At 32.3% G+C, this 181,734-nt stretch carries 178 protein-coding genes, 1 other RNA gene, 1 pseudogene, 1 riboswitch and 4 other annotated features; of the genes and pseudogenes, 21 read left to right on the plus strand and 159 right to left on the minus strand.

From position 1 onward, the window contains the following. Positions 1 to 485: 485 nt before the first annotated feature. Positions 486 to 1,046 (plus strand): hypothetical protein, encoded by a 561-nt coding sequence (locus tag LQ686_RS01020; RefSeq protein ID WP_107565957.1) that lies wholly within the window; start codon positions 486 to 488, stop codon positions 1,044 to 1,046. 117 nt (positions 1,047 to 1,163) lie between these two features. Here LQ686_RS01020 and comGA read toward each other — a convergent pair whose 3' ends face one another. Then, a complete protein-coding gene (gene comGA / locus LQ686_RS01025; RefSeq protein ID WP_239733113.1) occupies positions 1,164 to 2,066 on the minus strand; it encodes a competence type IV pilus ATPase ComGA in 903 nt (300 codons plus the stop codon). A gap of 153 nt (positions 2,067 to 2,219) precedes the next feature. Here comGA and LQ686_RS01030 point away from each other — a divergent pair, with 153 nt between their 5' ends. Next, positions 2,220 to 2,468 carry a DUF2626 family protein gene (locus tag LQ686_RS01030; protein ID WP_025904960.1) on the plus strand — a complete coding sequence of 83 codons (249 nt, stop codon included), beginning with the start codon at positions 2,220 to 2,222 and terminating at the stop codon, positions 2,466 to 2,468. A 33-nt stretch (positions 2,469 to 2,501) separates the two neighbouring features. Here the strand turns inward: LQ686_RS01030 and LQ686_RS01035 are convergent, their stop codons facing one another. Continuing rightward, positions 2,502 to 3,134 (minus strand): MBL fold metallo-hydrolase, encoded by a 633-nt coding sequence (locus LQ686_RS01035; RefSeq protein WP_103361127.1) that lies wholly within the window; start codon positions 3,132 to 3,134, stop codon positions 2,502 to 2,504. Between the two features lie 97 nt (positions 3,135 to 3,231). Here LQ686_RS01035 and LQ686_RS01040 point away from each other — a divergent pair, with 97 nt between their 5' ends. Further along, positions 3,232 to 3,471, plus strand: coding sequence for a DUF2759 domain-containing protein (locus tag LQ686_RS01040; RefSeq protein WP_016911885.1), 240 nt, complete (start codon positions 3,232 to 3,234; stop codon positions 3,469 to 3,471). A gap of 29 nt (positions 3,472 to 3,500) precedes the next feature. Here the strand turns inward: LQ686_RS01040 and LQ686_RS01045 are convergent, their stop codons facing one another. The 13 genes from LQ686_RS01045 to LQ686_RS01105 form a co-directional block, all read right to left on the minus strand. Further along, complete coding sequence (locus LQ686_RS01045; RefSeq protein ID WP_037588286.1) at positions 3,501 to 3,815, minus strand: MTH1187 family thiamine-binding protein; 315 nt, start codon at positions 3,813 to 3,815, stop codon at positions 3,501 to 3,503. Then, entirely contained in the window at positions 3,815 to 4,786 is a 972-nt protein-coding gene (locus LQ686_RS01050) for an ROK family glucokinase (RefSeq protein ID WP_025904167.1), read from the minus strand. The genes LQ686_RS01045 and LQ686_RS01050 overlap by 1 nt, the downstream gene beginning before the upstream one ends. Then, positions 4,783 to 4,974, minus strand: a complete 192-nt coding sequence (locus LQ686_RS01055; protein ID WP_078099923.1) for a YqgQ family protein — start codon at positions 4,972 to 4,974, stop codon at positions 4,783 to 4,785. The genes LQ686_RS01050 and LQ686_RS01055 overlap by 4 nt, the downstream gene beginning before the upstream one ends. Positions 4,975 to 4,978: 4 nt before the next feature. Continuing rightward, the gene (locus LQ686_RS01060) at positions 4,979 to 6,424 is read right to left on the minus strand and encodes a rhomboid family protein (RefSeq protein ID WP_103361129.1); all 1,446 of its coding nucleotides are present in this window, start codon (positions 6,422 to 6,424) and stop codon (positions 4,979 to 4,981) included. After that, positions 6,425 to 6,979 (minus strand): 5-formyltetrahydrofolate cyclo-ligase, encoded by a 555-nt coding sequence (locus LQ686_RS01065; protein ID WP_103361130.1) that lies wholly within the window; start codon positions 6,977 to 6,979, stop codon positions 6,425 to 6,427. It lies immediately after the preceding gene. 150 nt (positions 6,980 to 7,129) lie between these two features. Further along, positions 7,130 to 7,279: a 50S ribosomal protein L33 gene (gene rpmG, locus LQ686_RS01070; RefSeq protein WP_016911879.1), complete on the minus strand. Its 150-nt coding sequence runs from the start codon at positions 7,277 to 7,279 to the stop codon at positions 7,130 to 7,132. Between the two features lie 76 nt (positions 7,280 to 7,355). Further along, positions 7,356 to 8,003 carry a phosphate signaling complex protein PhoU gene (phoU, locus tag LQ686_RS01075; protein WP_025904171.1) on the minus strand — a complete coding sequence of 216 codons (648 nt, stop codon included), beginning with the start codon at positions 8,001 to 8,003 and terminating at the stop codon, positions 7,356 to 7,358. 1 nt (position 8,004) lies between these two features. Beyond that, entirely contained in the window at positions 8,005 to 8,793 is a 789-nt protein-coding gene (gene pstB / locus LQ686_RS01080) for a phosphate ABC transporter ATP-binding protein PstB (protein WP_232174216.1), read from the minus strand. A 78-nt stretch (positions 8,794 to 8,871) separates the two neighbouring features. Then, on the minus strand, positions 8,872 to 9,774 hold the full coding sequence (gene pstA, locus LQ686_RS01085) for a phosphate ABC transporter permease PstA (RefSeq protein WP_025904173.1): 903 nt from the start codon (positions 9,772 to 9,774) through the stop codon (positions 8,872 to 8,874). Between the two features lies 1 nt (position 9,775). Beyond that, positions 9,776 to 10,705 carry a phosphate ABC transporter permease subunit PstC gene (gene pstC, locus LQ686_RS01090; protein WP_103361132.1) on the minus strand — a complete coding sequence of 310 codons (930 nt, stop codon included), beginning with the start codon at positions 10,703 to 10,705 and terminating at the stop codon, positions 9,776 to 9,778. 66 nt (positions 10,706 to 10,771) lie between these two features. After that, positions 10,772 to 11,722 carry a PstS family phosphate ABC transporter substrate-binding protein gene (locus tag LQ686_RS01095; protein WP_037588292.1) on the minus strand — a complete coding sequence of 317 codons (951 nt, stop codon included), beginning with the start codon at positions 11,720 to 11,722 and terminating at the stop codon, positions 10,772 to 10,774. A gap of 501 nt (positions 11,723 to 12,223) precedes the next feature. Beyond that, positions 12,224 to 14,269, minus strand: a complete 2,046-nt coding sequence (locus LQ686_RS01100) for a peptidoglycan D,D-transpeptidase FtsI family protein (RefSeq protein WP_025904176.1) — start codon at positions 14,267 to 14,269, stop codon at positions 12,224 to 12,226. 190 nt (positions 14,270 to 14,459) lie between these two features. Further along, the gene (locus LQ686_RS01105) at positions 14,460 to 15,062 is read right to left on the minus strand and encodes a superoxide dismutase (protein ID WP_103361134.1); all 603 of its coding nucleotides are present in this window, start codon (positions 15,060 to 15,062) and stop codon (positions 14,460 to 14,462) included. A gap of 164 nt (positions 15,063 to 15,226) precedes the next feature. Between LQ686_RS01105 and LQ686_RS01110 the strand changes: the two genes are divergently transcribed. Genes LQ686_RS01110 through LQ686_RS01120 form a run of 3 tightly spaced genes read left to right on the plus strand, consistent with a single transcriptional unit; the run spans position 15,227 to position 17,697 of the window. Then, positions 15,227 to 15,982 (plus strand): DUF1189 family protein, encoded by a 756-nt coding sequence (locus tag LQ686_RS01110; RefSeq protein ID WP_103361135.1) that lies wholly within the window; start codon positions 15,227 to 15,229, stop codon positions 15,980 to 15,982. Between the two features lie 32 nt (positions 15,983 to 16,014). After that, the gene (ispG, locus tag LQ686_RS01115; RefSeq protein ID WP_103361136.1) at positions 16,015 to 17,115 is read left to right on the plus strand and encodes a flavodoxin-dependent (E)-4-hydroxy-3-methylbut-2-enyl-diphosphate synthase; all 1,101 of its coding nucleotides are present in this window, start codon (positions 16,015 to 16,017) and stop codon (positions 17,113 to 17,115) included. Between the two features lie 18 nt (positions 17,116 to 17,133). After that, on the plus strand, positions 17,134 to 17,697 hold the full coding sequence (locus LQ686_RS01120) for a 5' nucleotidase, NT5C type (protein WP_103361137.1): 564 nt from the start codon (positions 17,134 to 17,136) through the stop codon (positions 17,695 to 17,697). A 280-nt stretch (positions 17,698 to 17,977) separates the two neighbouring features. Here LQ686_RS01120 and LQ686_RS01125 read toward each other — a convergent pair whose 3' ends face one another. The 5 genes from LQ686_RS01125 to LQ686_RS01145 all read right to left on the minus strand — a co-directional run bounded on the left by LQ686_RS01125 (position 17,978) and on the right by LQ686_RS01145 (position 22,485). Further along, positions 17,978 to 18,391: a Fur family transcriptional regulator gene (locus LQ686_RS01125; protein WP_025904181.1), complete on the minus strand. Its 414-nt coding sequence runs from the start codon at positions 18,389 to 18,391 to the stop codon at positions 17,978 to 17,980. After that, positions 18,354 to 19,235: a metal ABC transporter permease gene (locus LQ686_RS01130; protein WP_048539705.1), complete on the minus strand. Its 882-nt coding sequence runs from the start codon at positions 19,233 to 19,235 to the stop codon at positions 18,354 to 18,356. The genes LQ686_RS01125 and LQ686_RS01130 overlap by 38 nt, the downstream gene beginning before the upstream one ends. Positions 19,236 to 19,335: 100 nt before the next feature. Continuing rightward, positions 19,336 to 20,142 carry a metal ABC transporter ATP-binding protein gene (locus tag LQ686_RS01135; RefSeq protein WP_025904183.1) on the minus strand — a complete coding sequence of 269 codons (807 nt, stop codon included), beginning with the start codon at positions 20,140 to 20,142 and terminating at the stop codon, positions 19,336 to 19,338. Positions 20,143 to 20,250: 108 nt separating this feature from the next. Further along, positions 20,251 to 21,141 carry a deoxyribonuclease IV gene (locus LQ686_RS01140; protein ID WP_025904184.1) on the minus strand — a complete coding sequence of 297 codons (891 nt, stop codon included), beginning with the start codon at positions 21,139 to 21,141 and terminating at the stop codon, positions 20,251 to 20,253. 9 nt (positions 21,142 to 21,150) lie between these two features. Further along, entirely contained in the window at positions 21,151 to 22,485 is a 1,335-nt protein-coding gene (locus tag LQ686_RS01145) for a DEAD/DEAH box helicase (RefSeq protein ID WP_025904185.1), read from the minus strand. Between the two features lie 149 nt (positions 22,486 to 22,634). Between LQ686_RS01145 and LQ686_RS01150 the strand changes: the two genes are divergently transcribed. Next, on the plus strand, positions 22,635 to 23,603 hold the full coding sequence (locus LQ686_RS01150; protein WP_239733114.1) for a 4-hydroxy-3-methylbut-2-enyl diphosphate reductase: 969 nt from the start codon (positions 22,635 to 22,637) through the stop codon (positions 23,601 to 23,603). 28 nt (positions 23,604 to 23,631) lie between these two features. Here the strand turns inward: LQ686_RS01150 and LQ686_RS01155 are convergent, their stop codons facing one another. From LQ686_RS01155 to ccpN, 7 genes are all read right to left on the minus strand, one after another. Then, positions 23,632 to 24,723 carry a Nif3-like dinuclear metal center hexameric protein gene (locus LQ686_RS01155; RefSeq protein ID WP_103361138.1) on the minus strand — a complete coding sequence of 364 codons (1,092 nt, stop codon included), beginning with the start codon at positions 24,721 to 24,723 and terminating at the stop codon, positions 23,632 to 23,634. Continuing rightward, positions 24,723 to 25,388 (minus strand): tRNA (adenine(22)-N(1))-methyltransferase, encoded by a 666-nt coding sequence (locus tag LQ686_RS01160; protein WP_103361139.1) that lies wholly within the window; start codon positions 25,386 to 25,388, stop codon positions 24,723 to 24,725. Before LQ686_RS01160 ends, LQ686_RS01155 begins: the two co-directional genes overlap by 1 nt. A 54-nt stretch (positions 25,389 to 25,442) precedes the next feature. Further along, entirely contained in the window at positions 25,443 to 25,796 is a 354-nt protein-coding gene (locus tag LQ686_RS01165) for a c-type cytochrome (RefSeq protein WP_025904189.1), read from the minus strand. A 100-nt stretch (positions 25,797 to 25,896) separates the two neighbouring features. Further along, positions 25,897 to 27,006 carry an RNA polymerase sigma factor RpoD gene (rpoD, locus tag LQ686_RS01170; protein WP_025904190.1) on the minus strand — a complete coding sequence of 370 codons (1,110 nt, stop codon included), beginning with the start codon at positions 27,004 to 27,006 and terminating at the stop codon, positions 25,897 to 25,899. A gap of 26 nt (positions 27,007 to 27,032) precedes the next feature. Beyond that, a complete protein-coding gene (gene dnaG, locus LQ686_RS01175) occupies positions 27,033 to 28,805 on the minus strand; it encodes a DNA primase (RefSeq protein ID WP_037588322.1) in 1,773 nt (590 codons plus the stop codon). Positions 28,806 to 28,816: 11 nt separating this feature from the next. Further along, positions 28,817 to 29,632, minus strand: coding sequence for a pyruvate, water dikinase regulatory protein (locus LQ686_RS01180; RefSeq protein ID WP_025904192.1), 816 nt, complete (start codon positions 29,630 to 29,632; stop codon positions 28,817 to 28,819). Between the two features lie 14 nt (positions 29,633 to 29,646). Continuing rightward, complete coding sequence (gene ccpN / locus LQ686_RS01185) at positions 29,647 to 30,282, minus strand: transcriptional regulator CcpN (protein ID WP_037588327.1); 636 nt, start codon at positions 30,280 to 30,282, stop codon at positions 29,647 to 29,649. A gap of 294 nt (positions 30,283 to 30,576) precedes the next feature. Here ccpN and LQ686_RS01190 point away from each other — a divergent pair, with 294 nt between their 5' ends. Further along, positions 30,577 to 31,965 (plus strand): glycine--tRNA ligase, encoded by a 1,389-nt coding sequence (locus LQ686_RS01190; protein WP_025904194.1) that lies wholly within the window; start codon positions 30,577 to 30,579, stop codon positions 31,963 to 31,965. 101 nt (positions 31,966 to 32,066) lie between these two features. Here LQ686_RS01190 and recO read toward each other — a convergent pair whose 3' ends face one another. The 20 genes from recO to lepA form a co-directional block, all read right to left on the minus strand. Continuing rightward, positions 32,067 to 32,819, minus strand: coding sequence for a DNA repair protein RecO (gene recO / locus LQ686_RS01195; RefSeq protein WP_103360652.1), 753 nt, complete (start codon positions 32,817 to 32,819; stop codon positions 32,067 to 32,069). A 22-nt stretch (positions 32,820 to 32,841) separates the two neighbouring features. Further along, positions 32,842 to 33,741 carry a GTPase Era gene (gene era, locus LQ686_RS01200; RefSeq protein ID WP_037588330.1) on the minus strand — a complete coding sequence of 300 codons (900 nt, stop codon included), beginning with the start codon at positions 33,739 to 33,741 and terminating at the stop codon, positions 32,842 to 32,844. Then, the gene (gene cdd, locus LQ686_RS01205; RefSeq protein WP_025904197.1) at positions 33,742 to 34,146 is read right to left on the minus strand and encodes a cytidine deaminase; all 405 of its coding nucleotides are present in this window, start codon (positions 34,144 to 34,146) and stop codon (positions 33,742 to 33,744) included. 19 nt (positions 34,147 to 34,165) lie between these two features. After that, positions 34,166 to 34,513, minus strand: coding sequence for a diacylglycerol kinase family protein (locus LQ686_RS01210; protein WP_107565597.1), 348 nt, complete (start codon positions 34,511 to 34,513; stop codon positions 34,166 to 34,168). After that, entirely contained in the window at positions 34,506 to 34,967 is a 462-nt protein-coding gene (ybeY, locus tag LQ686_RS01215) for an rRNA maturation RNase YbeY (protein WP_025904199.1), read from the minus strand. Before ybeY ends, LQ686_RS01210 begins: the two co-directional genes overlap by 8 nt. 1 nt (position 34,968) lies before the next feature. Then, positions 34,969 to 35,916, minus strand: coding sequence for a PhoH family protein (locus LQ686_RS01220; protein ID WP_037588335.1), 948 nt, complete (start codon positions 35,914 to 35,916; stop codon positions 34,969 to 34,971). Between the two features lie 35 nt (positions 35,917 to 35,951). Then, a complete protein-coding gene (locus LQ686_RS01225) occupies positions 35,952 to 36,455 on the minus strand; it encodes a PH domain-containing protein (protein WP_232174156.1) in 504 nt (167 codons plus the stop codon). A gap of 98 nt (positions 36,456 to 36,553) precedes the next feature. Continuing rightward, complete coding sequence (locus LQ686_RS01230) at positions 36,554 to 37,258, minus strand: hypothetical protein (protein ID WP_103360654.1); 705 nt, start codon at positions 37,256 to 37,258, stop codon at positions 36,554 to 36,556. Between the two features lie 15 nt (positions 37,259 to 37,273). Further along, positions 37,274 to 38,269 (minus strand): flotillin-like protein FloA, encoded by a 996-nt coding sequence (floA, locus tag LQ686_RS01235; RefSeq protein ID WP_025904203.1) that lies wholly within the window; start codon positions 38,267 to 38,269, stop codon positions 37,274 to 37,276. Positions 38,270 to 38,292: 23 nt separating this feature from the next. Then, complete coding sequence (locus tag LQ686_RS01240; protein ID WP_103360655.1) at positions 38,293 to 39,009, minus strand: NfeD family protein; 717 nt, start codon at positions 39,007 to 39,009, stop codon at positions 38,293 to 38,295. A 210-nt stretch (positions 39,010 to 39,219) separates the two neighbouring features. Continuing rightward, entirely contained in the window at positions 39,220 to 39,396 is a 177-nt protein-coding gene (gene rpsU / locus LQ686_RS01245; RefSeq protein ID WP_016998564.1) for a 30S ribosomal protein S21, read from the minus strand. Positions 39,397 to 39,520: 124 nt separating this feature from the next. Further along, positions 39,521 to 40,867, minus strand: coding sequence for a tRNA (N(6)-L-threonylcarbamoyladenosine(37)-C(2))-methylthiotransferase MtaB (gene mtaB, locus LQ686_RS01250; protein WP_103360656.1), 1,347 nt, complete (start codon positions 40,865 to 40,867; stop codon positions 39,521 to 39,523). A gap of 6 nt (positions 40,868 to 40,873) precedes the next feature. Then, on the minus strand, positions 40,874 to 41,623 hold the full coding sequence (locus LQ686_RS01255; protein WP_103360657.1) for a 16S rRNA (uracil(1498)-N(3))-methyltransferase: 750 nt from the start codon (positions 41,621 to 41,623) through the stop codon (positions 40,874 to 40,876). Between the two features lie 8 nt (positions 41,624 to 41,631). After that, entirely contained in the window at positions 41,632 to 42,564 is a 933-nt protein-coding gene (gene prmA, locus LQ686_RS01260) for a 50S ribosomal protein L11 methyltransferase (protein WP_103360658.1), read from the minus strand. A gap of 3 nt (positions 42,565 to 42,567) precedes the next feature. Next, positions 42,568 to 43,701 (minus strand): molecular chaperone DnaJ, encoded by a 1,134-nt coding sequence (dnaJ, locus tag LQ686_RS01265; protein WP_103360659.1) that lies wholly within the window; start codon positions 43,699 to 43,701, stop codon positions 42,568 to 42,570. Between the two features lie 96 nt (positions 43,702 to 43,797). Beyond that, on the minus strand, positions 43,798 to 45,624 hold the full coding sequence (dnaK, locus tag LQ686_RS01270) for a molecular chaperone DnaK (protein WP_103360660.1): 1,827 nt from the start codon (positions 45,622 to 45,624) through the stop codon (positions 43,798 to 43,800). Positions 45,625 to 45,668: 44 nt separating this feature from the next. Then, the gene (gene grpE, locus LQ686_RS01275; RefSeq protein WP_103360661.1) at positions 45,669 to 46,256 is read right to left on the minus strand and encodes a nucleotide exchange factor GrpE; all 588 of its coding nucleotides are present in this window, start codon (positions 46,254 to 46,256) and stop codon (positions 45,669 to 45,671) included. 27 nt (positions 46,257 to 46,283) lie between these two features. Next, positions 46,284 to 47,258 (minus strand): heat-inducible transcriptional repressor HrcA, encoded by a 975-nt coding sequence (gene hrcA / locus LQ686_RS01280; RefSeq protein ID WP_103360662.1) that lies wholly within the window; start codon positions 47,256 to 47,258, stop codon positions 46,284 to 46,286. 116 nt (positions 47,259 to 47,374) lie between these two features. After that, positions 47,375 to 48,493, minus strand: a complete 1,119-nt coding sequence (gene hemW / locus LQ686_RS01285) for a radical SAM family heme chaperone HemW (protein ID WP_103360663.1) — start codon at positions 48,491 to 48,493, stop codon at positions 47,375 to 47,377. A gap of 54 nt (positions 48,494 to 48,547) precedes the next feature. Then, positions 48,548 to 50,371 carry a translation elongation factor 4 gene (gene lepA / locus LQ686_RS01290; RefSeq protein ID WP_049318748.1) on the minus strand — a complete coding sequence of 608 codons (1,824 nt, stop codon included), beginning with the start codon at positions 50,369 to 50,371 and terminating at the stop codon, positions 48,548 to 48,550. A gap of 234 nt (positions 50,372 to 50,605) precedes the next feature. Between lepA and rpsT the strand changes: the two genes are divergently transcribed. After that, complete coding sequence (rpsT, locus tag LQ686_RS01295) at positions 50,606 to 50,857, plus strand: 30S ribosomal protein S20 (RefSeq protein ID WP_025904213.1); 252 nt, start codon at positions 50,606 to 50,608, stop codon at positions 50,855 to 50,857. A gap of 73 nt (positions 50,858 to 50,930) precedes the next feature. Here the strand turns inward: rpsT and holA are convergent, their stop codons facing one another. Further along, positions 50,931 to 51,905 (minus strand): DNA polymerase III subunit delta, encoded by a 975-nt coding sequence (gene holA / locus LQ686_RS01300; protein WP_103360664.1) that lies wholly within the window; start codon positions 51,903 to 51,905, stop codon positions 50,931 to 50,933. 91 nt (positions 51,906 to 51,996) lie between these two features. Between holA and LQ686_RS01305 the strand changes: the two genes are divergently transcribed. Next, complete coding sequence (locus LQ686_RS01305; protein WP_075577996.1) at positions 51,997 to 52,134, plus strand: YqzM family protein; 138 nt, start codon at positions 51,997 to 51,999, stop codon at positions 52,132 to 52,134. A 34-nt stretch (positions 52,135 to 52,168) separates the two neighbouring features. Here LQ686_RS01305 and LQ686_RS01310 read toward each other — a convergent pair whose 3' ends face one another. The 33 genes from LQ686_RS01310 to sal(A) all read right to left on the minus strand — a co-directional run bounded on the left by LQ686_RS01310 (position 52,169) and on the right by sal(A) (position 83,734). Continuing rightward, positions 52,169 to 54,331 carry a DNA internalization-related competence protein ComEC/Rec2 gene (locus LQ686_RS01310; protein ID WP_210135879.1) on the minus strand — a complete coding sequence of 721 codons (2,163 nt, stop codon included), beginning with the start codon at positions 54,329 to 54,331 and terminating at the stop codon, positions 52,169 to 52,171. Between the two features lie 165 nt (positions 54,332 to 54,496). Next, complete coding sequence (locus LQ686_RS01315) at positions 54,497 to 54,952, minus strand: ComE operon protein 2 (RefSeq protein ID WP_037588364.1); 456 nt, start codon at positions 54,950 to 54,952, stop codon at positions 54,497 to 54,499. A gap of 60 nt (positions 54,953 to 55,012) precedes the next feature. Beyond that, positions 55,013 to 55,660: a helix-hairpin-helix domain-containing protein gene (locus tag LQ686_RS01320; protein WP_232339595.1), complete on the minus strand. Its 648-nt coding sequence runs from the start codon at positions 55,658 to 55,660 to the stop codon at positions 55,013 to 55,015. A gap of 42 nt (positions 55,661 to 55,702) precedes the next feature. Next, positions 55,703 to 56,419, minus strand: coding sequence for a class I SAM-dependent DNA methyltransferase (locus LQ686_RS01325; RefSeq protein ID WP_103360666.1), 717 nt, complete (start codon positions 56,417 to 56,419; stop codon positions 55,703 to 55,705). After that, positions 56,419 to 56,772, minus strand: a complete 354-nt coding sequence (gene rsfS / locus LQ686_RS01330) for a ribosome silencing factor (RefSeq protein ID WP_048539678.1) — start codon at positions 56,770 to 56,772, stop codon at positions 56,419 to 56,421. The genes LQ686_RS01325 and rsfS overlap by 1 nt, the downstream gene beginning before the upstream one ends. 12 nt (positions 56,773 to 56,784) lie before the next feature. Further along, a complete protein-coding gene (yqeK, locus tag LQ686_RS01335; protein WP_025904220.1) occupies positions 56,785 to 57,357 on the minus strand; it encodes a bis(5'-nucleosyl)-tetraphosphatase (symmetrical) YqeK in 573 nt (190 codons plus the stop codon). After that, positions 57,347 to 57,907 (minus strand): nicotinate (nicotinamide) nucleotide adenylyltransferase, encoded by a 561-nt coding sequence (gene nadD, locus LQ686_RS01340; RefSeq protein WP_173400392.1) that lies wholly within the window; start codon positions 57,905 to 57,907, stop codon positions 57,347 to 57,349. The genes yqeK and nadD overlap by 11 nt, the downstream gene beginning before the upstream one ends. A gap of 16 nt (positions 57,908 to 57,923) precedes the next feature. Then, positions 57,924 to 58,214, minus strand: a complete 291-nt coding sequence (gene yhbY, locus LQ686_RS01345) for a ribosome assembly RNA-binding protein YhbY (RefSeq protein ID WP_103360667.1) — start codon at positions 58,212 to 58,214, stop codon at positions 57,924 to 57,926. Next, positions 58,208 to 59,026, minus strand: a complete 819-nt coding sequence (aroE, locus tag LQ686_RS01350) for a shikimate dehydrogenase (RefSeq protein WP_103360668.1) — start codon at positions 59,024 to 59,026, stop codon at positions 58,208 to 58,210. Before aroE ends, yhbY begins: the two co-directional genes overlap by 7 nt. Positions 59,027 to 59,038: 12 nt before the next feature. Continuing rightward, positions 59,039 to 60,139, minus strand: a complete 1,101-nt coding sequence (gene yqeH, locus LQ686_RS01355; RefSeq protein WP_107565848.1) for a ribosome biogenesis GTPase YqeH — start codon at positions 60,137 to 60,139, stop codon at positions 59,039 to 59,041. 2 nt (positions 60,140 to 60,141) lie between these two features. Then, positions 60,142 to 60,666 carry a YqeG family HAD IIIA-type phosphatase gene (locus LQ686_RS01360; protein ID WP_025904225.1) on the minus strand — a complete coding sequence of 175 codons (525 nt, stop codon included), beginning with the start codon at positions 60,664 to 60,666 and terminating at the stop codon, positions 60,142 to 60,144. A 230-nt stretch (positions 60,667 to 60,896) separates the two neighbouring features. Next, positions 60,897 to 61,586, minus strand: a complete 690-nt coding sequence (locus LQ686_RS01365; RefSeq protein ID WP_107565849.1) for a 5'-methylthioadenosine/adenosylhomocysteine nucleosidase — start codon at positions 61,584 to 61,586, stop codon at positions 60,897 to 60,899. Positions 61,587 to 61,654: 68 nt separating this feature from the next. Further along, positions 61,655 to 62,893 carry an NRAMP family divalent metal transporter gene (locus tag LQ686_RS01370; protein ID WP_103360755.1) on the minus strand — a complete coding sequence of 413 codons (1,239 nt, stop codon included), beginning with the start codon at positions 62,891 to 62,893 and terminating at the stop codon, positions 61,655 to 61,657. An 11-nt stretch (positions 62,894 to 62,904) separates the two neighbouring features. Then, positions 62,905 to 63,663, minus strand: a complete 759-nt coding sequence (pxpA, locus tag LQ686_RS01375) for a 5-oxoprolinase subunit PxpA (protein WP_103360756.1) — start codon at positions 63,661 to 63,663, stop codon at positions 62,905 to 62,907. 12 nt (positions 63,664 to 63,675) lie between these two features. Further along, positions 63,676 to 65,013 (minus strand): acetyl-CoA carboxylase biotin carboxylase subunit, encoded by a 1,338-nt coding sequence (accC, locus tag LQ686_RS01380; protein WP_232339648.1) that lies wholly within the window; start codon positions 65,011 to 65,013, stop codon positions 63,676 to 63,678. Positions 65,014 to 65,027: 14 nt separating this feature from the next. Further along, positions 65,028 to 65,447: an acetyl-CoA carboxylase biotin carboxyl carrier protein gene (locus LQ686_RS01385; RefSeq protein ID WP_103360758.1), complete on the minus strand. Its 420-nt coding sequence runs from the start codon at positions 65,445 to 65,447 to the stop codon at positions 65,028 to 65,030. Then, on the minus strand, positions 65,444 to 66,451 hold the full coding sequence (locus tag LQ686_RS01390) for a 5-oxoprolinase subunit C family protein (RefSeq protein WP_103360759.1): 1,008 nt from the start codon (positions 66,449 to 66,451) through the stop codon (positions 65,444 to 65,446). Before LQ686_RS01390 ends, LQ686_RS01385 begins: the two co-directional genes overlap by 4 nt. Continuing rightward, complete coding sequence (gene pxpB, locus LQ686_RS01395) at positions 66,451 to 67,173, minus strand: 5-oxoprolinase subunit PxpB (RefSeq protein WP_103360760.1); 723 nt, start codon at positions 67,171 to 67,173, stop codon at positions 66,451 to 66,453. The genes LQ686_RS01390 and pxpB overlap by 1 nt, the downstream gene beginning before the upstream one ends. Positions 67,174 to 67,319: 146 nt before the next feature. Then, complete coding sequence (gene greA / locus LQ686_RS01400) at positions 67,320 to 67,796, minus strand: transcription elongation factor GreA (RefSeq protein ID WP_103360761.1); 477 nt, start codon at positions 67,794 to 67,796, stop codon at positions 67,320 to 67,322. 29 nt (positions 67,797 to 67,825) lie between these two features. Further along, positions 67,826 to 68,449 (minus strand): uridine kinase, encoded by a 624-nt coding sequence (gene udk, locus LQ686_RS01405; protein ID WP_025904232.1) that lies wholly within the window; start codon positions 68,447 to 68,449, stop codon positions 67,826 to 67,828. Then, a complete protein-coding gene (locus LQ686_RS01410) occupies positions 68,449 to 69,717 on the minus strand; it encodes a peptidase U32 family protein (protein WP_037588390.1) in 1,269 nt (422 codons plus the stop codon). Before LQ686_RS01410 ends, udk begins: the two co-directional genes overlap by 1 nt. Positions 69,718 to 69,740: 23 nt before the next feature. Further along, complete coding sequence (locus LQ686_RS01415) at positions 69,741 to 70,664, minus strand: peptidase U32 family protein (protein ID WP_048539665.1); 924 nt, start codon at positions 70,662 to 70,664, stop codon at positions 69,741 to 69,743. Further along, positions 70,664 to 71,305 carry an O-methyltransferase gene (locus LQ686_RS01420; protein WP_103360762.1) on the minus strand — a complete coding sequence of 214 codons (642 nt, stop codon included), beginning with the start codon at positions 71,303 to 71,305 and terminating at the stop codon, positions 70,664 to 70,666. The genes LQ686_RS01415 and LQ686_RS01420 overlap by 1 nt, the downstream gene beginning before the upstream one ends. Positions 71,306 to 71,490: 185 nt before the next feature. Then, on the minus strand, positions 71,491 to 72,606 hold the full coding sequence (gene mltG / locus LQ686_RS01425) for an endolytic transglycosylase MltG (RefSeq protein ID WP_103360763.1): 1,116 nt from the start codon (positions 72,604 to 72,606) through the stop codon (positions 71,491 to 71,493). A 79-nt stretch (positions 72,607 to 72,685) separates the two neighbouring features. Further along, a complete protein-coding gene (locus LQ686_RS01430) occupies positions 72,686 to 72,991 on the minus strand; it encodes a DUF1292 domain-containing protein (RefSeq protein ID WP_119594419.1) in 306 nt (101 codons plus the stop codon). Between the two features lie 19 nt (positions 72,992 to 73,010). After that, positions 73,011 to 73,439 carry a Holliday junction resolvase RuvX gene (gene ruvX, locus LQ686_RS01435; protein ID WP_025904238.1) on the minus strand — a complete coding sequence of 143 codons (429 nt, stop codon included), beginning with the start codon at positions 73,437 to 73,439 and terminating at the stop codon, positions 73,011 to 73,013. Then, complete coding sequence (locus LQ686_RS01440) at positions 73,432 to 73,701, minus strand: IreB family regulatory phosphoprotein (protein WP_037588397.1); 270 nt, start codon at positions 73,699 to 73,701, stop codon at positions 73,432 to 73,434. The genes ruvX and LQ686_RS01440 overlap by 8 nt, the downstream gene beginning before the upstream one ends. Positions 73,702 to 73,768: 67 nt before the next feature. Beyond that, a complete protein-coding gene (alaS, locus tag LQ686_RS01445; RefSeq protein WP_107565634.1) occupies positions 73,769 to 76,399 on the minus strand; it encodes an alanine--tRNA ligase in 2,631 nt (876 codons plus the stop codon). Positions 76,400 to 76,445: 46 nt separating this feature from the next. Then, positions 76,446 to 76,611: a binding site (T-box leader), on the minus strand. 39 nt (positions 76,612 to 76,650) lie between these two features. Beyond that, entirely contained in the window at positions 76,651 to 79,041 is a 2,391-nt protein-coding gene (gene recD2, locus LQ686_RS01450; protein ID WP_025904241.1) for an SF1B family DNA helicase RecD2, read from the minus strand. Positions 79,042 to 79,043: 2 nt separating this feature from the next. After that, positions 79,044 to 79,712 carry a tetratricopeptide repeat protein gene (locus LQ686_RS01455; protein WP_103360765.1) on the minus strand — a complete coding sequence of 223 codons (669 nt, stop codon included), beginning with the start codon at positions 79,710 to 79,712 and terminating at the stop codon, positions 79,044 to 79,046. 86 nt (positions 79,713 to 79,798) lie between these two features. After that, positions 79,799 to 80,908 carry a tRNA 2-thiouridine(34) synthase MnmA gene (gene mnmA, locus LQ686_RS01460; RefSeq protein ID WP_103360766.1) on the minus strand — a complete coding sequence of 370 codons (1,110 nt, stop codon included), beginning with the start codon at positions 80,906 to 80,908 and terminating at the stop codon, positions 79,799 to 79,801. After that, positions 80,901 to 82,049 (minus strand): cysteine desulfurase family protein, encoded by a 1,149-nt coding sequence (locus LQ686_RS01465; protein WP_103360767.1) that lies wholly within the window; start codon positions 82,047 to 82,049, stop codon positions 80,901 to 80,903. Before LQ686_RS01465 ends, mnmA begins: the two co-directional genes overlap by 8 nt. A 59-nt stretch (positions 82,050 to 82,108) precedes the next feature. Next, positions 82,109 to 83,734 carry an ABC-F type ribosomal protection protein Sal(A) gene (gene sal(A) / locus LQ686_RS01470; RefSeq protein WP_103360768.1) on the minus strand — a complete coding sequence of 542 codons (1,626 nt, stop codon included), beginning with the start codon at positions 83,732 to 83,734 and terminating at the stop codon, positions 82,109 to 82,111. A gap of 316 nt (positions 83,735 to 84,050) precedes the next feature. Between sal(A) and LQ686_RS01475 the strand changes: the two genes are divergently transcribed. Next, positions 84,051 to 85,061 (plus strand): LLM class flavin-dependent oxidoreductase, encoded by a 1,011-nt coding sequence (locus tag LQ686_RS01475; protein WP_025904246.1) that lies wholly within the window; start codon positions 84,051 to 84,053, stop codon positions 85,059 to 85,061. 45 nt (positions 85,062 to 85,106) lie between these two features. Here LQ686_RS01475 and LQ686_RS01480 read toward each other — a convergent pair whose 3' ends face one another. Continuing rightward, positions 85,107 to 85,841, minus strand: coding sequence for a trypsin-like serine peptidase (locus tag LQ686_RS01480; protein WP_107565631.1), 735 nt, complete (start codon positions 85,839 to 85,841; stop codon positions 85,107 to 85,109). A 215-nt stretch (positions 85,842 to 86,056) separates the two neighbouring features. Next, positions 86,057 to 86,476: a cysteine metabolism transcriptional regulator CymR gene (gene cymR / locus LQ686_RS01485; RefSeq protein ID WP_025904248.1), complete on the minus strand. Its 420-nt coding sequence runs from the start codon at positions 86,474 to 86,476 to the stop codon at positions 86,057 to 86,059. A gap of 89 nt (positions 86,477 to 86,565) precedes the next feature. Between cymR and LQ686_RS01490 the strand changes: the two genes are divergently transcribed. Next, positions 86,566 to 87,828, plus strand: coding sequence for a replication-associated recombination protein A (locus LQ686_RS01490; protein WP_025904249.1), 1,263 nt, complete (start codon positions 86,566 to 86,568; stop codon positions 87,826 to 87,828). A gap of 43 nt (positions 87,829 to 87,871) precedes the next feature. On the opposite strand, the gene LQ686_RS01495 is transcribed toward LQ686_RS01490, so the two are convergent. The 28 genes and pseudogenes from LQ686_RS01495 to LQ686_RS01630 all read right to left on the minus strand — a co-directional run. Beyond that, positions 87,872 to 88,639, minus strand: a complete 768-nt coding sequence (locus LQ686_RS01495) for a tRNA threonylcarbamoyladenosine dehydratase (RefSeq protein WP_025904250.1) — start codon at positions 88,637 to 88,639, stop codon at positions 87,872 to 87,874. Between the two features lie 53 nt (positions 88,640 to 88,692). Further along, positions 88,693 to 88,885, minus strand: a non-coding RNA gene (gene ssrS / locus LQ686_RS01500) — 6S RNA. 57 nt (positions 88,886 to 88,942) lie between these two features. Beyond that, positions 88,943 to 90,715: an aspartate--tRNA ligase gene (gene aspS / locus LQ686_RS01505; protein WP_025904251.1), complete on the minus strand. Its 1,773-nt coding sequence runs from the start codon at positions 90,713 to 90,715 to the stop codon at positions 88,943 to 88,945. Next, the gene (hisS, locus tag LQ686_RS01510) at positions 90,715 to 91,980 is read right to left on the minus strand and encodes a histidine--tRNA ligase (protein WP_119593980.1); all 1,266 of its coding nucleotides are present in this window, start codon (positions 91,978 to 91,980) and stop codon (positions 90,715 to 90,717) included. The genes aspS and hisS overlap by 1 nt, the downstream gene beginning before the upstream one ends. A gap of 322 nt (positions 91,981 to 92,302) precedes the next feature. After that, entirely contained in the window at positions 92,303 to 93,175 is an 873-nt protein-coding gene (locus LQ686_RS01515; protein ID WP_025904253.1) for an N-acetylmuramoyl-L-alanine amidase family protein, read from the minus strand. After that, positions 93,172 to 93,624, minus strand: coding sequence for a D-aminoacyl-tRNA deacylase (dtd, locus tag LQ686_RS01520; RefSeq protein ID WP_239733115.1), 453 nt, complete (start codon positions 93,622 to 93,624; stop codon positions 93,172 to 93,174). The genes LQ686_RS01515 and dtd overlap by 4 nt, the downstream gene beginning before the upstream one ends. A gap of 13 nt (positions 93,625 to 93,637) precedes the next feature. Continuing rightward, the gene (locus LQ686_RS01525; RefSeq protein WP_025904255.1) at positions 93,638 to 95,827 is read right to left on the minus strand and encodes a RelA/SpoT family protein; all 2,190 of its coding nucleotides are present in this window, start codon (positions 95,825 to 95,827) and stop codon (positions 93,638 to 93,640) included. A gap of 119 nt (positions 95,828 to 95,946) precedes the next feature. Continuing rightward, complete coding sequence (locus tag LQ686_RS01530; RefSeq protein ID WP_025904256.1) at positions 95,947 to 96,465, minus strand: adenine phosphoribosyltransferase; 519 nt, start codon at positions 96,463 to 96,465, stop codon at positions 95,947 to 95,949. Then, positions 96,465 to 98,759 carry a single-stranded-DNA-specific exonuclease RecJ gene (gene recJ / locus LQ686_RS01535; protein ID WP_025904257.1) on the minus strand — a complete coding sequence of 765 codons (2,295 nt, stop codon included), beginning with the start codon at positions 98,757 to 98,759 and terminating at the stop codon, positions 96,465 to 96,467. The genes LQ686_RS01530 and recJ overlap by 1 nt, the downstream gene beginning before the upstream one ends. A 340-nt stretch (positions 98,760 to 99,099) precedes the next feature. Next, positions 99,100 to 101,391 (minus strand): protein translocase subunit SecDF, encoded by a 2,292-nt coding sequence (gene secDF / locus LQ686_RS01540; RefSeq protein ID WP_025904258.1) that lies wholly within the window; start codon positions 101,389 to 101,391, stop codon positions 99,100 to 99,102. Between the two features lie 169 nt (positions 101,392 to 101,560). After that, positions 101,561 to 101,824 (minus strand): preprotein translocase subunit YajC, encoded by a 264-nt coding sequence (gene yajC / locus LQ686_RS01545; protein WP_025904259.1) that lies wholly within the window; start codon positions 101,822 to 101,824, stop codon positions 101,561 to 101,563. A gap of 12 nt (positions 101,825 to 101,836) precedes the next feature. Continuing rightward, the gene (tgt, locus tag LQ686_RS01550) at positions 101,837 to 102,976 is read right to left on the minus strand and encodes a tRNA guanosine(34) transglycosylase Tgt (RefSeq protein WP_025904260.1); all 1,140 of its coding nucleotides are present in this window, start codon (positions 102,974 to 102,976) and stop codon (positions 101,837 to 101,839) included. A gap of 15 nt (positions 102,977 to 102,991) precedes the next feature. Continuing rightward, entirely contained in the window at positions 102,992 to 104,017 is a 1,026-nt protein-coding gene (gene queA, locus LQ686_RS01555) for a tRNA preQ1(34) S-adenosylmethionine ribosyltransferase-isomerase QueA (RefSeq protein ID WP_025904261.1), read from the minus strand. A 16-nt stretch (positions 104,018 to 104,033) separates the two neighbouring features. Then, the gene (ruvB, locus tag LQ686_RS01560; protein ID WP_373364821.1) at positions 104,034 to 105,014 is read right to left on the minus strand and encodes a Holliday junction branch migration DNA helicase RuvB; all 981 of its coding nucleotides are present in this window, start codon (positions 105,012 to 105,014) and stop codon (positions 104,034 to 104,036) included. A gap of 28 nt (positions 105,015 to 105,042) precedes the next feature. After that, positions 105,043 to 105,633 (minus strand): Holliday junction branch migration protein RuvA, encoded by a 591-nt coding sequence (ruvA, locus tag LQ686_RS01565; RefSeq protein WP_025904263.1) that lies wholly within the window; start codon positions 105,631 to 105,633, stop codon positions 105,043 to 105,045. A gap of 14 nt (positions 105,634 to 105,647) precedes the next feature. Then, entirely contained in the window at positions 105,648 to 106,109 is a 462-nt protein-coding gene (locus LQ686_RS01570; RefSeq protein WP_025904264.1) for an ACT domain-containing protein, read from the minus strand. A gap of 12 nt (positions 106,110 to 106,121) precedes the next feature. Then, positions 106,122 to 107,411: a GTPase ObgE gene (gene obgE, locus LQ686_RS01575; RefSeq protein ID WP_025904265.1), complete on the minus strand. Its 1,290-nt coding sequence runs from the start codon at positions 107,409 to 107,411 to the stop codon at positions 106,122 to 106,124. A 2-nt stretch (positions 107,412 to 107,413) separates the two neighbouring features. Further along, entirely contained in the window at positions 107,414 to 107,944 is a 531-nt protein-coding gene (locus LQ686_RS01580; protein WP_025904266.1) for a Spo0B domain-containing protein, read from the minus strand. A gap of 193 nt (positions 107,945 to 108,137) precedes the next feature. Continuing rightward, a complete protein-coding gene (gene rpmA, locus LQ686_RS01585; protein WP_025904267.1) occupies positions 108,138 to 108,422 on the minus strand; it encodes a 50S ribosomal protein L27 in 285 nt (94 codons plus the stop codon). Between the two features lie 10 nt (positions 108,423 to 108,432). Further along, complete coding sequence (locus LQ686_RS01590; protein ID WP_037588433.1) at positions 108,433 to 108,753, minus strand: ribosomal-processing cysteine protease Prp; 321 nt, start codon at positions 108,751 to 108,753, stop codon at positions 108,433 to 108,435. A 3-nt stretch (positions 108,754 to 108,756) separates the two neighbouring features. Next, the gene (rplU, locus tag LQ686_RS01595) at positions 108,757 to 109,065 is read right to left on the minus strand and encodes a 50S ribosomal protein L21 (RefSeq protein ID WP_016911517.1); all 309 of its coding nucleotides are present in this window, start codon (positions 109,063 to 109,065) and stop codon (positions 108,757 to 108,759) included. Between the two features lie 12 nt (positions 109,066 to 109,077). Beyond that, positions 109,078 to 109,151 (minus strand) — a sequence feature (ribosomal protein L21 leader region). A gap of 59 nt (positions 109,152 to 109,210) precedes the next feature. After that, positions 109,211 to 109,714 carry a rod shape-determining protein MreD gene (gene mreD, locus LQ686_RS01600; RefSeq protein WP_025904269.1) on the minus strand — a complete coding sequence of 168 codons (504 nt, stop codon included), beginning with the start codon at positions 109,712 to 109,714 and terminating at the stop codon, positions 109,211 to 109,213. Further along, positions 109,714 to 110,571 carry a rod shape-determining protein MreC gene (gene mreC, locus LQ686_RS01605; RefSeq protein WP_025904270.1) on the minus strand — a complete coding sequence of 286 codons (858 nt, stop codon included), beginning with the start codon at positions 110,569 to 110,571 and terminating at the stop codon, positions 109,714 to 109,716. The genes mreD and mreC overlap by 1 nt, the downstream gene beginning before the upstream one ends. A gap of 101 nt (positions 110,572 to 110,672) precedes the next feature. Then, on the minus strand, positions 110,673 to 111,116 hold the full coding sequence (locus tag LQ686_RS01610) for a DUF4930 family protein (RefSeq protein WP_025904271.1): 444 nt from the start codon (positions 111,114 to 111,116) through the stop codon (positions 110,673 to 110,675). Positions 111,117 to 111,486: 370 nt separating this feature from the next. Then, positions 111,487 to 113,235 carry an ABC transporter ATP-binding protein gene (locus tag LQ686_RS01615; protein ID WP_103360771.1) on the minus strand — a complete coding sequence of 583 codons (1,749 nt, stop codon included), beginning with the start codon at positions 113,233 to 113,235 and terminating at the stop codon, positions 111,487 to 111,489. Next, a complete protein-coding gene (locus tag LQ686_RS01620; RefSeq protein ID WP_025904273.1) occupies positions 113,232 to 114,971 on the minus strand; it encodes an ABC transporter ATP-binding protein in 1,740 nt (579 codons plus the stop codon). Before LQ686_RS01620 ends, LQ686_RS01615 begins: the two co-directional genes overlap by 4 nt. Before the next feature lie 273 nt (positions 114,972 to 115,244). After that, positions 115,245 to 115,523 (minus strand): hypothetical protein, encoded by a 279-nt coding sequence (locus LQ686_RS01625; protein ID WP_103360773.1) that lies wholly within the window; start codon positions 115,521 to 115,523, stop codon positions 115,245 to 115,247. Between the two features lie 44 nt (positions 115,524 to 115,567). Further along, positions 115,568 to 115,732, minus strand: a pseudogene (locus LQ686_RS01630) (JAB domain-containing protein); the annotation flags it as partial. 450 nt (positions 115,733 to 116,182) lie between these two features. Here LQ686_RS01630 and LQ686_RS01635 point away from each other — a divergent pair. The 3 genes from LQ686_RS01635 (at position 116,183) to LQ686_RS01645 (ending at position 118,601) form a co-directional block, all read left to right on the plus strand. Further along, entirely contained in the window at positions 116,183 to 116,326 is a 144-nt protein-coding gene (locus LQ686_RS01635) for a hypothetical protein (protein ID WP_002360221.1), read from the plus strand. 253 nt (positions 116,327 to 116,579) lie between these two features. After that, a complete protein-coding gene (fexA, locus tag LQ686_RS01640) occupies positions 116,580 to 118,007 on the plus strand; it encodes a chloramphenicol/florfenicol efflux MFS transporter FexA (RefSeq protein ID WP_107522486.1) in 1,428 nt (475 codons plus the stop codon). Positions 118,008 to 118,184: 177 nt separating this feature from the next. Beyond that, the gene (locus tag LQ686_RS01645; RefSeq protein ID WP_000855243.1) at positions 118,185 to 118,601 is read left to right on the plus strand and encodes an NAD(P)H-dependent oxidoreductase; all 417 of its coding nucleotides are present in this window, start codon (positions 118,185 to 118,187) and stop codon (positions 118,599 to 118,601) included. Between the two features lie 282 nt (positions 118,602 to 118,883). On the opposite strand, the gene LQ686_RS01650 is transcribed toward LQ686_RS01645, so the two are convergent. The 6 genes from LQ686_RS01650 to LQ686_RS01675 form a co-directional block, all read right to left on the minus strand. Then, complete coding sequence (locus LQ686_RS01650; protein ID WP_000619629.1) at positions 118,884 to 119,249, minus strand: DUF6262 family protein; 366 nt, start codon at positions 119,247 to 119,249, stop codon at positions 118,884 to 118,886. A gap of 1 nt (position 119,250) precedes the next feature. After that, positions 119,251 to 121,164 carry a tyrosine-type recombinase/integrase gene (locus LQ686_RS01655; protein ID WP_029658482.1) on the minus strand — a complete coding sequence of 638 codons (1,914 nt, stop codon included), beginning with the start codon at positions 121,162 to 121,164 and terminating at the stop codon, positions 119,251 to 119,253. A gap of 2 nt (positions 121,165 to 121,166) precedes the next feature. Then, positions 121,167 to 122,252 carry a tyrosine-type recombinase/integrase gene (locus LQ686_RS01660; protein ID WP_000867971.1) on the minus strand — a complete coding sequence of 362 codons (1,086 nt, stop codon included), beginning with the start codon at positions 122,250 to 122,252 and terminating at the stop codon, positions 121,167 to 121,169. Between the two features lie 113 nt (positions 122,253 to 122,365). Beyond that, positions 122,366 to 122,929 carry a RadC family protein gene (gene radC, locus LQ686_RS01665; RefSeq protein WP_025904276.1) on the minus strand — a complete coding sequence of 188 codons (564 nt, stop codon included), beginning with the start codon at positions 122,927 to 122,929 and terminating at the stop codon, positions 122,366 to 122,368. Next, positions 122,919 to 123,644 (minus strand): prepilin peptidase, encoded by a 726-nt coding sequence (locus LQ686_RS01670; protein ID WP_103360775.1) that lies wholly within the window; start codon positions 123,642 to 123,644, stop codon positions 122,919 to 122,921. Before LQ686_RS01670 ends, radC begins: the two co-directional genes overlap by 11 nt. 177 nt (positions 123,645 to 123,821) lie before the next feature. Beyond that, positions 123,822 to 125,219 (minus strand): YfcC family protein, encoded by a 1,398-nt coding sequence (locus tag LQ686_RS01675; RefSeq protein ID WP_239733116.1) that lies wholly within the window; start codon positions 125,217 to 125,219, stop codon positions 123,822 to 123,824. A gap of 274 nt (positions 125,220 to 125,493) precedes the next feature. On the opposite strand from LQ686_RS01675, the gene LQ686_RS01680 reads away from it, so the two are divergent. Then, positions 125,494 to 125,799 (plus strand): DUF3969 family protein, encoded by a 306-nt coding sequence (locus tag LQ686_RS01680; RefSeq protein WP_025904279.1) that lies wholly within the window; start codon positions 125,494 to 125,496, stop codon positions 125,797 to 125,799. A gap of 77 nt (positions 125,800 to 125,876) precedes the next feature. Here LQ686_RS01680 and LQ686_RS01685 read toward each other — a convergent pair whose 3' ends face one another. The 31 genes from LQ686_RS01685 to LQ686_RS01835 all read right to left on the minus strand — a co-directional run bounded on the left by LQ686_RS01685 (position 125,877) and on the right by LQ686_RS01835 (position 162,456). Then, the gene (locus LQ686_RS01685) at positions 125,877 to 127,139 is read right to left on the minus strand and encodes a bifunctional folylpolyglutamate synthase/dihydrofolate synthase (protein WP_025904280.1); all 1,263 of its coding nucleotides are present in this window, start codon (positions 127,137 to 127,139) and stop codon (positions 125,877 to 125,879) included. Positions 127,140 to 127,147: 8 nt separating this feature from the next. Then, positions 127,148 to 129,778, minus strand: a complete 2,631-nt coding sequence (locus tag LQ686_RS01690) for a valine--tRNA ligase (RefSeq protein WP_103360776.1) — start codon at positions 129,776 to 129,778, stop codon at positions 127,148 to 127,150. A gap of 40 nt (positions 129,779 to 129,818) precedes the next feature. Then, positions 129,819 to 130,031 (minus strand) — a binding site (T-box leader). Positions 130,032 to 130,079: 48 nt separating this feature from the next. Then, on the minus strand, positions 130,080 to 131,150 hold the full coding sequence (locus LQ686_RS01695; RefSeq protein WP_025904282.1) for an AbrB family transcriptional regulator: 1,071 nt from the start codon (positions 131,148 to 131,150) through the stop codon (positions 130,080 to 130,082). A 55-nt stretch (positions 131,151 to 131,205) separates the two neighbouring features. After that, positions 131,206 to 132,495 (minus strand): glutamate-1-semialdehyde 2,1-aminomutase, encoded by a 1,290-nt coding sequence (gene hemL / locus LQ686_RS01700; RefSeq protein WP_025904283.1) that lies wholly within the window; start codon positions 132,493 to 132,495, stop codon positions 131,206 to 131,208. Between the two features lies 1 nt (position 132,496). Continuing rightward, complete coding sequence (gene hemB / locus LQ686_RS01705; RefSeq protein ID WP_025904284.1) at positions 132,497 to 133,480, minus strand: porphobilinogen synthase; 984 nt, start codon at positions 133,478 to 133,480, stop codon at positions 132,497 to 132,499. Continuing rightward, entirely contained in the window at positions 133,477 to 134,160 is a 684-nt protein-coding gene (locus LQ686_RS01710) for a uroporphyrinogen-III synthase (RefSeq protein ID WP_025904285.1), read from the minus strand. Before LQ686_RS01710 ends, hemB begins: the two co-directional genes overlap by 4 nt. Before the next feature lie 15 nt (positions 134,161 to 134,175). After that, positions 134,176 to 135,099 carry a hydroxymethylbilane synthase gene (hemC, locus tag LQ686_RS01715; RefSeq protein WP_119475065.1) on the minus strand — a complete coding sequence of 308 codons (924 nt, stop codon included), beginning with the start codon at positions 135,097 to 135,099 and terminating at the stop codon, positions 134,176 to 134,178. An 18-nt stretch (positions 135,100 to 135,117) separates the two neighbouring features. Continuing rightward, positions 135,118 to 135,951, minus strand: coding sequence for a cytochrome C assembly family protein (locus LQ686_RS01720; RefSeq protein ID WP_025904287.1), 834 nt, complete (start codon positions 135,949 to 135,951; stop codon positions 135,118 to 135,120). 20 nt (positions 135,952 to 135,971) lie between these two features. Next, on the minus strand, positions 135,972 to 137,309 hold the full coding sequence (gene hemA / locus LQ686_RS01725; protein ID WP_103360777.1) for a glutamyl-tRNA reductase: 1,338 nt from the start codon (positions 137,307 to 137,309) through the stop codon (positions 135,972 to 135,974). Positions 137,310 to 137,383: 74 nt separating this feature from the next. Next, positions 137,384 to 137,971 (minus strand): ribosome biogenesis GTP-binding protein YihA/YsxC, encoded by a 588-nt coding sequence (gene yihA, locus LQ686_RS01730; protein WP_025904289.1) that lies wholly within the window; start codon positions 137,969 to 137,971, stop codon positions 137,384 to 137,386. 149 nt (positions 137,972 to 138,120) lie between these two features. Next, positions 138,121 to 139,383: an ATP-dependent Clp protease ATP-binding subunit ClpX gene (clpX, locus tag LQ686_RS01735; RefSeq protein WP_025904290.1), complete on the minus strand. Its 1,263-nt coding sequence runs from the start codon at positions 139,381 to 139,383 to the stop codon at positions 138,121 to 138,123. 123 nt (positions 139,384 to 139,506) lie between these two features. Further along, positions 139,507 to 140,787 (minus strand): trigger factor, encoded by a 1,281-nt coding sequence (tig, locus tag LQ686_RS01740; RefSeq protein WP_025904291.1) that lies wholly within the window; start codon positions 140,785 to 140,787, stop codon positions 139,507 to 139,509. Between the two features lie 93 nt (positions 140,788 to 140,880). Next, entirely contained in the window at positions 140,881 to 141,810 is a 930-nt protein-coding gene (locus LQ686_RS01745) for a hypothetical protein (protein ID WP_119475066.1), read from the minus strand. A 2-nt stretch (positions 141,811 to 141,812) separates the two neighbouring features. After that, positions 141,813 to 142,436 carry an NUDIX domain-containing protein gene (locus tag LQ686_RS01750; protein WP_025904293.1) on the minus strand — a complete coding sequence of 208 codons (624 nt, stop codon included), beginning with the start codon at positions 142,434 to 142,436 and terminating at the stop codon, positions 141,813 to 141,815. Positions 142,437 to 142,585: 149 nt separating this feature from the next. Then, the gene (gene rplT / locus LQ686_RS01755) at positions 142,586 to 142,945 is read right to left on the minus strand and encodes a 50S ribosomal protein L20 (protein ID WP_025904294.1); all 360 of its coding nucleotides are present in this window, start codon (positions 142,943 to 142,945) and stop codon (positions 142,586 to 142,588) included. 42 nt (positions 142,946 to 142,987) lie between these two features. Continuing rightward, a complete protein-coding gene (gene rpmI, locus LQ686_RS01760; protein WP_016910907.1) occupies positions 142,988 to 143,188 on the minus strand; it encodes a 50S ribosomal protein L35 in 201 nt (66 codons plus the stop codon). 25 nt (positions 143,189 to 143,213) lie between these two features. Continuing rightward, positions 143,214 to 143,744: a translation initiation factor IF-3 gene (gene infC, locus LQ686_RS01765; RefSeq protein ID WP_025904295.1), complete on the minus strand. Its 531-nt coding sequence runs from the start codon at positions 143,742 to 143,744 to the stop codon at positions 143,214 to 143,216. A 23-nt stretch (positions 143,745 to 143,767) separates the two neighbouring features. Then, positions 143,768 to 143,893, minus strand: a sequence feature (ribosomal protein L20 leader region). 52 nt (positions 143,894 to 143,945) lie between these two features. Beyond that, complete coding sequence (locus LQ686_RS01770; RefSeq protein WP_025904296.1) at positions 143,946 to 145,439, minus strand: amino acid permease; 1,494 nt, start codon at positions 145,437 to 145,439, stop codon at positions 143,946 to 143,948. Between the two features lie 88 nt (positions 145,440 to 145,527). Then, a riboswitch (Lysine riboswitch) is annotated at positions 145,528 to 145,700 on the minus strand. 69 nt (positions 145,701 to 145,769) lie between these two features. Beyond that, the gene (gene thrS / locus LQ686_RS01775; RefSeq protein ID WP_119475067.1) at positions 145,770 to 147,698 is read right to left on the minus strand and encodes a threonine--tRNA ligase; all 1,929 of its coding nucleotides are present in this window, start codon (positions 147,696 to 147,698) and stop codon (positions 145,770 to 145,772) included. Between the two features lie 314 nt (positions 147,699 to 148,012). After that, positions 148,013 to 148,933, minus strand: a complete 921-nt coding sequence (gene dnaI, locus LQ686_RS01780; RefSeq protein WP_025904298.1) for a primosomal protein DnaI — start codon at positions 148,931 to 148,933, stop codon at positions 148,013 to 148,015. Next, entirely contained in the window at positions 148,933 to 150,315 is a 1,383-nt protein-coding gene (locus tag LQ686_RS01785) for a replicative helicase loading/DNA remodeling protein DnaB (RefSeq protein WP_103360780.1), read from the minus strand. The genes dnaI and LQ686_RS01785 overlap by 1 nt, the downstream gene beginning before the upstream one ends. A gap of 11 nt (positions 150,316 to 150,326) precedes the next feature. Next, positions 150,327 to 150,785, minus strand: coding sequence for a transcriptional regulator NrdR (nrdR, locus tag LQ686_RS01790; protein WP_025904300.1), 459 nt, complete (start codon positions 150,783 to 150,785; stop codon positions 150,327 to 150,329). A gap of 178 nt (positions 150,786 to 150,963) precedes the next feature. Continuing rightward, positions 150,964 to 151,998: a glyceraldehyde-3-phosphate dehydrogenase gene (locus tag LQ686_RS01795; protein ID WP_025904301.1), complete on the minus strand. Its 1,035-nt coding sequence runs from the start codon at positions 151,996 to 151,998 to the stop codon at positions 150,964 to 150,966. Positions 151,999 to 152,160: 162 nt separating this feature from the next. Next, positions 152,161 to 152,757 carry a dephospho-CoA kinase gene (gene coaE / locus LQ686_RS01800; RefSeq protein WP_103360781.1) on the minus strand — a complete coding sequence of 199 codons (597 nt, stop codon included), beginning with the start codon at positions 152,755 to 152,757 and terminating at the stop codon, positions 152,161 to 152,163. A gap of 8 nt (positions 152,758 to 152,765) precedes the next feature. Beyond that, positions 152,766 to 153,638 (minus strand): bifunctional DNA-formamidopyrimidine glycosylase/DNA-(apurinic or apyrimidinic site) lyase, encoded by an 873-nt coding sequence (mutM, locus tag LQ686_RS01805; RefSeq protein WP_025904303.1) that lies wholly within the window; start codon positions 153,636 to 153,638, stop codon positions 152,766 to 152,768. Between the two features lie 21 nt (positions 153,639 to 153,659). Further along, positions 153,660 to 156,281: a DNA polymerase I gene (gene polA / locus LQ686_RS01810; RefSeq protein WP_025904304.1), complete on the minus strand. Its 2,622-nt coding sequence runs from the start codon at positions 156,279 to 156,281 to the stop codon at positions 153,660 to 153,662. Positions 156,282 to 156,472: 191 nt separating this feature from the next. Then, complete coding sequence (gene pnpS / locus LQ686_RS01815; protein ID WP_239733117.1) at positions 156,473 to 158,179, minus strand: two-component system histidine kinase PnpS; 1,707 nt, start codon at positions 158,177 to 158,179, stop codon at positions 156,473 to 156,475. Continuing rightward, a complete protein-coding gene (locus tag LQ686_RS01820) occupies positions 158,172 to 158,882 on the minus strand; it encodes a response regulator transcription factor (protein WP_103360783.1) in 711 nt (236 codons plus the stop codon). The genes pnpS and LQ686_RS01820 overlap by 8 nt, the downstream gene beginning before the upstream one ends. A gap of 144 nt (positions 158,883 to 159,026) precedes the next feature. Continuing rightward, positions 159,027 to 159,959, minus strand: a complete 933-nt coding sequence (mdh, locus tag LQ686_RS01825) for a malate dehydrogenase (protein WP_025904307.1) — start codon at positions 159,957 to 159,959, stop codon at positions 159,027 to 159,029. A gap of 61 nt (positions 159,960 to 160,020) precedes the next feature. Beyond that, entirely contained in the window at positions 160,021 to 161,289 is a 1,269-nt protein-coding gene (icd, locus tag LQ686_RS01830) for an NADP-dependent isocitrate dehydrogenase (protein ID WP_025904308.1), read from the minus strand. Positions 161,290 to 161,337: 48 nt separating this feature from the next. Then, the gene (locus LQ686_RS01835; protein WP_025904309.1) at positions 161,338 to 162,456 is read right to left on the minus strand and encodes a citrate synthase; all 1,119 of its coding nucleotides are present in this window, start codon (positions 162,454 to 162,456) and stop codon (positions 161,338 to 161,340) included. 427 nt (positions 162,457 to 162,883) lie between these two features. On the opposite strand from LQ686_RS01835, the gene LQ686_RS01840 reads away from it, so the two are divergent. Further along, positions 162,884 to 164,239, plus strand: a complete 1,356-nt coding sequence (locus LQ686_RS01840; RefSeq protein WP_025904310.1) for an amino acid permease — start codon at positions 162,884 to 162,886, stop codon at positions 164,237 to 164,239. 179 nt (positions 164,240 to 164,418) lie between these two features. Here LQ686_RS01840 and pyk read toward each other — a convergent pair whose 3' ends face one another. From pyk to LQ686_RS01880, 8 genes are all read right to left on the minus strand, one after another. After that, positions 164,419 to 166,179, minus strand: coding sequence for a pyruvate kinase (pyk, locus tag LQ686_RS01845; RefSeq protein WP_025904311.1), 1,761 nt, complete (start codon positions 166,177 to 166,179; stop codon positions 164,419 to 164,421). A gap of 30 nt (positions 166,180 to 166,209) precedes the next feature. Then, positions 166,210 to 167,175, minus strand: a complete 966-nt coding sequence (pfkA, locus tag LQ686_RS01850) for a 6-phosphofructokinase (protein ID WP_025904312.1) — start codon at positions 167,173 to 167,175, stop codon at positions 166,210 to 166,212. A 238-nt stretch (positions 167,176 to 167,413) separates the two neighbouring features. Then, positions 167,414 to 168,358, minus strand: a complete 945-nt coding sequence (locus LQ686_RS01855) for an acetyl-CoA carboxylase carboxyltransferase subunit alpha (protein ID WP_025904313.1) — start codon at positions 168,356 to 168,358, stop codon at positions 167,414 to 167,416. Beyond that, complete coding sequence (gene accD / locus LQ686_RS01860; protein WP_025904314.1) at positions 168,351 to 169,220, minus strand: acetyl-CoA carboxylase, carboxyltransferase subunit beta; 870 nt, start codon at positions 169,218 to 169,220, stop codon at positions 168,351 to 168,353. The genes LQ686_RS01855 and accD overlap by 8 nt, the downstream gene beginning before the upstream one ends. 18 nt (positions 169,221 to 169,238) lie before the next feature. Continuing rightward, positions 169,239 to 169,694, minus strand: coding sequence for a FadR/GntR family transcriptional regulator (locus LQ686_RS01865; RefSeq protein ID WP_025904315.1), 456 nt, complete (start codon positions 169,692 to 169,694; stop codon positions 169,239 to 169,241). 19 nt (positions 169,695 to 169,713) lie between these two features. Continuing rightward, on the minus strand, positions 169,714 to 170,943 hold the full coding sequence (ystJ, locus tag LQ686_RS01870; protein ID WP_025904316.1) for an NADP-dependent malic enzyme: 1,230 nt from the start codon (positions 170,941 to 170,943) through the stop codon (positions 169,714 to 169,716). A gap of 134 nt (positions 170,944 to 171,077) precedes the next feature. Beyond that, positions 171,078 to 174,269: a DNA polymerase III subunit alpha gene (locus LQ686_RS01875; RefSeq protein ID WP_107573109.1), complete on the minus strand. Its 3,192-nt coding sequence runs from the start codon at positions 174,267 to 174,269 to the stop codon at positions 171,078 to 171,080. An 11-nt stretch (positions 174,270 to 174,280) separates the two neighbouring features. Further along, positions 174,281 to 175,207 carry a DHH family phosphoesterase gene (locus tag LQ686_RS01880; protein WP_107565387.1) on the minus strand — a complete coding sequence of 309 codons (927 nt, stop codon included), beginning with the start codon at positions 175,205 to 175,207 and terminating at the stop codon, positions 174,281 to 174,283. Positions 175,208 to 175,281: 74 nt separating this feature from the next. Here LQ686_RS01880 and LQ686_RS01885 point away from each other — a divergent pair, with 74 nt between their 5' ends. Further along, the gene (locus LQ686_RS01885; protein ID WP_025904319.1) at positions 175,282 to 175,632 is read left to right on the plus strand and encodes a YtpI family protein; all 351 of its coding nucleotides are present in this window, start codon (positions 175,282 to 175,284) and stop codon (positions 175,630 to 175,632) included. A gap of 34 nt (positions 175,633 to 175,666) precedes the next feature. Here the strand turns inward: LQ686_RS01885 and LQ686_RS01890 are convergent, their stop codons facing one another. Together LQ686_RS01890 and LQ686_RS01895 are read right to left on the minus strand one after the other, a co-directional pair. Continuing rightward, positions 175,667 to 176,962 (minus strand): DRTGG domain-containing protein, encoded by a 1,296-nt coding sequence (locus LQ686_RS01890; RefSeq protein ID WP_025904320.1) that lies wholly within the window; start codon positions 176,960 to 176,962, stop codon positions 175,667 to 175,669. 194 nt (positions 176,963 to 177,156) lie between these two features. Then, positions 177,157 to 177,846, minus strand: coding sequence for a metal-dependent hydrolase (locus tag LQ686_RS01895; RefSeq protein WP_025904321.1), 690 nt, complete (start codon positions 177,844 to 177,846; stop codon positions 177,157 to 177,159). Between the two features lie 111 nt (positions 177,847 to 177,957). On the opposite strand from LQ686_RS01895, the gene LQ686_RS01900 reads away from it, so the two are divergent. Together LQ686_RS01900 and LQ686_RS01905 are read left to right on the plus strand one after the other, a co-directional pair. Continuing rightward, on the plus strand, positions 177,958 to 179,013 hold the full coding sequence (locus LQ686_RS01900; protein ID WP_103354277.1) for a M24 family metallopeptidase: 1,056 nt from the start codon (positions 177,958 to 177,960) through the stop codon (positions 179,011 to 179,013). After that, positions 179,010 to 179,639 (plus strand): copper homeostasis protein CutC, encoded by a 630-nt coding sequence (locus LQ686_RS01905; protein ID WP_107565388.1) that lies wholly within the window; start codon positions 179,010 to 179,012, stop codon positions 179,637 to 179,639. The genes LQ686_RS01900 and LQ686_RS01905 overlap by 4 nt, the downstream gene beginning before the upstream one ends. A 46-nt stretch (positions 179,640 to 179,685) precedes the next feature. Here LQ686_RS01905 and ald read toward each other — a convergent pair whose 3' ends face one another. Continuing rightward, on the minus strand, positions 179,686 to 180,798 hold the full coding sequence (gene ald / locus LQ686_RS01910; protein ID WP_025904324.1) for an alanine dehydrogenase: 1,113 nt from the start codon (positions 180,796 to 180,798) through the stop codon (positions 179,686 to 179,688). A gap of 232 nt (positions 180,799 to 181,030) precedes the next feature. On the opposite strand from ald, the gene LQ686_RS01915 reads away from it, so the two are divergent. Further along, positions 181,031 to 181,537 (plus strand): universal stress protein, encoded by a 507-nt coding sequence (locus LQ686_RS01915; protein WP_025904325.1) that lies wholly within the window; start codon positions 181,031 to 181,033, stop codon positions 181,535 to 181,537. Positions 181,538 to 181,734: the final 197 nt, after the last annotated feature.

A 181,734-nucleotide genomic window follows, 5' to 3' on the forward strand; every position in this document is an offset into this window, starting at 1 on the left:
CAACTTTCAACTTAAATTCATCACTATATTTTGTCATATTAAAACACCCCTAAAGTTAGTTTTTTTACTCTAACTTTAGGGGTGCAGTACCATCATGGGGTTAGTGCATCATTTAGGAGGGTTTGTACATTTAAAAACATGGATTGTATTGTGGATATAGTAAAAAGCACCCGTATAATCAACAGGTGCTTTTTACTATATATTTTTAATTTTTACTTTTGTATTTTGAATCCTTAGCATAAAGTCTGATTGGCATTAATATTGAGTAACCAAATAATAATCCGCCTATAGATGAAACTTGAAATGATAAATCAAATGTTTTTGTTAAACCTACATAACTTATAAAACATGCTATTAAAAATATAAAAATAAAGTTAAATATTATAATTCTTTTTGATAAATACAAAATTACACTTCCTTTTTTTGTAAAAATATGATAATAATGGGTTGTACCTTAATTATACATATAAAGGAGATTAATATCTATGAAATTCAAGAAATCACACAAAATTGTATTATCATTAGTACTTACAACAAGTATTATAACTCCTTATGCAAGTGAAGCGTTTGCTGAAGGAAATCAAGTAGATATTCAAAACACGCAAGAAGATTCTACTTTGCCAGGTTTTGAAAATGTAGAATTTTTACCAATGGAAACATATACTCATGATGATGAAGAAAATGGATTTAGTTTTTATGCAGCAAAAAAAGGTACTAAAACAATAAAGACTGGTAAATATGTTAAAAAGCAAGGTTATATGACTAATGCTCAGTTAAGAAAATATGTTAAATATGTAGATAAGCAAAAGAGTAGATTAGGATGGGCTTCTATGGTTACAGGATTTGCTCCATTCTTCACAGGAGTCCCTCAAGGAATTTTGGTGCAATATTTAGGTAATAAAAACAATTTTGAAATTGTTAAGAAAAAAGCTTATGCTGGATACGGTATGGGCTGGGCACATTTATCAGCAACTGGTAAAAAGAACAGTTTATCTGTCATACCAAGAAGAGACTTTTCAAAAACTAAAATTGTTTATAAGAAATAATTTTTAGGTACTACTTTAATAATATAAAACATTCTATTATCTAGGCATAAAAAAACCGATTAAAGAAAAATAAAATCATTTATTTTCTCTAATTGGTCTTTCTTTAATACATTTTTCTTACGTTTCATAATCATTCTCCATATATTTAATAATGTCATCTTTAAAAATATATGACATATCTAATGTTCTTGTTTCATCACTTTTCTTCACAAGACGTTGGTTCGTGATACATGAAATACCTTGTTTAATTTGTTCGACTGTTACACCTAGCTCAATTAGTCGGTGGATTGCCCCGATTGTATCACTAGCATGCATAGTTGAAAGCACTAAATGACCACTTAAACTTGCCTGAATAACTTGCTTAGCAGTAACATCATCTCTTATCTCCCCAATCATAATAACGACAGGATCACATCTTAAAATGGCTTTAAAGGATTGTTGATAAGTTATGTTAGCTTTTTCATTGACTGAAACTTGGACAATACCATTTAATGTTTGTTCTACAGGATCTTCAATCGTAATAATATGTTTATTCTTCTCTCTCTTTAACGCATACATCAATTCATACATTAATGTCGTCTTACCTGATCCTGTTGGTCCCGTAAATAGAAATAACCCTTCTGATTGATACATTCTGTTTTGTAGAACGTTATATGATTGATCTTCTGATTTTCCATGTGAGTGATTAAAATGTTGAGGGGTTATTCTAATGGAACTAGATTCTATTCCTAAACTAATCGGTATCGTAGAAATTCTTAAGTAGAAATGAATGTCATGTTCATATAAATATTGACCGCTTTGTGCTTTATTACGTTCACTTACATCAAGATGAGCGATAAATTTCATATAAATGAGTACCCTACTATACAATTTAAAGTCTAGATCTAAATCATAAGGTGTATTATCGCCGTTTATCCTCATTTGAACAAAGACTTTATCATCGTTTAAAGGTACAAAGTGAATATCACTCGCATTAAAATTGACAGCATCGTTAATAATTGACTTAAATAATTTCTCCATAATCTCCTCCTAATATATATAAACGCTTCCAATTACCTAAATTACTTGTTTAATGCTTATGAATTTGCGTTAAAATGCTATTTACTTTTGTATAGAGTAACTTTATAATTAAATATGAATAAGAAAGTAAACATAGAGGGGGTTCTTAAGAAGATGGATAAAGTTTATAAAACTCTAGGCTTCTGGACTGCTATTTTTGCTACGATGTTTTATGTCGGTGGTATGGACATGATGGCATATTTCTTCTTAGCACAAACTGGATTTTTCGTATTGTTGGGATACTTAAAATTAACAGAAAGAATGTATATGTATATATTCGCAATTTATTTAGTATTATGTTTTGTTGGATTTACATATTATTCTACATTCTTATTAGAGCCAAGTTTTGGAGCACATCATTAAAAGAAGCATTACACAAACGTGTAATGCTTTTTTTTAATTAAATCCATTTAAATACGGATTTGACATTTCTTCATCTGCTATTGTTGTCTCCGGTCCGTGACCTGGGAAAATAGTTGTATTTGGATCTAGCTCTAACAACTTATCTTCAATTGAATTCAATAATGTTTTTGTATCACCTTTATATAAATCCGTTCTGCCAATTCCACCTTTAAATAAAGTATCACCTACAATAGCAAAGTCGCCAAATACAAATGATAAACTACCCGGTGAATGACCAGGCGTATGAATCGCTTCAAATTTAAATTCACCAATCTCATATTCTCCAGGTTCCATTATTTGTGGAACAGTATGTTGAACCACTTGTGGTAATTGATACATTGCAAATTTTTTAGAACCATTTTTCTCTGTATCCGTTAACCATGATTTTTCTTCAGGATGCACATATACTTTCACATCAAATTCATTTGCGACATCATCTACTGCACCTATATGATCAAAATGAGCGTGCGTTAATAATACAGCACTTACCTTTTTATGATATTGTTTAATTTGTTTATTTAAAAAATCGCCATTATCTCCTGGATCTATCACGAGTAATTCGTTTTCACCTTCGAGAATATAACAATTTGTTTCTACAATTCCTAATGAAAAACTATGTACTTGCATTTTATTTCCTCCTCTTTTAAAAAGTATCTCGACAAAACCACATATTAATTATACAATTAATATGATAATAAAAGAAATTTGTATTGGGGGTATTGGAATGCCATTTATCGACACAGGGGAACTATTTGAGTTATTTGGAGTAAAAATCCATATCGGTGTTAATATTTTCTCATTATTAATGCTAGCTGTTTTTATTCTAGCTATATTTGGTTTAATTTCAGCATTCAAAAACAAAAATATTTTGGGCATTCTTTTTGGTGCAATAACTGTAGTATCTTTTGGGTTCTTCTCATTAGCTACAATCTTTACATACGGTTATCCAATTTTACATCATTAAAGAAAAGACGAGTTTACACTCGTCTTTTTTTATTTGTTCAAATGTTTATTAACAGAATCTAATTTATCGTTCATTTTTCTAGATTTATCTCTTCTATCGTCAATTCGGATATTTGTACAAACTCTGTCTAATCCTTTATTGAACGGACTTTCATGAATTTCTTGAATAATTTCAAGTAAATCTTTTAGATCACCTTCAATAAGCGTATTCATTGGTGTTAATTGATAATCAATTGTACCTGCCTCTTTATGCTTTTCAAGAATTATTTGTATATCTGCAATATATTCACTCACACTAGGTCCTTCTGTTCCTACTGGTATTACGACTACGTCAACTATTGCCATTATTCATTCTCCTTTTCTATTACATATGTCTTAATTAGACCAGCTGCACCGATGATACCTGCGTCATTTCCTAATTGTGCTACTACGATGTTTGTACCATCTTGTGCAGGTTTAAATGTCATTTTTTCATAATGCTTTTTAATAAATTGGATAAGAATATCGCCGGCTTTACTAACGCCACCACCAATTATAATATATTTAGGGTTTGTCATAACGCTAACAACACTTGCAGCATAAGCTATGTAACCAGCAACTTTATCAATGATAAATAAACTGAATTCATCTCCAGATTTTGCAGCATCAAATACGTCTTTAGCTGTAACATTTTTACCTGTAATTAAGTCATGAATACTTGATTTCATATTGATATTTGGATAATAATGATGTACTAAATTAATGACACCTGTAGCTGAAGCAACCGTTTCAAGACAGCCCTTCATACCACAATTACATTGGAATCTTTTCTTTTGATCCACTAAGAAATGACCTATTTCAGCGCCTGAACCATTATGCCCATGAAGTAATTCTCCATTTGAAACAATGCCGCCACCTACACCAGTTCCTAGCGTCATACAAACAACGTCACTTTCATTTTGGCCAGCGCCTTTAAATTTTTCTCCTAAAGTTGCAACATTCGCATCATTATCTACGTAAATTGGACCATCAAAATATTGTTGCATATGTTTTCTAACTTCAATGTTACCAGTCCAATTTAAATTCACAGCACCATTGACGATACCATTTTCAAAATCAATTGGGCCAGGTACGCCGATTCCCATACCGATAATGTTCTTGATATCGATATCTTTTCTGTTCAGATGTACAACAAATGAATCATATATATTCTCTAATATACCTTCCCCTGTTTTATTCGTTGAAATTTCCCATTTCTCTTCGATATTTAGTGAACGATCAAAAATACCTAATTTACAAGTCGTACCACCAATATCTGCTGATAAAATATGTGTCATTTTTTCTCAATCCTTCTCTGATTTATAATAAGTCTTGCTTGTAAAAATGTTTCTTTATCAATAAGCATAGATTGATACATAGCTTTTATTTCTTGTTCCATCATTTCTAGTTGATCTTCTTCATCTTTAAAATAAATAATATAACCAAACTTTTTAAGTAATTGTTGTACGTCGTATAAATTATTCATAAAGTTAACTCCTAAACGCATCAATTTCATCTTTTAATGCTGCATAATGTTTATTCTTTTTATCAAGCTTTATTGCCTTATTAATAAACTTATTTGCTTTATCATAGTCATCTTTTGCTCTATAACCTAAAGCTAATTGGTAATTTAATTTAGCTGAATTAGGAAAAACTTTTAAACCTCTTTCCCATTCTAGTATCGCTTCATTCAAAGACGTATTGTTCGCTACGATTAAGCCACTTAAAATATATGTCTCATCCGACTCGAAGTTCTTTTCTTTAATTTGCTTTACCATTGTTTCCGCTCTATCAAAATCACCGTTATTCATAGCATCTTTTGTTAATTCATCATATATATAATGTTGTTGTCTGTTAAATATAATAACGATCAAAATGATGATGATCACTATAAAGGCAATAATATAATAAAGTTTGAACTTGTCATGTTCCATCCATTTGTAAATGATAAACATTAAGATTGCCCCGCCAACAAATCCACCTAAATGAGCGAAGTGGTTCACATTATTAATAAACAATGCTAATAACGAAATAATCACAATACCGATAAATGTTTGTAATACAAATTGTTTATTAATATTTTTACGTGTAAATAAGTACACGATAAATGCACCAATTAATCCAAAAATGGCACCACTTGCACCAATTGAAATGGATTGTGTATCTATACTAAGCGATACAATACCTGCAAATAGACCTGATATGAAATAAATGGTGAACATTTTAATGGACCCTAATGCACCTTCAATCAGTTTACCGAATATAATAAGCGAAAATACATTCATCATTAAGTGTGTAAAATTCGCATGTATAAACATGGACGTTAATAAACGGTACCATTCACCGTGAGCAACATTGAAATGCACAAGTCCACCGTAATCGACTAAATTAATTTGGCCAAAATGATTAAAAATTAAAACTAAAGACAGCCAAACAATTACATTAGCAGCTACTAAAAAGTATGTGACAGGTGAAAACTTAAGCATAAAGCTATCAATAAAGCTCGCATTCAATAATTTGTTTTTATATGTCGTAACAGGATTTGTTCTATTACGTTTAATTTGATGCTTCGTTACAAAGTGATGAGATACTTTCTCGAAATCACTAAGCTCATATAAAGCATGATACCTAATTTTAGGTCGTTTAGTATGATTAAACTCAGTGAAATCTATCTCTTTTTCGGTAATATAAAAAACATCTAATTGTTCAAAGCTAAACCCTATACTATCAATTAAGTCACCTAAATGGTCAGTGATTTTTTCTAAGTCAAAATCAACTTCTTGATGTGTAGGCGTCTTATGTATAAATCTTTTGACAATTTTTTTAGATTCATGAGTCAACCATATTTCTGCTTCTTCTTCAATCGATATTATTTTGTAACCTTCTGTATAAACTAAATAATATATCGACTTCCACATTTGTTTTGTTTTATCCATCTATTCTTCTCCATATATATCATTTGGTGTCAACATCTCATCAACTGGTATATCATGTGATTCAGCTTCAAAGTTTCTTATCTGAAAAGGATATAACAAACTTATTGTATGTCCATTATAATGAGATAAATATTTATCATAATACCCTCCACCATAGCCTATTCGATAACCATCTTGATTAAATACAACACCAGGTACAATAATTAAGTCAATATCATCACTAATTTCAGTTTCTTGATTAACATACTTAATGCCTTTTTGATCAATTGCAATGGAATTCAAATCAAGTAGTCGTTGAAATTCCATTTGTTTCGTTTCGTAATTGGTTCTCGGTACGAATACTTTCTTACCTATATTTAAAAGATGTTCAATAATAGGTATCGTATTGACTTCATGATCCATACTCATAACGATAGCAATTGAATTGGCTTGCTTAAAATTGTTATGTTCAAATAATTGTTCTTTTAAATTTAAATCATATTGTTCTTTTTGAGAAATGTCTTGATTTCTCAAAAAGAACAATATTTCTTTTCTTAAATTTTTCTTGTTTGACATGAATTTAACACTTCCAAATATTGATTAAATTTTTATCAGTTACATATAATATGATAACACAAGAATTATTGTGATAGGTAGTCGTACAACCTTTAAAGGTATTAAAAAAAACACATTCCCGTATAATGGAATGTGTTTTTATTCGTTTTATTATTTTGTTTCTCTATGAAGAGTGTGTTTACCGTCACGAGCACAATATTTTTTCATTTCAATACGCTCTGGGTTGTTACGTTTATTCTTTTTAGAGATGTAGTTTCTTTCACCACAATCAGTACATGCTAAAGTTACATTTACGCGCATGATGAACCCTCCTATTCTTATTTCAATTAATATACGACCTTATTATAATACCATCTATGCTTATATAATTCCAGTACTATTTTTCAATAGGTTCATAGTGTTCACCAGTTATATAATAATAGCAACTTTCACTGATATTCGTGATGTGGTCTCCTATTCTTTCTAAGTATCTTGCAGCAAGATGTGCTTGACCAGAAATAAATGGATCGTTATCGATTAAATATGTCGTGTTATTAATCTCACGATATAAATCATCAATATCATTGTCGCGATCAATAATTTCTTTTATCAACAAGATATCTTTGTCATTAACTGCCACTTCTAAATCTTTTAACATTAACATTGCTAACTTACCCATTGTTTTTAATCTCGTTAGTATAAAGTAATCTGTTATTTTAACTCTTTTTCTGATTTGAGCAATATTAGTAGAATTATCTGCCATTCGCTCTAATTCAGAAGCTATTTTTAAACCTGAGATCATAACACGAAGGTCTGTCGCTATAGGTTGTTGCTTTGTAATTAGCATAACTACTTTTTCATTAATGTCATATTCCATTTGGTTAATTTTTTTATCGTATTTAATTAAATTACGAGCGTTGTTTCTATCTTCATCGCTCAATACAGATATTGATTGTTCTATCATAAAGTATACTTCTTTACCCAACACAAATAAATCATTAATGAGTGAATTTAATTCATCTTCATATTTTTCTCTAATAACCATATTATCCAAATCTCCCTGAAATATAATCTTCAGTCTTCTTATCTGTTGGGTTAGAGAAGATTTTATCTGTTTGATCGAACTCATTTACATAACCGTTTAAGAAGAACGCTGTTTTATCAGAAATTCTAGCTGCTTGTTGCATGTTATGTGTCACGATAATGATTGAGTATTTAGTTTTTAATTCTTGCACAAGTTCTTCAACTTTTAGTGTTGAAATAGGATCTAGTGCTGAAGTTGGCTCATCCATTAATATAACATCTGGTTCAATTGCTAAACATCTTGCAATACAAATTCTTTGCTGTTGTCCACCAGATAAGCCATATGCATTTTTATCTAGTCTATCTTTACATTCATCCCAGATTGCTGCACCTTTTAATGAACGTTCAACGATTTCATCTAGTACTTTTTTATCTGTAATACCATGAATTCTAGGTCCATAAGTAATATTGTCATAGATTGATTTTGGGAATGGATTCGGTTTTTGGAACACCATACCGACATTTGTTCGTAATTCTTCAACACTATATTTCTTGTCGAAAATATTTTTATCTCTATAAATGATCTCTCCAGATGTTTTAACACTTGGAATTAATTCAATCATTCTATTTAATGTTTTAATATAAGTAGATTTACCACAACCAGATGGTCCAATAATTGCAGTCACTTCATTTTCTGCAATATCTAAATTTATATTTTTAAGCGCATGAAAATCTCCATACCATAAATCTAAATTATTCGTTTTATAAACAATATTTTTATCTTCTACTGCTATTTGTTGATTTGCTGTCATTTCATTTGAAGGTATATTTTGAGATAAATCTCTAATTTTTACGTCTGTCATAGTCATGACCCCTCTTCATTTTGATTATTATAATTTTCTTTGATATTTATTTCTAATATAGATTGCGATTGAGTTCATAAGAATTAAAATTACGAGTAATACGATAATTGCTGCCGATGAAACAAACTGAAATTCTGCTTGTGGCAACTTAGCCCAGTTGTATATTTGCATTGGTAAAGCTTGGAAAGATTCAAATATACTGTTAGGTGTTTTCATCAATATGGCAGGAATACCGATTACAACAAGTGGAGCTGTTTCTCCAAGTGCTCTTGATAGTGCAAGAATTGTCCCTGTTAAAATACCAGGTATTGAAGCTGGTAATACGATGTTTTTAATCGTTTGCCATTTAGTACCACCTAATCCTAATGATGCTTCTCTAATAGATGATGGGACAGCTTTAATTGCTTCCTGACTTGCTACGATAATAATTGGTAAAATCATAAGTGACATCGTTAATGCTGCTGCAATAACAGTCTTACCTAGAGATAAGTTTTCAATACCTGCACCACGTACAAATATTGTTAATCCTAATAAACCAAATACTACTGATGGCACACCTGCTAAATTTGAAATATTAACTCTTATAAATTTTGTAAACCAGTTTTCTTTTGCGTATTCAACCATGTATATTGCTGTACCAACACCAAGAATGATAGATATAGGTGCTATTGTCATCATGAGCCACAATGTCCCAATTAATGCCCCTTTAATACCTGCTCGTTCAGGTGATGTTGATGAGAAGTTTGTGAAGAAATCTGTACTTAGATAAGGAATACCTTTTCTAAATATGTCAAATAGCAAAATAGCTAATACGATTAAGCCAATTAATGTACAAACGAAAAATATTGATTTTATGACTTTATTTTTCATTAGTCTTGTCGGCAGCTTTTTACGAACGACGGTTTGATCAACTAAATTAACTTCTGACATATTAATACTCCTCTCTAAATCGTTTTGTAATCCATTGTGAAATGATATTCATAATGAATGTGAATATAAACAATGTGAAACCTACAGCATAAATACTGTAATAAATATCAGATCCGTACGTCGCATCTCCAGTCGCAACTTGAACAATGAATCCAGTCATTGTTTGAATAGACCCAATTAAACTAAAGCTTGAATCTGGTGTACTACCTGCCGCTAAAGATACGATCATTGTTTCACCTATCGCTCTTGAAATCGCTAATACAACAGATGCGATGATACCGGATAAAGCCGCTGGAAATACGATTTTAGTTGCAAGTTCAAACTTTGTTGCACCTAATCCCAGTGCACCTTCTTTAATTGAATCAGGTACCGAACTCATTGCGTCTTCACTCATACTCGTAATCATCGGTATAATCATGACCCCCACGACTAAACCTGGACTAATTGAGTTAAAGCTTCCTAAATCCGGGAATATACCTCTTAAAATTGGTGTTACAAATGTTAACGCGAAAAATCCGTAAACAATTGTTGGTATACCTGCTAATATTTCAAGAACTGGTTTAATAATTCTTCTTGATCTATCAGATGCATATTCACTCAGATATAGTGCTGCACCTAATCCAACTGGAACAGCAAAGATTGTCGCTACTGCTGTAACTTTCAACGTTCCTAAAATCAGTGCGAAAATACCGTATTTAGGATCAGATGAAAATGGTGCCCAGTCTTTCGTAAATAAAAATTCAAATGGATTCACTCTCGTAAAAAATGTTGCTGTTTCAGTGACAAGTGTGAATAATATCCCGATTGTTGTAAGTACAGAAACTGAAGCGATTAACAATAAAATAATGGGAACAGCTTTATCTGCAAAGACTTTACCTTTATTATTGTTATTTTGCTTAATCAATTCTTGTACTGAAGTTTGTTGTTTCATAAAAATAACTCCTTCATTTTGAAAAAGGGCGATTACTGACCGCCCTCTGCTTTAATTTATTAATGATTATTTTTTAAATTTTTCTAACGTTTCTTTATCTTCTTTATACTCATCATCTTTCAATGGAACATAACCAGCGTCTTTTGCAGCATCAGCTGAGTTATCAATTACATATTCCATAAATCCGTAAAACGCATCATTATCTTCTAGAGATTTATTTTTCGCATATACGAATAATGGTCTACTTAATGGATAACTACCATCATTAACTGTTTTATCTGTAGGTTCTATTGCTTTTCCATCATCTTTAATCTTCACAGCTTTAAGTGAATCTTTATTTTCCTGATAGAAGTTATATCCAAAGAATCCGATAGAATCTTTATTATCTTGGACAGATTTAACGATGACATTCGTGTCAGCATTTTTCTCAGATTGTAAATCTTTTTCATCTAATACTTCTTCACTAAAGAAGTCATAAGTACCATGTGATTGGTCTGGTGAAAATGCTTTGATCTTTTTATCAGGGAATTTTGAATTAACATCTTTCCACGTTTTTGCTTTTCCACTATAAATTTTTGCTAATTCATCCATACTCAACTCATCAACAAAGTCATTATCTTTGTTAACAGCTACTGTTAAGCCGTCTTGAGCAACTTTAAATTCAGTGTATTCTATTTTAGCCTTTTTCAATTTTTCTTTTTCTTCATCTTTAATATCTCTAGAAGCATTTGAAAAGTCTGTTTCTCCCGCTATGAACTTTTCAAAACCACCACCAGTTCCTGATACACCAATTGAAACTGAAACATCAGGTTGCTCCGCTGAGAAGTCTTCGTTTATTTTTTCCATAACTGGTGCAACTGTTGATGATCCATCACCTTTAACTTCACCACTTAATTTTTTATCATCTGAAGATTTAGTATCCCCGGAACTAGATTTTTCAGCTGCCCCACCACAAGCTCCTAATAAAAGTACAGAACTTAAAGCTGTTGTTGATCCGATTAATTGCCACTTTTTCATGTTAAATCCTCCTAATTAATATCGCCTTAATCTTTATTACATCTTTACTTTACAATTTCTTTATTAAGTACAAATAAATTGAATGTAAATTTTGTGTTAACTTCATATGAAAACGTTTTAAAATGTAAAAAAATGAAGAGAATGGTGTTTTATTATGGGGACTGTAGTTACAAAAGTACGGAGAACTGTTAATAAGAGCAACTATAATTACAAAACTCGGCCGAATTGTTAATATAGACCCCCTTAGTTACAAAAATCCGGAGAACTGTTACTATAGGCTGCCTTAGTTACAAAAGTCGGGAGAATTGTAAATAAGGATACCCATAGTTACATAAGTCAGGAGAACTGTAATTATGCATGCACAAACAAAATCGTAAACTATGTACTTCACTAAATCTAATACTGTTCAAAAATAAATTCCCACATAAAAAAATAACATCTCATTTCTACTGAATTAATCAGTAAAATGAGATGTCATTTTGAATCAATCTTTATATTGAGTTATTTTCTATCTTTAAAGTAATAGTTAATAATATCTCGACCTAAATCCCCACCTGGTAACCATGGTTCTGGTACGGGTTGGTTTGTATATGTGATAGAGAATGATAATTCAGGATTTTTAGCAGGTGCATATCCAATATATGTTGAGTTTACTTTCGGTTTACCATCTTTGAATACTTCTGCTGTACCTGTTTTACCAGCTGATCTTACAACCGTTTTGTTAAAACTAGAATAACCTGTTCCTTCTGGCTTATTAAATGCCATATCGAAACCTTTTTGTACTTGTTTTATTTCTTTATCACTATTATTAACCTTATTCATCACTTCACCTTTAAATGTCTTTTTGATAGGTCCAAGTGAATCTTCATTTGTAGAGTTTCTAATTTCTTTTGCTAAATGTGGTTTCAATCTATAACCATCGTTCGCAATTGTAGCGACATATTGTGATAACTGTATAGGTGTATAAGTATCGAATTGTCCTATTGCTAAATCAATGTAGTTACCTGGATTATCTTTAATTGGTTCAATTTGACCTGCTGATTCATTTGGTAAATCAATACCTGTTTTAACACCTAAACCAACTTGATTTAAACCTTTACGTAATTTGATACCTGCTTGTTCTACATCAGATGGTAGTGACATACCACTACTGTATGGAGAGCCAGCTAATAACAATGCTGTCTTATACATAAATACGTTTGATGAATGCATTAAAGCTTCAGCATCTGTAATTGTTTTTCTGCCATTTTGGTTAAAGTATGATCGTTTTGTTAAACCACCACTAAATTTTAATGGTTCATCGACCATTGTATCGCCAACATTTAATACGCCGTTTTGATAGCCAGTAAGTAATGTAGCACCTTTAACAGATGAACCTACTGTATATTGACTTGTGAAGTTACCTATATGGTTATCCGTAATCTTGCCATTTTTATCAATATCACGTCCGGCCATTGCTAACACATCACCGTTTCTAGGATCTTGGACGACAACCATAACTCTGTCCATATCTGTAGCGCCTTTACTTCTTAATGATTCAATGTGTTTATCAATATATTCTTCAACTTTTTTCTGTAAATCTATATCGATTGTTAACACTAAATCGTTACCACGTGAACCTTGTGAAATAACTTCAGAACTTGTTATTTTCCCAGATTTATCAGTGACATATTTCATTTTCTTCTTAGAGCCTTTTAAAATATCTTCATATTGATATTCTAAGTAAGATTTACCAACTCTATCATTTCTAGAATATCCTTTAGCGAGATAGTCATTCACTAACTCTTTAGGTAATCCCTCTTCTTTACTTGAAACATTTCCAAATAAAGTTCTTAAAGTGTCACCATAAGGATAACGTCTTTCCCAGTCCATTGTTGTATTAACGCCAGGCAGTTCTGATAAATGTTGAGATACAGCTGCATACTCATCATTTTTAACACCTTCATTTTTTATAACAACAGGACTCAGCTGAGATCCAGAATTCATTTCTCTAAATATCGCAAGGATTTGTAAATCCTTTTTGGATAATTTATCTGTATATTTAGATGTCACTTTGTCGTATAACGCTTTATCATAATCATCTTGACTAATATTGCCATCAGAGAATAAAGCTTGTTCATCTTTCATTAACTTTTGAACTTCATCTTGATTTCTCAATATCCAAAAATCTTGCTTATCACGTTCTGTAATATTTGAAGTATCCATCTTCATTAAGTGAGATAGTTTTTCAGCGATTTTTAAAATATCATCTTGGCTCGTTCTTCTATCTCTTGTGTATGTAATTGCCTTTTTAGACTCATTGTCTACTAATACTTTACCGTTTCTATCATATATACGGCCTCTAGGCACCGATTCATTAACTGTAATAGATTCTGTACTATCTATCGTTCTTTTGTATTCTCCGCCTTTTACAATTTGTAAATAACCTAGCCGCATAATGAGCACAGAGAATAAAATGACGACAACTGCCAATATTAGGCTTACGCGTTTATTCATTAATAGGCGAAATGCTTCTTCTTTTGATTTCTTTTTTACTCGTTTCAACAACTAAACCTACCTTTTTAACTCTATTATAATAATTTCATCATATATTATTATGACTTACATTGCTATTGATATAGGTAAATTTTTATAAAAAAAGAGTGGAGCTGAAATCTCGTTTAAATAAAAAGATTTCATTGCTCCACCCCATCAGGATGATTGTTTTATTAATCAGTCATCCAAATTTAAAGTCGAATTATTTTGCAGCTTGGTATAATTCGTTTACTTTATCCCAATTTACAACGTTCCAGAATGCATTAATGTAATCTGGGCGTCTGTTTTGGTAGTTTAAGTAGTAAGCATGTTCCCAAACATCTAAACCTAAAATTGGAAGTTTACCTTCTGAAATTGGGTTATCTTGGTTTGGAGTTGAAACAATCGCTAATTCGCCATTATCTACAACTAACCATGCCCATCCTGAACCAAAACGGCCAGCTGCTGCAGCTGCAAATTCTTCTTTGAATTTGTCTAATGAACCAAATGTAGAACTAATTGTATCTACAACTTCTCCTGAAGGCTCAGAAGCATTTGGAGTTAATAGTTCCCAGAATAATGAATGATTATAATGTCCGCCACCATTGTTTTGAACTGCAGTACGGATATCATCAGGAACAGAGTTTAAGTTTTTAACAATATCTTCAATAGATTTGCTTTCTAAATCTGTACCTTTCACTGCATCATTTAATTTTGTTACATAAGTGTTATGGTGTTTCGTATGATGAATCTCCATAGTTTCTTTATCGATGTGTGGTTCTAATGCATCATACGCATATGGTAATTTTGGTAATTCAAAAGCCATAAAAAATCATCCTCCTCATTTGTTTTACATACCTATCTTATCAAGATTAAAGTTTTATAACAAATAATTTGTTTAATAAATAATCAAAAAATTTTTAATTCTCGTTTATCGCCTTGCAACAGGTGTTTTTAAACATTATTATTAAGTGAAGAAGAGGTGAATTTATGCAGTATATAAAAGAGCTTAAAAGGTTATTTAAGCATCCTAGTAAGTATCCAATGTTTAGAATTACGAAGTTAAGATACATATTCCTTCATATATTATTATTAAGTTTGATATTAATCATACCTAATTCTATTCAATACATACAAATCACTCAAAATTTATCAACGTTAGTCAATGATGAAGTGACAGAGATACCTGATTTTGAAATCGATCAGAACAAAATGATTTTATCCCAAGATAAATCTATTAAATTAAACCATCACCAAACGGTCGAATTTACTAAATCTAATGATTTCGAGATGAAAGATCATCATTTAATCGTGTTTAAACCTAATCATATTGAGATTTCAAATTATAGTGACTACACAGAAATCAGCTATGGGTCCCTATCTTCCCTTGTTACCGATCAAGATGATTTAATTAAGTTTATTGAAACAATAAATGATTCTAAATATTTTTACTTAAGTTTGATTGTTGTCTTTCTATTATTTTTTCAATTTTTAAGCTTATCTATCAAAATTGGTATTCTAGCATTTGCTGGACATTTATTGGGAATGATTTTACGAAGAAAGTCTCGCTTTATGACTTGGTTCAAAATGATGACATTTGTGATAACGCTTCCGACTTTAGTCCTATTATTAGGAATGATTACAGTGATTCCTTTATTAATAATTGCTTCATGGTGTATAATCATTTTAAGCATTGTTATGATTGCTATGTATTTACCTAAAGGAAAAAGACTTGCTAAAGTGTAAAGATTAGCAAATTTAAACAAAGGAGTCTTATCATGTCAGAAATCATTCATCGCACGAAAACGAGACCTGTTAAAGTTGGGGATTTAACGATTGGCGGTTCAGATGAAGTTATCATTCAAAGTATGACGACTACAAAAACATATGATGTTGACGCAACTGTAGCTGAAATTAAACGATTAGAAGAAGCTGGTTGCCAAATTGTTAGAGTAGCTTGTCCAAATGAAGAAGACGCATATGCAATTAAAGATATTAAAGCGCAAATCAATATACCTTTAGTTGTAGATATTCATTTCAATTACAAATTAGCTTTAATTGCAATTGAAAATGGCGCAGATAAGATTCGAATCAATCCAGGAAACATTGGTAGACGTGAAAAAGTTGAAGCAGTTGTCAAAGCATGTAAAGAAAAAGGTATTCCTATTCGAATTGGTGTTAATGCTGGATCATTAGAAAAACATATTATTAAAAAATATGGCTACCCTACTGCTGATGGTATGGTCGAAAGTGCATTACATCATATTAAAATACTCGAAGATTTAGATTTTCATGACATTATCGTATCAATGAAAGCAAGTGACGTAAATTTAGCTATTGAAGCATACACGAAAGCAGCTCAAGCTTTTGACTACCCACTACACTTAGGAATTACTGAAAGTGGTACACTATTTAATGGAACGGTTAAATCGTCTGCAGGATTAGGCGCAATACTAAGCTTAGGGATTGGTAATACGTGTAGAATTTCTTTATCAGCTGATCCAGTCGAAGAAGTTAAAGTAGCGAAATCTTTGCTTAAAGCATTTGGTTTAGCGAGTAATGCTGCTACATTAATTGCTTGCCCTACATGTGGACGAATAGAAATTGATTTAATATCGATAGCTAATGAAGTAGAAGAATATATTTCAAACCTTCAAGTCCCATTAAAAGTAGCTGTACTTGGTTGTGCAGTAAACGGTCCTGGAGAAGCAAGAGAAGCTGATATCGGCATTGCTGGTGCACGTGGTGAAGGGTTACTGTTTATGAAAGGTAAAACCGTTCGTAAAGTACCTGAAAAAACAATGGTTGAAGAATTAAAAAAAGAGATAGATAAATTAGCAATTGAAATGGAACAAAATAAAGAAGCTCAAAAAGCATAAAGTAAAAGGTGAATTTTTATGAATCAAAAGCCAAGATTAGGTATAGATATTGACGGCACAGTTACATGTCCAAAAACATTTGTACCCTATTTACAAAGAGATTTTAATCAACAACTTAAATATGAAGATATTACAGAATACAATTTAGCAAATGTCTTAAACTGTAAAGAAGAAGAAATGTTGAGTTGGTTTAAAAATAATGAATCACATATATACCAACACTCCCCTGTTGCAGAGGGCGCAAGAGACATTTTGAATCAACTAAAAGATGACTACGAACTATATTATATAAGTGCAAGACATCATTATTTAGAAGATATTACGAAAGAATGGTTCCAATCACATCATATACCATTTGATCAAATTACATTAACAGGTAGTCATAATAAATTAGAAGTGACAAAAGAACAGAATATCGATATTTTCTTTGAAGATAAATTAGATAACGCAGAAGATATCAATCACTATTTAAATATCCCTGTTTTCTTGTTTGACACACCATATAACCAGAAAGATTTACAAAATGGTATATATAGAATTAAAAATTGGCATGAAGTATCAACGTTACTTCATAGAATATAGTTAAAACCTGGCCCATATATGAGATGGACCAGGTTTTTTCGTGTATTGTGTAATTAAAGTGTCGGCTAACGATCTTGTTTCATTTTCTTGGACGTTAGAATTTCTAACGATCTTGTTTTCGAGTCTTGATTGTTAGCGCATATAATTTTTTATTTTTTGCGTACAAAATGCCGGCTAACGATCTTGTTTTCGAGTCTTGATCGTTAGCGATAGTACTCAACCCCACACCTATACCTCCAAATAAAAAATGGTAGCTCCTCAAGCTACCATTCTTCACTTCTTATACTGTTTTGCATTGTTCACATTTACCGTATACTTCTAATTTATGTGATGCTATTTCTACATTAGGTAATTGTTGTTTTATAGAATCCATTGGGCAAAAGTCTATTACTTTTGTTGTACCACATGATTCACAAATAAAATGATGATGATGGTGACTTTGACATGCAATTCTAAATTTCATTTCGCCGTCTATTTCAGTACTTTCGATAATATTCAAGTCTTTAAACAAGTATAAATTACGATAAATTGTATCGAAAGATAATCCATTATAATCGTCTTTCAATGCTTCTTGAATATATTTCGCTGTGATATATTTATCCTCATCTACAAATAATGAGATGATATCACGACGTTTATTTGTGTACTTATGTCCATCATTTTTCAATATTTGAATGGCTTCCTCTACTTTCAAGATGATAGCCTCCTTTTTTAATCAATACTTTACTATACGCAATACTAGCAAGTAATTCTATAATCAATAATCCTACTATAATACCTCCTGGTGAAATATTTAAATAGAAGGATAATATCAAACCTAGTACTACTGAGATTTCACCGAATAAAATACTTAATGCGATTAACTGTTTAAATCCTTTAGCTAATCTCATGCTTGTAGCGACTGGCAATGTCATTAAACTACTCACTAACAAAATACCAACAACTCTCATTGAAGCTGAAATAACAAGTGCCACAATGACAATAAATAATAATTGGATCCATTTTGGCATGCCAATAACTTTTGAGTATTCTTCATCGAAAGATAATACAAATAGTGATTTGTATAATAACATAACAAAGATTAAAACAATTATTGTAATGACGATAATTGTAAATAAATCACTTAAGTTTACGGCACTAATTGAACCGAATAAATATCCAAATAAATCTTGGTTAAATCCATTTGCTAAAGAAATAAATATCACACTAATACCTATACCACCGCTCATGATGATTGGTATTGCGATTTCTTGATAATGTTTATATTCAGTTCTTAATTGTTCTATTAATAACGCACCTGCTATTGAAAAAATAATACCAAACCATATTGGATTTATAGTAGCAAACAATGGACTAACACTCATTAAGAACAGTCCCATTGATATACCACCTAACGTCACATGGCTTAAAGCATCCGCAATGAGCGATAGCCTTCTAACTACAATAAATGCCCCTATTAAAGGTGCAATCAATCCTACTAAGATACCACTTATAAATGAGTATCTTATAAAATCAAAATTTAAAAACGCATCAATCACGATATAACACTCCTTCATTCAGGAGCATAAATCTATCTCTCGTTTCAACTGACATATCCAATCTCCTTATTTAAAATCTATATATTTATTCTGCTCGACGTTAACTTTGTACTAATTCTTCAACTTCTTCATGTGCACAACAGTCACGATCATGTTGATGATCGACAAATTGTACGGGATGTCCATAGATTTTAGATATTGAGACTTCATCTAATGATTTAAATGACTCACTTGTACCATGGAAATGTATATGTTGATTTAAGCAAGCTACTTTACTTGCTGTATCAGCTACAACACCAATATCATGCGTTACAAGAATGATTGTAATCCCTTCTTGCTTTAATTGCGTCAGTAATTGATAAAATTCTGAAACATGTCTTGCATCAATACCTACAGTAGGTTCATCTAATATTAAAATACTCGGTTTAGAAATTAATGCTCTAGCAATAAACGTTCTTTGCTGTTGACCGCCTGATAACTGTGCAATATTTTCATTCTTAAGATCACTTATATTTAATCTTTCTAATATGGCATCTACTTGTGCAGCATCTTCTTTATTAAACCATTTAAAAAGACTTTTATTTTTAGTTAAACCACTCATGACAACTTCTTTTACTGTCGCTGGGAAACCAGAGCTAAAAGCGTTGGATTTTTGTGATACATAACTAATTTTTTCCCAAGATTTATATTGATTTATTTTTTTACCACTTATTAAGATATCACCTTTTTGTAAAGGTAATAACCCTAATATCAATTTCAGTAAAGTCGATTTCCCAGACCCATTTGGGCCAACTATTGCCAAGAAATCTCCTTTATAAATTTGTATATTAATATGGCTAAGTGCCAATTTATTTGGATAACTATAACTGATATCTTTTAACTCGAAAATCGGTGTTTCTTTTTCCATCTTCATCACCTCGTCAATAGAATACTATACAATGAATATGAAAGAATGTAAATAGTAATGTTTACGAACAAAAAAGAATGCTAATTGAATTAGCATTCTTAAATAATGTTATTGATTAAAGATTTTTTCTTTTAAATCTGGATCGAATGTACCATTTTTAATCATTTCGATTTCATATTTATATGGTGGTTTTTTATTCTTTTTGTCATCACCAACATATGGTGTTTCTAAAATTTTAGGTACTTCTTTAAATGCATCATGATTGACGATATAGTGCAATGCATCATAACCAATTGATCCAAAGCCAATATTTTCGTGTCTATCTTTTCTTGCACCTTGTGGATTCTTACTGTCGTTGACGTGAAGTACTTTTATACGGTCGATACCAACGATTTTATCAAACTCATTTAATACGCCATCAAAGTCTTCTTTAACGTTGTAACCAGCATCATTTGTATGACAAGTATCGAAACATACAGATAATCTTTCATTATGGTTTACACCATCAATGATTTGAGCAAGTTCTTCGAATGTTTTACCACATTCAGAACCTTTACCTGCCATTGTTTCCAATGCGATACGTACATCATTATTATTTGTTAATACTTCATTTAAACCTTCAATAATTTTTTGAATACCTTTTTCTTCACCAGCACCAACATGCGCACCTGGATGAAGTACGATGTCTTTAGCACCTAATGCTTCAGTACGTTCAATTTCTGATTGTAAGAATTCAACACCTAGGTTAAATACTTCTGGTTTAGTTGTATTTGCAATATTAATGATATATGGTGCATGCACAACAATGTTAGATAAACCATATTCTTTCATTGCTGCTTTACCATTTTCAATATTTAAATCTTCAATCTTTTTACGTCTTGTGTTTTGTGGAGCACCTGTATAAATCATAAATGTAGAAGCATTATAACTTGCCGCTTCTTCTGCTGCTTGTAATAGCATCTTCTTACCACTCATTGAAACGTGTGATCCAATTAACATATTTGACACCTATCCTTTTCTACTTTGTCTTTTTGTTCTCTTAGAATGAGCTTTCTTTTCTTTAAATTTCAACTCATCTAATTCTCGTTTGAATTTCTTCTTATAGCCAGGTTTTACTTTATTTTTATTGTTTCGTTTAATTTTTTGTTTTAGTGATTTTTCAATATTATCTTCTTTTTTAACACGTTTCGTACGCTTTTGACGATCTTTAATTTCTACAAATTCATCGTTTTTAATATCGACATGTTTAAACTTGTAATTATGCTTCTCAATTTGTGTAATTAAATCATCTTCATCAGGTGTATATAAAGTGATTGCGATACCTTTATAATCACCACGACCTGTACGACCAACTCTATGTGTAAAGAAGTCTATTTCTTTAGGTAAATCATAGTTGATAACGTGACTTACACCTTCAATATCAATACCACGTGATGCTAAATCACTTGCGACAACAAATTCAAAGTCTAATTGTTTAATACGTTTCATTTGTTGTGTTCTTTCTCTAGGTGATAAACCACCATGGATAACCCCTACTTTATAGCCTTCTTCTGATAAATACGCAACTAATTCATCTGCTCTATCACGGCTATTAGCAAATATGATTGCTAAATAAGGATTAATCACATTCATAACTTTTAAGACTTTTTCTTTTTTCTCAACACCTTTAGTCGGTATTAAGTAAAAGTCGATATTGTCTTTGTTAGATGATGCTGTTTCAATTTCAACAAATTCAGGATTACTTAAATATTTATTTAAGAATGGATGTAATGCTTTAGGAATCGTTGCACTAAATACTGAAATTTGTGCGTTTTCATCTAATCTACTCGCAATACTATCTACTTTAGGCATAAATCCTAAATCAATCATTAAATCTGCTTCATCTACAACTACTGACTTCGCTAGATGTAAATCTAAAGCACGCTCTACAGCCATGTCATCAATTCTATTCGGTGTACCTACAACAACATGTGGTGTATTTTTAGATTTATCAATATCTCTTGATTTATCTGTTCCACCAATGTATAGGCTAACTTTTACACCTTTTTTAAATTGAGTTAAATGTGAAGCTGCATCATATAATTGCTTTGCTAATTCTCTTGTTGGTGCCAAAATAATCACTTGTGGTTCTTTTATATCGACGTCAATTTTATCAAATAATGGTAGTAGAAATGCGTGTGATTTCCCTGTACCAGTTTGAGATTGTCCTATTATATTAGATCCTTTTTTAATTTTGGGTATAACTCTTCGCTGTATTTCTGTTGGCTGGTTAAAATGTAAATCTTTAACGGCCTCTACTAATTCATTTTCAAGTTGAAAATGTTCAAACGGATGCTTAGACATAAGCGACCCTCCTCGTTTCTTTTTCACTTCATACATTATATAGTAAATGCGCACTTTATGATAGGCTAAAAGATTTATTTTGAATTTTTATTTCGTTTCTTTAAGACTTGCGTGTTTGTTATAATAGACTTTAATAAGGAGGGCAATTTATGGAAATTATAAAGATTACCCCTAGAGGTTATTGTTACGGTGTTGTAGACGCTATGGTTATCGCTAGAAATGCATCTTTAGATAAGTCACTGCCAAGACCCATTTATATACTTGGCATGATTGTTCATAATAAACATGTGACTGATGCTTTTGAATCTGATGGCATTATTACGTTAGATGGTCCGAACAGATTGAAGATTTTAGAACAAATTGATGAAGGTACCGTTATATTTACTGCGCATGGTGTTTCACCTGAAGTCAAAAGACGAGCAAAAGAAAAAGGACTCGTTTGTATTGATGCGACATGTCCAGATGTAGATAATACACATCAGTTAATACGTGACGTTAAATCAAATGGCTATCACGTTATTTATATTGGTAAAAAAGGACACCCAGAACCTGAAGGCGCAGTTGGTGTGGCACCTGATATCGTACATCTCGTTCAAACTTTAGATGATATCGATGCCTTGCCAGAAGCATTAATGAACCAAAAACTTATCGTAACGAATCAAACAACTATGTCACAATGGGATGTTAAACACCTTATTGATGAATTAAAAGTTAAATATCCTCATATTGAAGTACATGAAGAAATTTGTTTAGCAACACAAGTTAGACAAGAAGCTGTTGCAACACAAGCAGATCAAGCAGATTTACTCATTATCGTTGGTGATCCTAAAAGTAATAATTCAAATAGATTAGCCCAAGTATCTAAAGAAATCGCACATACAAACGCATATCGAATCGCTGATTTGAGTGAATTAAAATTAGAATGGCTACAAGACATCGAAAGTGTCGCTGTAACGGCAGGTGCTTCAACACCAACACCTATCGTTAAAGAAGTCATTGATTATATTAAAAATTATGACCCGACAGAAGCGCGTGACGTAAATTTAACAAGTAATGTACCTGTTGAAAAAATATTACCTAAAATTAAAAAGCCTAAACCTGTAAAAATAATGGACTAAAAAAACTGCCGAATTTACTCGGCAGTTTTTACATATATTGATAAGGATCTGTATTAATAGAAGATGTTAACACTTTAATATTACCATTTGTCCATTCTTCTAATAATGACTTTAATCCTTCTTTCATAACATACTCACTATAATGATTAACATCTAAGACGTTTATACCGTCCATTAGTGCATCTAATGCTTCGTGATGTTTAACGTCTCCAGTAATAAATAAATCAGCTTGTTGTGCTTTAGCTAAATTTGCATATTCAATACCAGCACCACCAACAATTGCGACCCGTTTAATTTGCGCTGATTGGTCTCCAATAAATCTAACTGCTGGTATAGCGAGCTTTTGTTTATAGTTTTGCACAAATTCATTTACTGATTGCGTTTCTTTTAATTCCCCGATGATTCCTAAGCCTACAGAAGATGTTCTCGACATTTTGATGAAATCATAAACGGGTTCTTCATATGGATGTGTTTGAATAATGAGTTCTTTAGCAAGTGCTAAATCTTTCTCATCAACCATTAATTCTAGTTTCGTTTCATAAACCGTTTCAGTCTTATCTGCTTGTCCAAGATGTGGATTAGCTGTTGCACTAGGTTTAAATTGTCCTTTACCTTGTGACTGGAAAAATACTTCACTGTATTCTTCTGTTTGAGCTAAATGATGGTCATTAAATGCAGCTTTCATAGCTTCAACATCTTGATCAGGTAGGAATATTTGTACTTTATAATAGGACTCTTGTTGTTCTTCTAATACTTTCATATTACTTAATCCTATTTGTTGTCCAATCATGTAACTAACACCTTTAGGATGCACATCAAGATTTGTATGAAGTGCTATCAAATTGATATCGTTTTGTATCAATTTACGAATAATAGGACCATAGCTTTTATCCGTAATATTTTTAACACCTTTAAAAATAAGTGGATGATGTGCAATGATCGTATTGATGTTGTTTTGAATGGCTTCTTCTACAACTTCTAACGTACAATCTAATGTTGTTAATACACCGTTCACTTCACTTTTTTCTGAACCAATTAATAACCCAACATTATCCCAAGATTCACTCGTAGAAAATGGAACTTGTTTATCAATTTCGTGTAATAGCTCTTGAATAATCATTAAAGCACCTCTTTTATTTGAAGTATTTGTTGATTAATTTCATTATACCTATTTTTATCCTCATGATGTTCTAATTGTTTACTAATTTTATTAAGTGATTCTAATTCTCTTTGCCATTTTTCATAGAATAAATCATTTTTATTGGCTAATAATTTAGGACCAAATTTTAATTCTAATTCATTTAGGTCCATCTCACCTTTTTTAGCCACTATGATTTCATATATATGTTTTTTATCTTTTATGAGTTGTTCATCAACGATTTGATAACCAATGGTTTGTAATACTTTTCTAATTGGCAACGCATGTATATTAGCTTGTAAAATTAAATCCGGATGCCCTGTTAACTTATGCTTTCCTTCTTCAATAATTTGAGCAATTAATGGACCACCCATGCCACAAATCGTAATGGCATCAATCGTCTCGTCTACTACTTCTAAACCGTCGCCCAGTTTAACTTCAATAAGTTCATTCATACCATATAATTTAGTATTCTTTTGAGCAGCAAGAAAAGGTCCTTTGACAACTTCTCCAGCAATCGCTTCTTTAATTAATCCATTTTGAATTGCGTATATAGGTAAATATGCATGATCGGAACCGATATCTGCTAATTTGTGATGATTTAAATATTCACTTACCTTCATTAAACGTTTATTTATTTGGATCATTATTTTTCCCTTTCATTAAAAAAATCTTTTGCAATAGCAAAAGATTTTTTTGTGTTATTTAGCGCCATCTTTTAAGTACTTGACAAGTGTGTCTAAATCTTTATTTGAAATAGTAGCTTCGTCATGTGCAGGCATTGAACCTTTACCTTCACGAATGATTTTTTTCATTTCATCGGCACCTTTTTTGCTTCCAGCTAATTTAGGTCCCATTCCACCTTCAAGATTTTGTCCATGACAACTTGTACAATTGTCCTTAGCGAATGTAGCTGCATCAAACTTTTCAGTTTTAGCACCGCCACCGCCTTCTTTTTCTTCCTCTTTGTTAGCACCATGTGCTGACATGAAGAATATTAATCCTACACCGAGTAGTAAAATCAGAATAAACGGGATAACAGGATTACGATTCATTCATACAACCTCCCTTTTGTTAAACCTTCATACAATTATATTTTATATTAAAACAAGGCATTGTCAAAGGCTTTTTGGGATTAATATAAACTTTTCATGTTTAATCCATAAAATCTTTCAAACGCTTACTTCTAGATGGATGTCTTAACTTGCGTAATGCCTTCGCTTCTATTTGACGAATACGTTCTCTTGTAACACCAAATACTTTACCAACTTCTTCAAGAGTTCTTGTTCTACCATCATCAAGACCAAATCTTAATCTTAATACATTTTCTTCTCTGTCAGTTAATGTATCTAATACATCTTCTAATTGTTCTTTGAGTAATTCATATGCAGCATGATCAGATGGACTTTGTGCATCTTGATCTTCAATAAAGTCTCCTAAGTGACTGTCATCTTCTTCACCAATTGGTGTTTCTAATGATACAGGTTCTTGAGCAATTTTCAGAATTTCACGAACTTTTTCTGGTGGTAAGTCCATTTCTTCACCAATTTCTTCAGGAGATGGATCTCTGCCTAAATCTTGTAGTAATTGACGTTGAACACGAATCAATTTATTGATTGTTTCAACCATATGAACTGGGATACGGATTGTACGTGCTTGGTCAGCAATCGCTCTAGTGATTGCTTGACGAATCCACCATGTTGCATATGTTGAGAATTTGAAACCTTTGTTAAAGTCGAATTTTTCTACGGCTTTGATTAGACCCATATTACCTTCTTGAATAAGGTCTAAGAATAACATACCTCTACCTACATAACGTTTAGCGATACTTACAACAAGTCTTAAGTTCGCTTCAGCAAGACGTGATTTCGCAACTTCGTCACCTTGCTCGATACGTTTAGCTAATTCGATTTCTTCTTGTGCAGTTAATAAATTGACGCGTCCGATTTCTTTTAAGTACATTCTTACTGGGTCGTTTATTTTAACACCTGGAGGAGCACTTAAGTCATTTAAATTTAGTTTGTCATTTGTATCACTTGAATCTTTTTCATTAATAAGATTGATTTCATTCTCATTAATTAAATCAAAGAAATCATCCATTTGATCTGGATCCATTTCGAAGTTTTGCAATTTATCTGCAATTTCTTCGTGACTCAAATGTCCTGCTTTTTTACCTTGTTCAATTAATTGGTGCTTAACTTGTTCAATTGTAAGCACTTCTTCATTATTAGCGCTATTAATTTTGTTTAATTCTTTATCAGACATGAATAGGCCTCCCGGGTTATTAACTCTTACATTCTATTCCGATTATATTGTACAATTTGTTCTAAATATTGCCTTTGCAGTGCGATATCGCCTGCTTGCATTGCTTTATTCAATTGTTGATTCAAATATTCTATGGAATTTTCTTTGTGTTCGTTAGGACTGATAATCCTAATGTAGTCTTCGATTTCTTCTGTCTCTGGTTCATCATTGATGAGCAATGAATCTAGATACATAACCGTTTCAATGATTTGATGTTCTTCAATGTAACTTGAAAAATCACTTATGTTAAAAACATCGTTATTCTTATAATACCCATTTAAACGTGAAAAAATCACTCTATTATTCAATGAAGTGAAGTCTTCTTGATTAATCCTAGAATGATATTCTAAAAATAGCTGTTTATGATTCATAAAATGTTTTAACAACGCTTGCTCTGCTCTACCGACTTTATCAAGTTTTTTTTCCTTCATTTCAGGAACGAAATTATTATAATCGGTATAATTTTGAACAATATTAGGCGAAAGTCGATTTTTTAGACTGTTAACATCTACTTTATACAAATCTGCTACTTGTTGCAATACTTTTTTTCTTAAAAATTCCGATTGAATCAGATTGATGTCATGAATCAACTCTTCAATATGTTGTTCATGTTTTAAATCATTATTTTCGTTGGCATAATATAATTGTTGCGCTTTAAATGCAACATATGATTGTTTTTGCCCTTCAACAAATGATTTGAAAGCATCACTTCCGTATTCTGTAATATAATCATCAGGGTCCATCGTTTTTGGTAAATTGACAACAAAGACATTTAAGCCTTCATTTAATAAGTCTTTACCAACATTTATGGCAGCTTCTTTTCCTGCGAAATCTCCATCATACAGTAAAGTTACATTAGATGCCAGTTTTTTGACCATCGTAACGTGTTCTCTAGATAATGCTGTACCCATTGTTGCTACAACTTGTTTAATATCCGCTTCAAATGATTTGATAACATCCATAAATCCTTCTAACAAAATGACTTCATCATTTTGTCTTATAAATTTCCTTGCGCGATCAATGTTGTATAACATTTTTCTTTTCTGGAATATTGGTGTTTCTGGACTGTTTAAATATTTCGGCGATTGATCGGTATACGTTCGACCAGAGAAACCAACTGTCTTACCTTGGAAATTCAACAACGGAAAGATGATTCTATCTCTGAATCGGTCAAAATAATCAAACGTTTCATCATTTCGGCTTAACAAACCTGCTTCATATGCAAGTACAGCATCATAACCATTTTTCTCTAAAAAGTCATGCGTGAATTTCGAATGGTTTGGTGCATATCCAATTTTTCTATCATTAATCAATTCTTCAGTAAATCCTCTTGATTTCAAATAGTTTAATGCTGCCTCACCTTCTTCAGTATGCTTTAATATATAATGGTAGTTATTTGCCATCAACTCATGCATTTCAATCATTTTGATATGATCATCCACAATACCTTCAGTTGGTGCTGTTTCTTGCTTTTCAATATGAATATCTACTTTATCACCAAGTTCTCTGACTGCATCAACAAATGATATTCCTTTAATTTCTTGAATGAATTGAAAAACATTGCCGCCTTTCTTACAACCAAAGCAATGACAAATTTGTTTATCTTCAGATACTGAAAAAGAAGGTGTCTTTTCATCATGGAAAGGACATAATCCTATATAATTACGTCCTCTTTTTTCTAGTTTCACATATTCACTTACGACATCTAATATGTCATTCTTCTCTCGTATTTCATTAATGAGTTCTTGTTCTATACGCATCCTGTCACCCTTTAACGGTTTTGTTGTGTAATGATTTTAATAATGTCATTTGCTGTTTCTTCTATTGCTTTGTCAGAAACATCTAGTACAGGACAACCAATTTTCTCAACAATTTCCTCGAAGTATCTTAATTCTTCTTCGATTCTGTCATCTTTCGCATAATTAGCATCATCACTTAAACCTAATTGAATTAATCTTGCTCTTCTAATCGCATTAAGGTTTTTTTGATTAATTTTTAAAGCGATACATTTTTTAGGATCTATTTCAAATAATCCTTCTGGTGGTGCAACTTCAGGCACTAATGGGACATTCATTACTTTATATCGTTTATGTGCCAAGTATTGCGACAATGGTGTTTTTGAAGTTCTAGATACACCTATAAGAATGATATCAGCTTTTGGTAAACCACGTGGATCTCTACCATCATCATATTTAACCGCAAATTCGATTGCTTCTATTTTCTTGAAATAGTCTTCATCTAATTTATGAATATTGCCTGGCTCATTAAGTGGGGCTTCATTAAGTTCATTGCTTAATATGCTCATCAATGGACCCATAATGTCTACATTTTGTATATTATTTTCTTCTAATTTTTCTTTTAAGTATAATCGCATTTCTGGTTTAACCAATGTATAAACAACTATTGATTTTTGCTCTAATGCTAATGATACGACTTCATTAATATTACTTTCATTCTCTATATACGGTAATCTTACAATATCTAAAGCATTTCCTTCTGTCTTATATTGAGACGTACATGCTTTCGTAACAAGCTCTGCCGTTTCTCCTACTGAATCGGATGCTATAATTATTCTTATCTCTTCCATTTAACTAATTCCTCCTACTCATCTTCAATAAGCGAAACAAATGCTCTTGTGATCGTTGTTTTTGTAATTCTGCCTTTAACTTTCATTTTGTCGCCTTTAAGTTTTTTGACAACTGGTATTGCATCTATTTGTTTATCAATTAATAATTTAGCTGCATAAATCAATAAGTCATCTTCTAAACATACTGTTATGTTTGGCATTCTACTCATATTAATACTAACTGGCGTATCTTTTAAACTTTGACCACCTATTGCAGCTCTCAGTAAATCTTTTCTCGAACAAACGCCGATTAAATTGCCTTCTTTATTTATGACAAATAATGTGCCAACATCTTCTAAAAACATCTTACATATTGCTTCATATACAGAAATACTTTCTTCTATTACGACTGGTATCGCCATCGATTCTTTTACGGTCATTTTTTTAATTGAATCACTTAACAATTGTGTACTTGATTTCCCTGTATAAAAATATCCTACTCTAGGTCTTGCATCAAGATAACCTGCCATTGTTAAAATTGCTAAATCTGGTCTTAAAGTTGCTCTTGTTAAATTTAGTCGTTCAGCTATTTTTTCTCCTGTAATGGGTCCATTGTTCTTAACAATTTGTACAATTTGTTCTTGTCTTTGATTTAATTCGATTGCTCTCACCCCTTCGAACACAATTCAGATAGATTAATTATAACATGTAACGCAAATATTGCTCAATTTGAATATCTGTTTTCACTTGATAACTCTCCCATACCATGCTATATTTTAATTAACTTTGAAATAAAAGCGAGTTAAGGATGGTGAAAGCTTAACATTAAAGTTTTGGCTTACAAAATTTTATAAAAAGTGAGTGGCTACACTAATTTGGGTGGAACCGCGGGTAATATACTCGTCCCAAGGCATTATTTGATGATGTCTTGGGGCTTTTTTAATTTAATTGAGGAGTGAATTTTTATGGCAAAAGATATGGATAAGGTAGTAACATTAGCAAAACATAGAGGGTTTGTATTCCCTGGTAGTGAAATTTATGGTGGTTTAGCAAACACTTGGGACTATGGTCCACTTGGTGTTGAACTAAAAAATAACATCAAAAAAGCATGGTGGCAAAAATTTGTTCAACAATCTCCATACAACGTTGGACTAGATGCAGCTATTTTAATGAACCCGAGAACTTGGGAAGCTTCAGGTCACTTATCAAACTTTAACGATCCAATGATAGACAACAAAGATTCTAAAATTCGTTACAGAGCAGATAAATTAATTGAAGATTACATGCATAATGTTGAAGGTGATGAGAACTTTATCGCTGACGGTATGAGCTTTGATGAAATGAAACAATTAATTGATGATAAAGGCATCACTTGTCCTGAAAGTGGTACAGCTAACTGGACAGACATTCGTCAATTCAACTTAATGTTCAAAACATTCCAAGGTGTTACTGAATCTTCAACAAACGAAATTTTCTTACGTCCTGAAACTGCACAAGGTATTTTCGTAAACTATAAAAACGTTCAACGTTCTATGCGTAAAAAATTACCATTCGGTATTGCGCAAGTTGGTAAATCATTCAGAAACGAAATTACACCTGGTAACTTCATCTTCAGAACAAGAGAATTCGAACAAATGGAACTTGAATTCTTCTGTAAACCTGGTACTGAAATTGAATGGCAAAATTACTGGAAAGACTTCGCTGCAAAATGGTTAAAAGATTTAGGTATTAAAGAAGAAAATACAAAATTACGTGACCATGACGAAGATGAATTAAGTCACTACTCAAATGCAACAACTGATATCGAATATAAATTCCCATTTGGTTGGGGAGAACTTTGGGGTATCGCTTCAAGAACAGATTACGACTTAAAACAACATAGTGAATTCAGTGGTGAAGACTTCAAATATCACGATCAAGAAACAAATGAAAAATTCATCCCTTACTGTATCGAACCATCATTAGGTGCTGACCGTGTAACATTAGCATTCTTATGTGATGCATACGAAGAAGAAAATGAAGGTGAGAAAGATCAACGTACAGTATTGCATTTCCACCCTGCTTTAGCACCATATAAAGCAGCAATCTTACCATTAAGCAAAAAACTTTCACCAGATGCTATTAAAGTATATGAAAAATTAAGTGAAAGATTTGCAATCGACTTTGATGAGTCACAATCAATCGGTAAACGTTACCGTAGACAAGATGAAATTGGTACACCATACTGTATCACATTTGACTTCGATTCATTAGAAGACAACCAAGTTACAGTACGTGACAGAGACACAATGGAACAAGTACGTATGCCAATTGATGAAGTTGAAAACTTCTTAGCTGAAAAAATTAGATTCTAATACTAAACAAAAAACAGAGCAAAACTTATAAATTAAGTTTTGCTCTGTTTTTTTATGTTTAGTTGTTAAGAAGCCATTACGAAACACTTCACATAAGACATCTACATTTTCAAGTTTTCGAGTTGGTTGAGTAATTTTTTGGTTCTAAATACTACACCGACGTATTCGTCATACATGTTATCGATTAATGTTTGTATTTCTTTTTTGACTTGTTCGTTTATTTTAAAGCTATTTAAATGTTTGATCGGCAATTGATACATAAGATTCATAAAATATAATGCTCTATTAGATATTCGATATGCATGTTCATCATGTATTAATGCTTGATTGCTAAGTGGTCCATTGTACTTGAAACTATAAGCATTTAATTGCTGTTGATCCATATCTCCTGTTACGACGCACGCATTAAAAGTTGGTTCATAACCATATTTAGGCATACATTTCAACGCAACAATCATACTCATCGTATCTGCATCAACGCCTCTTTCTACTGCTTGGAATACACCTAACAATAATTCATAAAAGAATACATCATGTTCTTCCGCTTCTAACGCTTTATCTACGACTTCTATACAATATGCACCATATGCACTTTTAAAGATATCAGATTGCATCGTTCTATTACTGTTTATAATATCAGCCGATGATAATGTGCCCATTCCTTTAAACTTCGAAAAAATAAACAAGCCATGTACAAAGGGCTGAGTAGCACCTTGTAGTGGATGACTTGTTTTTTTAGCACCACGCGCCATTAATGGAACTTTATGACCGTGTTCATTTAATATTGTGATGATTTTATTGTTTTCACCATAATCTACAGAGCGAATGACAAATCCTTCTTGTTTATAAAGCATTATATCATCGCCTCCATTCTACTTAATACTCGTCTTCTCTATAACCAATTTGTTTAATGAAATTAGGTTTATTACGCCAATCTTTTTGTACTTTAACCCATAAATCCAAGTATACTTTTGAGCCAAGTAGCATTTCAATATCTCTTCTTGCACGTTTACCTATTTCTTTAAGCATCTTGCCGCCTTTACCAATGACAATACCTTTTTGTGAGTCTCTTTCAACATAAATTGTTGCTTCTACTTGGACTTTCTCACCTTCTGCTTTTGTCATTTTATCGACGTTCACACCGATAGCATGCGGAATTTCTTGATTCGTAAGGTGTAATGCTTTCTCTCTTATCAACTCAGCAACAACAAATTGTTCTGGGTGATCAGAAATTTGGTCTTTAGGATAGTACATCGGACCTTCTTCAAGGTACTTTTTAAATTGTTCTAGTAGTGTCTCAATGTTTAACCCTTCTAATGCTGAAATTGGAATAATTTCTGCAAAATCCATTGTTTTTTGGTACTTTTCAATTTCAACTAAAAGTTGATCAGGGTGAATTAAATCTATTTTATTTAACACTAAAAATACTGGTGTTTTCGTTTGTTTCAACAATTCGATAATGTATTCATCGCCTTTACCGATACTTTCATCAACATTAACCATAAACATGATTAAGTCTACTTCTTTCAAAGTATTTTTAGCGATTTTCATCATGTAGTCACCTAAAGCATGTTTAGGTTTATGAATACCTGGTGTATCAATAAAAATCATTTGAGCATCATCAGTTGTTAATACACCTTGCACTTTGTTTCGAGTCGTTTGTGCTTTATCAGACATTATCGCTACTTTATGACCAATAACTTTATTCATAAAAGTAGATTTACCAACATTAGGTCTACCTATAATAGATATAAACCCTGATTTAAATTCATTCATTTATTCTAGATCCTTTCCTGAGAAACCTAAAGGTAATAATTCATTAACTGTAGTTTCAATTCTTTCATTTGTTTGATGTGTTAAAAATACTGGCATGTCATCATCACATAACTCTTTTAACACTTGTCTGCATGTGCCACATGGAGATGATGGTTTATCAGCATCTACTGTAACTGTAATACATTTGAAGTCTCCCGGTCTATACCCATCTGACATTGCTGCAACAAGTGCAGATCTCTCAGCACAAATTGTTGATGGGTAAGCTGCATTTTCAATGTTAGCACCATAATAAGCTTTACCATCTTTCGTAACTAGATATGCACCTACGTTAAATTTAGAATATGGTGTATATGCTCTCTTTTGTGCTTCTCTTGCGCCTTCATACCACTCTTGTTTGAATTCCATACCATTTCCCCCTATATGTTTATATAATTTTTGGTAAAAATATCATTATCCCGATTATTGCAGCCATTATTGATGTTAATAAAACGGCTAAAGCGGCTGTATCTTTAGCATGTTTAGCGAGTAAGTTATATTCATCCGTAAACATATCTACTACATACTCTATAGAAGTATTGAGAACCTCTACAATGAGTACACTAAATATTGCAAATAAAATCCATAACCATTCAAATGTATTGAGATTTAATATTAAACTAACAATCAATACAAGTACAGCGAATATAAGATGTAATAAAAAGTTTTTATCTTTTTTGAGAATGGTCACTAAACCTGCTAAAGGAAATTTAAAGCGATTTACAAATTTATTCACGTGTTAATCCAAATTCATTTAATATTTCATCTTGTCGAGAAAACATTTCTTTTTCATCTTCTTCAGTCATATGATCATAACCTAGTAAATGTAAAAATCCATGTAATGCTAAAAATCCTAATTCTCTACTCAAACTATGATTATAAGACTCAGCTTGCTCTTTAGCAACTTCAAGACAGATGATAATATCACCTAACACTCTAGGCATATCTAAGCCTTCTATTTCAGGCTCATCTTCTTCTAAAGAAAATGAAATAACATCTGTTACTTTATCTTTATCGCGATAATCACGATTGATAGCTTGAATCTCTTCTTCATCGACAAATGAAATTGAAAGTTCTGCTTCTTCAGTAATATTTTCCTTTTTAGCAGCAAAAGTGAGCAATGATTCAATTTGATTTTTTGTATCTTCATCAATTACTTGTTGCTCATCTATAAAATCCATTGTTAGCATATTATTTCTCCTCTTCGTATGCGTTTATTATTTTACCTACTAATGGGTGTCTCACAACGTCTGTTTGTTCTAAGTAAGTCATTGCTATCCCTTTGACACCACTTAGTCGTTGATCAGCTTCAATTAATCCACTTTTCACACCTTTAGGTAAATCAATTTGTGTACGGTCACCTGTTACAACCATTTTTGAACCGAAACCTAATCTTGTTAAGAACATCTTCATCTGTGGGTGAGTTGTATTTTGTGCTTCATCTAGGATTACAAACGCATCATCTAATGTTCGACCTCTCATATAAGCAAGTGGTGCAATTTCAATCGTGCCTCGTTCAATTAAACGTGATGTTTGCTCAGTTCCTAACACTGTATGAAGCCCATCATATAAAGGTCTTAAATAAGGGTCTACTTTTTCTTTTAAATCACCTGGTAAGAAACCTAATGATTCCCCCGCTTCAACTGCAGGACGCGTTAATACGATACGTTTCACTTGTCCTAGACGCAATGCCCTTGCAGCCATTACAACAGCTAAGAACGTCTTCCCTGTACCTGCTGGACCTATACCGAATACTAAGTCATTGTTCTTTATATTATTGATATATACTCTTTGACCCATTGTTTTAGCTCTTATTATTTTACCATTACTATCTTTAGTGATTTCTTCATCATATAAATTAATCAGTTGATCGATTGTTCCTTTGTCAGCCATTTTAACCGCTGCTTGTACATCATTAATCGTTATACTCGCACCACTCTCGATTACTTTTAGTAAGTTCAATAATACTTTTTCAGCTTTTTCAACATTTTCTATACGTTTACCACGGACAGCAATTTCTTGTCCACGTGTTAATATATCCACCTCGAGTTCATTTTCAATATACTTTATATGCTCATCCCCATTACCCAACAGAGCTTGAGCTTGATCCATATTCTCGATTTGAATTAATGTAGGCATTAAATATCTCCTTTATAAGTTGAATTGTTGACACTTTAAATGTACCAAACCTTATTGTAACGTGCAATCTTATGCACTTTATTTTGTATATTATTTAGTTTTTCACGTGCAATAATGAGATTTCTAACTTTTTCATATTCATGTAGTCTATTGCTATTATTTAATTTAATTTTAGGATTAATTCGAATTAATGTAATAATAAACTCACGTTCTTCAATTGGACTCACTTTTTCGACCAATTCACCCTTTGAAACAATTTCTAACATGCTGTTACCTTCTATAGATTTAGTCATATTAATTTGATCGATATCAAAGATATTATAACGATTTTTGAATAATCCTCTTCTTATGGATAAAAAATGCTCTTTTATTGTGTATCTTTCAAAAAGAATGTTTAAAATTATAAGAAAAACGAGAATAAAAGTAATGACTATTAAATACTTATTACTAATAAAAAGCGGTATTAAAGCAATAAAAAATAATAAAATCGAAATGATAATAGATAATATACTCTGCTTTTTCTTAAATACCATTTTCATCACACCCTCTTGAATCCTACCTTTATTGTAAGTCTAAATGGTATTTTTGTGAATAAAAAACAGAACCTAAAATTAATTAGGTTCTGTTTATATAATCGTTATTTTAATTCATTCGGTCTTTTTAAAATTTCTGACCAAATGATACCATTTACGACTTGGTTTTCATCAACATTGATTGCTTCATCATTAAACTTATGTTTACTGTTTAAATAGAGCTGTTTAACCATTGCTCTTCTCGTTCTTTCTGAAAGTTGCGTGTTGTTGATAATTTGCTCTGCTTCTTTTTCAACATCAGCTATACTTTCACGCTGTACATTCATTAAAGACTTTTTCTCTTCTTGGCTGTATGCCAATAGCTGTTTGATTGATTCTTGTTGTTTTTTAGGTCTATTTTTATGAATTTGTTCTTTCTTCTGATTGATATAAGCATTCTCATGTTCATTAGAAGTTTGCTCTGGTTGTTGTTCTACTTTATGTGTTTGAACAACAGGTTTTTCAACATCTATATTATATTGTTTAAGATGATTGGCAAGTTGATCTGCTAAGTTTTTATAATGGCCAGACATTCGTTCAGTTGAACTTGTTTCTGCTTTTTGTTTATAAGTTTCATACTTATTAACTAACTCTTTTAATTCTTGCTCAGCAGATTTTTTCTTATCTTCAGCTTGTCTATTTACTGGATTTTGTCTTTGTCTTGTTTGAGGTTGCTTATTTTTCTTTTTATTTTTAGAAGCGCCTTCGATTATACCGCTCACGACACTAAAAATAACCCAAATAACAAAGATGATAATGCCTATTTCCATTTTAAATCACCTCTCTTATTGGTTCGGTGAATTAGAATCTTGTGGCTTTGTACTCTTATTGATTGCTTCTCTCATGCCAGTGTCAGCTTCTATATTTTTTAAATTATAGTAGTCTTTAACACCTAAATTGCCTGATTTAAGTGCTTCTGCCATTGCAAGTGGTACTTCTGCTTCTGATTCAACAACTTTAGAACGCATTTCTTGTACTCTTGCTTTCATTTCTTGCTCAGTAGCAACGGCCATTGCACGACGTTCTTCGGCTTTAGCTTGTGCAATATTTTTATCAGCAAGTGCTTGTTCAGTTTGCAAGTCTGCACCAATGTTTTTACCGATATCTACATCAGCAATATCAATTGATAGAATTTCAAATGCTGTACCTGAATCTAAACCTTTACTTAATACTGTTTGTGAAATACTATCTGGATTCTCAAGTACTTTAGTGTGATGTTGACTTGAACCAATTGTAGATACAATACCTTCACCAACACGTGCGATGATTGTATCTTCACCAGCACCACCGACTAATCGGTCAATGTTCGCTCTAACTGTAATTCTAGCTTTTGCTTTTACTTCGATACCATTCATCGCTACACCTGAGATAAATGGTGTTTCAATTACTTTAGGGTTAACGGACATTTGAACAGCTTCTAAAACGTCACGACCAGCTAAGTCAATCGCTGCCCCTCTTTCAAATACTAAGTTGATTTCTGCTCTTTGAGCCGCAATAATTGCATCAACTACTCTATCAACATTACCTCCTGCAAGATAATGAGATTCTAACTGGTTCGTTGTTAATGCTAAACCAGCTTTGTGCGCTTTAATTAATGGGTTAATAACACGTCTAGGTGATACACGTCTCAAACGCATACCAACTAAAGTACCAATACCTACTTTTACGCCTGCTGCAATAGCTGAAATCCATAATCCTACTGGTACAAATGAGAATAAAATCATAAGTAGTACGATTAATATGACAGCAATAATTACAAAAGCAATTAAACCTGATAACATATGCATTTCTCTCCTTGTCTAAATTAAATTTCTCTTACGACAACTCTTGTACCTTCAACCTGTACAATTTTAACTTGCTTATCCTTCTGAATAAAACTACCATCTGAAACAGCATCTATTCTTTCGTCATCAACAAGTATAATTCCTGAGGGCCTCAATGCAGTGTATGTTGTACATAGTTTGCCAATCAAATGACTTCTATCATCATGAGATGTATAGCCAGATTCTTTATTTGTAGAGTCTCTAAGAATGACTTTATCAAAGAATGGTATTTTACGATTAAATCCTTTCACTAATATCACCCACTCTATCGTTGTTAGAATTAATGCTACAGCAATAATCATACCCATAGTTAAGATATTTTCTCCAACTAATACAAAACTACCAATAATGGCAATAAAACCAAGGATACCTAGTACTGCTCCTATAACAAATAATTCAATTATTACTAATAATGCACCGATCCCAAAAAGTAAAACAGAAATCAAACTAATTTCATCAATTAAAACGTAGCCAATGAAAAAGATAAGTGTACAAATAAAGCTTAAAATTCCCGCAAAATTAATACGTTCTGAATATAATTGATATAGTGCACCTAGAAAAATAATACAAGTCAGTATCAATGTGACTAATGGCGTTGTAATAAACTCACCAATAGACGACATACTTTGACTTGAAACAATACCTAAATTCAAGTTGCTCTGAAAATAAGCAAATATGTATTCATACCCTGATGTCAATAATCTCACCCCTCATATTTATTATACAATAAAATAGCCGTGAACTAAAACGTATATACATAATATTCTAAATTTATAAACTTAAATGTTTTTCAAATAAATAAAAGAACACATAAACGATATTGTTTATGTGTTCTTTATGACGTTCAACGTTAAAATTGTTCATTATAATTAATTAATATTCATTGAGGGAGTTCAATAAAAAATTAATTATTTAAATTTACGTTTACGTGCTGCTTCTGATTTCTTCTTACGCTTAACGCTTGGTTTTTCATAGAACTCACGTTTACGCACTTCTTGAATCGTACCGCTTTTTGAAACTGTACGTTTGAAGCGACGTAATGCATCTTCGATTGATTCGTTTTTACGAACTACTGTTTTAGACATCTGTATTTCCCTCCCTCCAAATATCAACAAAGCTTTATATGTCATTTACATAGTATATATTACTATGTACTTAAACATTATAAAATAAGTCATTTTTTAAGTCAATAATCATTTGTTATGAATATTAATATGCAACTAATCTTTCGTCTTTATTTGTTGCATGATCCACAACTTTTACAAGTTTACCTTTATTGATAGGATAACCTGGTGTGATCACTTTCACTTTCACTAATTCTCCAATTAATGATTCATCGCCTTCAAATTCAATCTTCATGTAATTATCTGCATATCCGACTAGTTTACCATCAGTTGAACCTTTTTCTTCAGGTATCACTTCTAATACAGTTTGATCAAATTTAGAAGCATAATCTTTAGCTAATTGATTAGATAATTCAATTAAACGATGTACGCGTTCATTTTTAACTTCTTCATCAATTTGATCTGTCATTCTAGCTGCTGGTGTTCCTGTTCTCATAGAATAAGGGAACACGTGTAATTCAGAAAATTGATGTTTAACAATGAAGTCATATGTTTCTTGGAATTCTTCTTCAGTTTCAGCAGGGAATCCAACAATTACATCACTTGTAACAGCTAAACCTGGTAAAGCTTTATGCAATTTTTGTAATCTTTCAGAGAAATGTGCCATCGTATATTTTCTTCTCATACGTTTCAATACAGTATCAGAACCTGATTGTAATGGTATATGAAGATGTCTTACAACTTTAGTTGATTTATCGATAACATCAATAACTTCATCTGTAAGCTGACTCGCTTCTATAGATGAAATACGAATTCTTTCAAGATTTTCAACTTGTTCTAAATCTCTTAATAATTGCGCCAAGTTATAATCTTTTAAATCTTCACCATATCCACCTGTATGAATACCTGTTAAAACAATTTCTTTATATCCTGAATTTACAAGTGTTGTTGCTTGGCTTACAACTTGTTCAGGATCTCTTGATCTCATTAACCCTCTTGCCCATGGAATGATACAGAAAGTACAGAAATTATTACAGCCTTCTTGAATTTTTAATGATGCACGTGTTCTGTCAGTAAAGTATGGAACTTCTAATTCTTCATACTTTCTGTTTTTCATAATATTACCTACACCATTAATAGGTTGTCTACTTTGTTTATAGTCCTCAATATAAGAAATAAGTTTATGTCTATCTTGAGTACCTACAACAATATCAACGCCCGGAATTGCCATAATTTCAGCAGGAGATGTTTGAGCATAACAACCTGTTACACAAACAACTGCATCTGGATTTTTACGTATTGCTCTTCTAATCACTTGTCTACTCTTCTTGTCACCTGTATTTGTTACAGTACAAGTATTAATGATAAAGACGTCAGCATTCGTTTCAAAATCCACTCTTTCGTAATCATTTTCCTTAAATAATTGCCAAATTGCTTCAGTTTCATAATGGTTTACTTTACAACCTAACGTATGGAACGCTACTGTAGCCAATTTTATTCACCTCATTAATTCTAATTGATAGCTTAAAGCAGCTAAAGCATACAATGGAGCGGTTTCAGCTCTTAATATTCTAGGTCCTAAACTCACCTTAATAGCATCATCATAAAGATTAACTTCATTTTCAGTTAATCCACCTTCTGGTCCAAATATCATTAAAACCTTTTGTCCATGTTTAAGGTTAGAACCAATTTGATGAAATTTGCTTGTTCCCCCACTTTTAGCTTCTTCTTCATAAGCTATTATTACATAATCATATTCATTCATATTATCATAAATTGATTTAAAATTCGACTTATACTTTATACTTGGTATTGTAAGTCTCATACTTTGTTCACTAGCTTCTTTAACAATTTTTTGCCATCTATCTAATTTTTTAGATATTTTTTTCGCGTCTAATTTAACAATAGATCTTTCGGATTGGACAGCAATAAAATGATGCGCACCCATTTCAGTTGCTTTTTGAAGCAACCATTCATATTTATCGCCTTTTATAAGCCCACTCGCAATCGTTATATCAACAGGTAGTTCCGTTTGTCTTGTTATGTCTTCTATCGTTTCTAACTCAATGCTATCATCATGAAAAGCAATGATTTTTGAAATTAACGACTTTTGATCTTCAAAAGTTAATATAATTTCTTGATCGATACTTTTGCGCATCACGTTTTTAATATGATGTATATCATCTGTATTATGTATAAAAAAACGCTGATTTAACTCAGCGTTTTCTTGTAAGAAATATCTTTGCATCATTTCTCCTACTTTCTAGCTCGTATTGAAACCCAACCATCTTCACGTAGTACTTTTTCGATAGTATAACCAGTATTTTGTAGTTTTTCAATTATTTCATCGGATTTTTCTTCAATAATGCCTGAAGTAATAAAGTAGCCATTATCATTTAATCTTTCATAACTATCTTCTATCATTAAATCAATAATATGCGCTAATATATTTGCAATGATCACGTCATATTGTTCTGTTTCTTCAGTAAGCAAATTGCCAGTATCTGCGATGATATCTTTTTCACAATCATTGATTTCAAAGTTTTCTTTAGCAACTTTAATTGCTAAATCATCTAAATCCACCGCTTTAATGTCATTTACCCCTAGTAAATGACAAGCTATGCTTAGAATACCTGAACCTGTACCAACATCTATCACTTTATGTTGAGGTTGTACAACCTCTTCTATATGTCTTAAACACATACTTGTTGTTGGGTGGTCACCTGTACCAAAAGCCATACCTGGATCCAGTTTGATGCAAAGATCACCTTCGTTATTTTGATATCCTTCTTGTTTCCAACTCGGAACAATCGCAAATCTTTCAGAAGCTTTAAACGGATGGAAATAATTTTTCCATTCATTTTCCCAATCTGATTCTTTAATAACCGTTTTCTCAAACGATAAAATTTCTGACTGGATGCCATTTACATTTGCAATTGTTTCTTGAATTTCTTGTTCTAATTGATCCGTAAATACTAATTCATTAAAATAACATTTAACCCTAATATCGTGATCAGGATAATCTGCGGGATTTAATTCATAAATCTCACCGTATACATCTGTATGTTCTTTCTCTAATTCTGCTGAATCTTCAATTACGACACCATTTGCACCTAATTCATTTAACAATGCTGTAACTTCTGGTTCTGCTTCGCTATTTATCATGATAGAATACTCAATCCAATTCACAGGCTATTCTCCTTTAAAAAACTTTTTGGCTTTGTCTTTAAAGCTAGATGGTTGTTCTGTAATTGTTTCTCCACCTATTTCAGCAAACTCACGTAATAGTTCTTCTTGTCTTTCAGTCATTTTATCTGGTGTTACAACTTTTACAGTTACGAAGTAATCACCTTTACCGTAACCGTGAACATTTTGTACACCTTTTTCTCTCAATCTAAATTGTTTACCAGTTTGTGTACCTGCTGGAACTGTTAATGATACATTTCCAGTCAATGTAGGAACAGTAATTTCATCACCAAGCGCTGCTTGTGGGAATGAAAGATTTAAATCATAGAAGATATTGTCTCCATCACGTCTAAATTTACTGTGTGGTTTAACTCTGAACACAACATATAAATCGCCTGCAGGTCCACCATTTATACCTGGACCACCTTTACCAGCTAAGCGAATTTGTTGGTCGTTATCTACACCTTCAGGTACTTTCACTTTGATTGTAACTTTTTTGTTTTGAGTACCTTTACCATGACAATCTGAACATTTTTCTTCAAATACTTGTCCAGAACCTTCACATTCAGGACAAACTTTTTGTGTTTGCATTCTACCTAGAATAGTATTTTGTTCAACTGTTACATGACCTTGTCCGTTACAGTACGTACAAGTTTTCTTCTTAGTGCCAGGTTTAGCACCATTACCATGACATGTATCACATTCTACATCTTTACGAACTGTAATATCTTTTTCAGTACCAAATACAGCTTCTTCAAATGTTAATGTCATGCTATATTGTAAGTCATCACCTTGTCTTGGAGCGTTAGGATCTCTTCTAGCCCCACCTCCACCAAAGAATGACCCGAATATATCTTCAAAGCCACCGAATCCAGAGAAGTCTTGTCCTCCAAATCCTTGTGATCCACCGAATCCTTGTTGCGGACCACTATGACCGAATCTGTCGTATTGCGCACGTTTGTTTTCATCGCTTAGCACTTCATATGCTTCTGAAATTTCTTTAAACTTTGCGTCAGCACCTTCTTCTTGATTGATATCAGGATGGTACTTTTTTGATAATTTACGATAAGCTTTTTTTATTTCATCTTTAGAAGCATCTTTGGATACGCCAAGTACTTCATAATAGTCTCTTTTTGCCAATGTAATCTCTCCTTTACACACTGATTTATAATACGTATATATGAATTAAAAAAGTCAAAGCCAATCACATTGACTTTGACTTTTTAATGATTAGTATTATTTTTTATCGTCTTCGTTGACTTCTGTATATTCAGCATCAACTACGTCATCATCGTTTGAAGTAGATTGGCCTTCAGCGCCTTGTTGTGCTTGTGCAGCTTGTTCATACATTTTAACAGATAATTGTTGTACGATTTCTTGAAGTGCATCTTTTTTAGTTCTGATATCTTCTATATCAGTACCTTCAAGCGCTTTTTTCAATTCTTCTTTAGCTTCTTCAGCTTTAGCTTTTTCGCTTTCATCAACGTTATCGCCAAGATCAGTTAAAGTTTTTTCAACAGTAAATACCATTTGGTCTGCTTCATTTCTTAAATCGATTTCTTCACGACGTTTTTTGTCTGCTTCAGCATTTTTCTCTGCATCTTGAACCATACGATCGATTTCTTCATCTGATAATGATGAACTTGATTCAATCGTAATTTTTTGTTCTTTGTTAGTACCTAAATCTTTAGCAGTTACATTAACGATACCATTTTTATCGATATCAAATGATACTTCAATTTGTGGCACACCACGTGGAGCTGGTGGAATATCCGTTAATTGGAATCTACCAAGTGTTTTGTTATCTGCTGCTAATTGACGTTCACCTTGTAACACGTGAATATCAACTGCTGGTTGGTTGTCAGCTGCAGTAGAGAACACTTGAGATTTAGATGTTGGAATTGTTGTATTTCTTTCGATTAATACTGTAGATACGCCACCCATAGTTTCGATACCTAATGATAATGGTGTAACGTCAAGTAATACTACGTCTTTAACATCACCAGTGATTACGCCACCTTGAATTGCAGCACCCATTGCTACTACTTCATCAGGGTTAACACCTTTGTTAGGTTCTTTACCGATTTCTTTTTTGATTGCTTCTTGAACAGCTGGGATACGAGTTGAACCACCAACTAAAATAACTTCATCGATATCAGAATTAGATAATCCTGCATCTTTCATTGCTTGGCGAGTTGGACCCATTGTTCTTTCTACTAAATCGCTTGTTAATGATTCAAATTTAGCTCTTGAAAGTGTTGTTTCTAAGTGTAATGGACCATTTGCGCCACCAGAGATGAATGGTAATGAAATTTGAGTTGAAGAAACGCCTGATAAGTCTTTTTTAGCTTTTTCAGCAGCATCTTTAAGACGTTGTAATGCCATTTTATCTTGTGATAAATCTATGCCATTTTCTTTTTTGAATTCTTCAACTAAATATTTAATGATAACGTCATCGAAATCGTCACCACCAAGTTTATTGTCACCTGCAGTTGCTAATACTTCGAATACACCGTCACCTAATTCAAGGATAGATACGTCGAAAGTACCACCACCAAGGTCAAATACTAATACTTTTTGATCAGTTTCAGTTTTATCTAAACCGTAAGCTAATGCTGCTGCAGTTGGTTCGTTAATAATACGTTCTACTTCTAAACCAGCGATTCTACCAGCATCTTTAGTTGCTTGACGTTCTGAGTCATTGAAATAAGCTGGAACTGTAATAACAGCTTTAGTTACTTTTTCACCTAAATAACTTTCAGCAGTTGATTTTAAGTTTTGTAAAATCATAGCTGAGATTTCTTGTGGTGTATATTCTTTATCTTCAACTTTTTCTTTATAATCAGTACCCATATGACGTTTAACTGATTGAATTGTATTTGGGTTAGTTACTGCTTGACGTTTAGCAACTTCACCAACTTGTGTTTCACCATCTTTAAATGCAACAACTGATGGTGTTGTTCTGTTACCTTCTGGATTTTGGATTACTTTAGGTTCTCCACCTTCTAATACTGAAACTACTGAATTTGTTGTACCTAAGTCTATACCTATTACTTTACTCATAAGAATTATTCCTCCAATTTATAATTAATTAATCATCGATTTCATTATTCGTTTACTTTAACCATTGCTGGTCTTAAAACACGATCTTTCAATTTATATCCTCTTTGTAACTCTTCAGTTACAACACCTGATTCAAAGTCAGGATTGTTATCTTGCATTACTGCTTGATGTACATTTGGATCGAATGGTTTGTTGTAAGATTCGATTTCTTCTAAACCATTATCTTTTAATGATTTAAGTAAATCGTTATAAACCATGTCTACACCTTTTTTGAAAGTTAAGAAGTCTTCAGACTCACCTTCTTGTTTAAGTGCACGGTCCATATTATCTAGCGCAGGTAATACATCTGTAAGTACACGTTGTGCTTGATAATCTTTAGTAATGCTTGCTTCTTGTTTCATTCTACGTTTATAGTTTTCAAACTCAGCATATAAACGTAAGTATTTTTCTTCTTCTTCATTTGCTTTTTGTTTAAGTTGTTCGAGTTCAGCTTCCGGAATTTCGACTACTTTATCTTGCTCAACCTCTTCAACATTTTCTTCAGTTTCATTTGCTTCTACTTCTTCAGTAGCGACAGATTGAGTTTGATCATTTGTTTCATCGAATTGTTCATTTTGCTTTTCTTCCGTCATTTCATGCCCTCCATTTTCTTTCCTTATTTAAAAATGATTCAAAAGTTGAATCACTTTGTTATAATGCATTGCAGTTGGACCAATAACGGCTAAATGACCAGTTATATCACCAGAAATTTCATAATTGGTACTAATAATCGAAATACCATGTAAATCTTTATTAATTTCCTGTCCAATTTTGACACTTATCGAATCATTTGATGTTTCATTTAAAAATTGAGCGATACGTTCAGATTCAAGATATTTTAAAATCGATTGAATCATCGATACATTTGTTACATCTAACGCGTCAATTAGGTGCATCTTACCACCTAGAAACATTTCTTCATTATGATCATTGATCTGCGTTAATAACGCTTGTTTAAAATTATTAATAAATTCTTGATCAATGAATGACAACGATAATGATTCTAACGTTTTTATCATTGTAGTTAAAGTATTTTGCTTAAAATACTGGTTTAAGTAGTTCATAAATTTCTCAATTTGTAATTGATTTAAAGATTCATGAATTTGAATATGAACTTTCTCTACATAACCATCTGTAAATACAATGACGCCCATGAGATGAGTTGGGCTGACTCTCACAAAATGAATTTCAAATATAAATCTTGAAAATTTATTCGGTCCGAGTACTACAGTTGTATAATGTGATCGATTTGAAATTTCTAATGCTAACCATTTAAGCATTGCGTTTACATCATATTGATTTTTATCTTGAAAAGGTTCAAACCAATTTAAGCTTTTCTTACTTTGAGATTTAGACTCAAGTAATTGATTAACATAATACTTAATCCCTTGTTCAGAAGGAATACGACCTGATGACGTATGTGTCTTCTCAAGAAGGTTCAAATCTTCTAATTGTTTCATTTCATTTCTAACTGTCGCTGGACTAATCGGCAATTGATGCCTTTCAATAATCGACTTAGAACCAATTGGTTGTCCTAACTCAACATAATCCTCAACAATTACATTCAAAATTTGTAATTGCCTCTCAGTAATCATGTCATCACCTCGATTAGCACTCTATCTTCCCAAGTGCTAATTATAATTTATCAAATTGGTCAAAGAAAGTCAACGTTAAAGCATTCAATTTTTATATCTTTTTTTAATACATATTTTTAGCTTAATAAAAACTTCTCAAACACTTCATTTCCGATTATTTGTCCGCGATTACTTAAGCGTAAATAGTCTTGTTCATCTAGTAATAATTCTTGTTCAATGAGTTCTTTCACATGTTGACCAAATACATCTTCTATTGATTGGTCAAACTTATTTTGGAATTTAGTTTTGGACACACCTTTAGTCATTCTTAATCCAAGAAACATTTCTTCTTCCATTTGTTCTTTCAATGAGACTTCTGTACTTTGCAATACAGGCATTTCACCATTCTTTAACTTCTTAATATATTGGTTAACCGGATTTATATTTCCATAGCGTACACCATTAATATAGCCATGAGCACCTGCACCGAAACCATAATATTCTTCATTTTTCCAATATACTTTATTATGAAGAGATTCATGCCCTTCTTTCGAGAAGTTAGAGATTTCATATTGATTAAGGTTAGAGTCTGCTAATTTCTTTTTCAAATGTTGATACATTTCTTCACCTAAATCTTCATTAGGTAATTTCAAACGCCCTTTTCTATATAAATTGTAGAATTGCGTCTTAGGTTCAAGTATAAGTGCATAACTTGAAATATGATCTACATCAAGTGATTGTGCCTTATTAAGTGAATCATCAAATTGTTCTAATGTTTGACCTGGTAAATGAAACATAAGATCTAAACTTACAGAAGGGATTTTATGTTTTCTAGATAATGTAACGGCTTTTTCAATATCGTCACTATGATGAGTTCTTCCTAATACTTTTAACAATTCATCATCAAATGTTTGAACACCTAATGATAATCTGTTCACACCATATTGTTTGAGTAATTTTATTTTTGCTTCTGTTAATTCATCTGGATTAGCTTCAAATGTATACTCTTTTGTAATCACAAATAAATCGTTAATAGCTTGCAGTAATCTTTCAAGTTGTGCTTCAGATAATGCTGTAGGCGTACCTCCACCAACAAAGACAGTTTCAACTTCTTTATCTTTTCTCGTTGACATCTCTTTTATCAAACAATCTAAGTACTCATCTACCGGCTGATTAGCAATATAGAACTTATTAAAATCACAATAAGTACAAATTCTCACACAGAAAGGTATATGAATATATACACTTTTTGCCATATAAACGCTCCTTTAAAAATAGAAACAGCTACATATTATGCAGCTGTTTCAAAATTATTCTTCATCCATTTTAAGCACGGCTAAGAATGCATCTTGTGGAATTTCCACATTACCTACTGATTTCATCTTAGCTTTACCTGCTTTTTGTTTTTCAAGTAACTTACGTTTACGGCTTATATCCCCACCGTAACATTTTGCTAAAACATTTTTACCCATAGATTTAATGTTTGTTCGAGCTACTATTTTATTACCAATTGCTGCTTGAACTGGTACTTCAAATTGTTGTCTTGGGATTAATGTTTTTAATTTATCTACTATTGCTTTACCTCTATCATATGCAAACTCTTTATGGACGATAAAGCTTAATGCATCTACTTTATCACCATTTAATAAAATATCCATTTTAACAAGTTTACTTTCTTGATATCCGATTAATTCATAATCAAACGATGCATAACCTTTCGTATTAGATTTCAACTGATCAAAGAAATCGAATACAACTTCAGATAATGGAAGTTCATAAATAATATTGACACGAATATCATCTAAATAATCCATCGTCTTAAAGTTACCACGTTTTTTCTGGCATAGTTCCATTACAGCACCAACATAATCATTCGGAACCATCATTGTTGCTTTAACGTATGGTTCATATATTCTGTTGATTTTTTGTGGGTCTGGGAATTGTGATGGATTATCAATTTGTAATTTTTCGCCATCTGTTAATTCACATTCATAGATAACTGACGGTGCAGTCGCAATCAGTTCAATATTAAATTCTCTTTCAATTCTTTCTTGAATAATTTCCATGTGTAGTAAACCTAAGAAACCTGTTCTGAAACCAAAGCCTAAAGCTTGAGAAGTTTCAGCTTCAAATTCTAAAGATGCATCATTAAGTTGAAGCTTTTCAAGTGCTTCTCTTAAATCATTGTATTTACTATTATCAATTGGATATAATCCACAGAATACCATTGGATTCATCTTTTTATATCCTTTTAACGGCTTCTCAGCAGGTCTGTCAGCTAAAGTGATAGTATCACCAACGTTGGAATCTCCAACATTTTTAATTGAAGCTACAATATAACCTACATCCCCGACAGATAAAGTATCAACTGGAAGTTGTTTCGGTGTATTAATCCCCACTTCAGTAACTTCAAATGTCTTACCTGTAGACATCATTTGAATCTTGTCTCCAGCTTTAACTGAACCTTCAACAACACGTATAGAAGAAATTACACCTCTATAAGCATCAAAAGAAGAATCAAAAATAAGCGCTTGTAATGGGTTATCTGGATCACCTTCTGGAGGTGGCACCATTTCTACAACTTTCTCTAATATGTCTTCAATTCCAATATTAGATTTAGCACTTGCAAGTACTGCATCACTTGCATCTAAACCAATTACGTCTTCAATTTCTTGTTTAACACGCTCAGGTTCAGCTGCAGGTAAATCGATTTTATTGACAACAGGTATTAATTCTAAGTCGTTGTCTAAAGCTAAATATACGTTTGCTAACGTTTGTGCTTCGATACCTTGTGCAGCATCAACAACTAAAATCGCACCTTCACATGCTGCTAGTGATCTTGAAACTTCATATGTAAAATCGACATGCCCCGGTGTATCAATTAAATGTAAGATATATGTTTCCCCATCTTTAGCAGTATAATTTAATCGAACAGCATTAAGTTTGATTGTTATACCACGTTCTCTTTCAAGATCCATAGAATCTAATAATTGTTCTTTCATTTCACGTGATTCTACACTTTTTGTATTTTCCAAAATTCTATCAGCTAACGTAGATTTACCATGGTCAATATGAGCAATGATAGAAAAGTTTCTAATTTTATTTTGGCGCTCTAGGCGTTTAGTTCTGTCCATTTGAACTCCAACTTTCTCGTTAATTTTACATGTATTAAATGTAAGTCGCATCTTTGATATGATACCGTCTTTATGAAATAAATGCAAACGTATTATCAAACTATCAATAAAGTGTTATGCTTTATAAGGAATGTGTAAATAATCATTGCACTTATGCCCTACATTTGATAAAATATTTTTTGTTGCAATCAAAAAATATTTGATCACGGACAACATATTTAGGAGGTGACTCTCATGCCAAACATTAAATCTGCTATTAAACGCGTTGCTGTTACAGAAAAGAAAGACGCTGCTAACATTTCACAAAAAAATGATATGCGTTCAGCTGTAAAAGCTGCTAAAACTGCAATCGAAAACAATGCTGAAAACAAAGCTGAATTAGTTTCATTAGCTGTTAAAAAAGTTGATAAAGCTTCTAAAAACAATCTAATTCATTCAAATAAAGCTGATAGAATTAAATCAAGCTTAATGTCAAAAGCTAACTAATTATGTGAGAGCGTGACACAGAACATTCTGTGTCACGCCCTTTTTTTATGGAATGAAATACCAACCTCATATCTTATATTTTCAAAATGAAAAGTTCTAATATGAGTACTTTATCCATATATGAAGATTTCAATTGGTAATCTGTATCAGCACAAATATCAATAGTCGCTAATAAACGATCGAGTGATAGCTTTCTAGTAATACGTAATGCCAGTTTTACCCTATATGGATGTACACCAATCGTTCTAGCAATTTGTTGTTCGCTATAATGTTTACCAGCAAGTATCTTACATTGATAATACAAGCGATAATTACTTGTGATTAACGCTAACAGCTTAATCGGCTCTTCTTTCATATTGATTAAGTCTTTCAGTAAATTAATAGACTTTTCTTTTTGACCTTTCTGAATATATTCCGTTAACAAAAATACATTCTGTTCTAGAGAACGACTCACAATTTCTTTAACGTCCTGTTTATTAATAACCGCTTCATCACCAATAAATAACACTAATTTATCCAATTCCGCTTTAATTATATTAAATTGAATTCCTGTCAGTTCTAGAAATTCTATCAATGCATCTTCTTTAATATCTTTATATTGTTCATGCAAATAAGATTTAATCCATTGTTTAATTTCTTGTTCAGTCATTTGGTCAATTTTATTAAGTCTTGCATTTTTCTTAACTGTTTTAACGAGTTTCTTTCTCTCATCTAACTTCTCATTAAACACGTCAAACACGACTAACGTATCACCATCATACTGTTCAATAAATTGAATCAATTGATCGATATTTTGATTAATTTGAGTACTAACTTTTTCTCCTGTAAAAAGGTAAGCATTCTTAACATGTACAACTTTTTTGTCTGAGAGGAATGGTAAAGTTAATGATTCTTCTATCGCACTTGAAATAGGTGTTTCGTATAAATCAAATTTAACATAATTGAAATCGTCTCTTTCTCCACCTAAATATTGATTTATAATTTCGTCAGATTTTTTCTCAATAAGTGCATTTACTGCACCATAATTCAATACAATATTGTCTTCCAAAATAAGTCTCCCTCTCTTATAAAGTTCTAATTAAGTATAGCATTTTTAAGTTTAATATCATATAATGAAAGTAAGTATAGGAGGGAGTCATATGAACAGATTTGAAGGTGAAAATACTCAAGGGCGTAACAATGATGTTAAAGACTCTGGATTTGGATTTATAATTGGTTTTGTATTCTTAGCTGCAATTTATATTATTGCACAAGTATTCAGTTTACTACCAAACTAATATATCAAATCCATTTATATAAGCTTACAAACGACTACTGTCGATTGTAAGCTTTTTTATTATGTTCTTGTAGTCCATTTGTCATCATCATGGTGTCTTTATTGATTTGAAATTGCACCATTCCGTAATCTTGTGTATTGAACACTTTACAATTGTTTTGTTTAAGTTTATTTACAATGGCCTCTTTCGGTAGCCCGTGTCTATTATGTCGACCAGAACTTATAACACATATTTGTGGCTTTGCTTTGAATAAAAAACTATCACTTGTACTTGTTAAACTACCATGATGCGCTACTTTTAAAATATCATAATTACCTTTAAGTTGACTCAATATACTTTGCTCTACCTTTTCTGTTGCATCACCCGTCGTTAATATTGTTCTGCCAAACGAAGTGATTTCAGTAACGATTGACGTATCATTCTTATCTTCATAATTCGGACTATTTTGGTTAAAAAATTTATACGTCGATTCTCCAATCTTTAATTCATTCAAATTTGAGCTATCTACAATTTGTGTGTTCGTTTCTTTAACCTCTTCTAACAAATGTTTTAATTCACGACTATCCCAAGTCTTCTTGTTGATAATTAAATGTTTAATTGATACCTTTTTACTCAAAGTAGCTAATTCTCCCATATGAACTGCATGTGGATGTGTAATGATTAAATAATCAATCTTTTGAAATCCCTTTTCTTTAAGTTCGGGCACAATAATTGAATCTGTATAATTTGATATTTTATTTCTAGTTTGCCACGGTTTCTTCTTCAATTTATCTTTACCACCAGTATCAATCATCACAATTTGATTCACATCATGATGATAAGCAATCATTGCATCTCCTTGACCAATATCAAGAAATTTTAAAACAACCTCGTTATGATTAAAGTGATATGTGATGGCAATGACTAACATTGTGAAAAGGAGTAAAGATTTAATATATATCCTTTTAATAAATAACATTAAAACTAACACTTCTATAATGAGAATGATTAAATATATCCATTCGGTTAGATTTTTAACGACCAACTCATTTATAGGAATACGACTCATAACATCTATTAATTTAAAAGTTTGTTTCATACAAATTTCTATTAGTGTCGTAAATAAATTAGGAACTTCCCCAAAAGTGGCAAACATCAACATGAATAACATCACAAGTGGAAAAATAATTAATTCAAAAAGTGGGATAAAGATGAAGTTTGTTATAAATCCTAGCCATTGAAAAGTATTAAAGTGAATCAGTAATATGACAAATGAGGATAATTGAGATACGACATTGATCGTAATGATTTTGTGGATTGTATTGAAAGATTTTATAAGTGGTATACATAAAATGATAAACGTGGAGACGATATAGGATAATTGGAAACCAATATCGAAAATAATATGAGGATTATAAATTGTATAAACAATGAAAGTGATAGATAGTATTTGTAAAGCGTCTATTTTCATGACTTTATTCAAAATCATATAAACCATTACCACACCTACTGCTCTAAGAACACTCGGACTTAAACTAGTTAAAACAGCATATATAGGTAATAAAATAAATATCATATTCTCGGCATGATGATATTTGATGTTCATCCTAAGTAATAATTTGAATAAAAATATATTTAACAATGCGACATGCGATCCACTTACAGCATATAAATGATATATACCTAATTTTTTAAGCTGCTCTATTCTTTCTTCACTTAAATAAGTTGTATCCCCTAAAGTGAGCGCAATAATATCATCAACACCATCTATATCAAGTTGTTTCATCTCATGGATTAAATTCGTTCGATATAGTTGAATACGTTCGATCATATTTAATGACCGACTTGTACAAGTATTAAAAAATAATTGTTCTATTTTAATAACACCTTTAATATCATGATTTTGCAAAAACTCAAAGTATTGAAATTTTAATGCGTTAGTATTAGGTATAGTTTGATTTAAAGAGTAAGTAATACGACAATTTTTTAAATACGGCATTTGATTTAAAAGTTTAAGCTTTTCTTTTTCATTTTTAATCGTATAAAATGCTTTAAACGTTTGATTATGGATTTGTCCTTCAGCTTGAAAGCCGTCTCCATCAATCGTTAACTTATCTCCAAACTGAATCACTTCAGTATAATTTTTATGATTTTTTGAGACGTTAAATGATTCGTAATATTGTAATGGATCATTTGGATAAATTAAGTAACCTATCATAAAAAATATAAAGCTCATTACCAAAATTTTTAATGATTGCCATTTAATATAGCAACTTATAACTAAGATAATGAGCATGAATATACTTACATAAGGATGTACAAAGAAAATTAAACCGGACAATAAATAAAGTGCAAAATAAAACCACATCTTAAATATTAGTCCTTACTTTAAATATTTAATAATGTCTTCTGGATGGAAATTGATTTTTTCGTAGTGTACACCGGACTGTTCTAACAGTTGTATTGCATATGTATGATTATGATAATCGTCAGCATAATAAATTTGTTTAATACCAGCTTGTATAATTGATTTCGTGCAATTTAGACAAGGAAAATGTGTAACATAAATAGTCGCACCTTCTGAGGAAACACCTAACTTAGCACATTGTATAATCGCATTCATTTCAGCATGAATAGTTCTTATACAATGACCGTCCACTACAAGGCAGCCATTATCTATACAATGTTCTTCTCCTGAAACAGACCCATTATATCCACCAGCAATCACTCTATTATCTTTAACGATTGTTGCACCGACAGATAACCGTTCACACGTTGACCTTAATGATAATAGATGACTTTGAGCCATAAAGTATTCTTTCCATTCAATTCTATCCATTACACATCGACCTACCTTTCATATATTCTTATTGTAAAATTTAACAAGTATAAATGCAATTTAATTTAAAACGATAAAATCTTTTAAACTTTCGACTGTTTTATCTCCAAATCCTTTAACCTTCTTCAAATCATCAACAGTTTTAAATTCTCCATTTGTTTCTCTATAATGTAAAATGGCATCTGCTTTACTTGGACCGATACCAGGTAACTTTTCGATTTCTGATTTATCACCTGTATTAATATTGACTTCTACTTTATCATTTGTAGATTGGTTTGTATTAACACTAGGCACATGTTCGCCGTTTATTGGAACATATATATACATTTGATCTTTAAGTCGTTCTGATAAATTGATTTTAGACAAATCTGCATTATGCTTTGTTTGAGCTTTCTTTAATACATCATGTACGCGATCCTTTGAAGACATAGTATATGTATTGGGATAATTAACAGCTCCTTTTACATCTACTACTACGTTTCTATTAACTTCTTTAGTAGATTTAGATTCATCTGTCTTATCAACAGCGTTATCATCTGAAGACTGTTGTTTAACTTCATTTGTTGTATCTTGTTGATGAATGATAGCTTCATTATCATCATTACCAGTGAAAAGGCTATTACAAATGAAAAATAATACAACAATCATGATGATTGCAAGTTGGTAATTCTCTATTAGCCATTCCTTCATTTCATAAATATATTTCAAAAAAACACCTCCTACATTATTAAACGTAGGAAGTGTTCTAAATTACTTTCTTGCAACTATAAAATGTCTATCGCCATTTTCATCAAATTGATCGATATTGAAATCAGTAAATACACTTTCAACTTTAAATCCAGCAAAGTCTAAAAGTTGTTTATAAAGGTCGATTTCATATGTGACTTGATAATGTTCTTCATCGAATCGTTCGTAAAGTCCATCTTCTCTTTCAATGAAAAATGACATTTGATGATATACACTATTAGGTTCTTCACCAGCAATTGCTTGCCATGCTAAAGTTAATTGTTCTGTTTCATCAATATAGTTACGGTTATTAAATTGGTGATTCATCTTATATAGCGAATGCACATCAAATATTAGCAATCCACCATCATTTAAAAATTGATTAACATAGTTAAATACTTGAAGAACTTCTTCAGGGTCTGTTATATAATTCAAGCTGTCACAAAAGATAGTAATTACATTGTAACTTTGTGGTAAGTCTAAATCTCTCATATCTTGGCAATACCAATTAATATTAGGATTACGACTTTCTGCCACTTCTAACATCTCTTCACTTAAATCAAGTCCACTTACGCGACCATATTCTAATAATTGTTCTGTTAAGCGTCCTGTACCACAACCAATATCCAAAATATCGTTATCATTACCTGTAACATAATGACCGACGATGTGTTTCCATTTATCATATGGTTGATCTTCAGTTAGAAGGTCATAGTAATGGCTCATACGATTGTATGCCATTATTGTGCTACCTCATTTAGAGTGATAATTGGTGCGTCTTTATATAATCTTTCTAAGTCGTAGTAATCACGCTCTTCTCTATGGAATACGTGTACAACAACGTCACCTAAATCAATTAATACCCATCTTGCTTCATTAAAGCCTTCTAGTCTTTTCACTAATACTTCATTTATTTCCGCTTCATCTTTAACATTTCTTGCAATAGCTTGAACTTGCTTGTCACTGTTACCATGACATACAACAAAATAATCAGCTATATCGCTAATACCTTTCATATCAATTGCAATAATGTCTTCAGCACGTTTATCATCACATGCGAGTAACGTTTGTTTCATTAAATCATTTGAATTCATTTAACCATTCCTTTATTGTTCTGAATGCATATTATAATAATTTAAGCATTCTATAGTTTTTAAATGTACTGTTTTATCCTTATTAATTAAGTGTAACACTGTACGTTTTGATATTTCATATACTGCTTTATCCAAGTTGCGTTCTTTAAAGACAATATCTCTAATTTCGTCTACACCTGGAGTTGTTCTTTTAGGTTCAATATAGTCAGCAATAAAAATTATTTTTTCAGTCTTATTCATTTGCGCTCTACCAGTCGTATGACTATAAATTGCGTAATAAATATCTTCATCATTTATATCATATTGATCTTTAAGCCTTGCAGCAGCAACTGGTCCATGTAGTATTTCTGAGCCATAACTCAATAAATCTTGCCCTAGATCATATTGCGTTACACTTTGATATAACGCTGAAAGTTCTTCATATTTACATAAATCATGCAGTATACCTGCTAATTCAACTTTTTTCATGTCACCATCAAAGATTTCTGCCATTTTCTTACCTGTTTCGGCTACTCTCATAGAGTGATTATATCTTTTTGATGGTAACGTTTCTTCAACCAATTTGACTGCTTTTTTAATTTTCATACAATCGTCCCCTTTTGATATATCTTTCAATTCGTGGCGTAACGAGCATCTTTATAGATTGACGATTTTTACATCTATTGCGAATGTCTGTTGAGCTTACATCAATTCTAGGAATGTGTAATGCTAACATCCCTTCTTTAACATCTTGTTTATCAACTTCTCTATTAACAACTACAAATGTTAACAATTCTTTTAATTCTGCAATGTTTCTCCATTTATGCAAATTCTCGTATTGATCTGAACCGATTACAAAATATATTTGATAATCAGGAAATTCTTGTTTAAATTCTTTAATTGTATCAAATGTGTAACTCGTACCTTTTCTATTAAGTTCTCTCTCATCAACTTCACCGAATTGCAAATCTTCAATAGCTAATTCTAACATTTTTACACGTTCTGATTCTATTAAATAAGATTCGTTATGTTCTTTAAGTGGTGATTGATAACTTGGTAAGAAAATGAATTTATCAGGTTGAACAAATTGATATGCTTCACTCGCAACTAACATATGTCCAATATGAATTGGATTAAATTGACCTCCATAGATCATGAGCTTTTTCATAATATTATGGTAGTTCTAATCTCTTATTTTCTTTAGATTCTTTATATAAGACAATAATATTACCGATAAGTTGTACGAGTTCAGCACCTGCTTGTTCAGCAATTGATTCAGCTACTTCTTTATGATCATCCATATTATTTTGTAAGATATGAATTTTGATCAATTCTCTTTTTTCAAGTACGTCTTGCACTTGTTCTATCATATTGTCATTTAATCCGCCTTTTCCAATTTGGAAAATTGGATCTAAATGATGCGCTTCTTTTCTTAAATATCTCTTTTGTTTACCTGTTAACATAATGATCTCCTTTTAAGTTCCTCTTGTACTTTATTTCTCATTGATTCTATATGGGCTTCTTGTCCCGTCCATATTTTAAAACTTTCTGCGCCTTGATAAACGAACATATCCAATCCGTTATATATTGCAATACCTGCTTGTTCACATGCTTGCAGTAGCGGTGTCTTGTCAGGAATATAGATAATATCACAAACTAAACTATTTTTACTTATCTTCTCCACAGGAATAATGAATTCACTATGCTGTGTATTCATGCCAACCGGTGTCGTATTAATAATAATATCAAATGTATGAAGAACAGATTGAACATCTGTCAGACTTATAGTTTCAATATCAATTTGCCAATTATCAAATCTAGACATCGTTCTATTTGCCACTGTTATTTTATGATTCGTAAACTTCTGCATTTCCGAAACAATACCTTTACTCGCACCACCAGCACCAAGTACTAAAATTTTACGATCTTGAATGCTACCGTAATGTTCAATTAAACCTTTAACAAAACCAATACCATCTGTATTATACCCAATCCATTTATTATCTTGTATTAGAACTGTGTTAACAGCACCAATATGCTTAGCATTTGAAGATACTTCATCTAAATAAGGCAAGATGGATTCTTTATGAGGTATTGTAATATTAAAGCCGTCTAAAGCTTTTTCATTTATTATTTCTTTAATATGTTTAAATTGTTCTGGTGGAATATCTAAAGCACCATATTCATCTTCCCTACCTAATGCTTCAAAACTTGCTGCGTGCATAATCGGTGAAAGCGAATGGTTAATAGGATGTCCGATAACTCCAAACTTCATTTAATTCACCTCTTATAAAATAGATGTTCTTAATGTAACTTCGACTTCTTTAGGCGCCGTAACATGTATTTCTGCACCTGCATCTACAGTTACAAATCCTAATCCTGAAATCATAACATCTTTTCTTTCAGATTCGGTTGTAATCTCAGTTGTTTTTAAGTTGTCGAAGTTAAAGTTTGATGGATCATATGGTGGTTTAAGAAGCTCACCAATTTGACGTTTCCATAAATCTTCAGCGTTTGATAACTTTGTTCTATGAATGTTTAAGTCGTTTGATACAAAACATGTTAAAGAACGTCTACCGCCACTTACATAATCTACTCTAACTAAGCCACCTAAGAATAAGCTTTGTTCTTCGTTTAATTGATAAACTTTTGGCTTAATTTCTTTTTTAGGCATAACAACTTTCAATTCTTTATCTGTAACGTAATGCGTCATTTGATGACTTTGAATAATACCAGGTGTATCAAACATATATGAATCATCATCTAATGGAATATCAATCATATCTAATGTTGTACCAGGAAAATGACTTGTTGTAATCACTTCTTTTTCACCGACACTCTTTTCAATCAATCTATTGATTAATGTAGATTTACCAACGTTTGTTGTACCCACTACATAAACATCTTTACCATCTCTTACTTTCTCGATAGTTGATAGTAAATCATCAATTCCTTGATTTTTATATGCAGAAATCAATACAACTTCGTCAGGATTAAGTCCAAAATCTTTCGCACGATTTCTTAACCAAATTTCAACTCTTCTTTTATTAATAGCTTTAGGTAAGATATCCATTTTATTCGCGACAAGTACGACTTTTTTCTTACCTACTATATCTTTTAAGCGATGTATCATAGATCCTTCTAAATCAAATACATCCACAACATTGACAATAAGACCATCTTCATTGTGAAGAGATTTCAACATGTTTAGAAAATCTTCACTTGTTAAATCAACATCTTGGACTTCGTTATAATTTTTAAGTCTAAAACATCTTTTACAAATGACATCTTCTTTATTCAAACTTGATTGTGGAACGTATCCAGCTTCATTTGGATTTTCAGATTGAAGTGTTGCACCACAACCAATACATTTAGCAAACTCTGTCAAATTTATTCCTCCCAGTTAATTAAACCTTTTCTCTTAAAGTAATTTAAAAATCTTCTTTCTATTAATCGATTGAATTTCGTAACGAAACCATCTGTCTTTTTCACAGGTACGACCATAATTGTATATAATCCGTTTCTATTTCCACCAAACACATCTGTTAACATTTGATCACCAATAACAACTACTTCAGACTTATTGACGTTCATTAATTTAGCTGCTTGTCTAAAAGCTTTACCACGTGGTTTACGTGCTTTAAAAATATAATCAATATTTAATGTTGATGAAAATGACGCAACACGTTCTTGATTATTATTAGAAACAATCGTAACTGTTATACCATTATCTTTCATATTTTCAAACCAATTTCTCACTTCATCAGTTGGATCTTTAACATCCCAACCTACTAATGTATTATCTAAGTCTGTGATAATTGCTTTTATATTTTTAGATTTTAAATGTTCAGGTTCGATATTAAATACTGATTGAACATATTCATTTGGTAAAAAATATTTTGTAAATAATCCCATTATTACACCTCAATATTATCTTTTATTTTAACATAAATCATATATACATTCCTTTAGTTGAATACAAAATAAAAGTGTTGCAAATCACTTATGATTCGCAACACTAAATATTATTCTGTAATTTCACGGTCAGAAGATTTTTCAACTTCTGTATTCGCATAAATCACATAACCAACAAGTGCTGTAGCAATGACAGCGATAGCCATTAATATTAACATGAAACTGCCTCCTTATGCCACTCTATTTAATAATAATTTTACAATTTTACTAGAATTGACGCAAGCTACTTTTAAAAATTCTTCAAAAGTAACATCAGATTCTTTATCTGCTAAATCTGAAACAGCTCTCGTAACAATAATAGGCACATTATATTGGTAACAAGTTTGCGCAATTGCACCAGCTTCCATCTCTACGACACTTGCAGTAGGAAAGTTAGATTTAATCACTTTACGCTGATCAATTGAGCCAATGAAACTATCACCTGTAGCAACCTCACCAACAATACCATTTAAATCAAGCTGTTCTATTGATGATTTCGCTAAGTCGATTAATTTACTATCAGTTTCATAAAATTCTGGCATACTTGGTACTTGTCCCAATTTATAGCCAAATGCCGTTGCATTGACATCATGATAATAAACTTTATTACTAATAATGATATCACCAATATTTAATTCGCTATCAACAGAACCTGCTGACCCTGTATTAATGATTAAATCTGGTTTAAATTCATTGATTAGTAATGTTGCTGTAATTGCAGCATTTACTTTACCAATACCACTTTGTGCTAATACAACTTGTTTATCTTCTATATTACCTTTATAAAAAATAACATGTGCAATTTGGATTGTTTCTCTATTTTCAATAGATGACTTTAATATTTCTACTTCTTCTTCCATTGCTCCAATAATACCAATCATGCTTTATCACTCCATCATATTCATTCAATATTTATATTAACATAATTAGTATACTTTGAAATACGTTTTTAACTATTCCATAAACTTTGTAAGCCTTGTAATGATAATACCCCTGCTATTAATGTTGTAACAACAGCAACAACACCAATTACAATCATCCAAGTTGGGTGTTTATAGTCACCAACGATACTTTTCTTCTTAGAAGCAATTAAAATTGTTCCTAAAGTTACTGGTAAAATTAAACCGTTCAATGCACCAGCAATAATTAATAATTTAACCGGCTTACCAATTGTTAAGAATACAATAGATGAAACAACTATGAAAATAATAATAACTAAGTTTCTATGATTTTTAATAGATGGATGCAATGATTGAATAAATGTTGTACTTGTGTATGCACAGCCAATTACTGATGATAATGCTGCTGCAAATAATACAACACCGAATACTTGTTTACCGACAGGTCCTAATACATGTTCAAATACAGAAGCTGGTGGATTGTCTGGATTTAAAGTGAATCCTGTAACAACAACACCAAGTACTGCTAAGAATAAAAATGTTCTCATTATACCCGTTGTTAAAATACCTGAAATGGCCGCTCTATTTACAAATGGTATATAACCTTTTCCAGTGATACCTGCTTCTAACAATCTATGAGCACCTGCAAATGTAATATAACCACCAACAGTTCCACCAACCAATGTGATGATTGGTACAATGAGTTTACTAATATCATCAGGTACAATCATTTTTTGTGCCGCTTCGACAACTGGTGGTTTCGTTAATACCATTACATAAGCAACAATGGCAATCATGAGTACACCTAATATTTGTGTAATAATATCTACGACTTTTTGTGCGTTTTTAACAACAAATATTAAAATTGCTAATACGCCTGTAATACCTGCACCAATTCTTACATCTAAACCGAATATCGCATTAAGTCCTAGCCCAGCACCTGCAACGTTACCGATGTTAAATGCTAGCCCACCAATAGCGATTAATATTGCGATAAATGTACCTAACCCCTTAAACACATCATTCGCGATATCTTGTCCACCTTTACCTACAACTGTGATAACACGCCAAATATTAATTTGTGCACCGATATCAATCAGAATAGATGCAAGTATTGCAAATGCAAAGCTTGCAAGAAATTGCTCAGTAAAAACTGCCGTTTGAGTTAAAAATGCTGGTCCAATAGATGAAGTAGCCATTAAGAATACTGCACCCCATAGAATTCTTCTATGTTTATTTGTTATTTCAAACGGTTGATTTAACTCCTCATACCCTTTATTTTGCTTCATACGCTTTCCTCCTATTTCATTGCACTAATTTCTATGCCTTCAGCTTTAAACTGTCGAATAATTTCTTGAACAAAATCTAAAGCATGTTGTCCGTCTCCATGTACACATATTGTATCTGCTTCAATCGGAATTTCATTTCCATTTATCGTGATAACTTTAGATTCTTTAACCATTTTAATAACTTGTGCGACAGCTTGGTTTGTATCTTTAATAAGCGCACCTTCTTTTTTCCTAGAAACTAATTGGCCATTATCCTCGTATGCACGATCAGCAAATACTTCACTCTTATATGTTAAATTATGACGTTTACATGATTCGATTAGTTCACTATTAGATAAACCAACGAATAATAACTGATCATCAAAATCTTTCACCGCTTTAACAATTGCATCGGCAATTTCTGGATCTTTAGCACCCATTTGATATAACGCACCATGTGGCTTAACATGGTGTATTTTTGTTTCGTGTATTTTACAAAATCCAGCTAATGCACCTAATTGATAAATCACTAAATCATAAACTTCTTCTGGTGTAACATCTATGTTTCTACGCCCAAATCCAATTAAATCTTGAAAACCTGGATGAGCACCTATATGTACATCATGTTGAACCGCCAATTTAACTGTTTCATTCATAACGTGTTGATCTCCTGCATGAAAACCACAAGCGACATTTGCAGAAGTGATTAAAGGTAATATACTTTCATCATTACCAAGTTTATAGTTACCAAAGCTTTCTCCTAAATCACAATTCAAATCAACTTGTACCACAATACCCTCTCCTTAAACGATTTTATGTTCATGTAGAAACTTAATGGTTATATCATTTTTAATATATGGTTCATAACTCAACACGCGATATAAAAAGTCTAACGTTGTCGGAAAACCATCAATGACCGTTTCTTCTAACGTACCTTTCATTTTTTCAATTGCTTCAAGTCTATCTTCACCTTTAACAAGTATTTTAGCGACTAATGAATCATAGTATGGTGGAATTTGATAACCATCATATAACATACTGTCTACTCTCGTATTAAATCCATTAGGTAAATGTAAAGCTTGAACAACACCTGCTGCTGGGCGGAATTGTTTTTCTGGATTTTCTGCATTTATACGACATTCAATCACATGCCCATCAAAATGGATATCCTCTTGATTAATAGATAACTTCTCACCATTAGCTACTAATATTTGTTGCTTAATTAAATCAACACCTGTTAATAATTCTGTGACTGTATGTTCAACTTGAATGCGTGTATTCATTTCTAAGAAATAATAGCCGTCATCAGTTAGTAAAAATTCAATTGTTCCAGCACTTTCATAATTACAAGCTTTAGCGGCTTTTACAGCATCTGTGTGTAACGAATTTCTTGTACTTTGATCTAATGCTGCACAAGGTGCTTCTTCGATTAACTTTTGGTTCTTTCTTTGAATTGAACAATCTCGTTCACCGAGATGAATTGCTTCACCATGTTTGCTCGCGAGTATTTGAACTTCCACATGTCTAGCTTCATCAATAAATGTTTCAATATACACACGTTTATCTCCAAAGTATTTTTCGCCTTCAGATTGAGCCTCTTTAAAGAATTGTTCAAGTTGGTCAGGTTCTTGTACGATTCGAATACCTTTACCACCACCGCCACTAGCAGCCTTTAACACAAATGGATATCCTATTTTTTGAGCAACTTCTTCTGCTTCTTTAACTGTCTTTACTTCTCCAATAGACCCAGGAATAATAGGTACGTTCGCGTTGTACATCGTTTCTCTTGCTTTTATTTTATCTCCCATTAAATCCATCGTGTTATAACTAGGACCAACAAAGATAATATTTTCTTCATCTACTCTTTTTCTAAAAGTCGTGGATTCTGATAAAAATCCATAACCAGGATGAATCGCATCTGCTTTACTCATCTTACAAGCTTCTAAAATGCGTTCAATATCTAAATAACTATCACTTGATTGACTTGGTCCAATACAAATGGCTTCATCTGCTAATTGCACATGTAAACTATCTTTATCTGCTTTGGAATATATTGCGATTGTTGTGATATTCATCATTCTACATGTTCTAATGATTCTTACCGCAATCTCGCCTCTGTTTGCAATCAGTAAACGCTTAATCATATAAATCCCCCTTATTTCAATGTGATAATCGTTTGTCCGTATTCAACAGGATCCCCATGATTAATTTGTATATCATTAACGATACCGTCATACTCACTTATAACTTCATTGAGTACTTTCATTGATTCGATATAACCGACAACTTGACCTTTTTTCACTTCATCTCCAACTTTGACAAGTGGATTTTGTAATGTTTCTTCATCTTGTAAATAAAATGTTCCAAGGATTTCCGCTTCTATTGTATTAAGCTGTTCTTCTTGTTTTGAAGTTGGCGTGTTTTCTTCAACATTATTGACTGGTGTTGTAGTCACGTTATTTGATGTTGATTTTAAATCTAACTCGACTTCGACCGTTTCATCTTTATATTTCATATAATTTACTTGATTTTGTTTCATGAGTTTAATAAGTTCTTCTATCTTTTCTATATTCATGACTGATTCCCCTTTATAAGTTTTGCTATATTTTTAGATTTAGGACGAATATTGCTTAAATCTTTATATTTTTTCAGTTTAATATCATCTATATCTGCTTCTAATTGTTTAATATATGTTTGATATTCAAGCGTGGCATCTTCAAACGAAATCCATTTAAAAGTAATGCTATCATTTGCTTTTAATTGAGAAAGCTTTTCTCTACCTATAAAACTAACTGTAGCAATCTTTGTATAACCACCTATCGTCTGACGATCATTAAGCAATATAATCGGTTGACCATTAATAGGAACTTGTACACTACCTGGTGCAATCGGTTCAGAAATAATATCTGCGTTATGTTTATGTTTAAGCGGTTCATCCCCATTTAATCGATAACCCATACGATCTGACATTTCTGATATTGTATATGATTGATTAACAAGTTGGTCATGTGCTTCTAATGTAAATTCATCAAATTGTAGCCCTTCCATAATTGGAATGATGTTTGCATCTTCTAATTGATTGATATTAAACGTATTACCTATAATGTCATGGTTTATAGTTTTATCTTTGAATTTCAAAACATCATTTCTGTTTAATGTTCTTCCATTCATGCCACCTATACCACTTCTACTATGTGTTGATACACTGTCTAATATCGGTTCGATATTTAAAGATTTATGAAAAGCTAAATAGCCTCTTGCCCCAGATGTAATAGTCTTTATATTGAGCACTTGTCCTTTTTCTACATAAATTGCTGTATTTACTGGTATTGGTTGATCATCAAGCTGTATATCTGCAGCATATGCAACAAATACGACGATATTCGGTTCTTCAAATTTTAATGTAGGTCCATTTAATGTCACTTCTAATACAGGTGCATTTTCATTATCCACTAAAGCATTCGCGATACTGTATAAATATTGATTCATAACACCCGCTTCAGAAAATCCATCTTTTTCAAATTTTGATCGACCTATATCTTGAACAGTCGTAAACAAACCTGGTTTTATACATTTCATTACAAATCACCTACTAACTGACTATAATCAAATATGCCATTTACAATCTCGTCTTCAATTCGCGTAAATTCTTCTTGATGAATAGCTTTAAAAGCAATATAGTCTCCAGCTTCGTATAAAATCATAGGCTCTCGATCTAAGTTAAAAACATCTATTGGTGTGCGACCAATAATTTGCCATCCGCCTGGTGATGATTTCGGATAAAGTCCAGTTTGATTATTTGCAATTCCAACAGATCCTTGGACGATTTTACTTCTTGGCGTTTCCTTTCTAGGTGTATGTATTTTCTCATTTAGTCCTCCTAAAAATGGAAAGCCAGGTAAAAATCCAATTGCATAAATTAAATAATTTTCTTCAGTATGTATTTGAATCACTTCTTCTTCTGATAATTGTGCATGTTCAGCAACAATATTTAAATCTGGACCAAATTCACCACCATATACAACTGGTAATGTTATCAACTTTTTTGAATGTGATGCATTTTCTTGATTAAGATTTAAATGATGTAAGTCTAGTTCATGAAGGACTGTTTCGTATGTATATTGTTTCGCATCAAATGCAACCATGATTGATCGATATGATGATGTCACACTTATAACAGCTGGATGTTGCAATGATTCAATATGTAATGCAATCGTCGAAATTTTATTCCTTATTTCTGGACTGATTTCATTTTGTTCATAAATCATAAAATGCGTCTCACTCACTTGCTTAATATCCAATTTTACCACCCCTTTGTTAACGCTTTTAATAATCAGATAATTAAATCAATTATACTTTATCATAATACCATGATTTATATAAAAAAAAGCTGTAAAAACGTTTGTTTCATACGTTTCTACAGCTTTCCTTCTAAATTATAATACGATTAATCGATTTTTACGATTTTAACTTTCATTTCGTTACCATTTGGTAATGGAACATTTACTTCTTCGTTTAATTTTTTACCAATTAAAGCTTTAGCAATTGGAGACTCATTAGAAATTTTACCTTCAAATGGGTCTGCTTCTGCTGAACCAACAATTTTGTAGCTTTCTTCTTCGTTACCTGGAACTTCAGTAAATGTTACAGTTCTTCCGATTTGGACAACATTTTTTGAACCATTATCTTCAATAATTTGTGCATGACGAATCATGTTTTCGATTTTTTGAATTTCTTGTTCAATGAAACCTTGCTCATCTTTAGCTGCATCGTATTCAGAGTTCTCAGATAAGTCACCAAAACTACGTGCTACTTTTATTTTTTCAACGACTTCTGGTCGCTTAACTGTTTTTAATTCTTCAAGTTCTTTTTCTAATTTGTTAAAACCTTCCTGTGTCATAGGAAATTCTTTTTGTGTTTCCATTCTTCCATCTTCCTTTACTTTATAATTATTTAAATATTTTTAACTAACGATTGAATTTTCGTAGTCATAATATCAATAGCTACCTTATTACTACCACCTTCAGGGATGATGATATCCGCATATTTCTTCGTTGGTTCAATAAATTGGATATGCATCGGTCTTACAACTGATAAGTATTGATCAATTACTGACTCCATCGTACGTCCTCTTTCTTTAATGTCTCTCGTTAAACGACGTAAAATTCTTAAGTCAGCATCAGTATCAACATAAATCTTAACATCCATTAAATTACGTAAATCTTCATTTTCAAGCGCGAATATACCTTCAAGTATAATAACATCTTTAGGTTCGAATCTAATCGTCTTATCGCTTCTCGTGTGATTTGAATAATCATACGTAGGCACTTCAATTGCATGTCCATCTTTAATTCTAGTTAAATCTTGTTTTAATCTTTCATTATCGAAAGCGAATGGATGATCATAGTTAGTCTTCAATCTATCTTCAAAAGACATATGCGATTGATCTTTATAATAGTAATCTTGTTCTATTAATGCAACACTATATCCATCTAAATTTTTCATAATTTCGGATGTTACAGAAGTCTTACCTGAACCAGAACCCCCTGCAATACCTATAATTGTAGTCTTTCCCATCAAACGATTCCCTTTCTCATCATGTTATTTGGATAAATCTGACGATCCACTTTTATTTGAATGACTTGAAGTGGATGTCTGGCTGCGTCGAGTTCTTCACCATTTTCATCATATATCTTATCTATGACTTGAGTGAAGTTTTCAATTTCAGGTCCAAAAAATTCAATTTCTTGTCCTGGCTTGAAATAATTTCTTTGTTGGATGGTAGCTATTTGTGATACTTCGTCATAGTCTAACACTAATCCACAAAAATCAAAAGGTGTTTTTTTATTTGATTCGTGTCCAAACATTTGTTCTTCGTAATGTGGTACACCTTCGAAGAAAGCTGGTGCTGTATCTCTATTCGCACATTTATCTAATTCAATCAACCATCTAGGATCGATTTTAAAGTTTTCTGGATCCTCAGCATAGCGATCAATTACTTTACGATATACAGATACAACAGTAGCAATATAATGAATAGATTTCATACGACCTTCAATTTTTAGAGAATCTATACCGATGTCCATCATTTTAGGTATTGATTCGATTAATTTCAAGTCTTTTGGACTCATTGCAAAAGGCGTGATCTCATTACCATCGAAATATGGCTCTAATTCTCCATCTTCTTCTACTGATATTAAATCGTAATCCCATCTACAACTTTGACAACAACCACCTCTATTTGAGTCTCTTGCTGTCATATGATTACTTAATGTACATCTACCAGAATATGCAATACACATTGCTCCATGTATAAATGTTTCTATTTCAATATCAACTTTTTCTTTCATTTCGCGCATTTCTTCAGCACTCGTTTCACGAGCTAGAACGACTCTCTCAAGTCCTTCTTCTTTCCAATATTGAACTGCACGATAATTTGATAAAGATTGTTGTGTACTTAAATGGATTTCTAAATTAGGTGCCACACGTTTACACGTTTCTATAATAAGTGGATCAGCAACTATAATACCATGTGCACCCGTTTCATTTAGATTTTTTAAATATTCTTCTAGTCCTGGAATATTTTCATCATGAGCAAAAATATTTGTTGTAACATAAATTTTTGCGCCATATTTTGCTGCAAACTGAACGCCTTCTTTAATTTCTTCCATCGTAAAGTTATCAGCATTTGACCTTAAACCATATTCTTGTCCACCTAGGAACACAGCATCCGCACCATAATGAACAGCAATTTTGAGTTTTTCTAAATTTCCTGCAGGCGCTAGAAGTTCTGGTTTTTTTATCTTTGTTTGACGACTTGCGCCAATAGGTTCTAGAACTTTCATATATATCATTCCTTTAATATAACTTAATAAACTGTTTGTTTGAACATAAATCCTTGATCCATTGGACGATGATCTTTTTGAACCTCTTCTATTGGTTCAACTAACATAAATTTTTCATCTTCATATAACTCTGGATCTTCGTTATATAAGTCAATCGCTTGTCTATATTGCTCAGTCGCGATATTAATATATTCTTCTGTTTGAAGTACGCCGTCAATCTTAAACGCATCAATTTGTGCTTCTAATAAATCCTCTAAGTCTTCGATTAAGCAAATATCATTCGGACTCATAATGTGTGTACCATTATAATCTTCATATATTGGATATTTATTACTTCTTTCTTCATCATATAAAAGCATGTCTTTATTTTCTTTACGATTTTCAATTTTCATAACTTTATCTTGATACATAAAGTAATTACCAAGTAATTTTCTTTTAGACTGGAACATACAAGTCATGCCGTGTACTTGAACTTCTATTTCGACATTACTTTTTTCTTTAATTTCTAGTACTTCTTCAATACTTAACTCACGAGCCAACACTGCTCTAGCTGAACCTCTATCACCCCAATAATTACATTGAAAATGATTTGTCACGATTGTTTCAGCATTCCAATTTAAAGGTATAGGATTCTCACGATTTTTCATTGCCATAACTACTGCTGGATCGCCAAAAATGATTCTATCTGCTTTTAATTCATGTAACAAATCAATATAAGATTCCAAATCATCAATATGTTCATTATGAAAAATACCATTTACCGCTACGTATGCTTTTTTACCATGATCATGGATAAGCTTAATGGCTTCACGAAGTTCTGGTTCTTTAAATTCACCAGCAAGTCTTAATCCAAATTTTTCTTCACCAATGACAAATGCATCAGCACCTAATTTAATTAATTGTTCAATATGTTCAACGGACTTAGGTGTCACTAGTAATTCTGTCATTACAACTTCTCCTTTTTAGAAATGGCCATACCATCACCAATATTAATCAATGTCGTTTTATAATTTTCATGATTCATTAACCAATGATTATATTTTTGAACTTTTTTTACCATTTGTTTAACGTTTCTGTTTCTTACAATTTCAATATTACTGACAAAACCATGGTATAAAATATTGTCAGTAATAATGATGCCATCATCTTTAAGCAGTGGTTCATATAGTTCAAAAAACTTTTGTGATTGAGCTTTAGCAGCATCGATAAAAATCATATCAAATGACTGGTCGGTAGGTAACAATTCAAAAGCTTCTAATGCATCAGAAAAGATAACATTTATTTGGCTTTCATAACCAAAGTCTTTAATATTTGAAATAGCTTGTTCATACATTTCTTCTTTTCTTTCAATCGTCCACACATTAATACCCGGATCACATGAAGCAAAATGCATCGCGCTATATCCAATTGCCGTTCCAATCTCTAGAATACTTTTCACATCTTTAATTCTAATTAATTGTTTAACAAACTCTGTGGAGATTTTGTCCATTATTGGAACATTATATTGTTCAGCATAATGCCTTAATTCATCGATATTTGATGAATTTTGAAACAACAATTGTTCGATATATTCTATATCTTTTTCCATGTCATTACTTCCTTACACTCGAATATAATAAAAAACCCAACTAGTCTCCTGACTAGTTAGTATGTATCAGTCATATCTACAATATGATTTCATAAACATTAGATATTTTACCATATTTTCGAATAAAAAGTAAGTATATATGCAAACAAGAACGCTTTTAAAATTTAAAAGCGTTCTTGTTTATATTATTTTTCTCTATTCTTTTCTTGTTCTTTTAAATTCTCTGCAAATAATACTTTTCCCTTTTTGGTTGTTGTATAGTAAAAATAATCTGTTTCCGGAGGGTTTACCGTTGTTCTAGCTGTTTCATCAGATATATTACATATTGGACCTATTGGTAGCCCTTTATGTGCATATGTGTTATATTTTGAATCATTTTTATAATCTTTATCTGATAATGCTTCAGTTGTTTCTTTTTTATTTGCATATCTTACTGTCGCATCTGAATTCAAAGCAATTTGTGGATTGTTTTCAATTCTGTTTAACAGTACCGAAATATATCTCGATTTATCTGTAACGTTTTTCATTTCCGATTCTACAATTGAAGATAACGTTAAATACTCATGGAAAGTAATCATCTTTTCTTCATAGTTACTCGTGTATTTAAAGCCGCCATTTTCATTATATATTTTGTAAGTTGTACGGTATGTTTCATTCAACATTTCATTTGTAACGTCATCAATCGTTACATCTTTTTTTGAAAACTGATACGTACTTGGTGCTAAATAGCCTTCTAATGGGTATCTTAAGTTTTTATTTAATACTTCGTCCGTTAACATATCGGTATATTTTTTTTGATATTTTTTCACAAAATCTTGATCTCTCATTTTCTTCAAAAAGCTTTCGCGACTAATAGAAGTATTTTCTTCTAAAATGCCTGCAATTAATTCTATATTCGAACCTTCTTTTACATCATATTGGATCGCTGTTTTTAAATACACTTTTCCAGTTTCTAAACTTTTCGCAATATCTCTAGGTGACATTGAAGGAGAAAACTTATATTCCCCTGCTTGAAAGCTAGAAATATTATTGAGTTTCAAATAATATTTGAAAATAGTAGCATTTCTAATTATTTTTTTATCGGATAACTCTTGGCTTAACATTTCAGTATTTGTGTTTGGATTAACATTTACAATAACTTGCTCATTGCTGTCGGCGTTAACAGGTTTAACATTAATACCTACTACAATTAAGCCTATTATAGTAATTAATATAAGTAATAAAAAGAGGATGCTTATGATTGTTAAACTAATATACTTAGATAATAATCTCGCATCTTTATATATACTATTTTTTTCCATATGTAACTCCTTATGTAAAATAAATACCCCTAATGATTATATCACATTAGGGGTAAAGTGTACTATTACATATTAAATTTTAAACATCGTCCATTTCAGTATTAACGATTTCTTCAATCATATCCCACTCTTCGTCAGTTTCAACTGGTAATAATTTACCACCTTCACCGTCGTCATTTGCTTCATTAATCATTGGGATTAATTCAATTTCTTCATCATCCGCTGTACCTTCTTCAGCTAAGATGATGTATTCTTTCTTGAATTCTGGGTGATAGAATTCTAATACTTTACGGTATAAGACTTCGTTATTATTTTCGTCTATTAATGTTAATAATTCTTCCTCATTGTTAATTTCTAAATGTCCTTCGTGATTATGTTTAGTCATTATTCATTCTCCTCATCAATTATTTAATAGAATCTAGGTAACCTTGTAATATAAATACAGCTGCCATTTTGTCTATTACTTTTTTTCTTTTCTTTCGAGAAACATCTGCTTCTAATAATGTGCGTTCAGCACCAACTGTGCTTAGTCTTTCATCCCACATTACCATTTTTAATTCTGGTCTTTCTTGTTGAAGTAAATCTTTGAATTGAATGGATGCCTCTCCGCGAGGACCAATAGAATTGTTCATATTTTTTGGCAATCCTATAATGACAGTATCAACATCATATTCATCAATGATTTTTATAAGTTGGTCAATTCCAAAATCTTCGTTTTCTTCGTTAATGCGGAGTGTATCTATACCTTGAGCTGTCCAACCCATCGCATCACTTACAGCTACACCTATTGTTTTACTACCGACGTCTAAACCTATTATCCTGTTTTTAAGCATTGAATTCATTTTCTTGCTTTAAATAGTGTGATACAAGCTCTTCCATAATATCATCTCTATCTAAACGTCTTATTTGATTTCTTGCTTCGTTGTGTCTAGGTATATAAGCTGGATCGCCAGAAAGTAAATAACCGACTATTTGATTTACTGGATTATAGCCTCTTTCTTCTAAAGTTCGATAAACATTTTGTAGTACTGTTTTGACATTTTCTTTTGGAAAATCATCATAGTTAAATTTCATAGTTTTATCAAAATTATTCATCTTTATTTACACTCCCTAACTCCATTAACTTAATATTAATTATATCATATTCTAATTACACGTAAAATTATAGCGTTTTAATGTAGTCTTTAACAAACTGTAATGCTTCTGTTACTTTAGAAGGATCTGTTCCGCCACCTTGAGCCATATCAGGGCGACCGCCACCTTTACCGTTTGTAATTTGAGCAGCTTCTCTAATAATGTCACCAGCTTTAACTTTATCCGTTAAATCTTTTGGTACTGAAGAAACAAGTGAAACTTTATCTCCATTGACACTTGCTAATAATAGAACTGTATCTTGCATTTTAGATTTATAATCATCCATGATTGATCTTAATACTTTTGAATTTTCAGCTTCAACTAATTGTGAAAGTACTTTAATGCCATTAATTTCTTCAACACTGTCTTCAATATTGCCTGATTTTAATTCTGTAATTGTTTTGTTCTTTTGTTGAACTTCTTTTTCTAAGTCTTTATTATGTTGTTGAATTTGTTCGATTTTTTCAATTGTTCTTGCTTGGTCTTTAATTTTGACATGTTGCATAACATCTTTAAGGATTGTTTCTGTTTCTTTTAATGTTTCATATGCTTTTCTACCTGTTACAGCTTCGATTCTTCGAACACCTGCACCTGTACCTGATTCTGAAACAATTTTGAAGATACCAATTTCACTTGTGTTACGTACGTGTATACCACCACATAACTCAATTGAGTATGATGACATTTCAACAACTCTTACAACATCACCATATTTTTCTCCGAATAGTGCCATAGCGCCTTTTTCTTTAGCTTGTTCTATTGGCATTTCTTCAATAACTACAGGAATATTTTGCCAAATTTTTTCGTTAACAATTTTTTCGATAGTTTCTAATTCTTCTTGTGTAACTTGGCCAAAGTGTGAGAAGTCAAATCGTAATCTATCACTTTCAACTAATGAACCCGCTTGATTAACATGCGTACCTAAAACTTCTTTTAAAGCTGCATGTAATAAGTGAGTTGCTGAGTGGTTTTTGATAATTGATTTACGATCATCTTTATTAACAATAGCTTCTACAGTTTCACCAACATGAACTTGTCCAAATGTTACATGTCCTGCATGTAAATTTTGACCATTAGGTGCTTTTATAACTTCTGTCACTTCAATTTCAAATTGATTATGACGAATAATACCTTTATCCGCTACTTGACCACCTGATACTGCATAAAATGGTGTTTCTCTTAAAATAAATTGGATGTTTTCTCCACTTTCTACTTCATCAACTAATTCCCCATTAAATATAATATCTGTAATTTCTGTTTGTGTTTCTGTTACGTCATATCCAACGAATTTACTTGGCGTGTTGATGCTACCAAGTACTTCATTTTGAACTTGCATTGATTGAGTCTTTTGACGTGCAGCTCTCGCTCTTTCACGTTGTTGATGCATCTCATTTTCAAAACCTTCATTGTCTATTGAAATGCCTTCTTGTGCAGTGATTTCTTCAGTTAACTCGATTGGGAAACCATACGTATCATATAATTTAAATGCATCTGATCCTGATAATACATTACCTTGTTGCTTAGCTGATGCCATCATTGTGTTTAAAATTGCTAAACCTTCTTCAAGTGTTTCATGGAAACGTTCTTCTTCAGATTTCACAACTTTTTTAATGAAGTCACTTTGCGCTTTAACATTTGGATAATACGGTTCCATAATATCTGCTACGATATCAACTAATTTATATAAGAATGGCTCGTTAATATTAAGTGATTGACTGAAACGAACAGCTCTTCTTAGTAATCTTCTTAATACGTATCCTCTACCTTCATTTGCAGGTAACGCACCGTCACCAATCGCAAAACTGATCGTTCTAATATGGTCTGAAATAACTTTAAATGCGATATCTTGTTCTTTATTCTCTAAGTATTTTAATCCACTAACCGCTTCGACTTGTTCAATAATTGGAATAAATAAGTCTGTATCATAGTTCGTTGGTACATCTTGAGAAATAGATGTCATACGCTCAAGACCCATACCTGTATCAATATTTTGATTTGGAAGTGGCGTATAAGTATGGTCAGCATTATGATTAAATTCACTAAACACTAAATTCCAAACTTCTAAATAACGTTCATTTTCTCCACCTGGATACATTTCTTCAGCTGGATCTTCTTTCCCGTATGTGTCGCCTCTGTCATAGAATATTTCAGTGTTAGGTCCAGATGGTCCTTCACCGATGTCCCAGAAGTTACCTTCAATTCTAATAATTCTACTTTCTTCAAGTCCAATTAAATCATGCCATAAATCATATGCTTCTGTATCTTCCGGATGAATCGTTACATATAATTTTTCTGGATCCATTGCCATCCATTTATCACTCGTTAAAAATTCCCAAGCATATTCAATTGCTTCACGTTTAAAGTAATCACCAATTGAAAAGTTTCCTAACATTTCAAAGAATGTATGGTGTCTTGCAGTAAAACCAACATTTTCAATATCATTTGTTCTAATTGCTTTTTGAGCATTTACAATTTTAGGATTTTTAGGGATTTCTCGACCATCAAAATATTTTTTTAATGTCGCAACACCTGAGTTTATCCATAATAAAGTATCGTCATCAATAGGCACTAAAGGTGCAGATGGTTCTACCATATGTCCTTTTTCAACAAAAAAGTCAATATACATTTGTCTGATTTCACTAGCTTTTAATTTTTTCATTGTCTTCACTCCTCAATTAAAATAAAAAAAAACGTCCATCCCCTAAAAAAGGGACGAACGTATCGCGGTACCACCCTAGTTATGACTATAAGTCATCACTTTAAGTTTATTAAACTTTTATAAAAGAAGTAGCGTTCAATAATCATTGTCATGTTTCTCACCAACCAACATGTCTCTTAAACAATCAATTATTTACTCGATTTCTTTTTTGTATTCTATTTGATTATAATCACTCGATTTTTAGATGTCAATTATTTCATAAAATCATATGGTGTTTTATCATTCATATTAATCATCGGATCTATTTCAAACATATTATCTTCAGTTAAAATAATATGTTTCGTTTGAATAGATTCTGTTTCAGACTCCGTATCTTCTTCAACATCAGTATCGAAATACATTTTTAATTTCGTATCAAACGAAGTCATTCTCTCATGACCTAGCGTTTGAATACCTTGATTAAAGGCTTGCTCTTCACCACACACAACAAGCGACTGTTTCGCACGTGTAAGTCCAGTATATAGAATGTTTTTTTGTAACATTCTAAAGTATTGTCTGACGATAGGCATAATGACTATAGGGAATTCCGACCCTTGGGATTTATGAATTGAACAACAATAAGCATGTGTAATTTCTGATAAATCTTGTTTAGTGTATGTTATGTCATTCCCTTCATAATCCACAATGACGACATCTTTACCGAGTGCATTTTCTTCTGCTTTATAAACACCCGTCACTACACCAATATCACCATTAAATACATTATCATCTGGTCGATTAATAAGTTGTAGTACTTTATCATTTTCACGATATTCAATATCACCATATTGAAGGAATCTTGTATCTTCATCTTTCGGATTTAATATATCTTGCAATAATTCATTTAATTTATTAATACCAGCTGGTCCACGGTATATTGGGGCTAGCACTTGAATATCTTGCATATTATATCCTTTATTAACAGCACCTTGAACGACCTTTTCTACAACTGTCGCAATTTGATTACTACTGCACGGAATAAATGAACGGTCGTGATGTTTTTCATTAATTGAAACAGGCAATCCATTTTTTATTTTATGCGCCAAGTCTATGATGGATGATCCTTCTTGTTGTCTATAAACTTCTGTTAAGTTCACTCTCGGTATGACTTTAGAATCAATTAAATCTTTAAAAATCTGACCCGGACCAACTGATGGTAATTGATCTTCATCACCTACAAATATGATTTGGGCATAATCAGGGACTGCTCTTAAAAATTGGTACATTAACCATGTATCTACCATAGACATTTCATCTAGAATAATTAAATGGGCGTGAATATCATTATCTAACACATCATCTGGTTGCGTATCTTTACTCCATCCAATTAATCTATGAATTGTCATCGCTTCTAGTCCAGTTGATTCACTTAATCGTTTAGCGGCACGGCCAGTCGGTGCTGCTAACACAATTGGAAAGTCTGTTCCCTCTTGATAATCATCATAATTCAAACTTACACCATGTATTTCAGAATACAACTCACAAATGCCTCGAATAACTGTTGTCTTACCTGTTCCGGGTCCACCTGTTAAAAGCATCATTTTATGATTAATGGCTGTTTCTAACGCTAATTTTTGACCATCTGCATATGAAACATCATTCATATCTTCAATTTGACCAATGTGTAATTGAAGATCACTTTTCTCAATTTCTTTAAGTTCATCTTGATGTTGATAAAGTCTATGAATAATTTGCACACTTTTTGCTTCTGAATAATAAAGTGAAGGTAAAAAACAATTATCATTTTCGATAATAAGTTTATTTTCTTCACTCATTTCGATAATGACACCATTTATTTGATCTTTAGTTACAACTTCAGGTTGATTATGATTTAACAATTCATACGCCCCGTTAACCAAAATATCAACAGGTAAAAATGTGTGACCATTCTGTAATGATTGCTGGTCTAAAAAGTAACTTACACCCGCTACAAGTCGATCATGATGATCTTTAGAAATCCCAACTTGTTCAGCTATTTGATCAGCTCTTTGAAACCCGATACCATTTATATCCATCACTAAACGATAAGGAGATTGTTTAATAATATTAAGTGTTTCTTCTTTATAAAATTGATAAATAGCCATCGCGAGTTTAGGTCCGAACCCAAGTTCATTAAGTTTAATCATAATGCGTTCAATGGCTTGATTCTCACGTATGGATTCTGCAATCGTATCTCTTTTTTGTTTGTTGAGTTTAGGTATTTCTTTAAGAACATCGGGGTCATCTATTATTTTCTGAAGTGCATCTTCACCTAGTTTGTCCACAATAGTTTCTGCTGTTTTCTTACCAATACCTTTAAATAAATCACTTGATAAGTAATGAATAACACCTTGTTTTGTTTGTGGTAATTCTTTTTCAAATGTTTCAGCTTGTAGTTGTTTACCGTATTTCGGATGGTTTGTTACTTTACCTTTGAAAAGGTACGTTTCTCCTTCAACTATTTGAGGTAAGTAACCAACAATTGTGACTTCTTGATCAAAATCTTCATTTGAATCCATCACATCGACTTTAATAACGGTATAATAGTTATCACTGTTTTGAAAAAGAATTCTAATAACTTCACCTTTTACATGTGAAAGATCAAATAAAGATAAGTTTTCCAATGTTAGTCCTCCTCTTCTAATAATTGTTCAAACATGTTAATAGCATGACCACTTAATAAATGATCTGGTTGGATGTCGACTGCTTTTCTAAAATAAACAAGTGCTTCTTCAGCGTTTTCGTTTTTCATATATTTAGCCAAACCTAAATTGTATAATGCATCTACATGTTCAGAATCTTTTTCTAATACTTTTTCTAGTTGCACTATGGCCTCATCGAACATTTCTAATTGGCATAAAGTTAATCCGTATTGGAAACCAATTTCTACATCATCTTCATTTAGCTCGTGAGCTCTCATTACATACGGCATAGCTTCAGTATGTGCACCTAATTCGTTGAAACTCATTCCTAACATAAAGTTAGTATCTGCATCATTAAGCCCTCTTTTAATCGCATGTTGATATAACTTAATCGCTTCTTCAAATCGCTGCTGGTTGTAGTATAAATTTGCAAGACTATAATAAGCACCACCGTGACTTTCGTTTACAGTGATAGCTTTTTGAAAGAATTTTTCAGCTCTTTCAATATCATTTGCTTCTGCTAATATTGTCCCTGCATTGATATAATTGGTTACTTCTTTTGGATCTTCTTCTATATTTTCAAATAAATGCGACAATGCTTCGTCGAATTTTTTATTTTGAATTAATTTAACAATTTGTTCTTCACTATGCATGTTGTGACTCCTTTAAATATCATTACTTGCTATTATAACAAAAATAAAAATAGACTGAGACATAAATTTATCTCAGTCTATATATTTTATACCATATAATCTAATTGCTTTTCTGTTTTATAAACTTCATCGATTGTTGCGCCACCTAAACAAACATCACCGTCATATAATACGACAGCTTGACCAGGTGTAATTGCACGCACTGGTTCGTCAAATATCACTTTAATTTGATTGTCAGAAATTTTTTCTACAGTTACTTGTGTATCTTTTTGTCTATATCTGAATTTTGCTGAACATTTAACCGGTTGTGAAAAATCAAGATCATTCACAAATGAAATATCAGAAGCGATTAAATAGTCACTATATAATGCTTCATGATGGAAACCTTGTTCAACATATAGAATGTTTTCTTTTAAATTTTTACCGACTACAAACCAAGGATCTCCGTCTCCACCTATACCAAGACCGTGTCTTTGGCCAATAGTGTAATACATTAAGCCACTATGTTCACCCATGTCAACACCGTCTAATGTTTGCATTTTACCGTTTTGTGCAGGTAAATATTGAGATAAGAATGTTTTAAAGTTTTTCTCACCAATAAAACAGATACCAGTAGAGTCTTTCTTTTTAGCAGTTGCTAAGTTTTGTTCTTCAGCAATTTTTCTTACTTCACTTTTTTCTAATTCACCAATTGGGAACATCACTTTAGATAATTGATCTTTTGTAAGTTGATTTAAGAAATAAGTTTGATCTTTGTTGTTATCTACACCACGTAGCATTTCTACTTTATCACCATCACGATTAACACGTGCGTAATGACCTGTAGCAACATAGTCCGCACCAAGTTTAAGCGCATGATTTAAAAATGCTTTAAATTTAATTTCTTTATTACACATTACATCTGGGTTAGGCGTTCTACCTTTTTTATATTCGTCTAAGAAATACGTAAATACTTTGTCCCAATATTCTTGTTCAAAGTTAACTGCATAATAAGGTATATCTAATTGGTTACATACTTCAATGACATCATTATAGTCTTCAGTAGCTGTACATACACCATTTTCGTCTGTGTCATCCCAATTTTTCATAAAAATACCAACTACATCATAACCTTGTTCTTTTAGTATATGTGCAGTTACCGAGCTATCTACGCCCCCGCTCATCCCAACGACAACGCGGGTAGATTGATTATTCATTTTCTTCCTCCTTAAATTGTTGATATATTTTCATTATCGTACTTACGATATAATTAATTTCTTCTTCAGTTGTTAATGAACTGAAACTAAATCTTACTGATTGTTTCACTCTATTATCTTCACCGAACATCGCTTCTAGAACGTGAGATGGTAATGTTGAACCGGCTGTGCATGCAGATCCACTCGAAACATATATATTTGCCATATCTAGTAACGTTAACATCGTTTCAACTTCAATAAATGGGAAATATAAATTTGTGATATGACCAGTTGTATCTGTCATACTACCATTCAATTCAAACGGAATTGCACGTTGTTGTAAACCTACAATGAGCTTTTCTTTTAAGTTCATTAAATGGATATTACTTTCATCCATATGTTCATAAGCGTCTTTCAGCGCTGTTGCCATACCACATATATATGGAACATTCTCTGTACCTGCTCTTCGCTTTACTTCTTGTTCGCCACCTTGTATAAACGTTTCGAACTGAACACCCTGTTTTACCAACAATGCACCTATTCCTTTTGGTCCGCCAAATTTATGCGCAGTTATGCTTAACATATCAACTGGCATTTCATCAAATTCAATTGGCATATGACCGATAGCTTGAACAGCATCAACATGAAATACGATATCCGTATTCTCTATGACTTCTGCAATATCATACATAGGTTGAACTGTGCCGACTTCATTATTCACTAACATAATTGACACTAATGTTGTATCAGGTCGGATTGCTTGTCTCAAAGCATCTATATCGACAATACCTTCTGAATTTACATCTATATACGAAACATCGAAACCTTCACGTTCAAGTTCTTCAAAGACATGCAGTACAGAATGATGCTCTAATCTACTCGTTATAATATGTTGACCTATATGTTTTCGTTTTCGTGCTATACCTTTTATTGCTGTATTATTAGACTCCGTTGCCCCACTTGTAAAAATAACTTCTTGAGGCTTTGCACCTAATAATGTAGCAATCTCTCGTCTTGATTGATCTAAATACTTTCTGCCGTCTCTCCCTATTGAATGAATAGATGACGGGTTTCCAAAGTGTTCAGATAATATTTCTGTTATTTTTTCAGTTACAACGGGCTTAACTGGAGTAGTTGCTGCATAATCTGCATATACTTTCATGTTGAACGTCCTTTCTTAGTTTTCAATGTACCTATTCTAGCACCATTTTTATGAAAAGACTAGAACTCTGTTTCACGATTTCTTTCATCTGTGTATTGTTCTAATTCTTTTAATTGATGTTTCATAGATTCTGTATTAATTGGATCTTTAACTTGAACATTTTCATGCGTCATTTGATAATTTTTTATCGTCCATATTTGATCTTTAATTTGTGATTTAAAATAATCATCATGAGATACAATAAGGACCGAACCTTGAAATGATTGTATTAATTGAATGATTTTTTCTTGCATGCCAATATCAAAATAATTTGTCGGCTCATCTAAAATCATAATATGAGGATTTGAAAAATATAATTTCACAAATTGTAACCTACATTTTTCACCCATCGACAGTGTTTCAACGACATCATTTATTCTATCTTTATCAAAATAAAAGCTTGCTAGTATGGTTCTTGCATCAGCTTCTTTCATTTCAGGGATTTCTAATATTTCATCTAAAACAGTATGGTGCATATTTAAGTTCTCAAAATCTTGAGAGAAATATCCAATTTCTAATTCTGGATGAACAGTTATATCACCTTTAGTCGGCTCGAGTTCGCCGAGTATCAATTTGATTAAAGTTGATTTACCTGTACCATTTCTGCCTTCTATAATCACATTTTGATTTCGCTTAATATAGAATGAAACATCATCAAATATCTTTCTATTCTCATAAGCAAACGAAACATGATTAAATTGAACTAAATAATTTGATTTAAAATCATGATGTTGTATTGAGAAAGCTTTCTCTTTTTTATTTGGATTAGCGATATGCTCTTGATCAAGTTTACGATTTAATTGTTGTTCTTTTGATTTAAACCGTTTCGCTAACTTACTTAATTGTTTTTGTTGATATGGACTTCTCACAGAAGCACTTTGTTCTGCTTTTTGATACCATGCTTTATATTTTTTGATTGTTTCTTCAATAGCTGCTTGTTCTTTTTGTTGCTTTTCATACTGTTGCTTTAAACTTTCATGCTCAATATCTTTTTGTTGTTTGTATTTGTCGTATTTACCGATATATTTCTTAACACCATCACGACTCAATTCTAAAATAGCATCTGGCGTTTCATTTAAGAATGTTCGGTCATGAGAGACAAATAATATAGCTCGTTGTTCTTGTTTAAAAGCCTTCGTCAACCATTCCTTCATTTCTAAATCCATATGATTTGTTGGTTCATCTATTAATAATAATGATGCCTTAGACATTTTCACTTTTAAAAATGATACTTTTGTCTGTTCTCCACCACTTAAAGTAGCAATTTTCTGTTCTAGTTGTTCCTCTTTTATTCCGAGCTTTTTTGCTTCTGTTACGATTTCACCTTCAATAAGGTATCCATCTAATTCAATATATTTATTAATCATATCTGTATGATTAAGTTGCAACCTAACCTTTGCGATTTCAGGATAAGATTCAATTATATAATCCATAACAGTCCAATCATAATAAGGTGTTAAATCTTGTTCCATCATCGCTGAATCAACCGTTTGATCTTGGTGAATCACTTTTAATAATGTTGATTTTCCAACACCATTAACACCAACGATTGCTAGATGTTCATGGTCCTCTATTGAAAAAGTCAACTTGGGTATTAATACTTTATGTTCAACTTCTAATGCCTTTTCTTCAAATAAAAATAGCATAATGTAGCCTCCTCTACCCATGTATTACACATGAAGACGCACCATTACACTATTCTCAGTTTGTAACGGCAACATCATATTATAGACATACTTATCCAATCATCATTGCGTAACACAATGGTTTTTTACGTTATTTACTATTAGCGCAAAAAATTATTGGATATCCATGCCTATTGTTGATGCCACCTCTCTGTAAATTTGCATTAATTATAACTTTTAGTTACATATTAGTCAAATGTTGTTGAGCAATTAAATAGTACAACATAAATACAGTTGATATACTTCCAATATATAATTATGTAAGGAGCGTCACAAAATGAAATCAAAATTCCCAGTTTCTGCATTAAATCTAGTTCCACTTAGAAAAGGTGAAACGGAACAAGATGCCATTAAGAATATGGTATCACTTGCACAAAATGTAGAAAAATTAGGCTATGAACGTTACTGGATTGCAGAACATCATAATGCACCAAATTTAGTAAGTTCTGCAACTGCTTTACTCATTCAACATACACTTGAACATACAGAGTCTATTCAAGTAGGTTCTGGCGGTATCATGTTACCTAATCATGCGCCACTTATTGTTGCTGAACAATTTGGAACAATGGCTACAATGTTTCCTAATAGATTGAATCTTGGCTTAGGACGAGCACCAGGTACAGATATGATGACCGCTTCTGCACTAAGAAGAGATTCACATAAAGGTGTGTATACATTTGGTGACGATATTAAACAATTACTACAATATTTTGGTCCTGAAGAACAACAATCATATGTAAGACCATATCCAGGTGTAGATACAAACATTCCGATTTATGTGTTAGGATCTTCAACGGACTCTGCACATTTAGCTGCTCGATTAGGTTTACCTTACGTCTTTGCAGCACACTTTGCACCAGATCAAATGGCTCAAGCAATCGAAATATATAGAGACTTATTTGAGCCATCTGAATATTTGGATGAACCATACATGACCGTTTGTTTAAATGTCATTGTCGGTGAAACAGATGAAGAAGCGACTTATTTATCTTCAACTATGCACTTAATGTTCTTAAGCATAGTAAGAAATGCGCGCATGCCATTACAACCACCTACTGATCAACTTGAAAACATTTGGTCACCACAAGAAAAATATATGGCACAATCTAAAACAAACACATCTTTCATTGGTAGTGAAGAAACTGTAAAACAACAATTGATAGATTTCCAAAACAAATACAATGTAGATGAAATTATGGCAGTTAGCTATATTTATGATTTAGATAAACAATACCAATCTTATGAATCATTCAAGAAAATTGTAGATGATGTTTACGGTGAAGCATAAAAAAACGATCATAAAGTGATGATTCATCACTTTATGATCATTTTTTTATTTTAAATTACTTTGTATAAATTGTTGAACGTTGCTGTTAAAGAGCACGCCACTATTATGGCTATCTGGTACGCCACCATAATGTAAACCAATAACTTGGTTATTTGCATTAAAGATTGGTGAACCTGAATTACCACCATAAGTACTTAAGTCGTAAGATACATCACTACCTGAAGCAGATAACACATTACCTTTACTTTCCCATAATGTCGCGATAGGTTTATCTCCTGGATAACCTGTTACTGTGATGTTATCACCTTTTTTAACTGAAGATGTATCTGCGATTGTCGCTGCTTGAACAGCGTCACCAATAGATTGACCTTCACTATTTTTACCGACTGTAACAACTGCCAAATCTTCACCGCCTGGCGCTACTTTATAATCAGTTGCTGTAAATGTTCCTGCTGGGAAATTTCCATCGCCATTTGCTGCTGGTGAGAATTTTAGTACAGAAGCATCACCATTAGTTGCATCTACAACGTGTTTATTTGTAAGAACGGTATTTTTACCGACAACTACACCTGATGCAATTGATGTACCTCCGATATCAGCGAATGCAATCGATTGATAATGTGCAGACGTTGTATTCGTAATTTGTGTACGATCATTTTTCGGTAATATAACTCTAGATGATGGACCATCTGTCTTTGCGTTAACTTCAAACGGTAATGTAATGAAACTTAATAATAAAACTGCTACTACACTTAATATGTATCGTTTTAAATTTTTCATATACTCTCCCCTTTGTTGTAGTGTACAACTATCTTAATATGAAAGTAATCTTAAAGGAGAATATTACACTACTTAACACATATTCATGCTTAACTGTTAAAATAACGAAATATTTTTTGCAGTTAGGCATAAAATCCATACAGTTAAGAAATAAAAAATAAGATAGCAATCTTCAATATTCGTCTTGAAGATTGCTATCCTATTTAATTTGTAAACTAGATATAGAACATATAGCCTTCTAGTTCATCTTCATTTGTATAATTTGCTAAGTATTCTAGTGTTGTATTATCTAGAACTTCTTTTACAGCGTCTCTAATACGAATCCACAATTGTTGTTGTGCAGGTGGCTCGTCTTCTATACCTTCAACAGGTGTAATTGGCCCTTCTAACAATCTAATCACATCACCAGCTGTAATTTCTGATGGTGCTTTTTGTAATTGATAGCCCCCTTTGGCACCTCTTACACTTTTAATAAGACCAGCATTACGTAGCGGTCCGACTAATTGTTCTAAATATAAATCACTTAAATTGTTTTCTTCAGCGATTGACTTTAAAGATGTACATCCTTGACCATAACGCTTAGTCAACGATATCATAAGTGTTAAGCCATATCGTCCTTTAGTAGAAATTTTCATGTACTACACCTCTTATTTTCTAAAAAAATATTATTAATTCATTTTATCATTTTTTGTACACTTTGAGTAATTAGAAAGGTTGATTCCAAATGAAAAACGAACCATTAGCTTATAGAATGCGTCCTCAAACAATCGACGATGTGATAAGCCAAGAACATTTAGTAGGTCCAAAAGCCATTATTAGAAGAATGGTTAACACTAAAAAGTTAACTTCTATGATTTTTTATGGACCTCCGGGAATTGGAAAAACGAGTATCGCCCAAGCTATTGCCGGAAGTACTCAATATAAATTTAGACAACTTAATGCCGTCACTAACACTAAAAAAGATATGCAACTTGTCGTTGAAGAAGCTAAAATGTCTGGACAAGTTATACTTTTACTAGACGAAATTCATCGCTTAGATAAAGCAAAACAAGATTTCTTATTACCTCATTTAGAATCAGGCAAAATTGTACTTATTGGTGCAACGACGTCAAACCCATACCATGCTATCAATCCAGCTATACGAAGTAGAACGCAAATCTTTGAACTTTACCCTCTTAATGAAGATGATATCATAATTGCTTTAAAAAGAGCGATTGAAGATGAAGAAAATGGCTTAGCATCATACACTCCTATTGTAGACAAAGGCGCTTTAGAATATTTCGCAAAAGCAAGTTACGGTGATGTGAGAAGTGCATTAAATGGGCTAGAACTCGCTGTACTCAGTGCTGATGTTCAAGATGATAAACGTCATGTCACTATTGAAGATGCGAAAGTTTGTATTCAAAAGAATGCTTTCCAACACGATAAAGATGGCGATCAACATTATGATGTTATGAGTGCATTCCAAAAATCCATTAGAGGTAGTGATGTCGACGCAGCGCTTCATTATTTAGCTAGATTAATTGAAGCGGGAGATTTACCAACTATTGCTAGACGCCTTCTTGTGATTAGCTATGAAGATATCGGTTTAGCTTCTCCGGGTGCTGCAGCTAGAACATTATCAGCTATTGAAGCGAGTGAACGCCTCGGCTTTCCAGAAGCACGTATACCATTAAGTCAAGCGGTCATCGAGCTATGCTTATCACCTAAATCTAATTCAGCTATTGTATCTATTGATGAAGCTCTATCAGACATCAGAAAAGGTAAAGCTGGGTTAGTTCCGAAACATTTGAAAGATGGACACTATCAAGGTGCAAAAGAATTAGGCAATGCAATTGGTTATAAATACCCTCATAACTATGAAAATGGATATGTACAACAACAATATTTACCTGATACTTTAAAAGGCAAACAATATTATCAACCTAAACTCACATCTAAATCTGAACAAAAATTAGCAGAAATATATCGCAACTTAAAAAAATGAGGCTGGACGTATCCAGTCTCATTTTTATTATCAAAGCTGCTTTTTATTTATCTTTGATTCTTTTTACTGGGATATCTTTCAAAATATCATTCACAACATAGCTCGCACAAATTAAACCAACAACACTTGGTACAAAAGCATTTGATGATGGTGGCATTTGCGCCTTTCTAACTTTCGCGTTTTTATCGCCTACAACTTCTTTTACATCTTCTCTTATCATAATAGGACTTTCATCACTAAATACAACATTAATACCTTTATGAATGCCCATTTTTCTTAATTTTAGACGTATAATTTTCGCCATAGGATCTGTATGTGTTTTAGAAATATCAGCTATTTCAAATTTAGTAGGGTCTGTTTTGTTTGCAGCACCCATACTTGAAATAACGTTAATACCTCTTTCCAAACACTCTTTCATAAGGTGAACTTTATACATAATTGTATCACTAGCATCTACAAAGTAATCAATGTCGTATTCATTAAATAAAGCTTCGTAAGTTTCTTCAGTATAGAACATATGCAATGAAGTGACTTTACAATCTGGATTAATTAATTTAATACGCTCTTCCATTAAATCTACTTTAGATTGACCAATTGTTGTTGTTAATGCATGTAATTGTCTATTTACATTTGTGATATCTACATCATCTTTATCTATTAATATGATATGACCAATATTAGTTCTCGCGAGTGCTTCAGCAGCAAATGAACCTACACCGCCTACGCCAAGGACAACTACAGTTTTACTTTTTAATAAATCTAAGCCTTCTTTACCAATCGCTAATTCATTTCTTGAAAATTGATGCTTCATCATTATTTACTCCTTTACACAAAAATACGCAAGACATAAAGTCTTGCGTACCGATAGAATCCAATTGTGCCGTAATATTAAATGCTAGATCATTTTGGCCTGCTATATACAGGTGGGTGCCCTGTTTCTTATTTTGCATGTCCTCCTTACGAGGCGTATGCGCTATTAAGAAAACCAATTAGGCTCCCTTGATCAAAAGTGTTAGGTCAAAATATAAAAAGCTTATTACGAACACTTCAGATGACTACCTTATAAATTTATTTTATCATAATTCTTCTAAATAACAAGTATTTATACTTTTAATTATTTTTCATCTAAATCAAGTTGCAAATGTAATTCATGTAACTGACTTTTAGACACTTCACTTGGTGCATCCGTTAATAGACAAGAAGCACTTGCTGTTTTAGGGAATGCGATTGTATCTCTTAAGTTTGTTCTTCCTGACAATAACATAACTAATCTATCTAAACCTAAAGCAATTCCGCCATGTGGTGGTGCACCATATTTGAACGCTTCAATTAAGAATCCAAATTGTTCTTGTGCTTGCTCTTCAGTGAAGCCAAGCGCTTTAAACATTTTTTCTTGTAGTTCTGATTTATGAATTCTAATAGATCCTCCACCTAATTCAAAACCATTTAAAACGATATCGTATGCATTCGCTTCAACATTTGTTGGATCAGTTTCAAGCATTTCTTCATGCTCTTTTTTAGGTGCAGTAAATGGATGGTGCGCTGCAACATAACGTTCTGATTCTTCATCGTATTCAAATAATGGCCAATCTGTTACCCATAAGAAATTATATTTGTTTGGATCAATTAAACCACGATCTTTACCAAGTTTATTTCTTAACTGCGCTAAACTTGCTGCTACGACATCTTTTTTGTCTGCTACAAATAATACTAAGTCTCCTGCTTTAGCTTCAGTTTGGTTTAATAATTCAGCTGTAATGTCTTCATCAAAGAATTTGCTAATTGGACCGTTTAAGCCTTCTTCTGTTACTTTAACCCAAGCTAAACCTTTAGCACCATAAATACTTGCAAATGATTGTAATTGGTCGATATCTTTTCTAGAGTAGTCGGCTGCACCATCTTCAACAACGATTGCTTTAACTTCTCCACCATTTTCAACTGCAGATTTAAACACTTTAAAGTCCATTTTTGAAGCAAGTTCTGATAAGTTAATCAGTTCCATACCAAATCTTGTATCTGGCTTGTCAATTCCGTATCTTTCCATTGCTTCAGCGTATGTCATACGTGGGAATGGTGTTGTAATATCAATACCTTTTACATCTTTCATGATACGTTTCATAAGACCTTCGTTCATTTTGATAACGTCTTCTTGATCTACAAAGCTCATCTCGATATCGATTTGCGTAAATTCAGGTTGTCTATCCGCTCTTAAATCTTCGTCTCTAAAACATTTAACGATTTGATAGTATTTATCAAATCCACCAATCATTAATAATTGTTTAAATATTTGTGGAGATTGAGGTAAAGCATAGAACTCTCCATCATGTACACGAGATGGTACTAAATAGTCTCTCGCACCTTCTGGCGTAGATTTAGTTAGTACAGGTGTTTCTACTTCGTAAAACTCACCTTCATCTAAGTAATTTCTTACTGCACGTGTAATTTGATGTCTCATTTTGAATGTTTGAGCTAAACTTTCTCTTCTTAAGTCAATATAACGATATTTTAATCTTACATTTTCATCAATATCATTCATATCTGTAATAGAAAATGGTGGTGTTTCAGATTCATTTAAGATTGTAATTTCAGAAACTTGTACTTCTACTTTACCAGTCTTGATTTTGTCATTAATTGATTTTTCATCTCTTTTTGTTACTAAACCTTTAACTTGAATGACATATTCAGAACGGATTTTCTCAGCAACACTTAAAGCTTCTTGAGAGAAGTCTGGGTTAAAGACAATTTGTACAACGCCTTCGCGGTCACGTAAATCAACAAATATTAAACCACCTAAGTCACGTCTTTTTTGTACCCAACCATTTAAAGTAACGGTTTGACCAATATATTCTTCAGTTATTTTACCAGCATATGTTGTTCTTTTTTCCATTATGATTCCACCTTTAAATAATTCTCTAATTCTGATAATGAAACAAGTGTCTTGTCACCAGTTTCCATATTCTTAACTTCCACTTCTTGTTTTTCTAATTCATTTTCACCTAATACAATCGTGTATCTCGCATTTAATCTATCGGCTTGTTTCATTTGACCTTTTAATTTACGTTGTAAATAGTCTTTATCACAACTAATACCAGCCATTCTTAATTGATTGATTAATTGAACTGACAATCTATCCGCTTCTTCACCCATTGTCGCAATAAATAAGTCGATAGTATCTTCTTCTTCGATTTCAATACCTTCAGCTTCAAGCGCTAGTAACAAACGTTCAATACTTAATGCAAAACCTATACCTGTTTCTTTAGGACCATCAAGTAATTCTAGTAAGCCGTTATATCTACCGCCACCACATAAAGTTGTAATAGCACCAAATCCTTCAGCGTTACTCATTACTTCGAATGCTGTGTGTGTATAATAATCTAAACCACGCACTAAATTCGTATCTATTTCATATTCGATACCTAGTTCGTCTAATAAACATTTTACCTCTTCGAAATATTGTTTAGAATAATCATTTAAATATTCCGTAATTTTAGGTGCATTTTTAACTGCTTCTTTATCACGGTCTACTTTACAATCCAATATACGCATTGGATTTGTGTGTAATCGACTTTGACAATCGCTACAGAAAGTATCAATTACTGGTTCAAAGTGCGCTTGTAATGCCTTCGTGTAATCAGCTCTTGATTCTGCATCACCAATACTATTGATGACTAGTTTTAAGTCTTTTAATCCGAAAGATTTGTAAATGTGTACGAGCATTGAAATGATTTCAACATCAATTGCAGGATTTTCTGATCCTATCGCTTCTACACCGAATTGAACAAATTGACGATAACGCCCTTTTTGTTTTCTTTCATATCGGAACATTGGACCATTGTAATAAAACTTAACAGGTTGATTCGGTTCACCTTGCATTTTGTTTTCGATGTAACTTCTAACAACACCTGCTGTGCCTTCAGGTCTTAATGTAATGCTTCTATCACCCTTATCTTTAAATGTGTACATTTCTTTTTGTACAACATCTGTTGAATCACCAACACCTCTACTAAAAAGTTCAGTACTTTCAAATATTGGTGTTCTAATTTCTTTATAATTATATATTTTCATTAACTCATGTAATTTGTTCTCAATGTGTTGCCATTTATAAGTATCTTTTGGTAATAAATCTTGTGTACCGCGTGGTATATTAATCATAATATTTCCTCCTTTAAAATATAAAAAGTCCCTTGTATGCATATACATACAAGGGACGAATTATCCGTGTTGCCACCCTAATTAGTATTTAATGATTCATTAAATACTCACTTAACAACATTATAACGGATGTTAACCGATCTTATTTTCGTAAGATTCCCTCTTCTTGTGTTCAAAAGTATACGCAGTATTCATATAACTTTCAGCAAATGTTATACTCTCTGTTTCCTACTATAACGGTATACTATTCAAGAATAAACGGTATATAATCTATTTCATAATTTATATTAATATTAAACCCATAATCTGTAGTAGTCAATATCTAATTTGAAAAGTAAACTTTCAAACCGTCAACAATACCTGTTTCTACAATGTGTCTATATTTTCTATCAACAATTAAATCTTCATCTGTAGGATTACTAATATAACCTAACTCTAGCAATACGGCAGGCATTTTAGTTTGACGAATCACTTGGAAGTTTTCGTTTCGTACACCTCTATCAGATAGTATAGATTTTTGATTGATTGAAGTTTGTAACGTATCTGCAAATTCTTTTTGAGAATCATGATGGTAATAAACTGTTAAACCATGTGGTGCTGATGAATCTAATGCATCATTATGGATACTAATAAAGACATCTCCATCACCTTGTCTATCTTTTAATTTAACATATTCATCTTTTGTTCTCGTCATTTTTACTTTAGCGCCTTCAGCTTCAAGCATTTCTTTAAGTTCTTTTGCAGTTTTTAATGTAATGACTTTTTCAGTTACATCTTTATGTTTTGAACTCGATGCTCCTTGGTCACTTCCACCATGACCAGGATCTAAAATAATCACTTTTCCTTTTAATGGTTTTAATACTGGATTAACATCTTCTTTAATATCAAGATTTGTATGCCAACCAGCAATCCAGCCTTTTTCATTTTGATCATTTTTAACTTCGAACCATTTTCCTTCTCTATCTGTTATATCAAAATTATCTCCCTTTTTTACATCAAAGATAATTGGATAATAAGCGGCAGGTCCAGTTCTTAACTCACCATCTTCTTTCATAGATAATGTTTTAGGTTCGTCCTCTTTAGGAATCAATAAATAAATAATAATGATTAACAAAACAATCAGTAAAATGGCAACACTGATGACAGGAACAGGCTTTATTCTCCTCTTTTTAAACCATAAATTAATTCGGTTCATTGAATGTTACCATCCTTACTTTCGAATATAATCGTAATTGGTCCATCATTAATTAATGACACATCCATATGTGCGCCAAACTCTCCTGTTTTCACGTTAATATTATAAGAAGCTAACTGTTCATTAAAATATTCATATATCTTCAATGCTTCATCTGGGCTTTTAGCATTCGTAAATCCAGGTCTATTCCCCTTTTTTACTGAAGCATATATTGTAAATTGTGATATCGACAAGATTTCACCACCGACTTGGTGTATATCTAAATTCATTTTACCTTCTTGATCTTCAAAAATTCTTGTCTTTGCTATTTTCTTAGCGATAACATCTGCATCTGCAAAAGTAGATTCTTGTCCAACACCGACTAATAATAAGAATCCTTGTTTAATTTCATTTTGAGTATTTTCAGATGTCACTTTAGCTTGGCTTACTTTTTGTAGAACAACTTTCAAAAAATTTCACCTCTTAATTCCATACACGACTTACTGTATAAATATCGCCTAATTGTTTAATTCGATCAACAATTCTATATACGTCATTCACATTTTTAACCATTACGCTAATGTTAATAACAGCATTTTTATCTATATCAGCTTTACCTGAAACTTTTACTAATTGTACTTTTATTGCATTCACAACTTGAAGTACTTCGTTTAATAATCCATTTCTGTCGTAACCCGTAATTTCTAAGTCTACTTGATAATTTTTTTGTTCATTTGTATTTTTAACCCATTCAACATCGATTAATCGTTCGTTTTCGTTAACGATGTTCGGGCAATCTTTACGATGAACTTTAACGCCATGACCTTTTGTAATATAGCCAATGATTTCATCACCAGGTATTGGATTACAACATTTAGAAAGTTTAATAAGCATGTTATCTAAACCTTCGACATAGACACCAGTATCTGTTCTAATATCTTGTTTAATAGGAATGGATTTATTGACTTCTTGCACTTGGTTAAGCGATTGTTTCTTACGTTCAAGTCTAAGCTTTTCTGTAAGTCTGTTAACAGCTTGTAAGGCAGTTATACCACCAAAACCAACTGCAGCATATAAATCATCTTCATTTGAAAAATTATATTTTTCGTTAACAAGTTTAATGTTTTCAGCATTTAATACTTCATCTACATTGTAGCCATGCTCTTTAATTTCCGCTTCAATCATGAATTTACCTTTTTCAATATTGGCAGAGCGGTCTTGTTTCTTGAAGAAACTGCGGATTTTACTTTTCGCACTTGAAGATCGAACGATTTTTAACCAGTCTCGACTTGGCCCATATGAATGTTTACTCGTTCTAATCTCGACAATATCACCAGTAGATAACTTATAATCAATAGGAACGATTTTGCCATTAACTTTCGCACCTATCATTTTATTACCTACTTCACTGTGAACAGCGTAAGCAAAATCAATTGGAACTGCGCCATATGGTAATTCAACTACATCACTTTCAGGTGTAAAGACATACACTTTATCACTTTGAAGGTCATATTTTAATGATTCCATAAATTCTTCTGCATCAGGTGAAGTATTGTCAGTTTCAGCTATTTCTTGTAGCCAACTCATTTTTTGTAAATATTCTTCTGATTTATTGCTTAAATTTTTGCCTTCTTTATATGCCCAGTGTGCAGCAACCCCATGTTCTGCAATTTCATGCATTTCAAATGTTCTGATCTGTATCTCTAACGGATCTCCATTTGGACCAACGACTGTAGTATGCAACGATTGATACATATTCTGTTTAGGCATAGCAATATAGTCTTTAAATCGACCAGGCATTGGTTTCCATAATGTATGGACAAGACCTAGCACAGCATAACAATCTTTGATTGACGGGACGATTACTCTTATTGCAAGTAAGTCGAAAATTTGTTCGAATTGCTTTTTCTGTTTGACCATTTTTCTATAAATACTATAGATATGTTTAGGTCTACCGCTTATATCGCCAGAAATATTCATAACTTCCATTTCAGACTCTATATCTTTAATAGCATTTGCGATATACGTTTCTCGTTCGCTTCTTTTCTTTTTCATCAAATTAACAATTCTAAAATATTGAACACTATCAATATATCTTAATGAGATGTCTTCAAGTTCCCACTTAATTGTATTGATACCTAATCTATGCGCAAGTGGTGCATAGATTTCTAACGTTTCTTTAGCAATACGTTTTTGTTTTTCTTTAGGCATCGCTTTTAAAGTTCGAACATTATGTAATCTATCTGCTAATTTAACTAATATAACTCGGACATCTTTGGCAATTGCTATAAATAATTTTCTATGATTTTCAGCTTGTTGCGTTTCTTTAGATTTATATTTAACTTTTTTTAATTTTGTAACACCATCTACAATTATGGCTACTTCTTCATTAAACATTTCTACCAAATCATCATACGTATAAGGTGTATCCTCAATTACATCATGAAGGAATCCAGCAACTATAGTTGGACCATCCAATTTCATTTCGGTTAAAATACCCGCTACCTGAATAGGATGCATGATATATGGCAAATTATTTTTTCTAATTTGTCCTTGATGTGCTTTAAAAGCCAAATCATAACTCTTTTCTACTAAACGATATGCGTCTTCAGATAAGTAACTTTTAGCTTTATATAAAACATCATCAGCACTGTATGGATATTCTTTATTCATAGGGACACCACCTCATCAAATAAAATTCTCTTGAATATTACTATTATAGCAATTTTCAATAGTAATATGCCACCGTTAATTATAATAATTAAAAATAAAATAGCCACAAAGTGACTATTTTATTCATCGTATGAAATTAACGAAACAACATCGTAACCTTTTAATTTTTCAATGCCGTTTAAATATTTAAGTTCAATTAAAAATGCGATACCCACTACGATTCCACCTAATGATTCTACTAAGTGAATTGCCGCTTCAATTGTACCACCTGTTGCTAATAAATCATCTGTAATCAATACACGTTGACCTGGTTTGATTGCATCTTTGTGCATCGTTAACACATTTGATCCATATTCAAGGTCATATTCATAACGAATTACTTCACGTGGTAATTTCCCTTCTTTACGTACTGGTGCAAAGCCAATACCCATTGCATATGACACAGGACAACCAATAATAAACCCTCTTGCTTCTGGTCCTACTACAACATCAACTTGTTTGTCTTGAGCATATTGTACGATTTGGTCAGTGGCATACTTGTATGCTTCACCATTATCCATAATTGTCGTAATATCTTTAAAGTTAACACCTTGTTTTGGCCAATCTTGTACTTCCGAAACGTATTGTTTTAAATCCATTATACTTCCTCCTCAACATCACTTAACAATGAATGCATCCACTTAATTAATGATTGGCTATCATTGTACAACAATGTCTTTTCTATTTCTATTTGTTGTTTTCTTGCTTGATATAACGGTGCGTTTTGAATGTCATTTTTTCCCGCATCTTTATTTATTTCAATTATACCACGATTCATTGTAATAAAGTTTAACTCATAAAAGCAATTTAAAATGAATTTCAATTGATCAGGTTTAATTTTTAATGCTTCACATAATTTCATACCATCATTTTGAATATTTGTTGATTGATTCATATATAAAGCTTTATAAGCTTGCTTGAATTTTTCATCACTAGGAATACCCTCAAAGTATGAATTTGTTTGCCCTTTAAATACTAAATAATATTTTTCGGCTGTAATATTAGATAAAGTTTGTTTGAATGATTCTAAATCTTGTGGTAAATCTCTCAACACACACGTTTCGACTTCATTTGGATACGCATCACCATAATGTATATATTGCTCATTTATTTTCTCTGATGATGGGTTAATGACAAACAATGCATTTTCTTGATCAATTTTTAACAAGTCATGTTTATTTTTACTTCTATAATCAAAAATAGCATGGTCATTACTCAACGCTAAATCTTTAAGAATAATTTGTGGTGATTGATGTCCATTCCATTCATTAACATTTAAACTACCTGCAACATTGATTGTCGTGTCATTAGAAATATCATGAATGAGATGTCCAGCATTCCAATGTAAAGCTGCAATATTTTTGTCTGTTAATGTTAATTTAAGGTGTTTATTACCTTGACCGATACCTTTAACAGATTTAACCGGAACATTACTAATTGAAAATAGTGGTGCTAATAAATCTGTACCAAAAGGTCTTAATCTTTCTAAATCAAATATGTTATCAACCGTAATATCTGAAGTTTCTATTTCTGCATCAACGATTAACTGTGGTAATAATTTTTTACCTTCTGTTATGTTGTGCATATCTTCATTCAAAGCTTTCTTCAATGGTTCAATCGCGTCAATATCTAATGTCATACCAGCCGCCATATGGTGACCACCAAATTTACGAATCAAGTCACTATGGTTTGTTAGAAATTCAAACATTGAAACTTGTTCAATGCTTCTTGCTGAACCTTTAGCGTGGTTTTGCTCAATATCAACATTTAATACAATTGTCGGTAAATGATACTTCTCGACTATTCTTGAAGCCACAATACCTAATACACCTTCATTCCAATCTTCTTTTGCAAGTATTAGAAATTGGGCATTTTGTTGCATTTCAATTTCAGCTAGCTCCATAGCTTCATTCGTAATATTTTCAACAATTGCTTTACGTTCTGTATTAAATTGGTCGACTTCCTCAGCTAAGAACATCGCTTCATCGTCATCATCGCTCATAAGCAATTCTCCAGCTAATCGAGCATCATCCAATCTACCAACTGCGTTCAGTCGAGGTCCAATAATAAATCCAACTGTTTGTTCACTCACTTCATCCGTAAAATCAGCTACGGATAATAAACTTTTTATCCCTGGTAAAGGTTGTTCATTTAATATACGCAACCCTTGTTTAACCATATATCTATTTTCATCCGTTAAGCTCACTAAGTCGGCAATCGTACCGATAGCAACTAAACCTAAGAACGCATCTGGTATATCTGCTTTAAGTGCTTTAGAAAGTTTATATGAAACACCTACACCAGCTAAATATTTAAACGGATAATTAAAATCAGGATGCATAGGGTGAACAATCGCATATGCATTAGGCTTTGTTTCGCCAAATTCATGATGGTCTGTCACAATCACATCAATACCAAGTTCATTGGCAATATCAATTTCGTGATGACCTTGAATACCATTATCCACTGTAATGATAAGAGAAACACCTTCATCATGTGCATTTCTAAACGCCGCCTCACTCGGTCCATATCCTTCAGTAAATCTATTCGGAATATACCAACCTACTATAGCGCCCATTGATTCTAAAGTCTTGACGAGAATCGTTGTAGATGTAACACCATCTGCATCATAATCACCATATACTAATATTCTTTCATCATTTTCAATAGCTTTATGTATTCTCGAAGTTGCCTTTTCCATATCGCTTAATGACATAGGATCGTGGAATAACACTTCATTAGATAATAAACTTTCAATTTGTTCTTCAGACGTATAGGCTTTTGAAATTAAAGTTTTTTCTAAAAGTGGCGAAATTTTATATTTTTTTATGATTTGCGGATCAATATTTTGATTGAGCTCTGATTTTTTCCATTGATAACAAGCTTTAGTCATATCAAATCTCCTCATTTCTACTCAAAACATTATACATGAAATATCATACTTTCTCTACTAAACAAATAAAACATAATTAAAGAGTATGTATGAATAAAAAGGCAGCTGTTAGTTACAATTTGACAGGATTTTGTAATTATAGGGTTCCATAGTTACAATTCTATGGACTTTTGTTACTATAGGCCCCCTTACTTACAATTCCAACGACTTTTGTTACTATGGCCCTCCTTAGTTACAATTCCCCCGACTTTTGTTACTATGCCGCTAAGCTAAATCTTTATCATTTACAATAAAACAAAAAAAGTACCTGCCCTTTTAATAAGGACAGGTACGCGATTTATTAAACTAATATTTTTTCATCGTTAGATTTCTTCTCAGTATATACAACTAATTTACCATTTTCTGATTTTTTAAGTTGTCGTTTTTTCAAGATACCCCATAAAGGTACTGCGACGAATACTGATGAGAACACACCGGATACTAAACCGATTAATAGTGCTAATGAGAAGTTGAAGATACTTGATGAACCAAGTATTAATAATGCGACAACTACTATAACAACTGTTAATACGGTATTGATTGATCTTGTCATCGTTTGTCTAATAGATGAGTTAATGATCATATCAATTGTTTCTGGTTTCGTTATCACTTTCACTTTACGTAAATTTTCCCTTACGCGGTCAAATGTAACGATTGTGTCATTAATTGAATAACCAATTATCGTTAGAACTGCTGCAATGAATGTAATATCCACTTCGAGTCTGAATAAACTGAATACTGCTACAATCATAAATACGTCATGTAATAACGCAAGTACAGCGGTAGTACCCATTCTCCACTCAAATCTAAAGGATACGTATAAAACAATTCCTAATGCTGCATAAAGCATTGCTTTTAATGCGTTTCCAGCTAACTCTTGACCAACAACTGGTGAAACCGTACTTACGTTTGGATCATGACCCAATGATTTACCAAAGTCAGATTTAACTTTTTGTATTTCAGATTTGTTTAATGCATCTTTAAATTGTACAGTTGCCATTTTGTTTCCAGTTCCACTTGTTGTAACTTGTGACGGATCTAATCCCATATCTTTAAACTGTTTAGAAACTTGTTCAGTCTTGATAGCTTGATCAGATTGTAAGTCAACACGTGTACCACTTGTGAAATCAATACCTAAATTCAATCTGAATATCGATACGATAATGGCACCAACGATAATTGTAATAATACTAAATGTTAATAATGGTTTAGCAAGTTTTACGAAATTAATTTTGTCATAGACTGTTCTTAAATCATGAACATCTAATCTTTCACTAATATCATGTCTATCTTTCTTAGAAACACCAAACCAATTGTATTTTTTCTTGAAGTAATTTGAGTTTACTAATAAACCTAATAATATTCTTGTGAAGAATACTGACGTTACGAAACTCATTAGAATCGCAAGTAATAACATTGTTGCGAAACCTTTTACTGAACTTTCACCAAATACAAATAATACGAGCGCTGCTAAAATTGTTGTTAAGTTAGCATCTAATATCGTAATAAATGAAGAACCTGAACCTTTTTTGAAAGCTTGTTGTAAAGTCCTTCCGATCCGCAATTCATCTTTTATCCGTTCGTACATGATGATGTTAGCATCAACGGCCATACCTACACCTAAAACTAAGGCTGCAAGTCCAGGCAATGTTAATACCCCTGAAATAAAGTTAAATGCTAATAATGTTAAGTAAACATAAGCACTTAATGTAATAACAGCTACAACACCAGGTAATCGGTAATAAATCAACATGAATAAGAATATAATACCTACACCTATTGTAGAAGCAAGTACTGTTTCATCTAATGCATCTTTACCGAATTGCGCACCTACTGATGTAGAATACACTTCATCTAATTTAACAGGTAGTGAACCTGAATTTAATAAATCTGCTATTTGTTTTGCTTCTTTAACACCTTGTTCACCATTGAATCCACCAGAGATTTCAACATTTTCTGAGTTGATTGGTTGGCTTACAGTTGCTGCAGAAATATATTTCGGCTCTTTACCTTCTTGTTCTTTCTTAGCTTCTTTCTCGTAACTGTCCCCTTTTTCATAGTCCATCCAAATGACCATTAAGTTAGGATTCATTTTAGAAACTTTTTCAGTTACTTCTTTGAACTTTTTGGCATCTTTAAGCTTAAGTGTAACGGCTACTTCGTTTGTATTGTCTTTAAAGCCTTGCTTAGCGCCACCTTGAACTAAATCTTTACCAGATAGTAAAACTCTATCCTTTGCATCTCTGATTGTTAAATTCGCTTGTGTAGAAAGCACTTCTCGAGCTTCATTCTGGTCTTTAATACCAGCTAATTGAACTCGAATACGATTACCTTCCTCAACTTGAATTTTCGGCTCAGAAACACCCAATACGTTTACACGTGACTCTAAAGTCTTTGCAGTAGATTTAACCGCATCATTATCAATCTTATCACCTTTGTCTAAAGGATTAACTTGATATAATACTTCAAAACCACCTTGTAAGTCTAGACCTAAATTTACATTCTTTGTTATATCTTTTGTTGTTGATCCTATTAAACTAAAAACCAACACTGCAAGAAGTAAAAAGGCTATAATTCTACTCCGCTTTTTCACGATAACACCTCTTACATATATTTAATTCACTATATATGTTATAGCATACATCAACTATAGTTGAATAGCCATAACATTCATGAATGAAAAAAAGACATGGATAACCATGTCTTTTAACATCAAATATGATACATAATAATAAACCAATTTCCTAAAAAAGCAAACTATTTTATGAAGGGTCTACTTGTTTGATAGCTGGTTTTTCAAATGTAATTTCGTGTCCTTTATCGTTTACAGAAACAACAACGATAGACTCATCAACTGCTCTAACTGTACCTTTGATACCGCCGATTGAAGTTACTTTTTGACCAACTTCTAAACGGTTTAATAATTCACGATGTTCTTTAGCACGCTTTTGTTGTGGTCTGATCATTAAGAACCAAACAAGCGCAAAAATTAAAATAATAGGTAATAATTGTACTAATACTTCCATATTCAATCTCCTTTAAAAGTTTTTGGGGTTATCTACATTTAGTCCATACTGCTCGAAAAATTCATCTTTGAAATCAAGTAATCGATCTTCTCTTATTGCTTGGCGAATGTTCTCCATAAGTTTTAATAAGAAATACAAATTATGATATGTAGTAAGACGAATTCCAAATGTTTCATCTGCTTTAATCAGATGACGCAAATATGCTTTAGTATAGTTTCTACATGTATAACAATCACACTCTGGATCAAGTGGTGATAAATCTTGCTGATATTTAGCATTTTTTATAACGACTCTACCTTGAGATGTCATACATGTACCATTTCTAGCTATACGTGTAGGTAATACGCAATCAAACATATCGATGCCCCTAATAGAACATTCGATTAATGCGTCTGGAGAACCAACTCCCATTAAATATCTTGGTTTATTAAATGGCATTAATGGTGTTGTATGTTCAACCATTCTGTACATGACAGGTTTAGGTTCACCAACAGACAAACCACCAATAGCATAGCCAGGAAAATCAAGTGAAACGAGGTCTTTAGCACTTTGCTCTCTAAGATCCTTATATTCTCCACCTTGGATAATACCAAATAAAGCTTGATCTTCAGGGCGACGATGAGCTTCTAGACATCTTTCCGCCCATCTTGATGTTCTCTCAATTGAATTTTTTACATATTCATATTCAGATGGCATTGGAGGACATTCATCAAACGCCATCATAATATCTGAACCAAGATCATTTTGAATATGCATCGCTTTTTCAGGACTTAAGAACAATTTAGAACCATTTAAATGATGTCTAAAATGTACACCTTCTTCTTCGATTTTTCTCATATCACTTAAGCTGAATACTTGAAAACCACCAGAATCGGTAAGTATAGGTCCATCCCAATTCATAAACTTATGTAATCCACCCACTTTAGAAATGATATCACTTCCAGGTTGTAACCACAAATGATAGGTATTACTAAGTATAATTTTTGCTTCCATTTGTTTAAGCTCTTCAGGGCTCATTGTCTTAACGGTTGCTTTAGTTCCAACAGGCATGAACATTGGCGTCTCAAATGAACCATGAGGTGTATGCACAATCCCGAGTCTTGCACCTGATTGCTTACAAGTCTTAATGTGCTCATATGTTACTGCAGGCATATTGTTACTCCTTTTCTATATTAAAATCATCGCATCGCCAAAACTAAAGAATCTATACTTTTCTTCAACTGCATGTTTATATGCATTTAAAATATGTTCTCTAGTTGATAATGCAGATACCAACATAATAAGTGTTGATTTTGGTAAATGGAAATTAGTAATCAATCCATCTATCGCTTTAAATTCATATCCCGGATAAATAAATATATCTGTCCAACCACTTGCTTCAACAAATTGGTCATTTTTGGAACGAATTGTTTCTAGTGTTCTTGTAGACGTTGTACCTACAGATATTATTTTATGACCACTTGCTTTTACACGGTTTAATAAATCAGCTGTTTCAGCAGTCATTTGGTAATATTCTGAATGCATTTCATGATCATCTATATTATCTACACTGACTGGTCTAAATGTACCTAAACCAACGTGTAATGTAATAAAAGCAATGTGTACACCTTTATCAGCAATTTCTTGTAATAAATGTTCAGTGAAGTGTAAACCTGCTGTAGGCGCAGCTGCAGATCCAACTGCTTTAGCATAAACTGTTTGATATCTATCTTGGTCATCCAATCGTTCTTTAATATATGGAGGTAAAGGCATTTCACCAAGTTCATCTAATCTTTCTTGTAAGATACCTTCGTATGAAAGTTTCATAATGCGTCCACCTTGTTCAAGTTCTTTGACACAAGTCGCAATGATTTTACCTTCTCCAAATGAAACAGATTGACCAACTCTAATACGTTTAGCTGGTTTAATTAATACTTCCCATTCGTTATCTTCTTGTTGCGTTAACATCAGCATTTCTACTTTTGCACCAGTTTCTTCTTTGATACCAAACAATCTTGCTGGCATCACTTTCGTATCATTTAATACTAAACAGTCACCTGGTGAAAGTTGATTGACAACTTCTTTAAACGTTAAATCTTCCAATTCACCTGTTGCTTTATTACATTTTAATAACCTACTGCTTTCTCTATCTAACAGTGGTGTTTGTGCAATTAATGATTCAGGTAAATCAAAATCGAAATCTTCAATATTCACAAACTTTGCCTCTTTCCTAATCCTTTTTAATGTCGAAGTGATCGTAACTTAATGCAGTTGCACGACGACCTCTTGGCGTTCTTTCTATAAATCCTTTTTGGATAAGATAAGGTTCATAAACGTCTTCAAGTGTTATACGTTCTTCACCTATCGTAGCTGCTATTGCATCTAATCCAACTGGACCACCTTTATAATTATTCAGGATACAGTGCATAATTTTATAATCTATATGGTCAAGTCCTTCTTCATCTACTTGCAACAAGTCTAAAGCATGCTTTGTAATATCCATAGAAATAGCTTCGTCACCTTCTACTTGAGCAAAATCACGCACTCTACGTAACAAACGATTTGCTATACGAGGTGTCCCTCTACTTCGTTTAGATAATTCAACCGTGCTATTTTGATCAATGTCTACTTCAAATACTTCAGCAGTACGCTTTATAATTTCTTGTAAACTATTATCATCATAATATTCTAATCTAAGATGCACACCGAAACGATCTCTCAAAGGTGCTGAAAGACTCCCTACACGCGTTGTAGCACCTACTAGCGTAAATGGTGGCAAATCGATTCTAATACTTCTAGCTTCTTCACCTTTCCCAACAACGATATCTAAAAAGAAATCTTCCATAGCAGGGTATAACACTTCTTCAACAACTCTGCTTAATCGGTGTATCTCATCTATGAAAAGTACATCTCCAGGTTGTAGCGCAGAAAGTATGGCTGCTAAATCACCGGGTCTTTCAATAGAAGGTCCGCTTGCAGTTCGTAAATTAACATTCATCTCATTAGATATAATATGCGCTAAAGTTGTCTTACCTAGACCAGGTGGACCGTAAAGTAAACAATGATCTAAAGGTTCTTCTCTTAACTTAGCAGCTTTAATAAATATATCTAAGTTTGATTTTATATTGTTTTGACCAATATATTGATTTAAAGTATCTGGTCTTAATGAAAGTTCACTTTGGATATCATCTTCGTGCCCATGTTCATCCATTAATCGCTCATCCAAAAAATCACCTCATTTACTGAATAAGTAATGCTAAACCTCTTTTAACACAAGCATCTACTGAATCAAATGATTCTTTTTCTAGGTTCTTCTTAACTTTTGTAATTTCTCGTTTAGAGTAACCTAATGCTTCTAAAGCTAACAATGCTTCTTCTAATACATCTTGACCGGCATCTTTACTTTCTGGGAATAACTCAGATTCTTCTGTGATGATTAATTTCCCTTTTAAATCAAGAATAATTTGTCTTGCTGTTTTTTTACCGATACCTGGAAACTTTGTTAAATATGATTCATTTTCATTTTCTATAGCAATTGCTACTTCATTAGGCGTGCTTGTCGCTAAAATTGCTAAAGCTGACTTCGGTCCAATACCTGTCACTTTAATTAAGCTTAAAAACATATCCTTTTCTTCAAGATTCACAAATCCATATAATAATTGGGCATCTTCACGCACAATTAATTGTGTATATACTTGCGTTTCTTTATCTAATTGAGATTGAAAACGATATGAGTTAGGTGTTTGAATTTCATAACCTATACCATTTGCCTCAACTACAATATGAGAAGGATATAATTGTGTAACGATTCCTTTTATATATGCATACATTTAGACAACTTCCTTTACATACTCATTCCAATAATTTCTACTTCATCAACATATGGACTTTCTTTAATTGCATCCATTAACTCTTCTAATGATAACTCAATATTTGCAGCATTAAGAGAAATTGTAATCGTTGCTCTATCCTTTATTGGTAGACTTTGATGTATGGTAAGTACAGAACCTTTAACTTCAGCAATTTTATTCAAGACAGTTGCGAGCATCCCCACTTCATCTTGTACATATAAAATTAACGTTAAATTTTTGGTCTGTTCTTCTAATCTATCAATTGGAAATATTGTATCTTTATATTTATAAAAAGCACTTCTAGATAAATTAAATTCTTTAACTGCATCATAAATCGTTAAATTATTATTTTTTAATAATGCATTTTTAACTTTGATTGTCTTTTGCACTGACTCTGGCAAAACATCTTCTCTGATTAAATAAAACCTTTTTGTTGATTCATTTGATTTTTTCAATTGGAACACGCCCTATTCGACAAATTCAAATTCTCCACCTAAAATTCTTACAATATCACCATTTGAAGCACCGCGTTCTCTTAAGGCATCATCAATACCCATTGAACGCATTTGTCTTGCAAATCTTCTAACTGCTGCATCACGATTAAAGTCCGTCATTTTGAATAATCTTTCAATCGAATTACCTGATACAACATAGGCACCATCGTCATCTCTTGTAATAACAAAATGATCTCGTGATTTCTCGTGTTTATAGACAACACGATGTACGCCAGTTTCTTCCTCGACTGAATCGAAGTCCATTCCTTCAGTTTCATCTAATAAATCAGCAATTTGATATAGTAGTTTATCTACATTATGACGTGTAACTGTACTAATAGGAATAATATTAACATCTTCTTGAAGTTGTTCTTTAAACATTTCTAATTGTGTTTCTGAATCTGGTAAATCCATTTTATTCGCAACAACAATTTGTGGTCTTCTAGAAAGATTTTCATTATATGATTTTAATTCTTGATTAATTGTAACATAATCTTCATATGGGTCTCTGCCTTCCATACCACTCATATCAATTATATGAACAATTACTCTTGTACGTTCAATATGTCTTAAGAATTGATGGCCTAAACCAACACCTTCAGAAGCTCCTTCTATTAATCCTGGTAAATCCGCCATTACAAATCCTCTACCATCATTTGTTTGGACAACACCTAAATTAGGTTTAATTGTCGTAAAGTGATAAGCACCGATTTTTGGTTTTGCTTTGGAAACGATAGATAATAATGTTGATTTACCAACGCTTGGATAACCAACTAAACCTACATCTGCCATAAGTTTAAGTTCTAACATGACTTCAAGTTCTTCACCAGGTTCACCATTTTCACAGAAATCTGGTGCCGGATTACTTGCTGAAGCAAATCTTGAGTTACCTCTTCCACCACGGCCACCTTTAGCAACTGTAGCGCGTTGACCATGTTCAACAAGGTCAGCTAAAATCTCTTCATTTTCAGCATTTTTAATAATTGTACCAGGTGGTACTTTTAATACTAAGTCGTCTGCTCCACGACCGTGCATATTACTACTTTGTCCATTTTCACCTTTATCAGCTTTAAATTTTCGTTGGAATCTAAAGTCTAATAAAGTACGTAAACCTTCATCTACCTCAAATACGACTGACGCACCTTTACCACCGTCGCCACCTGCTGGTCCACCAAATGGAACATACTTTTCACGACGAAAAGCTACTAAACCGTTACCGCCATCACCGGCTTTTAACGATATTTTGACCTGATCTATAAACATGTTTACACCTCTATTTCTTTTATGTTAATAAAAAATTCTAATTCTATATGATTTTGACTTTCTGATAAAACTTCAACGTTATATTTAGAAAATGATTGTTCAATTTGATTAAGATCCTGATTAGTCGCACTTAACCAAACAAGCATTGTGACAAATTCTTCTTCTACTGTAAGACTAATGTGAATATTTTTTTCATCCATATCGTTAATCACAACATACTTCAAATCATTAAATATATTTGTTAAAGTATTATCTGTTCTTTCTAAGTTTTTTTGATAATAATCGATATTTGAGTTGTCAATTTCAAATGTCCATTTAGAGCCTGACAAAGATAGTTTGTATTCAAATACATTATGAACAAATTTTCTACACGGTGCATTTAAAAACAACTGTTCTTGCTTGAGATTTTTGTATAATTCATCAATTAATAAATCAACCTCTTCATGTTTTCCTAACTGTTTATATGTATATAACAATTGGAACTGATTCACAAAATCATGTCTAGACTTTAAATACACATCTAAATTATTCATTCCATCACCTTTATTATCGTTATTCATAACACTCATTATAACATTTTAATATTATGAATAAAAAAAGAAACTGCATTTCTGAATACCTTCTTTATATATAAATCACAATATTCATGCTTATATAAATAACTGCCAACATAATGATTGAGGCTGGGACAATTATACATGTCCCAGCCTCATCTAAATATAAAGATTATTCAGCAGCTGCGTATACAGATACTTTCTTTTTGTCACGACCAAAACGTTCGAATTTAACAACGCCGTCGATTTTAGCGAATAATGTATCGTCTCCACCGCGACCTACGTTTTCACCAGCGAAAACTTTAGTTCCACGTTGACGATAAAGAATAGAACCACCAGTAACGAATTGACCGTCAGCACGTTTAGCACCTAAACGTTTTGATTCAGAGTCACGACCGTTCTTTGTAGAACCTACCCCTTTTTTCGATGCGAAAAATTGTAAGTTTAATTTTAACATGAGTTACACCTCACTTGTAATTTAGTTTAATATATTGCCCATATTCTTCTTCGATTGTTTTCAAAGAAACGATAAGGCCTTGTAATAATATTTGCGCTTGTTCATTTTCTAAGTTTACACTACGTATATGAAAATATCCACCGTCGTCACTGTAATCTATATCAGGCGACTCATCAGTTAATCCAATGATAGCATTTGTTGTACCAAAGACAACTGCTGAAGCACCGGCACAGACTAAGTCTTTACCGTATTCACCTGAATCAGCATGTCCAGACATTTCAATATCTGTAACTTGCCCTTCTTGATTCAAACTAACATCTACATTAATCATAAATTATGCGTTGATTTTTTCGATTGTTAATTTAGTGTAAGGTTGACGATGACCTTGTTTACGTTTGTAGTTTTTCTTAGCTTTGTATTTGAATACAGTGATTTTTTTACCGCGTCCTTGTTTTTCAACTTTTGCAGTAACTGAAGCACCTTCAACAACAGGTGATCCAACTTTAACTGAATCTCCACCTACAAATAATACTTGGTCAAATGTGAATGAATCACCTTCATTTACGTCTAATTTCTCAACCCAAATTGTTTGACCTTCTTCTACTTTAACTTGCTTTCCGCCAGTTTCAATTATAGCAAACATACTTGCACCTCCTAATTTTTTAAGTCACGCCATTCATAGGTGACATACGTACTTTAAGACCTATGATCGAGCGGTTGTATGTAGCTAAAAACTACTCAACTTCAATAGATTACCACCTACAGCTATTGATGTCAATAATCTTTCATTAATTAGTATTTCTTTCTAATAATTTTAATACAAATGGGAAAATGATAATTAAACATATCAAATTAAATACGACAGTTGGAATTAATCTGAATAGAATAATACTGCCTATATTGATAGAAGCAATGCCTAAAAATCCATAAAAAACCATTACCCATATTTCTAGTAATACAACTGAAGATATTAAGAGTATAACCATCATCAAAATATCTCTATAAAATACTTTAAATAATTTATCCATCATAATGACAAAAATTGCATATCCAAATGTATAGACACCGTAAATACCGCCATAATATATATCTGTAAAAATACCTGTAACGATTGCTAAAATAATAGCAACTTTAGGATTTTTGTATACAGCAATTATGAGTAAGTACAAAAATGTTAATCGAGGTACGATTATAAATGTCTCATTAAATAAAGTTAAAGGTGATAAACGTGTTAATAATGAATCTAAGTAAAATAATAAGACACCAATTAAAGGAATAACGTAAAATCTCATTATTCCTCACCACTTTCATCAGATGAAGGTATCGTTTCTGGATCACGTTTAGCAACGTATACATGGTTTAAATCTTTAATATTTGTAGATGTCTTAATATATGCGACTTTAGATAATCCATATTCATCATTTTCTACTTTCTCAACTTTACCTACTAATATACCTTTAGGAAGTTGGTCACCTAAACCATTCGTTACAACTTTAGAGCCTTTTTTGATACTGTATTTATTATCGATATCACTAATAACTAGTAAATCTTTATCTTCATCATATCGATTAATCATACCAAAGATATTATCATCATCTTGCTGTATATCTACTGAAAGCTTACTTGTTTTAACACTTGTAGATATTAACTCAACTTGTGAAGAAAATTGGTTTGCTTTTTTAATTCTACCTACTAGACCTTCACTCGTAATGACAGCCATATTTTCTTTCATGCCGCTCTTTTTCCCTTTATCAATAATGATTGTATTCATCCATTGATCCGGACTTCTACCGATTACAGTAGCTGATATTGGATTGAATTGCGAAATATCCTTCATATCCAATTCTTTTTTTAAGGCTTTGTTTTCTTTTTCTAATCTTGCTTTATCAGCTTTAATTTGATCTGTACTTTTTACTTCTTCTTTTAGTTTATCAACGTCTTCGTCTGAAGTGAAAATTCCAGAGAAGAAATCAGAAACAAAAGTAACTGGATAAGATACGATTCTTCCACCAAACGATGATGTATCACTCGCATATTGTTCACTAAGCGATGCAGATTGTGCTCTCACTGAATAACCAACAATTACAATTAATAAAACCATAGAAATTAGAAAAATCATTATTTTATTATTTTTAAAAAAATTCGACAATCCAAACACCTCTTAATCTTCAAATGACTCATTAATAATGATATTACTATTTTAGCCTACACAGCACTTTAAATAAAGTAAGAGACTGCCGAAATAAAAATTTAATATGCAGTTTTAGGTAATAATTCTATATTTGAGTGCATAGCACTTAAATCATTCATTAAATCTTGCTCTGTTTGATAAACATACATCTTTGGTTCACCAAATTTATACAAGATATACTCTGTTCCTCTTTGCCCAGCAACATAGTTGTCGTCATATCCCATACGTTCTAGTCCTGAAACATCCATGAATTCACTTTTATTGATCCAATTAAATGCTTGTTTAGTTTGACCTAATGGCACATTTTGTAACAATGGATTATCTTCAATTTTATAAGTTGCATTTGCATGTTGTGGAGCCATTTCTTCAGTTGTTTGTTCATTACTATTATCAAATGGGTTTAAATCACTCAATGCTGGTACGTTTCTATATACAATAACAATGATAATGACAATTGCTAATAACGCTAATAAATTTCTAATTAATCTAAATAACCATCTCAAAATTATAGACACCTCTCATTCATTTATATTATACGAAAATTGCTCAAATAACATCATCGGGCTTTAGACCTAAACCTTTAATCATTCTGTAGTCTGATGTATTTAATGAGTTTATTCTTTATAATGAATTCAAGAGGTGATAAATTTGGAATTAATATATATATTTTTAGCTATCTTGTTTTTAATTATCTTTTTTAGATTTTTCGTTGGATTATTAAGAGTAGTAATAAAATTAGCAATCATCGCTTTAGTTATTTACTTCATATATCAAGGCGTACTTTACTTTATGTGACCGCAATGATGAGTTTAAAAAATATAAAACAATGGCCTGGGATAATGTATCCCAGGCCATTGTTTTTGTTTAGCATGATTAATCTGATAAAGACTGCATTTGATACATTTTGTAATATTGTCCTTCTAACTTGATTAACTCATCATGATTGCCTTTTTCAATGATGCGACCTTTATCAAGAACAATAATTTGATCAGCATTCTTAATTGTTGAAAGTCGGTGTGCAATAATAAATGATGTTCGCCCTTTAGACAACACAGTCATTGCTTTTTGTATAATTTCTTCCGTTTCAGAATCAATACTTGATGTCGCTTCATCTAAAATCAAAATTTCCGGATCAAATGCAAGTGCTCTCGCAAATGATATAATTTGTCGTTGTCCAGAACTTAATGTACGACCTCTTTCAATAACTGGTTCATCAATACCTTTTTTAAAGTGTTCTAACACTCTATCTCCACCTACTGCATTTAAACTTTCAACACCTTTCTCTCGTGTTACTTTAGGATCATCTAATGTAATGTTGGATAAAATAGTCCCTGTATATAAGTATGGGTCTTGTAATACAATGCCCATATGTTTACGCATATCTCTTTTATCAGTCTTAATGGTCGGTACATCATCAATTTCAATTGTTCCATCAGTAGGATCATAGAATCTGAATAGTAAATTCATGATAGAACTTTTCCCTGATCCTGTATGTCCAACTAACGCAATTGTCTGTCCTTTTTCGACTTCTAAATTGATATTTTCCAATACATATTCACCTTCATTATAAGCAAACGATACATCCTTAAAATGAACATGACCTTCTATTTTTTCAGGCAGCTGAATTTTAAGTTCTGGCATCTTTTCTTCAGATACATTCATCATTTCAAATACTCTTACGCAAGAAACTCTTGCTTGTTCTAATTGCCCCAATACATTTAATACACCAAACAATGGATCAAACAATCTTGTTATATAATTTACAAGTATATATAACGTACCGACTGAAATTGCGACTGAAGAATTTAGAAATTGTGTTCCAAATACGACAATCAACATTAAAAACACAATACTTCTAATCGTACTTAACAAATTATGTTCTGTCAGTGAATCAAATTGTATAATTTTCTTATAATTGTTTAAATACGCTTGATTCATTTCATCGAAATCATTCATAATTTGTTTTTCTTGTTTAAATGCTTGAATGATATTCATACCATTTATAGATTCATTGATAAGTGCATTCATATCACTGTTTTTTTCTCGAATGACATAGTTGTATTTACCTGTTACTTTTTTGTACCACAATAACCAAAGTATAACGAAAGGTATTGTTATAAGTGCGACAAATCCAATTTTAATATTAATAAAGAATATCGCAATAATGACACCTATCATCGTGATAAAAGCCGAAATAAAGTTTGGTAATATAACAGTGAATAGTTCGAGTATCATTTGTGTATCATTCGTTATTCTAGCTACTACTTTTCCAGCTGGTAAATTATCAAAGTATTTTATCGGCAACTTTTGAACGTGTTCAAAGAGCTTAATTCTTAACTCTTTAATAACATCTGAGCCAGCACGTTGAAGAACGAGTGTTTGAAAATAACTTAATATTGCATGAATAAGTGACACTACAAAGAACAAACTCAATAATAGTAGCACTGGTCGTAATTGTATAATTTGTGAAGCAGATGTTTTAACATAATGATCAATAATATACATCGCGACCAATGGACCTAATAATTCAAACCCCACTGCTCCAATTAAAATAACAATTCCAATGATGAATCTTTTCTTATATTTGCTAACAAATGGAAAGAGTTGATTTATAATACTCACTTGCTATACACCTCCTTCAACCGTTGTCTTTCAAATTGAGATTTATACCAACCATTCAATTGGAGTAATTGGTCATGCGTTCCTGACTCTGTGATTTCACCATGGTCCATGACAACAATTTGATTTGCATGTTTAACACCAGATAATCGATGTGTCGCAATAATGGTTGTTTTACCTTGTCTATACTTTTGTATGTTTTGTATAATTTTCTTTTCAGTTTTTGCATCAACAGCCGATAGTGCATCATCTAAAATTAATATTTTAGGATCCATAATCAATGCTCTAGCAATCGCTATTCTTTGCTTTTGACCTCCAGAAATAGCTATACCTTTTTCTCCTACTAATGTTTCTAATCCTTGAGGTAAACGTTCGATATCTTTTTCAAAATATGCTAATTTGATCGCTTCTTCGATTTCATTATCAGTAGCATCCGATTTACCAAATCTAATGTTATCTCTAATAGATCTAGAGAATAATATATTTTCTTGTGATACATAACCAATTAAACTTCTTAAATCACTTTTTGAAATTTGATTAATATTAGTATCTCCAAGTACGATTTCTCCATCTCCAGTAGGATATTCTTTCAAAATTTGTTTGATTAACGTTGTTTTACCAGAACCAGTTGCACCAACAATACCTAAAGTTTCACCTTTACCTAGTATGATATTGATGTTGTTTAAGTTAATGGATTCGCTCGATGGATATTTAAATACAACGGAATTCATACCTATATCATGTGAAGGTATGCCTTTATTTTCTAAATCAATTACTGTTTCCGCTTCATTTAAAGTTTCTTCAACACGATCTATAGACGCATTTCCTCTTTGCATAATATTTATCAAAATACCAACTGAAAACATTGGCCATACGAGCATATTTAAATATACGGTAAATGAAATCAGACCACCGATTGTCATTTCTCCACTGTTAACGAGAAAGGCTCCATAACCTATTCCGATAACTTGACTCATAGCCGTTATAATAATCGTTATTGGTTGAAAAAATGCATCCATCTTTTCAACATTCATAAATTTTTCTACGACACTTTCAGTCATATTTTTAAAATCTTTGTTGAGTTTATCTTCTTGAACATACGCTCTTGTGACACGTACACCTTCAATAGATTCAAGTACACTATCATTCATATCACCAAATGATTTTTGTGATATTAAATATCGTTTATGGATTCTTTTACCTAATTCAATTTCTAATATGGCTAGTAAAGGTAATGGAATCAGTGCACATAAAGTAAGTTTCCATGACACTGTAATACCCATCGTTAATATAATCGTTCCCATAAATGTCGTAGAATCGATTAAAGTTAAAATCCCTATCCCTGCAGTATTTCTAATTTGATTCAAATCGTTTGTAGACTTCGCCATTAAATCTCCAGTTCGATTTTTCTCAAAAAATGTTGGACTCATAGATAAAAATTTTTGCATCAGTTTACGTCTCATAATTGATTCAAGTATTTGAGAACCTGAAAAGATTAGAGTTCTCCAAATATAATTCACGATATAAGCTAAAATTAATACAATTATAAATATAATTACTAATTGATGATATATTTGTTCAGTCAAAGAATGGTCACTTATCTTATCTATAGTCTGCCCTACTATCCATGGTGGCAATACTTCTACAACGTTCGCAATTAGCAATAGAATAATTGCAATCGAATATCTCTTCCAATGATCTTTAAAAAACCACATTAACTTTTTAATTGCTTGAAACATGTTGTCCCCCCTTAACCCCTAACATTAAACACAAAAAAGCACACGCATCCTTAAAGAAAGCGTGTGCTTAAAATACATTCTAAAGGAAGTGAATATACTACTCCCTAATGCTTCATATTTAACGTAGGGGTAGTGATGTATGATGTTGTTTGTTTATAAAATCTTCTTCTGATGTTTCTCATAAGTCACTACCTCCTCTCTCATAAATTTAAATTAATGATAGCCTTTTCAAAAATTATTGTCAATATAATATCCGAAAATTTACAATTTTATTTATTTGTTTAATATTTTGTTTAAAATGAATAATGTAATTGAAACGAGAATACCCCAAGCAATTCCTGCCACAATTGAACCAAGTATTAAATTCATTGAAAGTGCAGAACCATCTTTTGTTAAAGTAAGAATAATGGATGCTAAGAAAACACCAATGATGCCTAACACCAACGTGATGCCATAGTCTTTTCTAACAATTGGTCGCTTTTTCTTACGTTGAAATAAAGAAATGATAAATAGTAACGGTAATACGACAAATATGAACGTTATGATTTGCAAAATAAAAACTCCTTACTCATTTTTAATTACATTATAACATTGAATCATTCAGTTATATTATTAATTTCTAAGTCTTCACGCATGATATAGTCATTTTCAAATATGCTAATAAATTCTCCATCACCAATGATAATATGATCTAATAAATCGATACCCATTAAATCACAACAATATAAAATTCGCTTTGTTGTTTTAATATCTTCTAATGATGGCGTAGCATTTTATCAAGAGTAAATTACTAAAAATCCATTAACATCAATGTTTTTACTTTAAGAACATATATTTAACGTGTTAAATCAAATGAAAAAATACAATGTAATTATTAGATGACAATTGATTACGGTCAGAAGAATGTACCACAAATAAAAAAACTAATTCCTTTTTATTTTATCGAGGAATTAAGCTTTTGACCTGCAACAATCACGCCCAATTTCGGAATATCTATAATATGATTTCGATCTTAAATTATCTACTTTAACTGACGCTACCTGCTCGTTAAAGAAGACCTATTTAAAAAAGTTTATACTGCACCTGCCTTTATTATGTAAGTAAAAGTAGTAAAGCTTTAAATTGGTTTTCAAAAAAGTAGGGTTGATTATTTCTTTTTCATCAATTATTATTGTGTTATTATCACAATATGAGAAAGGAGGCAAAAAGTAATGGGAATTGATTTCATTAATGTCGAGTTTAGAAAGCATGTAAAAGTTTCAGGGGATTTAGGTACAACGGGATCAGTATGTCCTTTTTCACAAAAACAAAAAATGGAAACACTACCGGAAAACTTTTTGCCTCCTTTTATATAATGGGCAAAAATTTATGAATCTATTGCATTTGTAAAAATGCATACGAATGATTAGGCACCGGTTGTTAAACTGGTGCCTTTTTTTTGTTTGATCAGTTCAGTTAGTTTGGAGAACCGAATCTTTAATCATGCTGTAGAAATATGGTGAGTTCGTTGATTTGGTTTTACAATATAAATAGATATGAGGTGAGGTTTATGGTGAAAGCAGTGGATTTAGCCTCCTAAAATCACAATATATTTTAGGAGGAAATAAAATGAAAAAGGATAGTAAATCTAAAGAAATGATTCAATCTGAAAAAAGGGGTTCTACTAGGCTTTTAATGATGGTACTCTCCCTATCTGTACTTGTAGGTGCAATTACGGCTGATTCAGTCAATCCCGTACTTCCACTAATAAGCAAAGATTTAGAAGCTTCGAAATCTCAAGTGAGTTGGATAGTTAGTGGTATTGCACTTGTTCTTGCGATTGGAGTTCCGATTTATGGTCGAATCTCAGACTTTTTTGAGTTACGAAAGCTATATATCTTTGCCATTATGATTCTGGCAAGTGGTAGTCTTTTATGTGCAATTGCCCCGAACCTCCCATTGTTGGTTTTGGGAAGAATGGTTCAGGGTGCTGGGATGTCCGCAATTCCAGTTCTATCAGTCATTGCAATTTCGAAGGTTTTCCCACAAGGAAAACGTGGGGGAGCTTTGGGAATTATCGCAGGAAGTATTGGTGTTGGAACTGCTGCTGGTCCAATATTTGGTGGAGTAGTTGGTCAATATTTAGGGTGGAATGCCTTGTTTTGGTTCACATTTTTGTTAGCCATTATGATTGTTATTGGTGCCTACTACGCGTTACCGACAATTAAACCGGCAGAATCCGTAGGAAGCAATAAGAACTTTGATTTCATTGGTGGTTTATTCCTCGGCCTCACAGTAGGATTACTCCTTTTTGGCATCACTCAAGGAGAAACTTCTGGTTTTTCTTCGTTCTCATCGTTAACTAGCCTAATTGGTTCTGTTGTAGCTTTGGTGGGATTTATTTGGAGAATTGTTACCGCAGAAAATCCATTTGTACCACCTGTCCTGTTCAATAACAAGGATTATGTCAATACGGTCATAATTGCATTTTTTTCGATGTTTGCTTATTTCGCTGTTCTTGTGTTCGTCCCATTACTAGTCATTGAGGTGAATGGACTCTCTTCTGGACAGGCTGGAATGATATTGTTGCCAGGTGGTGTGGCTGTTGCAATCTTATCTCCCTTCGTTGGCCGTCTTTCTGATCGATTTGGGGATAAACGTCTGATAATTACTGGGATGACTCTGATGGGGCTGTCTACCTTATTCTTGTCCACCTATGCATCTGGTGCTTCACCTCTGTTAGTTTCCGTGGGGGTCCTCGGAGTAGGGATTGCTTTTGCATTCACGAATTCTCCCGCAAATAACGCCGCAGTAAGTGCACTCGATGCAGACAAGGTTGGTGTCGGAATGGGGATTTTCCAAGGTGCTTTGTACCTTGGAGCAGGAACTGGAGCAGGTATGATTGGAGCATTATTATCCGCTCGACGTGATGCTACTGAGCCGATAAATCCATTATATATATTGGACGCTATGTCCTACTCAGATGCGTTCCTTGCAGCTACAGGGGCAATACTCATTGCCTTAATAGCTGGATTAGGTTTAAAAAAGCGTGGGTAATAACTTAGTTATGTAAAGATTAGTTATTGTTTAGTTCATCTTCTATAGTTTAAGCTGTAAATAAATAGCTTAGGAATCACGCAAATTTGAATTTCTTAGAATAGAATACTTTTAAGTAACTCAACTTTCGTACACTGTTTTATTGGTGCGAAAGTTGAGTATGTTAAGGATGAAACAATGAAAACATTGGTGATCGTTTCTCACCCAGATATGCCAAATTCTCGAATCAATAAAGTTTGGGTAGAAAAAGCAGCGTCTTATTCAAACGAAATTACCATTCATGATCTTTATAGAGAGTATCCTGATTTTATTATAAATGTAAAAAGAGAGCAGGAATTAGTTGAAAATCATGATAATATTATTTTTCAATTTCCATTATATTGGTATAGTTCTCCTTCATTATTAAAAAAATGGATCGATGAAGTGATTATATATGGATGGGCTTACGGATCAAAGGGTAAAAGAATATTTTATAATCGAAAATTAGGATTAGCTATATCAGCTGGCGTAAAAAAAGGTGAATTTACAAGTATGGGTAAAAACAAGCATACATTAACCCAGATGTTAACACCATTCAAATCTTTATGTGCATAGATTCATGCTGAATATGTACCAGAGTTTGTACTTTACGGTGCTAATTCGGATATGAAGGGCGAAGAGATACAGAAAAGTGCTAATGAGTATTTGCAATATATTAAAAAGTATTATTTAAGAGCATAAAACACTTCTGCGATCATGCCAACAATACTAGAAGAAAGCCCATTTCCCCTTAACACATTTAGGGAAATGGGCTATTGAAGTTATTGAAGGTTTTAGCGATTTCATTTTAGGTAGCCAATTCAAAGTGCCCAATAAATTCCAAGAAACACAAATCTGCTAAAACAGCTTGCCATGTAATTTTTGAACTTGATCCTTTAACCGTTCATTCTCTTCTTCTAACGCCTTTATACGGCTTTTTAAGGTTTTTATTAATACGTCCTCTGAACGAGGGCTTTTACTAGGTTTACGGGGGGTTAACTCACTTATCTGCATCCCTCTTAATGTCTCCACTCTAGTTCTAATATCTTTTTGTTTGTAAAGCCATGACTTTGAAACATTTGCTTTTTGTGCAACGGAATTAAAATTAATCTTCTCTTCTTTCAATGCCATCTCTGAAATTGTCTTTTCAACCCTAATTCTTGTTTTCTCCGACTTGTCTTTAGCTAGCTGAACTATGGCAGTTGTGTTACCTTTTCTAATCATTTTAATTCGTCTCCTTTAACGAATGAATAATCTGTTCTAATCTATTTTTAACACGTTCATTGGTTTCAACCTGACGCTGCCATTGGTTTTGTTTAGCCCTATTTAGTATTTCTTTAGTTCGCTCTAAGTGCTCTTCATGTTCAGTAAGAAATTGTTTACTTGTACAGAAATTCGTACAATCTAAACATGCATTTGCGTGAGGACATGGTCCTGCAATTACTGGTAACCGACAATAGCCATTAGGAAGTGCCTGTGCATTGATATTCTTTTTAAACCATTGAAGATCTGTATTGTCAGCTTCAGTATTTTCCTCACTTAAATCCAGAATGCTACCGTTATTCGTTACTAAGGTTTCCTTAAATTTCGTAAATTCCTTCTTTAGGGTTTCATCAAAAATATGTGCATATCTTGCCGTCATTTCCGGTGATTCGTGACCCAAGAACTTCTGGACAATATGTTGTGGCACTCCGTTATTTATCATTCTAGTGCCAACTGTATGCCGAAAGGCATGAGCATGAAAACGAAAAATTTCTCCGTTGCTGTCCGTTATCTTTTCTTCATAAGCTAGTTCATTTAATTTAACCCTAAAGGTATCTTGTTTCAATGGTGAGCAATCTTTTCGGGGAAACACATATACACATCCATCATCGAGTTCATCAGCCACCCTTTGCTCTTGAACTAATATCAATGCAGCAATTTCTTTAGAAATAGGAATGATATGCTCTTTCTTCATTTTCCACTGATAATACTTTAAAAAGCAATCCCCTTCTTTATCGGTTATGACGCTCCCTTTTTTCAATGTACAAAGTTCACTGATACGCATCCCGCATTCTTGAAGTACCATAACCATTGTAGCAATATAAGGTTCCAATTTATCTAATTTCCCATTTAATTGTTCAAGTATATGTTCATCAATATAACGTGGTAGTGCCTTCGGCACTTTAGGGTAATCTTCTTGAAAGATAAGGATCTTAGAAGGTGTATCCTTCCAGTCATATCTTTGAATTGTAGTAAAAAAAACGTCTAAAGTAGATATTCGTCCAGTTACAGTACTGGGTTTTAAACCTTTTAAATTAATATAATTAAAATATTGCTCAATTTCATTTCTAGTTAATTGATGAATCCTTTGTATACCTTCACAATTTTTGTTCATGAAATTAAAAAATTCTTTTAATTTTGAAGCTATATCTACTACGTGAGAAAAGCTAGCTGTGTTTAACATTAGTTTACAATATCGCTTAACTATTTCTTTAAAATAATTATTCTTAAAACCCTTAAAGTTGATCGTATATTCGTAGGATGTTGGGTTTACCTTATCTTCCGGTAATGATAATTTTCTTCGATTCCAAACATCTTTTTCCCATTCTTCCCCATCAAAATAGAAGTCCTCATAGAATTCCATAAACTGCTTAAGATGAGTAACGTAATAGGAATTCGCATGTACAGTAACTTTCTGCTGATTTACATCAAGTTTGTAATTAGTAGTCGTAGTTTTTACTTTTTGTTCTGTTAAGTAGGTCCGGTATTCTGTCAAAGCTTTTTTTATAGGCACTTCGGTTATCGATGTAATATTAGGATATTTTAAATTTAAAAATCCCATCATCCGGCTTATCACTGTTCCCTTTCTAATCCAAACGGATTTTGCATTCCAAGCTCCATTATTCAAGTGAAGGTAATAAAAATATTTTAATTCTGTTTTCAACCAGACATTTTCCACCTTATCGAAATTTACCCAACGATTTCTTAGTGACGGATTCTTACTTAACTCAATTGCACTAGGATGCGGACAAATTCTTATATCCCATCTATCTGCTGCCCAATAACCTTTTAAAACACTTGTCATATTAGCTATTTTTTTATTAATCTCTGTACTAGCGATAAGCTTTCGATTAGTTGCTACACTTGGAAATTTCATTGTCATGTTTCTCTCCCTTGAAGATACTTTTTATATTCATTCTTCATATCTTGATCAGAAAGATGAACATACGTATCAAGTGTTGTTTGTACATGGGCATGCCCTAATCTTTTTTGTACATATGCAGCATCCCATCCACTTCTAATAAGCTCTGTGGCATGCGTATGACGTAATATATGGGCAGTGAAAGTAATCCCTGTCCGTTTTCCTAGTCTTCTTATTAAGTCTAATACACTTTGATATTTTAGAGGGTGGCCAAAATAAGAATCTTTAAGATTAATAAATATATAATCATGATCTAAATCTTCCCCATATTCATGTACTAAGTAATCGGTATATAATGCCATTAATTCCTTACTTACATCAATAGTTCTTTCTTTTTTAAGTTTAATATAAGCTCCATTTTCATTATGATCTCTTGGCCTGATGTTAATCTGGTTATCCCATGTTGAAATATCTTCAATACGAAGGGATAATGCTTCTCCTATCCGAAGTCCCCCTTCATACATAAGCATAATAAGTAACTTATCTCTTTTGGTATGACATGCCTCAATTATTGCTTTGACTTGTCCATGTTCTAATACTTGTACAAGTTTCTTTTTGACCCTAAGCTTTAAAATATTTTTTTTATAGGATCTACCTTTAGAAATATGGTGAAGAAACCCCTTAAAGTTTCTTCCTCTTGCTTCTTTAGACATATCTATAGCTTTAAAATTTTCTGTGCGATTTAAATACTCTAAGAAACTAGTTACAGCGTTAAGTATGGAATTAACTGATGTTTCCTCTCTTTTAGCCTTCTTTGGTTGTATATCTATTACCTTTAAATGCCCTGCTGGATTTCTTAACCATCCTACAAAGTTTGCTAAATCCTCAAATTGTAAATCTCCTAATTCGATTCTACTTTGGCTCATAAATTCATAAAACAGCTTGAGATGATAACAATATGTTTTAATGGTATTTGGAGCTTTGCCCGTATTATCCAAGTACTTTATAAATCGCTTAACCGGTTCTATCACTTCAAATTCTTTATCTAGCAGTATGTATAACGGATATGATTTTTCCTCCACAATTACTTTCTGAACCTTCATCTTTCCACCACCTTTAAATACTTTAACTACTATTAATAATACCCTTATATATTTAATAGTTAAAGCACTGTAATTAAAAAATCCTAAACTTCGAGTACTTAGAGTACTCTAGTTTAGGATACTATGTTTAACGGATCACCACTTGGATGATTATGTGCAATGACAATTGAAGCGGCAGAATGCTTAACTGCCTCTCTTAATAAATCTCTCGGATGAACAACTGCCATATTTAACGATCCAATAAAAATCGATTGTTCATGTATAATTTGATTCTTTGTATTTAATAATAAAGCGACAAAGTGTTCTTGCTTTAAATATCTTAATTTTTCCATTAAATAATCTGCAACATCTTGTGGTTCATTGATTTCTACTTTGTCGAGAACAGTATTGCTATGCATTCTTTTAGCTAATTCAATAACTGCTAGAATTGTAATTGCCCTAGATTCCCCAATGCCATTAACACTTAGCAATTCAGATAACGTTAAATGTCTTAGCTCTCTAGTATTTTCAACTAAATTTAATACTTTATTCGCACATTCTAGACTGGAGTATTGTTTGCTTCCTGAATTAATAATGATCGCCAATAGTTCTCTATTTGTTAATTTATCTGGACCATATGATTTGAGTCTTTCTCTCGGTTTATCTTCATGTTGTAAATCTTTAATTTTAATAACCATAGTAGCCTCCTAAAAAATAATCATTAAGTTGAATTTGGAATAATTGTACAAATATAACTGCAAGTGTCATAAAAGGAACGAGTGGTACTTTTTGAATTTTATTTCGTGTGATACATACATAAAGTGTGATCAATACACCCGCAAATATAAAAGTAAACATAAAACATAATATAAAATGTGATATCGTCAAAATTAAACTTAGTAACGAAAATAATTTAATATCTCCATAACCTAGCCCTCCCCTTGATATGAAATATAATGTATGCAAAATTAATATGATAAACAGTGCGTAAAAAATTTGTTCTCGCGTTATTTCAAATAAATAAATGCTACATACTAATATAATAATGAGCATATGATTCGGAATGACAAAATGATGAAAATCATAAATAGATAAAGGTATTAAAAAGATAATTAAGAAGTAATACAAAAGAGGATTTAGTTGAACTGTTGAAAGAATGGGAATAAGAAATAGTATGCCTAAAAGGACTTCACAAATTAATAAACTTATTGGAATATCCTTCTTACAATAACGACATTTACCGCGTAATGCTACATAACTTACAATGGGTATTAAATCTATCGGTTTAAGTGATGTAAAACAGGATTCACAAACAGAACGCTTCGTTAACAAATGAAAGTTCACTTTCTTCACACCCGTAAGTTGATACATATAACTTGCAATGATTGCACCGAATATAAACATTTTGAACATGTTTTTAACTCCTTTTTGATATTAATTAATATACCAAATAACACCTCAATATTTATAATCGCATTTTGTTAGTAAATAGTTCTAATACTTTTAAACGCTTTATAAATCCATTAAAAAAACTTGAAAAACATCTAAAAATAGCATGTGTTTTTCAAGTTTTGTATAATTTTTAAAATTTTAATAACCTAGGGCTAACGCGATAAAAATACCAACTAAACATATAACTACCCAAAGTAATAATAACTTCCAAATAAATTTAACCCAAGTTGTATAAGAAATACCTGCTACAGCTAATCCACCCATTAACGAAGCTGATGTTGGGAAAATACTATTACTTACTGCATCACCATATTGGAAGGCAAGTACAGCCATTTGTCTATTGATATTCAATAAATCAGAAATTGGCACCATTAACGGCATTGTTGTCATTGCTTGACCAGAACCAGATGGGATAAAGAAGTTCAGGACCATTTGTATGATAAACATCATCCCTACCGTAATACTTGCTGGTAAATCTTGAATTGTATTTGTTAAATAATAAACAATTGTGTCGATAATTTTACCATTTTCTAATACAACGACGATTGCTTTAGCGAAGCCAACAATTAATGCTCCAAATAAAATAGACTGCATACCCTCGATTAATGCATCGAAAGTACCGTTAAAACCTAGACCAGCAATAAAACCTGCCAATAATCCGACTAGTAAGAAATTGGCACTCATTTCATTAAATGACCAACCAAATGTAAAAATGCCAAATACGTTAAAACATATTGCACTGACTAATAAAATTAAACAAAACATTTGTCGCTTTGTAAATCTACCAATTTCTTCTTGTGGTTTGATTTGATCTTTTTCTTGTTGCTCTAACTCGTATACTAAACTTTTCTTTGGATTCTTTTTAACTTTTCGAGCGTAAAACATAACGTATGCAATACCTACAATTAATACACAAATATAAATAATTGTTCTAAATTCCCATCCAGAAAAAAGTGGAATTTCTGCAATCTGTTGAGCAACACCAACTGTAAATGGGTTGAGCATTCCGCCTAGAAAGCCAGCAGCAGCACCCATGATAATCATTGCAGCACCTGTCATTGCATCATATCCGACTGCTCTAGCAATCGCTATACCGATTGGAACAAAAATAATCGTCTCTTCAGCTAAACCTATAGAGAAACCAAGCAATGAAAAAATGAACATCGTTAGTGGAATCATTAACTTACCGTTTTTACCAAGCTTATTCATCGCGGCATTAACGCCATTGGTAATGGCACCTGTCTTATGAATAATGCCAAATACACCACCAACTAAAAATATGTAAAAGATAATATCAGCACCACTGATTAATCCTTCAGGTATTGATCTAAATATTTCTAAAAAGCCAGAAGGTTCACTATCTACTAAATGATATGTACCCGAAACAACCTCTTCCCGGTCATTAACAGACTTCCTGTCAAATTCCCCAGAAGGTATAACATAAGTCAGTAAACAACTCATAGCAATAATGAAAAGCAATATAGCATATGTATGAGGATTCTTGAACCTTATAAATTTTCCAACTATATCTTTCAAATTAATCCCCCCCTATTTATAAGTACCATCATACACTATTATCAGAAAATATTGAATATTATATAAAAATCTTCGATTTTGTTCGTGCATGCTTGCCTAGGGTATGGTTCGAGCCTGTAGTCTCTCACTCATACAATTCCCTCAGGCGTCAGCACGTCACAAAATCGTTATTAATACTATCGTTTAACTTTAAAAATTCTTATAAAGTTTTAATACCCTAAAAAATATAAGTTATTGAGATATATGATAGATGATTTAAAATATAGATTGACTAATGCATGGACTATTTAACCAAATTAGATTAAATCTCATAACTATCGAAAATGCAGAGCATATTTTATTTACACCTTACATAATGAATAAGTTGAAAAAAAATAATGTTTCGGAAGAAATTTTAAGTTTAGTACATGAAGGTACCGAACTTGAAGACCTAAAATCTTTAAATATATTATCTGATGAAGAATTATCACGATTAATTAATGAAACAGAACGTTTATTAAAAAATTATCATGATATTGAATTTAATGATAAAATATATAACAATTTTGTAATAGATAAGGATAGTACATCCAATAATTAATTCTTCATAAAAAATATTAGAACATACCTATGCATAAAAAAATGCCGGCAAAGTCGATGAATTTGCCGGCATTTTTATTAATCTTTAAATAATTTTCTTACTTCACTAATAAAGTATAAACTTCCTGTTACAACGAGTAATTCTCCGTCGTATTGTTCAATAAATTGAGGATAGTCTTGAACTTTTTCAATATGGTGGTGCTCTAAATAATCGTATACTGCATCTATTGGTAATGCTTTTGGAAAATCAAATGTTGTTACATAAAATCTATTGGCTATTTCTTCTATGCTATTCATCATTTTCCCTATTGGCTTACCATCTATTGCTGCAAATAATACATCGATTTTTTTGTCTGAATAGTATTGTTTTAATGTATCTACTAACGCATCAATACTTTCTCTATTATGGGCACCGTCTATTAAAATGAGTGGTTCTTCTTGAACTTTTTCAATTCGACCTGACCATGTTGTATGTTCTATCGCATCAATCATTGTATTAAAGTTTAATTGAATCATACCTCTTTGATACATTTCAATAAGCGTTGTAATCGCTAGTGCAGCATTTTCATGCTGATGTTGACCTATCATTTTGAGTTGAATGTTTTCTAATTCATAACTACCATATCGATACGTAAATTCAGTATCATCTGACAGTACATGAAAATCGCGATCTAGTTCTAGACCTTTATTGTAATTTTTCTCAACTACTTCTCTAACGAAATGTAAAGCATCTTTAGGCTTAATGGCATATACAAGCGGAACACTTGGTTTAATGACACCAGCTTTTTCTCTTGCAATATCCATATACGTATCGCCTAAAATATTCGTATGATCTAAACCAATACTTGTTAACACCGTCATTATTGGTTGAAATACATTCGTTGAATCATTTAAAGCACCTAATCCCGCTTCGATGATAACAAAGTCTACAGGATGTACTGTACCAAAATATACAAACATCATTAATGTAATGATTTCAAATTCAGTAGCTGGACCTAAATCAGTTTCAGATTCAAGTCGTTCAGAGATTGGTTTAACAATCTGAACTAACTCAACCAATTCATCATCTGTGATTGGTGTTCCATTAATACTGATTCTTTCATTGAAAGTGACAATAAATGGCGATGTGAAAGTACCGATTTCATAGTTATTAGCTACTAGGGCTTCTCTTAAATAACTGACAGTTGAACCTTTACCATTTGTACCGACTACGTGAACTGCTTGAATCTTTTCTTCAGGATTACCTAATTTGTCGAGCATCCACTTCATTCTTTTAACGCCTGGTTTAATACCGAACTTCGTGCGTTCATGTATCCAGTGTAAACTATCTAAATAATTCATAAGATTTCCTAGCCTTTCAGTTGTTCAATTCTTGCTAATACACCATCATATTTTTCTTGATAATTAACTTTTTTATCTTTTTCTTCGTTAATAATCTTTTCAGGTGCATTTGCAACGAATTTTTCATTGCTTAATTTTTTATTAACACGATCTAATTCTTTTTGCCATTTTTGAAGTTCTTGTTCAAGTCTTTCTATTTCTTTATCCATGTCAATTAAACCTTCTAAAGGTAATACAACTGTCGCACCAAATACAACTTCAGTCATTGCTTTTTCTGGTATATCAACTTTCGTATCAATTACTAACTCACTTGGATTACAGAAACGCATTAAATAATCTTTATTGTCTAAAAGTTGTTTTTTCACTGTTTCATCTTTAGCTTCAATGTGAATTGGTACTTCTTTAGACATTGGCGTATTCACTTCACGACGTGCTTGTCTTACAGATTTAATGATTTCAACTAATAGTTGCATAGATACTTTACTATTTTCATTTGATAATTCTGGTCTTACTTCTGGCCATGAAGCTTGAATAATTGTTTCACCTTCATGTGGTAATGCTTGCCAAATATGTTCTGTTACGAATGGCATTAATGGATGAAGCATACGCATTGTTTGATCTAACGTATAAGCCAATACTGAACGTGTCATTTGCTTTTTAGCTTCGTCATCACCATTCATTGGTATTTTACTCATTTCGATATACCAATCACAGAATTCATCCCAAATGAAGTTATATAATACACGACCAACTTCACCGAATTCATATTTATCACTTAAATCCGTAACGTTCGCAATTGTTTCATTTAAACGTGTAAGAATCCATTCATCTGCAACTGATTTTTCACCAGATAAATCTATATCTTCAAATTTGAAATCTTCACCGATATTCATAATGCTGAAACGAGACGCATTCCAAATTTTATTGATAAAGTTCCATACCGCTTCAACTTTTTCAGTAGAATAGCGTAAGTCATGACCTGGAGATGAACCAGTAGCTAAGAAGTATCTTAAACTATCTGCACCATATTCATCAATTACATCCATTGGGTCAACACCGTTACCAAGTGATTTACTCATTTTACGGCCATCTTCAGCTCTTACTAAACCATGTAATAAAACGTCATTGAATGGCTTTTTACCAGTAAATTCTAGACCTTGGAAAATCATTCTTGATACCCAGAAGAATATAATATCATATCCTGTTACTAACGTATTAGTTGGATAGTAACGTTTGAAATCTTCATTGTTTTCATCTGGCCAACCTAATGTTGAGAATGGCCATAATGCAGAACTAAACCATGTATCTAGAACATCTTCATCTTGAGTCCAGTTCTCGATATCTGCTGGAGGTTCTTCACCAACGTAAGTTTCGCCTGTTTCATTATGGTACCATGCTGGGATTTGATGACCCCACCATAATTGTCTTGAAATTGTCCAGTCACGAATGTTTTCCATCCATCTATTGAATGTTCCTTCAAAACGTTCTGGTACAAAATTAATACGACCATCTGTATCTTGATTGTCTAATGCTTGTTTAGCTAATGGTTCCATTTTAACAAACCATTGTGTAGATAAATAAGGTTCTACTACTGCGCCACTTCTTTCTGAGTGACCAACAGAATGAACATGTTCTTCTATTTTGATTAATTCGCCAGTTTCTTTTAGGTCTTCGATTAATTGTTTACGGCATTCAAAACGATCTAAACCATTATATTTACCAGCAAGCTCATTCATTGTACCGTCTTCATTCATAACATTGATTTTTTCAAGTTGATGTCTTTCACCAATTTCGAAGTCATTAGGGTCATGAGCTGGTGTAACTTTCATTGCACCACTACCGAATTCAATATCAACATAGTCATCACCAATAATCGGTAATTCACGGCCAATAATCGGTAAGATAACGGATTTACCAATTAAATGTTTGTAACGATCATCATTTGGGTTAACAACGATTGCTGTATCACCTAACATCGTTTCAGGACGTGTCGTTGCAATTTCAATTGCGCCTTCTCCGTCTTTAAAAGGATATTTAATATGATAGAAATGACCTGTAATATCTTCGTGAATAACTTCAATATCAGAAATAGCTGTTTTAGTTTGTGGATCCCAGTTAATAATTCTTTCACCACGATAGATAAGACCTTTGTTATACATATCAACAAATACTTTCTTAACTGCTTGAGATAAGCCTTCATCTAACGTAAAACGTTCACGGCTATAGTCTAATCCTAAACCTAATTTAGCCCATTGAGCTCTAATAAAGTCAGCATATTCTTCTTTCCATGACCAAGCATGCTCAAGGAATTTTTCTCTTCCTAAATCATGTCTTGTTAAACCTTGTTCTCTTAACTTACCTTCAACTTTAGCTTGAGTCGCAATACCTGCATGGTCCATACCTGGTAAATACAATGTGTCATAGCCTTGCATTCTCTTCATTCTTGTTAAAATATCTTGCAAAGTCGTATCCCATGCATGACCTAAATGCAACTTCCCTGTTACGTTTGGTGGTGGAATAACAATTGTATATGTTTCCTTTTCTTTATTTTCACCTGGCTTGAAATAATTATGATCTAACCAAAATTGATAACGGCCTTCTTCAACCTTTTTAGGGTTATACTTAGGTTCCATTTCCATTAAAATCACTCCCTTTATAATATAAAAAACCCGTCCTAATAAATAGGACGGGTTAAACCGTGGTACCACCTAAATTCAATATAATCACTTATATTGCACTCTAACGATTATCGCTCGCACACGCATTAACCTACTTAGTTTCAATTAACGTTCAATTTAAGGCTACCTTCAATCATCATTAATATGCATTTACACCAACCATGCACTCTCTATCATTAATCAATGATTTACTCTTCCTTGATAAATATTCGATTACTTTAATAATATAAGCAGAATCCATATAAGTCAATATTGATTCAATTTAATTTCCATATTTTCTAGCTCGAGCTGTTAAGAATATTTTAATTAACGGTGCAACGATCAACAGAATAAAGAATATCCTAAATATATGATAACTTGATATCATCGCAACATCTCCACCAGTTTCTAATGCTACAACGATAATTTGAGCCATACCACCAGGTGCTGCACTTAAGAATAAGTCGTTTATATTGTCGTCTATAAATAACTCAAATACAAAAACTAGTACAAATGCACCAATAATCAGTGATACATTTTGAAATGCGATAGCAAATATCGTTTTTCTCGTTAAATTATTGATTAAATCTGATATTTGAACACCAATTCTTATACCAAATAATACTTGTGCAACGACAATGATTGGATAATCCAATGAAAAGATTTGTCCCGTATATAAATTCCATACTAATAATACAAATATCGGTGCAAGTAATTGTGGCACAGGCACTTTCAATTTATAGAATATAAAATATAAAGCGATGATACCGATTAGTAGCACAAATAGACCTGTGAAATCTAACGCTGTGAATATAGATGGTGCCTTTTCAATTTGTCCTGACGCGGTACCATCATTACCATAAATGGATGAAATAATTGGAACTAATATTACGACAAACATGATTCGAGATGTTTGTGTCAGTGTAACAATTAACAAATCTGCTTTTTTATTTTCTTCAGCCATAATAACCATCTGACTTAAAGCACCTGGAATTGCACTTAACAATGCCGTTTCGAAAGTCACATTTGCAATTTTTCTAAACGCTATTGATACAATTAACGCAAGTATTAAGATAAATACTGACATTAATATAATTTGTAGCCATTCATCTTTAATATCATGAAGGACAGTAGGCGTAAATGTTGAGCCCATTTGTATCCCTAATATCAATAACCCGATATTACCTAACCATACTGGCCATTTAATCGTGCGTTTTAATACTTTAATCAATATTAAACTCGCAAATATAGGTCCAAACATCCAAGGTAATATCATGTGAATACTTTGTAACACAAAACCGAGTATAATGGCTAACAAGCATACAAATACAATGTTCCATTTATTTCTATTCATGATTAACACCTCAAAAAGATTATATCATTTATGTTTCTATATTTTGAGGTAAGTTTTATTCGTTTGTAATTCTTTCTAATGCTGTATCAAAAGCTTGAATTGTTTTTTCAATATCTTCTTTAGTATGCGCAGTAGATAGGAATGTACCTTCAAATTGTGAAGGTGGTAAGAATACGCCCTCTTGAGCCATTTCTCTATACATTTTGCTGAATAGTTCTAAATCTGATGAGTTCGCTTCATCAAAGTTAGTTACAGGTCCTTCATTTAAGAAATAACCGATCATTGAACCTGCACGATTAACCGTAATCGGAACAGAATGTTTCGCAAACACTTCTTTTAGACCTTTTTCAAGTAAATCTCCAAGTTCATTAAAGTATTGATAGCTTTCTTCAGTTAATTCACTTAGTGTTGCGTAACCACTTGTCATTGCTAACGGGTTACCTGAAAGTGTACCTGCTTGATATACATTACCGACTGGTGCTATTTCTTCCATAATTTCTCTCTTACCACCGAATGCTCCAACTGGTAGTCCGCCACCTATAACTTTACCTAAACATGTTAAATCAGGTGTTACACCAAAGTAACCTTGCGCACAATTATAGCCAACTCTAAATCCAGTCATGACTTCATCGAAAATAAGTAATGAGCCATATTCTTTCGTAATATCGCGTAAACCTTCTAAGAAGCCTTCAACTGGTGGCACGACGCCCATGTTACCAGCAACTGGTTCAACTATAACGCCTGCAATATCTTCACCAAAGTGTTCAAACGCAACTTTTACAGCTTCAATATCATTATATGGTACAGTTACAGTATTTTTAGCTGTGCCTTCTGGTACACCAGGAGAATCTGGTAAACCTAAAGTTGCAACACCAGAACCTGCTTTAATCAATAATGAATCACTATGACCGTGATAGCATCCTTCAAATTTCAATATCTTATTTCTGCCAGTATATCCTCTAGCAAGACGTAAAGCAGCTAATGTCGCTTCTGTACCTGAAGAAACCATTCTTACCATTTCAATAGATGGCACACGTTCAATAACAAGTTTAGCCATTTTATTTTCAAGTTCAGTTGATGCACCGAATGAAGTTCCTTTATCAACTGCTTCATGTAATGCAGCTTTTACTTTTTCATGTGTATGACCTAGAATTAATGGTCCCCAACTTAACACATAATCAATGTATTCATTACCATCTACATCATAAATTTTAGATCCTTGTCCGTGGTCCATAAAAATCGGTGGTGTATCTACTGATTTAAAAGCACGTACTGGACTATTTACGCCTCCTGGCATTAAATTTACGGCTTCACCATAGGCATTTATTGAACGTTCATATCTCATATTAGTAGTCTCCTCCGTCTAAATATTTACAAATATCTTTAGCAAAATAAGTAATAATCATGTCAGCTCCAGCACGTTTCATTGACGTCATTTGTTCCATCACGATTTTTTCTTCATCAATCCAGCCATTTAATGCAGCTGCTTTTGTCATACTGTATTCTCCACTTACATTGTATGCAACAATTGGTAAGTCTGATCGATTACGAACATCTCTAATGATATCTAAATAGCTAAGTGCTGGTTTAACAATCATCATGTCGCAACCTTCTTTAATATCACTTTCTAATTCTCTGAATGCTTCTAATCGATTACTTGGATCCATTTGATAAGTCTTACGATCACCAAATGAAGGTGCCCCTTCTGCTGCTTCTCTGAATGGACCATAGAAACTAGATGCGTATTTAATACCATAACTCATAATAGGAATATTTATAAATCCGGCTTGATCTAAGCCCTCTCTAATTTCAGCGACAAATCCGTCCATCATATTACTTGGCGCAATAATATCTGCCCCAGCTTTAGCTTGTGATACAGCTGTTTTTACAAGTAATTCTAATGATTGATCGTTATCTACATCTTTTGTTTCTTCGTTTATTACACCGCAATGTCCGTGGTCTGTATATTCACATAAACATGTATCCGCAACAACTAACATATCTGGGAATTTACTTTTAGATAATCGTGTTGCTTTTTGTATAATACCATCATCAATAAAAGCACCTGTTCCACAAGCATCTTTCTCATTTGGTATACCAAAGAACATAACACCTCTAATGCCTAAATCATAAGCTTCTTTAAGCTCTTGTTCTAATAAGTTTAAACTTAATTGATAAATACCTGGCATTGAAGATATTTCGTTTTTAATATTATCTTCTTCAATTACAAAAATCGGATATATTAAATCTGATTTATGAACATACGTTTCTTTCACCATATTTCTCATTACTTGAGATGATCTAAGTCTTCTATGTCTATCAAATTTCATGATTTTACCTCTTTCAAAATTGTATTTATCATGCCTTCTAATGTGTATTCTTCTGCTACTTTAGAAGGTTGATGATATGTATTTAACTTTCGCTCTGTTATCGCACCAATTACATAAACTTCAACTGAGCCCGGAATTCGATTATAGTTATCAAAATAACTAGAAACAGCTGATGAACTTGAAAAAGTAACATGCGTTATTTCTTGCTGTTGTATCAGTTCATGTACTTTTCTAACATTTTCTATATTTGTAACAGGCTCATAAAGATGCAGAACTTGTACTTGATTATCCCATTTCATAAGTTCTTTCGCCAGTTTATCTCTAGCTTGTTTACTACACGGGATTAATATAGATTGATTTGTGAACTGATCTTTAAATTCATGTAATAAACCTTCTTGAGTAAATGAATCTGGCATTAAATCCACTGGGATGTTGTACTGATCTGCTACTTTTTTTGTTTTTGTACCGATAACTGCTATACGATCGACTTCTATTTGATTTAAATATGGTTCAAATATTTTGATCGCATTTACAGACGTAAAAATAAGCCAATCATAGTGTGGTTTTAAACAAGATTGTTCAAATTTGATAGGAACAATATCAATGAACGGATAATGACGAATTTCGACATCTTCACGTTGAACAGTTCTTGTACTTGTAACCACAATGATTGGCTTCATGTTAACGACTCCTTATTATGCTTCTTCGTTCAATTTCTTAATGATTTCATATGCACCTTGTGCTTTTAGTTCTTCAGAAACTTGTTTACCTATTTCAACAGGGTCAGTTCCTTTTATTGTTGATTCATATCTTTCTTTACCGTCTGGAGACATGATTAAACCTGTAAATGAAATTTCATCATTTTCAAGTGTTGCGTAACCAGCTATTGGCACTTTACAACTACCATCCATTTCATTTAAGAATGTTCTTTCACACGTTACACATGTTTCAACATTCTCATCATGAACTGATTTAAGAATATCTAATAATTCTTGATCATCACTTCGACATTCGATACCTAGTGCACCTTGCCCTATAGCAGGTACCATCGTATCTTCTTGTAAATATTCAGTAACGATATCATCACTCCAGCCCATACGTTTTAATCCAGCTGCAGCAAGTATAATCGCATCGAAGTCTTCAGTTTCTAATTTATTTAAGCGTGTATCAATATTTCCACGAATCCACTTAATTTCTAAATGAGGATATTTTGCTAATAATTGTGCACCACGTCTTAATGAACTTGTACCAACAATACTACCTGGTTTCAAATCTGCAAGTTTGACATGGTTATTTGCGATATATGCATCAAATGGATTTTCACGTTCTGGAATACATCCTAATGTTAATTCACCAGGTAATTCACTTGGAACATCTTTTAAGGAATGAATAGCAAAGTCAATTTCATGATTGAATAATGCTTGTTGTATTTCCTTAACGAATAATCCTTTACCGCCAACTTTAGATAATTGAACATCAATAATTTTGTCACCTTTTGTAACGATTTCTTTAATTTCAATATCTAAATCTGGGTGTTTTTCTTTTAGTTTATCTATAAATTGCTGACTCTGCGTCATAGCTAATTTACTTTTTCTTGAACCTACAATAATTTTACGCATAATTTCCTCCACCATTGTTTAGTTAAACCATTGATGAAATCCTGAAAATTTTGAGACCACCAAATAATTTATCATACACACGAGAAACATCATAATATTTGCTATAACTAACGTTTTTGTGTTGATTGATTTTCTTACTCTTAAAAATAAATAAATACCATAAAGTAGTAAGACAATTAAGGAACCGACTACTTTACTATCAACCCATATTTCACTACCAATTATAATAAGTCCCCATTGAATGCCAAGTATTAAACTAATTAATAAGACTAAAAATCCTACTAATGTAAATCTAAATACATTTTGTTCTAATTGGTCAATACTGCCCATTCTAAAGAACTTTTGATTAAATTTTTTCTCTTTTAAATTTTTTCTTTGTAACAAATACAAAATTGCATGTGATGTACTCAATGCAAAAAGAACATAGCTTAAAATAGCTAAAGAAATATGTATTAAAAGTAATTCATTCATTATATTTGCAGCAGTATTTTCTGTGTCATACTGTTCTGGTCTAAATGTATGAATAACTAAAAATACAAATCCAATCAAATTGATAATAAAGACTGTTAAATCTGTGGATTTAAAATAATTTAAAACTAATGAAACAGTGATAATCATCCATGTATAAAAATAAAATCCTTCGAAAATTGTAAGTACAGGGAATTGTTTAGTTGTAAAAATATACATGCACAAAAAGATTGTTTGAAAAATCCAAACAATCCCTAGCGCATAATACCCAAACTTTCTAACTTTAGAATTCTTTTGAATAAAGTCATAAAAATAGCACCCTAAACAAATCATGTAAATAATTAATACTATTTCATGCAAACGTACAGAAATTACATCTTGCATAGCATCACCATTATTTTGTATTAAGATTCAACTGTTTTAGGAGACAATTGATCTTGTTTTAATTCTTTCTTAGTTTCATTTATTCGCTCAACTTCACTTGAGATATTGAAGATTTCTTGGAATAATTCTAATTTTTCTTTTGATTTTTTGTCCGTTGATAATTCTTTTGCTTGTGTAATCGGATCTTTTAATAGTTGATTGACGATACTCTTCATGTGTTTAGAAATAACTTTACGCTCTCTGTCAGTCATATCAGGAAGCTTTCTTTCAACACTCATCATTGTATCTTGTTGTATATGTGATGCTTTATCTCTTAATGCCGTAATGATTGGCACAACACCTAACATATTTACCCATTCATCGTGTTTATCAATTTCTTTAGCAATTAATAATTCAATTTCACGTGCTGCTTGTTCACGTTCAGCTAAATTAGCATCAACAAGTCCGTTTAAATCATCCACGTCATAATTAAACATTGAATCTAAATCATTTACACCTGGGTCTATATCTCTAGGTACCGCAATATCAATTAATACTAACGGCTTATTTCTTCTAAAACGCTCTACATCACGCATCATATCTTTAGTTAATACATAATGTTCCGCACTAGTAGAACTGATCACAATATCAGCTTCCATTAATGAACATTGTAATTCATTGATGCTTTTCGCTACACCTTTATACTGCATCGCAAGAGATTCCGCTTTTGCTACTGTACGGTTTAAAACAGTGATGTCTTTAACGCCACTACCATTTAAATTCGCAACAGCTAACTCAGCCATTTCCCCTGCACCAATGATTAATGCTTTCTTATTATCTAATTTACCTAAAACTTTTTTAGATAATTCAACAGCTGCATAAGAAACTGAAACAGCATTTGACGCAATATCAGTCTCATGATGCGCACGTTTAGCTAAAGTAATTGCTTGTTTAAACAGACGGTTAAACATCGTTCCGGTTGTAACCTCTGTTTGAGCAATTTGAAATGCGTCTTTCATTTGACCTAGAATTTGAGTCTCTCCTAGAACCATAGAGTCTAATCCAGAAGTTACTCTGAATAAATGTTCCACTGCGTCATTCTCAGTTAAAACATTTGTATATTGTTTAATTGTATCTAAAGATTGATCAAACCAATCTGCTAAAAATGACTGAATATAATATTTACCAGTGTGAATTTGATCTACAACAGCATATACTTCAGTTCTATTACAAGTCGATAAGATTACACATTCTAATATAGATTTTTGATTGTTTAGTGTTACAAGCGCATTCTCAATTTCTTGATCATTAAAAGCTAGTTTTTCACGCATTGCAACATCTGCAGTCTTATAGTTTACGCTTACTACAACAACATGCACTTCTAACGCCCCCATTAATTTATGTCCAATGTCTAAATTATAACATTTCTAATCTAGAAATGTGAGTAATTTGTTTAAATAAATTGTGACAATAATGCCCAAATATTGTCTGTCTTATCTTTGTTTAAAGATGAGTAACTAATCAATTTATCTTCAGGATCTAATTCTAAGGTTTGTCTAATGATTTTTAAATGCTTTTGTACTTTACCTTTAGGAATTTTATCCTCTTTAGTCGCAATGACTATAGTTGGTATTTCAAAATGTTTCAGATAGTTATACATCAACACATCATCTTGAGTCGGTTTATGTCTAATATCAACTAATTGAATTACACATCTTAATGCTTCTCTAGTTGTTAAATACTGCTCAATCATTTTACCAAACTGTTCTCTTTGTTTTTTACTAACTTTAGCATATCCATAACCTGGCACATCTACAAAGATAAGTTGCTCATCGATATTAAAGAAGTTTAATGTTTGTGTCTTACCTGGTTTCGATGACGTTCTTGCAACTTTTTTTCTTGAAATTAACGTATTGATAAATGTTGATTTCCCAACATTTGAACGTCCGCTAAGTGCTATTTCTGGCAAACCAGTCTCAGGATATTGTTTTGGATCTACTGCACTGATTATAATATCTACATTATTCGGATTAATTTTCATCGTTTTCTCCTACAAGTTTGTTTCTTTTATTATATCTTATCTTACTTATATTTTAAACACAGTAACGATAGGTCTATCAAATCACTTTTAAACATTAAAGAAGGCTGAGACAGTTAATAACATGTCTCAGCCTTTATAATCATATGTGATTATGCTGATGTTTTTTCATCATTGATTAAATTACCTTCACTATCATATAAGTTTGGTAATTTATGATCTCTAATTGTATCTTCAGTAATAACTACCTTACTTACATCAGAGCTAGATGGAATATCAAACATAATATCGATTAAAGCTTCTTCAATAATTGAACGAAGTCCACGTGCACCTGTTTTACGTTCTATTGCTAATTCACTAATAGCCGTAAGTGCTTGTTCATCAAATTGTAGTTCAACATCATCTAATTCAAGCATCTTAGTATATTGTTTAACTAACGCATTCTTAGGTTGCGTTAAAATATTTTTCAATGCATCAACATCTAATGTTTCAAGGTTAGCTACAATTGGAATTCTACCAATAAATTCAGGAATTAAACCATATGCCTGTAAATCTTCTGGTCTAATTTGTGATAATAATGATTCTTCGTCACTAATTTCATCACCTGAACTACTAAAGCCGATAACTTTTTCACCAAGTCTACGTTTAATAACTTCATCAATACCATCAAAGGCACCACCAAGGATAAATAGAATATTTGTTGTATCTATTTGAATAAACTCTTGGTTTGGATGCTTTCTTCCACCTTGTGGCGGTACACTTGCTGTCGTACCTTCTAAGATCTTAAGTAACGCTTGTTGTACACCTTCACCAGATACATCACGTGTAATTGACGTATTCTCTGATTTACGTGCAATCTTATCAATTTCATCCACGTAAATGATACCTTTTTCAGCACTTTCAACATCGAAATCTGCTGCTTGGATTAATCTTAATAATATATTTTCAACGTCTTCACCAACGTAACCTGCTTCAGTTAAACTTGTTGCATCTGCAATTGCAAATGGTACATTTAATGATTTAGCTAACGTTTGTGCAAGCAATGTTTTACCACTACCAGTAGGTCCGATTAATGCAATATTACTTTTCTGTAATTCAACACCATCTTCGCTTTCAGAAGGTTGTTGTACACGTTTATAATGATTATAAACAGCTACAGCTAATGATTTTTTCGCATTTTCTTGACCGATAACATAATCATTTAATTGTTCCATAATTTCTTTAGGTGTAGGAACATCAGTAAACTGTTCTGGTTCTTGTGACTTTAATTCTTCCTCTACAATTTCAGAACATAATTCTATACATTCATTACAAATATATACGCCACTACCAGCAACAAGTTTTTTAACTTGATCCTGTTCTTTACCACAAAAAGAACATTTTAAGTTTTCTTCACCATCGTTAAATTTAAACATTTTTACACCCCTATTCTTTTTAGACTATACTAAATGTTTTTTACTTTTTCAAATTAAACGGACTAAAAAAGAATAGTAGCAGAAATATTCTGCTACTATAGTTACTTTAATACCGAATAATTATTATTCTCCAGCTGATTCAGCTACTAATAAATCGATAACTTTTTGGATTTTAAGGTCATTAACTAAAATATCGTTATTACCTAATGTTGCTTTAATATCCTCAACAGATAATCCAAATTGTTCGCTCATTTTAGCGAATTCAGCTTCAACATCTGCATCAGATACTTCGATATTCTCTGCATCAGCAATAGCTCTTAAAGTTAAATTAGTTTTAACGCGTTTTTCAGCATCTTCTTTCATTTGTGCTTTAAGTTCTTCTTCTGATTGACCTGAGAATTGATAGTATAACTCAAGGTTTAAACCTTGTTGAGAAATACGTTGTTCAAATTCTTGCATCATACGATCTAATTCTGTATTAATCATAGCTTCTGGAATATCAACTTTTGCATTGTCAGTAGCTTTTGTAATAGCTTCTTCTTTTTCAGTTGCTTCTGCTTGATTAACTTTAGCTTCTTCTAAGTCTTTACGTAATTTTTCTTTATATTCATCAACTGTGCTAACTGATTCATCAAGTTCTTGTGCTAACTCGTCATCTAATTCTGGAATTTCTTTAGATTTTACTTCGTTAACTTCACATTTGAAAGTAGCTTCTTTACCAGCTAATTCTTCAGCGTGGTATTCTTCTGGGAATGTGACAACAACATCTTTGCTATCGTTAGCTTTAAGACCGATTAATTGTTCTTCAAATCCAGGGATGAATGATCCAGAACCAATTTCAAGATCATAACCTTCTGCTTGACCACCTTCGAAAGCTTCACCATCAACATAACCATCAAAGTTAATGTTAACAACGTCTCCTTCAGCGATTTCGCCTTCTTTAACTGTTAATTCAGCTTGACGGCTTACTGCATCTTCAATTGCTTGATTGAATTCTTCGTCAGTTACTTCACGATCTTGTTTCTCGATTGAAAGACCTTTATAGTCTCCTAATTCAACTTCTGGTTCAACAGTTACAGTTGCTTCAAAGATAAGTTCTTTACCTTTTTCCATTTGTGTAACGTCGATTTCTGGACGATCAACTGGGTTGATTTCTGCCTCTTCTACTGCATTACCATATGCTTCAGGTAAAATGAAATCTAAAGCATCTTGGTATAATGATTCAACACCAAATCTTTGTTCAAATAATGGTCTTGGCATTTTACCTTTACGGAAACCAGGTACATTAATTTGTTTAACAACTTTTTTGAATGCTTTGTCTAATCCTTTATCTACTTCTTCTTTAGGAACCGTAACAGTTAATAAACCTTGGTTACCTTCTTTCTTTTCCCATGTTGCTGTCATGAATAAAAACCTCCGTGATTATCCTAATTTTATAAATTTTCAACTCTTTAATTATAACATAGCTTTCTAATGTTTCAACTATAGTGTTTATATTCATTGCAATTTTTGAATGACTTCAATGAATATGTCCCAATCTTGTTGAGTCACACTTTCGTAGTTAGCGTCTATATTAAAACGTTCTGATAAAAGTTTCAAGTAACATGCAACTAAAACATCATCATTTATATCATTTAGTGTAATTGGATACATAATAATGGCATGTTGGTTTAATAAACTTTTAGCTAACTCTATAGATGCTGGGCTATCAATTTCAAGTTGATCAATTACTTTAGGAATGATATTTTGTGTAAAATTTGTTCTTTCTATACCAGGTAATTCAGTCGGTATAACAGTAATATTCTCATCTATTTTATTGAATTTAACTTCAGCTGACCATTCACTTAATCTTAAATATTCTAATATTAAACTTTGCACATTAGGATGCAATACTTCATTCTCAATAATTTGAGCTAAAGTTAAATTAAATATACCTAAGTGATGATCAATTAAATCTATAAGTAGATTAATTTGTTCTTCAAATTGTGTTTCTTGAAATGTTCTCAATACCTCTGAAGCTTTCAACTGTCTTTGGTTTAACTTTTCTTTAGCCATATCTTGTATAGGTAGCAATACCATTCTCGTAGCATGTTCGATATTTTCATCTTTAATTTGATTAATAATTTCAACTACCGTTTGATATTGTTCTAGAAAGTATAAACTTTCTACAAAATAAATAACTATTTTGTCATAGAATGGATGACCTTGATTGAGCAATATACTCGCTTCTTCTCGCAATTCAAGATAGTAACGGCAAGATTTTAAGACTTCACATTTCTTTATTGATAGGTCATCATCCATCTCAAAATGTTGCTCATACGTTTCAAACAATTCATACGCTTCATCAAATTGTTCATTTCGAATCGCAAGATTAATATTGTTAACCAGTTGTTTTTTTAATTTTGGAAATGGAATAATTTCACTCAAGGTTACTCACCTCTTCTGTATATACCATCTATAATTAGACTACTCCATGTTTCATAATTCTTATGATTCAACAATTCTGTTTGATCAGCCCACTTAATTTTTAAAGTGTCTGTTTCAACTGCTTCAACGCTAGATTTATTAACTTTTAATTTAAAAACAACACCAATATGAACTTTACCTACTTCATCTTGATCATCATTTATAAATCCAATTAACTCCATGTTAGCTACATCTTGTTTGTTTAAACCAACTTCTTCTTCAAGTTCTCTAGCAGCATTCTCTCTGATTACCTCTTCAACTGTTACAGCTTCAGGGACATCATTCATATGACCGCCTACTCCTATTGAACTTAAACCATGTAATCGGCTTTCGCCACCACCAGTTAATCTTTCATACACAAGTACTTCGTCGTCCTCATTTTCTAATATACAATATGAAATAAGTTGTTTATATGAAGGATCTTCTTCCATATCGCCACGACGTTTTGTTTCAAATTGACTAATTGTTTCATAAATATATTTAGTTTCTTCATCTTGAATAGATTTAAACCCATCAAATTGATAAGCTTCGTCTTTAAATATTAATTTACGTGGTACTACTGTAATCATTTCATCAAATTTAGACATAATAGACTCCTTATTCTTATTTCTACACTATTTTATCAAAGCGAATTTGAAGCGTAAAGAAGACGCACTTTCTACTATATTATTTCATAAAAAAAGCCATCAATAAAGTTAATAACTTTATTGACAGCTTATACAACAATGAAATGCAATTATTTAGCTAAAGCGTCTTTAGCTTTAGTAGCTAATTCAGCAAATGCTTTTTCGTCTGAAATAGCGATTTCAGAAAGCATTTTACGGTTAATTTCAATACCAGCTACTTTAAGACCATTCATTAAACGGCTATAGCTGATGTCGTTTTGACGAGCTGCCGCATTAATACGTGCAATCCATAATTTACGGAATTCACGTTTTTTCTGACGACGGTCACGGTAAGCGTAGTTACCAGATTTCATAACTTGTTGCTTAGCAACTTTATATAATGTATGTTTTGAACCAAAGTAACCTTTAGATAATTTTAAAACTTTTTTACGACGAGCTCTCGTCACTGTTCCACCTTTAACACGTGGCATGATAATTCCTCCTTAAAATGGACCATTAGTCCGCTATGTTTATTATTTTACGTACGTTAACATTTGTTTAACTCGTTTAGTATCTGATTTAGAAACTAATGAAGCTTTACGCAATTTACGTTTTGCTTTTGTAGATTTGTTTGCGAATAAGTGTGAAGTGAACGCTCTAGAACGTTTTAATTGACCTGAACCAGTTCTTTTAACACGTTTTGCTGCTCCACGATGAGTTTTCATTTTAGGCATTGAGATTTCCTCCTATAATTTCGGTTTATTTGTCGTTTGAAATTGGCGCTAACATTAAGAACATTGAACGCCCTTCCATTTTAGGTCTTTGTTCAACTGTTGCTATGTCTTTACAAGATTCTGCAAAGCGTTCTAACACACGTTGACCAATTTCTTTATGCGTGATCGCACGACCTCTAAATCTAATCGATACTTTAACTTTATCTTCTTTAGATAAGAATTTTTGAGCATGTTTCAATTTAGTTTCGAAGTCATGTTCTTCGATAGTTGGACTTAATCGAATTTCTTTAACATTGACTACTTTTTGTTTCTTACGCATTTCTTTTTCTTTCTTCTGCTGTTCGAATTTGTATTTACCGTAATCCATAATTCTTGCAACAGGTGGTTTAGCATTAGGCGCTACGATTACAACGTCTAAATCTACTCGTTCAGCCATTTCAAGGGCTTCATATTTAGATTTAACACCAATTTGCTCACCATCTTGGCCAATTAGGCGAAGTTCTTTTGCACGAATTTTGTCGTTAACTTGAGTCTGATCTTTAGCTATGGTTGACACCTCCTAGAATTTTACGAAGTCGTCCAAGAAAAAAAGAACGAATGCATAATGCACCCGTTCTCATCCATAAACTTTAAAGGTTTATTGTACCTGCTAACTGCTTTACGCGTCACTACAGGTGAGAAGCGGGTATGCTTCTACTTGGTCCGTTTCGTATTCAACAAAACTTATCTTACCAATTATAAACCCTTATGTCAATGTTTATTTAATATTCTTTTCAAATTCTTTCATATCCACATCTTGACTTAAGTCAACTTTATCAAGTGGAATCATTTTAGTTCTATATTTTAGTTTATGGAAAATATAAAACGCTAAAAATACAGGAATACCCATATAAGTAATAAAGAATCTTCTTGGTTCGAATTCACCAGTTTGGATGAAATCAACATCTTGTCCTACGATTACAATCGCACATAAAGCAAATGCGAACAATGGACCAAATGGGAACCATTTAGCTTTATATTTTAATTTAGTCTTATCATAATCTTGTAGATCAAATGCTCTTCTAAATCTATAATGGCTGATTGCGATTCCTAACCATGCAATAAAGCCTGTCATACCTGAAGCAGCGATAATATATTCGTATGCGCCACCACTTAAATGCTCAATTGCAAATATAAGTATAACAACTACTGCTGTTGCAAATAATGCTGTGTATGGAACACCTGATTTATTTGTTTTTGAAAATACTGGTGATGCTAATTTATCTTTACTCATTGAGAATAGCATTCTAACTGAAGCATACATACCAGAGTTACCTGCTGATAATACTGAAGTTAAAATAACAGCATTCATAAATGAAGCAGCAAATGCTAAACCGGCATTCTCAAATACTAGTGTAAATGGTGATTTCGCAATTTCGTCTCCACCCATTAAGTTTGGATTTGTATAAGGAATAATCATACCAATTACAAAGATTGCTAAAATGTAAAATAATAAAATTCTCCAGAATACTTGTTTAATCGCTTTAGGTACTGCTCTTTCAGGATTTTCAGATTCTCCAGCTGTAATACCAATTAACTCAGTACCTTGGAATGAGAATCCTGCAACTAAGAATACACCTAATACAAGTAAGAATGTATTAACGTTCGAGTCACCTAAGAATGGTGCATCACCTGCTACAAAGTTATCAAATCCTAAGTATTCGCCACCTAGTAAACCAAATATCGTTAATAAACCTACACCAATGAAAATAATTACTGTAGCTACTTTAATAAATGCAAACCAGTATTCACTTTCCCCGTATACTCTAACTGAAAGTGCATTAAGGCCAAATATGATAACCATAAAAATGACACTCCATAACCATGATGGAATGATTTCTAGTGGTTCCCAGTAACTCACAACTTGAGATGCAATTGTAATATCAGCTGCAACTGTAATAACCCAGTTAAACCAATAGTTCCATCCCAATGCAAATCCTAGTGAAGGATCGACAAATCGAGTTGCGTAAGTACTAAAAGAACCTGAGACTGGTAAATAAGTCGCCATTTCTCCTAATGATGTCATAAGGAAGAAGACCATCAAGCCAACTATTGCATATGCTAGTAATGCACCACCCGGTCCAGCATCTCTAATGGCTCCGCCAGAAGTCATAAATAAACCTGTACCAATACAACCACCGATGGCTATCATAGAGATATGTCTATCTTTGAGTTTCCTTTGAATATTGTTCGTTGATTTTTCTTGATTCATTGCTATTTCCTTTCTCCATTCCACAATCGAGCCACTAAAAAAGTCGCATATCTCAAGAGATATGCGACCGATATATGAACATTCCATACAAATTGGTAGCACATCACTTAGTGTGACAGTCCAGTATCTATTAAACACTGACCCAACAAATCATATTATGGATATGATTCGTTTCGGCGATGCACCCTTTCATTATTTCAACATACGCGCCATTTCGCTTCTGAATAATTACTCTTGAACATCGCAACCTCTAACTCATTACTGAGGAATATTTAATTAAATTTCACTATTAAAACTATACCCGATGATTCTAGAAATTTCAATAGGCTATTACTTTTTTAGTCGAATTTCATCCACAATATTCCAGATGAATTCGTCTTTTTCAACTGTTTTTGAATCTTTTGATCCGTATCGACGTACATTTACTTCTTGGTTTTCTACTTCTTTATCACCGACAACGATTTGGTACGGTATTTTTTTCATTTGAGCTTCACGAATTTTATATCCCATTTTTTCGTTACGGTCGTCAATATGAACACGTACACCTTGAGATTTTAATTCATCGTTTAATGCTCTTGCATAATCGTAATGTAAGTCAACATTTACAGGTATAATTTCCACTTGTTTTGGTGCTAACCAAAGTGGGAATGCACCTTTAGTTTCTTCTATTAAGAATGCAGTAAATCTTTCCATAGTAGAAATTACGCCTCTATGAATAACAACTGGACGATGTTCTTCACCATCATTACCGATATAAGTTAAATCAAATTTTTGTGGTAATAAGAAATCTAATTGAGCAGTAGATAGTGTTTCTTCTTTACCCATTGCTGTTTTAACTTGAACGTCTAATTTAGGACCATAGAACGCCGCTTCACCGATTGCTTCTTCATATGGTAAAGCCATTTCATCGATTACTTCTTTAAGAACCGCTTGTGCTTTATTCCACATTTCGTCATCGTCAAAGTATTTTTCTTTATCTTCTGGATCACGATAACTTAATCTGAATTTATAATCCTCGAAACCGAAATCTTTATACACATCAAGTATCATGTTAACAACGCGTTTAAATTCTTCTTTAATTTGGTCTGGACGAACAAAGATATGTGCATCATTTAAAGTCATACCTCTAACACGTTGTAAACCAGATACTGCACCGCTTGCTTCATATCTATGCATCATACCTAATTCAGCTATACGAATTGGTAACTCTCTATATGAATGACGACTATTTTTATAAATCATCATGTGATGTGGACAGTTCATAGGTCTAAGCACAAGTTCTTCATTACCTAAATCCATTGGAGGGAACATATCTTCGTGATAGTGATCCCAATGTCCAGATCTCTTGTAGAAATCTACATTAGCCATAATTGGTGTATACACGTGGTCATAACCCATTGCAACTTCTTTATCTACAATATAACGTTCTAATTCACGTCTAATTGTTGCACCATTTGGTAACCATAAAGGTAATCCAGCACCAACATCTTGATTAGTAGTAAATAATTCTAGTTCTCTACCGATTTTACGGTGATCACGTTCTTTTCTTTCTTCTAATACTTTCAAGTAAGCTTTTAATTCTTTTTTATCAAAGAATGCTGTTCCATAAATACGTTGCAACATCTTATTGTTTGAGTCACCTCTCCAATAAGCACCTGCAGTAGATAACAATTTAAATTCTTTAATTTTTGAAGTTGAAGGAACATGTACGCCTCGACATAAATCTGTAAATTCACCTTGAGAATAAAGTGTTACATTTTCGTCTTCAGGAATAGCATCGATCAACTCTAATTTATACTCATCATTTTTAAAGAATGCTTTTGCTTCATCGCGACTTACAACTTTACGTTCAATTTTAAAGTTTTCATTCACAATTTGTTTCATTTCTTTTTCGATAGTTTCAAAGTCGTCACTAGAAATTTTATGTTCTGTATCTACGTCGTAGTAGAAACCACCTTCGATTACAGGACCTACACCAAACTTCACATCTCCGTATAATCTTTGTAAAGCTTGTGCCATTAAATGTGCAGTTGAATGTCTTAACACTTCTAAAGCTTCGTCGCTTCCAGGTGTAACGATTTCAATTTCCCCATCATTTTCTAAAGTTCTTGTTAAATCTACTAACTGACCATTAAATTTACCAGCCACAGCTTTCTTTCTTAAACCTGGGCTAATAGATTGAGCGATTTCTTCAGTAGTTGTGCCTTGTTCAAACCCTTTCACATTACCATCCGGAAACTTAATATTTATCTCACTCATAACGACTTCCTCCTCTTTTTTATTAAAGAACACAAAAAAGAGACCTCATCCAAAGGGACGAAATCTCTCGCGGTACCACCCTCATTAACGCACTTCACATATAAGTACGATAACTCTACATAAGATAACGGTCTTGAGCCGAATGTGGATTAACACATCATGTATTGAGGGAGTAACCATTTATATTGCATTATCTCAATTCCAGCTCAATGAGACTCTCTGTTAATGCTTTATAGACGTCATGTCCTCTAAATTTGTATATTCATTTAAGATAATTCAATTATACAACTCTACTGTAAAATATCAAGCTAAAATTAAGCGCGATAGTTTTTACCATCTAGCTCATATGGTTCAGAGATTGTTTTAATACGTTCCATTATTCGACTAGCTTTTGTTATTTCTGAACCTTGTCGTGTTTTGCTCAAATGAAATTCTAATTCATCAAAGTTAAAATTTGAACTAAAGAATGTCGGTAATTTATGGACCATTCTATAATGCAATAATGGACCCAATATTTCATCACGAACCCATGGCGTCAGTTCTTCTGCACCAATATCATCTAACATCAATACTTTAGCTTCACGAGCCGCTTCGAATCGACTACTGAACGAACCATCATTAAATCCATTTTTAAGTACTCTTATAAATTCAGGTAAATATATAATTGTAGAAGGTTGCTTTTTGACTTTTAACTGATTTGAAATTGCTCCTAATATATACGATTTCCCCGTTCCGAATGGACCATGAATATATAGCCCTTTAACTTCTTCACCTGCTACGATTTTATTGCAGATATCCATAGCTTTCTTAATGATTTGCATTCTAGACTCATTTTCGATGTATATATCTTTAATCGTCGCTTTCAACGTTTCTTCTGGCATTTGGAATGATGTCACTAAACTTGATTCAAACCTTTGTTCATCGTATTCGATTTTGTTCGGACAAGGTAAGTATCTTGTTTTGATGTGGTCATTCTCAATGTATAGTTCAGGTACATGACCTTTCACAAAGTTGATACAAGTGCCATAACTCCCACATTTCTCACAACATTTCGATTGATCTTTATATGCTTGTAATTGATCTAAATCTCTATCAATCATTTCGTTCGTTAATTCAGATTGATGTTCTTCTAAAAATGCCTTTACCTCTTTATGAGACAATGTATCTTTTTTAATTTTTTCTAATCGTTTTTGAAAATCTTTATTTTGTTTCAAATGTTGTCCAAGTGGTTCCATTATTGATCACCTTCTTTCCAAAAAGCTTCCATTTCTTTTTGAAGCGCTTGTTTTCTTTTTTCAAACGCAGCATCAGATTCATGATCATTTTGTTTCTCTTCTTTAGTTGATTCAGAAGATTTTTGTTTTAATAACCATTCTGGTGTCTTTTCAATTGATTTTAATTTATAAGGGTTATTCGCATTATTTTTACGTTCTTTTTTCTTCTCAGCTTTTTGTTTATCAAGATTTTTAACATAATGATAGGCTTCTTCAGCTGAAGATAATTTAAGTTTTTTCCAATTCGAAGCAATTTCTTCAATATATGCTTTCGGTAACTGCATATTATTTTTAAACATTACATACTCTAACAAGATGTTAATTACACCATACGGTAATTTTTCGCGTGTAATAATATCTTCAACAGTTCTCTTTTGTGCAATTGTTGGTTCAGATTGCGTAAATGATGATAACACGTCTATTGGACTTGTCGTATCCAACAATTCAAACCATGACAACAAAGAGTTCACTTCGCTGTTTTCAGAATGCGAATTTGCTTTAGGTTTTTCATTTTTTAAATCTAAAGTTGGCAATTCACCTTCATGCTCTATTTGATAGATTGTACGTGCATGTTTTCTTAAATCTTGAAGTGAAATCGTTTGGTTTTCTGTAATGGATTTTAAGATAATAGACTTCATTTCAACCGGTGTAATACCGTATAACGTAGCAATTTGTATGATGACTTCTTTCGTCTGTTTATTTAAAATTTCTTTAGAAATCAAATGATTACTCAACAATAGTTCTAACATTTCAAAATCAAATTGAACGTCTGACAAATCGAGTCCTTTACTTTTATATTCAGGTCGAATATTGATATCATCTTGTTGTTCAACATTCGTCAACTTTGGCACTTTAAATACATCAGTAAAGCTCTTTGTCACTTCATGAAAGCCTTGAGTCGTCACACTGTCATCTTTATATCTATTTTTTAATCTAATATATCTCGACTTACCAATTTGTTGATATAGAAATACAGATAATAAAGGATCATTAAAGAATTGCTCTGCTGTAGCAGGTTGCTCTAATTGATAAATAAATGATTGCGCTTCTTGATTCGTCTTAAAATACGTCTTCAGTAAGCCGATACCTTCTAACAAGTCTAAAGCATCTCTAAAGCTAGATAAATTTATTCTTAAATCATTCATAATTGTATAATGATTATACGCTTCTGTTTCATGATGATAATTAAATTGCGATAAATATAAATAAACACCAATTGCATCAGTTCCAATTAATGGCGTATATAAACTAACTAATATATCTTGATGTACATGTGTATAATTATAATTCGATTTAACATAGAAGCCATCACTTGGCTTGATACCACTAAAATATTCCGCCATTAATACTCACCTTACTTTCGGTCTTTCAATATGCCTTGCATAGACTTTAATAATTGATCGACATCTTTAAATTCTCTATATACTGATGCAAATCTTACATAAGATACTTGATCGACATCCATTAAATGTTCCATAACTTTTTCACCAATATCATTTGAAGATACTTCTGTGTTACCTTCAGATCTTAATTCTTTTTCAACTTGATTTGTAATTTCTTCTAATTTTTGATAAGCAACCGGTCTTTTTTCACAAGAACGTACTAAACCGTTTAATATTTTATCTCTATTAAATGTTTGTCTTGCGCCGTCTTTTTTTACGACGATTAAAGGTGTGAGCTCTACTCTTTCAAAAGTTGTGAAACGAAATCCACATGATTCACATTCTCTTCGTCTTCTAATTGCTACTAAATCATCCGCGTGTCTAGAGTCTACAACTTTGGAATTTTCATATTTACAGTTTGGACATCTCATTCGTTTCACCCCTCATATACTTATTACATAGGTTGATTATACAGTAGTTTGTTATTTTTTTAAACGCTCACTACTTTTCAAAATGCACTTATAGATACTTAACAGTATTATTATTAAATAAAAAACGTAATGCGGTATTTAATTTACCACATTACGTTTTAAATGTAACTTATATCACTTATGAAATTTTTTGTTCTCTCACTTCTGAAAGTATTTGAGCAATTTGTTCTGCTAGTTCAACAACTCTCATTGAGTAGCCCCATTCATTATCATACCAAGCCAGTACTTTCACTTTATTATCTGCAATGACCATTGTAGATTGTTCGTCAACGATTGCTGAATGTGGATTCGTTTTGAAATCAATTGAAACAAGTGGCTCATCATTAATATCCATTATCCCTTTTAATGGTCCATTACTAGCTTGACGTAATGCTTCATTCACTTCTTCAACTGTTACATTTTGTTTTAAATCGACAACTAAATCAACAAGAGAAACATTAGAAGTTGGTACTCTTAATGCCATTCCATGCATTTTCCCTTCTAATTCAGGTAATACAAGTGACAATGCTTTTGCTGCACCTGTTGAAGTTGGAATGATACTATCCGTACAAGAACGTGCTCTTCTCAAATCTTTATGAGGATTATCTAAGTTCTTTTGGTCATTCGTAAATGCATGTACAGTTGTCATTAATCCATTTTCGATTCCAAATGTATCATTTAAAACTTTGGCTACTGGGCTTAAACAATTTGTTGTACAAGATGCATTTGACACAATATCAAAATCATTTAAATCGAGCGCATCATCATTTACACCTCTAACAATTGTTTGAACATGTCCACCTTTAGATGGCCCCGTTAAAATAACTTTCTTAGCACCAGCGTCAATATGTGCGATTGCTTTATCTCCATGATTAAATTTACCAGTTGCTTCTATAACAATATCAATTCCTAAAGTTCCCCACGGTAATAATTTAGGATCTCTTTCAGATACAAGTAAAATTTTATGACCATCAATAATGATGCCATCTTCAACTGCTTTAATTTCTCCATCTAATTTGCCATGTGTAGAATCATATTTAATTAAATGAGCAATTGTTTCTGGTGGATATGAAGCATTAATAGCCACAATATTTAAATCATTTGATTTAAGTGCACCTCTTAAGACCATTCTTCCAATTCTTCCTAAACCATTAATTGCGATATTTTTCTTCATAGTCGAGAACCCCTTTTAATGTGATATACTATTTATTGCAATTAGTATATCACATTAAAAGTTTGTTGAAAACGTTTTCTATTATCTTTTTCTAAAATAAATTAAAAAAGTGGATGAATAACAAATGCTATTCATCCACTTTCATTTTAATCTTATTTAATTTTAATGATTTAACGCCTTACTATTAAGTAAATCATCAATATTTTGATGTAAATCCTCTAAACTTCCATTGTTATCAATTATATAATCAGCTAATGATTTCTTTTCATCTATTGGTATTTGTGATTGTATTCTTGCTTCCGCTTCTTCATCACTTAACTGATTACGTTCTTTAAGTCGTTGTATTTGAGTTTCTTGATCTGTATAAACTAACCAAGTTTCATCGACTGTATTTTGCAATTTGTTCTCAAACAATAACGGAATATCCATTATGACATTTTTACCATGACTTAATGCTTCTTCTTTTTCTTCATCCATAATTGTTCTTACTATCGGGTGAATAATATTGTTTAGTTTTTCTCGCATTGTTTGATCTTTAAATACAATAGATCCAACATATTGTCTATTCATTTCACCATCTACAATCGCTTCTTCTCCAAATACTTCTTTAACTTGTTGTAGACCAACGCTTCCTTTTTCGACTGCTTTTCGACTGGCTACATCGGCATCTACTATACAAAATCCTTTATCTTTTAAAATACGAGATACTGTAGACTTTCCAGTTGCAATACCTCCAGTTAAACCTATTACTTTCGCCATTTTCACACCTACTTTTGACAATTTGGACAATAGTGCGTGTTTCTTGTAGCAATGACTTTTTGTAATACTTGCCCGCCACATTGGCCACACACTTTTTTACCATATATTCTATGCTTTTCTTGCATTGTCCCTTTTTCACCATCTGCATTGTAGTAATCAGATATACTTGAACCACCGTTATCGATACCCTCTTGTAACACGTTAACCACTTCATCAAAGACCGCTTTACGTTCTTTTGAAGTTAAATCTTTCACTGGTCTCATCGGAAGAACGCCTGCTCTTAACAAAGCTTCACAAGCATATATGTTACCGCAACCTGATATAACTGTATGGTCCAATATCGCGACTTTAATTGGTTTATTTATAAATTTATTTGACATTACTTTATTTAAGTAATGTTGGTACGCTTCTTCAACAAACGGTTCTGGTGCAATTTTTAAGACTGAAGGATATTCACTTAAATCTTCCAATGCTCTTAATTCACCGAACCTTCTAATATCTGTGTAAATAAGTTGGAATCCGTTATCTAATTCGAAAATAACGTGCCAATGCTTTCTATGGTTATCAACTTCAATATGACTTAAATCTGGAACTGTAAAGAATGCCCCCGTCATACCAAAGTGACACATGATAACATTGCTATTTTCACCGTTATCTATTTCCATAAAAATATATTTACTTCTACGATAGACACTCATAATCTTGTATTGTTCAGTACGTTCTTTGAATACAGCTAATGAACTACCTTTTATAATTGTTTCTTTACCTGTCGATTTGCCCAATTCAACTTTTTCTGAAAAAGTTACATTTTTTATTGTGGCACCGACAATTTTAGGTTCAATCACTTTTTTAACACTTTCTACTTCTGGTAACTCTGGCATATATAATCTTCTTTCCTTTTATTATTTAGCATCATACCATGTTTGTCCTGAACTAGATTCTACACTTAATGGTACAGATAACTCGAGTGCATTATCCATGATGTCTTCTACAAACGGTTGGAATGCTTCTAATTCATCTTCTGGAACTTCAAATATTAATTCATCGTGTACTTGTAATAATAATTTAGCTTTAAAATCTTTATCTTTCATTTTGTTCGCAAATTGTACCATTGCTAATTTAATAATATCCGCCGCACTACCTTGAATTGGTGTATTCATAGCTGTTCTCTCAGCAAAACTTCTTAAATTAAAGTTACGATTTGTGATGTCTGGTGTATATCTTCTTCTGTGAAGTAGCGTTTCTACATAACCTTTTTGTTTAGCATCTTGTACGATTGTATCCATGTATTCTTTTACTTTAGGGAAACTATCTAAGTAATCATCAATAAATTGCTTAGCAGCTTTTCTTGTAATGCCTAAACTTTGACTTAAACCATAGTCACTAATACCATACACAATACCAAAGTTAACTGCTTTTGCTTGTCTTCTCATATTTGAAGTTACTTCGTCTTTACTGACATTGAACACACGCATTGCAGTTGTCGTATGAATATCTTCATTAGCAGTAAAGGCTTCTTTCATATGCTCGTCACCAGTAATATCTGCTAATACACGTAATTCAATTTGAGAATAGTCAGCAGCAAATATAACGTGATTCTCTTTACTTGGTCTAAATGCTTTTCTAATTTTTCTACCTTCTTCTAATCTTATAGGTATGTTTTGTAGATTAGGATCTACAGAACTTAAACGACCCGTTTGAGCTAATGTTTGATTAAATCTCGTATGAATCTTACCTTCAGACGTAATCATTTTTTGCAATCCTTCAATATAAGTAGATTGAAGTTTAGCGAGCTGTCTATAGACTAATATGTCTTCAATAATCGGATGTTCATTACGTAATTGTTCTAATACATCAACTGCAGTTGAGTATCCAGTCTTTGTCTTTTTAATAATTGGTAGTTTTAAATCTTCAAATAATACGACACCTAACTGTTTTGGTGAATTAATATTGAATTCCGAACCGGCATGATGATGAATTTGTTCAATCAATTTATCGATACGTACTTTCAAGTCTTCTTGCATTTCAACTAAAGTATCTTTATCAACCGTTATGCCGATATATTCCATTTCAGCTAATACACGTGCTAACGGTAATTCTAAGTCATCATGTAAACTCAATTGATCTTTTTCATCTAGTAATTGAATCATTTTATCTTTTGTTTCATAAACTGCCGTTACCTTTTTAGCTATACTTTCAAAAAGCATATCTTGTTCTGGGACGTGCAACTTTTTACCTTTGCCATATATACTTTCGTCATTCGGTACATAATAAATGCCAAATTCTGATACGACTGAGTATACATCATCAATCGTTCTAGAAGGATCTAAAATGTAACTCGCTAACATTGTATCGAACTGAATACCATTAATTTCAATACCTAATCTTTTACATAATATAATCGTTTTTTTAGCATCATATGTTGCAAATGTTACTTGATCATTTTCAAGCCATTGTTTTAATTTTTTATGTTCTTTTAAAATATCAGGAGAAACAACATATGTTTCGCCATTTGCATGAATCGCAAATCCAAGTATATCTGCTTTTAAATAATTAGCTTCGTTCGTTTCAAAATGAATTGCCGCTTCAGTTACCTTATCAAAATCAAAGTCATCAATATTAGTTGAGTATTTAATCTCTCGGTCATCTGTTGCTTCAGCACTTGCATCCATTTGATCAAGCAATTGTTTGAATTCTAATGTCTTAAATAACTTTATCTTCTCGTCATTACTTTGATCTGTAAGCTTCAAGTCATCTATTGTAACTTCAATAGGAGACTTACGATTAATCGTAGCAAGTTCTTTACTTAACTTAGCTTTATCTTCGTTATCTATTAATTTTTCTTTCATTTTTGATTTCTTTAACTCATCAATATTTTCATAAACACCTTCTACAGTCTCAAACTGTTTCAGTAATTTAATCGCTGTCTTCTCACCAATTCCAGGCACACCTGGTATATTATCTGACTTATCACCCATAAGCCCTTTCATATCAATAATTTGATTAGGTACTAAACCATCATATTTTTCAGCGATAAATTCAGGCGTATAATGATCAATATCTGTTACACCTTTTTTAGTATAATAAATCGTTACATTTTCACTTGCTAACTGAGTTAAATCTCGGTCACCCGTAATGATGATTGTCTTAATATTTTTCTCATCTGCTTCACGAGATAATGTACCGATAATATCATCCGCTTCATAATTTTCTAATTCATAATGTTTAATATGATAACTTTCCACAAGTTGACGGATATATGGTAATTGGCTTCTTAATTCATCTGGCGTCTTCTCACGACCACCTTTATATTCACTGTACATATTATTTCTGAAAGTTGTTTTTCCAGCATCAAAAGCAACCATAAAATGAGTTGGCTCTTCTTCTTTAATTATTTTATCTAAAATCATCGTAAAACCATATATAGCATTCGTATAAACGCCAGCTTTATTTGTTAATAAAGGCAAAGCAAAAAATGCTCTAAATGATAAACTATTACCATCAATCAGTACCAATTTTTCCACAATAAGATACCTCCATCTTTATATTGATTATATTTTATCATATCTCACAATATAATAAGATTGTTTCGCATAAATAAAAAAAGCGAAATACACAATGTATTTCGCATAATCATCAAAATGAAGGGGTCTATGTTTATTCTATCTGTTCATGATTAATTCAATATGAATAAATTGTAAAGATTATATGAAGATTACTTATTAAAGAGTTTCACAATAAAGTTAGATCCTTTTCCAACTTCTGATTCAACTTTAATTTGTCCATTATGTGCTTCAACAATATGTTTCGTAATGGATAAACCAAGTCCTGTTCCTCCTGAATCTCTACTACGCGCTTTATCTACACGATAAAATCTTTCAAAAATTCGTTTTTGTTCATCTTTAGATATACCTATACCATTATCTTTCACAGAAATGATTTGACCTTCATCTACTTCTTTAATCGTTATAATAACTTCACTAGATTTCGGTGAATAACTTATGGCGTTCGTTAATAAATTAATCAACACCTGTGTTAATTTATCTTTGTCACCATATCCATACACTTCTTTATCGATATGATTTGTAATGTGAATGTCTTTTTTAGAAGCAACATTTGATACTGTATTAATCGAATGTTCGCCAATTTCTGTTAATGATATTAGTTCTTTCGGTATCTCGCTATTTTGTTCAATTTTTGATAACTCGAGTAAATCTTGAACAAGTGATTGAATTCGATTAGATTCATCTAACATGATATTTAAGAACATATCTAACGATTCAGGATTATTTTTAGCACCATCTAATAATGTTTCCGCAAATCCTTTTATTGATGTAATTGGTGTTCTTAATTCATGAGATACATTAGCCACAAAATCTTTTCGCATATGTTCTAATTTCTTCAACTTCGTTATATCATGCATAACGACAACTAAACCTAATAGATTTCGTTTTTTTCGAGATAATACTGGAATAACTGAAACTTCAAAGAACTTATTATGTACATCATTAATATACATTTCGACTTGTTCAAACATAGGTTTTTCTAATTTTAAAGCTTCGTTCATCATCTGTATAATCTCAACATTAGGCATTGCTTCTTTAAATAACTGTCCTTCAGAATGACTGTTTCTATCAAATAAGTCATGATACGTCTTGTTTGCAATGACAATATAACCTTCTCTATCTAACATTAAAATTGCACTTGGAATATTCTCTAAAGTCGTTTCCAATCGATTACGTTGCAATTTCTGTTCATTATTTAAATTATCTAATGTTCTAGCAAGTTCATTCGTATTAACAAAGAGTTCTTTCGTTTCTTTCACATTACTTTCCGGAACTCTAACACGATATTTACCAGAAGCCAATAATTTAGTAGCATATGTCACTTCTTTAATTGGATGAATATAAGAAGTGTTAATATATCGAACGACAAAATAGATTAAAGGTAATGTAAAACATAAGACTAACAATAAATATTTCCAAATATCTTTTTGAATAATCGCTATCGTATCTGTATGTTTTGCTATAACAACTGTATAATTTCCATACGTTCTTGCATACATGACTTCAGATTCTGACTTATCAACTGCAAAATATTCATCAAATGCATTTGCATCAGATATAGCTTGCTTTTTATTTTGATTAAATATGTTTGTATCCTTTTCACTTGAACGATATAACACACGTCCATCTTTTTGCAGTAAAATATCTTGATCAAAGACACTTAAAATATCTTTAAGATTTTCAGGATTATTTTTTGCAATATCGTAAACTTTTTTGGATTCAGTCTTTAATAATTTTTGCTGTTGTTTAGAAATTAAATCGTAACTAGAATTATGAAGGAAAAACCCTAATATAAGAAAACTTACAACAGTAACCGTTGTAAGTATAATTAGTAATTTATTATAGAACTTAATCATTATTCTTTGGTCTTTCTAACTTATAGCCTAAACCTCTCACCGTTTTAATGAATTGAGGTTGCTTAGGATTTTCTTCAAGTTTATCCCTCAAATGACTGATGTGCACATCAACTATTCTAGAGTCTCCAGCAAATTCATAATTCCAAACTGAATTCAACATATGTTCTCTAGTTATCACACGACCTTGTCTCTCAATAAGGTAAAGTAAAAGTTCGAATTCTTTTGGTGTTAATTCTAATAACTCATCATTTCTATACACTTCAAAGAAGTCAGGTCTAATTCTAATTGCACCTAGAATAATATCTTCATCATCATCTAAGTTTTTATTTTCAACTTGCCCAACGCGTCTTAATATAGCTTTAACACGTGCTACAACTTCACGAGGTGAAAATGGTTTAGTCATATAATCATCTGCACCTAATTCTAGTCCTAATACTCTATCAAATTCATCGTCTTTAGCTGTAAGCATAAGAATCGGAACTTGGTTTTTATCTGATCGAATCGTTTTACAAACTTCAATTCCATCTTTCTCAGGTAACATTACATCTAATACTACTAAATCTGGTTTCTCTTCATTTACTTTCTCTAACGCTTGAACTCCATCATAAGCTACAATTACTTGGTAACCAGCTTGTTCTATATTATATTTAAGCAATGTAACGATAGATTGCTCATCGTCTACTACCAATACTTTTTGTGACATTCAAGGTCCTCCTTAAGCGATTTAATATAATTATAACTTAAATTATTTAAAAAATAATGGTTATTTAGAGAACTTTACAAAAAGTTAACACTAGCTAAATAAAAGAGACGCATTCAAAGCAGAATGCGTCTTTTAACTGTTATTTTATTGTAAAATATTCTTTACTGCTTCAACAGATTGAGCAGATTCATCAAGTAATTGCTTTTCTTCATCAGTTAAGTCTAACTCAATGACTTTTTCAATACCATTAGCACCTAATACAGTTGGAACACCTAAATAGATGTCTTGATAACCATATTCACCTTCTAAATAAGCAATTGAAGGTAATACTCTCTTTTGATCTTTCAATATTGCTTCTGTCATTTCAATTAAAGCTGCTCCAGGTGCATAATATGCTGAACCATTACCTAGTAAGTTAACAATCTCAGCTCCACCTTTTCTTGTTCTATCAACAATTTCAGCAATTTTTTCTTCAGATAATAACTTCTCTAAAGGTACACCACCAGCTGCTGAGTATCTAATAAGTGGAACCATTGTATCTCCATGACCACCTAATACAAATCCTGTTACATCTTTAACTGAAAGATCTAATGCTTCAGCAACAAATGTTCTAAATCTAGCAGTATCTAATACGCCAGATTGACCAATCACGCGCTCTTTCGGAAATCCTGACTCTTTATATACTGTATAAGTCATTGCATCAACTGGGTTTGTTAAGACTAAGATAACGCAATTAGGTGAATATTTAACAATTTCTTTAGTAACGGATTTCATAACATTTTGATTTGTTTGTACTAAATCATCACGTGACATCCCAGGCTTTCTTGCAATACCCGCTGTAATAATGACGACATCTGAATCTTTTGTATCTTCATAATTAGCAGTACCCGTTACTTTTGAATCAAAGCCTAATACCGGTGCACTTTCTGCAATATCTAACGCTTTACCTTTTGTTGGGTTTTCAGATTGAGGCATATCAACAAGTACAATATCACCTAACTCTTTTTGAGCTGCTATAAATGCAGCTGTAGCGCCAGTAAATCCTGCTCCAATAATTGAAATTTTCTTTCTTGCCATGTTGTTCATCTCCTTATAATAAAAGGAAGGTTATTAAATAACCTTCCTCAAATAACATCTATTATGGTAAATTTTTAATTAATTCATCAGCGAATTCTGAAGATTTAACTTCAGTTGCGCCATCCATTAAACGAGCAAAGTCATATGTTACTACTTTAGAAGCAATTGTAGCTTCAACAGATTGAGTTACTTTGTCAGCAGCTTCTTGCCAACCTAAGTGTTCTAACATTAATACACCACTTAATAATACTGATGAAGGGTTAACTTTATCTAAACCAGCATATTTAGGAGCTGTACCGTGTGTCGCTTCGAAAATTGCATGTCCTGTTTCGTAGTTAATGTTTGCACCAGGTGCAATACCAATACCACCAACTTGAGCTGCTAATGCATCTGAAATGTAGTCACCGTTTAAGTTCATTGTAGCAACTACATCAAATTCAGCAGGACGCGTTAAAATTTGTTGTAAGAAGATATCAGCGATAGAGTCTTTGATAATTAATTTACCTTCAGCCTCTGCATCTGATTGTGCTTTATTAGCTGCATCTTTACCTTCTTCTTCAACAATTTTATCATATTGTTGCCAAGTGAATACGCGATCTCCGAATTCACGTTCAGCTAAATCGTAACCCCATTTTTTGAATGCACCTTCAGTGAATTTCATGATGTTACCTTTATGAACTAATGTAACATTTCTACGATTATTATCGAATGCATAGTTAATTGCTGCTCTTACTAATCTTTCAGTACCTTCTTTAGAAACTGGTTTAATACCGATACCTGAAGTTTCAGGGAATCTGATATTTTTAGCACCCATTTCATTTTGTAAGAAGTCTATAACTTTTTTAGCTTCATCTGAGCCTTCTTGGAATTCAATACCAGCATAAATATCTTCAGTATTTTCACGGAAGATAACCATATCTGTATCTTCAGGACGTTTAACAGGTGAAGGAACACCCTTAAACCAACGTACTGGACGTAGACAAGTGAATAAATCTAACTCTTGACGTAAAGCAACGTTTAATGAACGAATTCCGCCACCAATTGGTGTAGTTAATGGACCTTTAATAGCGATTAAATATTCTTTAATCGTTTCTAAAGTTTCGTTTGGTAACCATTCACCAGTTTCATCGAATGCTTTTTGACCTGCTAATACTTCTTTCCATTCGATTTTCTTTTCGCCATTATATGCTTTTTCTACAGCTGCATCTAATACTCTACTTGCTGCATTCCAGATATCTGGTCCAATTCCATCCCCAATAATAAATGGGATAACTGGATTATTTGGAACATTTAAAACGCCTTGATTTGTTGTAATTTTTTCTGCTGTCATTATATGATTCCTCCATCTAAATTTGTTAGTTATATTATATTAATTAAATTAACGGTTTTCAATTGGTTCATATTTACGATCACGTTCACCAGTATATTCAGCTCTTGGTCTCATAATTCTATTTGTTCTATATTGTTCAAGAATATGAGCTGTCCAACCTGACATACGGCTAATTGCAAAGATTGGTGTGAATAAATCGTGATCAATACCCATGCTGTGATATACAGTTGCACTGTAGAAGTCAACGTTAGGTAATAATCCTTTTTCTTCTTTCATAATTTCAGCAATTCTTAAAGAAATTTCAAACAGTTCTTTTTGACCTGATTCATCTGTAATACGACGACTCATTTCTTTTAAGTACTTCGCTCTAGGGTCACCATTTTTATATACTCTGTGTCCGAAGCCCATAATTTTTTCTTTGTTTGCAATTTTTTCTTTAATGTAATCATCAGTTTTGTCGACAGTGCCAATTTCAGTTAACATTTTCATAACTTGTTCGTTAGCACCACCATGTAATGGGCCTTTCAATGCGCCAGCTGCTGCTGTCACACCTGAATACATATCAGATAAAGTCGAAACTGCTACACGTGCTGTAAATGTTGAAGCATTGAATTCATGGTCAGCGTGTAAAATTAACGCTTTGTTAAAACCTTCTACCTCAACATCAGTTGGAACTTCACCTCTTAACATATATAAGAAGTTTGCTGCATATGTTAAATCTTTTTTAGGTTTCACAACTTCTTTACCTTGTCTTACACGAGAAAATGCTGCTACTAATGATGCAACTTTTGCTTGAATTCTAATTGCACGTTCATAGTTCATTTCTTCATCAAATTTTTCAGCGTCTGGATCGAAATGCGCTAAATAAGATAATGAAGTACGTAATCCAGTCATTGGATGAACTTTATCAGTCGCATAATCTTCGAAATGTGTATACATTCTAGGGTTTAGAGTCATATATCCTAGTAGTTTCTCATTTAGTTCTGCTAATTCCTCTTTGTTTGGTAATCTTAAATTCCATAGTAAAAACATAACTTCTTCAAATAAAGCATTTTCAGTTAGATCATCTATTTCATAACCTGCATAAGTTAATTGATTATCTATGATTGAACTAATTTGAGTTTCAGAAGCAATGATGCCCTCTAACCCTTTTGCTACTTGTGCCATAATAATATCCCCCTTACTAAATAATTGCCCATATATGTAATGGCTTTCATCTATCATTATATATAATTTCTTGAGATTTGTGAATGCGAAGGACCTTTAAACTTTAAATTCTTTAGTAATTTTAGATGAATAAAAATAAACAGTTGTAATTTTATATTTTTTATAATATTGCTATAGTAAATTAAATATATCCCGAAAACGTGAACACAGAAGGATTTACGAGTGAATAATACCCTATCATTTTTATCAGAATAGGTCATTTCGTCGTTTATCCATTCATTTTTATTATTATATATGATAAAAATAATAAATCATGTTAACAGGTATCAAACAGTTGTTAAACATCCATTTTTTAATTGCTATTTTCTTACAGCAAGCGCATAATAATAACATGAAAGTTTGTATATGAAAGAGGGATAAAGTTTATATGGCTAACAATTTACAAAGGGAGTTAAGCAATAGGCATGTACAACTTATTGCGATAGGTGGTGCTATAGGTACAGGCTTATTCTTAGGTGCTGGAGAAACAATCAGTTCAGCAGGCCCTTCAATACTACTGACCTATATTATAATAGGTTTAATTTTATTTCTGTTTATGAGAGCTCTAGGGGAAATATTACTCTCAAACACTGATTTTCATTCTTTTGCAGATGTCACACATACATACATCGGCCCGTTCGCAGGATATATAACAGGATGGACTTATTGGTTCTGTTGGATTGTAACTGGTATGGCCGAAGTAACTGCAGTAGCAAAATACATAAGTTTTTGGTTTCCTGACATACCAACATGGATTACAGCATTATTTACAATACTCATATTGATGACGATGAATTTAATGACTGCTAAACTATTTGGTGAATTAGAGTTCTGGTTCTCTATTATTAAAATTACAACAATCGTAGCTTTAATCGTTGTCGGTATTATCATGATCGTAATGGCATATGAAACACCATACGGTACAGCTTCACTAACACATATTTGGGATCATAATGGTATATTCCCGAATGGAATGAATGGTTTCTTCTTATCATTCCAAATGGCAGCTTTCTCATTTGTAGGTATTGAATTAATCGGTGTTACAGCTGGTGAAACGAAAGATCCACATAAGACAATACCAAGAGCGATTAACAGTGTTCCAATTAGAATTATGCTTTTCTATGTAGGTTCACTTATTATCATCATGTCTATTACACCTTGGGACAAAATCGACCCTGCCGAAAGTCCATTCGTAAAATTATTCGGACTGATTGGTATTCCAATCGCAGCAGCAATTATCAACTTTGTTGTTTTAACAGCTGCAGCTTCATCTTGTAATAGTGGTATTTTCTCAAATAGTAGAATGCTTTATGGTTTATCACAAAATGGACAAGCAAATAAGAGCTTTGGTCAAACAAACAAAACTGGTGTCCCTTATAAAGCAACACTATTTAGTTGTTTCTTATTAATGATCTCAGTACTTTTAAACTACGTGATTAAAGATGCTGGTGAAGTATTTAAATATGTAACATCAGTTTCAACTGTTCTTTTCTTAGTAGTATGGTCATTAATCATTGTTGCTTATATTAGATATCGTAAAATATCACCAGAATTAAACAAAGCATCTGATTTCAAATTACCTGGTGGTGTTCCAGTAGCATGGATTACATTAATATTCTTTATTTTCGTATTCGTGTTATTGATGACAAATAAAGTGACATTAATCGCTATATTAATTACACCAATTTGGTTTATCATTTTGACATTCATGTACTTTAATCAAAAACGTAAAGTATTTAAATAAAGTAAATTAAAACATCTCATTTTCCTGAGCAAATCAGAAAATGAGATGTTTTTTTGTAGCCTTATTTATTATAACGGCACCAGTATTTGCACCTTTAGCTAGAACTGCTAATAACGGCATTTGCATTCATAAATAAAAAAAGAGGCTAAGATATCATATCCCAGCCTCTGTCTTATATATTATAATACGTTAGCATATCCTTCGAACACTTTGTGTTGTTTTGGATCTAATGTAATTAATGTACCATCTGCTATTTTTTCGCGAGCGCCTTCAACACCAACGATAGTTGCTACGCCTAAGTTAAGGCCAACAACTGCAGCGTGAGAAGTTAATCCGCCTTCTTCTGTTACAATTCCTTTAGCATTTTCTAAATATGGAACCATATCAGCATCTGTTGATTGTGTCACAACGATTGATTCACTTAAATCTTTACCTTTTAAATCGTCAGCAGTATTTGCTACTACAGCTTTACCTACTGTTGAATGATGACCGATTCCTTGACCTTTAGCTAATTCATCACCTACTAAATGAATCTTCATTAAGTTAGTTGTACCTGTTTCACCTGTTGGTACACCTGCAGTAATAATGATTAAATCACCATTATCAACTAAACCTGTGTTAACAGCTGTTGATACAGCATTATTTAATAATTCATCAGTTGTTTGTTTACCTTTTTTCACAACTGGTAATACGCCCCATACTAATGTCATATGACGAGCAGTTGTTTCATTAGGTGTAACAGCTATAATGTGTGAATGTGGTCTATATTTAGAGATTGTTTGAGCTGTAGCACCACTTTCAGTTGCTGCAACGATTGATTCTACATTTAAGTTTAAAGCTGTATGTGCAACTGATACACCGATTGCATTAACTAAATTCGTATCGATCATTTTTGAACGATCAGATAATAATTTTTTGTAATCTTGAGCTTCTTCAGCAGCTACTGCGATATTTTGCATTGTGCGTACTGCTTCTTCAGGATATAATCCTGCTGCAGTTTCACCAGATAACATAACTGCATCTGTACCATCGTAAATAGCGTTCGCTACGTCACTTGCTTCTGCTCTTGTACAACGTGGGTTTCTTTGCATTGAATCTAACATTTGTGTTGCTGTAATAACTGGTTTACCTAATTTATTACATTTTTGGATTAATTGTTTTTGTACCATTGGAACTGCTTCTGGTAAAATTTCAACACCCATATCACCACGAGCAACCATTAAACCATCTGAAACTTGAAGAATTTCATCGATATTTTCAATTCCTTCTTCATTTTCAATTTTAGGAATAATTTTAATAACGTTATTTTCTTTTTCTTCTAAAATTGCACGAATATCTAATACATCTGATGGACGTCTTACGAAACTAGCTGCAATAAAGTCTACACCTTGTTCGATACCGAAGCGGATATCACTAGCGTCTTTATCAGTAATACCAGGAAGGTTTACTTTAACACCTGGTAAGTTAACACCTTTTTTATTTTTTAATTCGCCAGTATTTTCTACTGCACAGTGAACTTCACCTTTAGCGATATCAATTGATTTAACTGTAAGTTCGATTAAACCATCATCAAGTAGAATTGTTGATCCAACTTCTACATCTTCTGCTAATTTTTCGTAAGTAACTGAGAACGCTTCTTTAGTACCCTCTACTTCAGTTGTTTTAACTGTTACTTCACTACCTTTAGTAAGTTCAATTAAACCATCTTTCATGTTATGAGTTCTAATTTCAGGACCTTTTGTATCTAATAAGATACCAATATTTTTATTTAATTTAGAACTTACTTTTCTAATTGTATCTATACGACCTTTGTGTTCTTCATGACTTCCGTGTGAGAAGTTCAATCTAGCAACGTTCATGCCTGCAAGCATTAATTTTTCTAACATTTCTTCTGATTCTGATGCTGGACCTATCGTACATACAATTTTTGTCTTTCTCATATTAAAATGACCTCCGTAGTTTTTCTTTTTTTATATAGATAATTGATGTGCTAAATCATACATTTTCTTGTCGATGTTATGTTCTGCTTGGAATATTTCATCAAAATGCGTACATGTTAATTCATTTTGTTGGATTCCAACTGCTTTAGCACTATCACCTTGCATAAGTAGTTCAACTGCATAACCGCCTAAACGAGAAGCAAGTACTCTATCCATTCCAGTAGGTGTACCGCCTCTTTGGATGTGGCCTAAACATGAAACGCGTGTATCAATGTTAATAAATTTCTTCAATTCTTCCCCACATTGATGACCAGTCATGACACCTTCAGCACAAATAATGATAGAATGTTTTTTCCCTCTATCCATACCATGTTGAATTTTTTCAGCGATTTCTTCAATGTCTGATTTAACTTCTGGAATTAAAATTGTTTCCGCTCCAGCTGCTAATCCTGACCATAGCGCTAAATCACCAGCGTCTCTTCCCATTACTTCAATAATAAAAGTACGTTCATGACTTGATGCTGTATCTCTTATTTTATCGACAGCATCAATGATTGTGTTAAGTGCTGTATCAAAACCAATTGTAAAGTCTGTACCATTAATATCGTTATCGATAGTACCGGGTACACCGATTGTTTTAAGATTTTTAGCTTCTTCGCTTAATCTTTGTGCACCTCTATAACTTCCATCTCCACCGATAACAACTAATCCTTCTATACCTCTTTTTTCAAGGTTTTCAATTGCTTTCGCACGCACTTCTTTTTCTTTAAATTCTGGACATCTAGCAGAATAAAGGAATGTACCACCTCTTTGAATCATGTCACCAACTGAACCTAATTCAAGTTTTTTGATATTATCATTTATTAAGCCTAAGTAACCTTGGTATACACCATAAACTTCAATATCATGATAAATAGCTTTACGAACAACTGCACGAATTGCTGCGTTCATCCCTGGTGAATCTCCACCGCTCGTTAAAACCGCAATTTTTTTCATAAATATACAGACCTCTCTTGTTATATGATTGTTAATTTAAAAATAACACAAATATTGGCTTGATTCCATTAAAACTACTGTTATTTAAATATGTAAACGTCTTCTTAAAAAAAGATTCCAACTTTTGTAATTTTTCAAAAGTTGGAATCGCTTAATTTTAATTCAATTATGCACATATACATAAATTTATGAAAAGAAATTATATCAGTATAAATGATTACTTGTCATTTTAAATATCCTAATCGATATAACTTCCTATATTACGATACTTATTAAAACGATCTTCAACTAAACTTTCTGCATTTAATGTTCTTAAGTCTGAAAGATGTTTTTCAATTGATGTCTTTATAAGTGAAGCTTGTGATTCTAGATGTTTATGAGCACCACCAAATGGTTCTTTAACAACTTCATCTACAACATCTAAATCAAATAAGTCAGGTGCTGTAATTTTCATTGTTTCAGCTGCCATTTGAGCAAGCCCAGAATCTTTCCATAACAATGCTGCTGCACCTTCTGGAGAAATAACTGAATAAGTACTATTTTCTAACATGAGTAGACGATTGGTTACGCCTAATCCAAGTGCGCCACCACTTCCGCCTTCACCAATAACAATAGAAATAACAGGTACTGTTAAAGATGCCATTTCGACTAAGTTTTTAGCAATAGATTCACTTTGTCCACGTTCTTCTGCAGCTTTACCAGGATATGCACCTTTCGTATCAATGAACGTAATGATCGGTCTATTAAACTTCTCAGCCTGCTTCATTAAACGCAAAGCTTTACGATATCCTTCTGGATGTGCCATACCAAAGTTTCTAAAAATATTATCTTTAGTGTCTTTACCTCTTTGATGACCTATAACTGTTACTGGTAACCCATTAAAGTAAGCCAATCCACCTATTAATGCTGGATCATCACGGAAAGTACGATCACCGTGAAGTTCGATAAAATCATCAAATATGTAAGGGATATAATCTAAAGTTGTAGGTCTTTCTTGTAATCTCGCAACTTGTACTCTATCCCAAGGCTTTAAATTATTATAAATGTGTTCTGTTTCTTTTGTTAAAGTGGCTTCCAATATTTCTATTTCATCTGTTAAGTCTACACCATGTTTTTCTTGATAAGATTGTAGAGATGCTATTTTTTCTTTAATTTCTTCTAAAGGTTTTTCAAATTCAAGCATTGTCTTTCACCTCGTTATGATGCATCTTAAGCACAGTACTTAAAGTTTTATACATATCTTTTCGATGTACAACTTTATCTAATTGGCCATGTTCTAGTAAAAATTCCGCCGTTTGGAAATCGTCAGGTAGTTTTTCACTAATCGTTTGTTCAATGATTCTTCTACCAGCAAATCCAATTAAAGCTTTCGGTTCTGCAAAGTTCAAATCACCTACTGACGCAAAGCTTGCTGAAACGCCTCCAGTTGTAGGGTGTGTCATATATGAAATGAATAGTAAGCCTTTATCACTATGACGTTTAATGGATACACTTGTCTTTGCCATTTGCATAAGTGAGATGATGCCTTCTTGCATTCTTGCACCACCACTTGCTGTGAACAATACAAATGGTAAATTGTGATCTGCACAATAATCGACAATTCTACAAATTTTCTCTCCTACTACTGCACCCATACTTCCCATTCTAAATCTAGAATCCATAACACAGATACCATAAGGAATACCGTCAATTGACGTTACACCTGTAACAACTGCATCATTTAAACCAGTACTTTTTCTATCTTTTTCTAATTTTTCTTCATATCCAGGAAATTCTAATGGGTTTGAAGCAGTCATACCAACATCAAACTCTTTAAATGCATCTTCATCACTCACAGCTCTAATTCTATCGTGAGCAGTTAATGCAATATGATGATCACAGTTAAAACAGACATTTAAGTTTTGTACGAGCTCTTTTGTATACATGATTTTTTTACATTTAGGGCATTTAGTCATGATACCTTCAGGCACGTCATTATCTTTACTGTTTTGAACAGTTACATATTTCTTCTTTTTCTGGCTTCGATTGAACAAGTCTTTAAACATGTCACTATCCCCCTGATTTTATTTACAATTATCTCTTTCAAATCTATCACTATATTGAGAGAGTAGCTTCCAAATCATATACATAATTTGATTATTATTATTTGAAACAAGTTCTTCTTTTGAATTTGTTTCAATGTTATTGTGTTCTTCACAGAAATTTTCAATCATCCATTTTAATTCATTGATTTCATCTAGTTGTGATTCATTATGAATTAAGAACCTTCCGATTAAATCAAAAAGTTGGTGTTGGTACATATCACTTAAGAATGTACCTTCACCTCTTCTAGTATGTATCACCCCTAAAAGTTCTAATGCTCTTAGGGCTTCTCTGATACTTGAACGTCCAACATTTAAGGTTTCACTTAAAAATCTTTCGGAAGGCAGTTTTTCACCCACTTGAATATTTTTTTCAACAATAATTGACTGAATTTGTTCGACAATCTTGATTAATCCTTTTTGCTTTTCTTTATCCAACGTGAGTCTCCTTCCAAAATTATGACAAGTCTGCTAATTCATATGTTCTACGTTCTATTTCATCAACATCAACTTCAATACGTGCCACGCCTGATTCCATACCAGCTTTTGCTACTGCTTTCGCAACGTATGGTGCAACTCTTGGATCGAATGGTCCAGGAATGACATAATCCGCGTTTAATTCTTCCTCTGAAACAAGGTTAGCAATTGCTTCTACTGCTGCTTGTTTCATTTCTTCATTTATATGAGTTGCACGAATATCTAATGCACCTCTAAAAATACCAGGAAATGCTAGTACATTATTAATTTGGTTAGGGAAATCAGAACGACCTGTACCAATAACTTTAGCACCCGCTTCTTTTGCTATATCTGGCATAATTTCAGGAACTGGGTTAGCCATAGCGAAGATAATTGGATCTTCAGCCATAGTTTCAACTAATTCTTTAGTTAATGCGCCTTCAACAGATACACCTACGAATACATCCGCATCTTTAATAACATCTGATAATTGACCTTCTGTTTTGTCTTTGTTTGTCCATTTGGCAACAAAGTCTTTAGTAGGATTCATACCATAAGGACGGTCTTCGTAAATCGCACCTCTAGAATCACACATAATCATATTTCTTACACCATAACTGTATAATAATTTAATAATTGCAATTCCTGCTGCACCTGCACCGTTTAAAACAACTTTTATATCGGATAATTTTCTGTCAGTAATTTTCAATGCATTAATCAAACCAGCAACCGTTACGATAGCCGTACCATGCTGATCATCATGAAAGACAGGTATTTTAGTTTCTTTTTTTAGACGTTCTTCAATTTCAAAACATCGAGGTGCTGAAATATCTTCTAAGTTAACGCCACCGTAGTTAGGTTCTAATAATTTAACAGTATTCACAATTTCATCAACGTCTGTCGTATTAAGTGCGATTGGCACACCATCTACACCAGCAAAGCTTTTGAATAAAACTGCTTTCCCTTCCATTACAGGAATACTTGCTTCAGGACCGATATCACCTAGGCCTAATACAGCTGTTCCATCTGTAATTACAGCTACCGCATTAGATTTCATTGTATAATCATATACTTTTCTTACGTCTTCATGTATATCTTTACATGGCTCTGCTACACCTGGAGAATAAGCAAGACTTAATTCCTCTTTATTAGTAACTTTAACTTTGGCATAAACGCCTAATTTACCTTGTTTTTCTTTATGCATATATAGAGCATCATCTCTTAATGACAAAATAATCATCCCTTCATTGTATGTATCTATCCCTTTATTATACATTAAATTTCTATAATTAAATTAAAAAATTCTTCATAGTGGTCAGACCACCATGAAGAATACTATAGCATAAATTATTTAATTAATAAAGCCTATAAAAGACGTACATTTTCATAACCTATTTGATTTATAAATTCTTCAAAGTTACCATGATTTAAGTTTAAATAGCCAAGCATTTTTGAACTATAATCTTCATCATTAAAATACGTTACTTTAATTTGTCGATTGTGGTCTTTTGTTATCCACTCTGCTAAATCTTCTACATTTCTTACGACGACTTCTTTTGTCGTATTAAATTTATGTTGTTTAAATGCATCTAATGTATCTATTTTGTTAATAATAATTTGTGTCTTACCGTTTCTTTTTTCGAATTTGCCATTGATAATTACTGGGACATTGATGATATTAGTTGTTTCAATTTGTTTATATGCATCAGGGAATATAACCCCTTCAACTTCATTTAATCCGTCTATTAAATTGACAAAAGCCATATTTTGACCTTTTTTAGTTCTAATTTTTCTTAGTGACGCAATCATTACGAGCATCGGTACTTTATTATGGTCTATTCTTAATGGATAAATCGATAAATATTGATGTTGATTGAATAACGCAATGATTGGATGCTCAGTTGCATAGAACCCTAAGTATTCTTTTTCATATTCACTTTTCATAAGATTAGGCATTTCTTCAACTTCTTTAAATTCTTTCTTTACGTTCAAACCTAATTCTTTCAATAAATTATTAGAATCTCCGACAGACTCGCTACTTTCATAAACATCGTCAATAGACTGTAACAATGTCGCTCTAGTCTGACCAAAATCATCTAAAGCACCAGCATATATAAGCGCTTGTATCAATTTCTTACTTTTAGCCTTACTTGGTAATCGATGTACAAGATCAAACATATCTTTATACGTTCCGTTTGTTTTTCTTTCATCAACAATCACTTTTACACTTTGATAACCAACGCTTTTAATTGCACCAAGTGACGTATATATTCCTTTTTTAGTTGCTTTATAAAACCATTCACTATGATTAATGGACGGTGGATATATTTTCACACCAATTCTTTTAAGTTCCGTTACCATTTGTTCTGTCTTAACTTCATTACCAACAACATTAGAAAGAATCGCAGCATAAAAGTATGTCGGATAATGTACTTTCAAATAAGTCATGATATACGCAATTTTACTATATGCTACAGCATGTGCTTTTGGATAACCATAGTCTGCAAACTTCAGTATTAAATCAAATATTTTTACAGCTGTTGATTCCTCGTAACCTCTTTCTAAGCTACCATTCACAAAATGTTTTCTTTCATTTTCTAACACTGCTCTATTTTTCTTACTCATCGCACGTCTCAAAATATCCGCTTCACCATATGAAAATCCTGCGAACTTACTTGCGATTTGCATAATCTGTTCTTGATATATAATAACGCCATATGTTGATTTCAATATATCTTTTAAATCTGGATGTAAATATTCTATCTCTGCATTTTGTCTACGTCTTTTAATATATGTTGGTATTTCTTCCATTGGTCCAGGTCTATATAAAGAGGTAACTGCTACAATATCGAGAAAATGGTCAGGCTTTAACCTTTTTAATACACTTCTAACACCTTGAGATTCAAGTTGGAAAATACCTGTTGTTTCACCTTTAGACAATAGTTGAAAGACTTTAGGATCATCAAAAGGAATTTTTTCAATATCTACAATTTGATTTTCTTGATATTTAACTTGATTGACCACTTGTTGAATAATCGATAAATTTCTTAAACCAAGAAAGTCGATTTTTAATAACCCGATCTTTTCAGTTTCAGTCATAGTCCATTGCGTTAAGACACCTGTATCACCCATCATCGTAGGTACAAATTGATGTAATGACTGATCATTAATAATGATACCTGCTGCATGTGTAGATGTATGTCTCGGTAAACCTTCTAATTGTTTACTTAGTTGAAACCATTTTTCATGCAAATGATTCTGGTTAACAAATTGTTTAAACGCATCATCTTCAAATGCTTCGTCTAATGTAATACCTAATTTATGAGGAATTAATTTTGAAATGTAATTGAGTGTAGCATCATCAAACTGCAATATTCTACCTACATCTCTTGCTACTGCTCTCGCTTGAAGATGACCATAAGTTACAATACCAGCAACACGATTATCACCGTATTTTTCTTGAACATATTGAATCACTTTATCGCGCTTAGTATCTTGAAAGTCGATATCAATATCCGGCATCGTCACACGTTCAGGGTTTAAAAATCTTTCAAATAACAAATCAAATTCAATCGGATCAATAGTAGTAATATTTAAAATAAAACTAACTAGAGATCCACCAGATGAACCACGTCCAGGACCAACTAATACATTTTGATCTTTCGCATAATTGATTAAGTCACTAACGATTAAGAAATAATCTGAATATCCCATTTTCACAATAATATCGTATTCGTATTTAAGTCGTTTTTCATATACTTCATTAAATTGTGGATACTTGGCTTTATTCATCATTAATAATTCCCAAAGATATTCATCACTTGATTGATTATTAGGCGTTTTATATTTTGGTAATAAATCTTGATGATACTCAATTTCAACCTGACATTTTTGAGCTATTTCATCTGTATTTTGTATGTACGCTTCATCTACATTAATTTGAGATATATCTTCTTTAGTTAAAAAATGATGATTTAAATTTTGTTGAAAATCACTCATCGTTAATTTTTCATTATTTTTAATTGCGTGAAGTGCGATTAAACTATCCCCATCTTCTTCATTCAAATAAAGTGCAGACTTCATAAATACTTTTTTATGATTCATATGTATCGTAGAATCATGAGAAATATATTTATCATCATCCCCAATTGTTATAGCTTGGAATAAATAATAGTTGGCTTCATTGATTTGTTTACCAATAATTATAAGTCCTTCTGAATAAGCATTAACCCATTCAATGGGTGTTGAAAATCGTTCTTTAATAGATATAGCAGATGATAACTTAATTAAATTATGATAGCCTGTTTTATTTTTAGCTAAGACCACACATTCAACTTGATTGAGTTGGTCATCTAAATAAATAGTTAATCCGAAGATTGGTTTTATATTTTCTTTTATACATGCATCATAAAATTGTAAAGCACCGTGCAGAACATTTAAATCTGTAAGAGCAAGCGCTTGATAATTTTCATTTTTAGCTTTTTGAACAACATCTGGGATTCTAATACTTGAATTAAGCAAATCATATGATGAATGAATATTTAAATGACTTACCATGCGCTCACCTCCTATATTTCAGATTTAATATCTGCTGCTAATGCATCAAACTCTTCCCAACTATATACAGATGCACCTGAAGCATTTGGATGTCCTCCACCGTTATATTTAGCTGCGATATGATTAATTTTTAGGCCTTTTGAACGAATTCTACATCTTATTTCTTTACCTTCATCAACAGCAAATACCCATGCTTTTAATCCTTTTATATCTGAAACGGTATTCACGAATAATGAAGCTTCATTAGGCTGTAAGTTGAACTGTTCAAGTATATCTTTCGTAATCTTAATTGAACAGAATCCTTCACCATCATATTTGAAATTCTGAAGGATATATCCTTGGAAGTGAAGTAAAGCTGGATCTCTTTCACTCAATTGGTTAAGTAATTTAGTACGTTCGAATTCTTTCGTCATTAACTCTGCTGCAACTTCCATTGTATGTGTAGACGTATTATCAAATAAGAATCTACCTGTGTCACCAACGATTCCTAAATATAATACTCTACTTGCTTTCTCACTTACATTTGAACCATTTAAATTCCATGATTTATTTAAATCAAAGATAATTTCACTTGTAGATGATGCTTCTGTATTTACAAAATTAATATCACCATATGAATCTACTGGTGGATGATGATCAATCTTAATTAATTCGTCACCAGTATTATAGCGACTATCATCAATACGTGGTGCGTTTGCTGTATCACAAACAATCACAAGTGCGCCATTATATGTTTCATCTGCAATTTCATCCAAATCTCCAATAAATGTTAGCGTCGGTTCAGGTTGACCGACTGCATATATATGCTTTTCAGGAAAAGCCTCTTGTAATATATATTTCAAGCCTAATTGAGAGCCATATGCATCAGGGTCTGGTCTAACATGCCTATGTATGATAATTGTTTCATATTGCTTTATTTTATTTAATATTTCTTCCATTGTGATCCTTCTTTCTTTATATTTACTTATATTTTATTAATTGATATAATTCGACTTGGTAGGAGGAATCAAACATGTCATCTGAAATTATGTCTACACTTGTTGCTTTGGCAGTAACTGTTATGATTATTGCTTTAATATTTGCTATTTTAAATTTAGCACGTTCATTTAGAACGAAACGTGACGTTAGAAAAGCGTATCATAAAGCGCGTTCAAGATTTTACTTTGGTATATTTATGATCGCATTTGCAGCAGACCAAGTATTGTTATTCCCAACATTAGTCACTTATATTATTGTTTTAGTATTATTATTCTTTGGTATTTTAAACGTATCTTATGGCTATAGAGCAAGTAAATACTTTAAAGGTAACTTACCTATCGAGAACAAAGCTTGGGAAGAATTCGAACAAAAAAAACATCAATAATATTTTAAAAAGCGTTGTATTACATAACGCTTTTTTATTTTTCGAGAATTTGACACATCAGTAATGCTTTCGCAACTGTGGCACTACCGCTCACCATTGTAACTTCGAATTTAGCAAATATTCTACCGATATCTAATGTTGTAATCTTCACTTCTACATCGTCATCGATTTGAACAGTTTTCAAATAATAAATATCTATATGTTCAATCATGATTTCTGATTTTTTCATTTTTCTTATTTCATAACGTAACGCTTCTTCAATAACTGCAATATAGACTGATTTCGTTAACATACCGAATTGATTTGTTAATTGTGGGGATATATTCACCACAACATTACCATTGTCCATTGTGATTTGTTTTGCAATTTGGTCATGAATCGTTTCACCTATTTGTGGTTGTCTACTCATTAATTGCATCGTCTTTAATACATCTTCACGAGAAATGATACCGATTAATACTTTAGAGGTTGATACAACTGGCAACAATTCAATTCCTTCCCAGATCATAAGGTGGGCACAAGTTGCGATTGTCGTATTTAAATGTGCAATGATAGGTGATTTAGTCATCAACGTTCTGATACTTTTATCTTGTTCTTCATTTACAATATCTTTACTAGTTAAAATACCTACAACTTTCATTTCGCTATCAACAACTGGAAAACGTGTATGAGATGTTTGTTGTGATAATTCATTCCAATCTCGCACTTTTTGTTTATCATCTAAATAAGAAGTTGATTCAATTGGAATCATAATATCTTCAACCATTAAAATTTCTTTTTTAATCATTTGATCATATATGGCTCTGTTAATAATATTGGCCACTAAAAATGTATCATAATTAGATGAAATAATTGGAAGTTCGTGTTCATCAGCATAGTTTATAATATCTTCATGCGCTTCAAAACCACCTGTAATTAACACGGCAGAACCTCTTTTTAAAGCTTCCATTTGTACATCTGCTCTATTACCAACAATAAGTAAAGTATTTTTAGTTAAATATTTAACGACATCATTTAATTCCATTGCGCCTATTGCAAATTTTGATAAAGTTTTATATAAGCCTTGTTTACCGCCCAATACTTGACCATCTACAATTTTAACAATTTCATTAAATGTTAAATTTTCAATTTGTTCTCTAGATTTTCTCTCAATTCTAACTGTCCCTACTCTATCAATAGATGCTACAAGCCCTTGATTATCCGCTTCTTTAATTGCACGATAAGCTGTACCTTCAGAGACATTTAAATCTTTCGCTATCTGTCTGACAGAGATTTTATGTCCAACAGATAACGATTCAATATACTCAATAATTTGCTCATGTTTCGTCATGTTTATACCCTCTATCAAATTTTATGAATTACTTTCTATTATACATTTTTAATGTCTTAAATGATATCTTAAAAATTTAATAAAAGATTGAAACACCGCTCATTAAATTAAGTTTCTTATACAGTTCATTTCTTAAACTTAAAAGCTGAGACGACAAAATCATCTCAGCTTACTAAACTATCTATCATATTCATTTATAATTCTACCGATTCACCAGGTTTTAAAATGTGAACTTCTGATTCTGTAACAGCTTTTTCAAAATCTTTAGGGTCTTGTTTAATAAAATCAAATGTATCGTAATGAATAGGTACTACTTTTTTCGGCTTGATAAATTCATTAATTGCATAACTTGCATCATCAATGCCCATTGTAAAGTTATCGCCTATTGGAATAAAACATAAATCAACTGGGTGTCTATCTGCGATTAATTTCATATCACTGAATAAACCTGTGTCACCTGTATGATAAATAGTACCTGCTTCTGTTTCTAATACAATTCCTGCTGGCATACCTAAATAGACGATTTCCCCATCTTCTTCTGTAAAGCTATTACTATGAAAGGCTTGCACATATTTTACTTTTCCGAAATTAAATTCAATATTCCCACCAATATTCATTGGATGTAAGTTTTCTAATCCGTGTTTATTTGATAAATAATCAATCGCTTCAGGTAACGCTATAACCGTTGCACCTGTTCTTTTTGCAATGCTAACAGTATCACCTAAATGATCACCATGACCATGAGTTAATATAATATAATCTGCTTCTACTTCATCTGCCGTCAAATCTGATAATGGATTCCCTGTTATAAATGGATCCACAATCACTTTATGTCCTTTACTTTCAAAATAGATTACTGATTGTCCATGAAATGATACTTTCATGAATCTCCCTCCTCAAATTGTCTTTTCCGTATATTATATACCCTAAATTTGAATTTATGAATCAAGAAGTCTAAAATAATGATGTAAGAAAGAGATTTGGGAGGAAGAATAATGGAACATAATGAAATTGCAACATTTTTAAAAGATAAAGGTGCGGACGCAGCATGGATTACAACGCCTTTAAACATCTTTTATTTAACAGGTTATTTATCTGAACCACATGAACGTCTATTTAGTTTATTAGTCACTAAAGATGGTGAAGAAACGCTATTTTGTCCAAAAATGGAAGTAGAAGAAGCTAAAAATGCAGGTTTCACTGGAAACATCGTTGGATACTTAGATACAGAATCACCATTCGATTTGATTGAACAACAATCTTATAAAACTTTCGCGATTGAATCAGAGCATTTATCAGTTAAAAGACTTCGTGAAATTGAAAAAGCATTTAATGTTGAAACAATTGTTGATATTGATCAAGTATTAAAAGATATTAGAAATGTAAAAACAAATGACGAGATTGAGTTGTTACAAGAAGCGGCTAAATATGCAGATTTAGCTATTCAAGCTGGCGTTGATAAATTAGAAGTTGGCGTTTCTGAAATTGAAGTATTAAATCATATTGAAACAACTATGAAACAACATGGTATTTCTAAGATGAGCTTTGATACTATGGTATTATTCGGCGATCATGCAGCAGCTCCTCATGGTACACCAGGAGAAAGAACTTTAAAAGAAAACGAATATGTACTATTTGACCTAGGTGTCATTTATAAAGGTTATTGTTCAGATATCACTAGAACTGTTCCATTCGGTACACCTTCTGATAAAGCACAAGAAATTTACAATGTCGTTCTTGATGCTAACAAACAAGCGATTGAAATGATTAAACCAGGTGCTAAAATTGCTGACTGCGATAAAGTAGCTAGAGATATTATTAGCAATGCTGGTTATGGTGAATACTTCCCACATAGACTTGGTCACGGACTTGGATTAAGTGTCCATGAATTCCCAGACATTTCAAGTGCAAATACGGATGAATTCAAACCAGGCATGGTATTAACAGTTGAACCTGGAATATACGTTCCTGGTGTTGCTGGTGTTAGAATTGAAGACGATATCGTTGTAACTGAAGACGGACATCGCATACTAACAGGCTACCAAAAATGATTAAAGAAGCTTGTGTAGAAACAATTTCGCAAATTGAACATGCTATTAAAAATGGTGCAAATCGAATTGAACTTTGCGATAACCTTTCAGTTGGTGGCACAACACCAAGTTACGGAATGGTAAAGATTGCAATAGAATTATGTCATCAACATAACGTTGAAGTCGCTGTCATGATTAGACCTCGTGGTGGAGATTTTAATTATAATTATTTCGAATATGAAATCATGAGACAAGATATATTACATCTGAAAGATTTGAAAGTTGATGCATTTGTATTTGGATGCTTAGATGAACACAGACATCTTGACGAATGGAAGATGAAAGCATTAAAAGAAACATGTGGTATCATACCCGCCGTTTGTCATATGGCGTTTGATTCTATTAATCCATATCATCAATTAAAATCATTAGACTGGTTAATTAAACACCAATTCAGTCGCCTACTAACACATGGCGGACCAAGTGATAGTGTGATATTTGATAACATTAACCATTTAGGAAAGTTGTTGATTCACTCAAAAGGCAATATCACAATCATGCCAGGTGGCGGACTCAATAAAGATAACTTATCACAATTAATAGAAGACATACCATTCGATGAAGTACACGGTACAAAAATCGTATAATAAGAAAAACCTGAGACGAAATTCGTCTCAGGTTTTTTTGGTGGAGTTATCTCAAAACTTCTTGATAAGGTGTGTATTCTTTATCAAAAGCTTTTGCAACTTCTTTATATGTTAATTTACCATGTATTGTGTTTAAGCCTTTAGCAAGTGCTTCGTTATCTTGACATGCTTTAACGTAGCCTTTGTTTGCTAATTGAATTGCATATGGAGTTGTTGCATTATTTAATGCAATTGTAGATGTTCTTGGAACTGCTCCTGGCATATTAGCAACTGCATAGTGTACGACACCATGTTTAACATATGTTGGATCATCGTGTGTCGTAATTCTATCTGATGTTTCGAATGAACCACCTTGGTCAATCGCGATGTCTACTAATACTGAACCTGGTTTCATTTTCTTAACCATTTCTTCAGTTACAAGTTTTGGTGCTTTAGCGCCTGGGATAAGTACTGATCCAATTACTAAATCACTTTCAACAACTGCTTCTTCAATATTTAATGGTGATGACATCATCGTTTGCACGCTTGCACCAAATAAATCATCTAATTGTTGTAAGCGTGTAGGATTTAAGTCAATAATCGTAACGTCTGCTCCAAGACCAACTGCCATTTTAGCAGCATTTGTTCCTGCTTGACCTCCACCGATTATTGTTACTTTCCCTCTTTTAACACCTGGCACACCAGATAATAATATTCCAATGCCTCCGTGTGTTTTTTGTAGGAATTGCGCACCAATTTGAGTTGACATTCTTCCAGCTACTTCACTCATTGGCGCTAGTAATGGTAATGAACGATCGCTTAACTGAACAGTTTCATAAGCAATTGCAGTTACTTCATTTTCTAGTAATGCATTTGTTAAAGCCTCTTCAGCAGCTAAATGTAAGTATGTAAATAGAATTAAGTCTTTCTTGAAGAATTGATATTCTTCTTGTAATGGTTCTTTAACTTTCATAACCATTTCAACATTCCATGCTTCTTCTTGACTTACAATTTCTGCTCCAGCTTGTTGATAATCTTCGTTAGTAAATTGTGAACCTAATCCTGCTTCAGTTTCTACTTTAACAACATGATTTTGTGCAACTAAACTTGCCACGCCACTAGGTGTTAATGCCACCCTATTTTCGTTATTTTTAATCTCTCTTGGTACTCCAATAATCATTTTTCATTCCTCCTTGTTTTTATCATAACGCCACTAATTTGAAAGCGCAATCATTATTATTCAATTTTTATATTATCCTTATTTTCTAAATTTTTTAAATTTTCTTACTACAGCTAATTTTAACACACATTATATAAAAATCGTGTAAATTCCCTATTATTTAAAAGTTTATAATGTTATTTTTTCAGAAAATTATGATATAATTAAACAAAAGAACTAGGAGGCGGTTTCTATGTTAAGTTACAAAAATATTTTAATTGCAGTAGATGGATCAACTGAATCAGAATGGGCTTATAATAAAGCTGTAGCCGTTGCTAAACGTAATGACGCTAAATTAACAATTGTTAACGTTGTAGATTCTAGATCATATGCAAGTGTTGAAGCCTATGATACTCAAATAGTAAATAAAGCAACAAGTTTTGCTGAAAGTTTATTATCTGGATATAAAGAATTCGCTGAGAATAATGGTGTTCATAATGTAGCGACTAAACTTGAATTCGGATCTCCAAAAACAGTTATTCCTAAAAAATTAGCAGTAGAATTTGACGTAGATTTAATCATGTGTGGTACTTCTGGATTAAATGCAGTAGAACGATTTATCGTCGGTTCTGTATCAGAATCAATTGTAAGAAACTCACCATGTGACGTTCTAGTAGTAAGAACAGAAACAATGCCTGAAGATTTCGAACCAGTTGTAGCAACAAAAGAATTATTCGAAGAACACCACGAAGGTAAATAAATATCAGAAAAGCGTTCAGTCGTAATAGCTGGACGCTTTTTTCATTTTTAAATGATTTTTATAAAATTTTTAAAACATGTGAGTTTATTCCACCTTTAACTCACATCTGTACTGAACCCAAAAATCTAAACCTTAATTAGTATATTATTTCAAAGGTTTGTCTCCTGTAATTTTTGGGAGATAAGCCTTTTAATTTT

It is taken from the genome of Mammaliicoccus sp. J-M41 (assembly GCF_022385935.1).
GTDB lineage: Bacteria > Bacillota > Bacilli > Staphylococcales > Staphylococcaceae > Mammaliicoccus > Mammaliicoccus sciuri_A.

Excerpts from the sequence above, each read along its gene's own strand:
- LQ686_RS01020 (WP_107565957.1), top strand. The coding sequence starts at position 486 with ATGAAATTCAAGAAATCACACAAAATTGTATTATCATTAGTACTTACA.
- comGA (WP_239733113.1), bottom strand. The coding sequence starts at position 2,066 with ATGGAGAAATTATTTAAGTCAATTATTAACGATGCTGTCAATTTTAAT.
- LQ686_RS01030 (WP_025904960.1), top strand. The coding sequence starts at position 2,220 with ATGGATAAAGTTTATAAAACTCTAGGCTTCTGGACTGCTATTTTTGCT.
- LQ686_RS01035 (WP_103361127.1), bottom strand. The coding sequence starts at position 3,134 with ATGCAAGTACATAGTTTTTCATTAGGAATTGTAGAAACAAATTGTTAT.
- LQ686_RS01040 (WP_016911885.1), top strand. The coding sequence starts at position 3,232 with ATGCCATTTATCGACACAGGGGAACTATTTGAGTTATTTGGAGTAAAA.
- LQ686_RS01045 (WP_037588286.1), bottom strand. The coding sequence starts at position 3,815 with ATGGCAATAGTTGACGTAGTCGTAATACCAGTAGGAACAGAAGGACCT.
- LQ686_RS01050 (WP_025904167.1), bottom strand. The coding sequence starts at position 4,786 with ATGACACATATTTTATCAGCAGATATTGGTGGTACGACTTGTAAATTA.
- LQ686_RS01055 (WP_078099923.1), bottom strand. The coding sequence starts at position 4,974 with ATGAATAATTTATACGACGTACAACAATTACTTAAAAAGTTTGGTTAT.
- LQ686_RS01060 (WP_103361129.1), bottom strand. The coding sequence starts at position 6,424 with ATGGATAAAACAAAACAAATGTGGAAGTCGATATATTATTTAGTTTAT.
- LQ686_RS01065 (WP_103361130.1), bottom strand. The coding sequence starts at position 6,979 with ATGTCAAACAAGAAAAATTTAAGAAAAGAAATATTGTTCTTTTTGAGA.
- rpmG (WP_016911879.1), bottom strand. The coding sequence starts at position 7,279 with ATGCGCGTAAATGTAACTTTAGCATGTACTGATTGTGGTGAAAGAAAC.
- phoU (WP_025904171.1), bottom strand. The coding sequence starts at position 8,003 with ATGGTTATTAGAGAAAAATATGAAGATGAATTAAATTCACTCATTAAT.
- pstB (WP_232174216.1), bottom strand. The coding sequence starts at position 8,793 with ATGACAGCAAATCAACAAATAGCAGTAGAAGATAAAAATATTGTTTAT.
- pstA (WP_025904173.1), bottom strand. The coding sequence starts at position 9,774 with ATGTCAGAAGTTAATTTAGTTGATCAAACCGTCGTTCGTAAAAAGCTG.
- pstC (WP_103361132.1), bottom strand. The coding sequence starts at position 10,705 with ATGAAACAACAAACTTCAGTACAAGAATTGATTAAGCAAAATAACAAT.
- LQ686_RS01095 (WP_037588292.1), bottom strand. The coding sequence starts at position 11,722 with ATGAAAAAGTGGCAATTAATCGGATCAACAACAGCTTTAAGTTCTGTA.
- LQ686_RS01105 (WP_103361134.1), bottom strand. The coding sequence starts at position 15,062 with ATGGCTTTTGAATTACCAAAATTACCATATGCGTATGATGCATTAGAA.
- LQ686_RS01110 (WP_103361135.1), top strand. The coding sequence starts at position 15,227 with ATGCAGTATATAAAAGAGCTTAAAAGGTTATTTAAGCATCCTAGTAAG.
- ispG (WP_103361136.1), top strand. The coding sequence starts at position 16,015 with ATGTCAGAAATCATTCATCGCACGAAAACGAGACCTGTTAAAGTTGGG.
- LQ686_RS01120 (WP_103361137.1), top strand. The coding sequence starts at position 17,134 with ATGAATCAAAAGCCAAGATTAGGTATAGATATTGACGGCACAGTTACA.
- LQ686_RS01135 (WP_025904183.1), bottom strand. The coding sequence starts at position 20,142 with ATGGAAAAAGAAACACCGATTTTCGAGTTAAAAGATATCAGTTATAGT.
- LQ686_RS01140 (WP_025904184.1), bottom strand. The coding sequence starts at position 21,141 with ATGTTAATTGGATCACACGTTTCAATGAGTGGTAAGAAGATGCTATTA.
- LQ686_RS01145 (WP_025904185.1), bottom strand. The coding sequence starts at position 22,485 with ATGTCTAAGCATCCGTTTGAACATTTTCAACTTGAAAATGAATTAGTA.
- LQ686_RS01150 (WP_239733114.1), top strand. The coding sequence starts at position 22,635 with ATGGAAATTATAAAGATTACCCCTAGAGGTTATTGTTACGGTGTTGTA.
- LQ686_RS01155 (WP_103361138.1), bottom strand. The coding sequence starts at position 24,723 with ATGATTATTCAAGAGCTATTACACGAAATTGATAAACAAGTTCCATTT.
- LQ686_RS01160 (WP_103361139.1), bottom strand. The coding sequence starts at position 25,388 with ATGATCCAAATAAATAAACGTTTAATGAAGGTAAGTGAATATTTAAAT.
- LQ686_RS01165 (WP_025904189.1), bottom strand. The coding sequence starts at position 25,796 with ATGAATCGTAATCCTGTTATCCCGTTTATTCTGATTTTACTACTCGGT.
- rpoD (WP_025904190.1), bottom strand. The coding sequence starts at position 27,006 with ATGTCTGATAAAGAATTAAACAAAATTAATAGCGCTAATAATGAAGAA.
- dnaG (WP_037588322.1), bottom strand. The coding sequence starts at position 28,805 with ATGCGTATAGAACAAGAACTCATTAATGAAATACGAGAGAAGAATGAC.
- LQ686_RS01180 (WP_025904192.1), bottom strand. The coding sequence starts at position 29,632 with ATGGAAGAGATAAGAATAATTATAGCATCCGATTCAGTAGGAGAAACG.
- LQ686_RS01190 (WP_025904194.1), top strand. The coding sequence starts at position 30,577 with ATGGCAAAAGATATGGATAAGGTAGTAACATTAGCAAAACATAGAGGG.
- recO (WP_103360652.1), bottom strand. The coding sequence starts at position 32,819 with ATGCTTTATAAACAAGAAGGATTTGTCATTCGCTCTGTAGATTATGGT.
- era (WP_037588330.1), bottom strand. The coding sequence starts at position 33,741 with ATGAATGAATTTAAATCAGGGTTTATATCTATTATAGGTAGACCTAAT.
- cdd (WP_025904197.1), bottom strand. The coding sequence starts at position 34,146 with ATGGAATTCAAACAAGAGTGGTATGAAGGCGCAAGAGAAGCACAAAAG.
- ybeY (WP_025904199.1), bottom strand. The coding sequence starts at position 34,967 with ATGCTAACAATGGATTTTATAGATGAGCAACAAGTAATTGATGAAGAT.
- LQ686_RS01220 (WP_037588335.1), bottom strand. The coding sequence starts at position 35,916 with ATGCCTACATTAATTCAAATCGAGAATATGGATCAAGCTCAAGCTCTG.
- LQ686_RS01225 (WP_232174156.1), bottom strand. The coding sequence starts at position 36,455 with ATGAAAATGGTATTTAAGAAAAAGCAGAGTATATTATCTATTATCATT.
- LQ686_RS01230 (WP_103360654.1), bottom strand. The coding sequence starts at position 37,258 with ATGGAAATAGGCATTATCATCTTTGTTATTTGGGTTATTTTTAGTGTC.
- floA (WP_025904203.1), bottom strand. The coding sequence starts at position 38,269 with ATGTTATCAGGTTTAATTGCTTTTGTAATTATTGCTGTCATATTAATC.
- rpsU (WP_016998564.1), bottom strand. The coding sequence starts at position 39,396 with ATGTCTAAAACAGTAGTTCGTAAAAACGAATCAATCGAAGATGCATTA.
- LQ686_RS01255 (WP_103360657.1), bottom strand. The coding sequence starts at position 41,623 with ATGCAAAGATATTTCTTACAAGAAAACGCTGAGTTAAATCAGCGTTTT.
- dnaK (WP_103360660.1), bottom strand. The coding sequence starts at position 45,624 with ATGAGTAAAGTAATAGGTATAGACTTAGGTACAACAAATTCAGTAGTT.
- grpE (WP_103360661.1), bottom strand. The coding sequence starts at position 46,256 with ATGACGGAAGAAAAGCAAAATGAACAATTCGATGAAACAAATGATCAA.
- hrcA (WP_103360662.1), bottom strand. The coding sequence starts at position 47,258 with ATGATTACTGAGAGGCAATTACAAATTTTGAATGTAATTGTTGAGGAT.
- hemW (WP_103360663.1), bottom strand. The coding sequence starts at position 48,493 with ATGGCAAAAAGTGTATATATTCATATACCTTTCTGTGTGAGAATTTGT.
- lepA (WP_049318748.1), bottom strand. The coding sequence starts at position 50,371 with ATGGACAGAACTAAACGCCTAGAGCGCCAAAATAAAATTAGAAACTTT.
- rpsT (WP_025904213.1), top strand. The coding sequence starts at position 50,606 with ATGCCAAACATTAAATCTGCTATTAAACGCGTTGCTGTTACAGAAAAG.
- LQ686_RS01305 (WP_075577996.1), top strand. The coding sequence starts at position 51,997 with ATGAACAGATTTGAAGGTGAAAATACTCAAGGGCGTAACAATGATGTT.
- LQ686_RS01310 (WP_210135879.1), bottom strand. The coding sequence starts at position 54,331 with ATGATAGGTTACTTAATTTATCCAAATGATCCATTACAATATTACGAA.
- LQ686_RS01315 (WP_037588364.1), bottom strand. The coding sequence starts at position 54,952 with ATGGATAGAATTGAATGGAAAGAATACTTTATGGCTCAAAGTCATCTA.
- LQ686_RS01325 (WP_103360666.1), bottom strand. The coding sequence starts at position 56,419 with ATGGCATACAATCGTATGAGCCATTACTATGACCTTCTAACTGAAGAT.
- rsfS (WP_048539678.1), bottom strand. The coding sequence starts at position 56,772 with ATGAATTCAAATGATTTAATGAAACAAACGTTACTCGCATGTGATGAT.
- yqeK (WP_025904220.1), bottom strand. The coding sequence starts at position 57,357 with ATGAAAATTAAAAAAGCAGTCAAATTGGTTGAAGAAACGTTACCATCA.
- nadD (WP_173400392.1), bottom strand. The coding sequence starts at position 57,907 with ATGATCTATGGAGGTCAATTTAATCCAATTCATATTGGACATATGTTA.
- yhbY (WP_103360667.1), bottom strand. The coding sequence starts at position 58,214 with ATGTTAACAGGTAAACAAAAGAGATATTTAAGAAAAGAAGCGCATCAT.
- aroE (WP_103360668.1), bottom strand. The coding sequence starts at position 59,026 with ATGAAGTTTGGAGTTATCGGACATCCTATTAACCATTCGCTTTCACCG.
- LQ686_RS01360 (WP_025904225.1), bottom strand. The coding sequence starts at position 60,666 with ATGGGATTATTTACAAAATATTTTTTACCAAATGAATATGTTCAATCA.
- LQ686_RS01365 (WP_107565849.1), bottom strand. The coding sequence starts at position 61,586 with ATGATTGGTATTATTGGAGCAATGGAAGAAGAAGTAGAAATATTAAAG.
- LQ686_RS01370 (WP_103360755.1), bottom strand. The coding sequence starts at position 62,893 with ATGAAGCAAAATAAAGGGTATGAGGAGTTAAATCAACCGTTTGAAATA.
- LQ686_RS01385 (WP_103360758.1), bottom strand. The coding sequence starts at position 65,447 with ATGAATATAGAAAAGATAGAAGAACTTATTAAACTCATGAAACAAAAT.
- LQ686_RS01390 (WP_103360759.1), bottom strand. The coding sequence starts at position 66,451 with ATGAAATGTATAAAACCAGGTTTGTTTACGACTGTTCAAGATATAGGT.
- greA (WP_103360761.1), bottom strand. The coding sequence starts at position 67,796 with ATGGAAACACAAAAAGAATTTCCTATGACACAGGAAGGTTTTAACAAA.
- udk (WP_025904232.1), bottom strand. The coding sequence starts at position 68,449 with ATGGGAAAGACTACAATTATAGGTATTGCAGGGGGTTCTGGTTCAGGT.
- LQ686_RS01410 (WP_037588390.1), bottom strand. The coding sequence starts at position 69,717 with ATGAAAGTTCTAGAACCTATTGGCGCAAGTCGTCAAACAAAGATAAAA.
- LQ686_RS01415 (WP_048539665.1), bottom strand. The coding sequence starts at position 70,664 with ATGACAGAATTACTAGTGACACCTAAGTCCGTTGAACATATTGAACAA.
- LQ686_RS01420 (WP_103360762.1), bottom strand. The coding sequence starts at position 71,305 with ATGGAAAAAGATATAGAATATATCGAACAATTGTTGTTTCAAAATTCA.
- mltG (WP_103360763.1), bottom strand. The coding sequence starts at position 72,606 with ATGGAAAAAAATAGTATATATAAAGATGCGAGATTATTATCTAAGTAT.
- LQ686_RS01430 (WP_119594419.1), bottom strand. The coding sequence starts at position 72,991 with ATGACTAAACATAATCACGAAGGACATTTAGAAATTAACAATGAGGAA.
- ruvX (WP_025904238.1), bottom strand. The coding sequence starts at position 73,439 with ATGCTTAAAAACAGGATAATAGGTTTAGACGTCGGTAGTAAAACAATA.
- LQ686_RS01440 (WP_037588397.1), bottom strand. The coding sequence starts at position 73,701 with ATGAATAATTTTGATAAAACTATGAAATTTAACTATGATGATTTTCCA.
- alaS (WP_107565634.1), bottom strand. The coding sequence starts at position 76,399 with ATGAAAAAATTAAAAGCTAGTGAAATCAGACAAATGTATATTGACTTT.
- LQ686_RS01455 (WP_103360765.1), bottom strand. The coding sequence starts at position 79,712 with ATGCATAGTGAAGAACAAATTGTTAAATTAATTCAAAATAAAAAATTC.
- mnmA (WP_103360766.1), bottom strand. The coding sequence starts at position 80,908 with ATGAATAATCAATCTACCCGCGTTGTCGTTGGGATGAGCGGGGGCGTA.
- LQ686_RS01465 (WP_103360767.1), bottom strand. The coding sequence starts at position 82,049 with ATGAAAGTATATGCAGATTATGCAGCAACTACTCCAGTTAAGCCCGTT.
- LQ686_RS01475 (WP_025904246.1), top strand. The coding sequence starts at position 84,051 with ATGAAATCAAAATTCCCAGTTTCTGCATTAAATCTAGTTCCACTTAGA.
- LQ686_RS01480 (WP_107565631.1), bottom strand. The coding sequence starts at position 85,841 with ATGAAAAATTTAAAACGATACATATTAAGTGTAGTAGCAGTTTTATTA.
- cymR (WP_025904248.1), bottom strand. The coding sequence starts at position 86,476 with ATGAAAATTTCTACTAAAGGACGATATGGCTTAACACTTATGATATCG.
- LQ686_RS01490 (WP_025904249.1), top strand. The coding sequence starts at position 86,566 with ATGAAAAACGAACCATTAGCTTATAGAATGCGTCCTCAAACAATCGAC.
- LQ686_RS01495 (WP_025904250.1), bottom strand. The coding sequence starts at position 88,639 with ATGAAGCATCAATTTTCAAGAAATGAATTAGCGATTGGTAAAGAAGGC.
- aspS (WP_025904251.1), bottom strand. The coding sequence starts at position 90,715 with ATGGAAAAAAGAACAACATATGCTGGTAAAATAACTGAAGAATATATT.
- hisS (WP_119593980.1), bottom strand. The coding sequence starts at position 91,980 with ATGATTAATATACCACGCGGTACACAAGATTTATTACCAAAAGATACT.
- LQ686_RS01515 (WP_025904253.1), bottom strand. The coding sequence starts at position 93,175 with ATGAACCGAATTAATTTATGGTTTAAAAAGAGGAGAATAAAGCCTGTT.
- LQ686_RS01525 (WP_025904255.1), bottom strand. The coding sequence starts at position 95,827 with ATGAATAAAGAATATCCATACAGTGCTGATGATGTTTTATATAAAGCT.
- LQ686_RS01530 (WP_025904256.1), bottom strand. The coding sequence starts at position 96,465 with ATGGATTTAAAACAATACGTTTCGGAAGTACAAGATTGGCCAAAACAA.
- recJ (WP_025904257.1), bottom strand. The coding sequence starts at position 98,759 with ATGACTAAAGCTTGTTATCAATGGAAAAAATCAGAGCTCAATCAAAAT.
- yajC (WP_025904259.1), bottom strand. The coding sequence starts at position 101,824 with ATGGAAGTATTAGTACAATTATTACCTATTATTTTAATTTTTGCGCTT.
- tgt (WP_025904260.1), bottom strand. The coding sequence starts at position 102,976 with ATGCCTGCAGTAACATATGAGCACATTAAGACTTGTAAGCAATCAGGT.
- ruvB (WP_373364821.1), bottom strand. The coding sequence starts at position 105,014 with ATGGATGAACATGGGCACGAAGATGATATCCAAAGTGAACTTTCATTA.
- ruvA (WP_025904263.1), bottom strand. The coding sequence starts at position 105,633 with ATGTATGCATATATAAAAGGAATCGTTACACAATTATATCCTTCTCAT.
- obgE (WP_025904265.1), bottom strand. The coding sequence starts at position 107,411 with ATGTTTATAGATCAGGTCAAAATATCGTTAAAAGCCGGTGATGGCGGT.
- LQ686_RS01580 (WP_025904266.1), bottom strand. The coding sequence starts at position 107,944 with ATGAATAATTTAGATGTGTATTTAAAGTCTAGACATGATTTTGTGAAT.
- rpmA (WP_025904267.1), bottom strand. The coding sequence starts at position 108,422 with ATGTTAAAATTAAACTTACAATTTTTCGCATCGAAAAAAGGGGTAGGT.
- LQ686_RS01590 (WP_037588433.1), bottom strand. The coding sequence starts at position 108,753 with ATGATTAATGTAGATGTTAGTTTGAATCAAGAAGGGCAAGTTACAGAT.
- rplU (WP_016911517.1), bottom strand. The coding sequence starts at position 109,065 with ATGTTTGCTATAATTGAAACTGGCGGAAAGCAAGTTAAAGTAGAAGAA.
- mreD (WP_025904269.1), bottom strand. The coding sequence starts at position 109,714 with ATGAGATTTTACGTTATTCCTTTAATTGGTGTCTTATTATTTTACTTA.
- LQ686_RS01620 (WP_025904273.1), bottom strand. The coding sequence starts at position 114,971 with ATGTTTCAAGCAATTAAAAAGTTAATGTGGTTTTTTAAAGATCATTGG.
- LQ686_RS01635 (WP_002360221.1), top strand. The coding sequence starts at position 116,183 with ATGGGAATTGATTTCATTAATGTCGAGTTTAGAAAGCATGTAAAAGTT.
- fexA (WP_107522486.1), top strand. The coding sequence starts at position 116,580 with ATGAAAAAGGATAGTAAATCTAAAGAAATGATTCAATCTGAAAAAAGG.
- LQ686_RS01645 (WP_000855243.1), top strand. The coding sequence starts at position 118,185 with ATGAAAACATTGGTGATCGTTTCTCACCCAGATATGCCAAATTCTCGA.
- LQ686_RS01650 (WP_000619629.1), bottom strand. The coding sequence starts at position 119,249 with ATGATTAGAAAAGGTAACACAACTGCCATAGTTCAGCTAGCTAAAGAC.
- LQ686_RS01655 (WP_029658482.1), bottom strand. The coding sequence starts at position 121,164 with ATGAAATTTCCAAGTGTAGCAACTAATCGAAAGCTTATCGCTAGTACA.
- LQ686_RS01660 (WP_000867971.1), bottom strand. The coding sequence starts at position 122,252 with ATGAAGGTTCAGAAAGTAATTGTGGAGGAAAAATCATATCCGTTATAC.
- radC (WP_025904276.1), bottom strand. The coding sequence starts at position 122,929 with ATGGTTATTAAAATTAAAGATTTACAACATGAAGATAAACCGAGAGAA.
- LQ686_RS01670 (WP_103360775.1), bottom strand. The coding sequence starts at position 123,644 with ATGTTCAAAATGTTTATATTCGGTGCAATCATTGCAAGTTATATGTAT.
- LQ686_RS01680 (WP_025904279.1), top strand. The coding sequence starts at position 125,494 with ATGCATGGACTATTTAACCAAATTAGATTAAATCTCATAACTATCGAA.
- LQ686_RS01685 (WP_025904280.1), bottom strand. The coding sequence starts at position 127,139 with ATGAATTATTTAGATAGTTTACACTGGATACATGAACGCACGAAGTTC.
- LQ686_RS01690 (WP_103360776.1), bottom strand. The coding sequence starts at position 129,778 with ATGGAAATGGAACCTAAGTATAACCCTAAAAAGGTTGAAGAAGGCCGT.
- LQ686_RS01695 (WP_025904282.1), bottom strand. The coding sequence starts at position 131,150 with ATGAATAGAAATAAATGGAACATTGTATTTGTATGCTTGTTAGCCATT.
- hemL (WP_025904283.1), bottom strand. The coding sequence starts at position 132,495 with ATGAGATATGAACGTTCAATAAATGCCTATGGTGAAGCCGTAAATTTA.
- hemB (WP_025904284.1), bottom strand. The coding sequence starts at position 133,480 with ATGAAATTTGATAGACATAGAAGACTTAGATCATCTCAAGTAATGAGA.
- LQ686_RS01710 (WP_025904285.1), bottom strand. The coding sequence starts at position 134,160 with ATGAAGCCAATCATTGTGGTTACAAGTACAAGAACTGTTCAACGTGAA.
- hemC (WP_119475065.1), bottom strand. The coding sequence starts at position 135,099 with ATGCGTAAAATTATTGTAGGTTCAAGAAAAAGTAAATTAGCTATGACG.
- LQ686_RS01720 (WP_025904287.1), bottom strand. The coding sequence starts at position 135,951 with ATGCAAGATGTAATTTCTGTACGTTTGCATGAAATAGTATTAATTATT.
- yihA (WP_025904289.1), bottom strand. The coding sequence starts at position 137,971 with ATGAAAATTAATCCGAATAATGTAGATATTATAATCAGTGCAGTAGAT.
- clpX (WP_025904290.1), bottom strand. The coding sequence starts at position 139,383 with ATGTTTAAATTTAACGATGGTGAAGAAAACTTAAAATGTTCTTTTTGT.
- tig (WP_025904291.1), bottom strand. The coding sequence starts at position 140,787 with ATGACAGCAACATGGGAAAAGAAAGAAGGTAACCAAGGTTTATTAACT.
- LQ686_RS01750 (WP_025904293.1), bottom strand. The coding sequence starts at position 142,436 with ATGTCTAAATTTGATGAAATGATTACAGTAGTACCACGTAAATTAATA.
- rplT (WP_025904294.1), bottom strand. The coding sequence starts at position 142,945 with ATGCCACGTGTTAAAGGTGGAACAGTGACGAGAGCTCGTCGTAAAAAA.
- rpmI (WP_016910907.1), bottom strand. The coding sequence starts at position 143,188 with ATGCCTAAAATGAAAACTCATCGTGGAGCAGCAAAACGTGTTAAAAGA.
- LQ686_RS01770 (WP_025904296.1), bottom strand. The coding sequence starts at position 145,439 with ATGAATCAAGAAAAATCAACGAACAATATTCAAAGGAAACTCAAAGAT.
- thrS (WP_119475067.1), bottom strand. The coding sequence starts at position 147,698 with ATGAGTGAGATAAATATTAAGTTTCCGGATGGTAATGTGAAAGGGTTT.
- dnaI (WP_025904298.1), bottom strand. The coding sequence starts at position 148,933 with ATGGAACCACTTGGACAACATTTGAAACAAAATAAAGATTTTCAAAAA.
- LQ686_RS01785 (WP_103360780.1), bottom strand. The coding sequence starts at position 150,315 with ATGGCGGAATATTTTAGTGGTATCAAGCCAAGTGATGGCTTCTATGTT.
- nrdR (WP_025904300.1), bottom strand. The coding sequence starts at position 150,785 with ATGAGATGTCCAAACTGTAAATATGAAAATTCCAAAGTTGTAGACTCT.
- LQ686_RS01795 (WP_025904301.1), bottom strand. The coding sequence starts at position 151,998 with ATGAAGAAAAATATCGCAATTAATGGTTTAGGAAGAATTGGAAGAATG.
- coaE (WP_103360781.1), bottom strand. The coding sequence starts at position 152,757 with ATGGCGAAAGTAATAGGTTTAACTGGAGGTATTGCAACTGGAAAGTCT.
- mutM (WP_025904303.1), bottom strand. The coding sequence starts at position 153,638 with ATGCCAGAGTTACCAGAAGTAGAAAGTGTTAAAAAAGTGATTGAACCT.
- pnpS (WP_239733117.1), bottom strand. The coding sequence starts at position 158,179 with ATGATTAAGTTCTATAATAAATTACTAATTATACTTACAACGGTTACT.
- LQ686_RS01820 (WP_103360783.1), bottom strand. The coding sequence starts at position 158,882 with ATGTCACAAAAAGTATTGGTAGTAGACGATGAGCAATCTATCGTTACA.
- mdh (WP_025904307.1), bottom strand. The coding sequence starts at position 159,959 with ATGGCAAGAAAGAAAATTTCAATTATTGGAGCAGGATTTACTGGCGCT.
- icd (WP_025904308.1), bottom strand. The coding sequence starts at position 161,289 with ATGACAGCAGAAAAAATTACAACAAATCAAGGCGTTTTAAATGTTCCA.
- LQ686_RS01835 (WP_025904309.1), bottom strand. The coding sequence starts at position 162,456 with ATGGCACAAGTAGCAAAAGGGTTAGAGGGCATCATTGCTTCTGAAACT.
- LQ686_RS01840 (WP_025904310.1), top strand. The coding sequence starts at position 162,884 with ATGGCTAACAATTTACAAAGGGAGTTAAGCAATAGGCATGTACAACTT.
- pyk (WP_025904311.1), bottom strand. The coding sequence starts at position 166,179 with ATGAGAAAGACAAAAATTGTATGTACGATAGGTCCAGCATCAGAATCA.
- pfkA (WP_025904312.1), bottom strand. The coding sequence starts at position 167,175 with ATGAAAAAAATTGCGGTTTTAACGAGCGGTGGAGATTCACCAGGGATG.
- LQ686_RS01855 (WP_025904313.1), bottom strand. The coding sequence starts at position 168,358 with ATGCTTGAATTTGAAAAACCTTTAGAAGAAATTAAAGAAAAAATAGCA.
- accD (WP_025904314.1), bottom strand. The coding sequence starts at position 169,220 with ATGTTTAAAGACTTGTTCAATCGAAGCCAGAAAAAGAAGAAATATGTA.
- LQ686_RS01875 (WP_107573109.1), bottom strand. The coding sequence starts at position 174,269 with ATGGTAAGTCATTTAAATATTCATTCATCATATGATTTGCTTAATTCA.
- LQ686_RS01880 (WP_107565387.1), bottom strand. The coding sequence starts at position 175,207 with ATGGAAGAAATATTAAATAAAATAAAGCAATATGAAACAATTATCATA.
- LQ686_RS01885 (WP_025904319.1), top strand. The coding sequence starts at position 175,282 with ATGTCATCTGAAATTATGTCTACACTTGTTGCTTTGGCAGTAACTGTT.
- LQ686_RS01890 (WP_025904320.1), bottom strand. The coding sequence starts at position 176,962 with ATGACGAAACATGAGCAAATTATTGAGTATATTGAATCGTTATCTGTT.
- LQ686_RS01895 (WP_025904321.1), bottom strand. The coding sequence starts at position 177,846 with ATGAAAGTATCATTTCATGGACAATCAGTAATCTATTTTGAAAGTAAA.
- LQ686_RS01900 (WP_103354277.1), top strand. The coding sequence starts at position 177,958 with ATGGAACATAATGAAATTGCAACATTTTTAAAAGATAAAGGTGCGGAC.
- LQ686_RS01905 (WP_107565388.1), top strand. The coding sequence starts at position 179,010 with ATGATTAAAGAAGCTTGTGTAGAAACAATTTCGCAAATTGAACATGCT.
- ald (WP_025904324.1), bottom strand. The coding sequence starts at position 180,798 with ATGATTATTGGAGTACCAAGAGAGATTAAAAATAACGAAAATAGGGTG.
- LQ686_RS01915 (WP_025904325.1), top strand. The coding sequence starts at position 181,031 with ATGTTAAGTTACAAAAATATTTTAATTGCAGTAGATGGATCAACTGAA.